This window comes from candidate division KSB1 bacterium, from assembly GCA_024655945.1.
GTDB lineage: Bacteria > Zhuqueibacterota > Zhuqueibacteria > JANLFK01 > Oleimicrobiaceae > Oleimicrobium.
In genome coordinates, this window is record JANLFK010000001.1 from 1 (window position 1) to 230,686 (window position 230,686).

Sequence of the window (230,686 nt, forward strand, 5' to 3'; positions counted from 1 at the left end):
CGATCTCGGCAAACTGCATGTCGTATTCTCCCGGACCGCGGGCGCGCGGAAGGTCACCGGGTTCGTCACGGAAGATGCGAAGATGAGCGCTCGCGAGATTCTCGCGGCGTATTCCCAGCGCTGGTCCATCGAGGTTGCCATCAAGGCGGCGAAGCAACTGCTTGGGCTCGGCCAATACCAGAACGGCGCATACCATGCGGCAGTTATACACCTGCATCTCGTCTGGTTCGCCTTTGCCCTCCTGACCCACGTCGCAATCAGTTGCGAAGGTGCACAAGGAAAAAAGAAGAGAGAACCGGTTGCTTCCCGTTCTATAGGGCAGCTCCAAGATGAACTCCGGCGGATCGTTTGGGAGGACACCGCCGATTATCTCAAGAGCGTACAAAGCACGGGTGCGCTCATACGGGAGCTGGACATACTCCTATGTCCCTCGTGAAAATCCAGTCAAGTTGAGTCTTTGAGTATATCGTTCTGGATGGTTCCGGTCAGTTGCCGGGAAGGGACGCCTTGTTTCTCGGCCACGGCACTGTACATGGCCAACAGGATGGAGGCGGGCGCGTTGATGGTCATGGAGGTAGAGATACGATCCAGTGGTATGCCCGAGAGGCTGACCTCCATGTCGCGCAATGAGTCGACCGCTACCCCGCACCTGCCGACTTCCCCCTTAGAGCGTGGGTGATCGGAATGGTACACCATGAGCGTCGGCAGGTCAAAGGCGACGGACAACCCCGTTTGTCCGTGGGCCAAGAGGTAGTGGAAGCGCTCGTTGGTCTGTTTCGCCGAGCCCAGGCCGGCAAACTGTCGCATGGTCCACAGCTTGCCGCGATACATCGCGTCGCGCACCCCGCGCGTGAAAGGGAACGAGCCCGGGAAGCCAATGTCCTTTTCATAGTCGAGATGCTGAATGTCAAGTGGGGTGTAAAGAGGCTGGACGGGGGTACCTGAGACGGTGATGAACTGCCTGTCGTCTGCACACGGCGACTGTGCTGCTCGTGCAGCCCACTCTTCCTTGCCCTGCGCGACCTTGTCGATAAGATCCTGACTGAAATCCACGCGCCCTCCTGCTTATGGGACCTGCCCCTCAAGGGATCCGGATGCGCTGGTGATGTTCAGTCGCAGACGCTGCAGCTTTGAGGGTACCCAAAACCTCAAAGCAGCAGTCTTGTGGACTCATCCCCGTCCCCATTGGCTGAGCGAATTGGCGCCGCTGTTTCTGGCTCTCACGCCTATGCGCCTCAACGAGGCAACGGCAGCCGCTTGCCCTGCCTACAGAGCCCTGTAGCACCACACTTGCTCCGCGCTTTGGCCCTCACTTGTCGCGGTCAAGTGGCCCTGCGGCGTCGGCGCTTGCCTACCCGGGACGATCAGCATCGGAGGCTGCCCTCGTACCCTCGCTCCCGAAGCGGGCGTGCCCCGCATGCCCGTACCGCTAAGGCGGATCATCGGCCTGCCCTAAGATAACAAATCTCGAGAAAAAGTCAAGAGGAACAATGAAGCAGACTCAGTTTTAGCCTGACGGCTCCATTGGCCAACCTTTTTTCTTGACATTTTCGGCGGTTTTTCTTATAATGGCAATGCTGAATACCATTCAGCTGCCGTGGACCTTATGCCAGGCGGCTCCGGCGGGCAGGCGGAGCTGCAAGGACAACCATGGCGATAGCGCCGGACTGGGCAGGGTGAAACCCATTCGTGGCAAACCGGTGATGGCCGGGGGAATGCTACAGTAACTGAGCCCGCGCCAAGGGAGGTAGATGCCTTCATGTGCCAGGTGCCTCCGGGGAAGGTGAAGACCATCAGCGAAACACGCGCCGCTCTGGCGAGGCGGCAGGGGGCGAGCCTCGGCTGTCCCCTGACCACCGGCATTTTTGCCTGGGTGGCCGCACACGCTGCTAAGGAAAACAGAGCCACTGGCGCACGCGAGGTCGCGACTCACTGGTGCACGCTCAAGGCGCCACCGGTGCTGAGCGACAAGTATCCTGGGGGAACTGAACACCGCAAATTTCTTCCTGACAGAAAAGGCCTCGTCATAATCGGAAGGGGAAAGAACTACGGCGGTGTTGTTTTCCCCTTGCGCCAAGTGTTGCCCAAGCGAGGCCTTCGCGACAGGTGGTCCCGAAGAGAGGCAAGCTCACGCGGGGCTCCATATTGGCTGGAAGAGAGGGCGCAGCCGACACGCCACTGACTGAGGAGGCGAGTACCATGCCAAGGGCCGACATCCGAGCGCTGAGGCACTATCTGTTCATGGTCGACTTGAAGGTGCGGATCACCGACCTCAACTACGGCGGGCACTTGGGCAACGACCGCCTGCTCGGGCTCCTCCATGAAGCGCGCGTCGCCTTCTTGGCCAGCAATGGTTGGTCAGAAATGAATTGCGCGGGCGTCGGTCTCATCATGGGCGACGCAGTGCTACGCTACCAGGGACAGGCCTACGCTGGTGACATTCTCCGTTTTGAGGTCGGCATTGGTGAGCCGCGGCGCTGCGGTTTCCGCCTCTACTACCGGGTCACCCGTCCAGCGGACGGCGCCGCCATCGCCCTCGCCGAAACAGGCATGGTCTGTTTCGACTACCGAGAAGGCAAGATGTGCCCGCTACCGGCGCCGGTGAAGGATTTGTGCACGAGCTCCCTTGGGACCGGGGAAAGGGCAGATCCATAGTGCGACCCAACTCTGCGCGGGCAGTGGGAGGGACGCCACTGGGAGCGAGCGTATCCCGAAGATGAAGGGGGAAGAATGCCTCAGTGCGGCAAACAAGCCCGATCGACGGGAGCGGCCCATCTCAGGTGCAAGCGGTCGCTGCTCCGGGGCATGACGCCGCGGCGTTCTCCGTGCCGCCCTTGCGTACGACGCTGCCGACGGCAGACGGGAATAGAAACCTTAGCGACCAGGGTGAACTGTTTCAAGTCGCAGGATCACGACGGCCGGTAGAAGAATGCGGAGGACAGCCTTATGAAGCCAGGCACAAAGCTGCTCCAGCAATGGCTCACCGAAGCCCACTTCCAGAGGCTGCGACGCATCCGGAATCCTGCTCTCCACGAGTTTGTTGCAGAGTTCGTAGAGCTCTGTGCGCCGGACAGCGTCTTTGTGAGCACAGGGTCAGAGGAGGATCGTCGCTACATCCGGCAGGCGGCGCTTCGCAACCGGCAAGAGGCCAGGTTGGCCATTGCGGGGCACACCATCCACTTCGATAGCCAAGCCGATCAGGCTCGCGACAAACGGGAAACACAGTTTCTGCTGCGTGTTGGTGAAAACCTTGGCCCGGAAATCAATTCATTAGAAAAAGCCGGCCTGGAGGAGATGCGGCTTCTTTTGCGCAACTCAATGACAGGGAGGCAGATGTTCGTGCTTTTCTACTGCCTGGGCCCAGTCGGATCGCCATTCAGTATCCCATGTGTCCAGATTACCGACTCGGCGTATGTGGCGCACAGTGAAGACCTCCTCTATCGGCCGGGGTATGAAGAGTTTGTGCCGCTTGGTGAGCAAGCGCAGTTGTTCAAAGTAGTGCACTCGCAAGGCAGGCTCGAACAGGGGGGACTTGGCCTGCAGGTAAGCGCGGACATCGCCAAGCGCAGGGTCTACATCGATCTCGAAAACGAAGTCATCTACAGTGTGAACACGCAGTACGGGGGCAACAGCATCGGGCCGAAAAAGTTGGCAATGCGGCTGGCAATTCGCCGCGCCTCGCGCGAGGGTTGGCTCACCGAGCATATGCTCATCGTAGGCGTGCGCGGCCCCAATGGGAGGGTCAGTTACTTGACGGGGGCATTCCCCTCGCTGTGCGGAAAAAACCTCCACCGCCACCGTGCCGGGCGAAACCATCCTGGGCGATGACATCGCCTATCTGCGCCTCGTGGGTGGCCGGGTACGGGCAGTCAACGTGGAAAAGGGGATGTTTGGTATTATCGATGGAGTCAACTCCCTGCACGATCCTCTCATCTGGAAGGTCTTGCGCAACCCAGGAGAGGTGATCTTCTCCAACATTCTGGTCACAGAAGGGGGGAGGTCTATTGGAACGGCATGGACGGTGAGTGTCCGTCCAAAGGGGTGAACTACGCGGGTGAATGGTTTCCAGGGAAGAGAGACGGGGACGGAAAGGAGATCCCACCGTCCCACAAGAATGCCCGCTTCACCTTTGACCTCCACCTGCTCGATAACCTTGATCCCCATGTGGACGACCCGGAAGGAGTGCCGATTGCTGGGGTAATTTGTGGAGCAAGGGATTCCGACACCTGGGTGCCCGTAGAAGAGGCCTTTGACTGGGAACATGGCATCGTCACCAAAGGGGCTGCACTGGAGTCAGAGACGACTGCTGCTACCTTGGGGCAGGAGGGTGTCCGCGCCTTCAACCCCATGTCCAACCTGGACTTCCTCTCCATTCCCATTGGTCGCTACATTCAGGACAATCTCGACTTTGGCGCCAAGGCGATGAGGCCGCCACGTATCTTTTCGGTGCACTATTTCCTGCGCGGGGAGAACGGCGAGTTTTTGAACGACCGGGCCGACAAGCGCGTGTGGTTGAAGTAGATGGAACTCCGGGCGCACGACGAGGTGGGTGCCATTGCAGGGCCGACGGGACTCTTACCTCGCTACCAAGACCTGCGCCTCTTGTTCAAACAGGACCTCGGCCGCGACTATTCTGTTGAGGCCTACCGCGAGCAGTTTGCGGTACGTGTGCCAGAGAGCCTCGCCAAGATCGACCGTCTGTTCAAGATCTACAGCGAGCGCGTCCTGGACACACCTCCTCGGGTGTTTGAGCTCCTCAACCAGCAGCGACAACGACTGGAGGAAGCCAGAAGCACCTATGGCGATAGGATCCCGCCCGATGCCTTGCAGTAGACGGGTTGCGCTGGCGCTTGGCCGACTCGCCCGCGGCCTCTTCCCAATTTCGGCAAGGCGTTTTCGTCCTTTTCCCAAAACTGGGAATGAGCGTGGGGGCGCGCAACACGATGGGGTGGGCTTGCTTGTCAACGCATTGTAAATCTTGACGCCGCGCGGGCGCCTGGCGTGCAGGGGTTGGCACGGTGTTTGTGGAAACTTTGGCCCACGGGCACGGCCGTGGGATCAGGCTGCGCACGACAAGATGTGGGCAAACCAAAGGGAAGGAGAGGATGGCGGCGCACCAGGTCACAGCCGACGTAGAAGCGGTTCGAGGGCGCCTTTCCCCCGAGAGGGTCGCGCAGCGCGGCGGCCTTTCGTTGACGGGTCGCGCGGTCAATAGCGAATTTGTGGCGCGGGTGCGCAGCCTCAGCGGCGTCGATCCGCGGGAGTGCTACCAGTGCGGCAAGTGCTCTTCAGGCTGCCCGGTGACTCCCGAGATGGACCTCATCCCCAGCCAAGTCATCCGCCTTTTGCAATTGGGCCAGGAGCAGGAGGTGCTTGGCTGCAAGACCATCTGGCTGTGTGCCTCGTGTTTCCAATGCTATTCCCGCTGCCCGAAAGGGATCGACTTTTCCCGGCTGGCTGAGGCCTTGCGCATGTTGGCCATGGCGGCAAAGGTCGAGTACCTGGCACCAGAAGACCTCCCAAAAGAGGTTCTGGCAGAGGCGCCGCAACAGGCGCTGGTCAGCGCTTTCCGCAAATACGGCCTGTGACGAGGGACGGTGAATGAAGCTCTCGTACTACCCAGGATGCACCCTCAAGGATAAGACACCTCATCTAGACACGACCGCCAAAGCGGCGGCCAGTAAACTGGGCATAGAGCTCCAAGAGCCCGAACCATGGACTTGCTGCGGCGCCACCTACCCGCTAACCGAAGAGAAGATTGCCAACCTCGTCCCCCAAATCCGCATTCTGCGCAATGTGCGCCAGGCTGGTCACAGACAGGTAACCACCACCTGCGCTTTCTGCTACAGCACACTGAAAAGGGCCAATCGCGCCGTTGCGCTGGACCCGCTGCGCCGGCAGAGGGTCAACGCCTTCCTGCGCGACGACGAGCCGGTGCGCCCATACAAAGAAGCACCCTCTGCCCAACCTGACTATGAGGGCGAGGTGGAGGTGGTGCACCTGCTCGAGGTCTTCCGCGACGGCATCGGGTGGGAAAAGTTGGCCAAGGCGACCAAGCACAGGCTGGCAGGCTTGAAAGTGGCCCCCTACTACGGCTGCAAGTTGCTGCGCCCGCCCAAAGAGGTGGAATTCGACGACCCCGAGAACCCGACACTCTTCGAGCAGTTCTTGCACGCCTTGGGCTGCGAGGCGGTGGACTTTCCCTTCAAGAGCGAGTGTTGCGGTTCCTACCTGTCGCTTTCGGCGCCAGAGGCGGCAACGCGCCTTTCGTACCTGACCCTCAAGTCAGCGGCCAGTTGTGGGGCCGAAGTGGTGGCGCTGAGCTGCCCGCTGTGCTACTACAACATGGACCTGCGCCAGCGCCAAATTAGCAAGTCCTACCCTGGATTCCAACAGGTGCCGGTGATGTTTTTCACCCAGCTCCTGGCACTGGCCCTGGAAATCGATGCGAAGATCCTCGGCCTGGATCTCCACTATGTGGACGTAAGGCCTTTGCTGCGACAAAAGAACTTACTCCAGTAGGGTGAGCGATGAAACGAATCGGCGTGTTCGTCTGCCATTGTGGCCACAACATTGCTGGTGTGGTTGACGTTAAGAAGCTGGCCAGTGAGTTGGCAAAGTACCCGGGTGTAGCCTACGCCACGGACTATATCTACATGTGCTCGGAGCCCGGACAGGCGCTAGTGCGTGAAAAGATCAAAGAATTGAACCTGGAAGGTGTGGTTGTAGCCGCCTGTTCGCCGACCCTGCACGAGTTGACCTTCCGCACCGCTGCGACAATGGCAGGCCTGAACCCGTACCAAGGGGAAATCGCCAACATTCGCGAGCAATGCAGCTGGGTCCACTCCGATGGGGCCCAGGCCACCGCCAAAGCCTTCAAGATCGCAAAGAACATCATCGAAAAGGTGCGTTACAACCAGGCCTTGGAGCCTGTTCGAGTGCCCATCACGCCGCGGGCACTGGTGATCGGCGGCGGCATCGCCGGCATTCAGACGGCACTGGACATCGCCGATGCCGGCTACGAAGTGATCCTTGTGGAGCGCGAGCCCTCCATCGGCGGGCACATGATTCAGCTCTCGGAGACCTTTCCCACCTTGGATTGCTCGCAATGCATCCTTACCCCTAAGATGGTGGCCGTGGCCCAACACCCCAAGATCAAGCTGATGCCCTACTCGGAAGTGGAGGACATCTCTGGATACATCGGCAATTTCAAAGCCAGGATCAGGCGCAAGGCCGCTTATGTCGATTGGGAGGTCTGCACCGGCTGTGGTGTGTGCGTGGAAAAGTGCCCGAAAAAGGTGCCCTCGGAGTTCGAGCGCTTCTTGGGCATGCGCAAGGCCATCTACACGCCGTTTCCTCAAGCAGTGCCCAACAAGCCGGTCATCGACCGTGCCAACTGCACCTACTTCCTGAAAGGGACATGCAAGGCCTGCGAACAGTTCTGCGAGGTGAAGGCCATTCGTTGGGACCAGGAAGACCAGTATTTCGAGGAGTCAGTGGGCGCGGTCGTGGTGGCCACCGGCTACGATACCTATCCCATCACTAACCTTGGCGAGTATGGCGGTGGCAAGATAAAGGACGTCATCGACGGGTTGGCGTTCGAGCGGCTGCTTTCCGCCTCCGGTCCCACTGCTGGGCAGATTCGCCGCCCTTCTGACGGGGCTGTGCCCAAGGAAGTGGTCTTTGTGCAATGTGCCGGTTCGCGCGACCCCGAATTGCACAAAGCCTACTGTTCGAAGATCTGCTGCATGTACACCACCAAACATGCGATGCTCTACAAGCACGCAGTGCCAGACGGTCAGCCGTATGTTTTCTACATTGACATGCGCACCAATGGCAAAGGGTACGAGGAGTTCTATCAGCGTGCCATTGACGAGGAGGGGGTAATCTTCCTGCGCGGCAAGGTAGCCAAGATTTTCCAGGAGGGCGACAAGGTGATGGTCTGGGGCGCCGACACGCTGACCGGCCGCAAGGTGGAGATTGCTGCCGACATGGTGGTGCTGGCAACCGCCATCATTCCCAGCGTGGGCACCGACGAGCTTGTCAAGCGCATCAAGGTGGGGTGCAGCGACGGTGGGTTCCTGCTGGAAGCGCATCCGAAGTTGCGGCCGGTGGAAAGCATGACCGCCGGCTTCTTCCTGGCCGGTTGTGCTCAGGCTCCCAAGGACATCCCCGAGGCCGTTGCGCAGGCCAGCGGGGCGGCCAGCAAGGTCATCGGCGTCTTCTCGCAAGAGGCGATGGCCCACGAGCCAACTATCGCCTTTGTGGACGAGGATCTCTGCAGCGGCTGCCATATGTGCATCCCCGTGTGCCCATACGAGGCCCGCGAATTCGACAAGGAAAAAGGGATCGCCGTCGTCAAAGAGGCCTTGTGTGAAGGGTGCGGTGCCTGTGTGGCCGCCTGTCCGTCTGGGGCAACGCAGCAGCGCAACCTCACTGACGTCCAGATCGAGGAGATGGTCACCGTCAGCCTGATGGAGTAGATATGTTCGAGCCAAAGATTATCTGCTTCCTCTGCAAGTGGTGCACGTACGCCGGCGCTGACCTGGCCGGCACCTCGCGCATGAAGTATGCGCCCAACGGGATCAACATCCGCTTTCTCTGTTCCAGCCGGGTGGATCCCCAGCACGTATTGTGGGCTTTCAAAAGCGGCGCCGACGGTGTCTTCCTGGGCGGATGCCATCCGGGAGATTGCCATTACCAGGAAGGCAACTACAAGACCTTGCGTCGCGTCACCCTCATGAAGAAGATGCTGCAACAGTTGGGTATCGAGGATGGCCGCCTGCGCCTCGAGTGGATATCGGCTGCACAAGGGCGGAAGTTCGCCCAGACTATGGATGAGTTCACCGCGCAGATCCGGGCCTTGGGGCCACTGAAGTTGCAGTTGTGACAAAGGAGGCTTCGGAATGGCTGAGGGCAGTGCCCAACAGAGAAGCGACCTGGTGCCCATCTACATCATGGGCAAGAAATATGAGGTTCCCTCCAGTCTGACCATCCAAAAGGCGTTGGAGTACGCCGGCTATCAGCTCATTCGTGGCTGTGGGTGCCGAGGTGGCATTTGCGGCGCCTGCGCCACCGTGTATCGCAAGCCCGGGAGCTACCGCATCGAGGTGGGTCTGGCATGCCAGACGGTCGTCGAGCCAGAAATGTACCTGACGCAGATCCCGTTTTTCCCGGCCAACAAGGCGGTCTACGATTTGGAGAAGCTGCGTCCGCTGGGCGGCGAAGTGGCCAAACTTTATCCGGAGATATTCAAGTGCATTGGCTGCAACACTTGCACGCGCAGCTGCCCAATGGACATCGAGGTGATGCAGTACATTTCCGAGGCCATCCGCGGCAATATCGAAGCCGTGGCCAAACTGTCTTTTGACTGCGTCATGTGCGGCCTGTGCGCGGCGCGCTGCCCAGCAGAGGAGGTGCAGTACAACGTGGCCATCCTCTGCCGCCGCCTTTACGGGAAGTACATCGCGCCCCGTGCCGAACATCTTGCGCAGTGCGTCAAGCAGATCGAAGAGGGGAGCTACGAGGCCGACCTGCGCGAGCTGATGAAGGCGCCCAAGGACGTGCTGAAGAAGCTGTACGGGGAGCGCGAAGTCGAGCCGGACATGGCCGACGAGTTCTGGGTGCCGCAGGATACACGGCACCTGTAGCCACGCACCTTGCCAAGGGCGGCAAGGCCGGCTGGAGGGTGCCGCCGCCACGCCTACATCTGTGGTCACAGGAGGTTGAATATGCCATATACGCCCGAGTTGCGAGAACTGATCAAGGTCGTCGAGAAGACTCGTCCGGCGCGTGTGGAGAGAAAGAAGAGAGGGGAGGAATTCCCTGCCATTCCCGTCGAGAAACGTGCGGAAATCCTCCGCAAGTACCACCCAGACTACATCGAAGGGACGCGACGAGAGCTGAAGGTGGGGCCAAGCAAGGGATACGCCATCACCCACGAATACGCCGACCTGTTGGAGGCGCGCAGCAGGATCGACCCGAAGCGCTTTCCCCTCAGCGAGGTCCACTACCAGACCGACGTGCTCATCATCGGCGCAGGGGGCGCAGGGAATGCCGCCGCGCTGATGGCGCACGAACGTGGCGCGCGCGTCATCATCGCCACCAAGCTGCGCAATGGCGACGCCAACACTATGATGGCGGAAGGTGGCATCCAAGGGGCGAGCAAGCTAGAGAAGGACTCGCCCTACTACCACTACTTGGACGTCATGGGTGGCGGCCACTTCACCAACGACCCGGAGCTGGTCTACACGCTGGTGACCGAGGCGCCGAAGGTCTTGGCATGGCTGGAAAGCCTGGGCATGATGTTCACCAAGTTCCCGGACGGTAGGCTACAGTCCATGCACGGTGGTGGCACCTGCCGCAAGCGGATGCACTACGCCGGCGACATCACCGGAGCAGAGATCATGCGTACCCTGCGCGACGAGGTGCGCAACCACCCGGAGATCAAGGTGCTCGAGTTCAGTCCGGCGGTCGAATTGGTGCTCAACGAGCATGGCCACTGCGCCGGCGCGATCCTCTACAACTTGGAGACCGAGGAGTACCACCTGGTCAAGGCCAAGGCGGTCATCTTAGCTACCGGTGGCAGCGGCCGTCTGCACGTGCAAAAGTTCATGACCACCAACCACTACGGTGCCACCTTCGACGGCGTCGTCCTCGGCTACCGGGCTGGTGTGCCCATCTGCTTTCTGCATACGGTGCAGTACCACCCGACCGGTGCAGTGTTCCCAGAGCAGGCAGAAGGGCTGCTCATCACCGAAAAGTTCCGCGGCGCCGGTGCAAACCTGGTGAACATTGATGGCGAGCAGTTTGTCTACGAGCGCGAACCCCGCGACGTGGAGTCCGCCTGCGTGATCCGGGAGTGTTCCCCGGAGGTCAACAAGGGCATCCGGACGCCCACCGGAAAGGTGGGTGTGTGGCTCGACTCGCCGATGATTGACCTTCTCATGGGAGAGGGTACCGTCAAGAGGGAATTCCCGGGGAAGGCTATCCTGTTCCGCCGTTTCGGCATCGACATCTCCAAGGAACCGATGCTCATCTACCCGACCTTGCACTACCAAAACGGCGGGCTGGAAATCAACAAGTGCGAGACCTGCGTGCCGGGCCTGTATGCGGCAGGTGAGGTGACCGGCGGCGTGCACGGCGAAAACCGCCTCATGGGCAACTCACTGCTTGATGTGACCGTCTTCGGCCGGATTGCCGGCGTGAGCGCGGCTGAGTACACAAAAAGCGGGCCCAAGGACGGCGCTCTGACCCTCGACCACGTGGTGGCCTACCACCGCGAGTTGCAAGAGGCAGGCATCGTCACAGACCGCGTGGCACCCATGTTGCTCCCCGATTACTCGAACCCAGAAGTGCGCAAGAGACAACTGACCTCTGTCTACCACGGCACGCTGCGGTAGGCGAAAAGGAAGGTTTGTCGGCGCAGTGGCACCATCTCAGCGAGGGAAAAAGGTCATGGCCAAACCAAAGGTTGCATTTTACTGGAACGCTTCCTGCGGCGGCTGCGAGGAGGCCGTCGTCGACCTGGCCGAAGACATCCTCAAGGTCGTGGAGGCGGTCGACATCGTCTTCTGGCCGGTGGCTTTAGACTTCAAGAAGGCCGATGTGAAGGCGATGGGCGACGGGGAGATCGCCGTCTCGTTCATCAACGGCGCCGTGCGCACGGAAGAGCAAGAAGAGATGGCCAAGTTGTTGCGGCAAAAGTCGCAGTTGGTGGTGGCGTTCGGCTCCTGCGCCCACTTGGGAGGAGTCCCCGGCCTGGCGAACTTCTGGGACCGCGAGAGCATCTTCGCCCGCGTCTACAAGGAGGTGCCCTCCGTGGTCAATCCAGAGCAGGCGTTGCCCAAGACGCGGGTTGAGACACCGTACGGCGAGCTCCACCTCCCGGAATTCTACGACACCGTGCGCACCCTTGACCAGGTGATTGACGTCGACTACTACCTGCCGGGATGCGCGCCGCCTCCGGACCTCATCATGAACGCGGTGACGGCAACCCTCAAAGGTGAATTGCCCGAAAAAGGCGAGGTACTTGCGCCTGCGAAGGCCTTGTGCGACACCTGCGCACTGAACGAGACCAAGCCGGAAAAGATTTCCATCAAGGAGATCAAGCGCGTCTCCTTGGTGCCCTACGATACGACCAAGTGTTTCTTGGCGCAAGGGATTATCTGCTTAGGCCCGGCAACGCGCGGCGGTTGCGGCGAACGGTGCATCAATGCCAACATGCCCTGTCGCGGCTGCTTTGGACCGACCAAGGGCGTGATCGACATGGGCGCGAAATTTCTCTCGGCGCTGGCGTCCATCGTCGATGCCAATGACCCCGCAGAAGTGGAGAAGATCATGGACAGCGTGATTGACCCGGCAGGGCTGTTCTACATGTACAGCTTGCCCAAGTCCATCCTCCGGCGCAAGAAGATGGAGGCTGCACATGACTAAGCGAGTGACTATTGACCCTATTACCAGGCTGGAAGGCCACGGCAAGATCGAGATCTTCCTGAACGACGAGGGGAACGTCGACAAGGCGTTCTTGCAAATCCCGGAGTTGCGCGGTTTCGAGAAGTTTGCCGAGGGACGCCTGGCCGAGGAGATGCCGCGCATCACCCCAAAGATCTGCGGCGTCTGCCCCACCACGCACCACATGGCCTCAGGAAAGGCGCTGGACGACCTGTACAAGGCAGACCCTCCGCCGGCAGCGAAGAAGATCCGGGAGCTGATTAACTCGGCCTTCATGGCCGAAGACCATGCCCTGCACTTTTTCTTCTTGGGCGGGCCCGATTTCATCGTCGGGCCCAAGGCCCCGCCTGGACAACGCAACATTCTCGGCGTCATCCAGCAAGTCGGTCTGGAAGCCGGCAAGACCGTGATCGACATCCGCAAGCGGTTGCGCAGCGTCATCACCAAGCAGGGCGGCCGGGTCATCCATCCTGTGTGCAACCTGCCGGGTGGGGTCTCCAAAGGTGTGTCCAAGGAAGACCGCGAGGAATACATCCAGATCGGCAAAGACGCGGTGGCCTTTGCCCAGTTCGCCCTGAAGGCCTTTGACGACATCGTGCTGAAGAACAAGGCCTACCTCGACGTGGTGGTGGGCGATGTGTACAAGCACACCACCTACTACATGGGGCTGGTCGACGAGAAGAACCGCGTCAACTTCTACGACGGCATGGTCAGAGTCGTGGACCCGACTGGCAGGGAGTTTGTCAAGTTCAAGCCGCGCGAGTATCTTGCCCACATAGCCGAACACGTGGAGCCGTGGAGCTACATCAAGTTCCCCTATCTCAAGGCCATTGGCTGGAAAGGCTTTGTGGATGGCGTCGACAGCGGCGTCTACCGTGTTGCCCCTCTGGCGCGCCTCAATGCCGCCGATGGCATGGCCACCCCTCTGGCGCAGGCCGAATACGAGAGGATGTTCGCGACTTTAGGCAAGCCTGCGCACAACACCCTGGCCTATCACTGGGCGCGCCTGATCGAGCTGCTCTACGCTACCGAACGCTTCTTGGAGCTGGCGCAAGACGAGGAAATCCTCGACCCCAACATCCGCACGATACCCACGGAGACGCCCACCGAGGGAATCGGCGTGGTTGAGGCACCCCGTGGCACCCTGTATCACCACTACCAGACCGACGAGCGCGGGGTCATCACCAAAGCGAACCTCATTGTGGCGACGGTGAACAATGCCGCGGCTATTGCCATGTCCATCGAAAAGGCAGCCAGGGGGCTGATCAAGGGAGGCGAAGTGTCCGAAGGCCTGTTGAACATGGTGGAGATGGCCTTCAGGGCCTATGACCCCTGCTTTGCCTGTGCCACGCACTCCCTGCCGGGCGAGACGCCGCTGGAGGTGAATATCCACGACCACCGGGGTGAAGTGCTGCGCACCCTTCGCAGATGAAGACGCTCGTCCTGGGGATGGGTAACACCCTCCTTGCAGACGACGGCGTGGGCATCTACATCGCACGGGAGCTCAGCCGTCGTCTGCAAGGGCGGGAGGTAAACGTCAAAGAGACACAACTGGCAGGATTCTACCTCGCGGAGCTGTTGGAGGGTTACGAGCGGGCGATCATCGTCGACTCGGTGCGCACGGGTCGCTGCGCCCCGGGCACGCTCCAGTGGTTCACTCTTGACGAGCTGGGGCAGCCGACCAGTTTCCTTTCCGCCCACCACATCGGCCTGCGCAGCGCGCTTGACCTTGCAGGCCGCATGGGAATCCCGGTGCCGCAACTTATCGAAGTGCTGACGGTCGAGGTAGCTGACACCGGGACCTTTGCCGAGCAGTGCACTACTGCTGCCGTGCGCGAGGCAATTCCCCGGGCCGTTGAACAGGTCCTAAGCCGCCTCTCCTGAAGTCCGGGCCAGACAGGCCAGCTCTATCATCAATGGTTACCTGCGGCCTCTCATTTCCCCACCCCTGGCCCAAAATGACCTTGCGTTTCCCGTGCGAATTTTGTATAATTGTCGCCGGCAAGGGAAGCGTCGTGCGGCACCAACTTGCCGACAACACTTGCTGTTGAGCTCAAGCGCCCCTATAGCTCAGTACGGATAGAGCAGTGGTTTCCTAAACCATGTGTCGCAGGTTCAAGTCCTGCTAGGGGCACCGAGGAAAGAAGCGACCATAGCCTGGGAGCAAGCATGCTGAAACCGAAGAAGCGCCTGACACGACGGGAGATCAAAGAAGACAAGTTCGTCACCACCTACGCCAAGGTCACCAAGTACCTGCAGGAAAACAGCAAGTTCGTCATCGGGGCTGCCGCAGCTGTCGTCATCATCATTTTGGCTGCGGGGCTGATTCGTGCGGGGCGACGCGCAGCAGAAGGAAAAGCCGCCGTCGAGCTGGCACGCGGGCTCGGTGCGTACCAGCGCATGGATCTGACCTCGGCCACCGACATCCTGCGCAGCGCCGTCGAGGACTATGGCGGGACGAAGAACGGCAGCCTGGCCTTCCTGCACCTCGGTAATGCGCTCTACGAGCAGGGCCAGTCTGCGGAAGCAATGAGGTACTACGCGAAGGCGGCGCGGAAAGTGCGCAAGGTCCGCTTCTTGGCAGCTGCTGCCGATGCGGCCGTGGCAGAGTGCTTGGAGCAACAGAAGGACTATGCAGCGGCCGCCCAACATTACGAAGAAGTCGCCAAGGGCTTCGAAGAAGAACTGTCGGCCCCGAAGTACCTTCTGGCAGCCGGGAGGTGCTACGCACTCGCGGGCCAGCGGGACCAGGCCGAGCGGGTCTTGCGCCTCCTGTTGGACAAGTACCCAGACGCCCAGGAAAAGACGCAGGCACAGCTTGTGCTGGGGGAAGTGCGCCGATAGGAAGGGGGGCGTGGATAAAAGTTCTTGCATCTTAGGCAAGATTTTCATATATTTTTGTCGCAAGTGGGTCGAAGCCAGACCCACTTTTTTGTTGACCATGGTGAGCCAATGACGAGCGCAGAAGACATTCGCGCATTGGTCGAGCAAGCGCTGGCAGGGCAGGAGGTTGACCTCATCGACGTCGAGCTCAAGGGACGTCCAGGACGGCAGGTCGTCCGCGTATTCGTCGATGTTGACGGGGGCATAACTCTTGCCCGCTGCGCGGAGCTGAGCCAGAAGATCTCTGACCTGCTGGATCGCAAGGACCCTATCCCGACGAGCTATACCTTGGAGGTCTCCTCTCCAGGGCTCGACCGGCCTTTGCGTTCCGAGCGCGATTTTCAGCGTAATCTCGAGCGAACGCTGAAAATCGACTATCAGGAAGGGGAGAGCTCGCGCACTCTTGTCGGCGTGCTCAAGCAGGTCGGTCCCGGGAACATCGTGATCGACTGCAAGGGGGAGTTGCGCACCTTGGAGCTCAAGGACGTCCGTCTGGCCAAGGTGCAGCCCAGGTGGTGAGACTACCTTTGCTTTGGAAGGGAATCAGGTGTAGAGGGTGTTCTTGGTATGAAGAGCGAAATCGTTGAAGCCTTTGCCGAAATGGCCAAAGAACGCAACATGGACAAGGAGGTTTTGGCAGAGATCATCGAGTCGGTGTTCATGGGCATGATCAAGAAACGCTTTGGCACCACCGACAATTTCGACATCTTTGTCAATTTCGAAAAGGGCGAGATTGAGATATATCAGAACAAGAAGATCGTGGAGGAAGTGACCGACGAGGTCTGCGAGATCGACTTGGAATCGGCCCGCAAGGTAGAGCCCGATTTGGAGATCGGCGACGACTTTGTGGAGATTGTCGACCCGCGCAGCTTTGGCCGGCGTCTCATCCTTTCTGCGCGCCAAAACCTCAGCCAGAGACTCAAGGAGTTAGAGAAGGAGTCCACGTACCAGGCGTTTTCGCAGCGGATCGGGGAGATCGTCAGTGGCGACATCCGCCAAGTGACGGTACGCGAAGGCGTCTACCTGGTGGTGGACCGTACCGAGGTGCTGATGCCCCCCTCGGAACAGATCCCGACCGAGCACTACCGGCGCGGCGACACCATCAAGGTGCTTGTGAAGAAGGTAGAGCAAACGACCAAGGGCCCGCAGGTCATCGTCTCGCGGGCAGATGACCGCTTCCTCATCCGTCTGTTCGAACTTGAGGTACCCGAGATCAGCGATGGCATCATCGAAATCAAGGCCATTGCCCGAGAGCCTGGGGAGCGCACCAAGATCGGCGTCTATTCCACCGACAAGCGCATCGACGCGGTGGGCGCGTGCGTGGGCATGAAAGGCATCCGCATCCAGTCGATCGTCAAAGAGCTCAACAACGAGAAGATCGACATCATCAACTGGAGTAGCGAGCCGGAGATTTTCGTCAGCCGCGCACTGAGCCCGGCCAAGCCGTCGCGGATCATCTTGGATGAGGACAACAAGACGGTGATCGCCATGTTGCCTGACGACCAGATCTCCTTGGCCATCGGCCGAGGAGGGCAAAACAGGCGCTTGGCATCGAAACTCACGGGCTACGACATCCAGCCGGTGAAGGAGTCGGAATACAAAGACTTGGTCAAGTTGGAGCGGCTCAAAGATCGGCCACTCACGACGGTGGCTGAGCTGCGCCCCTCGGTGGTGCGCAAACTGCTGAGCGCGGGCCTGCAGAACGTGCGGGACGTGCTGGAGTCTGACGTCCAGGGGCTGATGAATATTCGTGGCATCGGACCAAAGACTGCGGAGGAGATAGTGGCCGCAGTTACCAAAGAATTGAACGAGTAGGCGACACCCGGCTGTGGAAGAGGTGCTATACGCAAGGAGTGCGCAGGCGTTGAGTACCAAGAGGCGAGTATATCTGGTTGCCAAGGAATTCAACATTTCGAACGAGGCGCTGATCGATTTCCTGCAGCACCTGAAGTTCGATATTCGCAACCAGATGAGTGTGGTCACTGACGAGGCGTACGCGGAGGTCGTCAAGAAGTACGGCAAGACCGCGCACGTCTCGGATGCCGACCGCGAATTCCGCAAAATGCTCCGCGACAAGAGGTTGCAGGAGGAGCAAAAGTGGGCGGCGGCACGCCTGGAGCTCCAGGAACGCATCAAGGCGGTCAGCCAGCTCGCCAAACGCAAGCCGCGTTTGCGCAAGCTGGTTGAGGAACCTGTGGCACCTACCCCTGCCGTGGAAGGTGCGCCTGTCCAGGCAGAAGAGCCTCGTCCTGCGCCAGCTGCGCTGCAAGAAGCGGCTGCAGAAGCCAAGGAGGTGGCACCCCCGAAGCCCGCGCACCGCCGGGTGCGCATCGTTGAGCTGCCGGTGACCACCGAGCCAGCAAGGCGTCCGCCAGAGGTCGTGGAAGAGCCAAAGGTTGAGGAAGAGAAAGTTGAAGAGGCCGTAGCAGCACCGCCCGTCGCAGAGGCAGCTGAGGCTCCGCCCCAGGTGGAAGAGGCGAAGCCAAAGAAAAAGAAGAAGCGCAAACGGCAGAAGCGCGTTGCCGAGGCTGAAGAGGAGGCGGTTCCCCTGCCTCCGGTCGAGGAGGCCAAGAAGGAAAAGCTCCGCAAGCGTCAGAAGCGGCGGAAGCCCCAATTCACCGAGGAGGAGATCGAGAAGAGCATCCGCGACACGCTGGCGCGCATGGCGGATGTGGGGCGCAAGCGACCCCGCCGGCGCGCCCAAGAGGAGGAACTCGAAGTCCTGCCCGAGCGCAAGGTCATTCGCGTGGCCGAGTACGCCTCGGCCGCTGAGCTGGCCGACCTGCTCGGTGTGGAGCCTGCCGAGGTGATTGGCAAGTGCTTGCGCCTGGGCATTATGGCTTCCATGAATCAGCGGCTCGACATGGACACCATCGTCCTGGTCGCCTCTGAGTTCGGCTATGAGGTGGAGCAGGTGGAGGAGTTTGGCGCCGATCTATTAGAGGCGATGGAAGAGGAACAGGACGAAAAGGACCTTGTGCCACGACCGCCGGTAGTCACCATCATGGGCCACGTGGACCATGGCAAGACCTCGCTGTTGGACCGCATCCGCCAGAGCAATATCGTCGCGGGCGAGGTTGGGGGCATCACCCAGCACATTGGCGCCTACGAAGTGATGGTCAATAGCAAGGCCATCACCTTCCTCGATACCCCTGGGCACGAAGCCTTTACGGCGATGCGTGCGCGCGGGGCACAGGTCACCGACATCGTCGTGCTCGTTGTCGCCGCCGACGATGCTGTCATGCCCCAGACGGTGGAGGCCATCAACCACGCGAAGGCGGCTGGCGTCCCGATCGTGGTGGCGATCAATAAAGTGGACAAGCCTGGGGCGAATCCGGACCTCATCAAGCAGCAGTTGGCTGACCACGGGGTGCTTGTGGAAAGCTGGGGCGGCAAGCACCAGTGCGCCGAGATCTCGGCCAAGACCGGCCAGGGCGTAGATCGCCTGCTGGAGATGATCCTCATCGAAGCCGAGCTCCTCGAGCTGCGGGCCAATCCGAAACGCCTGGCGCGTGGCGTCATCATCGAAGCGCGCCTGGACAAAGGCAAAGGGCCGGTTGCCACGGTGTTGGTGCAGGATGGAACGCTCCGTGTCGGCGCCCCGTTCGTCGCCGGGCAGGTGGCTGGGCGCGTGCGCACCATGTTCGACGAGCGCGGCAAAAAGATCACCGAGGCAGGACCATCCTGCCCAGCGCAGGTACTTGGCTTTGCCGAAGTGCCGCAGGCGGGCGACAAGTTTGTGGTGGTCAGTTCCGAGCGCGAGTCGCGAGAGATTAGCCAGCGCCGGCAGCAACTCCATCGCGAGCAAGAGGCGCGGTGCATGCGCCACAAGACTCTGGACCAGATCTCCAAGGAAATCCGCGACGGCAGGGTGAAGCAGCTGCGGGTCATCATCAAGGCCGACGTGGACGGCTCGGTGGAAGCGCTCACCGACGCCCTGATGAAACTCAGCACGGGCGAGGTCGCCGTCGACGTGGTGCACAAAGGCGTGGGGGCAATCTCCGAGTCGGACGTGCTCCTTGCCTCGGCCTCTGACGCGATTATCATCGGCTTCAACATTCGTCCCACAATCGAGGCGCGTGAGCTTGCGGCCAAGGAGGACATCGATATCCGCCTGTACAACATCATCTACGATGCCGTGGAGAACGTCAAAGCTGCTCTGGAGGGCATGCTCGAGCCTGTCTTCACCGAGAAGCTCAGCGGCACTGCCGAAGTACGACAAACCTTCCGGGTGCCCAACGTGGGCGTGGTCGCGGGATGCTATGTACAGAGCGGCAAGATTTCACGGAGTGACCGCGCCAAGATCTATCGCGCCGATCGGCTCATTTACGAAGGAAAGATCGCCTCGCTGAAGCGCTTCAAAGACGACGTACCTAAGGTCGCTGCCGGCTTTGAATGTGGCATTGCCATTGAGAACTTTAGCGACCTGCACGAGGGCGACATCATTGAGACCTACGAAGTCATCAAGACGGAACGCAAGCTGTAGTCTGTGGTGCGAATGGCGAGCGCGGTATGTTTGTCGGCCTTTCCCAGTTTGAGCTGTTCATCCCCGACAGCGGGTCGCTGAAATCGAAGCGATTCGTGCTCAGCAGCCTCAAGGCACGGCTGCGCAACCGCTTCAACGTGAGCGTTGCCGAAGTAGGCGACACGGAAAAGTGGCAACGGGTGACTCTCGGCGTAGTGACCATTGCCAATGAGCAGCGCTTTGTCGATGAGATGCTGGCAAAAATCTACAACTTTGTCGAAGGCGAGAGGCAAGTACAAATACTGGGCTACCGCTCAGAAATACTCTAAGGCAGCCAATGCACCCTTCGTACAAGAGATCGTTGCGGGTCGGTGAGCTTGTCAAGCGGGAGCTCAGCGCCATTATTCTCCGGCACGTGAAGGATCCCGGGGTCGGAGAGATGACCATCACCGAGGTCACCGTGAGCGATGATTTGCGCCTGGCCAAGGTCTACGTTGCCACGCTCAATGACCCTGTGGCCCGCGAAGCGACGATGCAGGCGCTGCAGCGGGCTGCGGGCTTCTTACGCAGTCAACTGGGCGCCCGCATCAAAGTGAGGTATACACCCGAACTGCGCTTTGTGTACGATGACACTCTTGACCGCGCCGACCGCATCGAAGCACTCCTGCGCAGAGCAGGGGAAAGCAGTACAGAGGACTGAGCCCTTTGTGCCGGAGCAAGGGGTAGTCCTGAACATCAACAAGCCCATTGGCTGGACCTCTTTCGATGTGGTGCAGCTTGTGAGGAAAACGCTCGGCGTTCGGCGCGTGGGGCACAGCGGAACGCTTGACCCTTTCGCCGAGGGGGTGCTTCTGGTCTGCGTGGGCGCGGCCACGAAAAGGGTACCGGAGCTCATGGCTCTGCCCAAGGTCTACACCGGCACAATGGAACTGGGCTTGGAGACCGATACCTTGGACGTCAACGGGAGGGTAGTGAGGCGTGCTCGCCCACGAACCAGGTTCCGGCGTGCAGAGTTGGTGCAAGCCATGGGGCAACTGGTGGGGGAAATCAAGCAGGTGCCGCCAATGTACTCGGCCGTGAAGGTCGGAGGTAAGCGGCTCTACGAACTGGCGCGGGCGCACCAGGAAGTGGCACGCGAGGCGCGCACCGTCGAGGTGTATCGCTTCGCACCTGTCCGCATCGAACACCCCTTCGTGAAGTTCGTTGTGGAATGCGGCAAGGGGACCTACGTGCGAAGCCTCGTCGCAGAAGTCGGCAGGTATCTGGGCTGCGGCGCTACCCTGAAGACACTGCAGCGGGCCGCGATCGGACCCTTTCGCATAGAGCAGGCCATTGGAGTAGACGAAATACGCAATCTGCATTTTCGGCCATCAGGATAAATGGAGATAGTACGTAGCGTTCCGCCATCAGGGTTTTTACAAAGCTCTGTCGTGACCGTTGGCACTTTCGATGGGGTGCACGTCGGCCACCGCGCCATCATCCAGAGGACGCTGGCGCGGGCAGCGCGCAAGGATCGGCCCGCCGTGGTGGTCACTTTCGAACCCCACCCGCAGCTGGTGGTGCGCAGACCCGATCGCCCCGGGATCCATCTTCTCTCCACGTTCCAGGAGAAGGCAGGCCTGTTGGAGGGGATCGGCGTGGAATTCCTGGTGGCGCTTCCCTTCACAGAAGGCTTGGCGGAGTACGGCCCCGCGGAGTTCGTCCAGCGTGTCCTTTGTCAGAGCCTCGGTGCATCGGATGTGGTGGTCGGTTATGACCACACCTTTGGCAAGGGCCGCTCGGGCACCATCGACACGCTCCGCACCCTGGGGGCAAAGCTACATTTCGAGGTAGAAGTGGTGGATAAGGTCGTGGTGGATGGGGCACCGGTGAGTAGCACGCGCATCCGCCAACTTCTCGCGCAGGGGAACGTGCTGGCGGCAGCCCGCCTGTTGGGGAGGAACTACACGGTGCGCGGCACAGTGGTGAGCGGAAGGGGACTGGGGCGGCAGCTGGGGTACCCCACTGCTAACATCCGCCCACCCAAGGACAAGCTGATTCCGCAATCGGGCATCTACGCGGTGCGGGTTGAGATCGGCGAGTGCACAAAACGAGGGATTCTCAACATCGGTGTTCGCCCCACCTTCGGCGGGGCGACCGAGGTGCCGGTCCTCGAGGTGCACATCTATGACTATGACGGAGAGCTCTACGGCGAGGAGATCGGCGTCGAGTTTCTTGGCCGCATCCGCGGCGAGCGCCGTTTCGATTCGGCCCATGATTTGGCGCGTCAGATAGAAGCAGATGTGATGGCCAGTCAGGCATTTTTCGAGAACACGGAGAGGAGAGACTAATGCCCCTGACAAAAGAACAGAAGGCAGAACTCATCAGCAAGTACGGCAGTAAACCTATAGACTCGGGGCGCACGGAGGCGCAGATTGCCCTCATGACCGCGCGCATCAAAGAGCTCACCGCGCACTTGGAGACGCATGTCAAGGACCACCACTCCAGGCGCGGCCTCATGATGCTGGTGGGCAAGAGGCGGCGACTTCTCGACTACCTGCAGCGCAAAGACGTCGAACGCTACCGTCGTCTGATCGAGGAGCTCGGCATCCGCAGGTAGGACGAAAAGCGCGTCCCCACTTGCGCGGCTAATTGCCTTGCCAAGTGGGAAAAGCTGCCCGTGCGCGGTGGCGGCAAGGGGGATGCGCTCCCCGAGGGAGTAGTTGACGGAGGAAGAATGGTTGTACGCAAGGAGATGGAGCTTGGGCATTCCAAGCTCATCATAGAAACTGGCAAGTTAGCAAAACAGGCTGACGGCGCAGCGTGGGTGCAGTTTGGCGATAGCGTCATTCTGGCCACAGTTGTGGCGGGCAACCGGCCTGTGCCGCCCCAGGGCTTTTTCCCGCTGTCGGTAGACTATCGCGAGAAGGCCTACGCAGCAGGAAAAATCCCTGGTGGCTTCTTCAAGCGCGAGGGCCGCCCCAGCGAGACGGAGGTGCTCAACGCTCGCCTGGTCGACCGGCCTCTGCGCCCTCTTTTCCCGGAGGACTTTCCTCACGAAGTGCAGGTCATCGTTTGGGTCCTGTCGGCGGACAGGGAAAACGATGCCGATATTCTGGGCATAATCGGCGCTTCTGCGGCACTGACGATCTCGGATGTTCCGTTCAATGGCCCGGTGGGCGCCGTGCGAGTGGGAAGGCTGCGAGGGCAATTCATCGTCAACCCGACATTCGCTCGACTGGAGGAGAGCGACCTCGACCTGGTGGTGGCTGGCACAGAAGAGTCGGTCATCATGGTAGAAGGCGAAGCGCGCGAAATTCCGGAAGACGACCTGCTGGCGGCGCTTGACTTTGGCCACACTCACATCAAGGCAATCGTCGAGCTGCAGCGGCAGTTGGCTGCCGAATGCGCCAAGCCGAAACGGGAGTACGAGCGCAGTGAGCCCGAGCAAGCGCTCGTTGAGCGGGTGCAGACGTTGCTCGGCAATAGGCTCGAGGAGGCGCTTCGCGAGACCGATCGCAGCAAGCGCAGCGAAGCCTTGGATGCAATCAAGAATGAAATCGTCGAGGCGCTGGCAGAGGAGTTTCCCGAAAGCGAGCCGGTCATCACCAAGCTCATCGAAGAGCGGGTCAGAGAGATTGTGCGGACGATGATCCTGACAGAGGATCGGCGTCTGGACGGCCGTCGACCAGACGCGATCCGCGAGGTGACCTGCGAGGTCGGCGTGTTGCCGCGTGCCCATGGCTCGGCGCTTTTCACGCGCGGGCAAACACAAGCATTGGCTGCCACCACGCTCGGCACCAAAATGGATGAGCAGAAGATCGACGACCTGGAAGGTGAGTTCTGGAAGAGCTACATGCTCCACTACAACTTCCCGCCGTTTTCGGTTGGAGAAGTGCGCCCAGTACGCGGCCCAAGCCGGCGTGAGATCGGCCACGGCAACCTGGCAGAACGGGCGTTGAAGCCGATGATCCCCAGTGACGAGGTCTTCCCTTACACCGTGCGCATCGTCTCGGACATCCTGGAGTCCAACGGCTCTTCCTCGATGGCCACGGCGTGCGCCGGTTCGCTCTCGCTGATGGACGCTGGCGTGCCAGTGAAGGGCGCTGTTGCAGGCATCGCCATGGGCCTGGTGAAAGGTGACGAGCGCACGGTCATTCTCACCGACATTCTCGGCGAAGAGGACCACCTGGGCGACATGGATTTCAAGGTGGCGGGCAGCCGTGCCGGTGTCACGGCCTTCCAGCTGGACATCAAGACCGCCGGCCTATCACGCCAGGTGCTGCAGGAGGCGCTCCATCAGGCACGGGCCGCCAGGTTGCGCATCCTCGACATCATGGACAGCGTGTTGGACCGGCCGCGGCCAGAGCTCTCGCGCTACGCGCCGCGCATCGTGTCCTTCAAGATCCCGGTGGATGCCATCGGCACAGTCATTGGCCCAGGAGGCAAGACCATCAGAGAGATTATCCAGAGCACTGGCGCCACAATTGACATCGAGGACGATGGCACCGTCCTCATCGCTTCTGTTGACCCGGACGCCTGTAACGAGGCTCGCCGCATGGTAGAAGCACTCACCGCAGAGCCAGAGGTGGGCAAGACCTATGTCGGCGTGGTCAAGAAGATCACTAACTTTGGTGCCTTCGTGGAAATCCTTCCTGGCAAGGAAGGCCTCCTCCACATTTCGCAAATCTCCAATCGTCGTGTGGAAAGGGTGGAGGATGTTCTGAAAGTGGGAGAGAAGGTTGAGGTGAAGTTGCTGCGCATCGAAAGCGATGGCAAGCTCGACCTCAGCCGCAAGGCGCTCCTCAAAGACTAACGAAGCCGAGCAACTGAACGGGAAGGAGATAGAGTCAGCAGTTTGAAAGAGCCCTACGCACGTTCGGTCCTCACCAATGGGCTGCGGGTGGTGAGCGAGCATATGCCGGCTGTCCGCTCCGTGGCCTTGGGAGCCTGGGTGGAGACCGGTTCCCGCGACGAGACGCCCCCCTTGAAGGGCGTCTCTCACTTTCTGGAGCACATGCTTTTCAAAGGCACCAAGAGGAGGACTGCACGCCACATCGCTGAGGCCCTGGAGGACGTTGGTGGAAGCCTGAACGCGTACACCTCCAAGGAATTCTCCTGCTACACTGCCCACGTGTTGGACGAACATCTGCCACTGGCTGTGGATGTGCTGGCCGACATTCTGCAGAACTCCCTGTTGGCAGAGAGCGACATCGAAAAGGAAAAAGAGGTCATCCTCCGCGAGATGGATCACTCCCGAGAGATGCCGGAAGATGTGATTTTTGACTATCTCTACGAGGACGTCTATCCTGACCACCCCCTTGGCCACCAAGGGTACGGCGAAGAGGCGACCGTGAAAGGCTTCGCACGACGCCATCTCGCCGACTACCTGCAATCCCACTACACCAAGGGGCGCATAGTTGTCGCTGCGGCCGGGAATGTCAGTCACGCACAGCTTGTCGAGTTGGTGGAGCGCGGATTCTCGAACCTGCCGGAGAACGACCGTCCTCAGCGGCAACCGCCTGTCAAGCCGCCGTGCGGCCACGTGCGGCAACAGCAATGCGCGCAGGTGCACGTCTGTATCGGCGGTCGTGCCTATCCTTACGCCGACCCACGCAAGTTTGCGCTTCTGGTGCTGGATACAATTTTGGGCGCAGGCATGAGCTCGCGGCTCTTCCAGCGTGTCCGGGAGGAACACGGCGCAGCCTACGCCATCTATTCTTTCGTCGACTTTTTCAGCGATACTGGTCTGCTGGGCGTCTATTTTGCCACCGAGCAGAATAAGGTGGCGCTGTGCACGGACCTCGTCCTGGCCGAACTAAGGACGCTTTGCAAGAACGGCATCCCCGAAGACGAACTCATCCGCGCCAAGTCGCAGCTCAAAGGTAACCTGGTGCTTGCCCTCGAGAATACCTCGAGCCGCATGAGCAGGTTGGCAAAACTCGAAATCTACTTGCAGTCCTTCTGTTCTTTGGAAGAGACCATCTCCCAGATCGAGGCAGTCACGGTGCAGGATGTTCACCAAGTGGCGGCAGAGCTGCTCGCCGAGGACAGACTCATCCTCACGCGTCTCGAGCCCAAGCGGCGCAAGTGGCGGCCATCGCGTACAAGCCCTGAGCTACCCTCGCTTCCGGGGGAGTGAGAGTGACCACCCTGGCCTACCACCTGGTCGATGGCAAGTTCTACGCCGGGGTCACGCGGGTCACGCCGCGCGCCTTCGCCCGGCAGATGAAGTATCTGGCCGACCATGGCTTCACCTCGTGCCTTCCCTGCGCGGACAATGACACAGCCTCGATGGAAAAGCGCGTGTGCATCACCTTTGACGATGGCTATGAATGCGTCTACAGCAATGCGTTTCCAATCCTGCAACGGCACGGCTTTCGTGCCTGCGTTTTTGCAATTGCGGGGTACGTGGGCAAGAGCAACGCGTGGGACGTGCGCCTTAGCGCACCAGTGCGTCACCTGAGCTGGCAGCAGCTTTCCGCCCTGGCAGCGGCCGGATGGGAGGTCGGCTCGCATTCGCTCTCGCACCTGCCGTTGACCTGGGTGGGCACGGCTCGACTGCGCTCGGAGCTGAGGGACTCGAAGGCATTGCTGGAGGATCGGCTTGGCAGACCCGTGCGCTTCTTCTCATATCCGTTCGGCGTCCTCTCTGAGGGAGTTGTCGCGGCGGTGCAGGAGGCTGGCTACAAGGCCGCCTATGGCATGTACCTTTCCAGAGAGTTGAGCAAGCCAAGCTTGCGACCTTTCAATCGGGAGCGAAGGGCTGTTTACCTTCTTGATAGTCTCAAGTGCTTTGTCAGGAAAGCGGAGGGCACGGGGGAGGCTTTCCGGCTTTTCACCGAAAGGCTGGTGAGTTTCGCCTCGCGAGGGAGCGTTTTGCTGATGGCCTCAAAAATCACTTGACTATTTCCCCACAATTTGCTATAGTTACATCGGCATCAGGTAGCGGACTCCGAGGCGTGGGGATGGCCGACGTACCGATAAGAAAGCTCTACTACTCCATAGCCGAGGTGAGCAAGCTCACCGACCTGAAGCCACATGTGCTCCGCTACTGGGAAAATGAGTTCCCTGAGCTTCGACCGGCGAAAAATCGTGCCGGGAATCGCATCTACCGGCTCAGCGACATTCGCCTGATTTTCAGAATAAAGCGTCTTCTTTACATTGACAAGTACACGATTGCGGGCGCACGCGAGAGGCTGGCACGGGAACGCCTCGAGGAGAGAAGCAATCCGCGCCGCGAGAGACAGTTAGCACTTTCTCTCGAGGAGATGAAGAGGGAGGACCTGCTGGCAGAGATCGCCAGCGAGTTGCGAGCGATCCTCGCTGCTCTGGAGAAGTTGTATTCAAAGTCGGGGCGTGGCGCAGTCCGGTAGCGCACTTGACTGGGGGTCAAGGGGTCGCTGGTTCAAATCCAGTCGCCCCGACAGCGCGCGGCCCGCACCTGCACTTGTCGCAGGCGCGGGCCTTTTCTCAACTGCACACCGACGCCAACCGTTGCGGACGGTGAGTGGCGAAGAAGAAGCCAAAGGTTGAGCTCCGAGGGCAAGATTTGGGTTGCATCTTGTCTTTGAATAGAGTAAATTTACAAAGCGAGCTGTGGCTTGTCACGTTGCGGTTGAGAGCCCTGTGCGTCCCGCTCATCGGCAGCGCGGCTGGATGGGGTGGCACGGGCGCCCCGTGAAGTGCGGCTCGGCACATGCTGGGGCTGGGGGAGAAGATGAGGTTCGCATCGCAGCAGTCATACCTGCGCTCGATGCTGCGCCCACCCTTGCGGAGGTCGTATGTCGGTTGCGTGCAACTCTTGGCGGCGTTCCTATATGCGTGGTAGATGACGGTTCCACGGACGGGACCCCGCGGGTGGCGGGCGAACTTGGTTGCATGCTGGTTCGGCATCCGCAAAACTACGGCAAGGGCGCAGCGTTGCGGTCCGGTTTTCTCGCAGTGCAGAGAGCGGCGGACCTCATCCTCACGATTGATGCCGACGGGCAGCACGACCCGCGAGAGGTGCCACGCTTCTTGCAGCGGCTCCGCCAAAGTGGCCTGGACATTGTCGTGGGAGATCGCATGTCGCGCCGTGGGGCGATGCCCCGCGACCGCTACTTGAGCAACCGTCTGAGCTCGGCTGTCCTGTCCGTTGTGGCCGGCGTCGCTATCCGGGACAGTCAGTGTGGGTTTCGTCTATTCCGGGCGAAGGTCCTCGAGAAAATCTCGCTGACGACGACCTATTTCGAGACGGAAAGCGAGTTTCTGGTAAAGGCGGCGTGGGCGGGCTTCAAAATCGGAACGGTTTCGATTGCGGCGACCTACGCCAGTCAGAGAAGCCACATCTCGCGGTGGCGTGATACGCTGCGTTTCCTGAAATTGATGATTGCCTTACTGAGAGAACGGTCCGGACTGGGTCAAACAAAGTGCAGAACGGAGAAAGAGTAGCGGTGGGGGTCCTGGGCGCCGAGGAATCGGCCAAGCGCAAGGCCGCAAACCCGATCCGCAGGCTTTATGATTGGGTGCTGAAATGGGCTGAGACGCGTTACGGCTGGCTGGTTCTGGTTCTTCTCGCGTTTGCCGAGTCCTCGTTCTTCCCGGTGCCTCCCGACGTGTTATTGATTGCGCTGGCATTGGCCGTGCCGAAGCGCGCGTTCCAGTACGCAGGCTCTGCGACCGCGGCCTCGGTCATCGGCGGGCTTGGGGGGTACGGAATTGGCATCGCGCTCATGGAAGCAATTGGCTGGAGGATAGTGCACTTCTATCATGCAGAGGAGCTCTTTCGACGGCTTTTTGACACCTTCAACCAGTACAGCTTCTGGGCGGTCTTGTCGGCGGCCTTGACGCCCATCCCATATAAGATCTTCACCATATCGGCAGGGGCTGCGGGCTCGCCGCTCGCGAGTTTCGTGATAGCGTCGATTCTCGGCCGCGGGATGCGTTTCTTTGCAGTGGCTGTCCTGCTGTATGTGTGGGGAGAGAAAGTGAGAACGTTGATCGATCGGTATTTCAACGCCGCAACGGTGGTGTGCTTGCTGCTTCTGATCGGCGGCTTTTTGCTTCTCAAGTACGTCGTGTAGGCAGATCGGGGCGTAGCGCAGCTCGGATAGCGCGCCTGCTTCGGGAGCAGGAGGTCGGCGGTTCAAATCCGCCCGCCCCGACCACGGTTCAATCCCCGGTGAGCGCGACCGGAGGGTTGAACCTTTTCTTTAAGGTGCAGATATTGACACCAGGAGGTTGATGTGAGCAGGAAAGGTGGTTATCCATTCGCCGAGATCGAGGAAAAGTGGCAGCGGAGGTGGCAGGAAACCGGCCTCTACCGCACCGACATGTCCAAGACGGAAAAGAAGCTCTATTGCCTGGTGATGTTCCTGTATCCGTCTGCGGACAAGCTGCACATCGGTCACTGGTACAACTATGCGCCTACCGACAGCTGGGCACGTTTCAAGCGGATGCAGGGTTACAATGTTTTTGAGCCCATGGGATACGACGCATTCGGCCTGCCTGCCGAGAACTATGCCATAAAGAAGGGCGTACATCCGGCAATTAGCACCGCGGAGAACATCCGCTACATTCGCAAGCAACTTGAGCGCTTCGGCGCAATGTACGACTGGGAAAAGGAAATCGACACCAGTTCCCCGCGGTACTACAAATGGACCCAGTGGTTCTTCCTAAAGCTTTATGAACATGGGCTGGCCTACAGGGCCAAGGCACCCGTGAACTGGTGCCCGCAGTGCAGGACCGTGCTTGCCAACGAACAGGTGATCGATGGTCGCTGCGAGCGTTGCTCGACTGAGGTCACTCGCCGCGACCTCGAGCAGTGGTTTTTCCGCATCACCAACTACGCAGAGCGCCTCCTGGAAGGTCACAAGAGACTGCAGTGGCCGGAGAAGACCATCACCATGCAGCGCAACTGGATTGGGCGCAGCGAAGGCGCTCAGATTCGCTTCCCCGTCAAAGGTCATGATGCCGCCGTCGAGGTGTTCACCACGCGTCCGGACACCCTGTTCGGGGCCACCTACATGGTGCTTGCCCCGGAGCATCCTTTGGTCGAGATGGTCACCACAGAATGGCAACGGGATCAGGTCCGGGACTACGTGGAGTGGTGCCGCAGAAAGAGCGAAATCGAGAGAACCAGTACTGAAAAGGAGAAGACGGGCGTTTTCACCGGCGCCTTCACCATCAACCCGATAAATGGCCGTGACATTCCCATCTGGATTGCCGATTATGTGTTGCTTTCGTACGGCACTGGCGCGGTGATGGCGGTGCCAGCCCATGATCAAAGGGACTATGAGTTTGCCGTCAAGTATGGACTGCCGATCGTCCAGGTCGTCGCACCTCCAGAGGGCGAGCTCTTGCCCACGGACCGTGCTTACGAAGGGCCAGGGGTGCTCGTCAATTCCGGTGAATTTTCGGGTATGGACTGGGAACTTGGCGGCAAAGCAATCGTGCAGGCTTTGCAGCGTCAAGGGATGGCGGACTTTAGGGTCACCTACAAGCTTCGGGACTGGCTGATTTCCCGGCAGAGGTATTGGGGTGCGCCGATTCCCATTGTCTATTGCGAAAAGTGTGGCATAGTCCCTGTTCCCGAAAGGGATTTGCCGGTACTCCTCCCACAGAACGTGAAGTTTACCGGCCAGGGTGAGTCGCCTCTGGCCACCGTACCCGAGTTCGTCAACACGACGTGCCCGCAGTGTGGTGGAGCCGCCCGCCGCGAAGTGGACACCATGGACACCTTCGTCTGCTCTTCGTGGTACTTCCTAAGGTTTCCCAGTCCGCACTGCGACGACCGCCCCTTCGACCCAGAGATCGCGGACAAATGGCTGCCCGTGGACCAGTACGTCGGTGGTGCTGAGCACGCTGTTATGCATCTGCTGTACGCGCGCTTTTTCACTATGGCTCTCAAAGACATGGGCCTGGTCAAATTCGACGAGCCTTTCGTGCGCCTGGTCCATCAAGGCATTATTACCAACCGCGGCGCCAAGATGTCCAAATCGCACGGCAACGTAATTAACCCGGAACCGTACCGCGATCGCTACGGGTCGGATACCTTCCGCATGTTCATGATGTTCATGGGAGACTACACCGAGGGCGGCGACTGGAGCGACGAAGGCATCGCCGGTGTATATCGTTTCCTGAACCGAGTCTGGCGGCTTGTGCAAATGTTCCGCGAGCGGCCGCCGCGTGGCAACGAGAGCGAGCGGAGCAGCGAGTTGCTTCACCTCCAGCATCGTACGGTCAAGGCCGTGACACAGGACCTGGAACGATTCCATTTCAACACAGCCATCAGCCGGCTCATGGAATTTGTCTCGGGTATCTACTCGTACATCGAACAGGTGCCCGTCGAGCAACAGAATGAGCAAGTGTTGACTGGAGCGGTGCGGACACTGATACAATGCTTGGCGCCATTTGCGCCGCACCTCGGCGAAGAGCTTTGGGAACAGATTGAGGGAGCTTATAGCGTGTTTGATTCCGGGTGGCCGATCTACGACGAGAAGTTAGCCACGCGGGACATGGTCACTGTGGTCTTTCAGGTCAACGGCAAGCTTCGCTCCTCGGCGTCTGTGCAGCGCGGTTCATCCGAAGAGGCGCTCAAGGAGCTGGCGCTGCGTGATGAGCGCGTGCGTAAGTTTGTTGGTGAGAAGAGTATCCGTCGAGTAGTCGTCGTACCGGACAAGTTAGTAAATGTGGTGGTGGGTTGAGGGTCGGGAAAAGGGGAGCGGGCCGATGTAACATAACGCGTGTTATAGTGCACTGCGTCCTGCTTCACTAACCCCTCCCCTCCTCAGCAATTCAGCACCAGGGTGGCCTCTCAGGCAAGCGCGCCCGGAACTCCCCAACGAACTCCGCTTCCAGCTCGGCCGTGTACTTGCCGGCCAAGAACTGGTCGATTATTTCGTTGTAGAATCGCGCCCAACAGTCTTCCTCTCGGCCGGGTATGATCGGGTAGAAAAGGAAATTGTTCGCGCGCGCCGCTTCAAGGTCGCCAGGAGCGTCGCCCACCATCAGCATCCGACCTGGAGCGTACCGGCCCTGCGTGGCCAGCCTGAGCTGTTCCTTCTTGCTGCCGACCTCTTGGCCGGCAATCATGGCCGCAAAGCGCGCAATGTCGTGTTCTTGCCACTCCCGCTGCAGGGCTTCTCCCGGCGTCCCCGACACCACCATGATATCGGCGTGCTGCGAGAGCCTCTCGAGGCTCTCCCGCACAAGTGGAAAGGGCGGCACACCGTGGACAATGTCCGCTACCGAGGCATTCACTGCCTCGCTCCACTGCAGCGTCCTCACAAGCACCGGGTCGTTGGTAGACGCCACTGCCTGTCGCAGTGCAGGGTTACCCAATGGCACGCCAGATTCTATGAATTTCCGCAGGGCAGTCACATCAGGCACCACGAACTTCCGCCGCTGCACCTCTGGATGCTCCCGCAACAAGTCAAGCGCCTTGACGAGCGCCGGAAAACGGTTGGCCCCACGCCACTGCGAGTAGAGATTAACAAACTCAGCTGCTTCCCGCGCGTACTTCGCCACGGGTTGCAAGCCCCAGAACTTGATAATGTTCGGAATGAAACACTCTTTGTGTTTGATCTCCATGGAATCGAACACGCACCCATCCGAGTCGATGCCAACGAAAAACTCGTGTCTTGGAGTGAAGTCTGCCAAAACCTTCCGCGCCTCACTTGCCACTTCCATCGTTTCAGCTCCTGCTCATCATCCCTGTCTGCGATTGGTTGCAATGCGCGAGAGCTCGCCCAAGCGGGCTCGCCAGGCTCATATCTGCAACCACCACACCGAAACGACCCGCTCGCGCCTATACCCACTCGGTGACCGAGCGCTCGTACTCCTTACGGCTGGGTTGTCCGCAGCCTGTAGAGCACTTCTCCGGCCTTTTCCACGAGCAGCACCCCGTCCTGCTCCCGGTTCCGCCACTCATCGAGGTCAATTGTTCGCCAGTCGCGATACCCAAGGTTAATCTGCCTGCAGGTATCTTCGGGAATGGCGGTCGCGAGAGACACGTTGATTCTGGGCCGCTCTACGCCACCCTCGTAGCTGCCCGCCCCTTTCACATGCGTCGAGTGCGCGAGCACGCCACGCGGGACGTCACTAAAGCGTTCCATCTGTGCCAGATAATAGTCGCGAACGTGATAGCCAATCCGTCGCAATGTTGCGCCGTGTGTGTATGAGATTTCCGAAATGTGCGGGGCACAGACGATGAGCTCTCCCCCGTCGGCCACCACAGGCTCCAGCTTGTACATGACCTTACCTGCCACCCAGAGGTCCTCGTAGTTGGGAGGCGCAATGCCCAGCACCCGAGTGTAGGGCCCATCGACGTAGCGAATGTGGACCCTCGCCGACAGATCAGCCGCCCTCGACCAAGCCTCCTCATTGTCTCCCACATAGAGGCCCTTGAGCGCACCCTGGTGGTACACCATGTTGAAGTACAACCGAGGCACGGGCAGAAAGGAAGCAGCGCGATCAAGCAGTCTTCTTATTGGATTGTCCCTAATGCCATTTAGAACAAGATTTGTGATGATTGCTGAAAGCCAATGAAAAAAGCTAATGAACTCTGCCCCTGAGACCCCTGGGAAAAGGTACTTGTTCCCCCCAGAAAACCCGGCGACTTCGTGGGGGACGACAGGACTTAGAATGAGAAGCAAATCATAGTCGAAAAGCGCGCTCGCGACGGTGACTCGGGCCGCTTCTTTCAGTAGTCCCCCAGAGATTTCCCCGATCTCCTCTTTGGAGATGGTGCCGATAAGGCTCAATTGATCGGCCTTGTCGTAAGCATGGTTGATGAAGCAGATGTCTTTGTAACACGTCTGCACCTCTGAGGTCGATACACCGACGCGCTCAGCAATCCTATCCGCGCTGAGGGGCTGGTGCGTCCCCAGCGCAATCATGAAGTCAAGGGACTTCACTGTGGGTCGCACCGCCTCGAGAAGGAGCCTGAAGAACAGCGGAATGGGCGCATTGCGAGTGAGGTCCGGGATTATCACGAGCACGCGCTTGTTCGCCAACTGCAGCTGCGAAAGCGCATCGAGGGCTATCTCGCGAACCTCTTTTTCCGAAAGGAACCCTTCGGGATCTCCCCTTCCGATGAGCATGGTCTCCTCTTTCAGTCTGTCCACACGGTGTGAAATACGCCCGGCTTGTCGACTCGTCGGTACGTGTGTGCTCCAAAGTAGTCGCGCTGCGCCTGAATCAAATTGGCAGGCAATACCGCGCTCCGGTAGCCATCGTAGTAGGCAAGGGCACTACCCAGAGCCGGACAAGGGATTCCGTTCTCCACCGCCCGCACAATAACTTCCCTCCACGCTTGTTGGCAACTGTGCAGCGCCTCGCGGAAATACGCATCCAGCATTAGATTGGCCAGGTCGGATGCTCTTTGGTAGGCTTCCCTGATCCTGTCCAGGAACTGTGCGCGAATGATGCAGCCCGCCCGCCATACGGAAGCGATCGCGCCAAAATCGAAATGCCACCAGTAGTCGCGGTCGGCAGCCCGCATTATCTGGAAGCCTTGAGCATAGGAGCAGATTTTTGCCGCGTAAAGAGCCTGGCGTATCTTCTCGATGAACTCGTCCCTGTCCTTCGCAGGAACAGGTCTTGGGCCAGATAGCTGGTCCGCGGCCCGTACGCGTTCTTCCTTCAAGGCGCTCAGCATGCGGGCCAAGACCGCCTCGGCAATTGTCTGCGCCGGCACACCGAGGTCAAGAGCGGCCTGGCTGGTCCACTTCCCTGTCCCCTTCTGCTCTGCAGTATCTAGAATGAGTTCAACCAGCGGTTTGCCCGTTTCCTCATCTCTCTTGCGCAACACCCGGGCGGTGATTTCAATCAAATAGCTCTTGAGGGGGCCAGCGTTCCAGTTTTCAAAAACAACAGACATCTCTTCCGCGCTGAGGGCGAGGAGCCGCGCCATGAGGAAATACGCCTCGCTGATCATCTGCATGTCGGCGTACTCTATGCCGTTGTGCACCATCTTGATGAAGTGCCCAGCGCCGCCAGGCCCGATCCAGGTACAACACGGGGTTCCATCGTCGGCCTTCGCGGCGATAGCCTGAAGCATCTCGCGGAGATGGGGCCACGCTAGGGGGTTGCCTCCCGGCATGATGGCTGGGCCCCAAAGGGCTCCTTCTTCACCACCGCTGATGCCGCTGCCAACGAAAAGTATGCCTGTCCCCTCAAGCTCTCTTAGGCGGCGTTCGGTATCCAGGAAGTGGCTGTTCCCGCCATCGATGAGGATGTCCCCGGCGGCAAGCTGCCCTCTCAGACTGCTGATGACGGCGTCGATCGCCTGGCCTGCCGGCACCATTATGAGGATCTTCCTGGGGACCTCCAGGTGCACAACAAACTCCTCGAGCGTGGGGTAAGCGGCAGCCTTCTTGCCCGCTACTTTGCGGCTGAACTCCAGCCTCTTCTTCTCATCAAGGTCAAAGCCGGCGACGGAGTAACCGTGGCGCTCCAGGTTCAAAGCAAGGTTCTGGCCCATTACTCCCAGGCCAATCACGCCAATGAGGTGCTTGTCCATCTTTTGCCTCTTTCTTTTCCCTCAGATAGTCATTGCTGAGAACCCGCCGTCCACGCGAACGATCGCCCCGGTGACGAAAGACGAGGCCTTCTCTGAAGCCAGCCACAGCACTGCTCCGGCAAGTTCTTCCGGTTCGCCGAACCGCCTCATCGGCGTGTGACTGAAGATGGCCTTAGTGCGGTCCTCGGTGAGCAGTCTCCGATTCTGCTCCGCCGGGAAAAAGCCCGGGGCAATTGCGTTAACACGCACCCTGTGCGGGGCCCACTCCCTTGCCAGAGACTGCGTCAGATTGTTCACTCCGGCCTTGGAAATGCTGTACGTGAAAACTTTCGACAGCGGAGGTCCAGACGAGGCCGAAGAGATGTTGATGATGCTCCCCCCTTCTCCCTGCTCGATCATCTTCCTGCCAAAAATCTGGCAAGCGAGAAACATGCTCTTCAGATTGACGTCGAGAATCTTGTTCCACTCTTCTTCGCCAATCTCGAAGAACGGCGTGGCAGAGTTTATCCCTGGCGCGTTGATGAGGATGTCAACCCGGTGGAAGGCCTCTTCAACTGCCTGGGCCGCGGCTGCCAGGTCGCTCTTGTTTGCGGCATCTGCGCGCAGCGCGATGGCCTCCCTGCCCAGCGCAGCTATCTCGGCGGCTCGTGCCGAAGCTTTCTCCAAGTCCAGGTCAACCACGACCACTCTCGCACCGGCCTTTGCCAGAGCCAGGCACATGGCACCGCCGAGCACACCACCTCCGCCGACGACGACCGCAACCTTGCCGTCCAAACCGAACAAATCCTCGAGGTAACCCATGTTTCACTCTCCGACAAAAAGAGGTCGAATATGACGCTGCAGAAGGTTCTTCGTCACGTTGGCCGAAATGGTATCCTCATGCTTCAACACGAGGGCGGTGTAGCGGGTTCCCATCTCTGCGGGTATCTTGTAGGCCACATGAAGTAGCTGCCGAAAATCCGCATTAAAACGAGCGTTCCCTGGGTCATTTCGCAAGGCAGATAGGAACTCTTGCTCGCTCCACCGGTCTACTTCCGCCGGGTCAGGCAGTTTCTGGGGAGCAATCCTCGTGACTGCCGAGTAAGGCGTGACCAATTCTTCAAGCCGCTGGTAGGCTTTGCGGTAGACCTCCTTTGCGGCAGTGAGGCCGTCGCTGCCGACCTCTGCCAGCCCTGCCAACTCCTCAAGCCACGTTGTCCCCGCGGTCTTAATGTGCAGGCCCGCATCGTACCTGAGCAGGGCCTCCCTAATCGGCCCGTAGAGGGAAAACTTGTCGCTTCCAGAATGCAGACTCAACTTCAGAGTCTTTGGAAGAGCGAACTCCCCGATTGCCAACTGCAGAGTCTCGAGCATGAGAGCAAAGTGTCGCGCACAATCCTCCACGTTCCCCTCATAGTCCACGCCCTTGTAGAGCTTTCCGGGGAACCTCGGCGCAATGGTGGCAAGGGGGATCCCTCTCCGCGCCACCTCCGAAAGCAGGAAGAAGAGTTCGACAGGATGTTGCGGCTCAGCGGTCTCGTCCATGGACAACTCAAGGACAAAAGGCGCGCCCTTCCTGTGGAGGGCTATCAGACGGTAGACCTCTTCCGCCTCATCGATGGCGGCCAAGTAGCGGCGACCGATCTGCTCCAACTCGGCCCTCGTTATGTGGAACCGCGCGCCGCTGGAGATTGTCAGTTCGCCCAGGTATTTCTCATTGCGTCTCAGAAAATCCTCGAGGCGGCCGGGCAGTGGTGGTTTGCCTATCTGCTCGGCTACATCAATCGTGAAAAAGTCGCAGTATTGCACAAAGAAGGTGACGCTCTTGGCCGTGACATGGTCAGCGTCGACGAAGTAAGGCCCTTTCCACGCCAGGGCCTGCACGGCCTCATCTGCTTCTTTCCGCGTTTCTGCAGGCGTGCTGCCGACAATGAGGTGCTCCCGGTAGGACTTGTTCCACACCGGCGTGATCTCCACACCCAGCGCCCGGGCTTCGATCACGGCCTGGAGAAGCGCCTTCCCTTGCAAACCGAAACGGTCTCCGAGACCGAATGAGTATTTTCCCAGCTCCATGTTCGTTTCACCTATTGCGCCGCACATTCTCTGCCCTTCAGAGTTTGTACGCCTGCTTCGGGAGATCGTAGGCCAGGGCGCGGCTCAGCCTCTTGGCTTGGTCCATGTCGATTATCTTGCGCGCCACCAAACCAGCTAAGAAGTTGCAGTCCATTCGCCGCGCCAGGTCATGTCGAGCCGGGATGGATGGAAAGGCCCGGGTGTCATCGTTGAAGCCCACCGTGTTGTAGAAGCCGGCCGTCTCGGTCACCATCTTCCGGAAGCGCATCATTCCTTCGATGCTATCGTGGAACCACCAGGGAGGCCCAAGGCGCATTGCAGGGTAGTGCCCGGCCAAGGGAGCCAGCTCCCTGGAATAGGCCGACTCATCCAATGTGAAGACAATCAGTGTCAGGCGGGTGTCATTCCCGTATTTGTTCAATAGTTCGTGGAGGTTTCTGGTGTACTCTGTTGCCACTGGGATGTCACACCCCTTGTCCGGACCAAAGCGGCGAAAAACAAACTGGTTGTGGTTGCGAAAACAGCCGGGATGGATCTGCATTACCAATCCGTCCTCGATGCTCATGCGCGCATATTCCATCAGCATGTGCGCCGTGAATTGCGCAGCGTCCTGGGCTGTTGCCTTTCCTTTGAGGGCACGTTGAAAGATGACCTCAGCCTGTCGCCGGCTCAGCTCATGCGTAAGGGGAGTCTCAACGGCATGGTCGGTGGATACGGCCCCCATTGACTTGAAAAAACGTCTCCGTTCTTCCAGCGCTTCGAGGAACTTCGCATACGCAACTATTTCGATGCCGCTCACCTCACTCAGCTTGCCGATGTTCTCCCTCCACCCTTTCGCCAAGAGGTCGGTCACTCCGTCCGGCCGAAAACAGGGAATTACTCTGCCCTGCCAACCCGACTCCCTGATCCTGCGGTGGTGTTCAAGCGTATCGGTTGCCGCATCAGTGGTGGTGAGCACCTCTATGTTGAATCGCTCGAAGAGAGAACGAGGCAAGAACTCCGGACTGCGCAGCTTCTCCGACATCTCATCGTAGATCTGCATCGCGGAACTGCTGTCCAGCTTCTTGCTGACCCCAAACACCTCTGCGAACACGTACTCGAGCCACAGGGAAGTGGGCGTACCCGCAAACAGGAAATAGTGATCGGCGAAACGCTGCCAAATCTTGCGGTGGTCGGTCTCCACAGGCGTTCCGTCCACAGTGGGGATGCCCAGCCACTCCAGTGGGATGCCCTGCGAATAGAGCATGCGGAAGATGTAGTGGTCCGGCATAAGGATCAGCTCCGTGGGGTCAGGGAAAGGACGGTTCTCGGCGAAAATGCGCGGGTCCACATGGCCATGCGGGCTGACTATGGGGAGGTCCCTGACGCCGTCGTAGAGCGACCGCGCGATTTTGCGTGTCTTCCGATCCGGGTCGAAGAAGCGGTCAGCAGCAAGCGTCCTTTTTTTCCTCATCGATTCTCCCGAAAGTGTCCTGGCATCATGTTGAGCGAGCAGCCAGGGGTTCAGGTGGTCAGTGGTATCCAAAGAGCTTGGGCAAGGACAAGCTGAGCCAGGGCACGTAGGTGACGATGAGCAAGACGACGATCATGCCCAGATACAACGGCACCAGCGTGCGCGTGATGCGGGCAATGCTCGTGTTGCCCACGCCACATCCCAAGAAGAGCACCGAGCCGACCGGCGGAGTACACAGGCCTATGCAAAGGTTCAGAACCAAGACAATGCCAAAGTGGAGCGGACTCATGCCAAGGCGAACGACCACGGGCAAGAAGATCGGCGTGAAGATAAGGACTGCCGGGGTCATGTCCATGAACGTGCCGACGATGAGCAAAACAATGTTGATGATGAGCAAGATAGCTACTTTGCTGTCGGTGAGAGCAATAAGGGCCGCACTGACATTCTGCGGAATATTTTCGTAGGAAAGAATCCAGGACATTCCCGAGGAGGCTCCAATCAGCAGCATGACGATGGCAGTCGTCTCAACCGTCTTGAGGAGGATCTGCGGCAGCTCGCGCATCCTCACTTCTCGATAGAGCGCCACCGAGAGGACGAAGGAGTAGAGGACGGCAATCCCGCTTGCTTCCGTAGCAGTGAAAAAGCCGGCGATAATGCCGCCGATGACGACGACAATGAGCAGGAGGCTGGGAATTGCATCCAAAAGTCTACGGAGACCCTCGAGGACTGCGACCTTCTCGCCGACCGGGTACTTCTTAACTACCGCAATTGCCCCAGCCACGGCGATCAGACCTAAGCCCAAGAGAATCCCGGGCAGGTAACCGGCGATGAAGAGAGCCGCGATGGACACACCTCCACTGGCCAATGAATAGACAATCAGCACGTTCGATGGGGGGATGAGCAGCCCCGTGGTCGCTCCTGTCACTGTAACTGCGGTGCTAAAGTTGACGTCATACCCCTCCCTCTTCATGGTCGGAATCATGAAGCCACCGATTGCTGAGGTGGCCGCAGCCGCGGATCCGGAAATGGCCCCAAAAAACATGCAGGCGAGGATGTTGACGTACGCCAACCCTCCGGGGAGCATCCCTACCAGGGCCTTAGCGAGGTCAATGAGGCGCCTGGCAATCCCCCCTCTGCCCATAAGCTGACCGGACAGGATGAAAAAAGGAATGGCCAACAGCGTGAAGCTGTTGATCCCGGTGGCCATACGCTGGGCAACGGTCGTGAGAGCCGGCAGGGGGCTGATGGTGAAGAGCATCGTCAAGGTTGTCGCGATACTGATGGCGATCGCTATGGGCACGTTCATAGCGAGCAGAAGAACAAAGCTCACCACCAGCGTTACCACCGACAGATCCATTGCGTAGACTCCCTCCTCTGTTCTGCCGCCCTCAGGTGCATTCCTTAGGTGGGTTCCCCGACCTGACTGTCAACAGCAGGGGCTCGCTCTTCACGCAACGCTTCCACGATGAAATGAAGGGCGAAGTAGATCATGAGAAAACCCGAAATCGGCAGTACCGAGTAGACGTACCCCATTGGCACCCCCAGGGCGGTAGACACCTGTCCGAGAGTGAAGGTGAGCTGTACCAAACGTACCCCGCCAACCACCATCACGAACAGGGCGAAGAAAAGTACCGAAAGGTTTATCGCCACCTCAAGAATTCTCCTTTTGGTGCCTGTCAGCTTTGTGGCCAGCACGTCGATGCCTAAGTGTGCCTTGGTGCGGTACGCATAGCTGGCCCCAAGCACACCGACCCACATCAGCTGAAACCTGGCCAGCTCCTCGGTGTACGAACTGGGATTGCGAAGTATGAAGCGCGTGAACACCTGCCATGTCACATCAAGCACCATGGTCGCCATGAGGAAACTCAGGAAAATGCCGAGGGCGTTGGTGATGCATTTGGTCAACTTTGTCATTGCAGCTCTCCCTACTCGACCCGTTGAATTTCCTGAATCAGGTCGTAAACAGGCGTCCCTCTGTACGAAGCGTACATCTCCTGCACGGCCTGCCGGAACGCAGCCTTGTCCGGGTGCAGCACCTGAACCCCGGCCTTTTGCACCTCCCGCAAGGCCTCCGCCGAGGACTCCTGCCAAAGCCTTCGCTGGTAGTCCACCGACTCGTCCACCGCCTCCTGCAACCACTTTTGCTCCTCTGGTGAAAGGCTCCGCCACACCGTGGTGCTCATCAGGAGAATGTCGGGGATTGATGTGTGCTCGTCCAGGCAGTAGTACTTGCAGACTTCGTAATGACGCGAGAAGTAGAAGCTGGGCGGGTTGTTTTCTGCTCCGTCCACTACACCCTGTTGGAGGGCGGTGTAGAGCTCACCCCACGGGATCGGTGTTGCCGAACCACCCAGCGCCTGTATCATTCTGAAGGAAGTTGGGCTATTCATGACGCGAATCTTGAGCCCGCGGAGGTCGCCTGGCTGCATAATCGGGACTTTCTTCGTATAGAAGCTGCGGCTGCCAGCGTCGTAGTAGCACATGCCGCGGAGCAGGAACCTCTCCCCTGCCAGCAGCAATCTCCTGCCAATGTCGCCACGCAGCAACTTCCAGCGGTGTTCGTCGTCCCTGAACACGTATGGAATGCCAAATACCTCCATCTCAGGAACGAAGGCCTCCAAGGGGGCGGTGGACACTTTGGTCATGGACAAGCTGCCGATCTGCAGTAACTCGATCAGTTCCCTCTCGTCGCCCAACTGCCCGCTTGGGTAAATATCAACTCTGAGCCGCCCGTGGGACTTTTCGGCGACGCGTTCGGCCATGTACATCATGCCCTTGTGCACGGGGTGGTTAGTGTCCAGGGCGTGCGCAAGTTTCAGGACGCGCGTCCTCCCGCCGGACTGCGAACAAGAAATGAGGAGAGCTGCAATTAAGACAAGCAGCAGACCACGTCTCATGGTGGTGCTTCCTTTGGACAAAACGACCCGGGCCATGCGGTCTCAGAGTTCCGCTGCGGGGACTCAAAACAAGTGGGAGAACCGACCTTGCACCAATCCTCTTGGCATTTGCACCCGGCGTGCACGTCGGGATGCAAGCCGTGATGAAATCGTCTAACGCGCCAACCATCCACCGTCCACCGCCACCGTGTAGCCGTGCATGTAGGACGAGGCCTCGGATGCCAAGAAAACGACCACACCTTTCAGGTCCTCTGGTTCGCCCCATCTTCCTGCAGGGATCCGCTCGAGAATTGCCTTGCTGCGCAGGGGGTCAGCACGCAAGGGAGCCGTGTTGTCGGTGGCCATGTACCCTGGGGCAATCGCGTTGACATTGATGTGGTGGGGAGCGAGCTCATTGGCCAGCAGGCGTGTCAAACCCATCACCGCGCTCTTTGAGGCTGTGTATGACGGCACAAGGATTCCCCCTTGAAAAGAAAGCATCGAGGCAATGTTGATGATTTTTCCCCCTCTCCCCTGCTGAACCATCACCTTTGCCACCGCCTGGGTGAGGAAAAAGAGCGTGCGCACATTGACGTCCATCACCTCATCCCAGTCCTTCAGTTCGAATTCAAGCACCGGGGCGCGCCTGATGATACCGGCGTTGTTGACCAGTATGTCAATGGACCCCATGTGCTCCAAGGCCTGTCTCACGATGGGGTCGACGCTTTCGATCTTTCGCAAATCCGCTGTCACCGCGGTGCACCGTCTGCCCAGCTCCTCGATGTGCCGTGCGGTCTGTGCCATGTCCAGGACATCTACAACCACCACGTCGGCCCCTGCTTCGGCCAGGCCGATGGCCATGGCCTGCCCCAGTCCACGTGCAGCGCCGGTGACAATGGCGACTTTCCCGTCCAGGCGAAATTTGTCAAGAATCATCTCTCCCTCACACAATGGCTTGTTTGGCGTGCTACCTCAGCCTTGCCATTTCAACGGCATCCATATCCTCGAAGGCCTGATTCTCGCCGCCCATAGCCCAGCAGAAGGAATAGGGCCCAGTGCCCACGCCAGCGTGGATGGACCAGCTTGGCGAAATGACCGCCTGGCGATTGGCAACCACGATGTGGCGTGTCTCTTCAGGCTCGCCCATAAAGTGGAAAACGCGCGTCTCCTCAGCCATGTCAAAGTAGAGGTAGATTTCGGTGCGTCTTTCATGAGTGTGCGGAGGCATGGTATTCCAGTTTGACCCCTGTGCAAGCACCGTGACACCCATCACCAACTGGCAGCTCTTGATCCCACCTGGATGAATGTATTTGTAGATCGTCCGCTCGTTGCAGGTGGCCGCCTGACCAAGGTACACCGCCTCGGCCTCTTCCATCGCCATCTTCCTGGTAGGGAGAGCCGCATGGGCAGGGAAGCTGAGTAAGTAGAAGGCAGCCGGGTCCTCTGGGCGTTCGCTTTCAAATGAAACGTCTCTCGCCCCCTGGCCGATGTAAAGCATGTCCTTGTTGTGCAACTCGTAGATCTCCCCATCCACGGTGACCATGCCGGTCTCACCCGCGTTGAGAACCCCGACCTCGCGGCGCTCGCAAAAGTAGCTTGCTGCCAGTTCCTTCGATGCACCGAGGCGGAGTGGTCTCGTCACCGGCACGGCGGATCCGATTACCGCCCTGTCGACTTCGGAATAGAGCAAGACAACTTCCTCAGGCACAAAGAGGGTGTCCACGAGGAAAGAGTCTCGTGTCTCCTCGGTGGTCATCCGCCGGAAGCGAATCGGGTCAGCAGGATAGCGTATCTCCACAAGTATCTCCTCCAAGCTAACAGGCTGTCGTCGCGGGGAGCCAATCGGACCCGAAGGGGTGTTGCTCTGCTCCCCTTCCGCATACCGCTCTCAGTACGTCACTACCACAGGGTTGGCCAATCTTTCCACCATCTCGTCCAGGTACCTGACAAACTCCGCTTTCGTTTTGATCCCCGAGGGCTCTCCCTCCCAGGCAGCCAAGAAAGCGTAGCCCAGCCTGCCGTTCTCAGGGCGCAATACTACCACGTGACTGTGCTCATCTTCTGCGTATTCGACAAGGTCCTTTGTTCTGAAAAGCACTGCCAACCCGAGGCTATCTCCTGCAAGGCTCTGTCTACCGTAGGTGGCCATGAATGCCCAGTCCCCTTTGCTGCCCGAACGCAACAGTTCTGCCGAAGGGTCCTTAACGATTCCTGTGCACAGGTTGGGCGCGTCACCAGAAATGTGCACCCGGTGGGTGGTTATGCGGCTGCCAGCCGCTATCCCGAGTTCCGACACCAGATCATAGGACTTGCCGCCTACCTTCCAGCCGAAGTACCTGGTCCTGATGAGAGATCGCACCGGTCCGTTGAGCACAACTTCGCATGTGACGCTGTCTGTCGTGCTCACGCGCTGTGCCTTGCCATCAAGCCATATGCCGAGAGAGCCGATGCCCAACGATTCGCCCACCTTAAGGATATCCATGCCCCAGTCGGCCATCCGGTGATAGGACTCAAATCCATCCTGGCCCACGTCTTGGAGGATCATCTTAGGGACCTTTTTCCCGAAGACATCGATCGCATTCCTCCAATCCAGATAGAAGCGGTATCCGACCAAGTCAGATTCCCAACCAGGGCCTTCGTAGCGGATGAATTCGGAATGGTCGGTGTGCTCCTGTGGTACACGCAACGAGCGCACGTTCACAAAATGGCCGCCCAGGTACTTGCGCCCGACGAACTGTCCGCCAGTCTTGACGGAGAGCTCTGCCTGTGTTCTTTTCGCGTAGGTCCGCTCTCGGGAACCTTCTGGCGCGTACCATAGGTGCAACTCTCTCTTGCCGCTTGCCGGCAAGTCCAGCAGGGCGGTGATGTTCTCCGATTGTCCATCTCCGTCCAAATCATCCGCCTGGCTTGGCATCTCTCTTCCAGCACAGAACACCATAAAGGCCATGGGATTGAAATCTGGGGCCTTTTCCCGGATGCGGCCGATGTCAAGAGTTAGCAGTTCGTCGCTGCGGGGGAGCGCAGTCGGGTTCTGGACCTGCAGGCCAACCGACTTCGGGTAGAGGCGTTGCAAGTCGGACCTGGCGCACGTCACACACGCCAACAAGGCTACCCCCAGCGCAATCGTCAACGACCGCATGGTTTTCCTCCCTGTATCGTAGCCCTCTCGGGACAGCCGCTTGTGACCACGGCTTCGCGTCTCCTCCGCACCGCCCACAGTTTCTTGCCCCATAGAAGGCAGCCACCCAGGCACCAGACCGTTCGGGTACTCATCAAATGTAGCAAAACTCAATTTGCCAAGCAATGGGCGGCGCTACGAGCCCAGAAGCTCAGACAATGCCCAGCGACACCACCACCCCGCCGCAAAACCTCCTGACACCATGACTCGGCGTACTCTCCAGGGGGCGGTTTGTGCCCCTCAACCTTTTCGACAGGAAGGCACAGGAACGCGCTCCTCTTCCCGACTGCTCCCGGGCGCCAAGCCGGCTTCACCGGAGCAAGAGAAGCCTCTGCACTCTGAGATTCTTCCCCGTGCAAAGCCGGCAAAAATAGGCCCCCTGGGGAAGGGCCCCTGTGTCCCAACTTACAGAGTACGTGCCCTGCTGGTGGGGGCCTTGCGCGAGCACGGCCACTTGCCTTCCGCTCACATCGAACACTCGCACATCCACGTAGCCTGGTGTGGCAACTTCATACCGGATGGTGGTTGAGCCGGAGAAAGGATTCGGGTAGGCCTCCACCAGGTCTAATGTTGTGGGCGCGGCGATGTCGGCGTTCACAACTCCTTGCGACGTCGACCCGACCAGAACAAGGTACATGGCCGCCGCGTCTGTGCCATCCTTAGAATTGCGCCCGAGGTTGACCTTCTCTCCGGGCTGAGTAAGCCTGCGGAACAAGGCCAACGTCTCCTGCGAGCCCCCTGCGCCAGTGAGAGTGATGGTCAGACCGGTAGATTCATATTCCTGCAGCCATTCAGGTTTCGCGGCAATGCGGGCCGAATGTGCCACGTGCACCTCGCATGCCTCTTCGGCAACAAACTCGGCCAGTGTGAGCAGATAGTTTTTGGTCCGCGAACCAGGGGACGTCTGAATCCATTCCCAGACGCGCAATCCCTCGGGAACCGAGAGCACGGTTGTGGTCCCGTCGCCATACGGGTCGATGCCCTGCGCGAAATCGGAACGTACGCCCCAGTCCTGCGCGTTCTCCACATCGTAGACGAGGAGCTCCCTGATCCGTGCGCCTGAGCCGCGCTCGACAAACGGCTCATGCCACTCGCCCCCTTCGACCTCGTAGGCGCCAATGTCAGGAGCACTCCCGCAATAAGGCTGCCCAGAGAGGACCCCACGATCCACAACCGCACTACTCGGCCTTGGCCTGAGGAGCTCGACCTCTGGCAGGGAGCCGTCTCTGTGCCGCGCCGACTTTGCGAGCTGGGTGTCGATGCTGAGAAACACATCCTCATTGAGCGGCACCCCAATTTGCCAGCTGTTCCCGGCCACCACTGCAGTCGGCGGCACCGTGGCCAGCACCGAAGAAGTTACGCTGAGGTTGTTCACGAATACCGACTGACCTCGAATTGGGTCTCTTGGAAAGTAGAAGTTCCTGCCGTTGTTGTAGGCAGTGTTGTGCAGCAAGGTCAAGGCACCTGTGTTGTTGTTGTGGTCGAAGCCTTTCGACTGTCGAGCCGGGCCGAGGTTGTCGAAGGCCAGGCAGCGCACAACGACATGGTCGCCAGGCACATAATCGCCACCCAATTTGAAGCCGTTTCCGTCCCCGCCAAAGTTCGCGGGATTCCCGAACAGCGCTGGGTCGCCATTGTGGAACGCCCAGCAGTTCTCTACGACGATCCTGTTGGCTGCGCGCCAGAAGTCAAAGCCGTCGTCTGCGTTTTCCCAGGCGCGGCATCCGTAGAAATAGTTGCCCGGGAGGATGTCAAACTTTGCTCCGAACCCGTCTGCGTTTTCGCCTGCGGTAATCCTGTCAAAGTTCCAAAAGCTGTCGCAGTTCTTGATGAGGTTGTGGGAAGCATTTCCGGCCATGTGAATGCCGGTGTCGCGGTTGCCGTATGCCGTCACCTGCTCCAGCTTGTTGTAGCTCCCGTCCATGCGGATGCCGTTGTGTCCGGCATAGCGCACGGTGATTCCGATGACATGCCAGTACCAACCATTGAGGCGTATGCCGTTCTGACTCCCTTCTTCTGCCTGCCCCGAGAAATCAAGCACTGGCGTCTCTCCCGGGTAGGCGACGACGGTTATTGGCTTTTCTGCCCTGCCGTGGCGGGAGATCTTGATGGTCGCATTGTGGTAATAGACCCCTCCGCGCAGCACGAACACATCGCCGGGCAGCGCCTGATTGGTGGCGTAGTCAAGCGTTGCCCAGGGTTGATCCAGCGTGCCCGGATTGCTGTTGTCCCCTTGCGGGGCGATGTAGAACACTCTGTCGCCCTCGGGAATCTCGCCCCAATACACGTGTAGCCCAGAAGGAGGCTCCTGTGCTCGGGCCACTACGAGCAGAAACAAGAAACTCAACACGACAAGCGACGGTACACGGCGATGGGAAGACTTCATCGTTCCTCAGCGCATGTTGATTTCGCAGCCAGTGGGTACAAAAGTGCCCCCCTCGCTCACGCTCGCATGCGAGGGGGGCCTTTGCGTTACTTCATCACCACCAGCTTTCGCACCTGGGTAAACGAACCTGCGCTAAGCCGGCAGTAGTACACGCCGCTGGTGACGTCCGCAGCCTTCCACACAACCGCATAGACACCCGGGCCCTGTTTGGCATTCACAAGCTGTGCCACTGTGCGTCCGCTTGCGTCGTACACCGTCAAAGTCACCTGAGCGCTCGTGGGCAACATGTAGCGAATCGTGGTTACGGGATTGAACGGGTTCGGGTAGTTTTGCAAGAGCGCAAAGTGCGTGGGTACCTCCGGTTCCCGCTCTGCCACGCCGACGCTCACCTTGAGACTGCCTCCCTCAAAGGAGATTGAACCGTTGGGACCCAGCACGAAGGGAATGGTGTTGTCGAACTCGCCCGCGACCAGGTGCAGCACACCGTTGATCGTAGTCGCCTGCGAGAGAACCACCCCCTGGGGGTTGGCAATCGTCAAGTCGTTCACCACTGTGGGCATCGCCATGCTGGTCACCTGCTTGGTGGCTCCATTGAAAGTGTAATTGGCCGCAGTGCTCAGCGTCACCGCCTCGCCGGGCACTGTCCCCAAAAAGCCCGCCACACCATCACCGTGCGCGGTTGCCAGCGTTGCGCCAGCATTCAAGACAAAGATGCCGTTGCCTGCCAACACGCTCTGCCCCACGTCCAACGTGGTGCCGAAGCTCACCTCGATGGGTAGGTTCAGAATGTTGTTGCCCTCGCCTAACGTCAGCTTCTGCACCCCGGCCTTTGCGAACACAAACTTGGCATTACCGGCCGTCGGGTTGGAGTTCTGCGTGGTGGCATTGGACATAGAAAAATCGCCCTCGTACAGGTACCAGGTCGTCGTGCCCGAACCATTCCCCTGGGAGCCGCGAGCAATGGAAAAGTTCCCACCGGTCACCACCACATTGCCGTAGTGGTGCACGATAAACGTCGTCAGCGCATTGCTCGTCCCCTGCACCGAGAACTGACCCGCCTCCACGACTACGTCGCCCTTGACAGTGATGATCGAAGTGTCAGACGCCGCAGCAGTGCTCATCTGCCAGCGGTAGGCCCCTGTGTTCACCACGCGGATATCGCCACCGATGGTGATGTTATCCCAGCCCATGTCGCGGTTGCGCCCCAACTCCGGAGTGTTGAACACCACGTGATAGAAATTCTGGTTGCGATTGCCCGGTGCGTCCTGCTTCGTCCCCGTCAGCAAAAAAGTCGAACCCTCCTGCCACGTCGCCAGCGGCACACTCCCCCCATCCCGCGCGTGCTCGTAGGTGCTGCCATCGCCAAACGTCAACGAGCCGCCTGTGACCTCCACCATGCCGTTGTCCTGCACCTTGAGGTAACCGCCAATCTCCACAGGAATGTCCACCCGCACCGTGTCGGTGCCATCAACGGTGATCTTCTCTGTGCCCCTCGGCGCACTCGGCACCGCCATCCACCGATCTACCACCAACCCCTCCCAGGTCGAGGCCTGACTCCAATCGCCCGACTTGACCGAGCGGTATTCCGTCACCACCAACGGCACCTTCAAACTGCCGCCCTCGTACGAAATCTGACCCTGCGGACCCAGCACGAAGGGAATGGTGTTGTCGAACTCGCCCGCGACCAGGCGCAGCACACCGTTGATCGTAGTCGCCTGCGAGAGAACCACCCCCTGGGGGTTGGCAATCAGCAGATTGCCCACCAGCGTCGGCATGCGCGTACTGGTCACCTGCGCCACCGTTCCGTTGAAGCCATAGCTCGAGCCCGCCGGCAACGTCACCGTGCCCGTCACATCCCGGAAAACTTCCTCAACCCCACCGGCAAGCGCCGTCACCAACGTCGCCCCCTCATTCAGCAGAAAAATGCCCGCTCCCGCCAGCCGGCTCTCCCCCATGTCCAGGCTCGTGCCATCCCTGACCTCAATCGGCAACGCCGTCAGCGTGTTCCCTGCACCAAGCCGCAAGTGCTGCGTCCCCTGCTTGGCAAACACAAACTTTGCCCCTCCAGGGGTCTGCGTCGAACTCTGGGTGGTGGCGTTGGCCATGGCAAAGTCGCCCTCGTACAGGTACCACGTCGTTGTGCCGTTCGGCTGCGAACCCCGACTGATGGAGAAGTTACCGCCCGTCACTGCGATATTGCCGTAATGATGGACAATGAAGGTGGTGTTCGCCGTGCTCGTGCCATGCACCGCAAACGCTCCGCCCTCGACGATGACATCCCCCAGCACGGTGATGACCGAGGTGTCACCCGCAGCAGTCGAGCTCATCTGCCAGCGGTAGGCCCCTGTGTTCACCACGCGGATATCGCCACCGATGGTGATGTTATCCCAGCCCATGTCGCGGTTGCGCCCCAACTCCGGAGTGTTGAACACCACGTGATAGAAATTCTGGTTGCGATTGCCCGGTGCGTCCTGCTTCGTCCCCGTCAGCAAAAAAGTCGAACCCTCCTGCCACGTCGCCAGCGGCACACTCCCCCCATCCCGCGCGTGCTCGTACACTGAGCCAGCAGCGAATGCTAGCGAATCGCCCCCTGCAAAGGCGCCACGGTTGACGACTGTTCCTTCGACGACTCCTTTGGGCGCGGTGATGAGGCCAAGAGTGTCCACCCTCATGAGGGCACCCGGCGAGACAGCAAGTTGCGACGTCCACACAGTGTCGTTGAACGACACACCCTGCGGGTTGACCACGCCCAGAAAACGTGTTGAGTCCGGGAGAAGACCGCCAGCAACCTGCGGTTCGCTGCCGTTGAAGACATACCCGGCCGCCTTGCTCAGCTCCTTGTCCCCAGAGGTGCCAATGGCCTCGTCAAGACCTCCCGGGACAGCAGTCTGCAGGGTCGCGCCTGCGGAAAGCACGAACTTGCCATTCCCGCCCAGTCTTGAAAGGCCCATGTTCAAGGTCGCGCCGCTGTCAACCTGCACAGGCAGGCCGCCCCCGCCATAGGTGACGTTTTCCAGCACGAGATTGTGCACTCCGCCTGTCTTGGCGAAAATGAACGTTGCCCGCCATGGATTGGAATTCTGCGTGGTGGCATTGGACAGCGAGAAGTTGCCCTCATGCAGGTACCATTTGGTCCAGCCGGTGCCGGTCTGGCCACCCTGGCTGCCTCTGCTGATGGCAAATGTGCCTCCGGTCACCACGATGTCGCCGTACTGGTGCACCTCCACCTGCGTTGCGCTGCTCGTCCCCTGCGTCTCAAATTGACCGTTCTGTACGATCACATCGCCATGGACGGTCACGGTGCCCGAGGTGCCACCAACCAGTCGCCAGCGCCCCGAACCAGTGTTGAGGACGAGGATGTCCCCACCGATCGTCTTCCCCGCGAGGTCGAGGTCCAAATTGCTGCTCAGTCCAGGTGTGTTCAGGACGATGTGCCAATAGTCCTGCCCTCTGTTCGCAGGGGCTGCGCTGGTAATGCCGGTAAGAAGAACCGTCGACCCTTCCCCCCAGGTAGCCTGGGGTATGCTGCCGCCATTGCGGGCATGCTCGTACTGCCCTCCACCCAGAAACGTCAGCGAGCCGGTGGTGACTTCGACGCTCCCGGTCTCCTGCACCTTGAGGTTGCCGCGGATCTCGACCGGCACATCAATGCTCACCACGTCCGTACCCTTGACCGTGATGTTCTCCGTGCCCACTGGTGGCGCGCTTGCTGCAATCCACTGCGTTCCGTCAAAGACTTCCCACGTAGCAGTCTCGCTCCAATTTCCTGTGGTGGCAGAGCGGTAGTCTCCCACCTGCTGGGCCGTAACAAGGCCAGCAAAGGCCATCACAACAACGGCCGACAACCAAAGTGCGTACCTCCTGTTTCTCATGACGGCATCCTCCTTTGGTTGGTGCGCTTGCAATGTGCATCCCTGCACTTTCCGATGAGCCGTGGAGCCAGGGACCTACCTCTGCATTAGCATCCTTCCCATCTTCACCGAGCTGCCGGCCTGCACCCGGTAGAAATAGATGCCCACCGGAAGTCCGCGTGGCTCCCACGTCAGTTCATGAATACCCGGCTGTATCTTGCCCTCCCACAGGGTGGCAACTTCTTGCCCGAGAAGATTCAATACCTTTACGCTCACCTGGCTCGCACTTGGCAGGCCAAAGCGGATCGATGTCCACCCCCGCAAGGGGTTCGGATAGTTCTGTTCGACAAAGAAGGTGCGCGGAATACTCCCTTGTCTGGAGGATACTCCCACGGCAACCTTCAGGCTTCCCCCCTCGAAGGAGATTGTGCCGGTGTGCCCCAAGGTAAAGGGGATGGTGTTGTCAAACTCGCCGGCCATCAGCCGGAGCACGCCGTTGATCGTCGTCGGTTGGGAGAGCGTCACACCGGCAGGGTTGTTGATGACCAGGTCGCCAACGACTGCGGGCATGCGGGTGCTGGTAATCTGAGGCACCGTGCCGTTGAAGCTGTAGCTCGACCCGTCGGCCAACGTAATTGTCCCCGTGGTGCCCTGAAAGATCTCGGCGACGCCGCCTGCCAGGGCAGTTAAGAGCATGGCTCCCTCATTCAGGACAAAAATGCCGCTTCCGCCGAGCTTGCTCTCCCCCATCTCCAGTGTCGTGCCTTTGGCAACTTCGATCGGCAGGGCCGTCAAGGTGTTGCCGGGTCCCAACGTCAAACGTTGTACGCCATTTTTGGCGAAGACGAACTTTGCCCCGCCAGGAGTCTGGGTGGAGCTTTGCGTGGTGGCATTCGACATGGAGAAATCGCCGGCGTACAGGTACCAGGTGGTCGTCCCTCCTGGCTGAGAACCGCGGCTGATGGAAAAGTTCCCGCCGGTGACAGTGATATTGCCATGGTGGCGAACGACAAATGTGGTCTGGGCGTTGCTGGTTCCCTGCACGGCAAATGCTCCTCCCTCCACGGTCACGTCGCCCAGCAGCGTCACGACGGCGGTGTCGGTGGCCAAAGCGGTCGTCAGATACCAGCGTGCCAGACCTGTGTTGACCACCCTGATGTTCCCCCGGATCGTCACCCCGTTAAGGTTCATATTCAGATTGGAGGCCTGCGCGGGTGTGTTGAACTCGATGTTGTAGTACCCTTGATTGCGATTCTCCGGGGCGACGGACACGGTGCCGGTCATGAGAAGCGTAGAACCGTCCTCCCAGATGATGGTCGGGATTCTACCCCCATCGCGGTCGTGCTGGTAGATGCCCCCATTGCCGACACGCAGATTGCCACCGTCGTTGACAACTCCCTGGTTCACCAGCCGCCCGGTGATGGTGACCGGCACATTCACGTAGACCGAGTCTGTGCTCCGCACGGTGATTGTCTCGCTCCCAGTGGGCGGGGTGCCTGTTGCCAACCACGTGGTGCCGTTGTAACGTTGCCACGTCTGTGCACTGCCCCAATCACCACTTGCCTTCGTGCGAAAGTCACCGACAGATTGCGCCAGCGAGGACACGCCTACTGCCGAGAGAAGCAAACAACACAGCACCAACGTGTCACGTCTCATGTTATGCCTCCTCAAAAGCTTTGAGCCGAAAGAGGCGCCGTGCGCGCCAACTGCTTTGCCCGATTTGCAACCACGTTTTCTCAGCCGGCGGTCACGCAGCCTATCGCCTCCACGGAATCTGGTACGCAAGCTGGCCGAGAGCAATCCAGCGACGCTCGCTGTTCTTGCTGATCGCGCTTGACCAGATGTCCTGGTATTTCATGAGCGAGTTCTCCACCGCCAAATCCACACGGAGGCCGCCGTAGATCAGGCTTGCGCCGCACGAGTAGACCGAATAGGTGACCGGCTCACCCGGAAGCTGATTGCCTTCTGGTTCGAAGACCTCGGCCTCATTCCTCATCCCCGCGCGCACTGCCAGCCAGGGCAAGGCGCGCAGCTCGAACCCTACTCGGAATGGGGAACTCGATAGCCAGGGGGAACTCTCCTTTCCGAAGGGGTCCACGTAGCGCGCGGACTTGTAGGGGCGAAGCTCGTATTCAAAGCCTAAGATCAGCCATTCCTTCGGAGTGATCGACAGACCTGCGCTCCCTCGCCAGGGTAGCTGCAGTCGGTCCTTTCCCTCTGCGTGCAGGCCCGCCACCAGCGCGGCATTGGCGACCTCATTCAGCCCGACACTCTCTACCTCGGCCGACAATTCCCTCTTAATTTTGGCAGGAGGTCTGACCGTCAGGCCAAGGCTGGCATGGCTGCCGGTCAATAGCCAGCTTAATGCAACTTCCTGACCCTTGAAGCGGGACGTGCCACTCTTGCGCAACCGCCACCCCACGGAATCAGCACGGAATGCGTTCGCAAAGAAGGTCAGTCTGCCCCTGCCCACATACTTCTCTTCGTCGTCGCTGCTTCCCCGTAAGAGCAGGGCGCTGACGCCGAAGGCGGAACGCAACTTCTCCACCCGCGCCGCTAAAGCGAGCCCATAGCCCCGGATCGCACCGTTGCGCGAGCGGACGGTCTGATACCAGTCGACGACGAGAGGATTGTCGTCGGACGGGCGCATTGTCGGCAAGGGTCGTTGGGAAAGGATGGACGGCGAAAGGACATTGTTGTGCTGGTAGAAGTGGCTGAGGTCTGCGTATTGGACCGCGCCCAATCCTGCGCAAAACTTCACTGCAGACACCTGAAAAGGCACGGCCGCAAAAAAGTGAAGCGGGTACTGGCTGCTGCTGGAACGTGACCAGTTGGGGCCAATGTCATCGTACGGCCGCTGCACCGTGTCTGCCGCGGTAAATCCCGGAAGTTCAGGGTTCGGGTCGGGGATGCGGCTGGTCAGCCCTTCCAGCAGCAAGCTGAGATTGGCATAGTACCTCACCGGGGCATAGTTTTGCTTCTGCTCCTGGTGATGCGAAAGCGCAGCCCCGCCCACCGACACGCGCAGGCCAGCAAGGCTCGCCAGCACTGCCGGGTTGTTGAACATCGAAGCTACATCCTGGGTGGCAACTGTCACACCGCCCATCGCTCTGCTGGCCACCGAGTGCAGCTGGCAGTGGTCTACACCCTGGAAGGTGAGCTGTCCGCCATACCCCTGCCCCAGCGCCAAGCGTGCCGTCAAAGCAAGGATCAAAGCCGGGACAAGCTTGAGTTGTTTCATGGCAGAATCATTCTCGCGCTAATGCGTTGCACGTTGCCCAGGTAAGTGCCCATATCGCCATAACTCCAGTCAAGTAGCAGACGGACACCTTCTGCAGCGAACTTGAAGCCTGCGCCCAAAGTCAGGCCGTCGAAGTCATAGTTGAACTTGTAACCGGCGCGCAGGGCGAGTACCCCGCGGATCTCGTACTCGCCCCCCAGGTGCACCTGTTGCTCGTAGTCATTTGGGTGGAAAATGTCCACGACCACGCCGAGCCGATGCTCTTCCTGGTTGCCCACAAGCAAGCCATCGCGCCCGACCAGGTCGGCTGCGACTCCGAACCGGAAAAGCAGCGGAACCGGGTGCGCTTCCTTGGCGAACCTGATGTCCGCACCAAAGTTCTGCACTGCGGAGCCAAGGTGAATGGAACGGTAGCCGGTGTTGTAGCGAATCCCGAAATCGAAAAGCAGACCGTCTGCCCACGTCTTCACGTCCTCATACACGCCGGGCCGAACCATGGCTGTCACCTGTCGTTCGCTGAAAAGCGATTGGTAAACGAACTTCGTCCCTATTCCCACCGAAAACTTGTCCGTCAGATCACGGCCATAAGAAAGGCCAACCACACACGCGAAAGGTCGAAAAGTCCGCCCGGTGAGCCCCGGATGCTCGGGATCGTTTATGAACGGCCGCGCATTGCTGGTCTCTTCAAATTCGCCGAAATCGACGTACTGCAGTTGCGCTCCTATGGCCCCACTGCTTCCCACCGGCGTGGCGAAGCCGAGTGCCCCCTGCTGCGCGTCGAAAAGCCAGTTCACGTAGCCGGTGAAAAACTCCGGACTCTCGACCCTCGCCACCCCGGCAGGATTCCAAAAAACTGCCTCAGAGCCAGTTGCCCACACGGAGTAAGCTTCGCCTAAGGCAGCTCCCCGCGCCGAGGGGATGACCTTGAGAAACTGCATCGAGGTGCTGCCTACCTTCTGCGCGTAGGAGGAACCCCACCACAAAACGGCGGCCAACAGCAAAACAAGCGTGCCGATTTTTCGCTTCGGACAGTTTCTCATCGTCGTCTTTCCACCGAGGTTAGTGGATTACCACAAACTTTCCGCTAGAGCGGTCGCCCGTGTCGAGATCTTCGACTACAAAGTAGTAGACCCCGGACGCAATCAGCTGGTTGTTGACGCTTAGTTGATACCACGGGTTGCCGAAGGTCTCCCGTTCGTGTCTGATGGTCTTCACCAGCTGCCCGGAATAGGAAAAGATGCGAATGATGCAGCGCTTCGTCAGGCCCATGAACTGGACTCTATCGCCAATTTCACCAACGGGATCTGAGCCGCTCAGTCCGCTGGTAACGATGAGCGGATTGGGAACCACGTAGACTTTCCCCAATCGCTCCTTTGGCGGCGCCTGCGTTTCGTGCAGGGTGAGATTGGTCATCCCGCTCTTGCCGCCCAACTCATCCACGGACAGCACCGCGTAAGCGACGTTATCCCCGAGATTGCTGTACGGGTCCAAAACAGCATACTCGCCCTTTTCGAAATACCTTGGGTCCCTGATGCCCACCGAGTCGATGACCGTCCACGGCCCGAGTGGATGTGGCGCGCGTAGCACCAAGTAGTGGCTGAGCCGCGCACGGAGCCGTCGACAGTTAAATTCTTCCACCTGCGGGCCCCAGACGATTCGGTTGGCCGCTGCGTGCGTGTCTTCGACTCTTATGGCGGGAGCCGGGAAAGGAATTGGCACCGTATCGTACCTGCCCTTGGGCGCAGCCTCTTCCGGTTTGTACTGCAGCGTGTCGTACTTCACCAGCGGCCGCCCGGTGTACATCTGAATGGCCCTATCTGCGACGTCGCGGATGGAAACGACACCCGGCGTGACATACCAGGGCAGCGGGTGATTCTGCAGATAGGTGCTGCCGATGTAGTTCTTGGTGCCCAAGTAGCTGTACTGCAGCGTGTCGTACCAGCTGGGCACAGGGTTGAAGTAGAATCCCGCATCCACGCCACCCCGAACGTTGCCACCCAGGTCCTTGTACTTCCGGTCGTCGGCAACTCCGGGCCCATACCCCGCCGCTTCTGCGACGGCAAAATACATCGTCTCGTTGGGAGGAAGGAGATAGGGGTAGAAACCATAGGCTCGCGCCGCCGGCTGCCACCACGAAAGGTTTGCCGAGGTCTTGGTGCGGCCTTTCCAGTACGACCAGAGGAGTGGTTCGAATTGTGTGCAGAAGCGGGTCGAGTCCTCGGTGCCCTGCCAGATTCCCGTCTTGCGGCGCAAAGTGGGGTCCATCCATGTCGCTGTTTTCGCCTCTGGCGGAAGGTTGCCGTTCTCATAGCGGAGCAGGAAAGGTTGCTTTGCCTTGCCGTTCTCGTCCCACATGCCTGCACTGTCGCCGGTCGCCAGGAAGACCTGCTGGGTCTGGTCCCTTCGGCACAAATGCTCATAGTCATAATGCAACACCACAATGCCGACCGCCTGAGGCGAATTGAGGCCCCCGCGATTGCCGGGGGTTGACCACTCCTCGAAAAAGACCGGATCGGGAAGGCCCTCCCGCTCGTGATTGTAGCTCATCCAACGCTTGAGGTCGAAGCGGGCAAAATGGTCACCCAGGCCAGCCGGAGGTTGCCCGCGAAAGGCGCTCTCCGTCCAGCTGCCGTGGTTGCGTTGGTAGCCAAACATGGACGGGGCGAACGTGTTTGCAAAGGTGACGAACAGGTCCTTGATCGTGTCGCCCGTCACGTTCTGAAACTCGTACTCGTAGATGATGAAACTGTCGTAACCAGGCCAACTCCATGCCCGGCTTGTGCGCGTCACGCGGACGCCAACAGGAGTGTCCCAGCCAGCGATGATAATCTCCTCGGCCTCGTCGGGGTCGAATGAAGGGTTGAGCGAACCATCGCCGAGCAGCGGAAAGTTCTCGATCCTCTGGATGTCCAGGGGGATGCTGTACACCCCGACGACAGGCACTGGGTCGCCGCTGCTGTTTGATACGGCGCCGCAGAAAGCATACTTGCGCCCACCTGGTCGCGTACCGGCTATCCAAATTCCACTGCCGAAGGAGTTGTGCTGGCCAGGGTAGTTTGTCCTCTCCAGAACAATCCGGGAGTACGGGGGCCACTCCATGCAAGGCATGCCGGGCTGTATGGTGCCGCCAGCGCTGTAGGCCCGCCCCAGCTCTCCAGTATTGAAGACGGTTTGATGAAGCATACCCCGGGAGTGCACCCGCCAGTCACGCTGTTGACCGGCCGTTTGGCCGGCACCCAACAAGAGAGAAAGGATGAGCACCTGAGCGCGTTTCATATGCCCTTCTGCGATGGTCTAAAAATCGAACACTACTCCGAAGTTGAACGCCCGCGGGCTGTTCTCATAGATGAGGAAAGACTGGTCTATGCTGAACGGCCCCTGCCTTCCTTTGTCCCACCAATAACGCACACCGTTTTCCTTGTCGTCGATGGGGTACTTCTCGTAGTACTGCAAAGGTAGATTTGGATTGGTCGGTGTGGGACGCCGAAACAAGTAATCGTAGTTGAGTACCCTGTTGTTGAACAAATTGAATACCTCCACGTAGAACCTGGCCGGTGCGCCAAAGAAGTTGCGTATGGTCTTGGTAAGACGTAGGTCGGTGTTGTACTCCGAGGGCGCGCGTTTCACGTTGATAAGCCTGATGTCTGCAGGCGACGTATATGGTCTGCCACTGCGGATTGAGGAGTAGACCGAAACAGCTACATCTGCAAACGGCCGCATGTTGAGAATCGACGGCCCGCAGGTGCGGGCAGTGCTGTAGCCGATGGTGACCACCACATTATGGGTACGGTCGAAATCAAGGAGGATATCACGCGTCGGCACGTTGGTCAGGTCAGTCGTGACCACCTTCGAGGTATCGCGATTGAATATCGGCGTCGCCGCCGTAGCTGTGGCGCTCTTGCCAGTGGCGTAACCGTACTGGTAATTGACCGAACCTGTGAGGGCACCCTTGCGCTTGTGAAGCATAATGCGAAAACCGCGGATGTCGGCATAGTCGAGGTTGAAGTAAGAGCTGACCTGGTAGCCGGCTCGCTGGTCTATGAAATTGGCCTGTTGCACCAGGTTCTTCACGTCCTTGTAGTAGCCGCTCACGTCGACGGTGAAACCTTCACCAAGGGCCTGCACCACGCCCACGTCGTAGCTGTTGGTTGTCTCGGGCTCCAGCCGCGGGTTGCCCAAGATCACCGGGTTGTTCAGCCTCTGCCCGAGTCTGCTTGAGACCATGTACTGGAAGGCGGGCCGCTGCATAAAGGCCCCGTAGTTGAGATGAAACACAGTGCTGGCCGAGACGGGAAACGAAAAGCCTAAGCGCGGTTGCAGTCGTGTGTAGGTCGGTGCCTTTTTCCTTTCCCCCTTTGCGGGGTCAAACCGTCCCAAAGAATCGGCACCCCCAAACGGCGTGTACAGGTCGGTGTAGTAGTCGATCCCGGAATGCCACAAGTCAAACCTGAGGCCCACGTTCGCTATCAGCCCTTCGAACTCCATTTTGTCCTGCACGTAGAGGGCGGCTTCGAACGGGTGTGCCGTATAGCGCTCTACCAGTCGGTTGGAGCGCACATTGAGAAAGTTGGCGACATCCAGAAAGTACGAATTGACCTGAAAGCCACCGTTGAGAAGATGTGCTTTAGTTGTCTGACTGGTGAGCGCACCCTCAAGAGAGAGCGTCCGTGTCTTTTCCTTCGTGAATGAATCGTAGCCGAGCTGATAGTTCAACATGTCAGGGGAGTTGTTGTTGGGAAAAGAAATGGTGCCGACCACCCAGTTGAAGTCGACAGAGTCGGGGAATGTGTCGGGCACTGGCGTTGCGCCCACTCTGTTGCTGGTGAAGAGGGAGTTCAGCTTGAGTTCGTAAAAAGTGCTCTGGCTGAGCGTCTTGGTAAAACGGGCTCCGACCTGGGTGTTGGCTCTCTTGCGCAGGCGGGTGCCCGTGATCCTGTCCCACAACCAGCGCTGGTAGCCACTCACGCTGTTCGATCCCGGAAAGACGGCCTCCGAGAGGCGAGAAAGGCCACCGCTGAGGCGCAGCGTGCTGGCGCCACCGAGGTCGGCTACCAGGTTGCCCATCGCCTGGTACTCGGTGTTTGCTTGCTCCGTCGGAAAGACCGGCCATTCACGTTCGGCGCGCAGGGCCAAAAACATCCTCATCCTTTGGTTGACAGGGCCTCCACTGGCTGCTTCCACCGAGTAATCGACCTCGTTTCCATACGACCGACCCAGGTCACGCCGGCTCTGCCTCCACAGCGCCTGCGCCACCGCCAGTTGCACCAGCGTGTCGCCCGCGAAACTGTTGGTGAGCCCCGAAGCCATGGTGCCGTAGTAAGGCTGAGCGTGCTCTGCGCTGGGGTCGCCCGTGCGCCACACGTGTTCGTCCCGCAGAAGTCTGAGGTAGGCGTTCGCATTCGGGTCGTAGACGCTTGGCCCAAAGTGCTTGCGACCAGGAGCGCGGAAGCGCGACTCCACCCTCGTACGCCAAAGGTGCGAATCGCCTTCCTTCATCGAGATGTTCACGACGCCGGATTGCGCGTTCCCGTACTGGGCGCCAAAGCCACTGGTGATGACCTCGACTTCCTCTACACCGCTCATTATGGGGAGGAAAGCCGAGCTGCGGTCCAGCGGGTTGACGATTCCCAGCCCCTGCAGCAGATAGTACTCCTCCCCTTGCCGTCCACCACGGAAATGCCCATCGACTATATCTGCCGCCAGGCCGATAACGTCGCCGATGTCCCTAATTCCTGGCAACATCTGCACCTCGTCGAAGCGGACGATCGCGCTGGTAGAGGTCTTGTCACGTTCGACGTCCGGTCGGGTCGCCTGGACCACAATCTCCCCCAGTTCCAGCACCGTTTGCGGCAGCGCAAAGTCAACCGTCGTCGTCTTGCCGGCATTCACTATGACGTCCACCACGACGGTTGGCTTGTAGCCTATCATCGACGCACGGAGAGAATAGCGCCCGGGTGCAACGTTGAGGATGTAGTATTCGCCCTTGCCGTCGGTGGCGGCTCCCATGGTGGTCCCGACGATGACCACATTGGTGCCGGGCAAAGGCCCGCCGGTGCCTGCATCCGTCACCCTGCCGGCAATCTTGCCCACGGTCTGCGCGGAAAGCGGCATGACGCACCAGAACAGTGCAAATCCCACCAGCCAGTGTCTCGCGGCCATCAGCTTGTCCACCCACCTCGGTTAACAGGTCACTGCATTTGCTTCAGGGAGTCTGACCAACCTATTGAACACCACACTTTCCCTCGTTGGTTCCGCTTAAGCGCGTTGTTTTTGCTCACCCGCTTCTATCGCGGGGACAATCTTCCCACCTCCGCACAGGCAGCCAAGAAGGGCCCCAGCCCCTTTCCATCGTTTGGCACAATCGGCTCCATGTAGACATAGTACTCAAAGCTTCCGTCACGGATCTTGTCGGGGTAGTCTCCGCCCAGGCCTGCACTTTTGCAAATTCTGAGGAGATTGTAGTTTCCGGCGGAATCATGGTAGACCATGTGCTCAACCAGGCCCTGAAACCCCTTTTTCACCGTCTGAAGATATGAGCGATCGATGTAACCCATGCGAATTGCCTTGGCCAGGGAGTAGACGAACATCGCGGAGGCGGAGGCCTCGAGGTAGTTCCCCGCGCGTTCACTCTGGTCAAGCACTTGCCACCACAGGCCAGTATGTGCATCTTGGTAACGGCGCACCGCACCGGCAAGTTCCCGCAGAGAGTTTAGCAGCAGTCCCCGCCCCGCATTGTTCTCCGGCAGAAAGTCGAGCACGTCCACCAAGGCCATCACATACCACCCGAGCGCGCGTCCCCAATGGCACTGCGACAACCCAGTGCTCGGGTCGGCCCAGAATGCCTGACGCGATTCGTCCCACGCGTGGTAGTAGAGTCCGGTGTTCTTGTCTTTGAGATTTCCCGCGATCAGGCTGAACTGGTGGACAACATCGTCGAGGGCCTGCGGTTCAGCCAAGAGCGTGGCGTATTCGGCGTAGAATGGCTGAGCCATATACAGCCCATCCAGCCACATCTGGTGCGGATAGATTGCCTTATGCCAGAATCCTCCCGAGGGCGTTCGCGGGTGTGTCTTAAGCTGTTCTCTCACCATGGCAGCCGCCTGCTTGTACTTCTGTTCGCCGGTCTGCCGGTAAAGGAAGAGGAGCATTCGCCCTTCTTGAACATAGTCGAGGCTGTATTTCTGCGGAGCGTAACCGGCAATCTGGCCGTCATCGCCGACCACGCGATCAACGGTCATCTTGATGTAGTAAAGATACCGCTCGTCTCCCGTGAGGCGCCATAGCTCCTCAAAGCCACGCAACACGGTACCGGTCACATAGTCCCAATCACCATAGCCGCCCGGGTGTCGCTTCATGATCGTTTCGGCGAAACGGGTCCCCAATAAGACTGCTTCACCGTTCCAGGGATTGCTTTGGTGCTCACAGGCGAACAGGCCGAGCATCAGCATTGCGATGGCGATCGCACGAGGGGTTTTTACCTGCTGTTCTCCTTTCATCAAACTCCTCGCACTCGGAACCAGTAGATGTGACCTGTCCTGAAACGGTCCATCACCATGATTCACTTTGCCCTCTGTTCGGCCCCGACCTGCTGCAGCGATAGGCATAGGTAGTTCAGATAGTCCTCGAGGTTGGTGTAGCCATCCCCGTCGGGATCGGCGCTGCTGTCTTTGGCCTCGAGGGGGTCAAGCCCGTGCTCGACCTCCCATTGGTCAGGCATGCCATCGTGATCGCTATCGGCCGGTGGCGTTCCGCCGCGCAGCTCCGGCCAGCCGCCGACTTCAGCCTGCGAGTCGATGAGGCCCCGGCCTCCTCTGCCGAACCGCGCCTTCCCGCTTGCCACTTCTTCCACAATGCGGGCGTCCACGGCATCTCTGCGCGGCAGCACAGCACCTGCCTGAGCAAGCACCAGCATGTAGGCTTGCTCAGCCGTATGCGTGACCACCGGGGCCCAAGGAAACGGCTTCTCCGCCCTCACCTTCTGCCAGAACTTGCCTTGGACTCCTCCTGCCCAATTATCGGCCGTGACCTGGGGGAACCCGAATACAAAGTTGTCGGCCACATACCAGCTCCCTTCATCGTCCCAGGGCTCCACGATGCGGCTCTTTGGCCCTGTGGCCGGGCCGAACTTGTAGTAGTTGGCGACCACGTTCTGGCGCCCTCGCTCACCACCATAAGCGCTTTGGCCGCCCCAATTGTAGATAACGTTGTTGCGGAAGTCGACAAGCTCCCGCTCCGGTTGGCGGTGATAACGGCTGCCGTTGAAACGCGGATTGCGGCTCGAATGGTGCGCGAGCAAATTGTGGTGGAAGGAAGCCCCTTTCCCTCCCCAGATGCCGCCGTAGCCATGGGGGCCCTTATGGTGGTAGGACCGACGTAGACTCTCGGCGATGATGCACCACTGCACCGTGCTGTTCTCGTTGTCCCGAACCGTGAGGACTTCGTCGGTCGCCCAGCTAAACGAGCAGTGGTCGATGATCAGCTCCTTGCGGAACATGGCGCTCAGGGCATCGCCCTCGATGCGATTGTCGTCGCCCATGCGGCACCTGAGGAAGCGGATGACCACGTTGTCAGCCTCGATGAGCACCGGGTAGCCGCGCACACAAATCCCGTCGCCTGGTGCCGTTTGTCCGGCTATCGTCACGCTGTCATGAGAAACGACGAGCGGCGACTGCAGGGTGATTGTCCCTCCGACGCGAAACACTACGGTGCGCGCGCCCGGCTGCTCTAGCGCTTCTCGGAGACTCCCCGGACCTGAGTCAGCTAAGGTGGTAACCTCGATGACCCGCCCGCCCCGACCTCCTACCGTGAACCGCCCGAATCCTTCGGCCCCGGGGAAGGCCAGCGTTTGTGCGCACAGCGGTGCCACCCAAGCCACCCAACTCAGCAGCCCATAGACGGTTCTCATCAGTGCTGCGTCCTTCCTACTCCGCCACAGCGGCGCGGTGAGAGTCCTCAGCGGCCATGCGCACACCATTCAGCGTCACGTCCTTCAGCACGAGTCCTTTCACATGCTCCAACACATTGCCCCTTTCTACACCATCGAAGCGGCAGGATTCGAGAAACAGACCCTTCACCGGGGAGCGCTCGTAGGCCTTGATGAACAGCGCGTACTGGCTTTTCTTGCTCGTTACATTCGAAAGGTGGATGTTCCTCGTCACCGGCGTGTGCGGGCCGACGTCGCCTTCCCCGTAATAGAAGAAAATGTGCACGACGGTCTCCCTCACTTCCCCGATCTGCACATTGCGCATGAAGACGTTCTCAATCACGCCACCGCGCAAGGAGTTCGTCTTGATGCGCAGCGCGCGATCGAGGTTCGGGCTGTCCATGGTGCAGTTTTCCACAAACACGTTGCGGCAGCCGCCACTGGTCTCGCTGCCAATGACCACGCCCCCGTGGCCGTCTTTCATGGTGCAGTTCCGAACGATGATGTTTTCGCTCGGCGTCGCCACCCGCCTGCCGTCGGCATTTCGCCCGGACTTGATGGCGACGCAGTCGTCACCCGTGTCGAAGTAACAATCCGTAATCAAGACGTCCCGCGACGACTCCGGGTTGCAGCCGTCGTTATTGGGGCCGGGACTCACCACCTTCACCTTGCGGATCGTGACGCTCTCGCAGAGCACCGGGTGCATGACCCACATCGGCGATCGCTCGAGTGTCACCCCCTCAATCAGGACATTCTTGCACTTGTAGAACTGGATGAAATTGGGCCGCAGATAGTGTCCCTCGCCGAACAGACGCTTCTCGATCGGTACCCCTTCTTCGGCCATGCGGAAGAGCCGTTCGCGGTCTGCAGTGTGCTCCGGCTTGCCGGCCGACCATCCGTGTCGGGGATTGCCGGTCCAAGGCCACCACATGGAAGTGTCCGCCTGGCCGTCGAGCACACCTTCGCCCGTTACGGCGATGTTCTCCTGCTCGAATGCGTATACGAATGGAGAATAGTTCATGCACTCGACCCCCTCGAAGCGCGTGTACACCAGCGGCAGGTACTTCTTGGTATCCCGGCTGAACAGGATGCGCGCATCCTTGAGCAGATGCAGGTTCACGTTGCTCAGCAAATGGATGGCCCCGGTCAGATAGGTGCCCTGCGGGACAACGACTCTTCCACCGCCTGCCTGATGGCACTGTTCTATCGCCTTCCTGAAGGCCTCTGTGCAGTCAGTTTGTCCGTCGCCAACTGCCCCAAACTGCGTCACGTCAAAATCACGCGCGGGAAAGAGGGGCGGGACAACGCGCTGCAAAATCCTGTCCGCCTGCTCCCAACCAGAGTGCGCTCCCGAACAAAAAAGAAACTTGCCAGCCAGGAGCACGGCGATGGGGAGAAAGAGCAGGATAAGATGCCTCCGCCCCGGTCCGCGACCAATTCGACCCTTGTCCACGTTCTGCCTTGCCCTTTCCTCGTGGGTCAGCTTCCTACCGCCCCTTCATAGTGAAGCACTGGCATCGCATCGACCATTTCATCACGGCTTGCGCCCCGGGCCTCTGCGCGAAGAATCGCCGCGTTCTTGCCTCCTAGCCCCGGTCTTGCTCACGGTGTTCCTCCTTTGAGTGGGCCAAGCGCACCATTCCCGCCTCAAAGGCGCATGCCCCGCGACCCAGCCGAGCCCTGACGCAAAACGCCAGTGGCCGTAGGTAGTTCGCCAAGGCCCTATCGACTACGTTCTCCCGGCACAACGCCTGCCGACCAGGGCGCGGCCCGCTGTTTGCCGCCGCTTATGATTGCATCACAATAGCCCCTTCCTCTCGCTCATGATCTCCGGCGACAGAAACGCCTCACTGCCCGAGCCCCTCTGTAGCTCCTGAGGCCACCCCCAACAGGAGCCACCGGGCTTGTGGCGCCCCCTCGGCTCAGGTCAGGCATCCAGCTAGGGCCCGCGAATTCAGTCTTGCGGCAGCTCTGCCTGCTCCTGCGTGCGCCCTCGCTTGTCCGGCGCAGGCCCCTTCCCCCGCAGTACGATACGGCAATACTCGGACTCCGGGTACCTCACGGGCCTACACGGCCGAGAGGGAACCGGCGGGAAGCGGCTATCGCAACTGTTAGGCGAAACGGATCCGCGCCCCATCCTTGTGATTCCCGCCGGTTCACCTCAGCGGCCGCGCGGCAGGGCTGCGTGCGAAAATGCCTCCCCGCTTGCGTCGCACCGGCCTCCCCGTAGCGTGCCGCAGCTATCGCATGAGCACCATCTTCTTGACGGCCTGCTGCCGCCCTGCTTTCAAGAAGCACAAATAGACGCCGCTGGGCAGAGACCCTGCATCAAAGGTCACTTCGTGATCGCCGGCGGCAACGCGCGCCGCCAGCGGTACGGCCACTTCCCTTCCCAGCATGTCGCAGATTTGCAGCATGACAAACTCAGGACGACTCACGGTGAAGCGGATCTTGGTGCTCGGGTTGAAGGGATTCGGGTAGTTCTGGTAGAGAGCGAACTCCAAAGGAACGCTCTCTTTGCGCTCCACTGCCGTGAGCCAGGTTTCCCACTCAGCCTTCTTTGTGGGGAACCAGTTCAGGTCACCGGCAGGGAACCCACCAAGCGCACCGGTGTAGGCTGCGGTGGTCGTCGCGTAGCTGCAGTCCAAGGTGTCGGCGAAGTACTGCCACGCTCGACGGTCATAGTCGTCGGTTGCGCGGTTCCACTTGTCGCTCGGGGTATTCTTGGTCTTGTTGCCGCCGGCCGGGCTGCGATACCACTCGGCCATGTTCACCATCGGCCGCGGGCGGTTCGCCAGGACGATGTTTTCCTTGATGAATGCCAGGGCAGAGTCAGCACCCAAGCGCCTGCAAATGTGGTGCGTCAAAGCAGGGCCCTCGCCCAACACGCCCTCGGCTGCGTGTCGCTCATAGAAGGCCTGCACCTCCGGGCTCACCGAGTAGTAATTCCCCTTGACCACCCACTTCGTCGTGTCGTTGGGCACCGACAGGACCCAAGCCATGCGGCCCAGCCCGTTGCGAGGATCAAGTTCCCCGGGTTCTTCGAACTCGGCCTGGCGCGTGCGGTCCGTGTCAGCTCCAGCGATGAAATGGTCGACGAAAAGGTTGTTGGTGATCTTGCACTCGCTGCCCAGCCACCCGAGCACGAGCGTGCCGTGGAAGCCCAAGGAATTCACGATCGTATTGTGGTCGAAGATGAAGTGGTTGATTGCCGCGACGCTCGCTCGATGCCGGACAACGCGGTCATGGAAGTTGACGAAAGTGTTGTTGATGAAGATCGCCGAGTCGCAGGAGGCGTTGCGGAAGTCGATGGGCTTGCCCGCGCCCAAGTTGGAGGTGCCAAGGTCGCCCATGTTGGCGAAGATGCAATTGGTGATCTTGACGATCCTCGTTGCTTGCTCCAGGCGGATGTGCTCGCCTCGCGACTGGGTGATGATGCATCCGTCGAGAATAAGGTCAAACCCGGCCGCGCGCGACCTGATCAAACGCGGCGGATTGTTCGCAATCTGCCCCTCCAATGACTCGATGAAACCGACGAGGACGATGTCCTTCAGGTACACGTCCTCTCCCATTTCGATAAAGTGCGAAGGGAACACGCCGGTGGTTGGGTCGGCTATGAGGTAGATGACCGGCTTGGTTCCCGGGCCATCCTCCGCCTTGATGCGCAGCACCCAACCACTGTTGGTCAACACGCTGTTGATAAGATAGAAGCCGTTCCGCTTGAGTACGTACACTCTGCCTGGCGGCCTGCTTGCGTCTGCCTCAATCTGCTGGTTCAGGAACGTGGTTCCGTCGCTTGAGGGTATCACCAGCTCGTCCTGTGCGATAAGCACCAGCGGCAAACCCAGGACCCCCACCATACCCAGCGCTGTAGCCTTGAGCCACTTCATGACAACCTCCTCATGTTAGGTTGACACGAAAGAACCTTTGCGGTTACTGTGTCGGGTTCTCCGGGACGCCCCCACCTCGCCAGAGAACCATAAGCAGCCACCGCACCCGCTACTCAGAGGCTCATCCGCAAGCCGAGGTCTGCGGAGATGCCGTAGATCTCATCGGTGCTCAACAAGTCCCAGCCCTGGATCCGATTCAGAACCGAAATCCCCTCGTGGATGTTGGAAATATTGTTGACGTTGAACATCACTGCCAGATTGGGAGTAATCTGCTGCTTCACTGCCAGATCCCACCGGGTGTAGGCGTTTTGCACAACATCGCTGCGGCCATCCGTGGAAAACGTACGATTGTAACGTCCCTGGTGGAACACGGAAACCCTCGCTGAGAACCCGCCTATGTCGTAGCCGATGGCAAAGTTGCCAAAGAATTCCGGCTGCCCTTCCAGCTTCTGTTTGCGCTCCTCCAGCACATACCGCGTCTTCTTGATGGGAAACGGAAACGGCGGAACGACGACTTCGTAGGTTTCCACTCGCGTGGTAGGAATGTAGGTTTCCGAGCGCACCACAGAGAAATTGTATGTAAGGACGATATTGCTCAGCACCCCTGGCAAGAACCGAAGGTTGGCCTGGTGTTCTACCTCCAGTCCCTTGACGATGGTCGGCTTCGTCGAGTTGTAGGGGTAGTAGAGCACGAACTCATTTGTGCCAAAGGGGTTCTTGATGCGAATGCCCAAACTATCGAGTGCGGCTTGCCCCACAAACGGTAGCCCGTTGATGGAGTGGAACATGTCCTTGACATCTTTATAAAACGCCGACACCGACAACAAGCCAATCCTGTTGCCGAACAAGGAAGTGTTCACCTCGAAATTCCAGGCTTGCGCTGCCTTGAGTGCGGGATTGCCCACGGTGAGATTATTCCCCGGAAAGAACGTGCTGCGCGCCTTTGTCACTACATTCGCCAGCCGGTAGTTAAAGTCCGGGCGAGCAAGCGCCTTGTAGGCAGCGAAGCGTACGTTGGCAAAGGAAAGAGGCTTCACCATCAAGTGAAAATTCGGAAGCCAAACCGTCTCGCGGTGGGTTGCAGTGGTGTCGCGAATCATGCCGGTCGGTACCGGGAAGCCGCTCAGTGTCCCCTTCGAGTAGCGGGAAAGGTAGTCATTGTCCTCGCTTTCCACACGTGCGCCAGCTATGAACGTGACCCTTTGTCCGACGCGGAGCGTGTTCATCACGTAGGCGGCCGAAATGAGTTCGGTGATGTCATAATACAACGCGTCCGGCTCCAAGTTCCGTTCGTATTCGGGATTCCTTCCCTGCGGATCCTGGAACCCTCTGCGATTGAGGTCCCACCACAGGCGGACTGCATCGCGATTGAGCAACGGATAGAGCGCGTACTTGCCAAACAACTTCCGGTCCACCGGCACGGGATCGAGAAAGTTGGTCATGAGGATCATGTTACCCGTCTTTTCCAGATTCGAGAAGCGCGTGCCTGTGAAGTCTTTCCTCACGATGGCACCCCCTGATGCGACATACTCCGCGAATGCCTCGTTGTAGTAGGGCGAGAAGACCTCAGATCGCTCCCTGTCCCGTGCTCGATCCCGATACTTGGCTCCTATCTTGATATCCCCAGTGAAGAGCCGGCCGAAACTGTAGCCACGCGAGATATTCAAGAAGGCCGTGCGCTCGACGTCGTTGTTTTTCTCGCCGCGATAGTAGGCGGTGTACAGGTAGGCCATCCTGAAGTTATTGAGCGCATATGGGATAATCAGTTCCGGTGGTCCATGCAGGATGTCGGTGGGCACAGGTCGCATGTGCGACAGCGGATTACCCTGAGGGTCTGTCGTGGATGGCTCGGTGAAATCAATCTCATAGTCGAAAGGAAACTGCGACTTGGAATTGGCATAGGACAGACCCCAATTCGCAGTAAAGCCTAAGAAGTGATTGTCGCCGGTCACGGAACCAGTGTAGGTCCTAATCTCTTGCTCTCGGTCGCGTGCCTTGTAGAACAGCTCCTCGCCCGTGGTGGGATAGTTGCGCTGGTGCTCGAGGAACTTCCTCTCGGTGCGGTTCCAGATGTTATTGAAGCGGATCGAGCCACCGTCGGGGGTGTCCACGTCTACCAGCAGACTCAGGCCGCGGCGAGAGCGCGTTTCGTCGGTGTAGTTGAGCGTGAAATCAGTAATCTCATAATCGGTGCCGCTGGCAATTCCCCGGAGTTCATAGTCCAGGCTGACGTTCTCCTTGCTGCGGTCCCGCTTCTCCACGTTGGCCGACACCTGCACGCCCAACACTTCGCGGAAGAATCGCTGCCCAAAGCGGAGGATCCAGTCATATTGGTCCGAAGTGTTTTTGAGGCGATTGTGCGAGCCGCGTCCGTCCACGCGGAGAACCATGGGTGACGGCGCCCTGCGCGTCACAAAGTTGACACTACCTGCAATGGCGTCTGCGTCCTGCTCTGCAGTGATTGCCTTATAGAGCTCAATGCCTGCAAGTGAGCCCTGGGAGATCGTGCTCAGGTCGACCCCGCGCGCATCTGCGTCAGTAGGGGCAATTCTGACCCCATCGACGGTAAACGCGGAGAACTTGTCACTCAGCCCGCGCAGCACGATCTTGTTCGCTTCGCCGCCCGAACGCCGCATGGACACACCGGGAAGTCTTCCCACTGCCTCAGCAGCGTTCGCATCGGGGAGCTCTTGGATCTTCTCCTCGGAGACTACGTTGACGATAGTGTTGGCAGTGAGCTGCCTGTTGATGGCGGCGGCCTGGCCCACGGCTTGCGCTGTCACCACAATCGCCTGGCCTTCCAGCACATCGACCACCAGCGCGGCATCGATCCGATAGCTTTGCCCCGACTGAACCTGCACGGGGATGTTCTTCGTCTTGTAGCCGATGTAGGAGACCCGCAAAGTGTATTGCCCAGGAGGTAGGCGGCTGATGCTGAAGTGCCCGTCCAAATTGGTCGAGCTGCCGAAGGCGGTACCAACAAGGAAGACATTGGCGCCAACCAGTGGCTTCGTGCTGGCGGAGTCCGTGACCACGCCGTACAGATGTCCCTGCGCCACTGCCGGCCGCGGGAGAAGAAAAGCCAGGGACATCAACAACGCGAGCATCGGAAAATGCTTCGTGGCACGCATGGGCCTTTTCTCGCTGTTAGCCACATTCATGAAGGGCCACCCCCACGCCTTGCCGTGGGCTGGTTGCAATGTTCGCCGAGCGGGCGAGCTGAGAAGAAAACCTTTGCAATGGTGGGATTGCAGTCTCGGAAGGGCACGCCTGCAACACCATCCGCAGGTCCGCAATGGACCTTGCACTGTGCATCGCGGCGCGCAGATCTGGAATCAAATAGGCCGGCCTGGGCAACTCAGGGCCCTTGTGTGCGCTCACGCAGGCGGTAACCGCGCGCATCATAAGCGCTCCTTGCAATGAGGGACGGTCCTCGAATCGTGCGCTACAATATAACCTCCCTCCGCCACAGAGTAAAGTTTGAAACAGTAAACCACATTGTGCCCCCATGTTGACACATGTCAACGACAGGCGGGCGTTCACGAGACGGTATGCCGCGTTCTGGCGCTTCGCCTAACTGCAGCGTGCGGCAAACAGCCACGGAGACGACCTGCCAAACCCTGCGAGGGGTGCGCGTGCCCATGGCCCTTTCGATTTCAGACGAGGCGCGAACTGTTGCGCACGCGGAGGCCGGTTCGATGGAGCAACTTTCCTGTTGCATTTGGCTGGAAGTATGCGTAAATTCCCTACGCCGAAGTTGGAAGTGGGCGTAATCGTAACCCGACGAGGAGTTGGCCAAGCATGATCGATGAATCTCAGCAGAAGCGGCTCCTGGAAAAGATACTGGCTAGCGAAGAATTCGCAAGCTCAAAAGTCCATCAGCAGCTTCTCACCTATCTCGTCGAGGCCACGAATGCGGGGACGCATCTGAAGGAAACCACCATCGCCATCGACGTATTTGGCAAGGACGCTCATTTCAACCCGGCTGAGGATGCAATCGTCAGGTCCCACGTATACACACTCAGGAAAAAGCTCGAGAAGTACTACTTGACCGAGGGGAGGGAGGAAAAGGTTCGCTTGCAGATCCCCAAGGGGAGCTACGAGGCACACTTTGTTTCAGAAGCGAGCGAACACCCCAGACCCAGCCCTTTGCGACGGCTGACAAGGGCGGCCTTGGCCTTGCTGGGCCTTGTCCTTCTGGGTCTGACAATTGCCCTGTGGAGCGATAGCCGCGCGCTGCGCAGAGAGCTCAAGGCCTACCGCCCCATCTCCCCAGACGACCCCATCTGGTTTGAATACGCCCACTCCAATCTGCCCGTCTTAGTTGCCGTGGGCGATCACTTTTTCTACACCGAGTATCGACGGGAGTACGGCAGAACAATCTACGTGCGCGACATCAACATCAATTCCGAGGAAGACCTGAAGGCGCTGCAAGCCCGTTATCCCACGCTCGAAGTGACAGACTACCGTGAGAAGTACTACCCCCACCACAGCATCTGGAGTCTGCCGCCGGTGCTGAACGTGCTCTCCTCGTTCCGGCAGCGGCCTCTGCTAAAGAGCTCTTCGGACCTGAAGCCGGCCAATCTCGAGGAGTACAACATCATCTTTGTGGGAAGCATCAAGACTTTGGGCATTCTGCGGCACACCATTCTGACGGCCTCACACTTTGACTACGTCATAATGCCCCACCGCATCATCCATCGTTCTCCTGGCTCGGACTCGATGCGCGTGTTCGAGAGCCCATTGGCATCGGAAGGGCCGAATGAGGACCTGGCCCTGATCCTCAAACTGCCCGGTCCCAAGAAGAATGCCATCCTCGTGGTGGCCTCGTTCGGGTCCCTGGGTGCCCCGGAGGCAGTGAAACACCTGACCGAGCCTTCGAAGCTGGCCTTGCTCGAGGAAGTGCTGCGCAAGAAATGCGGCAAGGTGCCGCAATACTTCGAGCTCCTCTTGCGCGTGTCCGGTATCGACAAGGTGGCATTCAGCGCCGAGGTGCTGGTCATGGGGGAACTCGAGCGCGAGGAGCCACGCGTCCTGCCGTTGGAGTAGCGGTCGCCTTGCGCAGTGACTCTCCGAGCGCCGCCGAGAGACCTGGCTTGCGCGCCATCCCGCCTCTCTGCAGCCCAATTCCTCCTGCTTGCACCCGAAGCCCCCTTGCCATTGAGGCAATGCGCCTTGCGCCCATTGTTGCTACGCCGCGATCTCCTTCCGTTTTCCGGCATGCGCTTGGGAACTGGCAAAGCCGACTGCAGCCCCGCAGCAAATCAGGCCAGCGGCACCCGTCTTTGCCTGGCAACGTGGGGACGGTAAGCCTGCGCACTGCGACGGCCCACGGGTGGCGAGGCTGTAGCGGGACAGCATCGGCGCGCCGGCCCTCAGTGAGCACGCTTTTCAGGCATGGCGAGGCCGATAGCTGAAGCGCGCTGGTTCAATTCAGATTGAGGCCGAGTCAACGGAAATGCGCGGGGAAGTGACGTGCGCCGGAAAAGATGGCCCCGCTTCACACTCAAGCAGGTGTTCTGCCCAAGTCTGCCAAAAGCCGTTCGGCGCGCTCCTTCAATGGACTGGCCACGCGCACGCTGAGAATGTGCTGCAGATGCTCCTGAGCCTTGGCGGGCGAACCCATGTCCCTGTAGGCAGCGGCAGCAAAGTAGTGGGCGAGCAAGTTGTTGCGGTTGTGGCGCAAGGCCTGCTCGAGGACTTCCGCAGCTTCCCGGAACCGCCCCAAGAGCACAAGGCACTTGCCCATCAACCCGAGCGTGGTGCTCTCAGATCGTCCGAGCTTGGCTGCGTGGGAGAGCGACTCATGTGCCCCTGCGGGATCCCCAAGGAGATCGCGGACGATTCCTTGTTTCTTGTGGTGGGACCCTTCGTTTGGCTCGAGCTTAATGGCCTGCCCGCACGCCTCGTCGGCTTTCGCCAAATCGCCAAGGCGCATGTAGGCTGTTGCCAACAGGGACCAGGCACGTGCGTCCTTGCGCTTCTTCTCGAGATAGCTCTCCAGCAGGCGCCTGGCGTTGTCGTAATCTCCCTCCACTAGTGCTCGGTAGCCGGAGGAGAAGAGCTCGTCTGTGCCCAGTGTGATCGGGCCGGATTGCTGGGGCACCGGCCTGCCGACCACGATCGAGTGCCGAGCCAAAGGTGCGAGGACGCCACTCTTGTCCAATTCGACGACTTTTCTGAAGCAGTCGTTCGCCTTTCCAACGTCCCCAAGCGCCGAGTAGATTTTGGCCAAGCCAAAGTAGGCACGGGGCTCGTTCGGCTTGAGGGCCACTGCTCGCTCGTAGGTTGCGATGGCGTTGTCGTGCTCTCCCAGGATGCTCTGCGTTGCGGCAAGGTTTATGAGACCGGCCAAGTTGTCGGGCTCGAACTTCAGCCCTTCAGCAAAACAGCGCCGCGCGTCGGCAAACCTGCGCAGTTTGATGAACGCTCGCCCCAGCAAGAAGTAGGCGCGATGGTACACCGGACAGATGGCGAGCACTCGTTCCAGGGAGGAAATGGCGTTTTTGAAATCTCCCTGCTCGAACTGCGCAATGGAGAGGTTGAACCAGTAGTGCGGGTCATCCGGGTTTGTCTCACAGGCGAGTTTCCATTGCTGTGCCGCTTGCGCGAAACTCCGCTGCCGGGCAAGTTCCAGCGCCTTGCGATGATAGCTCTCTGCGACTGCATCGAAAGCTGGTGGCGCCCAGCGCAGCACCGCCCGTTCGCCTTCAACCGTGATCTTCAGTTCCCCCACCGTAAAGCGATACTGCCGGACGAGCGCCTCTTGAAAGGCAAGACGCCACTCCGGAGAGTCGAGCTCCGTACCCTCGTCGTAGATCATCCCCGCGTTTTGGGCGGTGATGGTGACCTGCACGATCTTCTGGCTGGGTATGGCGCTCATCTCTCTGCCTGCGTGAGGTAGAAAGCGGGTCTATCTACCCATCACCCGAGCGATGGGTGGCAAAGCCGTTAGTACGCCAGCCGGGACTTGAACCCGGAACCTTTGGCTCCGGAGGCCAACGCTCTGTCCAATTGAGCTACTGGCGCATCGGGCGGTCAGTGGCCGGCAATTGAAGCCTTGGCCGCCTTGAGGGTATTCTTCATGAGCATGGCGATGGTCATCGGCCCTACGCCTCCTGGCACCGGGGTGATGGCCGCCGCGATCTGCGACACCGCGGCGAAATCCACATCGCCCACCAGTCGATACCCCTTGGGGCTCGAGGGATCCTCCACCCTGTTCACCCCGACGTCTATGACCACCGTTCCGGCGCGCACCATCTCCGCACGAATGGCGGATGGAGAGCCGATTGCCGCCACCAGGATATCCGCGGTCGTGGTCAGCTCCGCCAGGTTCCTTGTCCGGCTATGGCAGATGGTCACAGTGGCATTGGCGCCGGCGCGCTTCTGGGCGAGGAGAATCGCCAGAGGCAACCCAACTATCTGACTGCGCCCGACGATGACCACGTGTCGACACTCAGGGTCATAGCCGGAGCGCAACAGCAACTCCTGGATGCCTGCAGGCGTGCACGGAACGAATGTATCCTCGCCGGAAACCAACCTGCCCCGATTCACAGGGTGGAAGCCATCCACGTCCATCGACGGCGGGATGGCTTCTATGATCACCTTCTCGTCGATACGGGCGGGCAACGGCAATTGCACCAAGAGCCCGTGTGCCCACCCCGCCTTGCACAACTCCTCGATGGTGCTGAGCAACTGGCTCTGCGTGGTGTGTGCCGGAAGGTGGACGGTCTCCGAGCGCATGCCAAGCTCTTCGCACGCCTTCCGCTTGCCGCGCACGTAGCTTGCGGAGGCGGGGTCATCGCCCACCAAGACGACGGCCAAGCCTGGTACCACACCTCGCGCGCGTAGGTCCGCCACCTCTGTGGCTACCTCTTGCATCACTTGTGCCGCAATGGCTTTGCCGTCAATTATCCTGGCGCTCATGTGGTTCTACTGGTCAGTGCGCTTCTTGTTCCAATGAGCCGAATGGGTCACTTTGCATAGTCCACCGCCCGGTACTCGCGAATGACGGTGACCTTGATCTGCCCTGGGTACTCCATTTCCGCCTGTATCTTCTGCGCGATGTCGGAGGAGAGTTGTTCAGCCATGGCATCGCTGACCTTGTCGGGCTCCACCATCACCCTGATCTCTCTTCCTGCCTGGATGGCGTAGGCCCTGCCCACACCGCTAAAGGACTTGGCTACCTCCTCCAACTTCTCCAGTCGCTTCACATAGCTTTCCAACGACTCGCGCCGCGCACCAGGACGGGAGCTGGAGATGGCATCGGCCGCCTGCACAAGAATTGCAATCGGCGAGGTAACCTCCACATCCTCGTGGTGGGCGGCGATGGCGTTGACCACTGCAGGGTTCTCGCCATACTTCTTCGCCAGCTCGACGCCGATCTGGGTGTGGGTGCCCTCGGTGTAGCGATCGATGGCCTTGCCGATGTCGTGCAGCAGACCTGCCCGTTTGGCAAGGTTAGCGTCCAGGCCGAGCTGGGCCGCCATCAACCCTGCCAGGTAGGAGACCTCGATGGCGTGCTGCAGGGCATTTTGGCCGTAGCTGGTGCGGTAGTGGAGCTTGCCAAGGAGCTTGACCAGCTCTGGGTGAAGGCCGTGCACCCCTGTCTCAAGCATTGCCTTCTCGCCCACCTGGGAAAGGCCCTCTTCCACTTCCTGGGCGGTTTTCTGCACCACCTCCTCGATGCGCGCCGGATGGATGCGCCCATCAGCGATGAGCTTCTCCAGGGCCAGCCGGGCGATTTCGCGGCGGAGCGGGTCGAAGCCTGAAAGGATAACCGCCTCAGGTGTGTCGTCGACGATGATCTCGATGCCGGTGGCCATCTCGAAGGCGCGGATGTTGCGTCCCTCGCGGCCGATGATGCGCCCTTTCATCTCGTCGTTGGGCAAATTGACCACCGACACGGTTGTCTCCACCGAGTGGTCAGCCGCAGAACGCTGGATGGCCTGCAGAACAATCTCTCGCGCCTCCCGGTTGGCATTTTGCCGCGCCTGGTCCTTGATCTCCTTGATCATCTGGGCGGCCTCGTGCCTGGCCTTCTCGAGAAGGTTGTCCATGAGGAGCTTCTTGGCTTCCTCGTGGGAAAGACCGGAGATCTTCTCCAGGCGGGCGTTCTGCTCCTCGATGAGGCGGTCCAGTTCCTCCTGGCGCTTCTGTACTGCTGCCGATTCCTGCTTCAGTTGCTGGCTGAGCTGTTCCAGGTCGCGCTCTTTCTTGTTCAGCAGGTCAGCCCGTTTGTCGAGGTTGAGCTCCCGGTTGGCGAGCTGCCGCTCGAGGTTCTGGAGCTCCACCCGCCGCGACTTGGTTTCGCTCTCAAACTCCTGTTTCATCCGAAGCCATTCGTCCTTGGCCTCGAGCAACTTTTCTTTCTTCAGGGCCTCGGCAGTTTTCTCGGCTTCGGAGATGATTTTCTCGGCCAGCTTCTCGGCGCTGGCAATCTTCCCCTGCCCGATCTTCTTGCTTGCGAACCACCCCGCCACAAAGGCCACCGCCGCACAGGCGATGGCAACTATTAACGTCGTCACTGCCATATCCATTCCACCTCCTGTGGCCAACGAGCAGTCCGCTCCGTGCCACATCAGATTAGGCGCTCGCCCAACTGGTGAGGGCGAGTGGCCCGCACTCGAACCATCTATGAGGGGGGCGTGACGACCAGTAGCCTAAGCGCCGCAATCGCCTGACGGCTCACGTGGACTGGTACTTGTGTGCTCTCCGGATGTAGCTACCGACTGTTCTCCCAACACTGCGGCCAGCTCTTCAGAAAGCCTCTGTACCCGTTCTTCGTAGTCTTGGATGGGACGCTCTTTGCTTTCGCGTTCACGGAAGAGTTCGTCAGCAATATTCAGGGCGGCCAGAATCGCCACCTTGAGGACGGGCCGACCAGCGGCTGCCTCGTCCACCTCGCGCATCTTCCGGTCAACGTAGCGGGCCACGCGCAGGATGTACTCAGGATCTGTGGTCCCGCGAACTGGATAGTCGGTCCCGAAGATATTGACCTTAAGAACGGTATACTCGCCCGCCATGGCGTGCGTTTGCCTTAGTTGCTACCAGCAGTCTCCCCCCAACCTTACCCCCGCATCCCCCGGCAATCAGCCAGTTTGTTCTCTTTGAAGCCGCTGCAAAAGGTGGCGAATGCGCGCGCGCACCTCCTCCAGCACCTCCATCCCCTCTGCGTGCCCATCGGCACTTGCATCCGGTCGCGGAGCGCGCAGCGCAGCATGCTCAGCTTGCACACGCTCCAGCTCCTCTAAGAGGCGGCTGTTCTGTGCGCGCAGCTGTCGGTTCTCTTCACGAAGGCGCCGAATGAGGTCCACTGCCGCACGTACACGCGATTCGAGCTTCTCAAGTTCCGTGAAATCCATGGCTCCCCGTTGCCGTCAAGACCTCAGCACAGCGCCCGTCTGCGCGCGCAGCCCCTCGATGATCCTTCGCATCGCCTCGTCCACCTCGACGTCCCGTAGAGTTCTGGTCTCGTCCTGAAATACCAAGGAGAACGTGAGGCTCTTCTTCCCCTGCGGTATCTGCTTGCCCGCGTAGAGGTCGACAACCTGCACTCCCCGAAGGAACGTGCCGCCAGATTCGCGAATAGCCCTTACCAAGTCCTCGGCGGGCACATGCTGGTCAACCACTACCGAAAGGTCACGCGGCGCGTAAGGGAACTTTGGTACTGGCCGGTACACCACTGGAGTCAGTGCATGAGCGGCCACCGTGGGGAGATGCACTTCAGCAACGAACACTTCGCCTCGCTCGATGTCGAAGGCCCTCAACACCTCCTCACGAACTGCCCCAAATCGCGCCACGACCTCCTTGTTAATGCATACCTCCAGACCGCCCCTACTGCAGACTTGCCAGTTGCCAGGCGCAAACTCGGCCGTAGGGAGACGCCAGGTTTCGAAGAGCACCGATAGCTGGCCCTTCGCGTCAAAGAGGTTCGCCTCCCTGTGCTCCCCTGCCCAGGAGCGGGGGCGGACAAGGCCAACCAGAACCATGCCCAAAGCCTTCCATTCTCGGTAGCCATCGCCGGTTGCGCCGAAGCAGCGCCCAATCTCAAAGGCCCTGACGCTTGTGACGCCCCGGTTCAGGTTATGGGCAACCACTTGCAGAAGGCCGGGAATCATACTCGGCCGCAAGGCTGCATACTCTTCGTTGAGTGGATTCTTGAGCCGCACCAGCTGCTGCTCGTCAGCGAAGTGGAGCGCCTGCCGCGGACTCAGCAGGCTGATGGTGCACGCTTCGTAGTACCCCAGATCAATCAAGCACTCCCGCCCCTTCTCCACCACAGCATCGGCAATGACCTGCGGACGGGAACAGTCTACGGGCGCTGTCACTCGCGCCGGGATGCGGTCGTAGCTCCAGACCCTGGCGACCTCCTCAATGAGGTCGATCTCGCGCTCCAGGTCAGGCCGGAACGTGGGCACCTGCACATACAGCGACTGGCCTTTGGCCTCAACCTCGGCACCGAGACCGGAGAGAATTGAGGCACACTCCTGAAGCGGTATCTCGGCGCCGAGCACCTGGCGCACGCGGGGAACGCGAAGTTGGAGTTTGCGAGGCTCTATCGGAGTCGGGTAAACGTCCACTGCACCTCGGGCCACGGTTGCGCCGCACAGCTCTGCCATCAACTGCGCCGCGCGATCGGAGGCGTAAAGAACGCCGTTGGGATCGACTCCGCGTTCGAAGCGCTGGGAAGACTCCGTGGAGATACCCAATGCCTTGGAGGTGCGCCGAATACTCTGCGGGGTGAAGTAGGCGCTCTCCAAAAGCACGCGCGCAGTCCGGTCGCTCACCTCGGAGTTCAATCCGCCCATGACTCCCGCGATCGCCACCGGCTTGACCCCATCGCAGATGAGCAATGTGTCTTCGCGCAGCTGGTGCAGCCTGCCGTCGAGGGTGATGAACTCCTCCCCACTGCGGGCGCGGCGCACTTCGATCCGCTCCTTTTCCAACAGGTCGTAGTCGAAGGCGTGGAGTGGTTGGCCGGTCTCTACCATCACATAGTTGGTGATGTCGACGATGTTGTTTATGGAGCGCATGCCGACACTGTGCAGGCGGGCAGCAAGCCACCACGGCGATGGACCTGGCTTCACATTGTCGATGAATCGCGCCGAGTAGCGAGGGCAATTCTCCAAGTCCCTGACGTCAATGGCTATTCTCTCCTCGGTGGCCTTTTCTCCCTCAGCGACGTGAACGGCCGGCACGGTGAGCGGCAGACGATACTTTGCCGCCAGCTCGCGTGCCACACCGATCGCCGAGAGGCAATCCGGCCGATTGGGAGTGACGTTGAGCTCAAAGACACAGTCTTCCGTTGGCACCACCTGTGCCAGGCCTTGCCCAACTCGCACATCGTCCCCCAAGGTCATGATAAGGTCGCCCCGTTCGCTCAGGCCGAGCTCTTGTTCCGAGCAGATCATGCCTTGGGAGACAGTATCGCCGAACTCCCTCGCCGCAATGCGCGCGCCACCCGGCAGGGTCGCCCCGGGCAGTGCCACCGCCACCAGCAGGCCTGGCCTCACATTTGGTGCGCCGCACACCACGGTTACGCTCGTAGTGCCCACCGCGACTGCACACTTTTTCAGCGCAGGTGACCCGTTCAGCGGCTCAACCCTCTCCACCTTGCCCACCACGACGTGCGCAAGGTCGCGCCGCACCGGCAGCAGCGCTTCCACCTCGATACCTAACTGCGTTAAAGTCGCTGCTGCCTCCTCTGGAGAGACGGGCAGCGGCACATAGTCCTTAAGCCATGTGTAGGTAACTTTCACGAGAGCACAGCCAGAGTCTGGTTCAGAACTGCTGAAGGAAGCGAAAGTCGTTGTCGTAGAACAGACGGATGTCGTCAACCTGGTACATGAGCATGGCAATACGCTCCACGCCCATGCCAAAAGCATACCCGGTGTAGCGCTCCGGGTCGTACCCCACGAAGCGGAACACCTCTGGGTCGACCATGCCGGCGCCGGAAATTTCCAGCCAGCCTGTGCCTTTGCACACGCGGCAGCCCTTTCCTCCACACATCATGCAAGAAAAGTCGTATTCCGCACTTGGCTCAGTGAACGGGAAAAAGCTCGGCCGAAAACGTATGCGCACTTCCGGACCGAATAGTCGCTTGGCAAATGTCTCGACCACCCCCTTCAAGTCGGCAAAGCTCACTCCCTCGTCCACGCACAGACCTTCCACCTGATGGAACACCGGCGAATGGGTGGCATCCGGCGTATCCTTCCTGTAGCACCTGCCGGGCGCAATCATCCGGATGGGAGGCCGATAGCGCTCCATCGTCCGGATCTGCACCGGGGAGGTGTGCGTGCGGAGCAGGTATTGTCCCTCAAGGTACAGCGTGTCCTGCAGGTCCCGCGACGGGTGGTCAGGCGGAAAGTTCAAAGCCTCGAAGTTATGGTAGTCGTCCTCAATCTCGGGACCTTCCTCGACCGTAAAGCCCATGCCGTAGAAAATCTCCTTGATCCTATCCAGGACCTGGAGCACGGGATGGCGCTTGCCAACGAAAGGCACGAGGCCGGGCAGCGTGTAGTCCACCTCTTCCTCACGCGCCTTCTGGGCAGTGAGTTCCTGGCGGCGCTTTTCAAGCGCCTCCGTGCACTGGGCGCGCAGTTCATTGAGAGCCTTGCCGAATACGCGCCGGTCTTCTGGAGCAGTGCTGGGAAGCAGGTCAAAATACTGTGCGATAACCCCTTTCCTGCCCAGGAAGCGCACGCGCACCTCGTCAAGGCTCCTCTCGTCGCGGGCCTCGGCCAGGTTCTTCTCGAACAGCTGGCGCTGCTCCTCAAGGCGCGTCAGAAGTTGTGCGACGCTCTCCGCCATGCGCTCAATTCTTGACGCTTTCCACAACCTTCTGGAACGCGGCTGGATCGGTCACCGCCAGATCGGCAAGTTGCTTGCGGTCCAGTTCGATGTGCTTCTCCTTGAGCAAACCGATGAACTTAGAGTAGCTCAGCCCGTGGAGTTGCACCGCAGCACCGATGCGCGCAATCCACAACCGGCGAAAATCCCGGCGCCGCTGCCGGCGGTCGCGATAGGCATATTGCCAAGCGCGCTCCACGCTCTCCTTGGCGCTGCGCAACAGGCGGTTCTTGCCGCCCCAATAGCCTTTGGCGTGTTTGAGGATCTTTTTTCGCTTGCGATGAGAGGGAACGCTATACGTCGCTCGTGGCATACAATAACCTCCTCGGAAGAAAAGCTCAGAAGCACTCAGTGTCCCAGTAGGCGAAGAGCACGCCGCTCATCACCCGGCGACACCAGAGTCGCCTTGCGGAGATGGCGTTTCCGCTTTGCCGATTTCTTTGTCAACAAGTGACTGGCACAGGCGCGAAAACGCCGTACACGACCACCGCCAGTGATGTGGAATCGCTTGGCGGCGGCTCGGTTGGTTCTAATCTTGGGCATGGTAACTGCACACTCCTTTCGCGCTCACTTTTTCACAAAGTAGGCTATGATTGTTCGGTTCTCAAGCTGAGGTTCGCGCTCAAGCTTGGCCACGTCGTCCAAGTCGGCGGCAAGGCGTTCGATGATCTTGTTGCCCGAGTCCTGGTACATCATCTCTCGGCCACGGAACATGATGGTCACCTTCACCCGATCGCCCGCCTCGATGAACTTGCGGATGTGGTTGCGCTTGAACTCATAGTCGTGCGCCTCGATCTTCGGCCGCAGCCGGATCTCCTTGACATGGATGACATGCTGTTTCTTCTTGGTAAGCTTCTCTTTCTTGCTCACCTCGTAGAGGTACTTGCCAAAGTCCATGATCTTACACACGGGCGGCGTCGAGTTGGGCGCAACCTCGACGAGATCCAGGCCCGCCTGCGCGGCCATCTCCATGGCTCGGTGCACCGTCACGATGCCCACCTGAGCCCCGTCTGCACCGATCAACCGCACCTCTGGTGCCGTGATCTGGTCGTTCACACGGACTGTTCGCTTCTTGATGGCTGACCTCCTGGAACTGGTTCCTGCCCCTCACTACTGCGGGGCCTTACTGAGGATTTCCTCCCCGATCATCTCCAAGAACTTGGGCAGCGGCATCTGACCAAGATCCCCTTTGCGCCGCCGGCGCACCGCCACCTGCCCGGTACTCACCTCCTTGCCCCCGACGATAAGCATGTACGGTATCTTGGCGAGCTCCGCCTCTCGGATCTTGTGCCCAATCTTCTCGCTGCGTTCATCCATGGCGGCGCGAATGCCTGCCTCGCGTAACTGCCTTTCCACCTCACGCGCGTAGTCGCGGTTGTCGTCGGAGACTGGCAGGACAATCGCTTGCACCGGCGCCAGCCAAATGGGGAACGCCCCGGCGTAGTGCTCGATGAGGATGCCAAAGAAGCGCTCCAACGACCCCAGCAGCGCGCGGTGGATCATGATGGGTCGGTGAGGCTTGTTGTCCTCGCCCACATAGCTCAAGTCAAAGCGCTCTGGCTCATTAAAGTCCACCTGCACCGTGGTGCACTGCCAGGAGCGTCCCAACACATCTTTGATCTTGATATCGATCTTGGGGCCGTAGAACACGCCTTCGCCTGGGTCTACCTTGTAGGCCATCCCTTTGCGCTCCAAAGCCTCGCGGAGGGCGGCCGTGGCCCGCTCCCAGTTTTCGAGCGTACCCACATAGCGTTCCGGCCTGGTGGACAAGAAGACCTCATAGTCGTGGAAGCCAAACGAACCCAGCATGTACAGGGTCAGGTCGAGCACGCCCGCGATCTCGGCGTCCAGCTGGTCTGGCCGCAGGAAGAGGTGCGCGTCGTCCTGCGTGAAACCGCGCACACGCAGCAGGCCATGCAGGACCCCGGAGCGTTCATAGCGATACACGGTGCCCAGTTCTGCCCAGCGCAAAGGAAGCTCACGGTAGCTCCGGGTGCGGCTCTTGTACACCACCAAGTGAAATGGGCAGTTCATCGGCTTGATTTGATAGGGCACCTCCTCGACTTCGTTGGGAGTGAACATGTTCTCGCGGAAAAAGTCGAGGTGCCCGCTCCGTCCCCACAGGTCCAGGCGCGCAATGTGGGGGCTGTAGAGGAGCTCGTACCCATGCTTCAGGTGCTCACGCCGCCAAAACTCCTCGATAATGGCGCGGACGAGCGCCCCTTTTGGGTGCCAGAGAACTAATCCCGGCCCCACCTCTTCCGAGATGCTGAAGAGGTCCAGCTCCTTGCCAAGTCGACGATGGTCCCGCTTGCGCGCTTCCTCCTGGCGCTCGAGGTACTCATCCAGCTGCTTCTTTTGTGGGAACGAAATGCCGTAGATGCGCTGGAGCATGGGATTGTGCTCGTCCCCGCGCCAGTACGCCCCTGCCACGCTCAGAAGCTTGAAATGCTTGATGTGCCCGGTTGACGGCACATGCGGCCCGCGGCACAGGTCGACGAAATCCCCTTCCTCGTAGATGACCGGCTGCTCGTCCATAGCTTCCAGCAGCTGGAGCTTGTAGGTTTCGCCCCGCTGCTGGAAAAGCTGCACCGCCTCCTCCTTCGCCACCTCCCTCCGGCGGAAGGGGTTGTCCTCCTGCACGATGGCCCGCATTTCGGCCTCGATCTTGGCCAGGTCTTCTGGAGCAAACGGCGCCCCGACATCGATGTCATAGTAGAACCCGGCCTCAATAGCCGGGCCCACGCCAAAGCGGGCCTCAGGAAACAGGCGCTTGACGGCATGGGCCATCACGTGCGCGCTGCTATGCCAGTAGACTTCCCGCCCTTGCTCGTCCTCAAATGTGAGAATGCGCACCTCGGCGTCCGAGCTGATGGGCGTGTTCAGGTCAACTACCTGACCGTTGACCACTGCCGCCAGCGCATCGGCAGCAAGGGCTCGTCCCACTTTCTGCGCAATCTGCGCAGGGGTCACGCCCGGCGTGCACTCAAATGCGGAATTGTCAGGAAGACGTATCTGGATCGTGTCCAAGGCTATCCGTCGGGCTAAGTTTGCGCACATACAAAAAAATTGCGGGAGCCGCAATTGGGGGACATTAGTGGGCGGTACTGGATTTGAACCAGTGACCCCTTGCATGTCAAGCAAGTACTCTGACCAACTGAGCTAACCGCCCAAAGCCATCATGGAAGAAAAAAAGCGTGCCATCTACAAACAGTGGTCACGCTTTCTGTCTATGTATATGGCACTGGTGGTCTATGTCCATCTGTCCCAATGTCGTGCCGAGGGCCGGAGTCGAACCGGCACGGACCCGGAAGTCCAAGGGATTTTAAGTCCCTAGCGTCTACCAGTTCCGCCACCCCGGCGCAATGCGGCTCCGATGACAGCTGAGGCGGCGATCGGAGTCGAACCGATGAATAGAGGTTTTGCAGACCTCCGCCTTAGCCACTTGGCTACGCCGCCCATGCGTAGAGCGGGAGACGGGGGTTGAACCCGCGACCCCCACCTTGGCAAGGTGGTGTTCTACCACTGAACTACTCCCGCGGTATCGCAAATATAAGCAAAAGTTGCTTGGCATGCAAGCATTTTTTTCGTTCATGCCCCCTGCTCCCTGTGGCGCGCTATTGCGATAAGGACTCGGAACCTGGCCAGCGCTGCTCGTTGGCACTCGTCAAGAAAATGCCCCCTTGTCCGACTACAGGGCACTTGGTGACGCAGATGCCGCACCCGATGCATAGTTCCTCGACCACATAAGGAAGCTTGACCAGGGCTTCTGATCCGTCCGGGCGCCGGACAGTGTGCTCGTCGAAACGAATGGCTTTGTCCGGCACAGGGCAATGTTCCTCGCAGACAAGGCAGTCCTCGCCACGGTACCAGGGAATGCAGCGACTCTTGTCGAAGAAGGCCAATCCTATCTTCGTCAGCTGCTTGACCTCTAAGGGCAGCCGGTGGATGGCGCCCGTGGGGCACACCTGCCCACACAAGTTGCAGTTGTACTCACAATATCCCTCTCGCGGCCTTGCGACGGGGGTCCACAGCCCGACCAGGCCGCTTTCCCAAAGGGAGGGCTGCAAACAACCGCCCGTGCTGGAGCACACTTTCACGCACTCCTGGCAACGGATGCACCGGTCGAGAAAATCGGCCTCCGGCAGCGCACCTGGCGGCCGGATCACACTTGCCCGCCTCCCCCGGTCGACAAAGCCGACACCCAGCAGGCCCACGGTAGCAACGCCGGCAACCGTCGCCCCTATGAAACGGCGCCGATCCAGGTCGACCGTCCCTGACCTCACGGGCTTCCGCAGCGCGTAATGGGTGGCTCTCGGCGCGCAGACAGACACGCACTCCCCGCAGGCGATGCATTCCACCGCCGAAGTGGTCACATAGTCGTCTTCCACGGCGTTCATTCGACAACGCGCCTTGCACAGCCCACAGGCGGAGCAGTTCTCATCGACCTCTCTGTGCAGGACGCGGAACTGCGAGAAGAACCCCAGCAGTGCGCCGAGTGGACAGAGGTTCCTGCACCAAAACCGCCTGCTTGCCTTTTCCAACGCGAGAATAAGCACAAGAAGCACGAAGAATAGCTCAACCAGGTGGAAGGGCGGTTGCTTGAGGGGGAACCAAGCTGAATACAAGAGCGCGTAGCCGCGGTACGCAGCGCCCTCCAGAAAAGGAACGCGTGCTACCAAACCGAGGAGACCCGACACCGCGGCAGTGAAGAGAGGGTAGAGTGCAACGCTCGCTGTCCGCGTGAGGAGCACGACGGGGTCAAATGGCCAGAGCAGCTGGGTACCAAGGACAGCGCTCACCAGTATCCCAACCAGAATCGCGAACTTTCCCCACCGCCAGCGAGTCGACGGGGTTTTCCTGGGCGCCTTCCTCTTGCTTGACGAAACCTTGCGGACCACCTCCAGCGTGGTACCGAGAGGACAGACCCACCCGCAAAACGCGCGGCCCAGAGGGACGGTCAACGCCAGGACCAGGAGGCCCAGCAAGACCTGGGGCACCAACGAGCGACTCGTCAGAATCGTCGTCACTGCCACAAGTGCACTGGCGCGCAGGAAGAGGTCTGCGGGAATGAGGCTGTCGTAGGGGTAAGTCGTGCGCCAGACCAGCCAGAGAAAAGACAGCAGGAAAAAGACTTGGGAAATTCGACGGGCGGTGCGCATTATTGAGAGTCCGGTGTGTGCGAGGTGCAATGCCAACCGTTTGCTCGAAGAGGGCCTGCCTTCGACTCCCCCATCGCCCTACGCGGAGAGGGTCACTTTTTCAACGCGGAGCCGTTTCACGTCCAGCGTGCCAAGCCCACGCCGCTGCGCCTCCACGAGAAAGCCCAACTGAGCCGGGTCACGCCCAAAGAGGAGTGCGCCGTAGGCATCGACGGCGACGCGGTCAACACCAGCCACGACCGTGTCCATTTGCTGCACGTCGCGCAAGTTACCCCCCTGCGGCCCATTGCGGAGCAGGACCCGTGTTGCATCCAGGAGCGTCAATTGTGGTCGGACAACGGTGTTGATGTCCACGATCTTCTTGTCAAAGCGATGGTGAAGCTGCCCCCGGTCGCCGCCCAATATCCCCATGAGGTTCTTAAGGCCGATTGTCAGGCCTGAGACCGAATGACTCTTCAAGACCGGGACATTGATCAGAACGTCGGCTTCCATTGCATCGCGATAGAACAACCAGGACTTGAGCTCCTCGCCCTCCGGGATGGACATTTTGACGAATCGCTGTTCCAGCACGAAGGGCACCTCTGCCCCTTCCTTTTCCGCTGCCTTTTGGATGCCACTGCGCAGGTAGCATCTTCGCGCCTCGTTGCAGGTCCGGTCGAGGACTTTGACCTTGCGCGCACCGGCTTCCATGCACAGGCGGACGATCTCCGCGACAACCTCCGGATCAGTGTTAGCCGCGTGCTCGGGTAATCGGTCCCAGGCCATGTTCGGCTTCACGAGCACGACGTCGCCACGTCGCACAAACGCCGACATACCTCCCAACAGTGAAATGGCTTTACGCACGTTGGCGCGCGGCGAGGGGCCTTGGACCACAGCAAGGTCTACGGCAGGTTGCGCCGCCGGCTTCGCCGCAAGGCGGGCCCATGGTAGGGCACAGGCGCCCGCAGCAAGGCAGGCAGCAGACTTGGCCAAAAATTCTCTGCGGCTGATATCCGACATCGGCAAATGCCCGGCATGTACTCGCGTTTTCGGCAAGAAAAAGAAGACCCGTCCTGGAGACGGGTCTCGGGATCCCACCCTTTGGGCGGCTACTTCTTCTTCAGCTCCTCGATGTGATACTGTGCCGCCGGCGCCCAACGCCTGTCCTTCGCAGCAAGCTCATAGTAGGCCAAGGCTTTTGCCTTGTCCCCCAACGCCTCGGCGGCGCGCGCAGCCTCAAATTGCGCCGGTGCATAGCCTTCCTTGTACTTGAGGCATTGTTCTGCCGCCTCGAGGGCATCTTGGTACCTGCCCACGTTGTTGTAGAGCTCCGCCAGGCAATAGTGGCTGTAGAAGTAGTTCTCCTTGATCGCTAAAGCAGCCTCGTGCGCAAGAATCGCTTCTTGGAGCTTGCCCTGATCGGAGAGCGCCACTCCAAGACTGCTGAAGGCCTGGTAGTAGTTCGGATCAAGCTGCGCAGCTTTCCTGAAGGCTTCTGCTGCCTTGGCTGGATCTTTCAGGTAATTCCGGTAAACGGTGCCAAGGTTGTAGTAAGCCTTCGGGTTCCGGGGATTGTAAGTGATCGCCTTGTTGTAGACGTCCACCGCCTCCTGGTATTTCCCCATTTTCTGGAAAAGGTTACCCAATGCCGTATAGGCCTCATCATACATGGGGTCCAGGGCGATAGCACGTTGATAGGCTGCCAACGCCTCGTCGTAGCGGCGCAGATTAGACAGAGCTAGGCCGCGTCCATAGAAGGCCTTGGCAAAGCTGCTGTCCTGCGCAATCGCCTGGTCGTACGCCTTGAGGGCTTCCTCGTAGCGACTGGTCTTGGCGAACGTATTGCCCTCGTTGTAGGCCCGCTTGGCTGCCGCCTGCCGCTCCTGGAGCGCTTTGTCCTGGAGCAACTCCTTGCCAAGGGCCTCAATTTCGGAGGAGAGCTTATCGTACTTGGCTTTCATCTCCTTGTACTGCTCCGGAGTGACGCCGGGCGCTTGCATCTGGGCAGTGAGTTCTTTGAGTTCAAGGACCTTCTGGTCGTACAACGCCTTCTTGTCCTGGTCGTCCGCCCACGCCAGACACGCACCCAACACCGCCGCACCCACCGCAATAACGAAAATTGTGGTCCGGTGTGTTGCTTTCATCGTTATTGCTCCTCGTTAGTCCAATTTGCCATCCCAAGAATCTGTGCCGAAGGCGGGATTCGAACCCGCACACCCGGTGGGTACTGCCCCCTCAAGACAGCGTGTCTACCAAATTCCACCACTTCGGCATCGTGCTCCTTCCGCGGTAGGTGGAGGGAGCTTTATCCCCCGGCCATGCGCTATGGCTGCGGCTGCGGGCTTTCTGGGACTGCCTCTCCGCCTGTTTGCTCCGAGGGCACCACCGGCAGCACTGAGGCAGGCGTCGACTCTCGCCTGGCGCGTTCTTCTTCGACCACGCTCTTCTCGCGAGGCATGACGCCGCGCGTCATCAGGCCAAGAGTCATTGACAAGACCATGAATGCAGCACCTAAGCCGATGGTGATTTTGCTGAGAAGCGGGGCTGCACCGCGGCCACCAAACATGGCACCGACCGTGCCGCCGCCTCCGAAGGCGCCAGCCAATCCGCCGCCCTTGCTGGACTGCAGCAGGATCGCAATCGTCATGAAAACACAGACCAACACATGGATGAACAAGAGAAAAGTGTAGAGCACATTCCCTCCTGTGGACTGTGGCGCCTGAGGCTACCTCAGTTCCTGGAGCTCGGCTGCCGCCTTGACAATCGCCGCGAAAGAGTCCGCCTCCAGGCTTGCGCCCCCCACCAAGGCTCCATCGACATCCGGGAGCGAAAGCAGAGCGCGCGCGTTGTCAGGCTTTACGCTGCCGCCGTACTGGATGCGCATTGCCTCCGCACAGCCATCGCCTGCCAGCTGCGCAATAAGCTGCCGCACGAACTGGTGCGCCTCTTGCGCTTGTTCGGGGGTCGCATTCACCCCGGTGCCAATGGCCCAGACCGGCTCGTAGGCAATCACCACGCCGCGCAGCTGCTCAGCACTGAAGCCCTGCAGCGCACCGCGAAGCTGACTCTCCAAGACCTGCAGGGTCTGGCTGGCCTGCCGCTGCCCGAGCGTCTCGCCTATGCAGACAATTGGCGTCAAACCCGCCTGCAGCGCCGCCTTCAGCCGCCGGTTGACCGTCTCATCGGTTTCCCCGAAGTATTGTCGCCGTTCGGAATGGCCGATGATCACATAGGAAGCGCCCGTCGACTTGATCATCTCACCGGAAACCTCGCCGGTAAAGGCACCCTTTGCTTCCCAGTGCAGATTCTGCGCCCCCCAGGAGATGCCGCTCTCGCGCAAGATTTCGGCAACGGCCAAGAGGTCGGTGAACGGCGGGATGACCACCACGTCGAGCTTCTTCACCTCGTTCACCAAACGGACCTTGAGCGCTTTGGCCAACTCCTTGGCCTCGCTCACGGTCTTGTACATCTTCCAGTTGCCTGCTATGATCTTGCGGCGCATCCTCTCCTGGGACCCTTCCCGATTGGTGAACACCGACCAGTTCCGACTATGCAAACAGCCCCAGCGTGCGAAAAGTTCCTTCACAGCATCTTCTTCATCAAGTCCACCACCCGGCAGGAGTAACCCCATTCGTTGTCGTACCATGCCAGGACCTTCACGAACTTGCCCTTGCCGGAGGCGTCTTCGGCCATGACGTTGGTCGACTCGGCATCGAAGATCGCCGAGGCACTGGAGCCGATGATGTCGCAGGAGACGATGGGATCTTCAGTGTACTCGACGATCCCCTTCATCGGGCCTTCGGCAGCCTTCTTCATGGCGGCGTTGACCTCTTCGGCCGTCACGGCCACCTTCAACTCGGCAACGAAATCTACAATAGACCCATCGGCCACCGGAACGCGCAAGGCCAACCCGTCGAGCTTGCCCTTGAGCTCAGGAATCACCTTGCCCACAGTCCTCGCCGCGCCAGTGGTAGTCGGGATGATTGAAGCAGCGGCGGCGCGTGCCCGACGCAGGTCCTTGTGCGGTAGATCGAGGATGCGCTGGTCGTTGGTATAGGCGTGCACAGTAGTCATGAAACCCTTGACCACGCCGAACTCGTCATTCAACACTTTCACGATGGGCGCCAGGCAATTCGTGGTGCAGGAGGCATTGGACACGATCGTATGCTCCGGCTTCAGCATGTGATCATTCACCCCCACGACGATGGTGGCATCGATCTCGTCCTTAGCAGGCACGGTGAGCACCACCTTCTTGGCGCCAGCGGTCAGGTGCTTTGCCACCTGCTCCCGCTTGCGGAACACGCCAGTGGCTTCAACTACGATGTCTACCTGCTTAGCCTTCCAGGGGAGTTTGGCCGGGTCAGTCTCGGCGCTCACCTCGTACGCCTTGCCGTTGACCACAATGGCGTTACCCTCAGCTTTCACCGTGCCCTTGAAGCGACCATGCACGGAGTCATACTTGAGCAGGTGTGCAAGAGTCGGCGCGTCCGTGATGTCGTTGATGTGCACCACTTCGAACGCCTTGTCCTGTTCCAGAATGCGGAACACGAGTCTTCCAATCCGCCCAAACCCATTGATCGCAACCTTGGCTGCCATGTCAACCTCCGCTCTTCCTGATTCTCGGAATCCTATGCCTTCCCAACACAACCGAGCACGTGGAGCTTGTGCCGGACCATTTCCTTGATCGCCTCGCGCGCCGGGCCCAAGTAGAGCCGCGGGTCAAAGTTGCTCGGATTCTCGGCAAACTCCTTGCGAATAGTGGCCGTCATTGCCAGCCGCAAGTCCGTATCGATGTTCACCTTGCACACGCCGCCTCTGACCGCCCGAGCAATCATCTCCTCCGGGACGCCCTTTGCGCCGGGAAGTGTGCCGCCGTACTTGTTGCACATCTCGACAAACGGCCGGAGCACGCTGGAAGCGCCGTGCAAGACCAAGGGGAAGCCGGGCAGACGCTCCTCGATGGCCCGCAAGCGGTCAAAGTCCAAAAACGGCTCGCCCGCAAACTTGTAGGCGCCGTGGCTGGTGCCAATGGCCACTGCCAGGGAGTCGCAGCCGGTGCGTTCTACGAACTCGCGGGCCTTGTCTGGGTCGGTGAAGATTGCATCGCGCTCCTCCACGGAGACATGTTCTTCCACGCCCTTCAACCGGCCCAATTCGGCCTCCACGGGGATGCCGCGAGGGCGCGCGTATTCGACGACCTTCTTCGTGATGGCCACATTCTCTTCGAAGGGAAGGTGGGAGCCATCGATCATCACCGAGGTGAACCCGCCGTCAATGCAGGCCTTGCAAAGCTCGAAACTGTCGCCATGGTCCAGGTGGACCGCAATCGGCAAGTTGGAAATCTGCAGGGCGGCTTCGATGAGCTTCATCAGATATTCATGCCGGGCATACTTGCGTGCGCCCTTGGAGATCTGGAGAATCAAGGGAGCGCGCTCCTCTTCCGCGGCCTCAACGATTCCCTGGATTATCTCCATGTTGTTCACATTGAATGCCCCGATGGCATAGCCGCCCTCGTAGGCCTTGGCAAACATCTCTTTCGTAGTGACCAGTGGCATCGTCGTCCCTGTTCTTTATTTCGGTCAGTTTCAAAAAAGCAGCACGTCGCGCGTGCTGCTCTGCCATTGCTTTCGCCTGCACGGTTTTGCAGGCACTAATTATATGAAAAAATCCCCAAAATGTCAAGAAGTTATTCCTTGCGGGGAAGGCAATGTGTTATTTTCCTCTGGGAGGTGCGCTGCGCCGGGTGCGGGACAGGTGGGCGTTGGTTGCCACATCCGCCTTGCACTGACCCGGTGCTGCTGTGCCCCTTGGCGCCGGCAGGCTCGCCTCGTGGCATGGCGGTCAGCGCAAGGATAGCTGGCGCAGGCGAAGAGAGCCACAGTGCGGGCATTTCCTCGAAAGGTTGTGCAGGCCGCTTTCGCCTCGCTTGCTCTTCCGCGCCGCCCAGCACCTGCAGGGTGCTATGCCCTTGCCATGGTGGCTAGGCTGACCTCCCGCGCCCCCGCCTGCAACAGCACGCGGGCGCACTCATTGGCCGTGGCGCCGGTCGTGAACACATCATCGACGAGGATGATCCCCCTTCCCTGTACGTGCGCGGGAGCGCTCACCGCGAACGCACCTGCGACGTTTCTTGTGCGCTCGGCAGCACCCAGCTTGGCCTGGGGCGTAGTGTACCGCGTGCGGCGCAGCAGTTCCGTTTCCACCCGGATGCCACAGATCTTGCTCGCGGTGCGAGCCAAGAGCTCGCTCTGATTGTAGCCACGTTCACGCTTCCGAGCTGGGTGCAAAGGAACCGGCACCAGCAAATCAGAGGTCGCAAGGGCACCCACCGCCTGCAGTGCGCCCCCCAGCGCAAGGCCCAGCGGGTGGGCCAGGCACTGATACCCGCGGTACTTGAAGAGGTGGATGACCTCCTGAACCTCGGGCGAGTATCGCCACACGGAAAACGAAGTTGACAAGTAGGGGTGCTGGCTCCCCTTGCCTCTCTGCCCGCCAAAGGCAATCACCGGCTGCGGACACGTGGGAAGGCCGAGCCAGCAATTCGTGCAAAGCACGAACTCATGGATTTCGAGGTGGGCTTGGCAGAGCACACAATAAGGCGGCAGGACAAAATCAAGGAGTGGCGCAAAAGCCACCATCAATTTCTCTTGCCATGTGACCGCCTGCCCCATGGAGCCTCCCCCGTTGTCGCGAGGTTACTGCTCATGCGACCCGTGCTCTTGCACCTGGGCGTCAGAGGTCAATCCCCAACCCAAGACACACGATGCGAGGTAATACTTCAATTGCCTCGCACCGCCCGGACCAGGCGCCGGCCATCTCGACAGCGCCACGAAGACGATTGGCAGAACCTACTTCATAAAGTTCCAGACAAAGGAGATGCTGGGCTGCACTCTCTCCTGAGGCTTGTAGACCTTGTTCTTGCTGTCCCACTCCAAGGTCCAGATGTAGTCGCAGAAGAGAATCAGGTAGGGTTTGATCTTGTAGCCCACCCCTACCTTGGCCATCGAGTGCTTGTCCAGCGTGAACACGTCGCGCAGCGTCTCCACGCCGATCTTGTCGTAGGAGGCGCGCGCAGCAATCATGGGCACGTTGGGCACCTCGGCGCCAGCGTGAAGGATGCCGCTCTGCTTCTCGCCATCCAGCCGTTGGAATATGCCGACCAGGCGCACCGTCTTCAGGATTTCGCCGTAGAGCTCGCCAAAATAGCCCTTCGTCTCCGCAGTGATGAATCGGAGAGAGTCCACCTTGGTCACAATCTGCGGATTGTTGGTGTACCCGCTCATCATGTGGCGCTCAACCTCGTAGAACGGCCCAAAGTAGGTAGGCAAGAAGTTCTCGCCCAGCCAGCGCCGTTCAAACTTGGCGTGCACGTCGATGAGCCCGAGGAGGTTGCCCAGGTCGGCGCCGATGCCCGCGGCGTAGCCCGAACCGTGGTCGATGATTTTGGCATAGTCGGCGTACAGGGTGCTACGGAAGATCGATGTCTGCACCAGAGGCAGCTCAGCATCCAAACCGAACTCCGCCACGCCGTCGTCGGTGCCTCGGTAGCCATCAGGGTCGACGTCGGTGACGTAGGAGGCACCGACAGCAAAGTTCTTGATGATCGGCAGGTTGGTCACCGTGCGCAAGGGGCGGACGTATGCGCGGCCGCCCAAGATTTCCGCCCGCCCTAAGTTGCTCGTGAAAGACTCAAAACCGCCCAGACCAAGGTCAAGGTCAAAGACCAATCCGATCTTGCGCTCGTCGTAGTTGACGTCGTTGCAGTAGTAGTTCACGATGAAGCCGTGGCCGAGGCGCGTGCCGTCCAGACCTCCCACTCGGGCGTAGACGGGATCGTACTTCCGCCCGTAGCGCAAGTAACGGATGATGCGGAAGTAGTCATAGCCGGTGTCCCAGTCCTTGGAGCGGATCTTGCCATTCTCCAAGCTGTAGAGGAGATTGAGATTCAACCCCACGCCAATCTTGCCGAAGCTCAACTCCGGACGCACATTGAAGGCGAGGTAGTTATCACCATCAATGCTGGCGAACCCCAGTCCCCCGATAAAGATGCCCCCTTGGCCCTGGTAGCCAACGCCGCCGTCATACAATTGAGCCGAACCCGAGGCGACGCCCAGGCCCACCAAAGCAACCGCCAGGAACAAGACGAGCCGACCTCTGCACATGGCCATTCCCTCCATTGGTTCGACGGCAACTGCGCCAAAACTCGCTTACAATCTACCCAAGAACAGGGACAAAGTCAAGCTCTTTTTTGTCGGTCTGGATCTCCACGGCGCTTACGGACCCCAAGAAAGCGCTTGACTTTGCCACCGCCTCTTCGTAGTTTCTCCCAGACGTACGCCGAAGGCTCCGGGGTGAAAGAACCGTTTACCAACGGGAGATGGAAATGCGGGTATACGATTGCTCAGTGTCTTTGCACGAAGGGATGGTCACCTACCCCGGCGATCCGCCGTTCAGGCGCCAGCTTCTGCCCGATGCCTCCCAGGGCGAGACGCCGGTCGTGCATCAGTTGTCGCTGGGCACCCACACCGGGACACACATGGATGCCCCCGCCCATCTGTTTCCGCAGGCAGCCACAATCGACCAGTTGCCAATGGAGACCTGGCTGGGGCAGGTACGCGTGGTTGCGCTCACGGCGCAGATCTGCGTCACCGCAGCCGAGTTACGCGCCCCCGACCTGAACGGATGCACGCGGCTGTTCATACGGACGGCAAACTCGCTGCTTTGGGCAAGCCATAAGCACTGTTTTGTCAGGGACTACATGTACATCGACGCCGAAGCAGCCGACTATCTTGCCGAGCAGCGCCTTCTCCTCGTGGGGTTCGACTACCTTTCGGTGGACCAATACGGAGACCCCAGGCTGCCGGCACATCGCCGTCTCTTGCGGGGCGGCACACCCATTGTCGAAAGCCTGGACCTCTCGCAGGTGCGCCCCGGCGACTACCAGCTGGTCTGTGCACCGCTCCCCCTTGCCGCCGGCGAAGCCGCACCAGCCAGGGTCTTTCTTCTCGAGGAGTGAAAGGCACCGAGCTCCACGGGATCCAATGGCGGCCGCCCTGCCGCCCCGCTGCACATCACAGGTACCAGTACTTGCGCCCTCTCCCGCGCAGGAAGCGGCCCGTCAACTCAGTGGTCAGAAAGTCAAAGGCCTCGTCCACGGTGGAGGCGAAGCTAAAGAGCTTCAAGTCCTCTACCGCGATCGTCCCCCACTCGATGAGCTTGCCGAAGTCGATGACTTCTTCCCAATACTCCTTCCCGTAGGCGAGAACCGGCACCTCCTTGCGCATTTTGCCGGTCTGCAGCAGGGTCAGTACCTCAAACCACTCGTCTAAAGTACCAAACCCGCCGGGGAAGACTGCCAACGCCTTGGCGAGGTACACGAACCAGAATTTGCGCATGAAGAAGTAGTGGAACTCAAAACCCAGGCCAGCAGAAATCCACGGATTCGGTTCCTGTTCGTGGGGCAGGCTGATGTTCATGCCGATGGTCGGGCCCCCTGCTTCGGCGGCCCCCCGGTTGGCCGCCTCCATGATCCCCGGACCTCCACCAGAGCATATCACGAAACGTTGATTCTCATTGAGGCTCATGGACCACTCAGTCAGGCGGCGTGCCAGCTCACGCGCATCCTCGTAGTATTGCGCAAGGCGCAGTTGGCGCTCGGCTGCTTTCACCGCCTCGGCAAGCTTGCGTTCGTCCTCTCTGCCCATGGCGAGGGCTGCCCGTGCTGCTGCTAATTGTCGCTCTGCCTCCTCCTTAGGCAATGCCCTTGCCGAGCCGAAGAAGACAATGGTGTCCTTCACCCCCTTCTTGCGCAGCCGTTGGAATGGCTCCAGGTACTCCGCCAGCATCCGCAACACTCGCGCGTCCGAGCTGTTGAGGAAGCGGACATTGCGGTATGCCTTCTGCGGGTGCCTGTTGCGCTTTGTGTGCAAAGCGTGGTCATTTTCTGCCGCAAGAGCAGCTTGTCTGGAAATCGTCTCCACGTGACCTCCTCCCTCCTTCCCTTCACCGCAGATTGCGCCGCAGCCACCGCACCGTAGTCGTGATTAACCTGCGGCGGTAGCGCACCGTTTCGAACATATGTCCGGCCCCAGGGATCATGTAGAAATCGGCCGGCGGTGTTGCCTTGACCTGCATCGACCTGAAACCCTCCACAAACAGCGGGTCATCTTTGTCCCCTTGCACCAAGAGCTTGGGCATGGTCAGCTTGCGAAAGGCGAGGCCGAGGTCGTACTTCAAAGCATCTTCCCAGAACTGGCGTTTCAGGTACCAGCCGTCGAACTCATAGCCTTGCAGTGTTTCGTCGGAGCGCACGCGCTCCGGAGCACGCTGCTGGAAAAGTTTGCGCAGGTCTGGCACCACGGACCAGCCGACGAAAGCCTCGGCGGGACGACCGCTGAGGGTCAGGATCGCAGCAGCCCCGCCTAAGCTCACGCCCAACACGGCCAAGCGGGTGCAGTCCTGTTGTCTCATGTACTGCATGGCGTCCACGAGGTTTGCGGCATTGTGCGTGAGCGTCGTATCGGCAAAGTCGCCTTCGCTATCGCCGGACCCATAGAAATCGAAGCGTAGCACCGCCGTGCCCGCCTCAGCAAAAGCGCGCGCCGCTTCCACGAACAAGCGTCGGCTCTCTACCTTGTTGCCGGTGAACCCGTGGCACATGACTACCCCCCGCCCGACGTGCTTCGCCGGCATGTGGAGAATGCCGACCAATTGATGTCCCTCGCTCTGGAATGCGACAGGATACTCGCGCATCTGCGTCCCCTCAGGCCTGTTCAGGCAGCGAGATTCTCTCGGCCACCAGCTCCACCACATGTTTGACGTACACGTTCAGCTTGTGGCGCCGCACGCCATAGGCAAGCTGCATCAAACACGACGGACAAGCGGTGGCGAGCACTTGAGCGCCGGTCTTTCGCACATTCGCCATCTTCCTGTCCAGAATCTGCTCGGACGTGTCCGGATGGGTGAGGTTGTACGATCCAGCACCTCCGCAACACCAATCGGCCTCTGGCAGTTCCACGAACTCAACTCCTGGCAGCGAGGTAAGCACCTGGCGCGGTGCGCTCCGTTCTTTGAGGTAGTGACTCAGGTGACAGGGGGCGTGGTACGTTACGCGGAGCCTCCCGGTGCCCTGAAAAGGGAGCTCCATCGTCGCCAGAAACTGCGTTGCGTCTTTCACGCGGCGCGCCACGCCCTCAGCGCGCGCCCGCGCGTCGGGGTCCTCAGCGAACAGGTGGGGATATTCCCTCAAGAACGAGGTGCAGCTTGCGCATTCGGTGAGCACGACGTCCGCTTCGATTTCGGCGATCGCATCCAGGTTACGGCGGGCAAGCGCTCGTGCGCTTTCCAGGTCGCCGTACGCATAGGGCGGCAGGCCACAGCAAACATTGTCCAACATAGTGACTGCACAGCCTGCGCTCCGCAGCAGTTTCAAGGTGGCAAGCCCCACCTGTGGCATGGCGAAGTTGATGGCGCACCCCACGAAGTAGGCCACCCGGAGGCCGTCTCCTCCGGGGGCGAGCTCTGCCTGCGTTTCCGGCATTTCACGCAAGAAGTGGCGCGGAATGCGCGGCAGCAGCGCTTCGGCCGTGGCCAGGCTCCTCCCGTACCAGCCGAGGATGCGCAACACCCGCACCAGACTGGAGAGTCTTGTGTTCTTCCCAAGCCTGGCCAGCCCGAGCAGTCGCCCCAAGACACCCGGGTCGGGCAAGAGGCGCTCGAAGATGACCTGCTGGATGGCCGGCCGCCCGAACTGCGCATAGTAAGCAGCGCGGGCAGCCGCGATGATTTGATCGGTGCGCACTTCGGGGTGGCAGTTGGTCACGCACGCATCGCACATCAAGCAACCGAATATGGCCGACTTGACCGCGCGATCCATGGGATGCCTGTTTTCGCACACGGCCCGCACCAGGTTGTTGCGGCCGCGGGCGACGTCGCGTTCAAGGTAAGTCAGGCTGTAGGTCGGGCAGGTCGGCTGACAGTACCCGCAGCGATTGCACCGCGAGGCCTCGTCATAGACTTTGAGCAAGGGGTCAAGGGACATTTACTAGCCTCCCACAAATCGGCCACCGGCAAACACGCCTCGCGAATCGAACTCCTGCTTCAGGCGTTGCATCAAGTCGAACGTCTCCGGGCGTGCGCCCCAGACGTCCAGCTGGTCCTTGGTGTCCTTCTTGGCACGCGTGAAAACTACGGAGCCTCCCTGGGCGGCGATGCCCGTGCGCAGCATCGCCAGTTCACGAGCAACCTCAAGCTCGGTGCCCTGGTCAGCGTCTATGTTTGCCGTAATGACGCCAAGCCCGTAGTGGCTCACCAGCTCTGCCCTGCAGTCGCGATTCCGCGCCACCTGTTCGATGCGCGCCAAGACTGCCTCCACCTCACTCATCGGCACGTTCACGCGAACCTGGAGTCGACCCGCAGCGCCTTGCAGCAGCTCGCCGATAGCTCTCCAGAAATGACCCCCTGGCCCTGCGGCCAGCACCCGTACCTCGGCTGCAGTGGAGCGCAGTTCGGCCTCTGCGGCACGGGTCGCGGCAGCTACCACCTGCCGCTTCCCTTCGAAGAGGAGGGCAAGCAGGTGGGCATTGGCGTGGCCTTGCAGCTCACCTACGGTAACGCCACTGAGTACCCCGGGCGAGATGACCTCCACCGCCGCCGGAGAGAGCGGCGACCGAACCATCGCCCCAGCGGCCTTGCAACAGTCTTCGCGCTCGGGGAACGCTGCGAGCACCGTCCGCGCACTTTCGGGCAGGGGCGACAGGCGCAGCGTGAGGCCGCTCAGCAGACCTATGGAACCCAGCGATCCCACAAAGAGCTTGCTGAGGTCGTAGCCGGCCACGTTCTTCACCGTCTTGCCCCCCGTCTTGACCACCGTGCCGTCGGCCAGGACGACCCTGCACCCCAACAGGAGGTCACGGACCCCTCCGTATTGCTGACGCCTGGGCCCAAAAGCATTGGCGGCAACAATTCCGCCCACCGTTGCCCTTTGCGAAACCGGGGGATCCAGCGGCAGCCAGAGACTCCTTGCTCGCACAAGAGCCTGCAACTGTTGCAATGCCATGCCCGCTTCCACCGAAACCGTGAGGTTCTCGGGGTCAAAGTCCAGCACCCTTCTCAGGCGCGTCGTGCAGATGGCCAGGTCGAAGGGCTCAGGCCTGCCGCCTATGTGCATCAGTTCCCCTGCACCCCAGACCAGGACCTTTGCTTGCTGCCGGTGGGCTTCGCGGAGCCACTGACTGAGCTCCTCCTCGCTTTGCGGCCGCACCACTGCCGAAGGGAGCACCCCGTCAACCGCGAAGCGCTGCAGAGTGCCGCTGTCAAAGCGGACTTCTGCCTTGTCGGTGAGAATCGCTCCCGACCATCGGGCTGTGCGTGCGCGGCTCATGCTGCTGCTCCTTCAGCGAGGTAGAAGCGCTCGGGGAAGACCTTCCCAGGGTTCAGCACGAAATCGGGGTCGAAGACTCGCTTGAGGCCGAACATCGCCCGCATGTCATCGTCAGAAAAGACCAATGGCATGGCGGCGATCTTCTCCAGGCCTATGCCGTGCTCGCCGCTGATGGTGCCGCCCACGGCAACGCAGACTTCCAGTATTTCGTGGCTGGCCTTGATGACCCGCTGCCGCTCGTCAGGGTCCCGAGCATCGAACATCAGGTTGGGGTGGAGGTTGCCGTCGCCAGCATGCAGGAGATTGGCATGTTGCAGGCGGTATTTGCGGGCAATGCGTCCCACCTCGCGGAGCACCAGCGGCAACTTGGCCCGTGGCACCGTGCCATCGGCAACCATGATCGACGGTCGCACGCGGGTCATTGCGCCGAAGGCACCACGTCGTCCGCTCCACAGGGCTTGACGCTCCTGTTCGTTGCGCGCAGTGCGCACCTCGCGGGCGCCGTGTTGCACGCAGATGGCCTCGATTTCGCGCGCTTGGGCGGCCAGTCCCGCACCGGGTCCATCCACCTCGATGACCAGCACCGCCTCCGCGTCGGTCGGATAACCCACCGCCAGCGATGCCTCCACCGCCTGGATGGTCAGCTTGTCCATCATCTCCAGCGTCGCGGGCACGATCCTGCGGCCGATGATGTCCGACACGGCGTCGGCAGCAGCCTCAAGCGAATCGAATATGGCCAGGAGCGTCTTGACATCCTGCGGCATGGGCATGATGCGCACAATAACCTTGGTCACCACGCACAGGGTGCCTTCTGAGCCTGCCAGGGCGCCCACCAGGTCGTAGCCGGGTACATCCAGAGCCTTCCCCCCTAATTGACACACGCGACCGTCAGCAAGAACAACCTCTAAGCCAAGCACGTGATTGGTAGTCACGCCGTACTTCAAGCAGTGCGGCCCTCCGGCGTTTTCCGCCACGTTGCCACCGATCGTAGAGACCTTCTGGCTGGCCGGGTCAGGCGCATAGAAATAGCCCAGCGGCGCCAATGCGTTCTGCAGGTCCAAGTTGTACACCCCGGGCTCGACCACGGCTCGTTGATTGGCCACATCGATCTCCAGAATTTTATTCATGCGCGTCAGTTCCAGGACAATGCCGCCCTTGGCAGGCACCGAGCCACCGCTCAGATTCGTGCCTGACCCCCGGGGCACACAGGGAATGCGCTCCTGGTGCGCCAGTGCCAGCACGCCGCACACCTCCGCCGTGGAGTGGCCAAAAACCACAGCCTCCGGGCGCATAGCGTCCATGCTGCCGTCGTACTCGTACAGGAGAAGGTCCACGGGATGCGTCAAAACGTTTTTCTTGCCCACTATCTTACGCAACTGCTTGAGGATGTGCATCGGTAGCATGGCAGTCTCCGGCGGCTGAAAACGAGGTTCAAGGGATGAGGGGGCACGGGGAACGGAGCACGATGACGCGCAAGCCATCCACGGTGAGGGCCTCCGAGAAGACCTGGCGCGTGCGGGTTTCGTTTTCGGGGTCAACCACCCGCAAGAGATCGACGCCACACGCGCTCACCAGCTCTTCCAGCGCCACTCGTTTGAAGCGCTCGCCCTGGACCACGTAGGTGCTTCCTGGATTGGGCTGAAAACCAGTGGTGGCCGAAGTCTGATTGTCGAAGATGACCACAATCATTTGCGCGCGCTCCCGTGCCGCTTCAACAAGGCCGTTGATGCCCCAGGCGAAGAAGGCGGTATCCCCCAGCACGGCGATGACAGGCAGAGTGCTCACTTGCGCAGCCAATCCTTTGGCGATGCTCACCGCTGAGCCAAGGTTGTAGGAGACATCGATGAGCGTCAGCGGTGCAAGTGCCGCCCGCATCGTGCACCCTGGATCGCCCACAATGATCGGCGGTGCATCGCCATAGACGGCGCGCAGCACCTGTTTGAGAACGCGGAAGGCGTTCACATGCGGACAACCGGCACAAAAGCCCTTTTCCGGCGGGCGCTGGCTTGCCTCCTCATAGGGAAAGAAGGGGCGCGCTGGAGCAAATCGCGGCTCGAACTGTGAAAGAATCTCCTCCAGCTGCCAGCGGAAAAGCTCGCTGCGCGGCGGCACAAGGCCGGTGAGGCGCCCCTTCACCTCGACATTCAACCGGCGCATGTGCACCAGCTCCAGCAAGGCCCGCTCCACCAACGGCGCGCTCTCCTCCAGCACTGCCACCTCCTCGCACGACTGGAGGATGCCCAGAAGCCACCCGCTGGGCAGCGGCGCCGGGGTCCCCAACTTGCAGAGCGTGAAGTGGCCGCGTGCCAAATCGCCCACGATGTCTTCCACCTCGGCGGCCACGTGCCCAACCGCGACCACCGCTCGCCGTGCACTGCCGTGTACTTCATTGAAGAGCGAATGCGCGAAACTCTCGGCAATGCGCTCCCACTTCCAGCGTAGACGTGCGCTGCGCTCCGCAGCGGCAGCTGGAGTGGCAACCCACCGCCCTTGTTCGCGCGCAAAACGTGCCGCTGGCGGAGGATGCCGGACAAGCCTGTCCACCACGACCTCGCCTCGCATCTGCGCGTAGGCCAGCACGATGCGCACCATCACTGGAACTTGGTACTCCTCAGAGAGGCGAAAGGCCTCCTCCATCATCTCTGCGCCTTGCGCGGGTGTGGCAGGCTCCAGCACCGGCACGTGGGCAAGGGCAGCGACGGTCCGCGCGTCGATTTCGGCATTTGCCTCCACCGTGCCCGGATCGTCGCCAGCAAGGACAACGAGCCCGGCTCGGATCCCAGTCGCCGCCGCGACAACAAAAGGGTCAACCGCGGCCGCCAGGCCGCCCCCGGGCAGACAGACCAGCGAGCGGCAACCCAAAAGAGAGCTGCCCACCGCCTCCTCGAGTGCTGCCACGGGACTGATATTCCACTTGGCGCGCACGCCACGCGTCTGCCCGGCTGCACCCAGCAGGTGAAGCGTGCGCGCACCCGGGCGCCCAGGGAACCCACCCACCAATTCCACCCCTGCACGGAATGCCCCTAAGGCGAGGGCCTCCTCACCCGAAACCTCCCTCCGTACGGCGGTAACACGACCCGTGGTTTGCATGGCTGCGTCTGTTCCCCCCGGAGCAGCAGAGAGTCACATCACTTCTGGCTCTGGCGACGCCTCTCCAGTTGGCTGACCGCCTCAGCAAGCGTCCGCTGATTCCACTTGACCTTGTGGCGGCTGCGGAGCTGTTGGAGCACCTCCGCCTGCAGGGCCCAGGTCCGAGTTCCCACCAGCCAGTTGTAAGCACGGGCTCGCGCCTGGGCGTAGGTCAACCCTTTGTACTTTCCCTCTTTCTGCTCCTGGTACTCCTTCAGGACTTCCTCTTCGCTTACCTGCACCTTGCTGGTGACAAGCCTGCGGCGACACTCCTGCATGACAATGCGATCGGTGATCTCGCGCGTCTTCTCCTCAAACTCCCGGCTTGAAGCGAGCCCCAGTCCCTTTGCTTCTTCGTACAGCAGTTCCGCGAAGAGCGCTCGCTTGGCAAAAGCCACAAGGTCCTCCGTGCAGTTGAGGGGCACCCTTTCGCTGAGGTCAAGCTCGTTGTAGTGCCGGAGCAAGTCGATGACTCGCCACCGCCCGGTCGCCCATGTGATTGCTTCTGTCTGCAAGCTAATGCCAGGAGCGCGCGCCGGATCCAGATGGCTCGGCACCGGCCCCTCGCCGGGAACGTACATGTTGACGAAGTAGCGTCCAAGGGTGTCGTTCACTGTCACGCGCCACCGCTTGAACAGGTCTTCTACCCATCCGTCCATGAACTGGCTCGTCTTGGCCACCCGCAGTTGCATCTCCAGCTCACGGCGTACCTGAGCATACGGGCGAGGCTTGAAACCCCGTTTGTCAATCAGTTTCACGATGTGGTAGCCGATGGCCGTCTTCACCGGGCGAGAGATCTCGTCGATGCCCAGCGAAAAGGCTACCTCCTCCAGCGGCGGGGCCAAATAGCCGCGCGTGTAGTAGCGGGTCATTTCCCCGCCATTCAATGCGCTGGGAATATCGGCTGAAAACCGCCTGGCAATGGCGGCAAAGTCTGCGCCCCTTCGAAGCGCCTCGTACAGGGAGTCCGCCATGCGCTCCGACTTGAGCACTATTTGCCCGATGAGCACTTCCTCGTTGAGCTGCGCGTACAGCCTGTGGAGTTCCGGTTCTGTGATCTCTATCTTCTTGGGCGCCACCGCACGGTACAGCGGTCCGTTGGGCATGGTCAAAAAATCACGCTTTTCTGACTCGATGCGGCGCACCACAGCACTGTCGCGCTGCAATCCCATGCGGTAGCCCTCAGCCCGAAAGAGGAGTTCCCACAGCATGGTGTTGTCCACGAACTCCTTGAGGGCTTCTGGCGTGATCGGTTTCCCCACTTGGAAGTCGCGCGTCCACCTGTAGCGGTCTGCTACGCTGCGCACGTCCAGCGAGTGCCGACCGACCCTTGCCACCACCTCAGGCCCGCGCGATTCGCATGCCAGCAAGAGAAGAGACACGACAAGTGCCACAGCAACCGCAATTCGCCTCACCGACAAGCACCTCCTCCGTCGCTCCGTGTTTGTGCACAAAGACCAAAAAAGGCCATCTCCAGGCTGGATCTGGCCTCGGCCATGGTCGATTTACAGGCGTGGGCCCTGCAGGGCTCGAACCTGCGACCTACGGATTATGAGTCCGCTGCTCTACCGGCTGAGCTAAGGGCCCAGGTGTCGTCGCACGCGTTGTTATTATAGCAATAATCGTCGAGAATTTCAACAGCTTTTTTGCACCGGTGTACTATGTCAGCGTCCGGAACGGGTCACTTCGAAGCGTGCCTCACCAAGGAGGCGGCCCGCACCATCCCGCACTTCCACCTTCCACGTTCCCACCTGGTCAGGCCTGATGGCTTTCTTGCTCCACGTCCGCCACCGCTGGTCCTCGACGCTCAGTGGCACCGAAATCTGCGTACGCCCCTCGTATTGCCAGTCATGGTAGACCACCTGGGGCCCGGTGGCCCCTTCTATCAGGGTGAAGCAGAAAAGCGAGCCAACCTGCGGCGAAAAGCGCGTGTCCACACCCACCGGGCGCAATTCCTTTATGTCGCGGCAAATTGCGATCTCGGCAACCCGCAGTCGTGAGCGCGAAACACCTCTGGACGAAGACGGTTCGCTCCTCTCCCGCTCTGTGCGCGACTCTGTCCTCACTTCCTGCCGTGCGCGGCGCACGCCTGCCGTTTTGTTCTTCGGAAGGATTATTTGGCACAGAACAAAGAGCGCCACCAGTGCCACGAACAGATAGCTCAGCTTGTTCAGCATGCTCGTGCCCTTCCTCCGAAAGCGGCTTCTCTCTGTCGAGGCGAAAACCCCCGCGGCCTGCTCGCGGTGCCGCTCTCTCTGCAGCCAGGGGTGCCCCTCATCCTCTCTTCTTGCCGGTGAGGTATTTCACCATCACCAGCTTGTTGCCGAGAACCGGGTCGGCCTGATAGCGAAGCTCATCCACCGAGCGGCGAATGATGTGCAGCCCAAAACCGCCGGTTTTCCGATGGTCTGCCGCCTCGTACACGTCGTAGGATTCGCTGACCTCCTCCTTGAAGCTCTCCCCTTCGTCATGGACAACAACGGTCAGCTTCTCGTCGTTGTAGCCCACCGCCACAGAAATCCACTGCGTTGGATCGCCATGGTAGGCGTGTTCGATAACGTTCAAACACGCCTCGTACACGGCAATCTTCAACTTGGCGATTTCTCGCTCCGGCATGCCCGCTTGCGTCGCGAGTTCCGTGACGAAGTTGCAGACCTTGTACAACGCTTCAGGCTGACTTTGAATGCGAATGTGTTTCTTGCCTTGACTCTCGTCGCGCTCCGGTGCTGCAGGGGGCGATGTAGCCAAGTTGGCCGTCTCGCGCTCCAACGCCGCAGCCGGTTTTTCGGCCACGGGTGCGCGCAAGGCACGCAGCTCGCGAAATGCCTCGCGCTCGTCGCTATCGATGGACAGGTAGGTCAATGGGCTGAAGGTCAGGATATTGTTTTTCGCGGTCTGAGTGAGGTTGACCAGGCGGACATCGCCACCTGCTCGCCGGGCGCGCGCCGTGGCCTCAAACAGCGTGACGATGAAGCTGGAGGACGGAAAGCGCACGCGCGACATGTCCACGACGATCTTGTACTGTCCCCGCTCGAAACAGCGCTCAAACGACTTATGCACCTCTGCCACCGCCGAGGGGTGGCCTGCCTCCGCCGCCGGGCGGAGCCGCACCACCTCCGCACGCTCACCGATCTTCTCGACCAAGCTGTCGTCTTCAGCCATCTCCCTCACTCCACCACGTCTCCATGGCCCGCTACAGGATGCGCATCAAGGCATAGCCGGCCGATAGCAATACCCCGACGGCCGCGTGAATCATGATCGTGGCCCCGTTGGCTGGCGTCAAGGCTTGTGGTACGCTGTGGTAGGCCCTGGCCACCTTGATCGCCCTGGCTGCCAAGGGCACGGTCACCAGCACCAGCAGCACAGGCCACGGCAACAGCCCAGCAACGACGCCACCCACCACAGCTACATACGAGAAGACAAGCATCATTGCGTACACATGCGCTGCACGTTCCCGCCCCAAACGCACCACCCAATGCCGCTTGCCGACCGTGGCATCTGCGTCTGCGTCCTGAAACTGATTGATGAAGACCACCGCCGCGATCAACACTGCGAGCGGCAGCGAGGCCACCACAGGCTCCCAGGCCGTATGCCTGGTCTGCACGTAGTAGGCGCCCAGCGTCATCAGCGTGCCGAAGTTCAGTCCTATGGCCAGCTCACCAAGGCCGCAGCTGACCAGCGCCAGCGGCGGGAACGTGTAAAAGAAGCCGCTCAGCAGTCCGATCCCGCCAAGGACCAGCACCCCATAGCCGACACGGAACAGAAGGTAGAGCCCGATCAGACAAGCCAGCGCGTACAGAACTATCGCCTCGCCGAGCACCTCCTTTGGTGTGAGTCGGCCGCTCTGGATGAGACGGCTCCCGCCTGTGAACGGGCGCACGAAGTCGCAGTTCCTCTCGTCCGCCCCGGTGAGGTGGTCGAAATAGTCGTTGATCACATTTGTACCAGCGTGCAGCAACACACCCCCGAGCAAGGCGAGGCCGAAGAGAAGGCGGTCGCATACCTCTTCCCTCACCCAGGCAATTGTAGTTCCCAGCACCACTGGCAGGATGCTCGCTGTGAAAAACGGCGCGCGCAGCTCTGCCAGAAACGCGCCAAACTTTCCTCTCATCAATCCCTGCCTCATTCCTTCTCCTTGCCATGATCTCCGCCGACACTCGACCGCTGCGAGAGCTGGGCCAAATGCTCCGCGAGCAGCTCCCGGCGCAGCACCTTGCCAATCAGCGATTTAGGCAAAGCATCCCGAAACTCGATCTCCTTGGGCAGCTTGAACTTGGCCAGTCTCCACTGGCAGAACCGAAGAATCTCGTCGGCGGAAAGGTGTGCCCCTGCCTTTGGCACAATGTAGACTTTGACGCGTTCGCCGTAGTATTCGTCCGGAACGCCTATTGCAGCCGCCTCATGCACGCATGGGTGCTCGTAGAGAACCTCCTCTACCTCCCGCGGGTAGACGTTCAAGCCGCCGGTGACTATCATGTCCTTCTTGCGGTCGACGATGTAGAAGAAGCCTTCCTCGTCCATGCGGGCAATGTCACCGGTGGCCAGCCAGCCGTTCTGCAACACTTGCGCCGTCTCCTCAGGATTGCGCCAATAGCCCTTCATCACCTGCGGGCCACGAATCAAGAGTTCACCAACCTGGCCAGTGGGCACGGGCCTCCGCGTTTCCAGATCGACGACGCGCGCATCGGTCCCAGGCCACGGAAGGCCAATGGAGCCGGCCTTGCGTTTGCCATGGATAGGATTGCAATGAGTAACTGGAGAGCACTCCGAAAGACCGTAACCTTCGACGAGCCTGCCGCCTGTGAGTTGTTCGAATTTCGTCTGCACCTCCACTGGCAAGGGCGCTCCGCCGCTGATGCAGACCCGCACCGATGCCAAGTCGAACTTGTTGGCCTTGGGATGGTGGTTGATAGCCACATACATGGTCGGCACGCCAGGGAAAATGGTGACTCGGTACCTGTGAATTGCCTTTATCACTTGCATCGGCTCGAAACGCGGCAAGAGCACCATCGCCGATTTGCACTGGATAGCCAAGTGATGGCAGGCGGTCATGGCGTAACTGTGAAACAGGGGGAGAACCGTCAGAATCACCTCCTGCCCATCCTTAATGTCCCAGACCCAACGACGCGCTTGAAGAGCGTTCGCCACGAGATTGACATGGGTCAACTCCGCTCCTTTGGCAAGTCCTGTCGTTCCCCCGGTGTACAGCAAGATGGCCGTGTCTTCTGGACGAAGGTCCACCTGGGGCACCAGCCCGTCGCCCCACGAAAGCACTTCCCGAAAGTGATACAGACCGTCCCGCGAAGAGAGCCGGAGGCGCTTCCTATCCTTGAGCCGCTTCATTGAGTACAGCAGCCTCAGCACCGGTGGCAGGAAATCGCTAATCGAGGCTACGATGACGCTTTTGATCGGAAGATGTTGGCGGATTCGCTGCAGACGCGGCAGGAGAAGGTCAAGGATTACCACCGTCTCAGCGCCGCTGTCGTGCAGCTGGTGGGCAAGTTCTCGCTCGGTGTACAAGGGATTGGTGGGGACCACCAGCGCTCCCAGTTGCAGGGTTGCCCAATGCGCGACGACGTATTGCGGAATGTTGGGCAGCACGATGGCCACGCGCTCCCCCCTGCGCACCCCTAGCCGGTGCAGGGCGCTCGCTAAGCGGTCAACCAGGCTACCGAGTTCGCGATAGGTGATCGCCCGGCCCAAAAAGTGGATCGCTGTGCCCCCAGGCCGTTCGGTAACAGCAGAGGACAGCAGATGGGTAATCGGTATGCCGGGGACATCAAGCGTCCGACTGACTGCCTGGTCGTAGGAGGTGAGCCACGGTCGTTCCATGCTGCTCTCCGGATGCACCAGCCGCCACCACTTGCTCAGAAGGGGTTGCTTTGTTACGCGTATCAAATGTAGTAAATCGTCCTGGACGGCGCAAGCAAAAAACGGTCTTGTCCCTCACGTCTAGGGCCGCCTCCAGCCGCCACTCAGCCCGGTCCCTGCCGCTGTCGCCAGCGTGAGAGGTGACGGGAACGGAGACTCCGCACCTGCTCCTGGCTCTTTTTAGCGCGCTTCGTCAACCAGGCGACCAGGGCACACAAGAGGAGAATCACGACAAGCTTCAGCACGGCAGCGCCTCCAAGGTGTATTGCCCGTGAGGCATTGTCTCGGCATTGAGACAAACGAACGGTACTTCGCCGCTTCCACGGACGATGGCAACGTCACTTACACGCCCGCGACGCTGGCACCCACCTTGCACCCTAGCGCGGGCCAGTCCAGCAGCGGAAAAACACGTGGAGAGACCAATGACCGACATCGAAGTCAAGCAGTTGATCATCACCTGTGAAGCATGCGGGTACGTCAGGCATTTCACCGTTTCCGGCTCGGAGGACTGTCAGCAAATCTTCAACGAGTTTCAATGTCCTAACAATTGCGGGCGAAACCTGTACAGCTACATCACCGTAGGCACATTTCGCCGCCAGACGGTGGCCGCGAGTCAGGAGCCGGCGGGAGCGTGGACGATGCGGGAGTTATGATGTGGGAACTCTCCACTCGCGGTGAACAAAAAAGGGCCTTCGTCAAGGCCCTTTTTGCTTGCTTACAGTGGAGCTGAACGGATTTGAACCGTCGACCTCTTGTCTGCCAGACAAGCGCTCTCCCAGCTGAGCTACAGCCCCTCAACGCGGCGAAAAAATAAGCATTCCCGCCGAGAAAATCAAGTGGAATTTTTGCCGCGCAGTGATCACATCGGTCACCACGCTCATCTGCTAACTCCCAGAGGAACGGGCCTCCTTCCCAGCCAAATGTTCCACGGCCGAACGGAGCCAGGCCACCGTGGCGGGCAAATGCTCTCGCTGCCCTCCTGCCACCTCCACAAAGTGGGGGCGTCCGCCTCCTTTGGCGCCGAGACGAGTGCAGAGTTCCGGGACGAGCGCCCGTAGGTCAGCACCGGAAAGCCTGGTACCCACCGCCAGGTGCACGGCCGGGGCCGACTGCGCCAAGATGACTGTTGGGATGCCGCCATCGAGGAGTTGGAATGCCAGTTTGCGCACGAGCGCCCAGTCGAGGCCCTCCAGTTCTTCCACCACTTGGAGTATCGAATCCGGTTGAGTCGAGAGAAGGCTTTCCCGCAGGGCAATCAGAAGGCGCTCCTGACTTGCGCGAAGTTGCCTGGTGGTGTTTTGCAGCTCCTCACGCAACTTGCGCACTGAGGACAGTACCTCCCCTTCGCCAGTCGTCAGCTCGCCAGCCAACGCCTCCAACGTCGCGGCCTTCTGCCCATAGTCGCGCACGGCGCGCTTTCCCGCCACAAAGCGAAACCGCAGATGTCCCCGGAGCTTCTCTCTCCCCACAATCTTCACCAGGCCGACTTCCCCAGTTGCGGCCACGTGCGTTCCACTGCAAGGGTCAAGGTCAAAATCGGCAATCTCGATCAGGCGAATGCGGCCGTTGACTGCGGGCCTCTTGCGCAGGGGAAGCTGCGCGGCTTCATCCGCCTCCACAAAGTAGCTGCGCACGGGGCGATTTGCCCAGAGCACGCGATTAGCAAGCTCCTCCGCGGCGGCGAGGGTTTCCTGGTCGATCTCGCCAAGCGCAAGCTCCAGGGTAGAAACCTCCTCGCCCAGATGGGAGGAAAGAGTCTGCGCACCGGTCACGCGCAAGAATGCCTGGGCCAGGACGTGGAAAGCAGTGTGCTGTTGCATAAAGTCAAAGCGGCGCTCCCAGTCCAGGCTGCAGCGCACGTTTGCCCCCTCGGCCACATGTCCGCGTACCTTGTGGATGACCACCCCATCCTCTTCAACCACATCTTCGACTGGGAATCCGGCCAATTGCCCGGTGTCATGCATCTGTCCGCCTGACGTGGGGTAAAAGGCAGTTCTGTCCAGTATGACGGCACAACCGTGGTCGACAGGCCTCACCTCGACGACTTGCGCCTCAAATTCTCGCAAGTAGGCATCAAGCCAGTAAAGTCGCTCCGTCATCTCGCTTTGTCACCCGCGCCGCAGTATCGCAGCACCCACTTTCGTGTCGCTTCACTTGGGACGTGCACCTGGATTCTGCATCAGAGAGGCGCGCCACTCTTCCAGCCGCTTCTTGTGCTCTTTCAACACTGCCACCATCTCAGGATCGTCAGGAAAAGAGTCATCTAAGGGCTTGTCTTTCGCGCTAAACGATGTCACTCCTTGTTCATCGATCTGCGCGTTGGCCACGCGCGCCAGCTTGCCCTGTCGTCCCCCGGGCAGGAACAGCACACCATTCTCCAGCGATGCCTCCTGGTTCTGGTAGCCTGAGTTGCCCACCACCACGACGTGAATGCCCTCCACCTTCTCGACGAGCTCATGGGCTTCACCCCAGGTCATGAAGGTGAGAAGAACAATAGCATCGCACTGTTTGCGAAGGGCAGAAACTGCGTTTTGCACCTCAGGCACTGGGTCCGCAAAGCGGGCCTTTTCCGTCCCAGGAGGCGGTTGCCAGCTGAGCTCGTAAGATGGGCTAACCCCGATGACGCCGATCGAAAGCTCCCGCTTGCTCCCTGCAGAAGGAACGCGCACAATGCGGTACGCAGGAAGCAGCCTGTTGCCCTTCTCGCCATAGGCATTGGCTGAGATCAAAGGCACGCCGTCTTTCTTGCTCTGTTCGACCAAGGGGAGCGCGCCATGCGCAAAGTCCCGCTGGGCGGCGTTGATGGCGTGATACCCCATCTTGGTGAGCCCCTTGAGGATGTATTCCGCCTTGAACTTATTGAGCGTACCGGCCCCGGCGTTGAATCCCCCGGCATCGACAAGGAGCCACTGGGTACCTTTCATCTGTTGCTTGATGTAACTGGCTCGCCGAGCCAGCCCGCCGGCGCGGCCTTCACCTCAGCCGCACGGCTCCAGGTAGCCGCAGATGTCGGCCGAGTAGAAGATGGTCAGCTCGACCTTTTCGCCCGGTTTGACCTCAGGCGCGCTCGCCCCGAAGAGCACACACGCCACCGCCGCAAACAGCTGAAGCATGCTTTTCCTGTAAGACATCATGAACCTCGCCATACTCCTCCGCTTCCTGACGCGGGAAATATAGAAAACTTCACACAAAATGCAAACCCTTTTGTGTCCCGTTCAGGGGCCTTCTGGAGCTCGCAAGGGTCGCGGCAGCCGGGGCATGCGTCGGCGTAGCCACTTGGTGGACAGGGCCAGCACACAGGCAATGGACGGCTGGGGGACGCGTTCGCGTGCTACCGATGGTCTGGGTTCCGGCGAGGCAACTCTTCCCTCCGGGCTTGTCTCTCCGCAGTCCAATAAATCCCATCATTGACAAAACGCCTGCCTCTGCTCAGGGCAAAGGCGGGCGCATGTGGTTCTGGCTCAAGAAGGTCGGTCGCTGCGAAGGCGCGGGACACTTTGGCCCCAGTCCAGCCTAAGAGCGCGGAGAGCGGCCTCGCGGGAGAAATCGAGACGCGCCATCGCTCCCTTTGCTCGGGCCGAGTGGTTTGCGCTCGGAGTGATTTGGAGCCTTGTACGCCCCACTCGTTTGTGTCTCGTTCCCCGGCGCTGGGCGTGCCTCTTGACTCTGGGCGCGAACAGGCACCGGCGCAGCGCTACGCACGCGAGCCTGGCCTTCAGTTCTCGGCTCACGTTGCCGCTCCTGATTCCTTGGCGCAAAGACCTGGCGTTCCACAGGCGGCTGCTGGCCCCGAGGACTCCGGTTCCGCAACCCCTGGCCTTCCTGGTCGTGCGGCACACGATGGTGAGACCGAGCCGCCTCAGCGCTACCCGGTGTGGCCTGAGGACCGGTGCGTTCCCAGACACGGGGATACCCCGGCTGTGCTGACTGTCCTTCTGGCCGGGATTCTCTCTCGGAGGAGACTTCACGCGCTATCCTCTGCCGCGAGTCGTCCGGCCGACCAAGTCTTACAGGGTCGTTGTCATGACTCCGCCAGGATTCCACAGCCTTCACCCAAGCGGGAGGTTCTGGCGCCGGTGAGGCGCGGAACTGCCGCGGACGTTCAAACGGCCGCCGCTCGGGAGGTTGACGCTCCGGCTGCCGTGGCACATAGCGGTCCTCCCCCCTGCGCGGAGGAAGCCGGTAGAAGCCATCGTGCCGAGCCCACAGACGGTCGTAGAGTGGGCGCGTCACCAGGCGCACTTCCCAATAGCGCGGATGCCAAATCGGGTAGACCGGCACGTAGCGCCGCTCCACGTAGAACCAACAGTAGCCCACCCCGAACCGCAGGCCCCATCCCCACCCTTCTGCGATCTTGGCGTTGATGTTGAAGATTGCCACGTATGGCTCTACGACCACCGGAGGGTAGTACCAGCGCTGGTACACGGTTACCCAGCCGCGCAGGGCAGGATGCGGGCGCAGCCAAGTCGGCACGCGGAACGGCACGGGGCTTGCCAACACGCCGATATAGCCAACTCCCGAAGGTCCGAACACGGCCAAATCGGCCTCTTCGACCAAGTCGTTGACGCAATAGACCAGGCCGCCCCTGGCAAAGAAAGCTCTGCCGTAAGGTGCAGGGAATAGAAGGTAAACGTTGCCCTCGGTGTCTATCTCGTAGCTCACCAGGTAACAATCTTCTGGTGCCCTGAAGTAAACTCGAAAGGGATCCCCCGGCAGGTAGAAGAAATCCTCGCCGCGGTCGGTCCAGACTTCCACCGCCATCGAATAGTCGATGGATGAGCGGGCTGGCACTGCCAGCATCGCCACCGCCGCAACGGCGGCAAGCATCACCAATGTGCGCTGGTTCATCTGCCTACCCTCCTCTGCTTGTGGGTGGACTGCCCGGGAGTTCTGACCAGTCTCTCCCGGCTGCCACTCGCCTTGGGTGCAAATGCCTTGCCAGCTCGACAGAGGAGGCTCTTGGCGCCTCAAGGCCTTGGTTTCCCACTCGTTGCAGGCGGGCAATTTAGGCTCTTGATTTCGGACGGGGCACGACGGACGATGCGAGAGGAAAAAAATCGCACCACCTTGCTCATCTTGTTATCAAGGCAACAGGACTGCCCGGCTCGTTCAGCTGACCTTGATGGCCAGGGCAATGGAGAGGAATTTCGTGTCGTCGCTATCTGCCCGCGAGGAGAGCACCACAGGTGCCTTCGCACCGACAACGATGCCGGCACAGCGGGCTCCAGCGAGCACCGTGAGAGTCTTGTAGAAGCAGTTACCCACTTCGATGGTCGGCATGATAAGTATGTCCGCGTCGCCACCCACAGGACTTGCGATCCCTTTGACCTCGCAGGACTTGGCGCTCAGGGCATTGTCCACCGCCAGCGGGCCGTCAACAAACGCCCCCTGGATTTGGCCACGCTCGGCCATTTTGGCGATAACAGCTGCGTCGGCAGTGCAGGGCATGCCTTCGTGGTTCACCTTCTCCACTGCAGCGATGAGGGCCACTTTTGGCTTGGTTATGCCCAGCCGATGCGCCACTGCAATCGCATTCTGCACAATCGCCACTTTCGCCTGTAGGTCGGGATAGACATTCATTGCCGCATCGGACATCAGGATCAGCTTGGGGTAAGAGGGCACTTCAAAGGCGGCAAGGTGCGAGAGGATCCCGGAGCCGCGCAAGCCTTTCTCTTTGTCGAGAATACCCTTGAGGAAGGTAGCGGTTGAGCAGCGACCTTTCATGAGCACGTCTGCGGCGCCAGTGCGGACGAGCTCCACTGCCCTGGCCACTGCTTCAGCTTCGCCCTGGGCATGCTCAATGAGCAACCCTGCCCCATCGACCCCTGCCTCTTCGGCTGCCCGCAGTATGGCCTCTCTTTCGCCCACCAGCACCGGCTCGGCAACGCCCTGCACGCGGGCGTGCGCTACCGCACGAATGGCATCCTCCTCATCGGCCATTGCCACCGCAATCTTCTTGCGGCCGACTTTCTGCACCTCTGCCACCAACTGGTCAAAGTGCCTGATCATCCTTCCCTCCACTGCGAGTCCGTCCATGCCGTGCCATTCCAGTGCCTGCTCAAAGAGGTCCAACTGCCATCAAGCTTCATAGCGATTCATCACGCTCATCGTCGACACCTTCGTTGAGCGCTTTCCAGATGCGCTCAGCGAGTGGGCGGGGAATGCCGCGCACGCCAGCGATCTGTTCGATACTGGCCTGCCGCAGAGCATCCACAGAGCCGAAGACAGCAAGTAGAGCCTGCCGCCGCGCACTGCCGACGCCCGGGATGAGGTCCAGCGCTGACTCGAGCGTGCGCTTGTTCCGCAGCAGGCGGTGGTAGGCAACGGCAAAGCGATGCGATTCATCCCGGATGCGCTGCAGGAGCTTGAGCCCCGACGAGTAGCGCGGGATGTTCTGCGGCTCCGAGCTGCCCGGCACAAAGACCTCGTCGAGCCGTTTGGCCAGAGCCACCACAGGCAGCTGCAAGCCGAGAGAGGCAAGCACCTCCTGCGCCACGGCCAGTTGCCCCTTGCCACCATCAACCAGCACCAAGTCGGGAAGTTCCTGACCCTCGTTTCGTAGGCGCGTGTAGCGCCGGGTCATGGCCTCGCGCATCATCGCATAGTCATTTGGGGTCTCAGGGCCCCGTATTTTGAAGCGACGATACTGGCTTTTCACCGGTTTGCCGTTTCGGAAGTAGACCATGGAGGCGACCGCCTCGCTCCCACTGATGTTGGAAACGTCAAACGCCTCGATCACCCGAGGAGCTTTGGGCAGACGAAGGTCCTGCTGCAGTGCTGCCACCGCCCGCGAGACGTGCTCATGCTGACTGGCCTTCTGCAGTTTGAGCTCGCCCAACAGCAGCTCTGCGTTGCGCAGACACATCTTCACCAGTTTCAAGTCCTCCCCCTGGTCCGGAAGCTTGAGGGTCACCGGGCCCTTGCGCTTCGCCGAAAGCCAGCGCACCACTTGCTCCTGTTCCAGGATCTCGCATGGCACAAAGACCTCGCCCGGGATGTACTCGCTCTTGACGTAGTACTGCTTGAGGAAAGAGGTGGTGACCGAGGGCAGCGATTCCCCGGTAGCGCCCGACATGTAGAAGTGTTGACGACCTACCAATCGCCCTTCGCGCACTCTGAACACCACTCCGCACGCGTCATCGCCGGCGATAGCGGTGGCCAGGATGTCGCGGTCCAGCGCCAAGTTGCTGACCACCTTCTGTTTCTGGCGGAATTCATCTAAGGAGGCCAAGATGTCGCGGAGCCTTGCAGCCTCTTCGAAACGAAGCTGGGCGGCAAGTTCGTGCATGCGTGCCCGCAGGGCTTCAGCGACCGCGTCGCTTCGGCCATCGATGAACTGCACGACATAGTCCACCACTCGGCCGTACTCGGCCTGTCCCACGTGGCCCTCGCATGGACCCAAGCACCGCTTGATGTGGTAGTCGAGGCACACCTTGAACTTTCCCTGGGCGATCGACTCTTCAGTGAGCTCATAGGAACAGCTCCGCAAGGGGAAAATGCGGCGGATGGTCTTCAGCAGGTCTCGCAGGCCGTTCACGTCGGTATAAGGGCCAAAATAGCGAGAGCCGTCCTGCACAACGCGGCGTGTAGGAAAGACGCGGGGGAATGGTTCGTTGGTGACCCTCAGGTAGGGGTAGCTCTTGTCATCCTTGAGGTTGATATTGTACCGCGGCCGATACTCCTTGACGAGATTCGCCTCCAGGATGAGAGCCTCGACCTCGGAGTCGGTGACCACCGTCTCCAGGTCCCGGATCTGGCGCACCATGGCCTGCACCTTCGGCGACTCGGAAGCTGGCCGGCTGCCGAAATAGGACCTCACCCGTGAGCGCAGGTTCTTGGCCTTGCCGACATAGATGACCTTGCCCAGCCTGTTGCGGAACAGGTAAACACCGGGCCTCTCTGGAAGATGAGCAAGCTTGACCTCCAGAGGCACCAACCTGTGGTCATCGGCCATGCCGGCCTTTGTGGAATCGTCTGACATGCTGAGAAGTAGACGAACCCGCCCTGGGGGGACCCACGTCACCTCACTTCTGCTGACTCCGGCGGTGATAAGCCTCCCTGATGAGCTCTTCGAGCCGGCCTTTCGGATCGGCCACCACCTTCTCGTCTACCTTGAACTCCGCGCGGTTCAGGAGCTTGACTCCATACTCATAGTCCTTGAGGAGCTCATTGCACACCGCTTCGAAGGGGTGACCTTGCTCCTTGGCCATCTGGCTGATCATTTCGATGGCCTTGTCCGTGAAGGTCACCACCACCCCGGTTGAGGCCAGGAGCCTCTTCTGAACCGCCTTGATGGCATGCTGTCTGAGGAGCTTTTCCAGCTCCTCGCCAGGATTGTCGACCATGGCAGCGGTGACTGTCAGCTTCTTGATGTCCGTTGACGGGAGTTTCTTCTCGAACTTGATCAGGACTCTCTCCATGGCGCTGACCAGACCACGCGCCCCTGTGCGCTCGGCGTAGGCTCGCTCGGCGATCCTGCGCAACGCCTCGTCCTCAAACTCCAGCTCGATGCCATAGGCCACAAAGTCGCGCTTCTTCGCCTGGACGACCACGCTGTTGGGGTTCTTGACAATCCGGTAGAGGTCCTCCACACTGAGGTCATTGAGGCAAACGACCACTGGCAAACGGCCGACAAACTCCGACTCGAAGCCGTACTTGATGAGGTCCTCGGAGCGCACCACCTTGAGAAGCGCTTGCCGGTCGAGGTTCGCCAGGGGTTCGCTCTTTTCGCTCTTGAAGCCGATGGGTTGCTGCTTCAGCCGCTTGCGGATGATGTCTTCCAGCTCGGGAAACGCGCCACTGACCACGAACAAGATGTTCTTGGTGTTGACTTTCTTGCGCGTCACCTTGCCCGTGCGCTGCGCCTCCATAGCGGCCTCCATCTGCGCAGCCAGATCATGCGGTGTCTTGAGGTCTACTTCTGATTCTTCCATCAGCTTGAGCAGGTTGCGCTGCACGCCGGTCCTGGAGACATCCGGGCCGTAGACCGTGCCGCTGGAGGCAATCTTGTCGATTTCGTCCAGATAGATGATCCCGCATTCGGCAAGCCGGATATTGCCATCGGCCTCCCTGACCAAATCGCGCACCAGGTCCTCGACGTCGCCGCCGACGTAACCGGTCTCGCTGAACTTGGTCGCATCGCCCTTCACAAAGGGAACGCCTATCTTCTTGGCAATGAGCTTGACGATGAACGTCTTGCCTACGCCGGTCGGGCCAATCATCAGGACATTGTTCTTGATGTTGCCCACCAACTCACCTGGGCCACCTGGGGACATTTCCAGGCGCATGCGGTTGAAATGCGTGCAAATCTTGGTGGCCAGGACCTCGATGGCCTCGTCCTGATTGACCACATATTGCTTGAGGTATGCCTCGAGTTCCTCAGGTTTGAGGTCAAAGTCGATATTGAGGGGCGGCTCCTCGCGCTGCGTGCGGTCTCCGCCGCTGTCGCCCACCAAGTCCGGTTGCGGCGGAATGATGACCCGGTCGCCGTACTTTCGCTTCAGATAGTCGCTGATGTCCTTCTGAATCTCCCAAGGACTGGGTATCTTCTCATCTGCCATCTCTGCTCAACTCCTTTCCCCCTGTCACACCAAGTGCCATTTCGGCGCAAATGGCCTCATCTGCGTGCCACATTGGCAGCGCGCCGACTGTTCAATTACCCTCTTGCAAAATGTGTTCCACTGTCTCCGGGACTGAAGAATCCTTTACCGTGTGCAGCAGTCGGCATGCTCTGGACTCTGCTCGTCTGCGCGCAAGGCAGGCTTCAGACGAAACCGGCCCCTCAACGCGAGGGCGGCTGTTGGTCAGGGGAGCTTCCTCCTCTGGCCAGCTCAACAAGCATCCAATAGGCTCTTGCGGGGTCCAACTCTTGGGCAAGGAGTTCCTCAGTCTTGCACAGGATCCTGTCCACAAGAGTGGCAAACCGATAGGAGACTCTGTAGTGTTCCAGGACTTCCTGCCCCCGCTTGCTCAGAAGGTCTGCTACGACTCGCGACACGCCCAAGTGGACCAGGAGCAGTGCCGCTGCCCGCCCCACGATTTTGTCGTGAACGACAAGCTCTTCCACTGGGATGGTGTGCTTGTGGAGGAAGCGCTCTAACTCAAACAGCGGATGCAGCCACTTGCGGTCGCTGACGAAGACGAGCCGACCCTCATGAAGAACCTCGAGGCTGTGACGCGAGGGCAGGTCTGCGTGCTTGTCACCGGGCTGCGAGTCAATTCTCTCCTGAGATGCCAAAGTGGCCTTCCTGTGCCGAATCAAGGTTGCGAAGCTGAAGCGAAAGATCCAGTACGGGCGCGGAATGAGTGAGGGCCCCCACGGAGATGTAGTCCACTCCTGTGCGCGCTATCGCAGCGACGTTGTCCAGCGAAACGTTGCCGGAGACCTCCAGCTCCACTCTCCCTCCCACCAGCTGCACGCACTCGGCGATCATCTCAAGGGACATGTTGTCCAACATAATGCGATCCACGCCGGCAGCCACTGCTTCGACGACTTCGTCGGGCGTCGTCGCCTCGACTTCAATCTTGATTGACTGGTCTTTGCGGGTCTGCCGGCACCGCCGAACCCCCTCGCTCAACGAGCCACAGGCACGGATGTGGTTCTCCTTGACGAGGAACATGTCGAAAAGGCCGAACCGGTGATTGTGGCCACCCCCGCAGCGGACGGCGTACTTCTCCAGGGCGCGCAGGCCGGGAGTGGTCTTGCGCGTGTCGAGGATGCGTGCTTTGCTCCCCGCCACCTGCTGCACAAAGCGGGCCGTGAGCGTGGCGATGCCCGAAAGGCGCCCAAGGAAGTTGAGTGCCGTGCGCTCGCCCACCAAGATGCTGGCCACCGGTCCTTCGATGAGTGCGACGGTTGTGCCCTTTGTCACCGGGGAACCGTCGGCGACCAGGCCGCGGTACCTGACCTGTACGTCGACATGTGCGAAGGTCATCTCGGCGACGAACTGCCCGGCAATCACGCCCTCCGCCTTTGCGACTATTGCCGCCTCCCCGAGAAGTTCGCAGGGCACAGTGCTGATGGTGGTGATATCACCATCTCCCACGTCCTCTGCCAAGGCAAGTTCGATGAGTCGCTCTGCCTGGGCGCGCAAGATAGCATCAGCGTCAATCATCTGTCGGCACTCCCCACTGCTTGAGCCTGGTGAAGACCTGGGCACGGATCCTCTCCTCCTCCCCGGCGGGGACACGCAGCAGGTGACTCTTGAAACTTGCCATGAGCTTCTGCACAAACGGGCATTCCCCCATTTGCACCACCGCGATGGTTGGCACGCCAGAGGTCAGGCATGTCCATATTGCTTCCTGGAAAAGGAGGGAATCCCTTTCCATGCAACCTATCTCATCCATCACCACCAGGTCGGCATGACGCTGGGCCCTTTCGACAATCTGGGTGCCGAAGAAGTCGAACACCCCGCTGTCCACAGTGAAAGGGCCACCTCGTGGGGCACGCGACCCGGGCACCCTGCGGGCAAAAAGCATCCTTTCGCCCGTCTGCACGTCGACGATCTCGTATCCCAGCCGATGCCCTGAGGCGCAAACGGCCTTCGTGAAAAAGCCACCCACCGCACAGCGCACATGCGCGAGCACAGAACGTACCAGCGACGTCTTACCCGCCCCCTTTTCCCCGGTCAGCACAATGACCCGAGGGGACGGCCTGTCATGCCGGAATCGTATCGGCAATCTCGGGTCCCTAGAATCAGCAGATGCGGGGGAGTTGCTCGCCCACCAGCATGTCAAGAATGCGGTGCCCGCCGATGGCGGTGCGCAGGAGCACCCTGCCCTGGCTCTCTTTGACGACCTCGCCGATGATAGCGGCTTTGCGCCCAAGCGGGTGAGAATGGAAATATGAGATTGCCTGTTCGGCGTGCGCTGCGGGTACGAAAACTATCATCTTCCCTTCGTTGGCCACGTAGAGGGGGTCAAAGCCCAGCAACTCGCATGCTCCCTTCACCTCATCGGCAACAGGAATGCGCTCTTCCTCGATGACGATCTCCACGCCTGAGGCCTGGGCGATTTCGTTGAGAGTGGTTGCTACTCCGCCCCTGGTCGGGTCGCGCATGGCATGCACCTCCACGCCGCACGCGAACAACCCTTCGACCAAGTGGTTGAGCGGCGCCACATCCGAGTGCAGCGCGCCCTGCAGGCTCAGGCCGGCGCGCGCGGCCATGACTGCCATGCCGTGGTCGCCAATTGTGCCGGTGACGATGACCGCATCGCCGGCTCGGGCGCCGCTGCCGGTAGGTGGCTCTTCCACCAGCAATGTGCCAACGCCGGCTGTGGTGATGAACAGCTTGTCGGCTGCCCCCGCGGCGACCACCTTGGTATCGCCTGCAACAACCGCCACGCCGGCTTCATTGGCTGCCGCCGCCATGGAGGCGAGCACCCGCTGCAGTTCGTCAACGCGCAGGCCCTCCTCGATGATGAAGGCGGCGCTGATGGCCACAGGCCGCGCCCCTTGCGCGCTGAGGTCGTTCACCGTGCCAGAAATGGCCAGCCGCCCGATATCCCCGCCAGGGAAGAAAATGGGCTGCACCACGTAAGAGTCGGTCGTAAGCGCTGCACGAGAGCCAGAAAGTTGGAGCAGGGCGCTGTCGTTCAGTGCCGCCAGAGCCGGGTTGTGAAAGTGCGGCAGAAAGACCTCGCGGATGAGCGCATGGGTGAGCTGTCCGCCGCTGCCATGAGCCAGCCTGATCACCTCATCCATGATTGTGCCCCTCCTCGAGGCGCGCCCCGTATTTGTAGCAGGCGGCGCACGTGCCCTCCGTCGACACCATGCAGGCGCCCACCGGCGTCTCCGGCGTGCAGACCGTCCCAAAGAGGGGGCATTCTCTGGGGTGTATCAACCCGCGCAGCACCTCGCCGCATTGGCAGAGGGGATGCGTGACCGTCTGCTCCGGCTCTACAGCAATGTTGGCCTCAGCATGGTGCGCGGCGTATTCGGCACGAACTGCCAGGCCGCTGCCTAGGATAATGCCGAGCCCCCGCCACTCGGCGTCGCACGGCTGGAACACGCGTTCGAGCAGGGCCAGGGCTCGCGGGTTACCCTCCTCGCGCACCACCCGCGTGTATTGCACCTCGATCGCCGCTCTTCCCTCTGCCACTTGTTCCACCAGCATGAGGATGCCTTGCAGGATGTCCAATGGTTCAAAACCCGCGATCACCCCGGCCATGCCGTGTTTGACCGCCAGAAACTGGTACGGAACTACCCCGATGATGGCGCTCACGTGCGCCGGGAGGATGAAGCCCTTCAGGCCCAGTCGCGCGTCAGCAGTGAGGGCGGCAAGTGCAGGAGGCATGACCTTGTGTGCGGAACTGACGAAGAAGTTAGCTACTCCCTTGGCAGCAGCGAGCTCGATGGCTGCAGCAACAGTGGGGGCAGTGGTCTCGAATCCGACCCCGAGGAAGACGACCTTTCGGCCAGGGTTCTGCATCCCCACATCCACGGCATCCAAGGGCGAGTAGACCACGCGCACGTCAGCCCGCTTGCTCTTCTCTAACTCGAGGCTCGAACTGGAGCCCGGCACCCGCACCATGTCGCCGAATGTGCACAACGTGACGTCCGGCCTGCGCGCCAGGGCGATGGCGCGGTCGATGTAGTCGTTGGGCGTGACGCAGACAGGGCATCCCGGGCCGGATATGAGCACGATGTTCTCCGGCAGGAGCTGCCGTATGCTATTGCGATAGATGGCCATGGTGTGCGTGCCGCACACTTCCATGAGGCGCACCTCCGGGAGGCCACGGGCCACGTCGGCGATACGCCTGGCCAGTCCACGGGCAATGGCGCCATCACGGAACTCTTCTACGAACTTGACACCGCTCACCCGCTTTGCACCCCGAATTCTTGCAGCAGACGAATGGTCTCTTCCGCCTCAGCTTCGTCCAGGACCTGAATGGCGAAACCAGCGTGGACGATGACATAGTCACCCACCTTCACATCCTCGACCAGCTGTAGGCTAATGGACCGTCGGACGCCTGTGATTTCGGCCACAGCCATGTCGCCATCTATCTCTACTACCTTCATCGGCACACCCAAGCACATTGCACGCGCCTCATCTTTCAGTTTCGCATCAGCATCATTTCAACGATCGCCAGCGGCTAACCCCTGCTCTGTCTGGCAGCCACGACGGCCTGTCCCAAGGCGATGCAGCCATCGTTGGCCGGCAAAAGACGGTGCGTCAAGACCTCGAATCCGCGTGCGGCGAGTAACCGTGGCAAGACCGTGGACAGGTAAGCGTTCTGGAAGCAACCGCCACTCAAGGCCACAGTGCGCACGCCCGTCCGCTGGCGCAAGAGATCACAGACCTGTGCCAGCGCGACGCACAACCCGGCATGGAAACGACGGGAGATTACGGCCGCCTTCTCCCCCGTCAACACGTCCTCCACCGCGGCTCGCACCAGCGGGCGGTAGTCGAGCTCGAGCCCGTCTGCGGTGTCGACCACCGCGAGCGCGTAGTGGTCAGCGGGTACGCTCGCCCTCCCCGCGCTCATCTCTTCGGGCCAGGTGTCCTGATACATCGCCATCTCCCACTCCATCGCCGCCTGACCCTCGAAGGAGACTACCCTCCTGCCGCCTGCGATGGCCGCCACACCGTCGAACAAGCGGCCGCAGCTGGTGGTCACTGGCGCATTCACTCCCGCCTTCATCGCCTCGAGCAGAGTGCGGCAAGCAGACTGGGGGACTTCCCGCAGCACAGGGAGCTCGAGCCTTTGCGCTTCCTCGCCAAAAGCATCGTGAAGGTAGGCCAAGGCCATGCGCCACGGCTCGCGAATGGCTCTCTCGCTTCCCGGCATGCGGATTGGCCGCGTATGACCCAGGCGAGCAAAGCGCCCGAGGTCTGCCAGCAAAAACTCGCCGCCCCAGACCGTGCCATCGGTTCCGTAGCCAGTGCCGTCAAGGGCAAGGCCGATTACCGGCCCGGCACAGCGGTTCTCCGCCATGCACGCAGCAATGTGCGCGTGATGATGTTGAACGCCGACCAGCTTCACATTGGGCTGCTCAAGGGCCCAGCGCGTGGACAGGTACCGCGGGTGAAGGTCGTAGCCGATGATTGCCGGCTTCAGCTGGAGAATGCCCTCCAGATGGGCGATGGCCTCTTGGAAAAACTGCATCGTCTCGGCGTTCTCGAGGTCGCCAATGTGTTGGCTGAGAAAAGCGTGGCGCCCGCGCACCAGGCAAACGGTGTTCTTGAGCTCGGCGCCGCACCCAAGCACCGGAGGGCACTCATGATCGAGAATCACCGGCAGGGGCACAAAGCCGCGCGAACGCCGCACGTGCACGGCCCGGCCATCGAGGATGCGGAGCACCGAATCGTCGCTGCGCACCACAATGTCGCGGTCGTGCACCAGGAAGTAGTCGGCAATGCCACGGAGACGGCGCACTGCCTCATCATTCTCCTTGGCGATGGGCTCCTCCGAGAGATTGCCGCTGGTCATGACCAAGGCCAGAAAGTGGCCACGCAACAACAGATGGTGCAGGGGCGTGTAGGGCAGCAGCACGCCGACGAAGGCGTTGCCGGGCGCCACTGCCTCGGCGACGGGACAAGGTTCTCTTTTCCGGAGCAGCACGATGGGCCTTTCCCGCGACTCGAGCAGCTCCTGTTCGGCGCGGCTAACACAGGCGAATTGCTGCACCGCCGCCAGGTCGGGCGACATCACGGCCAGCGGCTTTTCCTCGCGGTGCTTGCGGGCACGCAGCCTGGCCACCGCCTCGTGGTTGGTGGCATCCACCGCTAAGTGAAAGCCTCCCAGTCCCTTGACGGCCACCACGAAGCCGGCCCGCAGCAGTTCCACCGCCGCGCCGAGCACGTCAGAAGCCTCGACCTTGCGACCCTCTGCGTCAAGCAGCCAGAGGCGCGGGCCGCACACGGGACAGGCATTCGGCTGCGCATGAAAGCGCCGGTCCAGCGGGTCGTCGTACTCCCTCTGGCAGTCCGGGCACATGGTGAATGGCGCCATGCTGGTGTTCGGACGGTCATACGGAACATCGCCGGTGATGGTGAAGCGCGGGCCACAGTTGGTGCAGTTGATGAAGGGGTAGCGGTAGCGACGGTCAGCCTGGTCGAAGAGCTCGCGCAGGCAGTCGTCACACGTGGCCACGTCCGGGGAGATGAGCACCGAGCGCTCGATATCCGCTTCGCTGGCTACTATTGCAAAGCGCTCAAAGCTGGTCGGTGGCAGCGGCTGCACGGTCATTTCCGTGATCTTAGCCAACGGGGGCGGCGACTGCCTTATCTGCTCCACGAACGCAGCAAGGTTGCCGTTATCGCCTTGAGCATCGACAAGCACGCCGTGCGCGTCGTTCCGCGCCGTGCCTAAGATATGGTGTTCGCTAGCGAGGCGATAGAGAAAAGGGCGAAACCCTACGCCTTGCACTACGCCCGCAATTCTTATGCGCGCCCGTTGCACTTGTGCCTTCTGACCATCCACCCGTTTGTGCAGAGCTCTGTGCCGCACTCCGTTTCCTGGTACCTTGCGACTATGACCGCCTGCCCTTGCAGACAAGGGCCCCCAGCGCAACCGACATCAGTTTCGCATCGGCAGTATCCGAGCGCGAAGGGATGAGCACCGGAGCCTTCGCGCCCACGATCACATGCGCCAGCCGAAAGCCGGCAAAGTAAGTGGTGCTCTTGGCCAGCATATTGGCCGCCTCGATGCCCGGGCACACCAGAATATCCGCCTTTCCTGCCACCTCCGAGGAGATGCCCTTGATGCGGGCAGCTTCCTCGCTTACGGCATTATCCAGGGCCAACGGGCCATCGACAATGCACCCGTTGATCTGGCCCCTTTCCCACATTTTCGTGATGATCGCCGCATCGACAGTGGACGGCAGCCCTGGAACCACGGTCTCAACCGCCGAGAGGAGCGCCACACGCGGCCTGCTCATGCCGAGCGCATGGGCCACCTCCACGGCGTTCTGAATGATTTCCACTTTCTGATTGATGTCCGGGGCCAGCGTTACGCCACCGTCGGTAATCATGAGCAGCTTGTTGCCCTTGCGACGGGGATCTTCGCATAGAAAGACGTCGCTCAGCAGACGACCGGTGCGCAGCCCTGAGGCGGCGTCCAACACTGCTTTCAGCAAAGTGGCCGTCTTTGTCTTTCCCTTGAGAAGGATGTCGGCTTCCCCTTGGCGAACTGCTGCCACCGCCGCACGCACCGCCTCTCCCTCATCGGCGCAGGGGCGAAGCGCCATGCTCTGGGGAAGGGGCCCGCCGATTTCGTCCCACACTTTGCGGATCTCGGCTTCCGGCCCGTAGAGCAGTGCTTCGGCCAGTCCCACGCGGTCTGCTTCGTACAGCGCCGAGAGCGCCGCCTCGTCCTGCGCTGCAGCGACCGCTACTCTCACCTTACCGGCCGCCTTTGCGGCCTCGAGTAGTTCGTCCAGGGACCTAATTTCTCGTTCCGGCATGCAGCATTTCCCTCTCTAGGTGGTTTCCACAGCCACGCCTCGGTGGATTCTGATCACGGCAACTGCCAACAAGAGACAGTAGCCTATCCAGAGCACCAGCAAGAATGAGCCGGAAAACAGACCGGCCAGCAGTACCGCGCTCAACACCACGGTGAAAGGAGTGAGCGCGTACACTGCCACGGCAAATGCGTCCTTGGGGCGCAGGGGGCCATGCCGCAGGCCGTCCAAGAGGAGCACGTATCCCGCACCCAAAAGAGCGGCGATGGAGCCCACGAGCAGGACAGCCACTACTCCGCCCACGGCGAGCATCGCAATCCCCACCGTCAGCACCTGCTTCAGGAGTGCCGGTGCGTTCTTCGGCGTGATGATGAGCGGCACCGAAGCACGAAGTGAGTCAAAGGCATAGCGGCGGACGCCGTGGCGGCTCTTCACTTCCAGGCCCCTATTGGTCACCAGCACACTGCCAACCGGGAGACTTTCCACTGAGGCAAAAACGCCTGTGGTGTCGATTACCACCTGCGCCCCATTCTCAAGCTCCACCCTGGTCGGCAGCGAGCCCGCAAAAGAGACTCGTTTGCCATCTAAGTGGATTTCTGGAAAGCGCTCGTCGTAGTAGCTCACGTAGCGTTTGGCCACGGCAGTTACTCGGCTGGCAAATGGGATGAGCGTGACGGCAAGCACGGCGCTGCTCAGCACAAGGAGATGCAGAACAACCAAAGGATGTCGCCTGTGCGGCACCGCCGCATAGAACGAAAGGCTGCTCACGCTTCCCAAGAAGTTGCCAAAGAAATTGCTTTTCTCCTTCATCGCCCAGCAGTGTCTGTGCAGTTAGTACTCCAGAGCCTCTTCCTCGCCACGCAGCACGCGCAGCACCCCTGCGACCATGGCCTCCATCTCGAACTCGCCGGCAAGGACCATCACCGGAGCAAGGAATCCGACGCGCTGGGACACCCAGTCCACTAAGAGGCGCGAGTGGGCCAGTCCACCCGTCAGCACCACTGCGTCGACGCTGCCGGCCAGGACGGTGGCCATGGCACCGATTTCCTTGGCAATCTGGTACGCCATTGCCTCGTAGACTTGCCGGGCCATTTCGTCGCCTTCGGCAATGCGCCGCTCAACTTCCTCGGCGGAACTTGTGCCGAGATAAGCCACCAGTCCCCCCTTGCCCATCACCAAGGTGCGCATCTCCTTCTCGGTGTATCGTCCCGAGTAACAGAGGCCGATGAACGGCTGCAGCGGCAAGCCTCCGGTGCGCTCCGGCGAGAAAGGGCCGTCGCTTGAGGCATCGTTGACGTCAACTATCCTTCCCGCTTTGACCGGTGCCACAGAGATGCCGCCGCCAAGGTGGGCAACTACCAGGTTCGTCTCCGCCAGCGATTTGCCCAGCCTTGCGGCGGCGCGGCGCGCGACCTCGTGGATGCTCAGCGCATGCGCCAACGCGCGCCTTTGAATGAGTGGATGTCCGGAGTAGCGCGCGAGCGGCCCGAACTCGTCCACCGACACCGGGTCGGTGACATAGGCCTCGACACCGGCTTGCCGCGCAAAGTCAAAAGCCAGCGCACACCCCAAATTGGCCACATGTTCGCCCTGCAGGTTAGCCTTGGCATCGGTCAGCATCTTCTCGTTCACGCGGTAGGTCCCCCCGGCGACGCTGCGCAAGAGCCCACCCCGCCCGGCAACTGCCGCCAAGGACCGCAATTCCAAGCGCTGCCTGGCAACAAAGTCGGCTATTGCCGCCCGGCGCATCTCAAACTGGTCCCACACATGAGGATGCTTGGCCAGCTCTTCAGGAGGGTGCGTCAAAGTCTCTCGTGCTTCTGCCTGCTCTGCCACGAAAAGCGCCACCTTTGTGCTCGTCGACCCAGGGTTGATGACCAGTATGCGCACGAATCACTCTCCGCTGCTTGCGACTGCCATTGCTGAGCACATCGCCATATCGCAAAGCACACTCGGCCCTGCGCGCTGCCAAGCGCGCCAACACGCACGACCCTGCCGGATCTCGAGCGGCGCAGGCACGCTCACGACCGAGCTCGCGCTCCGGAAAGCTGTGCCCCCAACACGATAACCACTCCGGCAAGACACGCAAGGAAGAGGAAGTACAAGGGCATGGACAACGAGCCGGCGCGAGGGGCAACAAGGAGAGCCGCCAGTCCCACGAGCGCAAGAGCGGCCATGATGATGCTGTTGCGCCGCTCCTTTTTCAGGCGGATGTTCTCCACCGTCAGCTTGCGATGCTCCAGCACGCGCCGAATGACGTTGGTCAGTTTCTCTGGCGGAAAGGGCTTCATGAGGTAGTCGTAAGCCCCTTCGCGCATGGCCTGCACTGCCGTTTCCACGCTGGCGTGGGCGGTGATAATGACCACCGGGAGGTCCGCTTGTGCCTCGCGCAGCTTCTTCTGCAACACGATGCCGTCCATGCCAGGCATGCGAATGTCGATGACGGCAACATCGAACGGGCGCTCCTTGACCACTGCCAGCGCCTTGAGCGCATCATCGGCCGTCTCGACCTCAAACCCTTCGTCCTCAAGCCAAGCGCGGAGCGAGTCGCGCATGACCTGCTCATCATCAACCACGAGTACTTTCGCCTTTTCCATCCTCTTGCCTCCAGCACTGTCTCGCCCACAAGCATCGGCCTGTCCCGCGAAGGCCAAACTCAGTCCAAAGCCTCCTACGCGCGGATCGCGCTCGGCTACCTTGCAAAAAGGAAGTAGGCGGCCAAGAGAAGCACGACCAAGGTTACCAGAGCAGTAATGGCGATGTGCAGCACCTGCTTGCGTTCCTTGCGCAAGCGGATGTTCTCCTCCACAAGCCGACGGTGCTCCACGATGCGCCGGATGAGGTTCGTCAGCTTCTCCGGCGGGAAGGGCTTCATCAGATAGTCGTAGGCCCCTTCCTTCATGGACTGGATGGCGTTCTCCACAGTGGCGTGAGCCGTGATCATCACCACGGGGAGATCCTTGTGCACCTCGTGGAGCTTCTTGAGCAAAGTGACGCCGTCCATGCCGGGCATCTTGATGTCCACCACCGCCACATCCACAGGGTGGTCCCTGACAAAGTTGATGGCGGCGAGCCCTTCGGCCTCGGTGTGGACCTGGAAGCCTTCCTCCTGGAACCACGCGCTAAGGGATTCGCGCATGATCGCCTCGTCATCAACGATAAGCACGCTTGCCTTGTCCATCGCTTCACTCCCATCCTGGTTGCACATCAATTGTGGCCAAGTGCCTCTTCTCTAAGCACGGTCAAACAGGACCACAAGTGCCATCTGCCCTTCGGGCAGAGAGCGGGTTTCGAACCTGCCACCGTAACGCTCCGCCACAATTCTTGCCACCGCCAAGCTGAGCACTGGGGGCGTTGGGCATTGACCAAGAAAGGGCGGCCGCTCGAGGGCGGCGACGATCTCCGGCGCAAGGCCTTCCCCGGCAAAGGAGACGGTCACCTCCACCATCTGCGCCGTAGCTGCAGCTCGCAGGGCAATCGCCCCCTCTCCTCCCAGGTAGCTGCCCGCGAAGTCCAGAAGGTTCTGAATCACCTGCACAAGACTCCAAAATTCTGCGCGGGCTGCGGGAAGGTCATCTGGGATGCCGATTTCCACCTGCAGTTGGCTGAACGCTGGCACGTGGCGCATCACGGTCAGGGCGTGCTCAGCCGCCTCTTGCACGTTGACCGCTTGTGGCTGCGGCCTCCCCTCGGTGACGCACCGCATGGCATTCTCGATGGCGCGCAAAGAGGCCTTTGTCTCGCTCTCCGCAGCGGTGAGGCAGTCCATGAGGTGGCGCCGCTGGTCGGGTTCCAGCGCCACTCCTTCCCGGTACTCTCTCATGCGTTCCAAGGACTGAACCGCTCTCCGCAGGTCGCGGCCACAGTAGCTGACAAAGGCCTCGAAGGCTTGACCCACGTTCAGCAACTGCCGCGAATAGGTGAGCCAAGGGCGCACTTGCTCCCAGTCGGCATTCAGGCGATCGTACTCCATGGCCAGCCGCTGGTGAGTGATAATGTGCCGGATGAGGTTGGGCAGCTTCTCCGGAGGGAAAGGGCTTCATGACATAGTCGTATGCCCCATCCCGCATGCTGCGCACCGCGCTCTCCACCGTAGCATGGGCGGTCATCATCACCACTGGCAGGCGGTCATCCAGCTCACGCAGGCGCCTGAGCAGGGTGAGGCCGTCCATCCCCGGCATTTTGATATCCAGCACGGCAATATCTGGCTTCGCCTGCTCGAAAAGCTCCAGGGCCTGTTCGCCAGATTCTACTGCGCACACGGCAAAGCCCTCGTCTTCCAGCCAAGCGCTGAGGGAATCGCGCACGATAGGCTCGTCATCGACAAGGAGTATGCGGGTCCGATCGCTCAGGTGACTTCCACACCTCGGGTTTCCACTCCGCTCTTGGTCGGCATGAACAGCCTGAAGGTGGTTCCCTTGCCCACGGTGCTCTGCACATCAATGCGCCCGCCGTGCTTGGCCACAATGCTCGACACCACCGACAGTCCAAGCCCGGTTCCCTTCTGGTTCACCTTGGTGGTGAAAAATGGGTCAAAAATCCGCGGCAAGTTTTCCGGCGGTATCCCCACACCTGTGTCCTCAATCTCGATGAGCACATGCTCGTCATGGTCATTTGCCCGGCGTGCGGAGATGCGCAACTCGCCGCCTTCAGGCATCGCCTGGGCAGCGTTGATGATCAGGTTCAGCAGCACCTGTTGCATCTGTTTGCCATCGGCCATGAGGGGGGGAAGCCCTTCCTCATAGCGCTCGACGATGTTGATATTCTGCAGGGCAATCTGGTGCCGAACCAAGAACAGGCTCTTCTTGACGATCTCTTCCACGGCCAAGGGCGTGATCGAGGGCTCGCTGGGCCGGGCAAACTCCAGCAGGTTTCTCACGATGTCCGAGCAACGAATGGTCTCGTGCTCCATGGTTTGCAAGTACTGGCGCAACTTGGCCAGGTCATCCCGCGGCACCTGGTCCGCAGAGAGCTTCTTTTGGATCAACTTCAGGTAGGTCAATACCCCTGCCAGGGGATTGTTGATCTCGTGCGCCACGCCCGCAGCTAACTCGCCCATCGAAGCCAAGCGCGCCGAGCGAATCAACCGCTCCTGGGCTTCGATGATCTCGCGGTTCATTCTCTCCAGCCTGTCAATCAGGTACGGCAAACACATCTCCAGCTCGGCCAACCCCTGGAACACGGCGACGGCCTTTTCCCGGCAGCTATTGTAGCCGCACGCGCCGCAGTTCAACTCGTCTTCCGGTCGAACTTTGGTGATTTTGGCCAGGATCTCCCTGATCTGCGCTTCGCTGGGCACCGGGCGGAGCTGGTTGTCGCTGGTCAAGCCGCGACTCAGCGGCACGGAGCGCAGCTCTTGGTATTGCCTTTCGCTGGAGGCCGCATCCAACTCTGCCAGACGATTGCGCGCGTATCGGGCGACGATGTCTTTGCGAATGAACACGGAGAGCTCGTTATCCATCTTGGGGCCGGCAATGCAGCCACGACAGAACAGGAGGTCCAGAAAGCGCGCCTCTACCTTGCCCTCCTCCACCTTGTCCAGAATCTCGATCACGCGCTCTGGCCCTTCGGTGACGATGATGTCGTTGTCCAAGACATCCGCTTCGAGGGCCGCAGTCCTCAGCAAGCCGCCCGAGACCGGGAAAATACGGCCCACCCGCGGATGCGGGGGATCGAAGCTGCTCTCCTCCTCGGCCGCCAAGTCGATGCCCGCCTCGTTCAGCATCTCCTTGAGTTCTTGATAGGTCAGCACCTCGTCGATGACCCCGCCTACTTTGGGATCCACCTTTTCTTTCTTCTTGGCAATGCACGGGCCGATGAACACCAGATGGCTGTCCGGATCGTACTTGGCCTTGATTGCCCGGCCCGTCGCAATCATGGGAGAGACAATGGGCGCCATGTGCAGAAGAAGCGCCGGGTGGTACTTCTGGATGAACTCGACAATAGCCGGACAGGGCGTGCTGATAATGGTAGTCATCGAGCTCTGCCGGAACAGACGCGCGTACTCGCTGGCAATCATGTCCGCGCCGACTGCCACTTCGACGACCTTTGCGAAACCCAACTTCTTGAGGGCCGCGACCAATTGCCCTGGCCGATGATCAGGAAAAGCCGCCGGGAACGAAGGCGCCAGCAGCGCGTAGACCAAACGGCCGTTGGCCAGAAGCTCGCGCGTGTGTTCAATGCCGCTCTCGATCCTCTTAGCCTTCTGCGCGCACACGAGGACGCAGTTGCCGCAGCCGATGCACCGCTCCTTGATGACCTCAGCCTGGCCCTCGACGATCTTGATGGCACGCGCGGGGCAATTGCGCACACAGGAGTAGCAGCGCTTGCACTTGTCACGAATTGTCTGGACGACCGGCATAGGGGCCCGTTCTTACCTTCACCGTCGGGACAAATGTACTAAAACTTGGGCGAAATTGCAACCAAACAAAAATCGGATGCACTCCGTGGCTGCCCAAGGGTGCATCCGACCTTCGCGCGCGCATGCTGACAAACTGAACCTCCCCCTCACTTGCTGCCGATCATCGGGATATCCAGCTCCTCGAGGCTGGGAAAGTCGGTGAGTACCTTGCGTGCGACCTTTTTCGGGGCCAGTCCCAGCGCCACCGCCACGCCGTAGAGAATCGCCTCTGGCCGCGGGGGACAACCGGGCACGTAGAAGTCCACGGGGATTACCTTACCTACACCACCGTAGATGTTGTAACTATCATAGAACACGTCACCGCCGCAGGCGCAAGAGCCTATGGCGAACACCAATTTCGGATTCGGGGTGGCGTCGTACAATCGCCGCAAAGAAGGGGCAATCTGGCGATTCACCGAGCCGGTCACCAGCAGGACATCGGCGTGCCGCGGCGACCCCACCAACTTGATGCCGAAGCGCTCGGCGTCATAGTACGGCGTGAGCACGTTGATAATCTCAATGTCACAGCCGTTGCATGCCGAGGCATTGGTGTGATAAACCCACAACGCCTTGGGGAACGCTTTCAGACAAAGTTTGCGCAACATTCGGTCACCTCGGAAAGTGGGTACTCTAACCGGTCATGGGGTAGCCACACCCCTAGCCCAAATGGCGAGGACCGCGCGCGTGGCCGAGTCCAACGCCGGATGGAGGATGTGCGGATAGACACCAATCAAGATGCACAACAGGGCCAATACCACGATGCTGAACCGCATACCGAAGGGGACCTCGCGGAACTCACTTTGCTCTGACGCCCCCTCGACATTCTGTGGTTTCCGCCAGAACACGCGATAGGCGGCCCACACCAGGCAGGCCAGCGTGAGTAGACCAGTGAAGATAGAAATCGCCATTGCCCAATAGAGCCGCTCCTCGCCTATTGCCAAAAAGATGGTGAACTTGCTAACAAAGCCGTTGAACGGCGGCAACCCGCCCAAGGAAAGCGCGCCCACAAAGAAACAGAACGCGGTGATGGGCATCTTCTTGGCCAGTCCTCCCAGGCGCGAGATGCGGCGCACACCCCCGGTCGCGTACATTACCGCCCCCACGCTCATGAAGAGCAGGGCCTTGACGATCGTATGGTTGACCACGTGGAACAACCCCCCGTAAATGCCCACGTATGTGCCCAAGCCCAGGCCTTCGAACACGTAGCTGATCTGACTGACACTGGAAAAGGCCAGCATGCGCTTCAGATCGTCTTGGACCAAGGCCATGAAGATGCCGATCAACATGCTCGCCGAGCTCAGGATGGCGATGAACACGATGACCGCATGGTAGGTGGGCGCAAAAATCGTGACGGTGCGCGATAGGGCGTAGGCGCCGAGCTTGATGATCAGGCCGGAGAGCAGCGCACTGACCGGCGTAGGCGCCTCCGAGTGTGCGTCAGGAAGCCAGGCGTGGAACGGCACCAGACCGGCCTTGGTGGCAAAGCCCGCGGTCATAAACGCCACAGCAATGAGAGCGATGTTCTTGGGAATACGGGGAGCCACCATCCCGATCTCGGTGAGGCGCAGCGCGTGAATGCCCTCCGGCCGGAACTGGACAGCAGCGGCGAAAATCAGCACCATGCCGAAGAGAGCGAACGTCATGCCCACCACTACCAACAACACGTACTTGTAACCAGCTTCCAGGGACGCTCTGCTCCGGTAGAAGGCCACCAACAAGGCCGTAGCCAATGTCGAGCCTTCCATCGCCACAAACAGCATGAGCATGTTGTTGGTGGTCACCGTCCACATCATGGTGCCGGTGAAAAGGAGGACGAGGGAATAGTAGAGGGCCAGGCGGCCTTCCGAAAAGGCCCCCTTCGCCTGCTCCTTGGCCATGTAGCGGCCCGACTGGATGGTGATGAGCGTCACCATAAACGCCACCAGCAGGCTCATCAGCGCGCTCAAACCGTCGACGCTTATCGCCTCCCCAACGGCAACCACCCTGTGGCCAGACCAGACTGTGGCCGCCAATCGCACCGCAAGGGCGAGCTCCACCACCAGAATCGCCAGAGCCAGGGAATGGCGCGGCACGCGCACCTTGCCCAGACTGAGCAGGGCGGTGAACACGGCACCGACAATGGGCAGGACAACGAGAACCAGGGGCAGCGCCGACGATACCGTTTCCGACATGGGTTACCCTCTATCGCTTGAGTTCCGATAGTTTGGCCGAGTCCGTAGTGCCGAATACCTGGTAGATGTTACTACTGATGTAGAGGAGGATGAGCACAGCCGCGGCAACGTTGGTCAAAATGCCGATCATGGTGGTTTCCGAAAGCTGGGGCGCTAAAGCAAGCAGCACCAAGTGCACGCCATTTTCCATGAGCGCCAACCCCAGGACGGTCTTGACTACGTCCCGGCGCGTGAGCAAGGCCCATAGACCCAGCGAAAAGATGGTAAAGGCCCCGGCAAGCAAAGAGCGTACCGGTTCGGTGCGAGCCGCCTCGTTCGGCGCAAGCAGGTAGGAATGGCTCTGAAAGAGCCGAAAGAAGACCACCACCAAGACGCCGATGGCCAGCACCGAGATCCCATGCCCGAGCATCGGCCTGTGCTCCTTGCTCGGGAACCTCTTGGCAAACTGGAAAAGGAGAGTGGGAATCACAATGATCTTGGTCAGAAAACAGGTGGCCGACCAAAGGTAAAGCGACGGGTTCTTAAAGAGGTAAGCATAGGCCGTTATTATCGAGAACAACAAGACCGAATGAAACAGGTAGAAGAAGGTGGTACTGCGCAAGTTGCGCAATTCCACAGCAACTACCGAGGTGATGAGGATGCCGAGGCTGAGCGTGACCAGAATGTTCCCTTCCATTGCCTACTCCCTCTGTCTCGGGCGCGGACCTCCATGGGGCATGGAGGGGCCAACGAAGTTCCGGCCCTCGCGGTGGCGCCGCACCGGGATCTTGTCAATCGCGTTCTCCGTCTCAAAGCAGCGGCCACACCGCGCACAGGTCGCCATGTACAGCTCCTGCTCAATGTACAGGTCTTCCTTGTGGTCGGTGCTGTTCTCAAATTCCAGCGTCATGGTAATAGCCTGCTCAGGGCACACTTCGGCACACCGGCCACAATAGGTGCACCGATCCAGAATAAACTCCATGCGCGTGCGCTCGCCCTCGTCGTAGAACCGTATCAACCGCGAGGGGCAGACATTGGCGCAACCGCCGCAGGCGATGCAGCGCGTCTGGTCCACGGTGATCTTGCCCCGAAACCCTTCAGGCAGTTCCGCGCCAGGCCCGAAAGGATAAGGCAAGGTGACGCGAGGGTTCGAAAAACAGATGACCGCTTCCTTGAACTTGGCTCTGAACATTGCGCTCCCTTTAGGCGATACCTGTTCTCTTGCTGTGCTCTATCGTTCCCTACGAACCTACCAACGCAAAGGCCAGTCCGGCAGCCGAGGCGAAAATAAGCAGCCCAAAGAACTGAATGGACTGATCGATGCGAAGGCGCGGGTTCACCGCGTGTACCACGCCGACCAGAACCAAGAGCACAACCACCTTTGCGAGGGTAATGAGAGCATCAACTGCTAACTTACCCACGTGCGGCCAGGGGATGAACACCGAAACAAGCAGCGAGGCGAAAATCAACTGCTTCGCGTAAAATCCCCATTTGAACAGAGCCAGCTTTGGCCCGCTCTGTTCCACAAAAGGCCCTGCCATGATCTCCTGGTCCGCCTCCACGATATCGAAGGGCAATCTGGCTACCTGCGCGACAATGGCCAAGAAGAGGGCTACTCCAACGATGACCATCGAGATTGAAGGTGGATGCGTCAGCTGCCAGCTCACCATGTCGCCGAACATCATCGAGCCAGATTTGACCGCCGCAGTGATGAGCGCGATGGCCAGCACTGGCTCCACGGTCAGCACCATCATCACCTCTCGTCCGGCCCCCACAAGCCCGTACGGACTGCCAGAGCTTACGCCGCTCATGAAGATCATCACCGCTACCACCGAGATGAGGTAGACAAACACGATGACCTCACCGGCAAAACCGAGCGGCGGTCTGCCCAACATCGGCACCAAGAGGCTGGCGGTCAGCACCGCCGTGAGCGCGATGACTGCGGAGTAGCGAAAAAGAAAACTTCGCGAGCTTGCGATCTCCTCCTTGCCCAGCAGTTTGAGGATGTCCAGGTACGGCTGGAACAACGGAGGCCCGATGCGCGAGTGGACAAAGGCGATGAGCTTCCGAATCACTCCCTCCAGCAGCGGGGAGAGCAGGAGCACCAGCGCCACTTGCAGCACGCTCAGACCAATTGTCTGGCCGAGACCGTAGTCCATCTTTCCTCCATGCCTTCGCCTGCGTGCGGCCTGCTATCCGCCGCAGTGCTACCTCTTGCTCCACCTCTCCTTGCAAAGTCGGAAGAGGTCAGCTTTGGTATAGACCTTGACCTCGCCCGAGCGCACGTCCACCGTCTCCAAGCGCTCGGTGCAAGAGAAACAGGGGTCGATGCTGCCCAGGGCGATGGGCACATCGGCGATGGTTTCGCCGAGCACCATGATAGGCACGCCCTGGAGGTTTTGGAACGTCGGCGCGCGCGCCTTCCACCGGTAAGGTCTGTTGTCCTCACCGGTGATGACGTAATGGTGTGTCTCGCCGCGAGGGGCTTCCACCGAAGATTGGCCAATGCGTCCGGGCGGGATTGGCTCGGTGATCTTGGCCTGAAGCGGCCCTCCAGGCATCATCGCCAAGCAGTCGCGGATGATGCGGATGGAATCTAAAGTCTCCTTGATGCGCACCACGGTGCGCGCCCAGATGTCCTCGGAGGTCTCCACCATCACGTTGGTCTCCACCTCGCCGTATGCGGCGTAGGGGTGGTCCACACGGATGTCGATGGCCACGCCCGAGCCACGCGCGGTGGGTCCAAGGAGCGAGTAGGCGCTGGCGTCCTTGTTGGGCAAGATCCCCACGTTCGCCAAACGGGCCAGCAGCGTGGTATCGGTCACCACGGCATCCAGCACCGCCTTGGTCTCCCTCTCGATGCGCCCCAGGACCTCCATGAGCTCCGGGTGCATGGCCTTGGGAATGTCGCGCCGCACCCCGCCGACCACGTTGATGCCATAAAGCTTGCGGTTGCCGGTAATCTTTTCGCACAACCACATCACCGGCTCGCGGATGCGCCACGCTTGCATCAAGACGGTGTCGAAGCCGATGATATGCGCGGCGATGCCCAGCCACAGCAGATGGCTCTGGATGCGCTCCAACTCAAGGACGATGGTTCTGATATAGCGCGCCCGTCGCGGAACCTCGATTCCCCCTGCTTTTTCCACTGCCTGACAGTAACCCGTACTGTGCACCGTCCCTCATATACCACAAATCCGTTCGGCGAGGAACGGCACCTGGTTGTAGTTGAGCTGGCTGTCGGCAATTTTTTCCACGCCGCGATGGTTGTAGAAGCCGCGATAGTCGCCACCGACCACCCGCTCTCCTTCCACGAAGATCCGCCAATAGGAAGGCTCCTCCAGCACTGGGAAGAAGGGGCCGATGGGCACCACGGTCGCCCCTGGCGGGGGTTCTTTCAAAGGTGGCGCCGCTTCAGCCGCTGGCGGATTCCCGTTCCACGGGAAATCGCGGCGCAGGGGATGGAGTCCCTCGGGCCAGTCGTCGGCCAACACCAGGCGACGTGGGTCTGGGTGATTGCGCAGACGCACACCGAGCAGGTCTTGAACCTCCCGCTCGGCCCAGTTGGCAGCCGGGATGTCCGCGCTCCCGGTAATGGACTCGATCCACAGGTCATCCTCGGCCAACGGCGTGCGCACCGTGACGAACAGATGGTCAGCCGCCAGGGAAAAGACGTGGTCCACCAGGTAACCACCATTGGCGTCGCGGTAGTCGGTGCCGGCGGTAATCACAAAGCGCCCACTCCGCTCGTGGAAAATGTGTCGCGCCACTTCCACGACAGCGTCGCGCTCCACGGTAAAGATCACCATGTCCGGCACCGGGTTGTCCGCCGACCTGATGCGCGGCCCGAACCGACTGGTCATCTGGACGATTAGTTCACGTGCGGTCATGTCAGATAGGCACCTCCGCGTGCATGTCCGAACCTCATCAGGATCACTCCCATTTTCAGAGGCCTCCCCCTGCCAAAGCAAACAGAATCACTACTCCCATGAGCACCCCGATCGCCAACCAGAGCAAGTAGACGTGGGGGATTCCCACATGAGTGCCGCTGAAAAAACGCATGAGCTTCATGAACCCGTCGGTGAGCGGATAGAAGAACCAATTGTCGACGTTCAGAACACGGCGCAGAAGCTTCCGCTGGTCGAGCTGCACGCGCGGGTAGCGGACCTGCGGATAGACACCAGGCTGCTCGTAGGCACCTATGCGGATCTTGAAAAACTGCTTGAAGGACAGGTACAGGCCGCGCGCCTTGTAGCGCACCTCCTCGTCGCTATGCACCTCGCCGCAATACCAGGTGGCGTCCTCGCGCACCGGCGCCGCCCCTGCCCGAAAAAGGCTCCATGAGAGAAGAAAACATATCACCGCGGCGATCAATATGACCAGCGGATTCCATGCTGCAACGGTACCGCTCCCCAAATCCACCAGCAATGGGCTGACAATGCCTGCTGACGCAAGGGTGCCACTGCAGCCTGCCACGTCGCTTCCCACCAGAGCAAGCACCCCTTTCTGCACGGGCCCCACCGCTATCCACGGCAGGATGCCAAAGAGCACCGAGGCCGCAGCCATCGCCACCTGCGGGACGAGCATGTTCACCGGCACCTCGCCCTCCCCATTCCTGGCCTGGCCTGGATTGAACTTGCCGAAAAAGGCGATGCCAAAGAACTTGACCCCATACGCCAGCGTGACCACCGAAATGAAGAGAGCCACAAGGGCAAGAAGCATAAACAGGGGCATCCGCACACCGGCCTGCAACGAAGCCTGGAAGAAGAGCCACTTGCTGGAGAACCCGGCCAGCAGAGGCATCCCCGCCATGGATAAGCCGGCAATGACCGCCGTCGTGGCACTGATCGGCATGAGCCGCGCCAGTCCGCCCACCAGGTTCAGATCGCGCGTGCCCGAACGGTAGTAGACGGCGCCTGCATTGTAGAACAAACACGACTTGAAGAGGACGTTGTTGACCAGATGGAACAGGGTTGCCACCAGGGCGATCGTTGCCCACAGCGGCGCACTGGGCAGGAAATACAGGCCGATGCCGATGCCCAAGAGCAGGTACCCCATCTGCCCCACCACCGAGAAGGAAAGAAGCTTCTTGGTGTCATCCTGCGCCAAGGCGGTCATCGACCCCAAGAAGATGGACAACGTGCCGCAAAGCGCCATCACCAAGCCCCAGGGCTTGTCAATCTCTGCCACCGTGCCCGGGGAAAAGAAGACACGCAAGAGCCCGTACAGGCCGATCTTGGACATGATGCCACCGAAAGTGGCCGCAGCCGGGGCCGGAGCCGCCGGGTACGCATCTGGCAACCAGTCTCCAAAGGGAAGAATGCCCGCCTTGGTCGAAAAGCCCACGAAGAAGAACGTCAATGCGATGTGCAACAGCCCCCGCTGCTCTTGTACCATCCCGGCCATCGCCGCGCCAAGATCGGAAAAGGCAAAGGAGCGGCTTTGGGTGTACACGATGACGGCGCCCACAAACATCAGAGTTGTGGCCACGTGGGTCATGAAAAAGTACTTGAACCCTGCGCGTGTTCGCTCCGCCTGGTCTTTGTTGAAGATCACCAGCACGTACGAAGTCAGCGTCATTATCTCCCAGAAGATGAAAAAGAAAAACAGGTCGGCAGTCACCACGATGCAGGAGATGGCGGCAAGGAAGCAGAGGAAGAAAGGATAGAAGGCCCGCAGGCTAAGTCCGGCATAGAGGGGCAGCGCCATGAACCGCGTGGCATAGAGGGCCGACATGGTGCCGAGCAAAGAGATGAGCAACAAGAAGACCGCACTGAGCGCGTCGATACTCAACACCAAACTGGCCCCGAGGCCGGGCACGGTCATCAGCGGCCTGTCCGTCACTACGGCGCCACCGACGAGCACCTGCACAGCAGCCAAGCTCAGCCCGATGGCTGCCAAGAGGGTTGCCACAAACGAGAGGTATCCGACCAAGGTGCGCTTTCTACCAAACGCCAGCGCAAGCGCCGCACCCACCAGCAGAATGCCAATCGACCACTGAAATAGCACGATGGGGTTCATCTATGAGGACTCCCTTCTGCAGTGCAACTATTCTCTCTGCCGTCCTTCTCCCTCAGAAACCGATCTGATGAGCGAAAGCAAGCGCCACAAAGGGGGCAACCACACAGAGCACTATCAGCACCACCAAAGAGAAAGACATGGCAAGAGGGGGATTGCCCGCAACCTCTGCCGCAGGGCTCACCCTGCCGAAGAAGACCTTCTGGCCCACGCGCAAAAACCAGGCAAAGGCGATGATGATTTCCAGCAGAAACGGCACCAGAAGGAGATAACCGGCGACTCCTCCCACCTCCACGGCACCAAGGATCAGGAAGAACTTGCTCCAGAATCCGGAGAATGGGGGCACACCCAGGATGGCGAACATCCCCACCAGGAAAGCCACGGCAATGAGGGGCGCCTTCTTGGCGAGCCCGCTGAGCTCCTTGATGCTGCGCGTGCCGGTCACGTAGGAAATCGCCCCCACGCACAAGAAGAGCAGGCCCTTGCCCACGCCGTGATTCATGATGTGCATAATCCCGCCCAGCATGCCGGAACGCGAGCCCATGATGCCGAAAGACAGGCCCAGGAGAATGTACGATAGGTGCGTGATCGTGGAAAAGGCAAGTAAGCGCTTCAAATCATCCTGGAAAAAGAACATGTAGACGCCGACCAACATGGTGACCACGGCCATGATGCCAAGGAGCAGTCCGGACCCCATCGACAGCTGCTCGGTGGCGGTGCTTACGCGGGCAATCAAGAAGACGCCGGCTTTGACCATGGCGGCCGCGTGCAAGTACATGCTGACGGTAGTCGGTGCCGCCATGGCATCGGGCAACCAGGTGTAGAAGGGAACCTGTGCGGACTTGGCCCAGGCGGCAACCAAAAAGCAAGCAAAGAGTAAGCTGCGCAGGCCTGGCGTCAATTGGTCTAAGGCACCAAAGTCAAAGGTACCGGTCTTCACGAAGATGGCGACCAGGGCCACCGCGAAAAAGACCCCGCCGGAGTAGGTCATGAGCAAAGCCTTGAAACCGGCGCGGAGCGACTCGTCGTTACGATAGTGGGAGATCAGCGCGTAAGAGGTGAGCGTGGTGAGCTCCCAGAAGATGTAGAGCTGGAGCAGGTTTGGCGAAATCGCCACCCCGATCATTGAGGCCACGAAAAGGAGCAACCAGAAGTGGTGGCGCTCCTTCCCTTCGCGGGAGGAGTGCTCCTTGTTGCCTTTGCCAATGTAGTCCAGGGCGTAGACGATCACCAAGAACCCGAGCACGGCAACCACCGTGAGCATGAGCATGCCTAAAGGATCCAGCAGGTAGCCGAACAGCGGCACTGGCTCGGCGCCGAGGCGCGGCACCGTGCCTGCCGGCCCTGCTTCGACCTGCATCGGCCGCTCTTCGGCTTCCCCGCGGAACTTGATCAGCCACGGCACCGAGATGGTCACCGAGCGCTCCGTTCCCGGAAAAACGCCGCCGATGATCGAAGCCGCCACAATCAGCATGAGCCCCACGGCTACCAGGGCCGAGAGGTCGCTCCACTTCCGCCGCAATAGCCCGGAAAGAACTGCACCTGCCACGGGAAACAATAGGAGAAGCACTACAAGTGTACTCATGTAGTCGCGCCCTCGTCTGATGTCATCCCAAGCAGCTCGTTGATAAGTGCCCGCAGAAGTTCCACGCTCTCCCGCACTGCAGGGGAGAGTCCAGCGCCGAGCCCGAGTTCGGCCGGCTGAATGCCGATGAGCACCACCTCAGCCCCTGTCTCCGCCCGCAGATAGTCGATCACCGTGCGCAATGAGGCGTGATGCGTGTCAAACCTCTTTTCCGTCAAGCCATCTGCATCGAGGATGGCGATCGCCCCCGGCTCTTCCCCCAAGTCAAGCGCATCCGCAATCAGTATCGTATCCGGCTGGAAGTCTTTGACCGGGCCCGTATACGCTTCGGGCACGTCCCCGCAGTCAATTGGGCAGAACCGCCCGCTCCGCACCAGGCCCCTTGCCAGAATCGAACCCGCCTGATCATCGCCCCGCCACTCGCTACCCACGCCCATGAGCACCACCCGCCCATGGAGCAGCGATTCGAGGGCGCCGGCCAGGCCCTCCGGCTTCATTCCTCCTCTCGTTTCAGCAATACCACAAAAATGAAAAACGCGGTCGCCAGCGTGGCGACTACTTGCACCACCAGGGAGAAGGTGGCCACGAAAGGCCTATACGCCGGCCTTGCCCATTGTTCCATACCCTGGGTGGATAAGAGCCTGGTCTGAACCCCGCTGCCGGCCTGGCTCTCCAGCTGGGCAGCACGCACCGCGCTGTCCGCCAGCGCCTGGGTTGGCTCGGTTGCAATCAAGCTCCCCAAGGCCACGCAGGCACCAATCACCAGGAACAAAATGGCACTCCGCAGATTCCTCACCGTCATGAGCAAGTCACTCCACTCGGCTCGCGTCGTACCCGATCAGCGCTCGGGCAACACCTTGATCTGTCGCCAGCTGAACACCGGCCCGTCCACGCAGATGTACTTGTGGCCAATGGCGCAATGGCCACACTTCCCCACGCCGCATTTCATGTAGCGCTCTAAGGTGGAGATGATGTGATCGTCCGCAAAGCCCATGGCCAACAGATCCTGAATGACGAACCGGATCATGATCGGCGGTCCGCAGGTGAATGCGAAAGTGCGCTTCGGGTCCACCTTGATTTTCTCAAAGAGAGTGGTGACCACCCCGACCGGCCCGGTCCACGTCTCATCGGCGCGGTCGACGGTCTGGAGAAGGCGCACATCGTCGCGCGCGGCCCACTCCTCCAGGGCGTCCTTGTACACCCGATCAGTTGGGGTGCGCGCCCCGTACAGGATGGTAAACTCTCCGAACTTGTTTCTCTTGTCGAAAATGGGTTCGATGAGGGAGCGCAGCGGCGGCAACCCGATGCCACCGGCCACAATGAGGATGTCGTGGCCCATCACCTCTTCGAAGGGAAAGCTGTTGCCAAGGGGGCCGCGTACGCCGAACACGTCGCCGACTTTGGCCTCATGCAGGGCGTTGGTCACCGTGCCGGTGGCACGCACCGTGATGCGGAAGTTACCCTTGCGCAGGGGGTTTGAGCACAGCCCGAAGGGGGCCTCCCCCTTGCCAAAGACGGACACTTCCACAAATTGCCCTGGCTTGTAACTGAAGGCCTTGTTGTACCTCTCGTCCAAAAAATGAAGGGTGAACGTCTTGGTATCGGGTGTCTCATCCACAATCTGGTCGATGACCGCCAGCTGTGGGAGGTAGAGGTTTTCCATTCCGCTACTTCCTCGCCTTGTCGTTCACGAAGAGTGCCGTTGTGCGCCCAGCTGCTCGGGCTCTGGTTGTCCTTCACGCCGCAGCCGCTTGACCACGGCGGGCAAGTCCAAGAGCCCGATGGCCTCGCAGACCGTGATGCACCTTCCGCAACCTACGCAGCCTTGGTGGCCGTCCAGCTTGACGTAGGCATAGCTCAACTTGTGGTAGAAGCGGCGCTTGATGCGCTCCTTGGTCTTTTCGCGCGGATTGTGCCCAGACGCCTCTCGCGTGAAGCCGGAATATTGACACGAATCCCAACAGCGCAAGCGCACCCCGCACGTCGGCGACTCCATGTAGTCAGCCACGTCGTAGCAAGTGCAGACCGGACAGACGTGGGTACAGCCTCCACAGCTGAAGCATTCGAAACCCATCTCCTCCCACAGCTCCTCCCGGACGCGATTATTGGTGATCTGGATGATGGCCTTGGCCACATAGGCGGTGGGCACCATCTGGCTGTCGCACTTGGCCATGAGCTCCTTGCGCCGCTGCAAGTCCTCCTGCGTGGCAGCCACCAGCCCCTTCTTGATTTTCTCCAGGATGGCAATCCCCTTTTTGCTCCCCACGTGGATGAGATAACGGTCACCAAAGTCGGTCAGCTGCAGGTCAAATCCAGCCTCCAGCCACGGACCGCCATCACAGCAGATACAAAAGCAGGTGTCTAAAGGCTTATTGCAGGCGACGCTGATGATTGTGGTGTTCGCCCGCTTTTCGAGGTAGTAGTTGTCCAAGTAGGTGCCGGAGAAAAACTTGTCCCAATGCAGGATCCCCTTCACGTCGCAGGAGCGAATGCCACAGAGGACCTGTGGGGAGGAGTCCACCAGCGGCTCAAAGGTCGGGCGTTTGCCCAGGGTGAAGCGAAACAAGTCCTGCCGATGCGGGATGAGGAACCGTTTGACAGGGTCGAACTCGTTGACATAGTCGAAGGTGAACTCCGCCACGGAAGCCACCTCGCGGAAAACCACATCGCCGTCCGGTCCGGGTGTCGGCCCGATCAACTTGGCGCCCTTTCGCAGCGAGTCGAGCACGGCGAGGAACGCCTGTTTGTCGATGGTGTACTTCTGGCCGACCTTCATGCTACCTCCACTCTTGCCGCGCAAACCTTCATCTCGGGGATCTTGGACTGCTGTTCGAGCTTATCGTTGGCCAAAACATTGGTGAGGCCATCTTTGTAGTGAAGGGAGGCAAAAACGACTTTCGGTGGCACACCGCGCGTCACCTGTACCGTGCGCTCGATGGTACCACGCGGGGTCGTCACCCTGGCTTTCCATCCGGAGCGGAGACCAAGCTCCTTGGCATCATCGGTATTCACTTCCAGGACCCCCTCTGGATACTCTTTGGCCAAGGTGAACGAGCGCGAAACCAATGTGCCCGACACGCGGTGTACGCGCCCCCGGCCAATGACGAGGGTGAATGGGTAGTTCTGGTCGGGGAACTCACTGGGAGGCACGTAGCGCGCAGCAAGAAGCTTGGCATCGGCCAAAGATGGCAACGGTCGTGCCACCGGCCACTGCACGCCCCCAGGTCGATTTAAATCCTGGTAGCTGATGCCCTGGTACCACGGATTGACAGTGGCAATTTCCGCAAAGACGTCCGCAGGCGAACGATACGCCATGCGTGCAGCCAGCTTCTTGGCCAGGGTGAGGAATATCTCCCAGTCTGGCTTTGCCTCCCCCACTGGCGGAATGGCCGCGCGCACCCTTTGGATGCGCCGCTCCAAGTTGGTAAATGTGCCCTCCTTCTCCGCGTAGCTGCAGGCAGGCAGCACCACGTGCGCAAGCTCTGCAGTTTCGGTCAGGAAAAGATCCTGGACCACAAGGAAGTCCAGCCGCTCCAACGCAGCTTTGGCAGCGCCAGAGTTGGGTGCATCCCAGACCAGATTCTCGCCGACCACGTACATGGCCTTTATCTGGTCGCCGGCGGCCTGCAGCATCTCGCCAAGTGTCAAGCCTGGCTTCTTCGGCAACGCGCTGGGAAGGACTTTGCCCAAGCAGGAAGCAGCCTCCCGGTCCTCCAACCGGGCGAAACCAGGCAAAAACCCTGGAGCCAGCCCCATATCCAACACACCCTGCATGTTGTTGGCCGGGTGAAGGGGCAAGAGACCCGCCCCTGGTCTGCCGATGTTGCCGGTGAGCACGAGCAGGTTAACCAGCGCCTTGACTGCCTCAGTTCCCGAAGCCTGCTGCGTGACCCCGTTCCCGTAGAGAACGAGCAACCGTTGCGCGCCGCTGACAGTTTCGCCCAACCTTGCCAGCTGCTCGGAGGGGATTCCGCTGAGCTGGGCGGCACTGTCCGGCGTAAAGGATTCCAACGCCTTGGCCAAGGCATTGACGCCACGAGCCTCCGCAACTTGGCGATTGCTGCGAATCAGCCAGTTGCACAGCGCGTTCAGCCACACCACGTCGCTGCCCGGCTTGGGGCGCAGATGAAGAGTGGCAAAGTGGGAAAGTTCGGTCTCTCTGGGATCAACGACGACAACCTTGGCGCCGTGGCGGGCGGCCCACAGCACGTACGACCCCGCCTTGGCGCTTTGCTCCTTAGGATTGGCGCCCACCACGAGCAGCACGTCGGCCTCTTCAATATCGGTGAGGGAAGCGGTAGCCGCAGCAAAACCGAGCTGGGCGCTGAGCGCATGCAGGGTGGGCGCTTGGTAGAACCGGGCGCCCGTGTCTACGTTGTCGGTACCAAGCACCCCACGGGCAAGTTTCATCAGCAGGTAGCTGTCCTCGTTGGTGCACTTGGTGGAGCCCACCACGCCGATGCCTGTCGGGTCAAAGCTCTTGAGCGTCTTGGCTACCAGGGCAATTGCCGCCTCCCAAGACGCCTCCTGAAACTTGCCGTTCTTCTTGATGAGAGGCCTGCGTAACCGGCCGGGGTGGTGGATGATCTGGTGCCCGTTCCACCCTTTGACGCAGAGGGTCCCCCTACTCACAGGGTGTCGACGTTGCGGCGCTACCCCTAAGACTCGTTCCCCCTCGACAGCCAAGAGAACACCACATCCGCACCCGCAGAAAGGACACGTCGTGAGGACCTTGCTCACCGAGGCACTCCTTCTCTTGCTTGCGCATTCCAGACCAGTTCAGGCGGGCAACCTTGTCAAACCTCATGCCAAAGCATTGGGCTCCACGGCGCAACCACGGCCATTGGCCCCTTGATTTCCCAATGCTTACAAAACCCAATGCGTTGCCCTGCGTGTGGCCAGCCGAATCATTCCCACTTCTGGGACGAGTGGCGGCATGCGTTCCCACAAATGGGAAAGGCGCTGGATGGGCTCGGTGTGTGGCGCAGCGCTCCAGCGCCTCTCCCCCTGGCCTACGCTTCGGTCAGGGCCTCAACGCCAGGGAGCTTGAGTCCTGACAGGAACTCCAGCGATGCGCCCCCGCCTGTCGACACGTGCGACACCTTGTCCGAGAGCTTTGCCTTGGCAATGGCAGCCGCGCTGTCGCCACCGCCGACGATGGTGACCGCACCCTGCGCCGTGGCATCGGCGAGGGCCTTGGCGATCTCCATCGTGCCCTTGGCGAATGCTCCCTTCTCGAACATGCCGAGCGGCCCGTTCCAGACGACTGTGCGCGCACCGAGGATCTTCTTCTTGAATTCCTCAATGGCCTTGGGCCCTATGTCCAGGCCCATCAGACCATCGGGTATCGCCTCGCCGACAATGACCTTCGCCTCGGCTTCGGTCTCGGCATTGGGTGCCACCACATGGTCCACAGGAAGCAGCAGTTCCACGCCGCGCTGCTGCGCTCGTTGCAGGAGCTGGGCAGCAAGGTCAAGCTTGTCGGCCTCCACAAGGGAGGAGCCAACCGCCACGCCACGGGCCTTCAGGAATGTGTAGGCCATTGCGCCGCCCACCAGGAGCGAATTGACGTTTCCCAGGAAATTCTCGATCAGCTCAATCTTGTCGGAGATCTTCGCGCCGCCCATGATGGCCACAAAGGGCTTGGCTGGCGACTGCAAGGCCTTGCTCAGGTAGAGCAGCTCCCGTTGCATCAGATAGCCGGCTGCGCACTTCTCGAAGTACTTGGTGACCCCCTCGGTCGAGGCGTGAGCACGGTGGGCACTCCCAAAAGCGTCGTTAACGTACACGTCGCCGAGCTTGGCGAGCTGCCTGGCAAAGTCGGGGTCGTTGTCGGTCTCCGCCTTGTGGAAGCGCAGGTTCTCCAGCATCAGCACCTCGCCTGGTTTCATGGCACGAACCATAGCCTCCACCTCGGGGCCCACACAGTCGGGCGCCATCTTCACTTCCCGTCCCAGCAGCTCGCTGAGCCGGGCTGCGGCGGGTCGCAGGCGCATCTCCTCCTTGACCTGGCCCTTGGGTCTGCCCAGGTGCGACATGAGGATGGCCATGCCACCGGCATCGATTACCTTCTTGATGCTGGGAATGGCGGCACAGATACGGGTGTCATCGGCAACCTTTAGGTCCACTGTCAGGGGCACGTTGAAATCAACGCGCATAAGCACGCGCTTGCCTTTCAGGTCCAAATCATCAATGCTCAACTTGGCCATGTCGTCTGTCCTCCGTTCGTCATCACACCTTTCATGTCCCTACGCGAGAAAACGTCGGGTAGAAAGATATACTTTTCCCCTACAAAGTCAAGCGGAATTTGCTGGCGAGGCTCATTTTCGCAGGCAAGCGGGTTCTCGCACCTGCCCGGCCGCAAGATTGCCGGCGCTCCTCCGCCCCCTGGGACACGCAGGCTGGCTGGCCCTGCGCAATGGGCGGCGTCCGATCTTCCGCACTGCCCAGAGGCAGCTCGTATGACTCCAGCCGTGCTCGCGGGGCTTACGGGCCCTCTCTGGAATAGCTAAGCCAGTGCTGACCACCTGCTGCGATGACGTGGGCCTCGCTTGCCTCACCGCAGCGGCAGAGCGCTCAAGCGCCGGCCGGAAAGAAGTCCCCCCACAGGTCCTGCCCCCACCTCGCCTGGCCTGGGGCCATTCAGCCTCGCAGGTAGCGCCGCTCGATCTTCTCTACCTTCTTGATGCGCCGCTCGTGCCGGCCACCGCCAAAGTCGGTGGTCAACCACACACGCACAATCTGTGCTGCTGTCTCTTGGTCCACCATGCGCGAGCCAAGAGCCAGGATGTTGGCATCGTTGTGCTCGCGACTATTCCTGGCCGCCTCGACGCTGGCGCAGGTGGCCGCCCGGATGCCGGGCAGCTTGTTAGCCACGATCGCCGAGCCGATCCCCGCTCCGTCAATGACAATGCCCCGCACGGTGCGGCGCCGCGCCACGTCCTGCGCCACCTGGAGGGCGATGTCCGGGTAATCCACTGGCGTCTCATCAAAGGCACCCCGGTCGACTACCTGGTATCCTTCGCCCGCAAGGAAAGTCTTCAGAAATTCTTTGAGGCGAAAGCCTGCGTGGTCGCTGCCCAAAGAGATTATGGCTCCGGCCTCTTTTGCTGCGACGGCGCGGCCGGTTAACTTGCCGAATCTCTCACCCTCTCTCTTCAGGACGATACCCAAGCGCCGTGCGGCGTCAGCAGCCGAGGGCGTGACGAGGGTAACTGCATCCAGCAGAATCTCCCGCTGCCCGTCTTTGTTGGCCTTGAGGACGTCTTTTTCGGTCAGCAGCTTCTTCATTCGCTGCGGCGCGTCTCTCCCGAGAAGTGCGGTGCTGGCATAGCCTCCCCGTCAATTGCGGTGGCGGGGCTTGCGCTCGGCCTCGCCGGTCATCGGCACGAAGCGAACCGGCAACACCGACTCCTCTTTCACCCGCTTCTCGTCCATCTTGGTGACCACTACCAGCTCCTGGTACATTGAGCCTACGGGAATGACCATCCTGCCCCCAACCTTGAGCTGCTCCACCAACGGCTGCGGGATGTGGTCGGGCGCGGCTGTGACGATGATGGCGTCGAAGGGCGCCTTGTCAGGCAGACCGCGGTAGCCATCTCTCTGGCGCACGTTCACGTTCTTGTAGCCCAGCCGCTTGAGACGCTCTTTGGCCTGCAGGGCCAGGTCACCCACGATCTCGATGGAAAAGACCGAGTCGACGATCTCGGCAAGAACCGCCGCCTGGTATCCCGAACCGGTGCCCACCTCGAGGACGCGCTCCCCTCCCTTCAGCCTGAGGCACTCGGTCATGAAGGCGACGATGTACGGTTGCGAGATGGTCTGCCCATGCCCAATGGGCAGCGGCGAATCGTCGTAGGCGGAATCCCGGAGGTTGTCGGGAACAAACAAGTGACGTGGAACCTTGCGCATCGCCTCCAGGACGAGGGGGTCCTTCACCTCACGGGCCGCAATCTGCGATTCCACCATGCGGAGACGCTGCTGCGCGAACTCCGCCTCATGGGTCTCTGGTTGCCTGCCACGCTGTTCAGTCTTCGGACTCTTCACGCAGGCCTCTCCGGCGATAGTCACAGCCGCTGCCAGGGCCGTGACACACAAGAGTCTCACCGTCACTCACCTCACTCCGGCGATACAATCCCAATCCTTGACCTTTGGCGCTTCCACCTCCCAAAAGCGCTTTCGCCCGCCACGAGACCAAGCAAATCACGCGGCCATAAGCATCGCGATATGGTCGCAGACGCACGTACGCAGTGCGTCCAAGCGATAGCCACCTTCGAGAACCGAAACAACTTTCCCGTCGCAGGTTGAGCCGGCAACCTCGAGCACCACTCGCAGCATGGTTCTGAACCCCTCCTCGCTGACGCGCATCCCGCCCAGGGGGTCCGCATGATGCGGGTCAAAACCGGCAGAGATCAGTACAAAGTCAGGTTGAAAGGTTTTCGCTGCCGGCAACAGCTTTTCTTCGAAGACTTTCTCGTAAACGCCGTCATCAGCGCCGGCTGGCAGCGGCACGTTAAGGGTGAAGCCTCTGCCCTTGTCTTCGCCGGTCTCGCTGGCTGCCCCGGTACCCGGGTAGTAAGGGTAGCGATGCACGGAGAAGTAGAAGACGGTTTCGTCGTAGTAGAACGCTTCCTGGGTCCCGTTGCCGTGATGGACATCCCAATCGACGATCAGAACGCGTTCCAGGCCGTGCACCCGCTGGAGATGGCGCGCAGTCAGCGCCACGTTGTTGAAAATGCAGAAACCCATCGCCTTGGCGTGCGTCGCATGATGCCCTGGGGGGCGAACCGCGCAGAAGGCGTTGTCAACCTTGCCCTCGACCACAGCGTCCACCGCGCACAGCGCCGCTCCTACGGCCAGCTTGGCTGCCAGGAAGGAATCGGGACAAATCTCGGTGTCCAGAGAGTCCAGAAAGCCGTCCCCCCGCGAACAGGCCCACTTTACCCTCTCCACATAGTCCGCGGCATGCACGGTGGTCAACTCATCGAGCTCGGCAGCCCGAGGCGCCAACGGCGTCAACTTCCCCAAGAGGCCTGTTTCCTCCAAGGCACCAACGATGGCCTGGAGGCGCGCCGGTTGTTCCGGGTGGAGGCTGCTCACCCGGTGCATGAGAAAAGTAGGGTCGTAGACGAACCCGGTGCGCGCCACGGTCACTCCTCACTATCTCGACACCTGCTCGCCAGTAGATGAGCCTGGCGAAGTGGCTCTGGCAATCGATAACGGGTAGAGGTGGCCAGCACCAACTGGATGGCCCGCTCCTGGCTCATGCGATGCCCCGCAGACACGTACACTGGCTTTACTCCAGCGCGCGTGCGAACCGCAGCTCCGACTTTTTGCCCGTTGAGCATGAGCCAGCTGAAGGCTCCTCTCCCCATGCCCACCGGGGCATGCTCACCAACAAGCCGGCTCTTCGCGCACCCCACCGTGGGCAGGCCCAAACACAGTCCCATGTGGCTGGCCAACCCGAGGCCCCGTGGGTGGGCGGTCCCTTGACCATCAAACAGTGCCACATCGGGCATAGAGCGCAGCAAGGAGAAGGCCTTAAGCAAGACCGGACCTTCCCGGAATGACAGCAGACCGGGGACGTATGGAAAGGAGGTCCCTGCTTCGGCCAAAGCAAACTCGATCAGACTCAGGTCCGACATCTGGTACAGGACCACCGCTGCCCACACCCTGTCCCCGTGGCGAGCGTAGGCCACATCCCCCGCGGCGATGGTGGCAACGGGCCCCTCAAAAAGTTTCCCATCTCCCAAGAGCCCTGCCATCTTTGCTTGCACGGCGCGCGCCTCGCTCACCGAGACCCTTGGCGGACAGAGAGGATGGGACCCCTCCCCACTGCCTTCGCCGCTATCTCTCTCACCCGGGCCGCTGACGGAGTAACTGCTGTGGGTCGCCATGAAGGATTCCTGCGTCCTACTACTGTGCTGTGTGAGGTGCACGATGCAATTACCCCTGGCAGCTAGCATTACGCATGCTATGGGCGAAATCCTCGAGGGCTGTTGCCCACGACGTGCCCTGCTGTCCACGGAGATTCTACCCCTATCGGCTTTTCCCCTGCTTCACCTGGCGGGCCGCCTCCTGCAGAACGCGACAGTGACTGGCAAATGCCATTTCCGGAAGAGGCTTGCTCACGGGGAAGAAGCGCGCATCTTCGGCGTCGTCGCCCGCCACCAGCTTGCCGCCGACTATTTCAGCCCCGTAGACGATGAGCACCACGCGCACACGGGGATCGTCGTCACCCGCGTAGACCCCCAGCAAAGGGCCGACGCGCACGTCCAGGCCCGTCTCCTCGCGTGCCTCTCTGACCGCTGTCTCGGTGGGCGTCTCGTCGACTTCCATGAAGCCCGCGGGCAGGCTCCACATGCCCTGGCGAGGCGGGTACTTGCGCTTCACTAGCAGGAACTGCCCATCGTCGACCACGACCACGCCAACCGCCGGCACCGGATTCTCGTAGTGGACAAATCCGCACTCGCTGCAGACCAGCCGTTCGCGCCCCTCCAGCTCCCTTCTGCGCAATGTCTCCCCACATGCCGGGCAAAACCGGTAGCGCACGCTGTTCCTCACTTCCTCATCTTCGAGAGGTTCATGAAGCGAGCTTGCCAAGCTGCCTTGACACAGACTGGCAAGATGATTGGGTGCCAAGTTTTCGCTCTTCGGCAGGGACAAGACCTCCTGCACTTGCCCTCAGCGCCCCCAGCCTCAGGTCAGGAGCCCGGCAGATGAGCACCCGACAAGGGATGATTCCTTCCCAGGGCAACTGCCACTCTCTCCAAAGAGCCCCGCGGTGTCTTGGCGCTCAGCACGTCAGATGGAACGCAGCCACCACTCGCTTGCTGTCCGCAACGGCGTTGAACTTTTCGACCGCTTCGTCTGTGCGCGCCACCACCAGCTCGACGCCATGCTCGCGAAGGAGCTGCACAGTCTCCGGGAGCACCCTCATCAGTCCGTACTTGCCGGTGCCAACGATGAGAAGTTCCGGCTTGTCGCTGCGCACGACCTCCTCAATGTCCACGGGCTGCAGCTTGTGTCCCTCTTTGCGCCACCAGTCTGGTACAATTCCCCCTGGGCCAACTATCAGGTCGCGCTCGTAAGCAGCACCGTCTATGACGATTTGACCAAAGCGGTACCTTTCAACCTTCATCGACCGCACCCTCCCCTGTAATGCGCCAGCCGACGCTTTACTAAGCCTTTGGCAATCGCCGCACTTCTGCCTTGGCCGTTCGATAAGCAGCCAACTGGCTGGAATAGAACAAAAGGCGAACAAACACTTTGACCATGATCAACAACTGGAGCAAAAGGAAGGCGGCAAATATCCCCCCTCCTTTGCTCTGGGGAATCAGCGAGGTGAGCCCGAACAACAGCAGCACTGCGGCTCCCCCCGCGACACCGACCAACCAGTACAACCCCAGGCACTTTCCCAAATTGGCCACGACGAACTTGGTAGCAATCCAGAGAGCCTCTGCTGCCGACTGACGGTTCTCGTGGACCACAACTGCCTTGGCATAGTCAAACACGAGGTTTACGAACGCGAGCAGGAAAAGGATGACAAGGGTTCCCAAACCGCCGACGAAGAAAGCCGCCCGCTCCGTGGCGAGCCCTTCCGAAAGGCGCGTTACGATATTTCGTACCAATCCTCCCGCGCCCTTGTACACAAGGAAGTAGCAAAAAACGCCCATGAGCACCAGGCTCAGGAAACGGGCAAAGAACTGGCCAGCCGCCCCGAACATGCGCGTCATGGTCTGCTTCTGTCGTTCCGCCGCGTATGCGGCGAATGCCCCGCCAGCCAAGAAGGCATTGATCACCAAGTACACCAAGCCCACGAGCAAAACCATGAGCCCAAACCTGCCGAAGCGGCCCTGTACGAGAAACTCAGCGTTTTCCAAAAACGGGCCAAGCCCGCTGACTTCCGGCCGGAACGTCTTGGCAAGTCCCTCCGCATGCGCCGAAAACTCCGTCCACCAATCGTAGTCAAAGCCCAGAGCCATCGTCTCGCGCACAGCGCTATGGGCGAACGAGGCGTGCAGAATCCTGTACATCGGCAGGGCCAAAATCATGGCCAAGGCAAGATTGGTCAGGTAGACGGCTACCGCTACCTTCGGGTTGCCCAACACCGCCTGTATCCCTGACTTTAGCGACTGGAACACTTTCATCATGAGCTCCCTGGCGAACCTCTATTCCGCAGCCGGCTCTGTCTGCTGATGCCCAACAACAAAGCGACCCACTCAGACGAAAAAGGCAAAGACTTCCAGCAGGTGCTGCAGCCAGCCAAGCCACCGCACCGTCCACTTTAGCGCCGCGCCTGACTCGGGCTGGCGAAAGCGACTGTTGTTGGTAAAATCGATGTCGAGGAGCACTTTCCGCGAAGGGTCAACCTCGGCAGACATTACCTGCGCCGGTCGCACATAGCGGAATCTGCGCCAGAGGTCGTTCCCATCCCACTTCTCCGTCACGCTCTCGCCGTCTTCAAAGCGCACCTGCAGCTCCACAGGAAACCGCACCTCTCCCCGCCTCTGCACCAGCACTTCGGACTCATAGAGCAGCGAAGCGGGTTTCGCTTTCTCCCCCGGCTTCTTGTAGCGCATCTGTTCCCCCGTACCAAAGTAACCTTCTGGTGCAGGAACGGCCCTTGCGGACACGGAGGTCACTGCATAGTCCAGAATCCCAGAGCCCGTGAAGAGTTGGCCGAAGAACCAGTCCATGTTCTCCGGGACCAGTTCATTGACGACCCGCACGAAATCCTCTGGCCGAGGGTGTTTGAAGCGGTAACGCTCGGCATAGGTTCGCAGGATGGAGGTGAAGAGCTCATCGCCCAGGTACCCTTCGAGCGTAGCAAGCATGAGCGCCGGCTTGCGGTAGGCGTTGACGCTGTAGCTCTGTCCGTCCACAAATTCCCAGCCGCGTCTATCCATACGGTCGGGCTTGGCGGTGAGCATAGGCCCGCGCCACCGGGTGCGCATCGGCCTTTTCACCTCAGGGAAGACCACCGGCACTCCCAAGTAGCGCCGCATGTAGAGGTCGTCGCCGTAGGCAGCGTCTGCGCAACGCCCATCGGCATAGGAGTTGATGCCCTCATCGAGCCAGGGATGCTCGAACTCGTTGCTGCCCACCAGGCCGTACCACCATTGGTGCCCGCACTCGTGGATGGTCAACCACTCTGGGGTGAGCACCCCAGCGGGGAGCCACCACTCACTCCCGCCGCAGAAGAGCGTGGGATACTCCATGCCGTCCGCGCGGCTGTTCCACGCCGGGTCGACGATGGTAACGTAACCGTAGGGATAAGCACCGTACCAAAGGCCATAGTACTTCAGCGTGTTGGCGGTGGCGCCGAAATAGGCCTCCTCATCCCCCTTGTGTTCAGGCTGAAGAAGGAGGCGCATGGTGACCGGCGCTAACTCGGGGTGCTCGAAGCGGCGTGTGCGTACCAGAAAACGCGGGCTTGCTGTCCAAGCAAAGTCGTGCACGCACTCCTGCACGAAGCGGTAGGTCACCGTCCCGTCCGCGTGTGCAGTCGAGTCGCGGAGTGTCCCTGTGGCCCCCACAATGAAGCGCGCAGGCACGGTTATCCGCACGTCATAGTCGCCATAGTCTGCAAAAAACTCCGTGTTCGTATGAAAAGGGTGACAGTTCCAAACCCCGTCCCAGAGCACGCCGACCTTGGGGAACCACTGGCCGAAGAAGAAAAAGTCACCCCGGTAGCCAGTGCGGGGCTGTTTGGTGGGAATCTTGGCGCGAAAGCCGAGCGCGATGCTGATTGTCTGCCTGGGCAGCACCGGTCTGGGCAGCACCACGCGCAGTACCGTTTCATCTTCGCTCTCGCCGGCCCCCGGGGCGGCAAAGGCCACGTGCGTGCTCAGGTCCTCGCTGCGGCCGTCATCCTCAAGTCGCATTTCGGTCACGTCAATCCAGCCCCACTCTTTGGGAGAGCGGCCCTCCAGTTCGCGTTGACTCCAGTTGAGACCTTGCCTCGACTCTGTTGCGAACACAGAACGGTTGTTCTTGAAGGCGTTCCAGTAGAGGTGGAAGTAGAGAGTGTCCACTGGTCTCGAGGAGGCATTTGTCCAGGTCAGTACCTCCTTCCCCGCCAGGGTGCGCGCTACCGCATCCAGGGACACCTCAATCTGGTAGTTGGCCATCTTCTGGCAATCCAGCCCTTGGCTTAGGCAAAGAGAGGAGGAGAAAAGCAGAGCGAAGATGGTACCGAGGAGCTGTCTTTTCATGGCAACCTTCTCCAAAGTCGCACCGGCTGCTGGGGGGAGCTTCCTCTTTGAGCGCTACGTGCTCGACTGCGCTGACCACGCATCCAGCACTTGCCGGAACAGCTTGATGTGCTCGACGGTGGTGCCGCAACAGCCGCCCACCAACATGGCACCCGCGCGCAGCAGGTCCGGCACACGCGATGCCATGTACTCCGGCGTTTCGGTGTAAATTACCTTGCCAGCGCGCATCTGCGGAAGCCCCGCATTCGGCTCGGCAAGGAGTGGCAGATGCGTGTGCGCGCGCATTTCCTGGATTATGGCGACCATATCGTCGATGCCGGTGCCGCAGTTGCTGCCGGTGGCATCGGCACCAGCATCTTCCAGTCGGCGCACGGCCGTAGGGATATCGGTCCCCATCACCGTGCAATAGCCCTTCTTGCCTGGCTCGAAAGACATGGTGGCTACCACAGGCAGGGTGCACACGCTTTTGGCCGCCTTCACGGCCAGGCATGCCTCGCCCACATCCGTCATCGTCTCCACGGCAATCAGGTCAGCGCCCCCATCCACCAGGCCACGCACCTGCTCCTGATAGGCTTCGAGAACGTCGCTTTCGGAGACTTCGCCGAGGGCAAGCATGAGCCCGGTGGAGCCCACCGACCCGGCCACGAACGCGCGTGTGCCTGCCGCCTTGCGCGCCAGCTCCGCAGCGCGCCGGTTCACCTCGTAGGCACGCCCAGCCAGCGGGGTCTCGCGCAGGCGAAAGCGGTTGGCGCCCAGAGTGTTGGTGATGACGACGTCTGCTCCCACTTCAACGTAGCCGCGATGGGTCTGCACGACCGCCTCGGGGTTTTCCAAGTTCCAGACCTCGGGCAGTGTGCCCACAGGCAGGCCCAAGGCCTGCAAGGTGGTACCTGTCGCGCCGTCAAAGAGCAAGATTTTGGTGCCGAGCTCAGCTCGAAAAGAGCGATCCATAGTCTTCCTCCCGGCCTAACGCCGCACTATCCGGAAAGGCAGCCCGTGGCGGGCCTGGAGCTCCTCACCCTTTCTGCGTGCGGCCTCCTCACTTTGGAACGATCCCACCCAGACGAGGTAAAACAGGTCGCGCCCGCGTTCCTTGGGCACGACCTCACACTGGTAACCCTCTCTGCCAAGAGCGCGCGCCAGCTTCTCAGCATTGGCCTTTTCCCTGAACGCGCCGACCTGCACGCTATACTGCTCCGGAGATGCTTGCCCCCGAGCCGTGGGCGTGGGCGCGGGTTGCTGGCTGGCAGCCTTGCTGGCTACTTCGAGAGCCGCTAAGCGAGCATAAGGCGAGTCGGGATATTTCTTCAAGAACCACTCCAGGGCATAGGCGGCAGAGTCGCGCTCATCACGAGCCAAAAGGCACTGGGCGCGCACATAATGAGCATCGTCGCACAGGGGGGAATCCGGGTACTGGCAGGCTAGCTGGAGGCAGTGTTGCGCGGCGCTGTGGTAGAGGCCAAGGGCAAAGTCGTACTCGGCCAGACGAAACAGCGCCTCATCGGCAAAGGCAGTCGTCGGGAACTCCTCGGCTACTCGCTTGTAGTAACGCGCCGCCCGCGCCCCCTCGGTCTCGGTCGCCCCCTGAAGGAAAAGGACCGTCGGGTCATTGGGAAACTGTCGCACAAGGTCCGGCAGCCGCTGTTTGATCTCGGCAAGTCGATTCTGCTCGAGGAGCAGCGTGACAGTCTCCGGCACTTGCGCGAGGAGCAATGGCGTCACGGACGCCACAAGCGCCAAACTGAGTGGAAGCCAGTAATGACGCATCCTCAACTCTCTGCCCATCAGCCTTGCTGCGCGCCGCCAGCTGCTGTGGCCACCGGCATTGGGCGGAGGCACTGCACGCAGCGCGGGCTGGGCACCTCTGACGTCCAACCACAATGCTGACATACGTAGCGGGCTCGCTGCCGGTCGGTATGCTCCAGGACCTCCAGCGCCTGACTGGCCGCCTCGTTGTGGCGCCCCACTGCGTGGAGGAAGCGGGCTAAATAGATCTTCGCGGCGAGGTTATCGGGATCTTTGCCGAGTGCCTGCCTGCACAGCTCGATTGCCCGCTGGTGCTGTCCCATCTTCGCCTGCAGCGAGGCAAGTCCCAAGTAGGCCTCTGCCGAGTCGGGAGCCCGCTGGATGATCGACGTGTACACGTTCTCGATATCGCCGAAATCGCCCGCTTCGTACAGCACGTCCTCAATGAGCTCAAAAGCCGCGGCGGCATGCTCAGGAGCTGCCTCCACCAAGCGCCTCAGCACATTGAGCGCATCGCGGTAGCGCCTCTCTGACCTGTAGGAGGAAGAGAGCTCAAGATAGGCCGCCACGCACTTTTCGTCCAGTTTGATAGCCTCGCGAAACCTGAGGCGGCCCTCTCTACCTTTGCCTTCTTCCACCAGCTGCTTGCCCCTTTGTACCTTGTAAAAGGCCAACGTTTGATTGTCAGCAGTGCCTTTGACCTTGCAGAAGCGCTCAAGTGCATCGTAGGCGCCGTCCCAGTCGCGCATTTGCTCACAGAAGCGGGTTTTCCAACGAAGAGCCCAGGCATCGTCCCTGTCGCGCGCCAACAGCGCGTCCACGTACTCAAGCCCTCGCTCCTGTTTGCCGGCGGCGAAATAGTCGCGCACCAGGCTCCTGTGCAGCGCCTGTGACTGCTCCGGGGTCAAGCCCTCTCTTGCCTGCTGTTCCTGATGAACGTGGATGGCCTGCTCTACGCGGCCGGTCAGGCGGAAGACATCGCCGATTTTGATATAGGCGCTAACAAAGTCGCTGTTGCGCTCCACGATGGCCCGCAGGAGCTCTTGGGCCTGCTCGAGCTCGCCGCTCATGAGGAGCTCCAGAGCACGGGCATAGTCGCGCCACACTTGGTCGTCACGTTTCCGCTGGCGCCTGCTGGAGGGAAAGAACACGGCCACGCCGATCAAGAAAAGCGCGGTCATAACGATGGCCAGGATGACGATCTTGTCCATGGCAGCTTCTCCGCTCGAAGGACCTTACGTCCGTTCCAACTCCTCTTCTATAGCGCCAGGGGTGAGTTTGGCAGGCGCCAACATTCCTTCTTGCACTGAAATGTTGCGAAGTCGTCCGAGTTCGGCTTTCAACTTCTCGTTTTCCTTGGTCAGCCGACGAATGTCCGCGCGCAGCGCGAAGACGCGAATGAGCGAGATGAGCAGCCAGGTGAGAAGTCCTGCCGCGTAGCTCAGGTACATCACCACCCAGAGCGGAAGCTCGACACTCTGCCACTTGTAGAAACGCACCACCACCTGCAGGGCTGAGTTCTGGGTGGCCAGCACCACCAGTACCAGCACGACCACAATCGCGCCAATCCAACGCACCAACCACATACATGAACCTCCTTGCCGATAGGCTCAGCCTTGCTCCGTGGCCGCCTCGGCCAGCGACCGCCGACCGACCACTTTGCCAAACAGGGTGTGGCCTTCTGCACCAGTCACGAGCACCTGCACCAGCCTTCCGGGGCTCAGGTACCGCTCCTGCAACACGACGATCATGTTTCCTCCCGTGCGGCCCATGACCTGCCGGGCCGACTTCTTGCTCGGCCCCTCGATGAGTACCTCGACGACCGAACCAACACGCCCGCGGTTCTTCTCGAGAGTGATCTGCTTCTGCAAGGCAATGAGTTCCTCGAGCCTTGCCTGCTTCTCATCTTCGCTCACCGTCTCTTGGAGCCGACAAGCTGCCGTGCCTTCGCGGGGCGAGTACTTGAAGAGGAAAGCGGCATCAAACCGCACCTCTTCCAATAGCCAGCGTGTGTGCGCAAAGTCCGCCGCCTCTTCGCCCGGAAAGCCAACGATCACGTCCGTGCTCAACGCAATCTCCGGCATCGCGCTACGGAGCTCGGCCACGAGCCGCAAGTACTGCTCTCTGGTGTAGCCGCGGTTCATCGCCCGCAGCACCCTGTTGCTCCCGGACTGCACCGGCAGGTGGACATGCTTGCAAATGACCCCGTGAGCGGCGATCGTCTGAATCAGCTTCGTGGACAGGTCCTTGGGATGGGAAGTGGCGAAACGCAGTCGCACCAAGCCAGGCACCTGAGCCACTCGGGCGAGCAAGTCGGCAAAGTCATGCCCGCCGTCGCGGTAGGAGTTCACGTTCTGGCCAAGGAGCGTGACTTCCACGAACCCCAGGGCAATGAGTCTCTCTACCTCGGCGACGATCGAGTCAACCGGGCGGCTCCTTTCCCGGCCCCGCACGTAGGGCACCACGCAATAGGAGCAAAAGTTGTTGCACCCGCGCATTATTGCTACCCAGGCACTCACCCCCGGCTGGCGAACGGGCTCGATGCCTGCGTAGGTCTCCGAGGTGCAGGAGGCGTCACGAAGCACGCTGACTGTTCGTCTGGCGAAGATCTCGTCAAGAAGCTCGGGGAGCCGCCGGTATTCGTCCGGCCCGAGCACCAAGTCCACCGCGGGGTGCTCTCTGAGGAGGCGCTCCCGGAGACGATCAGCCATGCACCCGATCACCCCAAGCACCCGGCAGGAACCATCGGACTTGGGCGCCCTCAGGGCGTTCAGTCTACCCCGCACCCTCCTCTCGGCGCTTTCGCGAACGGAGCACGTATTGACCAAGACGACCTCGGCTGCGGACAGGGACTCTGCGGCCTGGTAGCCAGCAGCATGCAAGATGCCGGCCACCAGTTCCGAGTCGTACTTGTTCATCTGGCAGCCGTATGTCTCAATCCAGTATGTGCGTTCTCTGTCGCTCATAGCACTGGATCAAGGGGACGCCCCTTGTCGAAAGCGGCACCCCCTCAATCATCCTCGTCGCGCGCCCCAACCACCGCAGGCCGTGCACTGCTGATTGGCCAGTGCCGCGCCGGCAACACCGTAGCGCGGGCCTGGGCATCAAGAAGATGGCCCCCCAGGGTGCAGTCTTCTCCAAGCGCATCGACATAGACGACTGCGAGCACATTGCGCAGGTCGCGTGTCCCCTTCGGAACGCGAACCCTCAAGTAGTTGTCGCTCAATCCGTGGGCCCAGCCATCTGCTTCGCGCTCGAAGAGCACCTGCAAACGGCGCCCCACAAAGCTTGCGGCAAATTCCATTCGCTTCTTTGCCCCCAATGCGCGCAAACGAGCCGCTCTCTGCTCGGCCACGGGCGGGGGTACCTCATTACCCAGCTCTGCCGCCGCAGTGTGCGGCCGCTTCGAATAGCGAAACACATGCAAGTAAGTCAAAGGAGCCTTCTCCACGCATTCCACCGTGGCGCGGAAATCGCGATCCTGCTCCCCTGGGTAGCCGACAATTACGTCGCTGCCGATGCTCGCTTCCGGAAAGGCGGCGCGCAGGTTCCTTAGGCAGTCCAGGAATTCGCCGGCCGAATATGGCCGTCGCATCGAGGCCAAGATCGCATCGCTGCCGCTTTGCAGCGGCACGTGAAAATGGCGACAGACCTGCCGGTGCCCAGCGATGACCTGCAGAAGGGGCCCACTGATTTCCGTGCACTCCAGTGAACTGAGACGGAAGCGGACCTCGGGCAGCGCGCTGCACAGACGGTCAAGCAGTGCCGGCAAGTCGGTGCACGGCTGCAGGTCGCGCCCGTACGCGCCAATGTGCACGCCGGTGAGGACGAGCTCTTTGTGGCCCCGTTCGGCCAGTTGAGTTGCTCTTGCTAACACATCCTCCACCTCGGCACTACGTGCAGGCCCGCGCGCCAGCGGCACGGTGCAATAGCTGCAGCCGGCGTCGCATCCGTCCTGAATTTTCAGGAAGGCACGCGTGCGTGGGGTCGCATTCCCCGCACAAGGGGCAACGAAACAATGTTCTGGCCCTGCAAGACGCACCAGCGGCTCCTTGCGCTTGCGGCCCCCATTCAGGTAATCAAAGAGCTGGAATTTCGCTTCGGCGCCCAAGACCACATCCACACCCGGCAGGGCCGCGAGCTGCTCAGGGGCAAGTTGCGCATAGCAGCCCGTTACGACGAGAAACGCCTGAGGCAGCTCTCTGGCGGCGCGTCGCACTGCCTGGCGGGAGCATGCATCCGTCCGCTGCGTGACGCTACAGGTGTTGATCACCACCACATCGGCGGGAGCGCCAAAGGGCACGAGTCGAAAGCCCTTACGGCAGAACTCCTCCGCCAACATGGAACCTTCGGCTTGATTGAGCTTGCAGCCCAGGGTGTAGATAGCTACTCTGCGCACAACGTCCAAATGGCGTTGTCGGGCCGCAAAGCGGACCCGACACCCTCCAAGTCATCACACTGACCGCAGTTGCTCCTCCACCAGAGGAACCATGAGCTCTGCGTCACTGACCGACATCAGCCCCTGCCTCGTCTCCAGCGGCAGCGCCCTTCTCCTCTGCAGGCGAATCACCCTTTGGCTGATCGCTCTCCGCGGCCTCTGCCGCCTTTGCCGCAGGCTTCTTTCGGGTGACTTTCCGCTTGGGCTTTGGCTTTTCGGCCGCCGCCTCCGCAGGGGGCTCGGCTGGTGCGCTCGCCGCTTCCCCAACTGCTTCGAGCTCTGGGGATGGCACTTCAACAGCTTCGGTCGCCGCGCTCTGCTCAGCAACTGGTTCTGCTTCCGGGATGGCCTGGCTTGCTTGCGCCACGGGCCCGACTGGGAGGCTTTCTGGGGACTCGATAGCTTCTGCCTCCGCTGCCTCGGGGGCCTCAGGTGCTCGCTCCTCCACCTGCTCGGCGGCGCCCTTCTCCAGAGCCCTCTTCTCCGACAGCACGATGCGCTTGTTTTCCTTGCTGAACTCGATCACGCAGAGCTCGATCTCTTCGTCCAGACAGTAGCCATCCGCTGGCTTGGTGATGCCGGGTTTCGCCAAATGCGACATGGGAACGAAACCCTCCACGTCGCCGGGAAGCTCGACCAGCAGGCCCTTCTCAATGAGCCGGGTTACCTTGCCGGTGACAAGAGTGCCGGGCCGATACATCTGTTCGAAGCGATCCCAAGGGTTCTCTTGCGTCTGCTTGTACCCAAGCGAGATGCGACGATTGACCGGGTCTACCTTGAGCACCGTGACCGTGATTTCGTCGCCCTTCTTGATGACCTCGCCTGGGTGCCGCACTTTCTTCGTCCAGGAAAGATCGGAGATGTGCACCAGGCCGTCGATCCCTTCTTCCAACTCCACAAAAGCACCAAAGTTGGTGAGGTTGCGCACCTTGCCCTTGTGGATGGAGCCCACCGGATAGCGTTCGGCAAGTGTCTCCCAGGGATCAGGTTGCAGTTGCTTCAGGCCAAGGGAGATCTTCCGCTCTTCCTTCTGCACGTTGAGCACCTTCGCCTGGATGATCTCACCCACGCTCACTATCTTCGAGGGGTGCTTCACGTGCTGCGTCCACGACATCTCCGAGATGTGCACCAGGCCTTCGACGCCCTTTTCCAACTCGACGAAGGCGCCATAGTCGGAGATGCTCACGACTTTGCCCGGCACCACCGAGCCGACCGGGTACTTCTTGTCGACATCCTCCCAGGGATGCGGCTGAAGCTGCTTGTAGCCCAGCGAGATGCGGTCCTTCTGTTCGTTAAAGTCCAAGACAACGACTTTCAGCTTTTGGTCCAGGGAGACCACCTCTGAGGGGTGGTTCACCCGGCCCCAGGATAGGTCGTTGACATGCAAAAGGCCGTCCACGCCGCCGAGGTCGATGAACACACCAAAATCGGTGATGTTCTTCACCGTGCCCTCAAGCACCTGGCCGCGCTCCAATTCGGCGAGGATCTTTTCCCGCTGCCCGGCCGTGGCCTCTTCCACAAGCACACGATGGGAGACGACGATGTTCTTACGGGCGTGATTGATCTTGACCACTTTGAGGTCCAGGGTTTGCCCAATGTAGGCATCAAAGTCGCGCACCGGGCGGACGTCAATTTGCGAGCCAGGCAGGAAGGCATCGACCCCATCGATGTCGACCACCAGGCCGCCTTTGATGCGCCGCACGCAGCGCCCCTTGATGACCTCGCCCTTCTCGTAGGACTGTTTGACCCTCTCCCAGACCTTCATGAAGTCGGCCTTGCGTTTGGAAAGCACCAGTTGCCCTTCCTGGTCTTCGATCTGGTCAAAGACCACCTCGACGTCGTCGCCTACCTTGAGCTCGGCCGGATTGGGGAACTCTTCGATGGGAATGGTACCCTCCGACTTGAAGCCGACGTCGACGGCCACCTCCTTCTCTCCCACGGCCAGAATCTTGCCTGTGACGACCTCGCCCTCGACAAATTCGCTGAGGGTTTCCTCGTACATGCGCATAAGGGCTTCGCGCTCCTCGGGCGTGTACTCGTCGTTTTCGGCAGGCAGGCTCTGGGCCAGTTGCATCTGCTCAGGCGCGATGTCGCTGCCGACTTGTTCCGCTGCGCTCTCACCTCCTTTCGTTGCGCCTTCGGCTGCGGCGTCCTGTTCGAACGCCTGTGTGGTGTCTTCGTTCATCATTCAGCACTACCTCCTTTTATGTGTTTTTCGTGCCCGTGTGTGCGGGCAACGTGTGCGACGTGAGATGCCACCCGCTCCAGCAACCAGCGCGGAGTGGAGGCCCCCCCTGTTATCCCCACCGCTTCCCCTGGGCTGAACCACTCTGCCTGCACATCCTCGGCGCTTTCCACCCAGAAGGAGCGCTTGTTGCTCTGCTGGCATATAGTGAACAATTGCCGAGAGTTGGAACTCTCCTTGCCGCCGACAAACACTACCACGTCGCGTGCTCCTGCGAAGGCTACGATGCTTTCCTGTCGGCGGCTCACGGCACGACAGGTGGTGTTAAACACTTCCAACGACGGAAGCCGCCGCCGTAAGGCGGCCTCTACCTCGTGGAAGTGCTCCTCGGGTGCGGTCGTCTGCGCCACCAGTACCGTGGGCGGCCCCGGGGCTATCTTGTCTGCCTCTTCCAGGGAGTTGACCACGACCGCCCCTTGCGGGCAATGGCCCACGAGTCCCAGAACTTCGGGGTGCTCTCTCTTGCCAAAGACCACCACGCGATAGCCTCGCGCGCAGTAGTCCTTGACCAGCTGCTGCACATGCCGCACGATGGGACAAGTGCCGTCAACCACATCCAGCCCTGCCTCCGCAAGGCGAGCCCGCAGCGACTCAGAGACGCCGTGGCTGCGAATCAGCACGCGCCGCGTCCGCAAGGCCTTCAAGTCACCGCTTTCCACTTCTTCCTGCGGGACGGTCACCAGGCCCTTCTGTTGCAGTCGTGCCACTTCCGCAGGGTTATGGATCACCGGGCCGATGGAAGCCACCCGCCCCTTGGCGAGCGCTCTCTCTGCCAAGGCGATTGCGCGTGCCACGCCGGCGCAGAAGCCGGCACTCTTATCTATGTCAACAGTCACCGCAGAGCTGGGCTGTTGAGCCTCACGCCTGCGCTGCTCCCGTGTCGCCGAGATGTTCCTGTACCTTCCGAAGAACGAACTCGACCTGCTGGTCGATGGTCAGGTTCGTTGTATCCACTTCAATGGCATCTGGGGCTTTGCGCAGCGGCCCATGGGCGCGCCGCGCGTCGTCCTGGTCCCGGCGCTGTAACTGGGCAGCCAATTCCTCGAGAGGCGCCTGCACCGACCTGGCTGCATATTCGGCCTGGCGGCGTCGCGCCCGCACTTCCAAAGAGGCGGTGAAGTAGAATTTGAGATCGGCATTAGGGAAAATCACCGTGCCGATGTCCCGCCCTTCTGCCACTACCCCGCCTTGGGCGCCAATGGCGCGCTGCAGGGCAACCATCTGCTCGCGCACCGCGCGATTGGCCGCCACCGGGCCGATCTTCTCCGCAACCTCCGGCGCGCGAATCTCCTCGGTCACATCCTGACCGTCCAAGAGGACGCGCAGATGTGCACCTTTCTGCTCTAACTGGATCGTCGTCGCGCGCGCCAGGGCGGCCACCCCGTCCTCGTCGGCAGGGTCAATGCCCTTCCACAGCACCTTGAGCGTCAACGCCCGGTACAGTGCCCCAGAATCTAAGTAAAGGTAACCTAACTTCTCTGCCACCAGGCGTGCCGTGCTGCTCTTGCCAGAAGCGGCGACGCCGTCGATGGCGATGATCAGCTTCCTGCGCCTTCCCTCCACCCCTGCCCTCTCATCCCTCCACAGTCGCACAGCAGTCGGTCGACGCAGGGTACGAGCTCTTGCTTGCCAGACCGGCAGCTTGGTGAAGTTGTGCAACTTCCTCATCGGTCAAGTGGCGCCAGGAACCGATTGGCAGCTCGCCCAAGCTGAGAGGGCCAAATGCCACTCGGCGAAGGAGGAGGACGCGGTAGCCCAGCGCCGCGAACATGCGCCTCACCTGCCGTTTGCGGCCCTCGCGCAAAGTGAGCTCCACCACCTTGCCCTGCGGAAGGGCGTCCAGCAGGCGCGCCTCGCACGGGCCGGTCATGCCATCGTCCAGGGCGATCCCTCCACGCAGCTTTTCAATGTCGTGCACCGCGACTTCACGGTCGAGCACGGCCACGTAGGTCTTGGCGACTTTGAAGCGCGGGTGGAGCAGGCGATTGGTCAATTCACCGTCGTCGGTCAGCAGGAGCAGCCCCTCCGTATCGATGTCCAGGCGGCCGACCGGGAACAGGCGTGAGCCCATGGGCACAAGGTCCACCACCTTGGGCCTGCCACGGGTATCGCGCACCGTGGTCACATATCCCCGCGGCTTGTGCAGCATGATGTACACGCGACCTTGCTTAGGCCGCACCGCTTGCCCGTCCACGGCAACCTCGTCCTTTTGCTCGTCGATGCGAGTGCCAAGAGAGGTTACCGTCTGCCCGTTAACGGTGACACGTCCGCTCCTGATGAGCTCACCGCATGCGCGGCGCGAGGCGACTCCGCAGCCAGCAAGGAACTTATTGAGTCTCACCATCAGCGCTCTGCCCCTCGTCTTCCACCCTTTCTCCCGGTGCAACCACCTCGACGCCCGTCTCCTCGGCCGTTGGTTCAGGCTCCTCTCGCGGCGCACGAGCCTTGAGCAGTGCCTCCACCTCCTCTAAGGAGGGAAGGTCGGCGAGGCTATTGATGCCAAAGTAAGCCAGAAAGTGCTCGGTCGTTTTGTACAGCACCGGCCTGCCAACGGTCGACGCCCGTCCCGCCATGGTAATGAGGTTGCGCTCTAACAAGTTCTTGAAGACCCCATCGGAATTCACGCCACGGACTGCAGCCACCTCGGCCCTGCTGATCGGTTGCTTGAAGGCAATGATGGCCAGCGCCTCCAGAGCTGCACGTGACAGGCGGTGACGCGCCCGGCCACGGTGGTACTTGCGCACCCACTGCGCCAGATGAGGGCGCGTAAACATCTGAAAACCGCCGGCCACGCGCCGGATTTCAAAGGCGTGTCCGTGCTCCCGGTATTCGTCATTGAGCTGTTCTACCGCCTGCTCCAGCAGGTCCGCGTCGATCTCTTCCAGTGCTGCCCGAATGCGCTGCAAGGTGACTGGCGCATCCGAGGCGAAGATGAGCGCCTCAATGATCTCCTTGGCGGTCTCGAACTCCATCAGGCTCCGTATATCCAGATCTCGGCAAAAGGGGCAGACTGCCGCACGACCACCGCCCCTCGCCGCATCAGCTCCAACAGGGCCAAGAAGGTGGCAATCATCACCAACTTGCTCTCCAGACCGGCGATGAGGTCAGCAAAGAGCGCCTCGCCGTGCGTGTGGAGATAGTCGAGGATGTAGGTAATCTGCTCATCTACTGAGGCTTCGGCCTCACGAATTTCGTGATAGGTAACACTGGAGGCGCGCTCCAGAAGCACACTGAAAGCGGCCACCAGGTCGTAAAGAGACACCTCCTGAGCGTCCCACTCCTCCTCTGCGTACCCGTCTCTATCCAGCGCGACTTGCAGGCGAGGAAAGTGGTCACGCTCCCGCTCTTCAAGTTCCGAGAGGCCGACTGCTACCTGCTTGTACTTTTGGTACTCCAGCAGCCTTTGCACCAGTTCGGCGCGAGGGTCTTCCTGCTCCTCTTCCAACTCTTCCGGGCGCGGCAAGAGCATCTGCGCCTTGATGTGCATCAACCTGGCGGCCATGAAAATGAACTCCCCGGCCAGGTCGATGTCCAGATAGCGCATGAGGTCGAGGTACTGCAGGTACTGCGCCGTGATCTCCGCGATAGGGATGTCGAAGATGTCCACCTCGTTCTTGCGGATGAGGAAGAGGAGGAGTTCGAGGGGTCCCTCGAACTTTTGCAGACACACTGTGTAAGACATGCGTTATCCAATCCTCATCGCGGCGCGCACGAGGGTCATGGTCTGTGCCGCTTCCGCGCGCGCCCGGGCGTTCCCCTGCGCTATGATGTCGCGCACTTCGTCCATGTGGGCGACATAGTAGCTACGCCTCTCCCTGATGGGCTCCAGGAACGAAGCCAATTTGCCAGCCAGGTTCTTCTTGCACGCCACACACCCCAACGCACCACTGCGGCAGTCACGCTCGATGTCGGCGACCTCATCCGGGTTGAACTTGCGGTGGAAAGTAAAGACCAGACAAATCTCCGGCCGTCCCGGGTCGCCGCGTCGGATCTTCTGGGGATCGGTCACCGCCGTCATGACCTTGCGCTGGATCTCCTCAGGCCCATCGGAAAGCAAGATGGTATTGCCCGCCGACTTGCTCATGCGGTTGCCGTCCAAACCCGGCAGACGCGCGAACTCGGTCAGCAGCGCTTCCGGTTCAGGAAAGACCTCCCCATAAAGGGAATTGAACCGCCGGGCGATCTCGCGGGTAAGTTCCACGTGCGGGACTTGATCCTCGCCAACCGGCACGGCGTGTGCGCGATAGATGAGAATGTCTGCGGCCTGCAGGACCGGATAGCCCAGATGTCCGTACGACATCCGACTGTCCAACCCTAAGTCACGCGCTTGCTCCTTCACGGTTGGGTTACGTTCCAACCGAGGCACCGTGACCAGCATGGCAAAGAGAAGAAACAGCTCGGCCTGTTCCTTCACCTGCGACTGGACAAAGAGCACGCTCTTGCCCGGGTCGATACCAGCGGCCAGCCAGTCGATCACCATCTCGATGGTGTCATCGTAGATGCCGCTCGTGTCTTCGTACGAGGTGGTCAAGGTGTGCCAGTCGGCCACCATGTGGAAATTCTCGTACTCCCCCTGCAATCGCACCCAATTTTCCAGTGCGCCCGCATAGTTGCCCAAATGCAGACGGCCAGTCGGGCGCATCCCACTGAGAATTCGTTTCTTGCTCAAAGACTCACAGCTCCCTACAGTGCGTTGGCTGCCCACGCTCTTCCCCGCACGACCGGACCGTGTGGTGTCAGTTCATGAAGAGGTAGGGTTTCCACCGCTCGTCACTCACGCCGACAAGGTGCTGGATGAAGAAGAGGTTGTTCGGCTTGCGCGGCTGGCGCAGCAGGCGCATCCCTGCCTCCTCTGGCGTACGGTTCCCTTTGCGCGTGTTGCAGCGCACGCATGCGCACACCAGATTCTCCCACGTGTCGGTGCCGCCGTGATCCTTGGGTACCACGTGGTCGACCGTGAGTGGACTTCTGGTAGTCCCGCAGTACTGGCACCGGTGGCCGTCCCGCTTGAGGATGTTGCGCCGCGTCAGAAGAATCCTTTTGCGCGGCACCTGGATGAAGCGCACCAGGCGCACAATGCTCGGCAGCGGCAAAACAGTCGACACAGAGCGCACCAGGTAGGGGTGGCGCTCGATGATCTCTGCCTTGCCAAGGTAGATGAGCACGATTGCCTTCTTGGCACTGGTAACGCTCATCGGCTCATAGTTCTGATTCAGCAGCAGAACGCCTTTGTTGAGTGTGGCCGCAGACATCTCTTTGCTTTTCTAACCGTTACCCTCCTTTCCGGCTTGACTTTGAATTTAGCACAATGCGCCCAAATAGTCAAGCTGTTTTTGGCTCTACCCCACCGCGCGCTCAGAACGATTCTGCCTCGTCGATCAGCATGATGGGGATATCGTCTTCCACCCGGTACTTCAGGCGGCAGGCGTGGCAGATCAGCTTCTCGTTCTTCTGGTCGTATTCCAGTTCGCCTTTGCACTTGGGGCACGCCAGGATCTCCAACAGTTCCTTGTCAAGCATAGGTTCCTCCGTGAAAGACTCACTTCACCCAACACCCAGTTTTCGAAAAATACCTCCCGCAGATGGTGGCCGTCGATGGTGCTTCTATACTCCCTCTTGCCCTACCCTGCGGATGACCATAAGGGTAATATCATCTGCTTGGGGGATCCCTGCGCAGAATCGCTCCACATCGGCGAGGAGTGCCTCGAGCACCTGTTGCGCACTCTGATTGCGGCGGTGCTTGAGGACTGCTAACAGTCGTTTCTCCTCGTACTGCTCCCCGTGCTTGCCACGGGCTTCGGTCACGCCGTCTGTGTAAAGCACCAGCATTTCGCCGGGACGCAAGACGAGGGAGCCTTCCTCATAGTCGGCCTCCTCCACTGCTCCCAAAATGAGGCCGCCTTTCTGCAATTTGGTCACCTTGCCGGAACGATCCACATGCAAGGGCGGGTTGTGGCCGCAGTTAATGTAGGCAACCTCGCCAGTGCGCGGACAGAGCTCCCCGTGGAAGAAGGTAATGAAGGTGCCGGCTGCAGTACACTCGAAAACGAGCCGGTTGAGATTGCGCACGCGCTGCGTCAAGGGCCGGCGACTGTGCACCTGCGCATGCAACCCGCCGTGCAGCGTGGCCATGAGCAATGCGGCAGGGATTCCCTTGCCGGAGACATCCCCTATGGCGAACACCACCCGCTCTCGATGCTTTTCCAGGAAGTCGAAATAGTCGCCGCCTACCTCGTGGCAGGGTCGGTTGCTTGCGGCAAACTCGTAGCCGGGGACATCCGGGCTCTGCGTAGGCAGAAGGCGCTGCTGGATTTCGCGCGCCACGGCCAGTTCGCCGTCCAACCGTTTCTTCTCCAGGGCCTGCTGGTAGAGCTTGGCGTTCTCCACGGCGATGGCGGCATGCACAGAGAGCGCGTCGAGAAATTCTTCGTCCTCGGTGGTGAAGCGCCCTCTCCTCTTGTTCAGTACCTGAAAGACGCCGATCACCTTGCCTGCGTTGTTGCGCATCGGCATGCACAGCACGCTGCGGGTGCGAAACCCGCTCTTCTGGTCCATCTCCGCGTCGAAGCGCGGGTCGGCATAGGCATCGGCCAGATTGACCGTCTCACCGGTCTGCGCCACCTGTCCCGCGATCCCTCGCCCAAGCGGCAGACGGATTTCCATTTTCCTATCCGAGAGGAGGACCCGCGACCATATCTCGCCTCTTTCCTCGTCCACCAGGTAGATAGTGCCGGCCGTTGCAGCGGTGTTTTCCAAGGCGGTGTTGAGAATCAGCTCCAAAAGTCGACTGAGGTCAAGCGTCGAGTTGATAATCTTGCTTGCCTCCACCAGGGACTGCAAGTGACGCATGCGTTCCAACGCGGAGCGCAGCTTTTCGGCAGTGCTTACCTGGATCATGAGTCCCTCTTCGCGCCCTTGGGGGCTATTTTTCCTGCCACGCTCCCATGCGCGCAAACTTTTCGATGCGTAGCCGCACCAGCTCTTCCGGAGGCAACTTTTCCAAGGGCGGCAACTCTTCCAGGATCGCCTCCTTCACCAATGCTGCGGCCTCCTGCGGATTGCGATGCGCCCCTCCCGCAGGCTCGGGTATGATGCGGTCGATGACTCCCATCTTGAGCAGGTCCGGAGCGGTGACCTTCATCGCCTCTGCGGCCTGAGGTGCTTTGCTCGCGTCGCGGTAAAGAATTGCCGCGCACCCTTCTGGGGAAATGACCGAGTACCAGGTGTTCTCCTGCATCATCACGCGATCGCCAACTCCGATTCCCAAGGCCCCACCGCTGGCGCCTTCGCCGATAATGACCACGATGATCGGCACCGGCAGGCGCGACATTTCTAAAAGATTGCGGGCGATGGCTTCTGCCTGCCCCCGTTCTTCGGCGCCAATGCCGGGGTAGGCACCAGGCGTGTCCACCAAGCTAATTACCGGACGGCGGTACTTGGCGGCAAGCTTCATGAGGCGCAGCGCCTTTCGGTATCCCTCCGGGTGCATCATGCCAAAATTGCGATAGATCTTCTGTTTGACGTCTCTGCCCTTCTGCTGCCCGAAGATGACCACAGGCTTGCCATCGAGTTTGGCGATGCCGCCCACCAGCGCGGGGTCGTCGGCAAATGCCCGGTCACCGTGGAGTTCGATAAAATCGGTAGTCATGTACTCGATATAGTCGAGCGTGTAAGCCCGCTGTGGATGACGGGCAAGCTGCACGCGTTGCCACCGCGTCAGCCGCGAGTAGATCTGCTTGCGCAACTTCAGAGCCTTCTGCTCCAGCCGGTGGATCTCCGCGTCCATATCGACGTTCTCTGTGCTGGAGTAGACCTTCAACTCGGCGATTTTCTTTTCCAGTTCGACCAGCGGCCGTTCAAAATCCAGTACGAAGCCCATACCTTTCCTCTGGCAGGATTACGTTCACAGGTCAAGCACAGCCTTGATAAGAATCTCCACATCGAGCCACAAGGAGTAGTTTTTCATGTAGTACAGAAGCTGACGTTCCTTCTCCTTGGAGGTCAGGGCTCTACTCCCCTTCAATTGGGTGATACCGGTGATGCCCGGCTTGAGCTGCTTCGGTACCTCAGGGCTGGGCTCGCTGCTAAATTCTGCCCCCACGAGGGTCAGGTTACCCACCAGGACATCCCAAAGCAAGGGGAGGCGAGAGCTCCTTGTGCCATCCCGAGCCACAAGCTCGTGCGCGGCCACCAGTTTTCCTTCTCGCCCCACAAGGAGCCGTCGCCGCAGGCGGTAGCCGCGAGCCACCACCAGGTACAGCATGACCGGCGCAACCAACACAAGGCCCGGCAGGGCCACGGCGAGGTCCAGCACCCGCTTCACGAAGCGGTGCCAGGCGCTGCTGAAGCGATATTCGACTTCCACCAAAGGTATCTCGGCGAGGCTATCGATGGACGCCTTGCCGATGATCACTTCCAGGTGGCTGGGCACCAACTTGAAACTCACCCGCGACCGGTTGGCGCGATCCATCAGGTCCAGGATGCGGTCATACGGGATGCGATCAGTGGAAAAGATGACCTCCTGCACGCGATGGGCCCGGAAGAGCTCGTCCAACTGGCCACTGGCCGCGAACACCGGTACCCCCTCCATCTCCTCCCCACTTGCCGCGCCGTCCAGGCTGACGACCCCCACCACTTCGTAGGCGCTCTCGAATCTGCTGCGCAGCCTGCGCAACAGGTCGCGCACCGAACGACGGTCGCCGACCAGAAGCGTCCGCCGCTTGAGCAAAGACTTGCCCAGCGTCCCGCGGAAAGGGAGGCCAAGGCGAGGCAACAGACGCACAAGAATGCGCCAGCCGGAGATCAGCACCAGGTTCAGCACCCCGGAAATCAGCACCACCGCCCGGGAGAAGCCATACTGCTTGAAGAAAAACGTCCACGCCGAGTTGATCACCAGCCCGGCAAGCACCGCGGCAGTGGCCGCAGTAGACGAGTACCGCCTCGCCCCGTAGCAGCCATTCGCTGCCAGGCATGCCAGCCACACCAGCGAGTAGAAGGCATTCACGGCGAGGAAGCTGGGCAAGTGGACGAGGTTACCGAACCAGATCTCCACAGCGACGGTCACTGCCACGTACATCAACGCCAAGTCAACTACCGGTACCGCAGCCACCTTTGCCGCGCGGTTGAAAAACGAGAGTGCAGCCCGCAGCCAGATCGCCAGCACTAGGAACCAGCGCAAGGGGAAGAATGAACGGCTGGCGAAGTGCTTGCGTACGAAGAGATGCATTGCTTGATAGAAGAGGCGCAAGCTGTCGAACCCGCTGCGCCGCGAGCTCTCCCCTTTAAAGTGCACAATCTTGGTCTCCGGGACGTAGTAGACCTTCCAGCCTGCATTCCTGAAGCGCAGGCACCAGTCGAGGTCCTCGCCGTAGAGGAAGAAAGTCTCGTCCAGCAAACCCACCTGCGCCACCGCTTCCCGCCGCACCATCATAAAGGAGCCGGAAATGGCTTCCACCTCATAGGTCTTGTCCGGGTCAAGGTACGTGAGGTTGTAGCGCCCAAAAAGCTTGCTTCTTGGGAAAAGGCGGCTCAAGCCCACCAGTTTGGTGAACGCCACCCAGGGCGTGGGAATGCTCCGCCTGCAGGCCTGCTGCAGGGAGCCGTCCGGATTCAGGATCTTGCAACCGACCATCCCCACATCAGGATGCGCCCGCAGGAAAGCCAAAAGAGTTCGGAACGTGTCCTCTTGCACTACAGTGTCGGGGTTGAGAAGGCAGAACACCTGGGCTTCACTCTGGCGCAACACCTGATTGTTGGCAGCCGCAAAGCCTACGTTCCTCTGATTGGCGATGAGCCGCACCCCCGGGAAAGAGCGTCCCACCATCGCCACCGTGCCGTCGGTGGAAGCATTGTCAACCACCCACACCTCGGCCGCAATCCCCTGCACAGCCTTGCGCACAGAGGTGAGGGCCTGCTCCAGGAAATCACGCACGTTGTAGCTTACAATGATGATTGCAAGCTCTGGGGCTGCGCTCATCGATTCAGGCGGACGAAGGTCACCTCAGCTGCCCAGTGCAACATACGAAAAACTTGGTAAATAGTCAAGCTCAATCTCCCGAAACATCGACGCCTGGCCTCTGCCCCTGGGCCAACAAGCGGGTCGCTTCGCCTGGCTATGAGAAAGGCAAACCCGCTGGTTTGCCTCCCCGGACCAAGCTGGTGGAACACCGCAGGCTACAGTTTGCCGATGAGGTCGTAGAATCGCAGTTTCCACACCATCCACACCGCCTCGAGCACGATTTTCTTGGACATCTTGGACGTGCCGCTGCGCCGCTCAACAAAGGTGATGGGCACCTCGCAGACCTTGAACCCTTTGCGAAAGGCCTTGAACGACATCTCGATCTGAAAGGAGTAGCCATCTGAGCGGATGTCGTCCAGGTCAATAGTCTCCAGCACTCGTCGCCGGAAGCACTTGAAGCCGCTGGTGCAATCGTGGATCTTCAAGCCGGTCACGGCGCGGACGTATTTGCTGGCCCCGATGCTGAGCATCAGCCGCTTGAGCGGCCAGCGCACCACCGTGATTCCATCCACATACCGCGAGCCGACGACCAAGTCGCAGCCACCCTGCGCTTTTGCCAGCAGCAACTTGATCTCTTCCGGATCATGGGAAAAGTCGGCGTCCATCTCCAGCACATAGTCGAAGTCGCGCTGCAGGGCGTACTTGAAGCCCAAGACGTAGGCGCTGCCGAGCCCAAGCTTCCGCTCGCGCTGCAGGAGGTGCACCCTCTGGTCCTTGGCCGCAATGTCCTTAACGACCTCGGCCGTCCCGTCCGGCGAGGCGTCGTCGACCACCAATACCTCCGTGCCGGGTGGCGTCTCTGCCAGAATCCGCGGGATGAGCTTGCCGATGCTGTCCGCCTCGTTGTAGGTAGGCACCACGACCAGTGTTTTCATGCCCGGCTATGCGTTTTCCGACTTTGCAGTGAGTGCCAGTGGTGAACCTGCTGCCTCCAGTTCCTCCTTGAAACGGAGCAAGGCGTCCCTTGTCCCCGAAAGGCGAATGCCAAAATCTTCAAAGACTTTCTCGATGATGAGGCCCGAGCGCAGCGGCCGCGGGGCAGCCTGGTGTAGCTCAGCAGTCCGCACCGGCGTGATGAACGAGCGCTCAAGGCCAAAGACCTCCGCCAGGGTCAAGGCAAAGTCATAGCGGCTGACAATCTCGCTTCCGGCAACATGGTAGATGCCTATTGCCCCATGCAGTACCAGCCGCCATAGTGCTTGGGCGAGCTCACTGGCAAGCGTGGTGTTTCCCATCTGGTCGGTCACTATCTTGACCTCTTCGCCGGCACCGAGTTTGCGCAGGAGCCAGGTGGCAAAGTTATCCCGTATCTTCTGCCCATGCCCATATAGCACCATCGTCCTGACGATGACATACGGCACTGCACTCCCCTTCACCGCGTTCTCCGCCGCCAGTTTCGATTTGCCGTAGTAACCCAGAGGGTTTGGGCGTGCAGTCTCTGCGTAAGGGCCCTTGCGCCCGTCAAAGATATAGTCGGTGGAGAGGTGCAGCATGTGCGCACCGCAGCTTTCTGCTGCCCAGGCAAGGTTTTCGGTGGCCACCACGTTCCCTTGCCAACAAGCCTCCTTTTCGGCCTCCGCGCCGTCCACGTTGTTGTAGCCTGCGGTGTGGATGACCCAAGCCGGCTTGACACTAGTCACAAGTCCTTTAGTCGCACTGCGGTCCCGCAGATCGAGACGGTGGTACTCGAGCTCTCCGCCCTTGCCATAGAAGGAATCTGCAAGGTCAACGCCGAGCAGTTCGATCGCGGCCGGTTTGTGTGCCACCAAGTTCTGTCCCAACAGCCCGTTGCAACCCGTGAGCAATACCTTCACGTCGCCGCACTCCTCTCCCTGTGGTTCATGCTCGATTGCGATTCGCCATGCAACCTGCGCAGCCCTTCGGCAATTGCGTCCACATTCTCCGCGCCCAACAGCGAACAGTTGATGGCCGCCACCTTGTTGGCAAAGAGCGCCGCTGCCTGTGCGTCACCAGTCTCCAGGTAGTGATGGAGAAAGCCCGCGGCGAATGCATCCCCACAGCCGGTGGGGTCCACCACCCGTTCCACATGGCACGCGGGCACCAACTGGCCACGCACCGCTGATGCAGCCTTTTCTGCCACGAACGCCCCCTTTTCTGCCAGCGTCACCAACAGGACTTTGGCTCTTCCGTGCAGTGCCTGGTGGGCGAGCTCGGTCAACCGCTCTTCCCGCACCGGACAGGCGCAGTCGAGCAGGGAGCTCGCCTCGTGCTCGTTCATCTGCACGATGTCTGCGCCAGAAACCCACTGCTGCCAATTGGGGTTCTTCCACAAAGAACGCTTGCCCTCCTGGTCGCGCACCCAGGCCAGACTGTGGTAATCCTCGTGGATGAGGCCGGTGGCCACTTGGGATAGGCGGGCAAAGCACTCTGGGCTCAACTCTGCGCCGGTGATGAAATTCACCAAGACCACATCGCAGCCGGCCACCGCCTGGACCTGCTCCCATTGCAAGGGAGTCATCGGCTCCGTGGTCACCTCCTGCCGGAGGTTTTCGGTCAAGTAGGTGAGCCGCACCTGGGTGTTGAGCCGCTCCTCCCGACGGAGAAGGCTCAGGTCGATGTGCGGATAGCGCGCCAGTCGGGCACAGACCTGGTCAAAAATGTCCGAACCAACCATGGCAACAGGACGGATGAGCCAGCCGCGCGCAAAGACCGTTGCCAAGTACGTGAGCGTGTAGTAGATGCCTCCAAGACTTCGCGCCACTGGTGCCGCATAGGGTTCGATCAGATCGGACACGAAGGTTCCGATCACGCCCAGTGTCTTGTCTGCTGTCCCTCGTACGCTCATGCCGAAGCCGCTCGGTCTAAGACGCCAGCCATCCCACGCACCCTAAGGTTTCAGGAAGGAATGGAACACATAGAAAAGGAGCGAAAGCCCGCCCAACACCCACATTGGCGCCGTCACCTCCCGCACTCTTCCCGCGATCAGCTTGACTATCGGGTAAAGGACGAAGCCCGCCGTCATGCCGACGCCCATGTTGTAGGTGAAGCTCATCAATACGATGACCGCGAAAGAAGGCACCAGCTCAGTCAGGTCATCAAACTTGATGTTGGTGATCGGCTTCATCATGAGCATGCCCACCATCACCAGCGCGGGTCCGTACGCGAACGGCGGGACGGCCTCCACGAATTTGCAGAAGAAGAGCGTGATCAGGAAGAGAAAGGCAGTCACCACCGAGGCAAAGCCTGAGCGGCCCCCCTCTTCGATTCCGGCAGCGGACTCGATGTAGGTGCCGGTGGTCGTGGTTCCGAGCAGGGCGCCGACCACGGTAGCAACGGCATCGGCCAGCATGGGCTTTTCGATCTCGGGCAAGTTGCCGCGCTCGTCAAGGAAACCAGCACGTGCCGAGACGCCGATGAGGGTGGCCATCGTGTCCAAAAAGTCCATGAGAAAGACCACCAGGAGCACGGGCAGGAAGCCCCAGGAGAACACGCGCCCAAAGTCCAGCTCGGCCATGATGGGCCTGGGGTCAGGCGGGAGCCCGATGGGCACACCCTGCAATGGCTTGAGCGAGGGGATGGCCACGTGGAATACACCTGCCAGCACATTAGCCAGGAGAGTCACCACAATGACGGAGATTAAGATGCTGCCCCGCACGCGCAGGATCATCAGGCCGGCCATCAGCACCAGGCCGATCACCCCAAGAATGGCGGAGGTGCTGGTGACGTCGCCCAATTGGACCGGCGGCCCGCCCGGCACCCCTGCTTGCACCAAACCCATGTCGCTCAAGCCGATGAAGGTCAGGAACAGGCCAATCCCCACCACGAAGCTGTATTTCATGCTCTCGGACGCGGCCGAGGCAAGCCAGCTGCGCAGCTTGAGAAGGGTGAGCGCGACAAATAACACGCCACCGATAAAGATGGCGGCCAACCCTTGCTGCCACGTGTAGCCCAAAGTACCCACCACGGTCACGGCGATGAAAGCGTTCTCGCCCATGTAGGGAGCAATGGCGAAAGGCCGCTTGGCATAGAGACCCATGAGCAAAGTGCCCACGAAGGCCGCCAGGATCGTGGCCACCGTACTCGGCCCTACCGGGATGCCGGCCCCTTGCAGGATGAGCGGGTTGACCACGACTATGTACGCCATGGTAATGAAAGTCGTGGCACCTGCCAGGATCTCCGTCCGGTAGTTGGTCCCCAGCTCATCGAACTTGAAATAGCGGCGCATGACATCACCTCCCAAGCCGTGCGGTTGAGGTGGCTATTTGGGGAGTACGCTGCCTGCCTGTCTGAATTCAGCCAGCGCCCGGGTCAGCTCGGCATCAGAAATCGCAAGAATCTGCACTGCCAGGAGGGCGGCGTTGGCCGCCGCCCCGATGCCCACCGAGGCCACCGGGACCCCTTTGGGCATCTGCACGATGGAGTAGAGCGCATCGACGCCGTGCAGCGGTGAGGCATCCAGCGGCACGCCAATGACCGGCAGCGTAGTGTGGGCGGCCACCACACCTGGCAGATGGGCGGCCATCCCAGCGCCGGCAATGACCACCGCGAATCCACGCTCTGCGGCGCTCTTTGCAAACTGTGCAGCCGCCTCGGGCGTACGGTGCGCCGAAAGGACATGAGTCTCAAAAGGCACCTTGAAATGCGCAAGCACGGACTCGGCCGCACTCATCACGGAGCGGTCCGATTCGCTGCCCATCAGGATGGCGACTTTGCGCGGCGACGGCCCGGGGTGGCTCATCATCTCAGCCTCCCATTCCTTTTTGCCGCGTGCGGAACGTGCGCGCCATGACATCCATTTGCCGCATGTAGGGCATCTTCCGCTCGCCTGGGGCAAAGCAAGCCATGTCGATCAGAAACAGCCTTGCGGAACCGTGGTCATAGAAGGCGTAGACATGGAACGGGCCCCCAACTACCTTCACCGAATCCTCCCACAGCCCCCACATTTCGATCGCCCGTCTCCCGTCAAAGTCCACCCACTCCCACTTGGTGTACCCGTCGACAATCCGTTCGCCCGTGTAGAAACTCTCTCCGATCCACTGCCTCTTTTTCAAACACCACTCTGGAGTGAGCTGCGAGGGGTCGTCGCTCTCCTCCCAGTGCACCAGGAACCACCGTTCTGGCGGGATGCGCCGCAGCCAGACGATCCGGTCGCCAGGCTTTTCCAGGGGATGGTAGTCGTGTTGGATGCGCACGGCCCATCCATACTTCCGTAGCAACTCCTCTGACAAGGCCTTCTGTTCATGTTTGCCAAACATCTGCTTGGTCATCACCTCGCGGACATGCGCGAGCATGAGGCCGTACAGACGATCCGCATTCTCCTGCATTCTGCGGGTGAGGGTCGCCGTATCGTTGGCCACCACCACCAGCAGGAGCTGGTCAAATGCCCAAGGGTTGTCCTTCTTGAATAGGAAGCTGCTGTCCTGCTCGACGCGGCGCATGTCCGTCGGGGAAAGCATGCTCTTGAAAAGCTGCTGCATAACCGGACTCCCCGAGAGAGTGCCGATCACCAGAAACGAGTGATAGCGCTTGAAAGCGCCCCACTTTTCCGGCGGCACCCAGCGCACGCGCAGCAGCGATTCCGGCTGCGGGGTATAGACCTGGCGCTCGAGCGCAGCACTCACTGCCGGACGGAGCGCTTCCCATTCCACGGAATCCGCCAAGGCGATGATCAGATCCTCCGACCCATAACCCGGCTTCTTGCTACTACACCCGCCCAGAATGCCCTGTAGGGCAATGAGCAGGCCGGCGAAGAACAGCAAGAGAACACACTTTCGCATGCCTACCTCCCTCCTTTCGTGCCCTCTGGCCAGGGGGCCGCCAGTTGCACGCCATGTTGCTTAGCCACTCGTTGTTCTCGTCTTACCGCCAGGATGATACCTCCCGGTACGGTGGCGGCTACCCCGACCAGATACGCAAGAAACTGCATGGCGACGGCTGCTGGCTCCGGCACGCCAACTTGCGAGAAGAGCAAGGCGCCACTCTGCTCGCGGACCCCGATGCCTCCCACAGATACGGGAACACTGGAAAGCAAGGCGATAATCGGCACGAATACCAGGAACAACGAAAAGCTCACTCGCACACCAACCGAAAGCGCAGTCAAGTAGTGCACGGCGATGCGCAGCACCTGCACCACCAGCGACATGCTCAGCACCTGAGCAAGCAGCAGCCGCCCGTGCCGGTAGTCGTTCACCTGGGCATAGACCTGCTTGGCCTTGTTCTTAAAGCCCAACGGGAGAACCCGGTTAGCCACGAACACGACCGGTTTGGCCACGCGTCTGCTGAAGAAGAACAGCAGCACCAGTAGCCACAACCCGAACACACCCAGCACCACCGCAAGGGACGTGGCATGGCCCGCATAGCTGTGCCACAGGAGCGCCGCCACCACCGCCACGGACGTCAAGGTGGCGAAGCCGATCAGCCTGTCGAACAGAACTGCCGACATGGCCTCCGCAGGCTTTCCGGAAGCGCGCGCGGCGTCAAACACGCGAAACGCATCTCCGCCAACGTAGCCGATGAGAAAATTGTTGAAGAACAGCCCCACGAAGTAGTATCCCACCACCTGACGCAGAGGCAAACGGATATCCCGCGCCCGCAAGAGCATCCACCACTGGAAAGCGCCCAGCAGATTGCTCAGCGTAAACACCGACACTGCAGCAAGCAGCCACCAGAGGTCCGCTCCCACTATGCTTTCCCGCAGGCGAGCCGGCCCGATGCGCCAAACCGCCAGCCCAAGGAGCGAGATGCTCACGAGGACTTTTCCGGCGGTCAACGGCACGCGACGCCAGCGCCCGGCAGTGCGTGGTCGGCCCACCGGCGGCTCAACCCCTGTTGTCCTGCGGCGGCGCCACCGCCGTGTCGGGGACTGCTTCTGTCGCCTTGCGACGGAGTTCATCCAACTTTTCGCCGGCCTCTTTGTCGCCGGGGTGTTTCTGCACCCAATGCTCAAGAACCTCGGCAGCATCCGCGTACCGTCCCTGCTGTTCGTAGAGCAGCACCAGCCAGCCGTGCGCCTCCCCAAAATCGGGATTTGCGGCCGCCAGCTTCTTCAGACGCCTTTCGCTTTCGTCCTTCCGCCCGCCCAGATAGTAGAGCTTGGCGATCTCCAATTGGGCCCGCAGGTCCAAGACCGGGATAACCGCCTCCGGCATCACCTGCTCCATCTTGTCCAGGGCCTCCAGCATCTCCGCGTGCCGCTGCGCACGCGCATACTCAGTTGCCAGGCGCAGGAACGCCGCCCGGTAGTTCTGCAGCAGCCCCTTGACATTGTCATTGAAGTAGACCGTGGGGTCAGCCAAGCTGCGATAGCGGAACACCTCGAAGAGATTCTTCCGCAGGCGGTCCACCGCGATCTGGTATTCCCCAGGCACCGTCACCACCTTGAAACAGAGGCCGTCCATCCTCAGGTAGTTGAAGAGGTTGAGCTTGTTGTCGTTGGAAACCGTCACCGCGAAGTAGACTGGTCGTCGCCACTGGTTGTCGTATAGGATGCGCAGGATCATATAGTCCTGAACACGGATGCCCTGGCCCATGAGGGTCGGCAGCACGTCGATGCTGATCCTGTCGACATTTGTCGGCGCTTTGGGTGGCGCCCAATCCCCGAGCTCTGCCAAGTCGCGCTCGTACACACCAGGGGGCACCGGGATGCTAACCCGCACCTTTTTCGGTGGGTTGCGGCGCAGGCCCTCCAACTCTTGCTCGTTGAGTTGGCCGCTCATCGCCAGTAGCTCCAGCATGCTCATGGGGCGCAGCGCCTCGATCTGGCTGTCGCTCATGCGGATCGGCACCTTCGGCTCCTGATCGCGCAATTGGCGAATGTACCAGTCCGTGTTGAGCAGGCTGAGGTTGACGACCCGCACGTCCTTCCGCACGCCGCACACTTCCTGCAGGAACCACAGCGGGAAGGTGTCATTATCGCCATTGGTAAACACAATGGCGTCTTTGTCGCACGTCTGGAGCAGGTTGTACGAATAGTCGCTCGGCACATAGTCCCCGGTACGGTCGTGCGAGTGGAAATTGAAAGCAAAAAGATTGATCGGCGCAGCGACCAAAAGAACCAGGGCTGCGCCTGCAATCGCCAGCTCCCTGATCCTGCCGCGCCGCTTGACCGCCTCTCCGATCCATTCCAAGATAGCCGACACGCCCACGCCGACCCAGATGGCGAAGGCAAAGAACGAGCCCACGTACACATAGTCCCGTTCCCTGGGCTGCGGGTCTTCCTGATTCAGGTAGACGACGATGGCCACCCCAGTCATCACGAAGAGCACCAACACCGGCAACGCGCGCTTCCAGTCCCGGAAGAAATGGTGCACCATCCCGAAGAGCCCTATGAGGAAAGGCAAGGCGTACAGCCCGCGCAGAGATATGGTCTCCACAATGTAGCCGTCGCTGCCGATGGTATTGCCCTTCCCGATAAACTGCCAACCAAAGTAGCGCCAGTACATCTTCTTCAGCTGGTAGTTCAGGAAGAAATTGACCTGCTTGCCAAACTGGTAGAACTTGTAGTTTTCACCCGGATACCTCTGCCTGAACTCCCACTCGAACGGGATATTTGGAAACCGGCGCGGCAAGATCCCCCAGGTGCCGTACTGCTCGCGGTTGAGGTAGCGCACCATGCCCGCTGCTGTCTCGGGGTCGTTTTCATCAATCGCCGGGTCGAAGTTCGAACGGATGTACAGCGCAGTGTAGGTGGAGTACCCCAGCACGATGAGGAAGAGCGACATCACCGAGAGCGCAACCCAGCGTCGGCGCTCGCTCACCGCCACCCCGGCGGCAATGAGCAAGGCAAGCATGAGAAGCAATATCACCTCGATGAAGGTCTTTTCCGCAAGATGCGGAATGCCCTTGATGACCCCAGGGTAGATCGCCACAAAGACCGTTGTCCCGACTCCCAAGGTGAGGGCTAACTGCGCATATCTCTTACCGGCTTCACTCAATTTGCCTCGCCAGTAGAAATAGTGCCCCACCAGATAGATAGCAAGCCCGATGTACACGAACCTGAACACCAGGCCAACGAACGCGCACGCGCCAAGCATGGCAGAGGCTATGACCAAATGCCAGACAAACTCCTTGAAGGAGGCCGGCTTGCAGGTGCGGAAATAGAAAATCAAAAAGACAAAGGGTAGAGCGAGGATGTTGAGTAGATGTACACCGATGGCCAAGCCCACACAGTAAGCGATCGTCAACAAGTAGCGGTCGCTGCGTGGATCGTCGGCCTTCTCCATCCATTTCATGATCAACCACACGACTGCAGCGGTGAAAAACATGCTGAGCGCGTAGACTTCGGCCTCGACGGCATTGAACCAAAAGGAGTCCGTGAAGGCAAAGGCAAGGGCACCTATGGCCCCGCTGCTGTAGAGAATGATGCGATCGAGACTGCTGCTCGGCTTGCCCCGCCACAGAATCACCATGCGAACGATGATGAGGTAGAGGAAGAGCACGGTCAAAGCGCTCGCCACGGGCGAAATGAGATTCACGCGAAAGGCGATGTCTTTGGCAAAGGGGACCATCGAGAAGAGGCGTCCCAGAAGGATGTAGAGCGGCGCACCAGGAGGATGCGGCACCCCCAAGATGTACGAGCAGGCGATGAACTCTCCACAGTCCCAAAAGGAGACTGTGGGCGCGATGGTACGCAGATAGGTGAGGAAAGCAATCAAGGTGACTGCACCACCCACCAGAGCGTTCAGCTTGCGATGATTGTCCATCAACGTCTCCTCCACCGAGTCAGCGGTTCAACTCCTCAGTGATGATCTCTAAGAGCCGCGCAGCAGACTTCTCCCAGCTAAACTCCGCTGCCCAGCGCTGCCCACCCTCCCCCAGGCGCATGCGCAGCTGCTGGTCTTGCAGCACCAGGCGCACCTTCGCCGCCAGGAGATCAGGTCTATCCCACGGATAGAGCAGTCCCGTGCATCCATCCACCACGGCGTCGCGCAAACCAGGGGAATCGGCGGCGACTACTGGCACGCCGCACGCGCTGGCCTCCAACACTGTGATGCCCCATCCCTCCTTCGCAGAAGGGTTCACCATCACCCACATGCGGTTCAGGAGCTCGACCTTCCGCTCTTCGCTCACGGCACCGGTGAAGGTGACCCGACCTGCAATGCCCATCTCTTCAGCGAGTCTCTGCAGGTCGGGGCGGGCATCGCCTTCGCCCACAATCAGCAAACGCGCCTCAGGGATGTCCTCAAGAATCGACGCGAACGCGACCAATAGCCTATCAATGCACTTGTAGCGCTTCACCCGGCCAAAGTAGCCAACTATGGGCTCTGCCGCCCTGAGTTCCGGCCTGGGCCGGCACAGCTGACGATTGACGGCGTTGTAGGCGATGTCCTGAGGGCTACAACGCAGCCCGAGTGCTGCCAGTTCCCGTTGGGTGCTCTTAGAAACAACAATGAAGCGCGTATGGCGATAGACGCGCGGAATCAGCCTCTCGTGAGCTTGAACATACCAGGCGCTCAAGGGGCCAGTTTCCAGCCGTATGGTCGGCCCAAAAAGATGGTGGACAATCGCAACTACGGGCTCGCGGGCGTAGAACGGGGTGTAGAACGGCACCTTGTTGATGTCTTCCAAGACCACATCGAAGGTGTGTCTTCTGCGCAGGGCGGCGTAAAGTCCCGGCACAAAGTAGTTGAAGACAGGACGTGGTCCTCTCCGCACAATCCGGATGCCGTCTACTACCTCCTCTCGCGCGCACCCGCGAAAGGTACAACTCAGCTGCGTCACCTCATGGCCCACTGCGACGAGCCGCCTGAGAATCTCGTGGGCATGAACCTCCGCGCCGCCTCCGAGGGGGTGGCGGATGTCCTGCCAATTGATGAGCAGAATCCGCAGACTCATCGACCCTGCACCGGTCTGCGCGCCACCGCGCCGATATCAAGACAGGTATTGAGCATCACCGGCCAGCGCAGCAGCAGACCACGCAGATGACCGCGCAACGAGCGCAGGAACTTGCTGCTCGGCGGATACATGGGCAAGCGGACGCCGAGCCGTCGCAACCCTTCTCGGAGCGTGCGATAAAGGAGACTTGGTCGCATGTAGTCTCCGTACATCCACCACACCTCGAACCCGGCTCGTTGCATCACTGTGGCAAGTCCGCGCACCGTGAAATCGGTCTCCCATCCGGCAAACCACCTGTCAAGCGCCATGAGCACGCGTTTCAGCAAACCGTAGATGTGGTAACGCTGAGGCACGTCGACCACGGCCACGCCGCCAGGCCGTAGGACGCGCAGGTTCTCCTGCAACAGTGGCAGCGGCTCCCGGAAATGCTCCAAGAGGCCTTGATGGAACACCAAGTCCAAGCTTGCGCTCCGGAACGGCAAGGCAAACGCGTCACCCCGAACTATGTAGACCCCCTTGCGTCCGCGCGTCACGCCGCGCATCATCGCCACCGCCTGCTCCGCATAGTCGAGGAGCACGACTTTTCCGCCGCGTTCTGCCAACCGCACCCCGTCGCGCCCAGTGCCGGCTCCCACCTCCAACGCCCAGCCGGCTGGGAGGGGAACTGCCCGCTCTATCTGCCTGACGACGCGATCGGCATTGGAGTAGTAGTCGTCCGGGGCGGCTCTTTCAGCCCAGTAAGACTCCCAGTGCTCGCGCCGTGACTCTCTTGCGTGGGTCTTCATCGTTTCTCGCTTGGCTGGAAAAGTAGCAAAAAAACCCCAATTAGTCAAGGTAAAAGACTTGGGGGAGCAGATTCTTGGCGGGGTTCGCGGCTCGCGCGCCAGCGGCCAAGGCGGCAGCAAGCCTGCGCACACGGTACCCCATAGAACGCGTGAGGGGCCTCATGATGCCGAGGCCCCTCGTTGCCATCCGGTATGTGCGAGCTCTTAATGGGGCAAGTCGAACGCGACGTCTTGCCAGAACTCCGCCTTTATTCGCCCCCCTTTCCTCGCCCGCAACACATCAAGCAACCGCAGGTAGAGCCCGTTCCTCTTGCGCCACAGGCTGTTGAGGCGACGTGCGTAGTGGGCGATGGCCACTTCTTCCAGGCGAAAAGCCAACAAGCGCCGCGCTATTTCGGCCAGCGAATAGAAGCGCTGGTGAGCCCAGATCTGAGCCATCTGCAATTCCATCAGGGAAAAGCCACGCGGCTCGAAGACCACATGGTGCGCGTCGTACAGGCTCCAGTCGGTGAAGGTTATGCGGTCCTCGGCCCGCAGCTCCTCATAGCAACGGCTGCCAGGAAGAGGAGTGAGGATGAGGAATTGGGCAGAGGCCAACTGATGTTTCTTGGCAAAGCGCACCGTCTCCTTCACCGAAGCGAAGGTATCGTGATCCAGGCCGAGGATGAACATCCCGTGCACGTTGATGCGGTGGCGGCGGAACACGCGGGTGGCCTCCTCCATCTCCGCCACGGTCTGGTGCTTTTTGGTGGCCACCAGACTCTCCGGGTTCACTGTCTCGAATCCCACGAACACGGTGTGGCAGCCTGCGCGATGCATCAGGCGCACCAGGTCCTCATCTCGGGTGATGTCGGCCCGTACCTGCGTCGACCAGCGGAACTTGAACCCCTCTGCGATCATCGCCTCAAGAAGTCTGCGCGTGTGGGCAGGGTTCGCCGCAAAGTTGTCGTCATAGAAGAAGACAAAGTTCCCTGGTTGGTTGTACCGCCGGAGCTCGGCGATGACGTTCTCGGTGGAACGAAAGCGGTATTTCCTGCCGAACATCCCGGTCACCGAACAGAAAGAGCAGTCGAAAGGGCAGCCGCGAGAGGTCTGCACAGGGATGATGCGCTTGCCCGCCACTTTCTTTTCCCTGCTCTTGATGAGTGAGAAATCCGGAAAGGGAATCTCATCCAGCACCACGGGTGGCGCCGGCACGGTGGTCGTGAAGGGCTTTCCGTCGCGCAAGTAGACCAGCTTTGGCACCTCGTCCAGGCTGCGCTGCCCGGCCACCGCTTCCAACAACAGGGGAAATGACGACTCTGCCTCACCAAGCATCACATAGTCGGCGTGCACGAGGGCCTCCTCGGGCAGGTAGGTCACATGTGTCCCGCCGAGCACCACCGGAATCCCCAAGTTGCGCACGCGCTCAGCTATGGCGTAAGCACGCGGGGCAGTGGAGGTGACCGTAGAAATGCCGACCAGATCTGCGCTCGCCACTTCTTGCCAGTCTACCGCTCCTTGCTCTTCCACATAGACGGCAGCGTCCCATCCCGCCTTCTGCGCGATAGTGGCCAAAATGATGGTTCCCAACCGTGGAAGAGGAAAGCGTGTGAAGATGTGAAGGTTGGGGGCCTTTGGTTCGATAAGGACTACTTTTGCCATGACGCACTATACCTCGAGGTTAGCTTTGCTTGCCTTGGCTGTCGGCGGTAGACTTGCCGGCGCCCTCACTGAATTTGTTGAGGAGCTGGGCCACCTCCTTTCTCTTCTTGCGCAGCAGGTCCTCCCACCTCTTGATGCCATCCTTCAGGGCTGCCATCCGTTCGTTGAGGGCAGCAATCCTCTCCTGCATCAGTTCCAGACGTTGCCGCGCTTGTTCATGGGTGTAGGGAGATGTCCCCCCGCTGATGGCGAGAAAATCGCGGAAAAGGTCCGAGGCTTCCTTGATCTCTTCGAGAGAATAGCCAAAGTTCTGCAGGTCCTTGATCAGGTTGCAGAGGTAAACATACACGCGCGAGTAGAGGCGAAAACCCCCGGTGCTGCGCGCGTCGGGCTGCAAGATACCTCGCTCCTCCCAGTACTTGATGGTGCGGGCGTTGAGGCCGGTCTTGTCAGCAAGTTCACCGACGGTGAGGAAATCGGTAACCTGTGTTTGCGAGCGCTGAGTCGCTTGCGAGGGTAACCCGACCTTGCGCACAATCTTTTGGATTGTCGCCAAGTCATAGCCCAGCCTTTGCAGCTGCTGGATCTGCCGCGCCTCGCTGACGTGCGCCTCGGTGTAGAAGGGGATCTGGTTGTCGATCTTGCCCAGGTGGCGGATCAGACCCAGGTTTTCCCACTCTGCGAGTTCTTCTTCCGAAATCGATAGCAGAGAAATAAACTCCTGACGTTGGTAGATGTTAGTCTTCATACCTGTCCGTTTACGTACGGTCATGGCATAGATATCAGTGAACGTGCACTAATGTAGGCCTTTTTCCCGAGACCGTCAAGTGTTTTTTGCAGGAGCGGTGGTTTTTTTTCGGATAGCGTCTCCGAGGGGGCTCCCCGGCAAGGTGTAAGGGCTTGTGCAGGGTACCATTGAATGGCCGGTACCAACTTGAGGGAACAAGTGGTGCGATGAACTCTGCTGACCTCTGGCCCTCACCGATCCCGCTCCGTGCAATCGGCACCGCTCATGGATCGTCGCCTGCGGGGGGCGCGCCATTACCTATTCAGCTGACAACCTCCTCCACAGGCTCTTATACCGAAACGGCCCTGAGAGTCGCTGGAACCCGTCAACCCGAGGCAAAGGTCGCGGCTGCATCGTTTCTGCCGGGGAGGAACACTCTGAGCCTCCATTGGCGGGAACGAGCAAGCTCCATGGTCAGGATGCACTTAGTCCCGCACAAGACGCACTTCGCGCAGGTCACGCACCTCCACAGTGTCAAGAAAGGCGCGAAAGGCAGGATACTGGGTGGGCGACACATCTTCGCCGGACAGGCTGTAACGAACGCTGGCGAACAGACCACACGAAGTGGGGAACCATTGCCACTTCGCCGACCCGTGGGCGCATGAGGTAGAGTCTGAGACCGGCTGAGAAAGCATTTTCCGGCCGGCAGGGGCGTCCAATTTCAAGAGGAATTCCTGGACCATCCCGAAGCGGAAGCGGATGGGGTGCATACGGGTGGGCGACCGAAACAACTCTGGCAAGTCAAGGCGGCACAACTGTGCAGGGCGCACCACCAGCAACTCGCCACTACGCACTGCAAAGGCGCTGGAGCAAAAAGAGTATGAGAAGCGCAGAGAATCCGCGTCCGGCTCTAAGCCGGCCACCCGCCAGGACTTGAGAGTGACCGCTGGGCACCGACGAGCGAGGTAGCTCTCCAACCAACGTGTCCGTTCCGTGTTGTTCAGAGCTGCCAGCTCTTTGCGCAGCTCGTACGCCGGCGCCCCTCGCAGCAGAGTCTCCCCCTCCACCTGGGCGCTGCCCGTCTCGTCGATGCGGGCCTGCCAATGTTCGACCGTCTGGTTTTCCCTTGCAGGCCGCCGGGGCGTGCGGCGGACCGAGCCGGTCCCGTCGCCTTTCACATGCAGCACAAAGACGCCTTGGTCGTACCATGGCAGACTGCCAAACGGCGTCCCCTTGTCGGTTGGATCGACCCACAAGCCGCTGTCCCCCATTGCCGGGACGAAGACCATCGCATGATTGAAATGGAAGGGCGAGGGCAAGGAAGTGTCGGGCACACCGTTCTGCCACGTACTCACCAGCACCTGGTCAGCCCTGAGGCCCACGGAGGCGGCCATGGTGCACAGCAGCGTGGCCATGTCCTTGCAATCCCCATATCGGTTGGCCAACACTTCTTGCGCGCCGTGAGGCTGGAACCCACCGATGCCGATTTCTACCGCTACGTAGCGCACATTGTCCCTCACCCATGTGGCCAGCGCCTTCAGCTTCTCCATATCGGTCTGACAGCCCGCCAGCAGCGTACTGGCCAGCTCTTTGATGCTCTTGGTCCCCTTCATCTGCGGTCCAGCCAGGTCATGGTACCAGGCTGCCACGTCATTCCAGCTCTTCATTCCGGCGGGTGCCAACTCCACCCTGGCAGAGCACTCGCGCGGCGGCGGCATGGAAAGCTCGCGGCTCAGAGGCGGAACATCCTTTGCCTCCCACACGTAAGTCGCCTTGAAGCCAGCAGGAGCCCGTGTGACATGGGGCTCCAGTTCAAGACCGTGCACCCGGTAGATGAGCTCCCACTCCCCGGGCGCTAACACGGTGAACCGCGATCGCAGGACTGGGACGTCTTCCTGAAACACCCACGAGTGCCAGAAGCTCCTGGTAGGCGTCCGCACCCGGTAGCGGTATTCTACCACGGAACCAGGCTCGATGCCTGGCACTGCGAAGAGCTTTGCGCGCTGATCAGCATAAAAGACAAAGCTGGGGTAAAGATTCACATCATAGACCTTCTTCGGCTCCACCACGGAGATTTCGCCGCGCGGCGAAATAGACCTGGCCTGGAGCAGCTCCACCCTGCTGTCTGCGCCGTAGGGCACCGCCACGTTGGCAAAACGCTCACCTCGGCGGTTGAGTATCTTCACAATGCGGTGGCGCTCAAAGAGGGTAAAGCCCATCTGCCACTCGCCCGAGACCTCTACCTTACCTTCATCAGTGAGCACCACTGCCTCGGCGTCGCTGGGCTCCTCGTGCTTCTGCAATCTCAATAGCTCCGGGTCTCGCCAGCCGATGGTGCGCGCCCAGTCCCCTCCTCGAGCGCACGCAAGGACAAGCAAGGCGGCAGAACACACCGCCGCTCCGAGCACCCGCCTCACGCGCCCGCAACGGGCTCGCTTGTTGTCGGCACGAACCTCTGTCATGCCACCGCGCCCTCTGCCCGCTTGCCAGACAACTCTCCACCTCCGCGCCTGGTCGAACGAAGAACAGAACGACTCCACAAGAATTCGTTGCCTTTCTGCTCGGTGTTTATTACCTTAATGCTGGAGTTTTGCAGCAGAGGAAATGCGTTGGTCTTGACCATGGGCTCACTGTCACGGTTCGTTCATGACCACACGAGAACGCTTCTTAGCCGCACTTGAGTTCACCCCTGCTGACCGCCTGCCGAACTTAGAGTTCGGCTATTGGGAGGCGACCATCCGGCGCTGGCACGACGAGGGACTGCCCTCCCACCTGCGCACTGGCACGGAGGTCGAGGCCTATTTTGGCCTGGAAGGGGTGGAGACTTTTGACTACGTCCCGGTCATCAACGGGCTGTGGCCTCCGTTCACCCGTCAGGTCCTTGCCGAGCAAGGGGGCCGCCGCCTCGTGCGCGACGAGAACGGCGTCCTCTACGAAGAATTGACCGATGGCGAGAGCATCCCGCGCTATGTCAAGTTCCCCATCGCCTCGCCCGACGACTGGGAGGCTTTCAAGCGGGAACGCCTGGACTGGTCCCGCGAGGACCGGGTCACCAGCCATATCGGCGACTTTGTCCGGATGCGTCACCAACAAGGGCGCCCGGTCCGTTTCGATGCCGGCTCTCTGTACGGCTGGTTGCGAAACTGGATGGGGGTCGAGAACCTGAGCATCGCCCTGATGACCGAACCCGGGTGGGTCGCCGCCATGATGGACCACCTGAAAGAGCTGACCATCCACCTCCTACGCGCCTACATCACGCCGGCGCTGGCCGTGGATGTCGCCTGGTGGTGGGAGGACATGTGCTACAACCACGGCCCGCTCATCTCGCCCCGGCTGTTCGAACAGTTCATGGTTCCTCGCTACAAAGAGAGCGTCGAGGAACTGCGAGCGCACGGCATCACGCACAGTGTGGTCGACTGCGACGGCAAGATCGACCTATTGGTTCCCGGGTGGCTACGGGCTGGAATCAGGGTAATGTTCCCCGTCGAGGCCCTGCACACCTCGCCTTTGCGCCTGCGTGAGGAACACGGCGACCAGGTGCTGATGATCGGAGGCGTCAACAAGTTTGCCCTCATTGCGGGACCAGCCGCCATTGACCAGGAACTCGAGTCCTTGTCGCCCCTCGTGGCCGCTGGCGGCTACATCCCGAGCGTGGACCATCGCGTCCCGCCTGATGTGTCGCTGGAAAACTACCGATACTACCTCGCGCAAAAGGAGCGCCTGCTCTCTGCTACCATGCGGGCGTAAAGGAGCCAGGCCGAGCAACCCGCACGCCTGCGTCGGGAGTAGTGGCCCCGATGCCGTCTTGGAGCTCAGGCGAACGGGCTCTCCTGCTCGATGCCAAGTTGCTTCATCTTCCTGTAGAGATTGGTGCGCTCAATGCCCAGCTGCGCCGCAGTGGCGTTCATGTTCCACGCATTGGCGATGAGTTTGGCCCTGATCAAGTCGCGCTCAAACCTTCTCCTTGCCTCGCGCAGCGGCAGTCCCACGTAGGTGAGCTCTAAGTTGTCCAGGTCCTCGGACATCGCGTGCCGTATGTCCGGCAGGTCGATGACCTCTTTCTCGGCGAAAATCACCATGCGCTCAACGAGGTTGCGCAGCTCGCGCACGTTGCCGGCTCAGGCGGCACCGACAAGAGCCTCCATGGCTGCGGGCGTCAGGCGAATCTGTGGCTTGTGCTGTTCCTGGCATGCTTGCTTAAGGAAATGGGCCACCAATTGCGGTATGTCCTCCCGACGATCGCGAAGAGGAGGCACCTGGATCTTAACGACGTTGAGTCGGTAGTAGAGGTCCTCCCGGAAGCGGCCAGCGCGCACCTCTTCCTCAATGTTGCGATTGCTGGCGCCGATGAGGCGAACATTCACCATGCGCACGGCCTCGCTCCCCACAGGGTGCACCTCACCGCTCTCCAATGTGCGGAGGACCTTCGCCTGCGCCGCCAGGCTCATGCTGCACAGTTCGTCGAGGAACACAGTACCACCGTTGGTATGCACGAAGATCCCCTCATGGTCCCGGATGGCCCCGGTGAAGGCTCCCTTCTTGTGGCCAAAGAACTGGCTCTCCAACACCCCCCCGGAACGGCCGAGCAATTGACCGCCACAAAGCGCCCCTTACGGCCGCTCAGGCGGTGGATAGCGGAAGCGACCAACTCTTTTCCCGTACCGGTCTCGCCCAGGATGAGCACGGTCGCATCGGTGGGTGCGGCCCGGTCGATGAGGGCGTAGACTTCGCGCATCTGGCTGCTGGTGCCGACCATGCCATGGCGCTCATAGAGCTCGGTCGCTGAGGCTGCCGCCAAGCGCAGCGCCTGCCCCTTCTGCAAACTCTCCTGGATGTGCCGGAGGAGGTCCGGCAGTTTCAAGGGTTTTTCTAAGAAATCACTTGCGCCTTGCAGGATGGCATCCACCGCTTTCGGGATATCACCATGGGCAGAAATCATCACCATAGGGCGCGTGCTGTCCAAGGCGACCAGGCGGCGCAGCAACTCCATGCCGCTCACTCCTGGCATCACCAGGTCGAGAAGCACAAGGTCCGGCTTCTCTTGTTCGGCCAGACGCAAGGCGTCCTGAGCAGTAGTGGCCGTCGACACCCGATAGCCCTCGTGGGTGAGGATGTCTTCCATGATGTCGAGAGTCTTCTGTTCGTCGTCAACCACAAGGATGTGTGCTGCGCCCTGTCGTTTCATCACCGTAACCCCTGGTTCAAGCTTGATAGGCAGGGAGTTCCACGCGGACGGTGGTCCCCGCGCCGACCTTGCTCTGCAGGCTGATGCGCCCCCCGTGTTCTTTGACTATCTGCCGGCAAATGCTCAGCCCAAGCCCTGTGCCTCCGTCCTTGCCGGCGACGTACGGTTCGAACACCCGGCCGAGGAGCTCCTCAGGAATGCCACACCCTGTGTCGCTGACTTCAAAGGCCACAAATTCGCGGCGCACCGGCTCACCGACGGTAAGCCATTGCGCCATGCCCACACGCAGAAAGATGCGACCTTTTCCTCTCATGGCGCGCACTGCATTGTCAAAGATGTTGTAGAACAGGCGTTGCGTCGCTTCCAAGTCCACGCGTACCTGGGGGAGGCCCTCTTCGCACTCCACGATGAGGTTCACCGTTTCGGGCAGCCATTGGCGCACCTGGCGCTCCACCGCGCTGAGCAGCTCTCTTGCCTCCATGACGCATACCTTGGGAGGTTTCAGGCTGGTAAAACGCAAGAAGCCATCGGCGATGGCACGCAACCTCTCAATCTCTTCGATGGCCGAATCGACGTAGCGATCCATGGCGGCGCTGCTCTTTGTGCGAGTCTCGTGATAGGCCAACTGCAGGCGCTGCAAGGTCAACAGCACCGTGTGCAGGGGGTTCTTTATCTCGTGGGCCAACTGCTGCGCAAGGGCCGCCCAGTCCAAGGCCCGGCGCAGTTCAACGCTCGCAGAGGCGTCTTCTATGGTCAGAAGGCTCGCGCAAGGACGCCAACGCCTTTCCGAGACCGACACGCCGCGTATGACCCCCGCCTGGCCACCTGGGAGTTGCACCATGCGATCATCCACTGGCTCCCGCACCTCGCCCTCGGTACCAAGCTCTTTCAGGACGACGCCGACTTCCTGGACTATCGCAGGCGGAAAGACTTCCGCGTAGTGCAACCCTCTGGGATCGGTGGCGCCGGCAACCATGTGGCGGCGGGCAATTCTGTTGCTGTGAACGACCCTGCCTTTGGCGTCGAGCAGGAAGGCCGCACAGGGGAATGCCCCGAGAATGCGCACAACCTCCCGCTGCTGGCATAAGTGAGACGTCCACAACCAGGCACAAAGGGCAGCAAGCACCAGGACCAGAGCCGCGAGTCCAATTGGCCCCAGCACTGCGGCTGCTCCTGCAGCCAAGGCAAATGCCTGCGATCCATCACACACCAGGGCGATCCCTCCGTCAGCCTCATGCTCGTCACGAAGGCCGAGCGCCGCTGCCGCAGTGTCTCCGGCAATGTAGATGCCCGACCCACGCCGGCCGGACTCTCGTGGACGAACAGACCCCACTTTTGGGCTCATTCGCCCACAGCCGAAGTTGCGCCGTCGGTGCATAAAACACGCACCACGCCGGGCAAGCCGTCGCTTGGCGTTTGAACATACGCAACAGAGAGAAAATAGTCAAGCGAAAAGTGCGGGTGTCCTGTGCATCTCGGGCGCTCTCTTGGGCTCGGACAATCAACTCACCGGCGCAACAGCGTTCCGTCGGGCCACAAAAGTGAAAGGCGGGTCCTCGTGGGCTGAGGAACCCGCCTTCCCCCCTATCACGACCCGCCGTCGCCCGGCCCTCCTTGAGCTCGATAGCTCCGACGTCCCCTAATCCAAGCAGTGCTTTGTTACCGTCCCATTCCGGTGCTGGCGATCGCAGTCGTTCCGTCGCTCCGCAACGACCATTTGCAACTACCGGGCCACAGTGCCGATCTTGGGTCATTTGGAAAATCAGCACTTATGCCTGTCGTGCAGACCTCCTCATAAGGGGGTGTATCACTTTCGCAACATTTGGGCAGTGACTTTGTTTTTTCGACAACAGGGGGTCAGCTTAGCGCGGCGCGGGTCTGCGCGGGCTACCTCCGACTGCTCACACTTTGCGCCAACAGACGGAATGGGGTGAGGGAACGGCCGAAACGACGACGCGGACACTCCTCGCGGGAACGTCCGCGTACGCTGGTGTGCCGAAGGGGGGAGTCGAACCCCCACGGGCGTAAGCCCACACGGCCCTGAACCGTGCGCGTCTGCCAGTTTCACCACTTCGGCTTCGCCAAAATTTTCACGGTGCAAATTTACTAATCAGCGGCGGCAAAATCAAGAGTTTTCTTCCAGGCGGTGCTCACGCCTGTTGGCCCAGGTGATCGCACCCGGCATCCAGGGAGCCGTGTACGGGGCGCACCCACGAGGCAACTAATTGGCCTTGACTTTTCCCGCCAAAAGTGATACTTTTAGCAGCGCGTTGTAAGCACAGAGCTGAACGCAACGTCGCTGTTGATGCCCCATCCAGTGAGCAACGGGTCGCTGCTCTGCGCCAGGGGGCCTCTGGCCGGCCAGCCGCAGAGGTGATTCGGCAGCCCTGCTTGCCGCGGCCGCTGACAAGTAGGAGGTTATGCCTTGACCGCACACCCAACGCACGACGATACAGCAGTTCCCGGGCAGCCCATCCCTTTTGCTCCTGAGCAGGCGAGAGACGGTATTTTTGCCTTGGACCTTCGCGGCCAACTCTGTTACGCGAACCCTCGATTCCTTGAGCAGGTGGGTCGCCAGGGGTCAGAACTCCATGGCTGTCATCTGAAAGAGTTGGTCTCGGCCCGCCACCAAGACAGCGTGCGGGTGATGCTGAAACAGCTGCTGCGCGGCGCCGGCCATCCCCCCATTGAGGTAGAGCTCTCCAGAGGCCCGGAAGAGAGCATACCTGTAGAGATACATGCCTGGTCAGTCCGCGAAGGGGGACGGATTGCCGGCGTGCAGGGTACCTACCGCGACCTTCGTCCGCGCCTGGGGGTGCACGAGGAATCCCTCGGCACTACTGAGCTCTACGGCAGGCTCTTCGAGCTGACGCCGGAGGCTATCATAATCACTGGAGCAAGCGGCAAAGTGGTGAAAACCAACCGGGCGGCGGCACGCATGTTTGGGTTCGAGACCCCGGAGGCGATGTTAGGGCACAAGGGAGTCTCGCTCTATGCCGATCCCAGCGAGCGGGAAACCATCATAGCACAGCTGCGCGAACATGGTTTCGCCATCCAGCCAGACGGCAGGTTCCGGCGCAAGGACGGCTCGCACGGGCATTGTTGTGTGCGCGTTCAGGCACTCTATGACCAGTCCGGCCAGGTGCTCGGTGCCGTCGGCTTTCTCACCGACGTGACCGCCGAGCGTGAAGCGGGGAAGGCCCTGCGCGAGTCAGAACACCAGTTCCGCACCCTCGCCGAAGCCTCGCCAAACATGATCTTCATGGTCGCTGACGGGAAGATCGTGTACGCAAACAAGGCGGCAGAGGAGGCCCTCGGCCCTTTCTCGCCCTCTTCGCCGCTCCGCGATATTGTGGCGCAAGAACACTGGGAGGGGCTAAGAGCATATCTTGAGGCAGCCCAACGCAGGAACCAACGTGACCGCCTGGAATGCACCCTGATCTCCCCTGCCGGGCAGCACTTGGACGCTCTTGTCCACCTATCTCCTGTGGAGCACAAGGGGGGCCGAGCAGTTTTGGTGGTAGCCACGGATATCAGCGGACAGAAGAGAACGGAGCGCATCCTTCGTGACGTCGAAGCAAAGTACCGCACCCTCGTGGAGCAGTCTGCCTTTGGTGTGGCTCTCCTTTCGCTGGAGCCATTGCAGCTGCTCTTGGCGAACGAGGCCCTCGCCCGCATTCTCGGCTGTGCTCGGGAGAAGCTCTTAGGCATGCGCGGCCAGGAACTCCTCGCCCGCGTGCATCCCAACGACCGCGCTCGGATTCAGGAGTTCTTGGGGAAGGCCTTTGCCGCCGAACTCCGCCGCCACAGTGTCGTCCGTGTCATCGACGTAGATGGCGGCGTCCACCACATCGAATGCGAGGTGAGGAGGGTGACTATCGGGGGGATTCCCCTCCTGCAGTTCACCGCAATCGATATTACCGAGAGGCTTCGGGCAGAGACGGCACTCCGCGAGAGCCAGGAGAGGTACCGCGCCGTAGTGGAGGACCAGACCGAACTCATTTGCCGGCGCTCGGCCGACGGCACCATCCTTTTCGTGAATGAGGCCTACTGCCGCTACTATGGGAAGCAAGCCGCCGAACTGGTCGGCACCAAGTTCATGCCTGCCATGCCTGATAACCAGTTCCGGGAGGCGCGGGACCACTTCCTGGCCCTGCGCCCCTCGCGTCCTACGCTCACCCATGAGCACATTGTGCTCAACGCTAAGGGCGAGCAGCGGTGGATGCAGTGGACCACAAGGGCCCTTTTTGGCCGTCGCGGGCGCCTGACTGGGATGCAGGCGGTGGGACGAGACGTGACCGAGCAGAAACGTGCCGAACAGATGGCCAAGGAAAGGACCGAAGACCTTGCCCTTGTGGCGCGCATGAACGGTGCGATAGCCGCCGGCGCGGGAATTCAGCGGGTGTTGCACATCTGCGCACAGGGCCTCATGCGGAGCTTCGGCTGCAAGATGACCACCGTCTTGTTGCGCAGCGAGGACGGGCGCTTTCTCCTCTGGGACAAGCGGATGCTCACCCGCACCCAGACCCGAAAGATTGAGGAGGCCATTAGACGCCCGCTTCCATCAGTCAGGATAGACTTGGAGTGTTCGCCGCACTTGCGCGCCGCGTTGCTGGCCGAGGCCCTCGAACTCGTGGCTGACGAGGAAGGGGCCGACGCGCTCTTGGCGGAGTTTGCCCGCGCGGTAGGCGTCAAGCGCAAGCGTTTTCCCGTGCTACGGCAACTGTTGGGGATGCCGCCGGCCATCAATGTCCCGTTACTCTGCGGTCAGGAGCATGTGGGCCTTGTCTCGATCTCGCGAGGTGCGGGGTTCACCGAAACCGAAGTGGCGCGCTTGAGAAACATCGCCGAGGCCTTAGTCTTGGCCGTCAAGCATCACAATCTGGAGGATTCGCTGCGACGCAATGAGGAGCGCCTTCGCCTCATGGCGGCGAACCTAAACGAGGGGCTGGCCATCATTGAAGACGACAAGGTCGTGTATGCCAATCCTCGCCTCCTGGAAATCTTTGCCTGTCCGGCAGAGAGCTTGGAGCCCGCGATGCTCTTGCAGTGTGCGGCTCCCGAGGAGCAGATGCGCGTGTGCACCATCGTCGAAGAAGCCCAGCGTCTTGGTCGACGAGAAGTGGAGCTGGAATACTGGATTGTGCTCAATGGCGGCAGCCGCAGGTTTGTCCGCAGCCGATACGTCCGCTGCATGGATCGCGGTAAGGTCAGAACCTACCTGATCGCCAGCGATCTGACCGAACACCGCTTAGCAGATGTCAAACGGGAGCGCCTTATCGGCCAGCTGCTGCAGACGCTCAGCGAGGTCAAGACGCTGACAGGCTTGCTGCCCATCTGTTCCTCATGCAAGAAGATTCGCGACGACAAAGGCTACTGGCACCGGGTGGAGAGCTATCTCAGCGCGCACACTTCCGCCCAGCTCAGCTGTGCGCTCTGCCCGGAGTGTGCGAGGAAAACACATGGGCAGAGTGCCCAAAAGAAAGCCGCACAGACCCGCGGCCGTGGAGGAAGGCACACTCCACCACCAACCAGTGCGAAGCAGAGATGAGCGAGAAGCTGATCACCACCAACCGCAAGGCAAGGCATGACTATGTCATCCTGGAGACCGTCGAGGCAGGCATCGCCTTGCAGGGCACTGAGGTGAAGTCGCTCAGAGCGGGACGCGCCAACCTGAAGGACAGCTATGCGGCCATCAAGGACGGGGAGGTGTGGCTCTTCCATGCCCACATCAGTCCCTACGACCATGGCAGCGTCTACAACCACGACCCGGTGCGACCACGCAAGTTGTTGCTTCACCGCCAGGAGATTCGGTGCCTGGCACGCAAGGTTCAGGAGCGCGGACTGACACTTGTGCCCTTGCGCATGTATTTCAAGAAAGGCAGAGCCAAAGTCGAGCTTGCGCTGGCGCGTGGCAAACACCAGTATGACCGCCGCCAGGACATCACCCGCCGGGACGCCGAACGGGATACGCAGCGAGAACTGAAGGAAAAGTACCGGATCAAGCTCTAACCAGAGGCAGGGATGAGAACGGAGCAGAACAACGCTTACGAGGTTCTGAAGCAACGAGGCTTTGTCTGCCAAGTGACCGACGAGGCAGCAGTGCGCGCCATGTTCGACGCCGGTCAAGTGACGTGCTACATAGGCTTTGACCCCACCGCCGACAGCCTGCACGTGGGCAGTCTGCTGCCCATCATGGCCCTGGTGCACGTGCAGCGGGCCGGTCATCGCCCCATTGCCGTGATCGGCGGCGGCACGGCCATGGTCGGCGACCCCAGCGGCAAGACTGAGATGCGGCAGATGCTAAGCAGGGAGCGCATCTACGCCAACGGCTTGGCGATACGGGCACAACTGGATCGCTATCTGCACTTTTCAGATGGTGACGCCATCGCGGTGGACAACTACGAGTGGCTGTCGCCCCTGAACCACATAGAGTTTCTGCGCGACATCGGCCGCCACTTCAGCGTGAACCGCATGTTGACTGCGGAGGCCTATCGCCAGCGCCTCGAGACTGGCCTCTCGTTCATCGAGTTCAACTACCAGGTTCTCCAGGCATATGACTTTCTCGTCCTGTTCCGGCGCTACGGCTGCGCCGTGCAGATGGGTGGAGACGATCAGTGGGGTAACATCCTTGCGGGAGTGGACCTCATTCGCCGCCTGGAATCGGCGCAGGTGGAGGGGGTGACCTTCCCACTGCTCACCACCGCCACCGGCGAGAAGATGGGCAAGACAGCTCGCGGGGCAGTGTGGTTGGATCCACGCAAGACGTCGCCGTACGAGTTCTACCAGTACTGGGTCAACGTCGACGATCGCGACGTGGCCAGCTTCTTAGCCTATTTCACCCTTTTGCCGCTCCATGAGATCGAACAAGTGCAAAGTCTTGCGGGGGCTGATCTCAACCTGTGCAAGGTCGTCTTGGCCTACGAGGCAACCAAGATAACTCACGGCGAGGAGGAGGCGCGCCGCGCCTTTGCTGCTGCCTCCAGCGCGTTCGGCGCGCGGGTCATTCCGCCTCAGCTCTTACCTTCGAGCACGGTTCCTCGAGGCGAAGGGGTCACTTCCGAAGAGGCTATCCCCACAACTGCCATCGCCCGCGAACGCCTGGACCAAGGCATTTGGATCGTCGAGCTGCTGACCGAGGTCGGCTTGGCGCGCACGCGCAGCGAGGCGCGTCGGCTCATCGAGCAGCGAGGCGCCTACCTCAATCAGCAGCCAATCGACTCCCTCGACCTGAGGATAGGTCACCAACACTTTGCCGAGGGCATGCTGATGCTACGGGCCGGCAAGAAACGCTATCATCGCCTGGTGCTCTCGTGAGTCCTCCAGGAGGGTGAAGATGGTCCGACGGTGGCACAAGACTGAGATCGAGCTCCTGCGCGGCGACATCACGGAGATGGCAACCGACGCCATTGTCAACGCTGCCAATGAGCATCTTGCTCATGGTGCAGGCGTAGCTGGGGCCATTGTGCGCAAAGGCGGGCGCATCATCCAGGAGGAGAGTAACGCCTGGGTGCGCACCCATGGCCGCGTGCCCACCGGCTCTGCTGCCATCACCAGCGGGGGGCGCTGAAGGCCCGCTACCTGATCCACGCGGTCGGGCCGGTCATGGGATCAGGCGAGGAGGAGCGAAAGCTGCGCGACGCCACCATCGCCAGCCTGCGCTTAGCTGATGCCCACGGCCTGACCAGCATCGCCTTTCCGGCCATCAGTACCGGTGTGTTCGGCTGCCCAATGGAGCTTTGCGCCCGAGCCATGCTGAGCGCCGTGCGCGATTATGCCGACGGCGCTACGGGCATACGACGCATCGTCTTCTGCCTGTGGGACGAAGAGGCCTTGGCAGTCTTTTCGGCCCAGCTCGAGACCCTCATACCACAGTCAGCCGGGGAGCCCCCGCTGCTTCATTGACCCTCGCTCTGCTGGCTTTCCGGTTCTCTCTCCGCTGTCGTCTCTGCGCCCGCTGAGGCAGACTCTTTCTTTTCGCCTTCCGTCTTGGCTTGTTGCTCCTGTGCTTTGCGGTCCTTTTCGGCCTCGTCCACGTAGTTGAGCTTCAGCTCGCTGATCATGCGGTCCAGAAACCGCGCTTCGTTGTCCGTAAGATTGCCCTTCGTCTTTGCCTTCAGCATATCCAGCATGTCTATGCTCATTTGGGCCTGCAACAAGTCCCGCTCGATCTTGTCGGTGAGCGGATTCTTGAGCTTGCCCATGTACTGCATTGCTGAGGTATGAAACATCATCACCAGATTGAAGAAGAGTGCCTCGAACATCTGCTCACGAGTGAACTGCTCTGCCATGCCATCCCTCCTCTTGCAACCTCCAGACGGTCACCCTGCTCGGCCCCCCCATGCTGCATGCACTGCAAACCGAGTATTCAGACGCTCCATCCCCCACTTCAGGTTCCCGTTTCCCTCAGCCAATGTCGGCCAGGCCGTACTTGCCGCGATAGTGCCTGAGAAAGCAGGATCGCACACCCTGGTCCTCGCTATGCAGCAGTTGTGGGTCGCGTGCAGCCAGCGCGAAAGCCTCGTCCCGCGCCTTGAGCAGAATCTCCACGTCGTCGACCAGGTTGGCAATCTTCATCTCTGGCAGGCCATGCTGCTTGGTGCCGAAGAACTCCCCTGGCCCGCGAAGCTTGAGGTCGATCTCCGCGATGCGGAAGCCGTCGGTCACCTTGGCGAGAGTCTCCAGCCGCGTGCGCGCCTCCTCGGAAAGAGGCGGATAGGCCAGGAGAATGCAATAGGACTGCTCCGCTCCTCGGCCGACCCGCCCCCGCAGTTGGTGAAGCTGCGGCAGCCCAAAGCGCTCGGCATGCTCGATGACCATGACGGTGGCATTCGGAACGTCGACGCCCACTTCGATGACCGTCGTGCAGACCAGAACGCGCAGCTCCCCCCGCTTGAACGCCATCATGGTGCGGTCCTTGTCCTCCTGCCGCATGCGGCCGTGGAGCAAGCCTATGGGTATGTCCGAAAAGAGGCCGGCGGCCAGTTGCTCAAAGCTCTCGGTAGCAGCCTTCAGGTCGACCTTCTCCGACTCTTCCACTAAGGGGAAAACCACATACGCCTGCGCGCCTGCCAGGACCTTGTCACGGAGCCACTGATAGACCTCGGGGCGCTTGTCGCTGGTTCGCCAGTAGGTCTTGACCAGCTTGCGGTCCTTGGGCAGCTCATCCAGCACGCTCACATCCAAATCGCCGTAGACGGTGAGCGACAGGGTGCGCGGGATGGGGGTGGCAGTCATCACCAGCACATCTGGGCTCTGCCCCTTGTGCCGCAAGGTGGCGCGTTGCATCACCCCGAAGCGATGCTGCTCGTCGATAACCACAAAACCCACATTGGCGAACTGCACCCCTTCCTGGATGAGCGCATGGGTGCCGACGGTGATATCCACCTTCCCCTGGGCGACGTCCTCCAATAGCTGCTGGCGGAAAGCTTTGCTTTGCCCGCCAATGAGGAGTTCGACCCGTACCCCAAGGTCGCGGAGAAAGTCGCGAATGGTGAGATAGTGCTGCTCTGCCAGGATTTCGGTGGGAGCCATGAGGGCAGCTTGATAGCCGTTCTCCACAGCGATGAGCATGCTGGTCAGGGCAACGACAGTCTTGCCGGAGCCCACATCCCCCTGCAGCAGGCGGTTCATGGGCTGTGGCCGGCGCATGTCCTCGCGAATCTCGCGCAGCACGCGCTTCTGAGCCTCCGTAAGCTGAAACGGCAAGCGCTCGACCAACTGGCGGGTCTTTTCGCCCACTCGAGGGAATGCAATACCCGGGCCGCCCGAACCAAGGCGCCTCTTGCGGTAGGCAATCATCAGTTCAAGGAAGAAAAGCTCGTCAAACTTGAGGCGGCGTTGGGCGAGAGCCAGGGCAGCGCGATCACGGGGAAAGTGGATGTTCTCCAGAGCCTCGCGGAGCGGCATGAGCCCCTGTCGCCCGAGGATCTCCGCCGGCAGGGTTTCCTCCACCGAGGCCAGGTAGCTGTCCAGAGCGTTGCGCAGGATGCGGCGGAAGCCGCGGCTGTCGAGGCCTCTGCGGGCCAATGCCTCAGACGAAGGGTAGAGCGGAATGACGGCCCCCGTGTGTAGAGCCGGGGCGGAACCCTCCTCGGAGAGGTGGTCGTACTCGGGATGCACCATCTGCAGGCCACCGTAGCTGGTCACCTTTCCCGAAAAGGCCACCACCTCGCCCGGGCTGAAGAGCTTAGCGAGGTACTCGGCGCGATTGAACCAGACGACCTGCAGGAAACCAGTGGCATCCGCGATCAGCGCCACTGCGCGGGGCCGACGCCCGCGGATCATCTGCACGGATTCAACCTTGCCCACCACGGTGGCGGTCATCCCGGGCCGGAGACCGGCAATTGGGCTGATGGTGCTCCGATCGAGGTAGCGACGTGGGAAGTAGTAGAGCAAGTCCTCTACGGTGTGGACATTGACAGAGCACAAGGCGGACGCGCGCGCCTCCCCCACGCCGCGCACACATTGCACCGACTTGTCCAGTTGAAGAACCTGCCTGTCAGGTGCAGGCATGGCCGTAGCCGAAGGGCGCTCCTACCAACGGGTACGAATCGTGTACGTGAGTGTCCCCTCTGACCCAGCTTTCACTGAGACGTCAAACTCTATGGTGTACGCATCTTTCTTGCGATGCGGATGCGAACTCTCGCGAATTTCCCAGTCGCCCCAGACATGTTCCACCACCGTCACCGTGACCGCCTCTTTCTTGTGATTGCGAATGACCACCTGCCAGGAATCCTCTCGGCTCTTCTCCCCCAGCTTGCGCGAGCTCGTTTGTGTGCGTTCGGCGACGATATCGAAGGCATTCCCCAGGAACACGCGCACGCGCTCGTCCTTCGGCGTGTGGTCGACCCAGTCCTCGCCGATGAACTCCAAGGCCTGGTCACCAGCCTCCTTGTACACGCGGATTTTGCCTTTGGGCAAAGGCAGACCGAGCCCTTGCTCCGCGCTGTTAACAAACTCCAGATTGACGCGTACCTTCTTGTCCGCCGAGGGATCGTACAGGTAGAGCCGCTTGCACCCGGTGGCTGCCGGTGGAAACAGGGAGAGTTGTTTGGTCTCCAAATCACGAATGGTCGTGGGCCGCGACAGGGTGTAGAGGTGGTACTCGAAGAGCTCTTCTTCCTGGAACTGTGGCTCGGGGGCATAGGCTACCATTGCCTCTTGCTTGGCCATGGTACGGTAGCGCACGCGCTCCTCGGCGCGATGCACGTCGCCCGCGACCAGTTTCAGTCGCGCGTTCTCGTATGTGGCGCCGCTGGTGTTTTCGATGGAGACCCAACCGGCAAGCTCGAGCACGGTGTCGTTCTGTTTGCTCACGCCCACGTATTCGGCGTGCCAGCGCACGCCACCGGTCAGGTAGCTCAGCTCCACCTTGTGCGGGCCGGGCTTCTTGTTGTCCAGCAGCCAGACGAGCGTCGGGCGGAGGATCAGGCCGGCGGGCAATGCCGGAAAACTCATCGTCTCGATAGCGGAGCTGGAGATGGCATCCACCGAGCCATCCGCGCGCTGCAGGATGGCATCGTCAGAGGCGCTCAACAGGCGACCTTTGAACGAACGGCCGTCCTTGGTGGCCACCGCGATCTGTTCACCGACGTACTTCTGCAGGAGCCGCGGCGTGCCCACTAAGTCATACTGGAAGTTCTGCTCAAGAATCTTCACTGCATCCGGCGCGGTCAGGGACTTGAAATGCACCGAAGTGGGATCAGCGCGTGCCGCCACATCCACGAAGCGGACCTCCTGGTTGCCCTTGTCCAGCTCCAAGGAGCGCACCTCCCGGACCAACGCGAGGTCGTTGTTGTAGACCGTGACCGCCGTGGAGATCTTCTGCTGGGCGAGCCCAGCCGACAACCCCACGCAGGCGGTCATTGCTGCCAACAGGTATGCGGGCTTCATCGCCTCGTCCTCCCGCTTCCACAAGCACATGCACGACTGTGTTAGCCAAGGCTACGCAGACACTCCTGCAGCCTGCTCAGACGTGCCTCAAAATCGCTCTTCTTCTGCCGTTCGCGTCCCACCACCTCTTGGCCGGCGCGCGCCAGGAAGTCGCGATTGCTCAACCTGGCGTTGAGGGTCTGGAGCTGTCCTTCGACGCGTTCGATTTCCTTGCTCAATCTCGCTCTCTCCAGCTCCAGGTCAATGACCCCTTCCAGAGGCACGAAGAGGGACATATTCGCCACCACGGCACCTGCTGCGGCGCACGGCCTGACGCTGTCGAATGACAGCTCCGCTACCCGCGCCAACCGGTCAAGATAGTGCAAGCTCTGCTGCAACAGGGCCCGCTGATGTGGCTCGGCTCCGTGCACGATAAGCTTGACCTGCGCCTGCGGGGGCACGCACATCTCCCCGCGGATGTTGCGCACGGCACTGATCACCTCCTGCACCAGGGCGATCTCCTCTTCCGCCTTGCCGTCCGATGGCATCTCCTCAGGCCTGGGGTACGCCTGCACCATGATGCTGGGCACCCCCTGGGCGCGGCGGCATTTTGCCGGCAGTGCCTGCCAAATCTCTTCAGTGATGAACGGCATAAAAGGATGCGCCAGGCGCAAAATGCGCTCGAGAACGGCCAGAGCCACCGAGAGCGTCACCTGTCGCCGCCTCGATTCGGCAGAGGGGTCCAGGTGTTCTTTGGCGAACTCCACGTACCAGTCGCAGTACTCCCCCCAAACAAACTTGTGCAACACGCGCGTGGCATCATTGAAGCGAAACTCATCCAGCGCGCTGCGCACGGCTTCCACTGCTGCGCGTAGCCGGCTCAGGATCCAGCGGTCCACCTGCAGAAGCTCTTCTGGCCGGAGTTCCTCAAGGAGCAAGGGCTCGTCCTCCGGGCGCACGTTCATCAGCACAAAGCGCGCGGCGTTCCACAGTTTGTTTGCGAACTTTTGCCCAAACTCCACCAGCGTATGGTCGAAGCGGATGCTTCCGCCGACCGGGGTCAGGTAGACCATGGAAATGCGCAGCGCGTCGGCACCGTAGGCAGGCACTCCTTTCCCATAGGAGGGATTCTTCCTGGCAAACTCCGCGATCTCTGTGCCGCTGGCGCCATCGATGAGCCAAAGCGGATCCGGGGAATTGCCGAGCGACTTGGACATCTTTCTGCCTTGGGGGTCGCGCACCACGCTGTGGAAATAGACATCGCGAAAGGGGATGTCCCCCATGAATTCCAGTGATGCCATGATCATCCTGGCGACCCAGAAGAAGATGATGTCCGGCGCCGTGACCAACGTGTCCCCGGGGAAAAAGACCTCAAGATCGCGCGTGCGTTCTGGCCAACCCAGGGTGCTGAATGGCCAGAGCCAGGAGGAAAACCATGTGTCCAGAACGTCCTCATCCTGTCGCAAGTTCCGGCTGCCACATTCTGGGCAGCTGCTCGGCTCGGAGCGGCTCACCACTACGTGCTGGTGTTCGCAGTACCACACAGGAATACGATGCCCCCACCAGATCTGCCTGCTGATGCACCAGTCCCGCACGTTTTCCATCCAGTGGAAGTAGGTCTCGGCGTGCTGCGCTGGATGGAAGCGGATCTTCCCTTCGCGCACCACGCGGATGGCCGGCTCCGCCAACGGCTTCATGCGCACGAACCACTGCGTGGACAAGGCCGGCTCCACCACGGTGTCGCACCGGTAGCAGTGGGGGATTGGCGTAATTTGCTCCTCGACGCCCCGCAGCAGTCCCTGTTTTTCGAGGTCGCTGAGCACACGCGCACGGGCCTCTGTTCGGTCAAGTCCCTTGTAGGGCCCGGCCTCCTCAGTCATCTTGCCGTCTTCATCGATCACCACCACTTGCGGAAGGTGGTGGCGCAGCCCCACCTGGAAGTCGTCAAAGTCGTGTGCCGGCGTGATTTTCACCGCACCGCTCCCCTTTTCAGGATCGGCGTGTTCGTCGGCGATGATGGGGATGCGCCGCCCCAGCAAGGGGAGAATCGCGTACCGTCCGACCAAGTGGCGGTAGCGCTCATCCGCCGGGTGGACTGCCACCGCCGTGTCGCCCAGCATCGTCTCCGGGCGGGTGGTAGCCACGACGATTTCGCCATCACTGTCGGCAAGGGGATAGGCGATGGACCAGAGCTTTCCAGGCACCTCTTTGCCTGGTGACTCTTCGTCGGACAGGGCTGTCTTGCAGCGCGGGCACCAGTTAATCAATGCGCGGTCCCGATAGACCAATCCCTTCTCGTACAGCCGAACAAAGACCTCGCGCACTGCAGCGCTCAACCCTTCATCCATGGTGAAGCGCTCGCGCTCCCAGTCGCAGGAAGCGCCAAGCCTCCGCAGCTGCTCCAGGATGATGCCGCCGTACTTTTCCTTCCACTCCCAGACACGGGCGAGGAACCGCTCGCGACCCAAATCGTAGCGTGTCAGCCCCTCCTTGGTGAGCATCTCCTCCACCTTGTTCTGGGTGGCAATGCCTGCATGGTCGGTGCCTGGCAGCCACAGGCATTCGAACCCCTCCATCCTTTTCCAGCGGATGAGAATATCCTGGATTGTATTGTTGATGACGTGTCCCAGCGTCAGCATCCCCGTCACGTTCGGAGGCGGGATCATGATCACATGGGGCTTCTTGCTCGAGTTCGGGTCGGCGTGAAACAGGCGGTACTGCTCCCAGAATCGGTACCACTTGGTCTCTGCTTTCTTCGGGTCGTAAACTTTGTCCATTGCCTGTTGCGTCATTCTGTCTCCGAATAGCTCTGTGAACCGGTCGTCGCCTTACTCCCGCAGCGCAAGACTGAAGGCAGTTGTGAGCTTGAGAATGTCCTTGTTCGCCTTGTCCAGGCGCGTGGCAAGAGTGGAGGCAATGTTGCGCATCAAGAGGAAGCCCAGGGACGGATCCTCGTGGCACAGGGCCATGCAGGGTTTGCGGCGCAGCAAGCCCAGCGTACATTGCCTCAGCGTGCGCACCGTAGCCGTGCGGCGGTGGCTATCGTCCAGCAGCGCCATCTCGCCGAAAAAGGGCGACTGGCCTGCGGCCATCCGGTCCAGCGCCTTGTCGCGGGTGTCAACGTTGCCGCGCGCTACCATGAGGGTCAAGGCCTTGGAAACCTCGACTTCGCCAGCCAAGAGAAGATAGAGAGTGTCGCCGCTTTCTCCTTCCTGGACGATCACCTCGCCAGGCGGGTATTTCCTGAGTTCGATGATCTCCCACACGCGCGCCAACTGCGCCGGGCTCATCCCCTCGAATATGGGAAAATCGGCGAGTCTTTCTGGTCCCACGGTGGCCTTGCGTCTGCTCCTGGGCACCTCAACCCTCCCCTGCCGGTGCGATGGTCACCGCAACGTCACGTTCTTGAATGATGTAGGAATCCGGGGGATTGAGATTGACCTCCACCCTTGGGCGCTTCCCTAAGCCCTTGGACGACTCTTCCAGCTTCCGCCAGATGAAATCATCGATGGCTGAGTAGTCACCGGACAGGACCTGCTCCAAGCTCAGTCCCTGTTCTTCGCTGACGAAGCCGAGGAGAAGCGCACCCTTGCTCTCGCGCAGGTGGCGAGCAAACTCGCCAGAGGTCTTGCCGACAAAGCCACCAGGCACTGGCTGGCGGGCAAGTCGCATGCCCCCACTTTCCCCGAGCAGGGCGTCGAGCAACTCAGGCACGCCGGGCATGGCCACATGCGCCGCCAAAAAGAAACTGCTGTGCGCGTCGCCGATCACAATGCGATCGGCATTGGCGCGGCGCAAGTGCGGCTCATTCTGCGCGTCCACAATGTAGGCCAGGACCTTCACCTCCGGCGCGATCGCCTTGATGGTCAGCGTGGCAAGCACCGTGCGCTCGTCCGGGGAGCCTGAGGTCCTCTCCAGGGTGTCCGGAACCAGCACGGCAGCAAAGGCGGCCTCGACGTTGGCGCGCCGGAGAATGGTCTCGTCGGCAAAGTCACCGCGCACGTACTTGATGTCAATATCCCGGTGCCGGAAAAGAAGCTTCTCTACCGCCTCCTCTTGCAGGTCGTCGATGAGCACGACCGCACGGCCATGCGCGATGAGGTCGTCGCGCAGGTGCCTGAGCAGCTCCTCCACGTGCCTCGACCAGCCGCAAATGAGCAGGTGGTTACGCGCCCGTATCTCTTGCAATCCTTTTGCCTCCCGCAACCTTCGTGTGACGAGTGTGGACGAAATGGCCGCCGTCAACAGGCTGATTACCGCCACCCCGGAGAACATTACCAGGACGCCCACCAGCCTACCCGCTGGCGTGATGGGGACGCGGTCACCATAGCCCACGGTCATCATCGTGACCACCGTCCACCACATGGCGTCTTGCAGGGTGCTCAGCCCACTGTTGTGCCGCTTCTCAGCCCACAGGGCCAATGAGCCGCCCACCAGCGCAATGGCGACCACCAACACCACCACCCGTGTGGTCACCCTCCGCCGCAGGCTATAGAGCAGGTAGTAGAAGCGACGCTTACCGACGATCTCTGGCCTCCTACCCTTTGCGAGCCAAGGTCAAATATAGCAAAACCGCGGCAACAATTCAACCGGATTAGCGCGCAAGCCCGTAGCCACCCGGTGACCTTTCGTGCCGGAGCCGGAGACCACAGCGAGCTCTCGGCTGTCACCTGCGAAGTCGTGGGTCTCTGTGGCCTGGCGAGCCGTTCGAGACCGCCTCCCCAAAGCAAACACGGAGGCAGACCCCCGCAATAATGCGCCCAGAGAAGGTTGGTAGTCCCACTGCCAAGGTCATCAGGAGACGAACCACCCTCTTGGAGTGGAGGACATGAGCGCTTGTGCCCTACCTGAGGAAGAATTTGTGCTCAGTCGTGCTTGCGTTGCCGCATCTGTCCCTCACTGTGGCAGTGACGCGGTGTGGTCCTCGCGTCAATGGCTGTCTGGGCACGTAGAAGCCGCACCGCCGCGGAGGATCGTATTCGGCAATGACGCGCCGTCCGTCCAGTAGGAGCTCAATGGCTTCTTCGCCGCCAATCCCTGAGAGCGCATCGTGGAACTCTACCCTCAAGGTAGGCCGGTCGGTGGCCAACGTTGCACCCTGCTCGGGCTGCAACGAGGTAATGACCGGCGGCACCGAGTCGCGCACCACTGCGAAGGTCCCAAGCCGTGTGATGGTGCACCTCACCTGCTTGCCTTGCCCCTCGCCCTGTCTTCCCACATAGGCCAACGCGCCTTTTGGGCTCACCGAGTATATGGCCAACTGCTCAGGGTGTGCCTCCGGCTGTGGCAAGGATATGCTCAGGCGAGCATTGCCCTTGAGCGGCACATCGTTCGGCTCAAAGCGGTAAGCGTTCCCCACGACCGGTGCACGCCTGGTGGGCGTCAGCGGGACCTCGGCCACCCGCGCATAGAGCGGCCGATACACTGCGCCCCCTTCGAAGCGCACCTCGCTCAGGCCATCGGCAGAGCGAACGACGCCCCCCCGCTCCGGTGTGATGGCAAAAAGCTGCAAAGAGGAAACACCCTCCACTGTGTCGCCCTTAGCGTCGGCAGCAATAGCCTCCACGATGAGAGGCTTCTTGAGCCGGACATCCAGCGGAAGGCCTGCCACGTAGGTTCCCGGGCCGACATTCCAGGAACTGAGCTCCAGGTATTCCTCGTTGCCGTGCCAGACCACCACCCGAGGGGGCTCAATAAGCCGGCGTGCGGCGCTGATGCGCAGCCGCACGTAGTCATCGTAAAAGTCATGGTCGATGAGGAGCTCTGGCACCCGGCTGCGCCGGGCAACATCGCGCAGCCTCAAGGACTGCGGCTCACTCTCCATTGAGTCGACCCGCACGGCAAAGGTCACAAAGGGCAAAGAGGTATCTCCCGGCTCCGGCCCCTCAAACTGCAGTTCGCCCAAGTCAGCCTCCGCCACCATTGCCTGTTTGCCTGCAGGGGAGGCCGCCAGAACCGGAATCGGGCCGCCCGGTGCAGCGACGAGCAGGGAGAACGACAGAGTAGCCACGTTTCCCGCATAGTCGCTCGCCTCGACGAGCACGCGATGCGAACCCACGTCAAGACAGAGGTCGGAGGGGTCATCGCCCACACCGGCAAGGAGGATGCCGGCAGAGCGAAATCGCGAGCGATAGAAGCGGAGCGAGTTGTTGGGGTCGCGGAACAGGCGCTGGAAATCCCCATAGCCGCGCGCCTCAAGGCGGAACTCGCGGTCCAGGAGCATCTGCCGGTTCTGCTCGTAGCAGAAGCGCTGGTATTCGCTACGGAAGGCCTCTCTTCCATCCACCAGCAGGCGCAGCGCGTAGACGGCAAATCGATTGTCAGCGCCATCGCCCTGATCGTAGCACGACACCGCAATGCCGACCCGACCCCACACCTGCACTTTCTCCTCGAGCACAAATCGATGGCCATTCACCGCCCTTACCGGGCTGACCAGCGGGGCAAGGTCGTTCTGCACGCGACTGGTGACGTCCATGGGGACAAAGGCAACACGACGAATGACCGGGGGCCTTGTATCTTGCACCTGGAAGCCAAGGAGCAGAGGGTTGACTGGGCAATTGTAGCGGTCACGCAACTCAAAATGGAGGTGCGGCGCCCTGGCTCCGCTCTGACCAGTGTAGGCAATCACCTGCCCCTGCTGGACCGGAAACTCAGAGGGTCGAAAATAGAGATCCACGCTGAACCGACCCCTCCTCTCCTGTTCAGCGTAGACCCGCTCCTCGATGCTGTCCATGAACCTCAGCAGATGGGCGTACACCGCAGTCTCTCCCGTATCCAGGCTGAGATAGAGCACTCGGCCATATCCGAACGGCGACACGTGCACTCGGGTCACATACCCGGGGCGCACGGCAAAGACCTTGTAGCCGACGGCTCCACCGGTCTTGATGTCTATCCCCGCGTGGAAACGTCCGGGCCGATGTTCGCAAAATGACGAAGAGAGCAGCCTGCTGGCGTCGGTAGGCCAGTGCAAGGCCTGGCCGCTGACGACGCTCCATACTGCCAAGTTTACCGAAAGCGCGAAAAGCGTCCTGGTGACTCGCCTCACCGCTGCGTACTACTCCTTGGTTATCCGCTTCATGCCGATTCCTTTTGCCGTCAGGCCAAGTGTGCCAAGCGCCCTGAAGCCTGAAGCCCTCGCTCGCTCACCTCGTCCAGAAGTCGGGCAAACTGAGCGGTGAGGGACCTGCGCTCGAATTGCTGCAGCCCGACCTTGTCTGCGCGGCGGGTGCGCTGCGGGGAGGTGAGCATCCCCAGGAGGGCCTGCTCAATAGACTCCACCGTGTTGTCGCTGAGCACCGATGCCGGGGCGTGGCGTCGCAAGAGGTCGGCCGTCTCACCTGGAGGCACAATGGCCAGGATCGGCTTGCCGGCACGCAGGTACTCAAAGACCTTGCCCGGCACCACATCCCGGGAAGTGGTGCCCGTGAGAAGCAACACGAGCACGTCGGCTTCCTGGAGAAAGCGCACGGCACTTTCGTGTTCCACGTAGCCGGTGGCGTGCACCAGCCCGTGAAGCCCCAGGCGCGCCACCAAACCCGATAGGTCCAGGCCGATACTCTCCCCGACAAACGTCAAGCGCAGGCGCCCGCGAAGGTCGGGCCGCTGGCCCACCAGGGACGCACAAGCCTTCAAGAGGTTAGAGGGGTCCGCCAGCCGGCTCAAGCTGCCGCAGTAGACGACATTGCGGCTTGAACTTCGTCGCATCTGTACCGGCCGGAAATCTTGTTCGTCGTAACCATTTGGGATCACGGCGACGGGGAGCCTCTCCCGACCGGACTTGTCGCGCAGGCTCACCGACAGCTGGCGCGACACGCAGACGACGGCGTCCGCGCAACGCAGAACGAGTCTCTCCAGGGCTCTGTTCAGGGCCGAGTGCAGGCGAGTTGGCGAGAGGTCAAGGTGGCCGCCGGTCCACTGGTCGCGGAAGTCCGCGACCCAGCGACAGCCAAGCCACCGGCGCAACACCAACCCCACAAGATGCGCAGAAACCGGTGGCGAGGTAGTCACCACCACAGAAATTCTCTCCTCTTTCACCAGCCTCATGGCGCGGCACGTGGCAAACGGCAGCCACAGCACCTTGGCATCCGGAATGAAGACCCACCTCGCCAGAGTCTCATAGACCCTCCACAACCGACCTAACCCGCGAGAGGGGCCTGTGTGGCCCGCTGCCTGACCACTCCCGCGCACCATCGCCAACAGGCGCTGCGGGTCCAGGGAGCCCGTGCGGTGCATGCGCCTCCCTTCCACCTCTCGCGCCAGCGCCTCATCCTTAGCAAAATAGGCGACGTCCTTCACCGTGACCACGACCGGTTCCCAACCAAATTCGGGCAGGTACTTCACGAATTTGGCGGCGCGCTGCACCCCTCCCATGCCCAACGGCGGGAAGTAGTAGGCGACGAAAAGGACCTTTCGCGACGCGTCAACCATGATACCTGCGCAACCGCGCTTTTTCCACCACCTTCGCTGCAGCCCAACGTGCGGCACTCACTGGACTTGCCAGGTAGCCTCGCCAGCGCGCCTCCCATTGGGCGAACACATCGTCGCCCGTGAGCCGGTAGAGCACGTGCATGAGCCGCATATGGATGCGCTGGTACGCACGGGAGGCCAATCGCCGGGTAGGGTGCAGGTCGTAGAGCGTCCACCAGCCCAGATCGTAACGCCAGAGGTTTTCCTTCAGCCCCTGGACTGCTCCGCTAAAGAGCTCGCCTGCACCCTGCTCCCCTGTCACCTTCCAGAAGTCGTACACGCCCAGCAGGGCAAAGATGTGGCCGTTCAACACATGAGGAGGCGGAACCGTAGGAAACTCCTCGAACACCGGCCTTCCGTCCGGAAATGACGAGAGCACTCCTCCTTTCTCTGTCGGCAGCAAAAACGCTCGTATCGCCTTCCGCGCCACCTGGAGATACTCCTCCTGCGCGTCCAGGAGCCAAAGGCGGAGAAGAAGGGAGATGGCCTCCCCCTGCGCCATGGCGGAGATCCACGGTGCCTTCGGCCCATAAAATGGGAGATCGAACCGGTAGATCCACGCACCCACTTGCCGACGGTGCTCCTCGCAATGCTCCACCAGCCAGCGTCCTGCTCCTCGTGCGCGTGCCAGCTCCTCGTCCTGACCAGACGACTCCCAGGCGGTGAGCCGCGCCAAGCCGTACTGAGCCACGGTAATGGCGTTGTACTGCCAGCCGATGGAGCGACCGTAGTAGACCTGGGGAATGCCGTTGACATCGAAACGGTACTCGTGAAAATCTTCTACGCCTGTGAAGTCAAAATGGTAAGAAATGGGTATCGGTCTTCCTTGCTCGCTCACTGGACTACCCTTGTGCGGCGGCTTTAGACACGATATGGCGACGGGGAGTCTACGTTTCACTCCCCGCCTTCGCTGATGAACTATGTCCTGCACGCGCACGCCAGGGCAGGGGCCACTGGCCGCTCAGGCGTGCGTTCAGGCCACTTCCACGCGACTCTGGTCACCGATCATGAAACGGTGCGTCTTCGGGATGCCGTTGGCGCGCACCACCTCGGCGTGATAGCCCAGCAGACTGCTCTCGATGCGAATGCCAACGTCCAGGATGCGGCAGTGCGACATCACGATACTGAACTCCACCTCGCTATTGCGGATGAAACAGTCGTCTTGGATGGAGGTGTACGGGCCGATGTAGCTGTTCTCGATGACGGTGCGCTTGCCTATGATGGCCGGACCACGAATGTGGCTGCCGATGATGCGCGCCCCCTCCTCGATGGTCACCGCCCCGGCCACGTACGAGGCGTCGTCTATCTCGCCTGCGATGTGCGGTTGCAGATGCTCCAGGACCAGTCGATTCGCCTCCAGGATATCCTGCGGCTTGCCGGTGTCCTTCCACCACCCCGTGATTTCGGAGTAGGTGACTTTGTACCCCTTTTCAAGCAAATACTGGTGGGCGTCGGATATCTCCAGCTCGCCTCTGGCGCTGGGCTGAATGCTGTTGACCGCCTCGAAGATGCAGCTGTCGTAAATGTAGATGCCTGCCACTGCGTATTGGCTCTTGGGAACCGTGGGCTTTTCTTCGATGCGCACGATCCTGCCGTCCTTAATCTCCGGAACGCCGAACCTCTCCGGGTCTTTCACCTTGGCGAGGGTGAGGTGGCAATTGGATTTCTGGCGCTGGAACTCCTCAATGAAGCGCTTTATCCCGCCGACCACCATGTTGTCGCCCAGGTAGAAAACGAACGGTTCGTCGCCGATAAAGTCCTGGGAGATCTTCACCACGTGCGCCAGTCCGAGAGGTGCCTCTTGGGGGATGTAGGTGACCTTGATCCCCCAGCGGGAGCCGTCTCCTACGGCTTCGCGCACCTCCAATCCTTCGGCGTTGGTCACGATGCCCACCTCCGTGATGCCAGCCTCCGCCACAAAGTCCAACGCATTGAACAGAATCGGCTTGTTGGCGATGGGCAACAGGTGCTTGTTCTGCGTATGCGTCAAGGGGCGCAGCCGGGTTCCTTTGCCCCCACTGGTGATGAGAGCTTTCATTCCGTTCTCCCTGTGCCAGAATTCTATCTGCTTTGACTCCCCCTGCCTAGGCGGCACGGTCCGCTCCCGGCTCGCCACTCACCCGCCGGGCCGCCTTGGCTGCCCTTGCATGGACCAGCTCCAGCGAGAGCTTGTCACCACTGCGACCACCTCTGCCGGAGCTCGCCTGCGAGGGCACAGAATGCGACAACGGGGATATCGATCCACATCGTCGCTACCCCTAAAGAGGCGGCGGGCTCAGTCCCAAGAATAGCCGCAACCACGCCTGCAGGGCACGCTGTCCGCCGGCATCGCGAAGAACGCCGGCAGCGAGGTTGCATCGACCACCACACGACGAGACCCTGGCCGGCACCCTGCATGGAGGCGCTCTTGGGGCCTACGACCCGCTTCTCTGACCCGCAAGCGCCGCATCGATGGCGTTGTTCGCCAGCACGTCCGCCTTCTTGTTCGCCTGGCGAGGCACCTCCTCGATGGCAAACCGGTCGAACTGCGCGACAAGCTCGGTGACGCGTTGGTAAAGGGGTACCAAGTTGCCATTCCTGACCCGGAAATCGCCGTTGAGCTGCCTGGCCATCAACGCGCTGTCGGTCCGCACTCGTACGGCACGCGCGCCAATCTCCAATGCCTTTTGCAGCGCCAGTTCCAGCGCCCGGTACTCGGCAACGTTGTTGGTACATTCGCCCAGGTAGGCGCTCACCTGGGCAACCACCTTACCACTGGTGTCTATCAGCGCCGCTCCCGCTCCTGCCGGTCCCGGGTTGCCACGTGCTGCTCCGTCCACATAGATGACCAGTTCCTCGGGGCTTGCCTGTCCGAGAAGGCCTTCGAGCTTGTCCAGCAGGGCGTGAATCCTTCCGCTGTCCACCCCCAGGCGCCGCGCCACCTCTTCCACCGGCAGGGCAGCCCGCAGCGCTGCAAAGAGCTCGCGGTCGGTCAGGCTACGACTCACTCTTCACCTTTGCGTACTTCGGGCTTTTGGCGCACAATCAACGCGGCAGCACACCGGATGACAATGAGGCAAAAGATCGCAATCAGGACAATGTCGCGCTTCTCGACAAGAAAGAGCACGTAGAGCAGGCCCAGGCTCGAGGAGACGAGGATGGGCAGAGCCTCCACCGTCTTTGCTGCAGCCATCAGGGGTTCCTCCGGCATTCGCGCCCAGCTGGCATCGCCGCTTCAGAACAGGGCCATCATGGTCCTGGGCACTGCGTATGCCACAACGAAGAGCACATAGAGCACCACCATGCCACTCACGGCGAAGGAGAGCACCTGTTCGTCTGGACAGCGCACGAGCATGGGGATGCCTACGTAGAGCAAGTAGAGCGAATACAGCGCCAGCAAGAAGGTGAGACCTGAGAGCCAAGGGATGACAAGGAAAACGCCACCCAGAAACGCAGGCGTCAACGAGAAGGCCACGAGTTTCAGAAAATCGATTCCCTCGCCTTGGACCTCGAATCGGCGAGCGATCGCCTCGATAATCCGCGCGCCCCCCCGGGCCAGAGCCAGGCAAAGGACGAAGTAGACGGCCGTGCTCAGGAAGTGAACCCACACCCTCCCTCTGCTGAAAAAGAAGCGAAGATAGAATGCCGCCGCCGGGACAATCGCCAGCAGGGCCACATACTGGCCGACAATCTGGCTGGTCGTTAGCTGCTCAGCCTTGATCTGTTCCCATGCGCTGCGTGGTGCGAGAAGGACATCTCTTGCTCTGCTCATGACCCACTGCATGGCACGCTCCTAAGCTCTCTGGTCATCCGTTTGCGACGTTCGCTTCATGTACTCACCCACACGTTCTCTCTGCCGAGAATGTTGCGGAGGGCCTCCAGGAGTTCCACCTTTGGGCTCACAGTCACCTTCTGAGCGCGCAACACCAGGCCGTTGCCGTTCTGGGTGCGCAGGCCGATGAACACGGGGCAGTCGCCCTGATACTGCTCCAACATCGCGCTGACCTGCTCGGCCGCTGCCTCATCCAGCGCACTTGGTGTCAGCCGCAGGCACAGCCGGCGCGCAAAACGCTCTGCGACCTCCGGAAGAGGAACAACCTCATCACAGATAATCTTCGCCCCTCTCTCCAGGCGGTTGGAGACCCTGCCGACCACCATAATCATGGCGCCAACGTAGATGTATTCCCTGAAACGCTCATAGCTGCTGGAAAACATGAGGCACTCGCCTGTGCCAGTGAGGTCTTCCATGGTGAAAAACCCCGTCATGCCACCCTTCTGATCCGGGCGGGCAGAGAATTCCGTCACCACCCCGCAGACTCGTACCTCGGTGTTGTCCTGCGCCTCCTCGAAGCCGTCGAGGGTAAAGGTGCCGAAGGTGGCCACTTCTTCTTTGTAGCGGTTGAGAGGGTGTCCAGACACATAGAATCCCAGGACGGCTCTCTCCTTGCGCAGAGTCTCATCCTCTGACCAATGTTCCGTTTCTGGCAAGGAGGGTTTGAGGCTTTGTTCTCGGGCCAGTTCCCCGAAAATGCTGGTCTGGCCGGCGGCCCGGTCGGCCTGCTGACCCTGTCCGAAGGCCACGGCCGTATCGAGAGCAGCCAGCAGCTGGGCCCGGTGCCCGCCCAAGGAATCCATGGCACCGGCCTGGATGAGGCTTTCCAGGGCCTTCTTGTTGACGACGCGCACATCCACCCGTTCGCAAAAGTCAAAGAGGTCGGTGAAAGGCCCGCCTTCGCGACGGGCGCGCTCAATCTCTTGGATGGCACCCAGCCCTACGTTCTTCACCGCACCCAAGCCAAAGCGAATCCCTTTCTCGGTGACCACGAACCGCGCCTGGCTCTCGTTGACGTCGGGTGGCAGCACAGGGAGGTTCATCCGCCGGCACTCGCCAATGAGCTTCACGACGCGGTCGGTGTCCCCCATCTCGCTGGTGAGCGTGGCGGCCATGAATTCCGCTGGGTAGTGGGCCTTCAGGTAGGCGGTCTGGTAGGCAACCAACGCATAGCCTGCCGCGTGCGACTTGTTGAAGCCATAGCCCGCAAAGCTTACCATCATGTCGAAAATGGAAGTAGCCGTCTGGGCATCAATGCCTCGTTCCTGGGCACCGGCGACGAACCGCTCACGCTGCCGTTCCATTTCCTCGGGGATTTTCTTGCCCATGGCGCGGCGCACGACGTCGGCCTCTCCCAGCGTGAACCCGCCGATTTCGTGGCAGATGCGGATAACCTGCTCCTGGTAGATTGCCACGCCGTAGGTCTCTTTCAGGATGGGCTCCAGCAGCGGGTGGAGATACTGGATGGGCCTCTGCCCGTGTCGCCGCGCGACAAAGTCCTCGATGGTGTCCATCGGCCCGGGACGATACAGGGCGTTCATGGCAATGAGGTCTTCCAAGCGACTCGGCCGCAACCTCTTGAGCCACTCGCGCATGCCCGTGCTCTCAAATTGAAAGACTCCGACGGTCCGGCCTTCTGACAGAAGCCGGTAGGTCGCCTCATCGTCCAAAGGAAGGTTGTCGATGTCTAGGTGGACGCTCTTCGCGCGCAGCGCCTTCACCGTGTCATCGATCACCGTCAGGGTGCGGAGGCCCAGCAGGTCGATCTTGAGGAGGCCAATCTTTTCCAGGCTGTCCTTGTCGTATTGGGTGACGACCTCCTGGTCTTTCACGCGATAGAGCGGCACATAGTTGGTCAGCTCCTCTGGCGCAATCACCACCCCGGCCGCGTGCGTGGACGCGTGGCGCGCCAAGCCCTCCAGCACCAAGGAGTACTCGATGAGCTTCTGGTAGCGCTCGTCGGTGGCGACCAGATCGGCGAGCTCTTTGACGGAATTGAGCGCCTGCTGCAGCGTCATGTTGGGCGAGGCAGGGATGAGCTTGGCAATGCGGTCAACCTCGCCCAAGCTGATCTTCATCACCCGCCCCACATCGCGCACCACTGCCCGTGCCGCCATGGAACCAAAGGTGATAATCTGGGCGACGTTCTTCTCCCCGTACTTTCTGCGCACGTAGGCGATCATCTCGTCTCGCCGCTGGTCGCAGAAGTCAATGTCGATATCGGGCGGGCTGAGGCGCTCGGGGTTCAAGAACCGCTCAAAGACAAGGTCGTACCTGAGCGGGTCAATGCGCGTGATGCCCAACACATACGACACCACGCTTCCAGCGGCCGATCCTCTCCCCGGCCCTACCGGGATGCCGATGCTGCGCGCATAGTCGATAAAGTCCTTGACGATGAGAAAGTAGCTGGAGTAGCCTGCGTCGCGGATGACCTTGAGTTCGTGCCGCACCCGCCTCTCGACCTCCGGCGAGGGAGCTCCGTAGCACCGTCGCACCCCTTCCCACACCAGCTTTTCCAGGTACGCATCGAGTGTCGCCGCCCGCTCACCAGCCGGCAGAGCGAAGCGGGGCAGGTGCTTGCTCTTCAGGTCGAGGAGAACGTTGCACTTTTCGGCTATGGCTACGGTATTCTCGATGGCCTCGGGGAGGTCAGCAAAGAGCCCCGCCATCTCTTCGGCCGACTTGAAATAGATCTGGTCGGTGGAGTAGCGGAGCCGATCCTGCGAGTCGCGGTCGCCGCCCGTCTGCAGGCAGAGGAGGATGTCGTGCGCGGCATAGTGCTCGCGCTTGAGGTAGTGAATGTCGTTGGTGGCCACCAGAGGGATACCAAGCTCCCGGGAAAGCCTCACCAGTTGCTCGCGCACCGCTTGCTCTTCATCAAGGCCATGGTCTTGGATTTCTAAGTAGAAGTGCTGGTCGAAGATCTCTTGGTACTCCAGGGCGGCACGGCGCGCCTCCTCCCACAGCCCCTGCAGCAGCAACCGGCTCACTTCACCCTGAATGCATGCCGAAAGGGCAATGAGGCCCTCATGATGAGCACGCAGCACCTGTTTATCCACGCGGGGCTTCTGGTAGAACCCCTTCACGTAGCCATGGGTCACCAACTTGCGCAGGTTCTTGTAGCCGACCAGGTTGCGTGCCAGGAGCACCAGATGGTAGTTCCCTTCACCTGGCCGCTGCGGCGTCCGGTCCTCGCTACTGCCCGGGCTCACGTAGGTCTCCACCCCCAAAATGGGGATGACGCCGGCCTTGAGGGCCTGCTCGTAGAACTCGATGGCGCCGAACATGTTGCCGTGGTCGGTGAGCGCCAAGGCGCGCATCTTCATTTCGGCGCACGTCTTCACCAGACCAGGTATGGTGGCGGCACCATCCAGCAGGCTATAGTGGGAATGGGTGTGGAGATGGACAAATTCTGGCACGAGCCCGCGTCCTTTTCAAGGCGACACAGGAGCTACAGACGGCGCAACAACGCCTGGGCCACCGCCCGGTACTCGCTCGTCGGATGGTGGAGGAGAAAGCTATTGAGCTCCGCCCGCGCGGCAGCTCGTTCGCCCAGGGCAATGTACGATTTGCAGATCATCAAGTGCGCGTCGTCGTACTTGTCGGTGGCGGCGAACGAGAACACCTTGAGGAAAGCAGCTATGGCCTCGTCGTATCTGCCCAGGTCGTAGTAGCACTGGCCAATCCAGTACTGGCAGTTGTCGGCCAAGCGGTGCTGCGGGTTAGCAGCAATCAGCCTCTCGAACTCGCTGATGGCCCGGTGGAAGTTCTGCCGCTCCACCAAAGACAAGGCCGCCTGGTACTGCGCCTCATAGCTTGAAGCCGCGGTGGGCACCGGGCGCCCAGTGGTCGGAGCAGGCGCAGTGCGCGCCTCCCTCACCTGCTGCTCCAACCTGGCCATCTCCCTGTCCGCCGAGGCGAGCACGCGCCGCAGGCTGTCAAGTGTCGCCTGGCGGGCGCGCAGTTTGCTCTGCAGGGCGTCGTACCGCGCCTGTGTACTCGCATAGAGGCTTCCACTGAGCGGCGGCGCCGAGGTAGCTTCTCTTTGCGGTACGCTCGCGGTGGCCTCCATGGCTGCGGCTGTACCCGTTGTCGCTTGCCCTTGCTTGCTTCCCTCCTCGCTTTCCAGCAGAGAGAGAATTCGATCCCGGTAGGCCTCGTCAGTCTCTTCGGGCAAAGCACTCTGCCGTCGCGCGGCACACCCTGCCAAGACGAGACTCAGCGCAATTGCCATCCCCACATGCAGGCATCGCATTTTGTTGTCCCTCCTCCCTGCTCGGCCCGGCATCGCTCTGCCGGGTGTGTCACTGGCGCACGTCGTTTGCCTGCGCCAGCAGCTGACGCGCCCCTTCCAAATGCGCCTCGGTGACGGTCTCACCGCCCAAAAGCTTGGCGATTTCGGCAGGACGCTCCTCATTTGTTAGTACGCGCACCACCGTGTACGTGCGGTCGCCTTCTACCCTCTTTTCGACCACATAGTGGCGATCCCCCATGCTCGCGATCTGCGGCAGGTGGGTGATGGAGATGACCTGGTGGTTGCGCCCCAGGCCGCGCAGGCTGCGCCCCACCACTTGGGCTATCCTGCCGGAGATGCCAATGTCGATCTCGTCGAAAATGAGCACAGGCACACGGTCGAGGCCCGCCAACACCGACTTGAGGGCGAGCATAATGCGCGAGATCTCACCCCCCGAGGCGACCTTGGCCAGGGGACGGACAGGCTCACCCGGGTTTGTGGAAATGAAAAACTCCACGAGGTCTATTCCTCGCGGCGTGACCCGGTAACGCTTGTCGTCGGCGGTGACCAGACCCGCCGGGTCCTCTTCCCGTCCCATCTGTACCACGAAGGTGGCCTTGCTCATCCCCAGCTTGGCAAGCTCAGCCACCACCTGCTGTTCCAATGCCAAGGCTGCCTGTCGACGTTTTGCCGAGAGCTCCAGGCAGCGCCGCGCCAGCTCGTCTCTCTCGGCTGCCAGGCGCCGCTCCGTCTCAGCGATATGCTCCTCCTGGCTTTCCCCCAAGGCCAGTTCCCGCTCGAGCAGTTCCTTGTACTCGAGCACCACGTCCAGCGTGCCACCGTACCGCTTCTTCAGTCCGCTCAACCGCGCCAGCCGTTCTCGAATCTCCTCCAGGCGGGAGGGCGAGAAATCAATATGGCTTTGGTAGGCGCGCGCCGACTTGGCAATCTCCTCCACCGCGATTCTTGCCGACTCACACATCTCGGCGAGCTGGGCGAAGGATTCATCGATTTGGCGCAGCTCTGCCAGCAGGGCCTCGCAACGATGCAGGCGCTCGCTTGCCGCTCCTTCCCCTTCGTACAGTTGCTGGCTCACCTCCTCGGTGAGCGCGAAGAGCCGCTCGCGGTTGCGCGCCAGGCACTCCTCCCGCTCCAGGGCCTGGTCTTCTCCCCTCTCCGGATTGATGGCCTGGATCTCTTTGAGCTGAAACTCGTAGAGGGCGCGCTTTTCGGCGCGTTGTCGCGCCTCCTCCTTGAGCTCAGTCAATCTCCTGGTCAGTTGCTGGACCAGTTCGTACTGCTGATGCACCTCTGCGCGCTCCTTCTCGAGCTGGCCAAAGGCGTCGAGGTAGTAGAGATGTTCCCGCACGCGGAACAAGGATTGGTGCTCATGCTGGCCGTGCAGGTCGACCAGCAGGTCGCCCAGCTCTTCGAGCACCTTCAGAGGCACTGGGGTGTCGTTCACGAAAGCGCGGCTGCGCCCCGAAAGATGCAGCTCTCTCCTCAGGATCAGCTCTTCCCCTCGGTCGTCCAGGAGGTTTTCCCGGAGAAGAGAGTCAACCTCAGGCAGGTCGGGCACCGCGAAGCCCCCCTCGACGACCGCCTTCTCCGCCCCGGCGCGGATGACGTCTGCGTCGGCCTTCTCGCCGAGAATGGTACTCAGTGCATCGATGATGATGGATTTGCCCGCCCCGGTCTCGCCAGTGATTACGTTCAGCCCCGGGCCAAAGTGAACCTCCACCTCATCCAGCAGCGCATAGTTTCTGATGTAAAGTCGCCTGAGCATGACTTCATGCGTAGAAACGCTAACGTCGGATCACAGCCACCTTCCCCACGTGCGAAAGCCCCGACTCGGTGTAGATGACATAGAGGTACACGCCCGAGGCCACGTACTCGTAGCGGTCGTTGCGGCCATCCCATTCCACCCAGGAACCAGGGATTTCCTGCTGCGAAAAGTATCTTACCAGCAATCCGTCCGGCGTGAGGATGCGCACCGTGGAGTGATCCGCCAGGTTGTGGATGTGAAAACGCTCGTTTCCCTGTTCAATGACAAAGGGGTTCGGATAGGCCAGCACCTCGGAAAGGTCAGCCTTCGGCGGGGTAAAAGGCGTCTCCAGCCGCGACAGACCGCTCTCGGTGCCGATGTACACATAGCCGGTGTTGGCGTCGAAAGCAAAACATTGTACGTTGTCACCGACCAGGGGGCTAGTGTCCGTGGAGTAGTGTGTCCAGGTGTAGCTATCCCACGAGAGCACGCTCACGCCGGCAGAAGTGCCGATCCACTTGTTGTTGCGAAAGTCCACGGCGATGACGTTGATATCGTCGCTGAGAAGGCCACCTCTGCCTCCCACGGTTCCCTGAAACCAATAGTTGAGGCCCTGGCTGGTTCCGATCCAGACGACCCCATCACTGTCCACGGCGATGGAACGGATCAGGTTGTTGAACAGGCCGTCCGCCGTGGTTAGCGTGCCCCGGATCTGGTCATCGCTCTTGTCAAAGGGCGTTCCCCCGTCATCCAGCACGACCACGCCCTGGTTCTGCATGCCAATCCATTTCCACCCTCTCTGGTCGATGGCCATGCAGGTGACGGCGGTCTCGGGGATGCCGTCGCTCAAAGAAAAGTACTGCCATTGGCCAATGGGACTGACCACGGCAAGAGGCCTACGATTGGCGGCGTACTTGTTCAGGATCCACACGTTCCCCTGGCTGTCCAAGACCAGCTTCTCGACAATCACATTGGCAGGAGTGTCGCTGCCGGAAAGCCTGCCACCTGTGGTGTCGATGCGCGAGAACCGAAACCAATCTCCCTCTTCTTCGATGATGGTCACGCCCCTGCCGGCAGTACCGAACCACTTGCGGTTCTGGCCGTCGACCACCACTGCTCTATGGCCGGCGATGCTGAGACCATCACTGGCCGTCAGGGTGACCCACTGCCCTTGCCGCAGGGCGGCCACACCGTCCGCTCCGGAAGCGCACCAGAGGCTGCCGGTCCTGTCAATGGCCATGGCGCTGAAGACTTCCACCTCCGCCACGTTGAGGCGTACCTTGCGCCACGTCTGCTCCGCATAGGCGAAGCGATGGAGGCCCAAGCTCTCACTCCCAAGCCAGAGCCCACCTTGCGCATCAATGAGCACGGCTGTTCGCCCCCAGGGTGCCCACGGCTTCTGCTGCATGCTGCCATCGCCCGTCAGCAGGTAGACGCCCTTTGTGGTGCCCACCAGGACAGAGTCGCCTGCCGCGGCAACATCGGTGACCTCAAAGCCAGAGAGTCCCACGTCCTCCCATGCCGTACCACTCCAGCGCGCCAGGCCAGAACCGGTGCCCACGTAGATGGCGCCCTTGTGGTAGGCCAAGGCAGTGGCCTTGTCGGAGGGTAAACCGTCGACCATCCGATAGTTGGTCCAAAACTGAGGGTCCATCAAGTTGGGGGAGCGAAGATCGGCGCGCGCCAGCCCCAAAGGAGTGGCCACCCAAATCTCGTTGCCGATGACCAGCAGAGCACTGGCACTTGTGTACCAGTTGAGGGCATTGCCCAGGCGCTTGTAGTTTTCTTTGACTTCCCGCCTCTTCAGGTCGTAGAGGCTCACGCCAAAATCCAGGGCGACGAAGAGAGAGTCCCCCACGGCCTGGAGGTCGTTGATGGTGTGCCCCTTGTAGTCATTCACCACGGAGGGCACCACACCGTCAGGGGAAAGATAGGCCAGACTCCCGGTACTCGTTCCTATCCATAGACCACCGGAGCTCTCCAGGGCCAGGGCGGTGACGGTATTGGCGGGAAGTCCTTCGGTGTTCGTCAGCATCGCAGAGTGGGACCCTGTGCCATCGATGCGCACCAGGCCGCCAGTGGTTCCTGCGTAGATGGTCTGCCCATCGGTAATGAGCACGCGCACGCTGTTTGCCGAGGTGAAGCTCTTCCAGTCTCCCACGCCGGCCTGCGCGCCAGAACACATCACCACCAAGACAAGGGCTATGTGGAGGCTCGCTCTCAACGCTTTTCGCCTACCTGGTGAGTGGTACAAACACCCCGCCCCAGCAGAAGCTGGCCATGATTCACTGCAAGCGCGCGAACAGGTCGGCCATCTCGATAGCGCTGAGCGCGGCCTGCCATCCCTTGTTGCCCGCCTTCGTTCCCGCGCGCTCCAATGCTTGCTCCAAATTGTCGGGCGTGAGGACGCCGTAGATGGTGGGCACGCCGGTAGCAAGACCCACCTGGGCAATGCCCTTGGTCACTTCCGCAGCAATGTACTCAAAGTGCGGCGTCGCGCCCCGAATGACTGCTCCCAAGCAAATGACCGCGTCGTAGCGCTTGGAGGCTGCCAGCCGCTGCGCTGCCGCAGGAATCTCGAAGGAACCGGGCACCCAGACGATGTGGATCTTGTCCTCAGCAGCCCCGTGCCGCCGCAGACAGTCCAACGCCCCATCCAGAAGCTGCTTGGAGATCAGTTCGTTGAATCTGCTCACCACAATGGCAAATGAGCGGTCTTTTGCGCTCAACAGTCCTTCAGTTACAGCAGGCATTGTACCTCCCGCGATGCCATCCTGCACAGCCTCTTGTCCGGTCTCACTTGCACAGTTTGTACAGACTGGCCTCTTCTGTCTGTGCGTCTTGTTCCTTTCCCTGTTGCAGAATGAGGTGACCGAGCTTGTCCCGCTTGGTTTCAAGGTAGGCAGCATTCACCGGATTGGGCGGCACCTCGATGGGAACGCGCTCTACCACCTCCAGGCCGTGCCCGGTGAGGCCGATGATTTTGCGTGGGTTGTTGGTCAGCAAGCGGATCTTCCTGACGCCCAGGTCGCGCAGGATCTGCGCACCCACGCCATAATCTCGCAAGTCAGCCTTGAAACCCAGCTCCTCGTTGGCCTGGACTGTGTCTCGGCCCAGTTCCTGCAAGCGGTAGGCGACCAGCTTATTAGCAAGGCCGATGCCCCTCCCCTCCTGGCGCATGTAGAGGAGCACACCCCGCCCTTCTCTCTCTATGGCGCGCAGCGCCTGCTCCAACTGCTCGCCGCAGTCGCAGCGGAGGGATCCGAAAACATCCCCGGTCAAACATTGCGAATGCACGCGCACCAGCACCGGCTCGTCGGTTGCCACCTCACCCTTCGCCACGGCCAGGTGGTGGTGCTCGTCAATGGCGCTCTCGTAGAGGTGCAGCACGAAATTGCCGTACTTGGTGGGAAAAGAGGTGGTGACGACGCGTTTCACCAAGATCTCGGTCCGGGAGCGGTATTCGATGAGGTCGCGCACGGTGATCATCTTGAGGCCAAAACGCCTCGCCAACCTGCGCAGGCGCGGCACGCGCGCCATGGTTCCGTCGTCGTCCATGATTTCGCAGAGCACGCCCGCCGGATAGAGGCCGGCCAGGCGCGCAAGGTCCACTGCGGCCTCGGTGTGACCGGCTCTGCTGAGAACCCCACCAGGCTGCGCCCGCAAGGGAAAGATGTGCCCTGGTCTGGCTAAATCACGCGGTTTGGTGGCAGGGTCGATGAGAGCCTTCACCGTCTCCGCCCTGTCCTGCGCGGAGATGCCTGTCGTGGTGTTGCGTCGGGCATCCACCGACACGGTGAACATGGTACCCAGCCGGGCTGTGTTGTCGGTCACCATTGGCTGCAAGTCCAACTCGTCCAAGCGTTCACCGGTCATGGCCACGCAGATAAGCCCACGACCATACTTGGCCAAGAAATTAATCTTCTCCGGCGTGACCTTCTCGGCAGCCATGATGAAATCGCCTTCGTTCTCCCGGTCCTCATCATCGACCACGATTACGATGTTGCCGCGCCGGTACTCCTCGATTGCACTTTCTACGGAATCAAAGACTGCAGCCATATCCCATGCACTCCATAGTGGCTAATAGCCCCATTCCCTCAACTTCTCCATGCTCAGGGCGTCCTGTCGGTCGCGGCTCAGCATACGCGCCACGTACTTGGCAAGCACATCCACTTCAACGTTCACCAAGTCACCCACCCTCTTCTGCCGCAAAGTAGTCTTTGCCAGCGTGTGGGGCACGAGCCAGATTTCCAGCGCTTGTCCCACAATGCGTGCCACCGTCAGGCTGACGCCATCGACCGCCACCGCACCCTTCGGCACGACGAAGGGATGGAGCCCCCCCGGCAAAGATATCCGCATCACCCGCCCTTCGCCGCGTTCACTGACCTGCGCAACCTCAGCGACGCCGTCCACGTGTCCCTGCACCAGGTGGCCACCCAGCCTATCGTCTGCCCGCCGGGCGCGTTCCAAATTGACCTGCCGCCCGGGGGTAAACGTGCCGATGGTGGTACGCGCCAGCGTTTCGCCTACCACGTCGACGGCGAAGGCACCACTGCGCAGCGCCGTCACGGTGAGGCACACCCCGTCGACGGCGATGCTGTCGCCGACTGCCAGTCCGGGGAGCACCTCGCGGCAGCTCACCGCCCAGCAGATGCCCGAGGCAGTCCTCTTCACCGCAGCTACGGTGCCGACCTCTTCAACCAATCCTGTGAACATTCTCGCTCCCACGCCGGGGCAATGGACGTGCCGTCAGGAGAAACGTAGTGCCCATCTTCCGCAGAGAAACATCGACAAGTTCGATGGCTGCGTTGACATTGCTCACCCCCAGATCGCCAAACGCATCGAGCCCCTTCCCAAGGAGTTTCGGCGCCACAAAGACCCACAAACGGTCGGTTTGACCAGAGAGGAGAGCCTCGGTGAACACCTGCTGCCCGCCTTCCACGAGAACGGAGGCAATTTGCAACTCGCCAAGCTTCTGCCAAAGCTTCAGGAAGGGGATGCGACCATCCTCGCCAGCGTCGAGACAGACCACCTTAGCGCCACGCTCCTCGATGCGCCTCACCTTCTCTGGCGAGGCCAAGGTGCTGGTGACCACAATGGTCTTGGTGGCATAGTCATCGGTGAGGAGGCGGGCATCAAGGGGAATGCCAAGTTGGTCATCAACCACCACCCGCTTCGGAATGGGTCCAGCCTTGTCCAGCGGGGTCAAGGCGGGGTCATCGGTGCGTACCGTGCCTGCCCCGACCAGGACGGCGTCGTACTGCGCCCGCAGCCTCCTGACGAAAGCCCGCGCCTGCTTGCAGGAGATCCACTTGGAGTGACCGGTGGCTGTGGCGATCTTACCATCTAGGCTCTGGGCGATCTTCAGCGCGACAAAGGGGAGGCCAGTGGTGATGTACTTGACGTAAGACTCGTTGAGACGTCTGCACTCCTCCTCTCGCACCCCCACGGTCACAGAGATGCCGCGCCGGTTCAGTGCCTCGATTCCCTTGCCGTTCACCAAAGGGTTGGGGTCCCGCATGCCCACCACCACGCGCGCCACCCCCGCTTCCACAATAGCATCGACGCAAGGGGGGGTCTTTCCATGGTGGGCACAAGGCTCGAGCGTCACGTACAAGGTGGCGCCATTGGCGGCGTCTCCCGCCTCAGTCAAGGCGACCACCTCGGCGTGCGGACCCCCAAATCGCGCATGGTAGCCGCGCCCAACGATTCTCCCCCCTCTTACGACCACCGCTCCGACCAGCGGATTGGGGCTGACAAAGCCGAGCCCCTTTCGCGCCAGGCGAAGCGCGGCGGCCATAAATGACTCGTCGCTACCGGCAGTCATGATTTCCCTGTGCGTTCACTACAAACAAGCCCCAGATGAGGTAGTCCGGGGCCCGCAGATGTCCAGGCAATAAGCCTGCGCAGCGCTTAACCGCGCGCCAGCTCTTGTCAGGGTCTTCTCCCGTCCGGGCTGTCACCGTCGGCGCCGGGATTGCACCGGCTCTGTCCCTCCGATCGGGATCGGGACTCGCGGGCTCTTACCGCCGGCAAGGAATTTCACCTGGCCCCGAAGACCGCTTTAATATAAGCATTCCCCAGCACGCAGTCAAGAGCTTTTTTGCCTGCCTCTGACCACAACATTCTGCCGCAGGGCAAGGGCCCTGGCACTACATATAGGCGCAAAGAAGATTTTTGTTCGACATGTAGAATTCACTTGACAAATCACACCGAATTTGGTATATTGTCCACGGTCTGTCAGAGTGAAGGGAGCAGCGGTGGAGTGGTTACTGTGGAGGAACTCTGATGAACGACCGAAAGCGACTGCCAGCTCTGCACGCCTGTTTCAAGCACGATTTGACCCTGCCAACGTCCTTCAACTGAGGTTGAGCGATCGCTTTCTGCTTGTCGTGAGGAGGTGGGCTTTTCTGTCTTTGGGAATGGGAGGTTGAACAAGAAGCAGCGGTGAGGTCGCCATGCCCGGAACTCGTGATGCATCGCAAATGGAACTGGTTTCTGACAGCACAGGCAGAGGGAGTGCCCCAACCGCCAAGCGCATGGCAACGCGCGGCTTGGTTATCCCGCGACGCTTTTCCAAGCCCGCGGTTCACCCTTTCGATGAGATCGAATGGGAAACCCGCGAGGCGGTGATCGTCGACGAAAAAGGCGAGGTCATTTTCCACCGCCCCAA

Annotated in this window: 190 protein-coding genes, 12 tRNA genes, 3 pseudogenes and 1 riboswitch (1 of these 206 cut by a window edge); of the genes and pseudogenes, 40 read left to right on the forward strand and 165 right to left on the reverse strand. The window is 60.6% G+C overall.

Features of this window, described 5'->3' with window-relative positions:
* The coding region (locus tag NUW13_00005; GenBank protein MCR4437421.1) for a hypothetical protein at window positions 1-436 on the forward strand (436 nt) is incomplete at its 5' end.
* 17 nt (window positions 437-453) lie between these two features.
* Here NUW13_00005 and NUW13_00010 read toward each other — a convergent pair.
* Window positions 454-1,053, reverse strand: a pseudogene (locus NUW13_00010) (methylmalonyl-CoA mutase family protein).
* Window positions 1,054-2,199: 1,146 nt separating this feature from the next.
* Between NUW13_00010 and NUW13_00015 the strand changes: the two are divergent.
* The 30 genes and pseudogenes from NUW13_00015 (at window position 2,200) to leuS (ending at window position 31,467) form a co-directional block, all read left to right on the forward strand.
* On the forward strand, window positions 2,200-2,655 hold the full coding sequence (locus tag NUW13_00015) for a thioesterase family protein (protein MCR4437422.1): 456 nt from the start codon (window positions 2,200-2,202) through the stop codon (window positions 2,653-2,655).
* 291 nt (window positions 2,656-2,946) lie between these two features.
* Window positions 2,947-4,833 (forward strand): annotated as a pseudogene (locus NUW13_00020) (phosphoenolpyruvate carboxykinase (GTP)).
* Window positions 4,834-5,105: 272 nt separating this feature from the next.
* Entirely contained in the window at window positions 5,106-5,588 is a 483-nt protein-coding gene (locus NUW13_00025; GenBank protein ID MCR4437423.1) for a 4Fe-4S dicluster domain-containing protein, read from the forward strand.
* Window positions 5,589-5,601: 13 nt separating this feature from the next.
* Window positions 5,602-6,522, forward strand: a complete 921-nt coding sequence (locus NUW13_00030; protein MCR4437424.1) for a CoB--CoM heterodisulfide reductase iron-sulfur subunit B family protein — start codon at window positions 5,602-5,604, stop codon at window positions 6,520-6,522.
* Between the two features lie 8 nt (window positions 6,523-6,530).
* Window positions 6,531-8,483 carry a CoB--CoM heterodisulfide reductase iron-sulfur subunit A family protein gene (locus tag NUW13_00035; protein MCR4437425.1) on the forward strand — a complete coding sequence of 651 codons (1,953 nt, stop codon included), beginning with the start codon at window positions 6,531-6,533 and terminating at the stop codon, window positions 8,481-8,483.
* A 2-nt stretch (window positions 8,484-8,485) separates the two neighbouring features.
* Window positions 8,486-8,890: a hydrogenase iron-sulfur subunit gene (locus NUW13_00040; protein ID MCR4437426.1), complete on the forward strand. Its 405-nt coding sequence runs from the start codon at window positions 8,486-8,488 to the stop codon at window positions 8,888-8,890.
* Between the two features lie 16 nt (window positions 8,891-8,906).
* Window positions 8,907-9,650, forward strand: coding sequence for a 4Fe-4S dicluster domain-containing protein (locus NUW13_00045; GenBank protein ID MCR4437427.1), 744 nt, complete (start codon window positions 8,907-8,909; stop codon window positions 9,648-9,650).
* Between the two features lie 81 nt (window positions 9,651-9,731).
* Window positions 9,732-11,402: an FAD-binding protein gene (locus NUW13_00050; GenBank protein ID MCR4437428.1), complete on the forward strand. Its 1,671-nt coding sequence runs from the start codon at window positions 9,732-9,734 to the stop codon at window positions 11,400-11,402.
* 55 nt (window positions 11,403-11,457) lie between these two features.
* Window positions 11,458-12,435, forward strand: a complete 978-nt coding sequence (locus NUW13_00055; protein ID MCR4437429.1) for an oxidoreductase — start codon at window positions 11,458-11,460, stop codon at window positions 12,433-12,435.
* Window positions 12,428-13,885, forward strand: a complete 1,458-nt coding sequence (locus tag NUW13_00060; GenBank protein MCR4437430.1) for a Ni/Fe hydrogenase subunit alpha — start codon at window positions 12,428-12,430, stop codon at window positions 13,883-13,885. Before NUW13_00055 ends, NUW13_00060 begins: the two co-directional genes overlap by 8 nt.
* Entirely contained in the window at window positions 13,882-14,337 is a 456-nt protein-coding gene (locus NUW13_00065; protein MCR4437431.1) for a hydrogenase maturation protease, read from the forward strand. Before NUW13_00060 ends, NUW13_00065 begins: the two co-directional genes overlap by 4 nt.
* 175 nt (window positions 14,338-14,512) lie before the next feature.
* Window positions 14,513-14,587: transfer RNA gene (locus NUW13_00070), tRNA-Arg, on the forward strand.
* 35 nt (window positions 14,588-14,622) lie between these two features.
* Entirely contained in the window at window positions 14,623-15,297 is a 675-nt protein-coding gene (locus NUW13_00075; protein ID MCR4437432.1) for a tetratricopeptide repeat protein, read from the forward strand.
* 108 nt (window positions 15,298-15,405) lie between these two features.
* Complete coding sequence (locus NUW13_00080) at window positions 15,406-15,855, forward strand: ribosome maturation factor RimP (protein MCR4437433.1); 450 nt, start codon at window positions 15,406-15,408, stop codon at window positions 15,853-15,855.
* A 48-nt stretch (window positions 15,856-15,903) separates the two neighbouring features.
* The gene (gene nusA / locus NUW13_00085; GenBank protein ID MCR4437434.1) at window positions 15,904-17,151 is read left to right on the forward strand and encodes a transcription termination factor NusA; all 1,248 of its coding nucleotides are present in this window, start codon (window positions 15,904-15,906) and stop codon (window positions 17,149-17,151) included.
* Between the two features lie 49 nt (window positions 17,152-17,200).
* Window positions 17,201-19,822: a translation initiation factor IF-2 gene (gene infB, locus NUW13_00090; GenBank protein MCR4437435.1), complete on the forward strand. Its 2,622-nt coding sequence runs from the start codon at window positions 17,201-17,203 to the stop codon at window positions 19,820-19,822.
* A 26-nt stretch (window positions 19,823-19,848) separates the two neighbouring features.
* Window positions 19,849-20,130 carry a DUF503 domain-containing protein gene (locus tag NUW13_00095; protein ID MCR4437436.1) on the forward strand — a complete coding sequence of 94 codons (282 nt, stop codon included), beginning with the start codon at window positions 19,849-19,851 and terminating at the stop codon, window positions 20,128-20,130.
* Between the two features lie 8 nt (window positions 20,131-20,138).
* Window positions 20,139-20,501 carry a 30S ribosome-binding factor RbfA gene (rbfA, locus tag NUW13_00100; protein MCR4437437.1) on the forward strand — a complete coding sequence of 121 codons (363 nt, stop codon included), beginning with the start codon at window positions 20,139-20,141 and terminating at the stop codon, window positions 20,499-20,501.
* Window positions 20,502-20,508: 7 nt separating this feature from the next.
* On the forward strand, window positions 20,509-21,180 hold the full coding sequence (gene truB, locus NUW13_00105; protein MCR4437438.1) for a tRNA pseudouridine(55) synthase TruB: 672 nt from the start codon (window positions 20,509-20,511) through the stop codon (window positions 21,178-21,180).
* Entirely contained in the window at window positions 21,181-22,131 is a 951-nt protein-coding gene (locus tag NUW13_00110) for a bifunctional riboflavin kinase/FAD synthetase (GenBank protein MCR4437439.1), read from the forward strand.
* Complete coding sequence (rpsO, locus tag NUW13_00115) at window positions 22,131-22,400, forward strand: 30S ribosomal protein S15 (GenBank protein MCR4437440.1); 270 nt, start codon at window positions 22,131-22,133, stop codon at window positions 22,398-22,400. Before NUW13_00110 ends, rpsO begins: the two co-directional genes overlap by 1 nt.
* Window positions 22,401-22,517: 117 nt before the next feature.
* Window positions 22,518-24,596: a polyribonucleotide nucleotidyltransferase gene (locus NUW13_00120; protein ID MCR4437441.1), complete on the forward strand. Its 2,079-nt coding sequence runs from the start codon at window positions 22,518-22,520 to the stop codon at window positions 24,594-24,596.
* 42 nt (window positions 24,597-24,638) lie between these two features.
* Complete coding sequence (locus NUW13_00125; GenBank protein ID MCR4437442.1) at window positions 24,639-25,922, forward strand: insulinase family protein; 1,284 nt, start codon at window positions 24,639-24,641, stop codon at window positions 25,920-25,922.
* A gap of 2 nt (window positions 25,923-25,924) precedes the next feature.
* A complete protein-coding gene (locus tag NUW13_00130) occupies window positions 25,925-26,686 on the forward strand; it encodes a polysaccharide deacetylase family protein (protein MCR4437443.1) in 762 nt (253 codons plus the stop codon).
* Window positions 26,687-26,748: 62 nt separating this feature from the next.
* On the forward strand, window positions 26,749-27,156 hold the full coding sequence (locus NUW13_00135; GenBank protein MCR4437444.1) for a MerR family transcriptional regulator: 408 nt from the start codon (window positions 26,749-26,751) through the stop codon (window positions 27,154-27,156).
* A tRNA-Pro gene (locus NUW13_00140) sits at window positions 27,134-27,207 on the forward strand. The genes NUW13_00135 and NUW13_00140 overlap by 23 nt, the downstream gene beginning before the upstream one ends.
* Window positions 27,208-27,439: 232 nt before the next feature.
* On the forward strand, window positions 27,440-28,213 hold the full coding sequence (locus tag NUW13_00145; GenBank protein MCR4437445.1) for a glycosyltransferase family 2 protein: 774 nt from the start codon (window positions 27,440-27,442) through the stop codon (window positions 28,211-28,213).
* Between the two features lie 2 nt (window positions 28,214-28,215).
* Window positions 28,216-28,845, forward strand: a complete 630-nt coding sequence (locus NUW13_00150; protein ID MCR4437446.1) for a VTT domain-containing protein — start codon at window positions 28,216-28,218, stop codon at window positions 28,843-28,845.
* Between the two features lie 6 nt (window positions 28,846-28,851).
* Window positions 28,852-28,929, forward strand: a tRNA-Pro gene (locus NUW13_00155).
* Between the two features lie 78 nt (window positions 28,930-29,007).
* The gene (gene leuS, locus NUW13_00160) at window positions 29,008-31,467 is read left to right on the forward strand and encodes a leucine--tRNA ligase (protein ID MCR4437447.1); all 2,460 of its coding nucleotides are present in this window, start codon (window positions 29,008-29,010) and stop codon (window positions 31,465-31,467) included.
* 91 nt (window positions 31,468-31,558) lie between these two features.
* Here the strand turns inward: leuS and NUW13_00165 are convergent, their stop codons facing one another.
* The 24 genes from NUW13_00165 to NUW13_00280 all read right to left on the reverse strand — a co-directional run bounded on the left by NUW13_00165 (window position 31,559) and on the right by NUW13_00280 (window position 70,266).
* The gene (locus tag NUW13_00165; protein MCR4437448.1) at window positions 31,559-32,452 is read right to left on the reverse strand and encodes an HAD hydrolase-like protein; all 894 of its coding nucleotides are present in this window, start codon (window positions 32,450-32,452) and stop codon (window positions 31,559-31,561) included.
* Between the two features lie 152 nt (window positions 32,453-32,604).
* On the reverse strand, window positions 32,605-33,864 hold the full coding sequence (locus NUW13_00170) for a lactate racemase domain-containing protein (protein ID MCR4437449.1): 1,260 nt from the start codon (window positions 33,862-33,864) through the stop codon (window positions 32,605-32,607).
* An 11-nt stretch (window positions 33,865-33,875) separates the two neighbouring features.
* A complete protein-coding gene (gene gndA, locus NUW13_00175; GenBank protein ID MCR4437450.1) occupies window positions 33,876-35,285 on the reverse strand; it encodes an NADP-dependent phosphogluconate dehydrogenase in 1,410 nt (469 codons plus the stop codon).
* Window positions 35,286-35,306: 21 nt separating this feature from the next.
* A complete protein-coding gene (locus NUW13_00180) occupies window positions 35,307-36,086 on the reverse strand; it encodes a glucose 1-dehydrogenase (protein MCR4437451.1) in 780 nt (259 codons plus the stop codon).
* 3 nt (window positions 36,087-36,089) lie between these two features.
* The gene (locus NUW13_00185; GenBank protein ID MCR4437452.1) at window positions 36,090-37,337 is read right to left on the reverse strand and encodes a tagaturonate epimerase family protein; all 1,248 of its coding nucleotides are present in this window, start codon (window positions 37,335-37,337) and stop codon (window positions 36,090-36,092) included.
* A 37-nt stretch (window positions 37,338-37,374) separates the two neighbouring features.
* Entirely contained in the window at window positions 37,375-38,790 is a 1,416-nt protein-coding gene (gene uxaC, locus NUW13_00190) for a glucuronate isomerase (protein MCR4437453.1), read from the reverse strand.
* 58 nt (window positions 38,791-38,848) lie between these two features.
* Entirely contained in the window at window positions 38,849-40,147 is a 1,299-nt protein-coding gene (locus NUW13_00195) for a TRAP transporter large permease (protein ID MCR4437454.1), read from the reverse strand.
* 44 nt (window positions 40,148-40,191) lie between these two features.
* The gene (locus tag NUW13_00200; protein MCR4437455.1) at window positions 40,192-40,704 is read right to left on the reverse strand and encodes a TRAP transporter small permease; all 513 of its coding nucleotides are present in this window, start codon (window positions 40,702-40,704) and stop codon (window positions 40,192-40,194) included.
* Between the two features lie 11 nt (window positions 40,705-40,715).
* Window positions 40,716-41,687, reverse strand: a complete 972-nt coding sequence (locus NUW13_00205) for a TRAP transporter substrate-binding protein (GenBank protein MCR4437456.1) — start codon at window positions 41,685-41,687, stop codon at window positions 40,716-40,718.
* 153 nt (window positions 41,688-41,840) lie between these two features.
* On the reverse strand, window positions 41,841-42,602 hold the full coding sequence (kduD, locus tag NUW13_00210) for a 2-dehydro-3-deoxy-D-gluconate 5-dehydrogenase KduD (GenBank protein MCR4437457.1): 762 nt from the start codon (window positions 42,600-42,602) through the stop codon (window positions 41,841-41,843).
* A 31-nt stretch (window positions 42,603-42,633) separates the two neighbouring features.
* Window positions 42,634-43,464: a 5-dehydro-4-deoxy-D-glucuronate isomerase gene (gene kduI / locus NUW13_00215; protein MCR4437458.1), complete on the reverse strand. Its 831-nt coding sequence runs from the start codon at window positions 43,462-43,464 to the stop codon at window positions 42,634-42,636.
* A gap of 90 nt (window positions 43,465-43,554) precedes the next feature.
* Window positions 43,555-44,805 carry a DUF4861 domain-containing protein gene (locus tag NUW13_00220; GenBank protein MCR4437459.1) on the reverse strand — a complete coding sequence of 417 codons (1,251 nt, stop codon included), beginning with the start codon at window positions 44,803-44,805 and terminating at the stop codon, window positions 43,555-43,557.
* A 349-nt stretch (window positions 44,806-45,154) separates the two neighbouring features.
* The gene (locus NUW13_00225; protein MCR4437460.1) at window positions 45,155-47,230 is read right to left on the reverse strand and encodes a right-handed parallel beta-helix repeat-containing protein; all 2,076 of its coding nucleotides are present in this window, start codon (window positions 47,228-47,230) and stop codon (window positions 45,155-45,157) included.
* A gap of 86 nt (window positions 47,231-47,316) precedes the next feature.
* A complete protein-coding gene (locus NUW13_00230) occupies window positions 47,317-51,102 on the reverse strand; it encodes a T9SS type A sorting domain-containing protein (GenBank protein ID MCR4437461.1) in 3,786 nt (1,261 codons plus the stop codon).
* Window positions 51,103-51,177: 75 nt separating this feature from the next.
* The gene (locus NUW13_00235; protein ID MCR4437462.1) at window positions 51,178-52,737 is read right to left on the reverse strand and encodes a T9SS type A sorting domain-containing protein; all 1,560 of its coding nucleotides are present in this window, start codon (window positions 52,735-52,737) and stop codon (window positions 51,178-51,180) included.
* Between the two features lie 100 nt (window positions 52,738-52,837).
* Window positions 52,838-54,322: a hypothetical protein gene (locus tag NUW13_00240; GenBank protein ID MCR4437463.1), complete on the reverse strand. Its 1,485-nt coding sequence runs from the start codon at window positions 54,320-54,322 to the stop codon at window positions 52,838-52,840.
* A complete protein-coding gene (locus tag NUW13_00245; protein MCR4437464.1) occupies window positions 54,319-55,362 on the reverse strand; it encodes a PorV/PorQ family protein in 1,044 nt (347 codons plus the stop codon). Before NUW13_00245 ends, NUW13_00240 begins: the two co-directional genes overlap by 4 nt.
* A gap of 19 nt (window positions 55,363-55,381) precedes the next feature.
* Window positions 55,382-57,598: a T9SS C-terminal target domain-containing protein gene (locus tag NUW13_00250; protein MCR4437465.1), complete on the reverse strand. Its 2,217-nt coding sequence runs from the start codon at window positions 57,596-57,598 to the stop codon at window positions 55,382-55,384.
* An 18-nt stretch (window positions 57,599-57,616) separates the two neighbouring features.
* A complete protein-coding gene (locus tag NUW13_00255) occupies window positions 57,617-60,481 on the reverse strand; it encodes a TonB-dependent receptor (GenBank protein MCR4437466.1) in 2,865 nt (954 codons plus the stop codon).
* A 125-nt stretch (window positions 60,482-60,606) separates the two neighbouring features.
* Window positions 60,607-61,818 carry a glycoside hydrolase family 88 protein gene (locus NUW13_00260; GenBank protein ID MCR4437467.1) on the reverse strand — a complete coding sequence of 404 codons (1,212 nt, stop codon included), beginning with the start codon at window positions 61,816-61,818 and terminating at the stop codon, window positions 60,607-60,609.
* Window positions 61,819-61,880: 62 nt separating this feature from the next.
* Window positions 61,881-63,227: a pectate lyase gene (locus NUW13_00265; protein ID MCR4437468.1), complete on the reverse strand. Its 1,347-nt coding sequence runs from the start codon at window positions 63,225-63,227 to the stop codon at window positions 61,881-61,883.
* Window positions 63,228-63,243: 16 nt separating this feature from the next.
* A complete protein-coding gene (locus tag NUW13_00270) occupies window positions 63,244-64,560 on the reverse strand; it encodes a glycoside hydrolase family 28 protein (GenBank protein ID MCR4437469.1) in 1,317 nt (438 codons plus the stop codon).
* 925 nt (window positions 64,561-65,485) lie between these two features.
* Window positions 65,486-67,135: a T9SS type A sorting domain-containing protein gene (locus tag NUW13_00275; GenBank protein MCR4437470.1), complete on the reverse strand. Its 1,650-nt coding sequence runs from the start codon at window positions 67,133-67,135 to the stop codon at window positions 65,486-65,488.
* A 113-nt stretch (window positions 67,136-67,248) separates the two neighbouring features.
* Window positions 67,249-70,266 (reverse strand): TonB-dependent receptor, encoded by a 3,018-nt coding sequence (locus NUW13_00280; protein ID MCR4437471.1) that lies wholly within the window; start codon window positions 70,264-70,266, stop codon window positions 67,249-67,251.
* A 670-nt stretch (window positions 70,267-70,936) separates the two neighbouring features.
* Between NUW13_00280 and NUW13_00285 the strand changes: the two genes are divergently transcribed.
* Complete coding sequence (locus NUW13_00285; protein MCR4437472.1) at window positions 70,937-72,184, forward strand: helix-turn-helix domain-containing protein; 1,248 nt, start codon at window positions 70,937-70,939, stop codon at window positions 72,182-72,184.
* Window positions 72,185-72,641: 457 nt separating this feature from the next.
* Here NUW13_00285 and NUW13_00290 read toward each other — a convergent pair whose 3' ends face one another.
* The 26 genes from NUW13_00290 to NUW13_00415 form a co-directional block, all read right to left on the reverse strand.
* Window positions 72,642-74,018: a tetratricopeptide repeat protein gene (locus NUW13_00290; GenBank protein MCR4437473.1), complete on the reverse strand. Its 1,377-nt coding sequence runs from the start codon at window positions 74,016-74,018 to the stop codon at window positions 72,642-72,644.
* A 72-nt stretch (window positions 74,019-74,090) separates the two neighbouring features.
* Window positions 74,091-74,164 (reverse strand) — tRNA-Arg (locus NUW13_00295).
* A 9-nt stretch (window positions 74,165-74,173) separates the two neighbouring features.
* The gene (locus NUW13_00300; protein MCR4437474.1) at window positions 74,174-75,061 is read right to left on the reverse strand and encodes a bifunctional 5,10-methylene-tetrahydrofolate dehydrogenase/5,10-methylene-tetrahydrofolate cyclohydrolase; all 888 of its coding nucleotides are present in this window, start codon (window positions 75,059-75,061) and stop codon (window positions 74,174-74,176) included.
* A 47-nt stretch (window positions 75,062-75,108) separates the two neighbouring features.
* A complete protein-coding gene (rny, locus tag NUW13_00305; GenBank protein MCR4437475.1) occupies window positions 75,109-76,674 on the reverse strand; it encodes a ribonuclease Y in 1,566 nt (521 codons plus the stop codon).
* 123 nt (window positions 76,675-76,797) lie between these two features.
* Window positions 76,798-77,160 carry a cell division protein ZapA gene (locus tag NUW13_00310; GenBank protein MCR4437476.1) on the reverse strand — a complete coding sequence of 121 codons (363 nt, stop codon included), beginning with the start codon at window positions 77,158-77,160 and terminating at the stop codon, window positions 76,798-76,800.
* Between the two features lie 66 nt (window positions 77,161-77,226).
* On the reverse strand, window positions 77,227-77,499 hold the full coding sequence (locus NUW13_00315; protein ID MCR4437477.1) for a cell division protein ZapB: 273 nt from the start codon (window positions 77,497-77,499) through the stop codon (window positions 77,227-77,229).
* A gap of 15 nt (window positions 77,500-77,514) precedes the next feature.
* Window positions 77,515-79,896: a phenylalanine--tRNA ligase subunit beta gene (gene pheT / locus NUW13_00320; GenBank protein ID MCR4437478.1), complete on the reverse strand. Its 2,382-nt coding sequence runs from the start codon at window positions 79,894-79,896 to the stop codon at window positions 77,515-77,517.
* Window positions 79,897-79,918: 22 nt separating this feature from the next.
* Window positions 79,919-80,947, reverse strand: a complete 1,029-nt coding sequence (gene pheS, locus NUW13_00325) for a phenylalanine--tRNA ligase subunit alpha (protein ID MCR4437479.1) — start codon at window positions 80,945-80,947, stop codon at window positions 79,919-79,921.
* Window positions 80,948-80,951: 4 nt separating this feature from the next.
* A complete protein-coding gene (gene rplT / locus NUW13_00330; GenBank protein ID MCR4437480.1) occupies window positions 80,952-81,299 on the reverse strand; it encodes a 50S ribosomal protein L20 in 348 nt (115 codons plus the stop codon).
* A gap of 35 nt (window positions 81,300-81,334) precedes the next feature.
* Window positions 81,335-81,529: a 50S ribosomal protein L35 gene (rpmI, locus tag NUW13_00335; GenBank protein ID MCR4437481.1), complete on the reverse strand. Its 195-nt coding sequence runs from the start codon at window positions 81,527-81,529 to the stop codon at window positions 81,335-81,337.
* 24 nt (window positions 81,530-81,553) lie between these two features.
* Window positions 81,554-82,063: a translation initiation factor IF-3 gene (infC, locus tag NUW13_00340; GenBank protein ID MCR4437482.1), complete on the reverse strand. Its 510-nt coding sequence runs from the start codon at window positions 82,061-82,063 to the stop codon at window positions 81,554-81,556.
* Window positions 82,064-82,096: 33 nt separating this feature from the next.
* Window positions 82,097-84,046, reverse strand: a complete 1,950-nt coding sequence (gene thrS / locus NUW13_00345) for a threonine--tRNA ligase (GenBank protein MCR4437483.1) — start codon at window positions 84,044-84,046, stop codon at window positions 82,097-82,099.
* Between the two features lie 38 nt (window positions 84,047-84,084).
* A tRNA-Val gene (locus NUW13_00350) sits at window positions 84,085-84,158 on the reverse strand.
* A gap of 104 nt (window positions 84,159-84,262) precedes the next feature.
* A tRNA-Leu gene (locus NUW13_00355) sits at window positions 84,263-84,348 on the reverse strand.
* A gap of 24 nt (window positions 84,349-84,372) precedes the next feature.
* A tRNA-Cys gene (locus NUW13_00360) sits at window positions 84,373-84,445 on the reverse strand.
* A gap of 9 nt (window positions 84,446-84,454) precedes the next feature.
* A tRNA-Gly gene (locus NUW13_00365) sits at window positions 84,455-84,526 on the reverse strand.
* Window positions 84,527-84,603: 77 nt separating this feature from the next.
* On the reverse strand, window positions 84,604-86,148 hold the full coding sequence (locus NUW13_00370) for a 4Fe-4S binding protein (protein MCR4437484.1): 1,545 nt from the start codon (window positions 86,146-86,148) through the stop codon (window positions 84,604-84,606).
* A gap of 78 nt (window positions 86,149-86,226) precedes the next feature.
* Window positions 86,227-86,961, reverse strand: coding sequence for a DUF362 domain-containing protein (locus NUW13_00375; GenBank protein ID MCR4437485.1), 735 nt, complete (start codon window positions 86,959-86,961; stop codon window positions 86,227-86,229).
* A gap of 275 nt (window positions 86,962-87,236) precedes the next feature.
* The gene (locus NUW13_00380; protein MCR4437486.1) at window positions 87,237-88,271 is read right to left on the reverse strand and encodes a tetratricopeptide repeat protein; all 1,035 of its coding nucleotides are present in this window, start codon (window positions 88,269-88,271) and stop codon (window positions 87,237-87,239) included.
* Window positions 88,272-88,315: 44 nt separating this feature from the next.
* Window positions 88,316-88,399, reverse strand: a tRNA-Leu gene (locus NUW13_00385).
* 51 nt (window positions 88,400-88,450) lie between these two features.
* On the reverse strand, window positions 88,451-88,822 hold the full coding sequence (gene secG / locus NUW13_00390; GenBank protein ID MCR4437487.1) for a preprotein translocase subunit SecG: 372 nt from the start codon (window positions 88,820-88,822) through the stop codon (window positions 88,451-88,453).
* A gap of 30 nt (window positions 88,823-88,852) precedes the next feature.
* Window positions 88,853-89,629: a triose-phosphate isomerase gene (gene tpiA, locus NUW13_00395; protein MCR4437488.1), complete on the reverse strand. Its 777-nt coding sequence runs from the start codon at window positions 89,627-89,629 to the stop codon at window positions 88,853-88,855.
* A gap of 80 nt (window positions 89,630-89,709) precedes the next feature.
* Complete coding sequence (gene gap / locus NUW13_00400; protein ID MCR4437489.1) at window positions 89,710-90,723, reverse strand: type I glyceraldehyde-3-phosphate dehydrogenase; 1,014 nt, start codon at window positions 90,721-90,723, stop codon at window positions 89,710-89,712.
* A 32-nt stretch (window positions 90,724-90,755) separates the two neighbouring features.
* Window positions 90,756-91,682, reverse strand: a complete 927-nt coding sequence (gene fba / locus NUW13_00405; protein ID MCR4437490.1) for a class II fructose-1,6-bisphosphate aldolase — start codon at window positions 91,680-91,682, stop codon at window positions 90,756-90,758.
* 405 nt (window positions 91,683-92,087) lie between these two features.
* Window positions 92,088-92,798: a ComF family protein gene (locus tag NUW13_00410; protein MCR4437491.1), complete on the reverse strand. Its 711-nt coding sequence runs from the start codon at window positions 92,796-92,798 to the stop codon at window positions 92,088-92,090.
* Between the two features lie 177 nt (window positions 92,799-92,975).
* A complete protein-coding gene (locus tag NUW13_00415) occupies window positions 92,976-94,289 on the reverse strand; it encodes a hypothetical protein (GenBank protein MCR4437492.1) in 1,314 nt (437 codons plus the stop codon).
* A gap of 221 nt (window positions 94,290-94,510) precedes the next feature.
* Here NUW13_00415 and NUW13_00420 point away from each other — a divergent pair, with 221 nt between their 5' ends.
* Complete coding sequence (locus NUW13_00420; GenBank protein ID MCR4437493.1) at window positions 94,511-95,143, forward strand: cyclase family protein; 633 nt, start codon at window positions 94,511-94,513, stop codon at window positions 95,141-95,143.
* 55 nt (window positions 95,144-95,198) lie between these two features.
* On the opposite strand, the gene NUW13_00425 is transcribed toward NUW13_00420, so the two are convergent.
* The 12 genes from NUW13_00425 to NUW13_00480 form a co-directional block, all read right to left on the reverse strand.
* A complete protein-coding gene (locus NUW13_00425) occupies window positions 95,199-96,056 on the reverse strand; it encodes a TIGR00730 family Rossman fold protein (protein ID MCR4437494.1) in 858 nt (285 codons plus the stop codon).
* 73 nt (window positions 96,057-96,129) lie between these two features.
* The gene (locus NUW13_00430; protein ID MCR4437495.1) at window positions 96,130-96,879 is read right to left on the reverse strand and encodes an alpha/beta fold hydrolase; all 750 of its coding nucleotides are present in this window, start codon (window positions 96,877-96,879) and stop codon (window positions 96,130-96,132) included.
* A 10-nt stretch (window positions 96,880-96,889) separates the two neighbouring features.
* Window positions 96,890-98,167 (reverse strand): (Fe-S)-binding protein, encoded by a 1,278-nt coding sequence (locus NUW13_00435; GenBank protein MCR4437496.1) that lies wholly within the window; start codon window positions 98,165-98,167, stop codon window positions 96,890-96,892.
* A 3-nt stretch (window positions 98,168-98,170) separates the two neighbouring features.
* Window positions 98,171-99,508: an FAD-binding oxidoreductase gene (locus NUW13_00440; protein ID MCR4437497.1), complete on the reverse strand. Its 1,338-nt coding sequence runs from the start codon at window positions 99,506-99,508 to the stop codon at window positions 98,171-98,173.
* Entirely contained in the window at window positions 99,505-100,911 is a 1,407-nt protein-coding gene (locus NUW13_00445; GenBank protein ID MCR4437498.1) for an FAD-binding protein, read from the reverse strand. Before NUW13_00445 ends, NUW13_00440 begins: the two co-directional genes overlap by 4 nt.
* Before the next feature lie 28 nt (window positions 100,912-100,939).
* Window positions 100,940-102,598: a thiamine pyrophosphate-dependent enzyme gene (locus NUW13_00450; protein MCR4437499.1), complete on the reverse strand. Its 1,659-nt coding sequence runs from the start codon at window positions 102,596-102,598 to the stop codon at window positions 100,940-100,942.
* Window positions 102,599-102,636: 38 nt separating this feature from the next.
* Window positions 102,637-104,052 carry a peptidylprolyl isomerase gene (locus NUW13_00455; protein MCR4437500.1) on the reverse strand — a complete coding sequence of 472 codons (1,416 nt, stop codon included), beginning with the start codon at window positions 104,050-104,052 and terminating at the stop codon, window positions 102,637-102,639.
* A 99-nt stretch (window positions 104,053-104,151) separates the two neighbouring features.
* A tRNA-Ile gene (locus tag NUW13_00460) sits at window positions 104,152-104,224 on the reverse strand.
* A gap of 77 nt (window positions 104,225-104,301) precedes the next feature.
* A complete protein-coding gene (locus NUW13_00465; protein ID MCR4437501.1) occupies window positions 104,302-104,814 on the reverse strand; it encodes a DUF2914 domain-containing protein in 513 nt (170 codons plus the stop codon).
* 97 nt (window positions 104,815-104,911) lie between these two features.
* Window positions 104,912-105,799 (reverse strand): ATP-binding protein, encoded by an 888-nt coding sequence (locus tag NUW13_00470; protein MCR4437502.1) that lies wholly within the window; start codon window positions 105,797-105,799, stop codon window positions 104,912-104,914.
* A 31-nt stretch (window positions 105,800-105,830) separates the two neighbouring features.
* Entirely contained in the window at window positions 105,831-106,748 is a 918-nt protein-coding gene (menA, locus tag NUW13_00475; protein MCR4437503.1) for a 1,4-dihydroxy-2-naphthoate octaprenyltransferase, read from the reverse strand.
* A gap of 11 nt (window positions 106,749-106,759) precedes the next feature.
* Window positions 106,760-108,469, reverse strand: a complete 1,710-nt coding sequence (locus tag NUW13_00480) for a long-chain fatty acid--CoA ligase (protein MCR4437504.1) — start codon at window positions 108,467-108,469, stop codon at window positions 106,760-106,762.
* 461 nt (window positions 108,470-108,930) lie between these two features.
* Here NUW13_00480 and NUW13_00485 point away from each other — a divergent pair, with 461 nt between their 5' ends.
* Window positions 108,931-109,161: a hypothetical protein gene (locus tag NUW13_00485; GenBank protein MCR4437505.1), complete on the forward strand. Its 231-nt coding sequence runs from the start codon at window positions 108,931-108,933 to the stop codon at window positions 109,159-109,161.
* 68 nt (window positions 109,162-109,229) lie between these two features.
* On the opposite strand, the gene NUW13_00490 is transcribed toward NUW13_00485, so the two are convergent.
* From NUW13_00490 to NUW13_00865, 76 genes are all read right to left on the reverse strand, one after another.
* Window positions 109,230-109,302: transfer RNA gene (locus tag NUW13_00490), tRNA-Ala, on the reverse strand.
* A 90-nt stretch (window positions 109,303-109,392) separates the two neighbouring features.
* Window positions 109,393-110,607 (reverse strand): alanine--tRNA ligase-related protein, encoded by a 1,215-nt coding sequence (locus NUW13_00495; protein MCR4437506.1) that lies wholly within the window; start codon window positions 110,605-110,607, stop codon window positions 109,393-109,395.
* A 51-nt stretch (window positions 110,608-110,658) separates the two neighbouring features.
* Entirely contained in the window at window positions 110,659-111,432 is a 774-nt protein-coding gene (locus tag NUW13_00500; protein ID MCR4437507.1) for a hypothetical protein, read from the reverse strand.
* Between the two features lie 54 nt (window positions 111,433-111,486).
* Window positions 111,487-111,621: a hypothetical protein gene (locus tag NUW13_00505; GenBank protein MCR4437508.1), complete on the reverse strand. Its 135-nt coding sequence runs from the start codon at window positions 111,619-111,621 to the stop codon at window positions 111,487-111,489.
* Window positions 111,622-112,021: 400 nt separating this feature from the next.
* Window positions 112,022-113,356, reverse strand: coding sequence for a DUF4384 domain-containing protein (locus tag NUW13_00510; protein ID MCR4437509.1), 1,335 nt, complete (start codon window positions 113,354-113,356; stop codon window positions 112,022-112,024).
* 261 nt (window positions 113,357-113,617) lie between these two features.
* Window positions 113,618-114,544 carry a bifunctional enoyl-CoA hydratase/phosphate acetyltransferase gene (locus NUW13_00515; GenBank protein ID MCR4437510.1) on the reverse strand — a complete coding sequence of 309 codons (927 nt, stop codon included), beginning with the start codon at window positions 114,542-114,544 and terminating at the stop codon, window positions 113,618-113,620.
* Window positions 114,545-114,593: 49 nt separating this feature from the next.
* Window positions 114,594-116,531 (reverse strand): excinuclease ABC subunit UvrC, encoded by a 1,938-nt coding sequence (gene uvrC, locus NUW13_00520; protein MCR4437511.1) that lies wholly within the window; start codon window positions 116,529-116,531, stop codon window positions 114,594-114,596.
* A 1-nt stretch (window position 116,532) separates the two neighbouring features.
* Window positions 116,533-118,068, reverse strand: coding sequence for an AAA family ATPase (locus tag NUW13_00525; protein MCR4437512.1), 1,536 nt, complete (start codon window positions 118,066-118,068; stop codon window positions 116,533-116,535).
* Between the two features lie 221 nt (window positions 118,069-118,289).
* Window positions 118,290-118,745, reverse strand: a complete 456-nt coding sequence (locus NUW13_00530) for a DUF1893 domain-containing protein (protein ID MCR4437513.1) — start codon at window positions 118,743-118,745, stop codon at window positions 118,290-118,292.
* The gene (gene nadC / locus NUW13_00535) at window positions 118,723-119,622 is read right to left on the reverse strand and encodes a carboxylating nicotinate-nucleotide diphosphorylase (protein ID MCR4437514.1); all 900 of its coding nucleotides are present in this window, start codon (window positions 119,620-119,622) and stop codon (window positions 118,723-118,725) included. Before nadC ends, NUW13_00530 begins: the two co-directional genes overlap by 23 nt.
* Complete coding sequence (locus tag NUW13_00540) at window positions 119,615-120,187, reverse strand: nucleoside-triphosphatase (GenBank protein ID MCR4437515.1); 573 nt, start codon at window positions 120,185-120,187, stop codon at window positions 119,615-119,617. The genes nadC and NUW13_00540 overlap by 8 nt, the downstream gene beginning before the upstream one ends.
* A 16-nt stretch (window positions 120,188-120,203) precedes the next feature.
* Window positions 120,204-121,211 carry a hydrogenase expression/formation protein HypE gene (hypE, locus tag NUW13_00545; GenBank protein MCR4437516.1) on the reverse strand — a complete coding sequence of 336 codons (1,008 nt, stop codon included), beginning with the start codon at window positions 121,209-121,211 and terminating at the stop codon, window positions 120,204-120,206.
* Window positions 121,204-122,328 (reverse strand): hydrogenase formation protein HypD, encoded by a 1,125-nt coding sequence (gene hypD / locus NUW13_00550; GenBank protein MCR4437517.1) that lies wholly within the window; start codon window positions 122,326-122,328, stop codon window positions 121,204-121,206. The genes hypE and hypD overlap by 8 nt, the downstream gene beginning before the upstream one ends.
* Window positions 122,325-122,546 carry a HypC/HybG/HupF family hydrogenase formation chaperone gene (locus NUW13_00555; GenBank protein ID MCR4437518.1) on the reverse strand — a complete coding sequence of 74 codons (222 nt, stop codon included), beginning with the start codon at window positions 122,544-122,546 and terminating at the stop codon, window positions 122,325-122,327. Before NUW13_00555 ends, hypD begins: the two co-directional genes overlap by 4 nt.
* 56 nt (window positions 122,547-122,602) lie before the next feature.
* On the reverse strand, window positions 122,603-124,960 hold the full coding sequence (hypF, locus tag NUW13_00560; protein MCR4437519.1) for a carbamoyltransferase HypF: 2,358 nt from the start codon (window positions 124,958-124,960) through the stop codon (window positions 122,603-122,605).
* Between the two features lie 22 nt (window positions 124,961-124,982).
* Window positions 124,983-125,915 (reverse strand): bifunctional enoyl-CoA hydratase/phosphate acetyltransferase, encoded by a 933-nt coding sequence (locus NUW13_00565; protein MCR4437520.1) that lies wholly within the window; start codon window positions 125,913-125,915, stop codon window positions 124,983-124,985.
* Window positions 125,916-125,930: 15 nt separating this feature from the next.
* Window positions 125,931-126,722 carry a DUF1189 family protein gene (locus NUW13_00570; GenBank protein ID MCR4437521.1) on the reverse strand — a complete coding sequence of 264 codons (792 nt, stop codon included), beginning with the start codon at window positions 126,720-126,722 and terminating at the stop codon, window positions 125,931-125,933.
* A gap of 21 nt (window positions 126,723-126,743) precedes the next feature.
* The gene (gene buk / locus NUW13_00575; protein MCR4437522.1) at window positions 126,744-127,802 is read right to left on the reverse strand and encodes a butyrate kinase; all 1,059 of its coding nucleotides are present in this window, start codon (window positions 127,800-127,802) and stop codon (window positions 126,744-126,746) included.
* Window positions 127,803-127,933: 131 nt separating this feature from the next.
* A complete protein-coding gene (locus tag NUW13_00580) occupies window positions 127,934-128,509 on the reverse strand; it encodes a response regulator (GenBank protein ID MCR4437523.1) in 576 nt (191 codons plus the stop codon).
* Between the two features lie 95 nt (window positions 128,510-128,604).
* Window positions 128,605-129,093: a response regulator gene (locus NUW13_00585; GenBank protein ID MCR4437524.1), complete on the reverse strand. Its 489-nt coding sequence runs from the start codon at window positions 129,091-129,093 to the stop codon at window positions 128,605-128,607.
* Window positions 129,094-129,144: 51 nt separating this feature from the next.
* Window positions 129,145-129,885 carry a hypothetical protein gene (locus NUW13_00590; GenBank protein MCR4437525.1) on the reverse strand — a complete coding sequence of 247 codons (741 nt, stop codon included), beginning with the start codon at window positions 129,883-129,885 and terminating at the stop codon, window positions 129,145-129,147.
* Window positions 129,886-130,260: 375 nt separating this feature from the next.
* Entirely contained in the window at window positions 130,261-132,273 is a 2,013-nt protein-coding gene (locus NUW13_00595) for an ATP-binding protein (protein ID MCR4437526.1), read from the reverse strand.
* A gap of 146 nt (window positions 132,274-132,419) precedes the next feature.
* Window positions 132,420-132,917 carry an NADH-quinone oxidoreductase subunit B family protein gene (locus NUW13_00600; protein MCR4437527.1) on the reverse strand — a complete coding sequence of 166 codons (498 nt, stop codon included), beginning with the start codon at window positions 132,915-132,917 and terminating at the stop codon, window positions 132,420-132,422.
* A 33-nt stretch (window positions 132,918-132,950) separates the two neighbouring features.
* Window positions 132,951-134,483: an oxidoreductase gene (locus tag NUW13_00605; GenBank protein ID MCR4437528.1), complete on the reverse strand. Its 1,533-nt coding sequence runs from the start codon at window positions 134,481-134,483 to the stop codon at window positions 132,951-132,953.
* Window positions 134,484-134,493: 10 nt separating this feature from the next.
* Window positions 134,494-135,159, reverse strand: coding sequence for an NADH-quinone oxidoreductase subunit K (locus NUW13_00610; protein MCR4437529.1), 666 nt, complete (start codon window positions 135,157-135,159; stop codon window positions 134,494-134,496).
* A 3-nt stretch (window positions 135,160-135,162) separates the two neighbouring features.
* Complete coding sequence (locus tag NUW13_00615; GenBank protein MCR4437530.1) at window positions 135,163-135,654, reverse strand: 4Fe-4S binding protein; 492 nt, start codon at window positions 135,652-135,654, stop codon at window positions 135,163-135,165.
* A gap of 49 nt (window positions 135,655-135,703) precedes the next feature.
* Window positions 135,704-136,621 (reverse strand): NADH-quinone oxidoreductase subunit H, encoded by a 918-nt coding sequence (locus NUW13_00620; protein MCR4437531.1) that lies wholly within the window; start codon window positions 136,619-136,621, stop codon window positions 135,704-135,706.
* A gap of 48 nt (window positions 136,622-136,669) precedes the next feature.
* A complete protein-coding gene (locus NUW13_00625) occupies window positions 136,670-137,638 on the reverse strand; it encodes a hypothetical protein (GenBank protein MCR4437532.1) in 969 nt (322 codons plus the stop codon).
* 6 nt (window positions 137,639-137,644) lie between these two features.
* Window positions 137,645-138,352: an NADH-quinone oxidoreductase subunit C gene (locus tag NUW13_00630; GenBank protein ID MCR4437533.1), complete on the reverse strand. Its 708-nt coding sequence runs from the start codon at window positions 138,350-138,352 to the stop codon at window positions 137,645-137,647.
* Between the two features lie 55 nt (window positions 138,353-138,407).
* On the reverse strand, window positions 138,408-140,483 hold the full coding sequence (locus NUW13_00635) for a hypothetical protein (protein ID MCR4437534.1): 2,076 nt from the start codon (window positions 140,481-140,483) through the stop codon (window positions 138,408-138,410).
* Between the two features lie 52 nt (window positions 140,484-140,535).
* On the reverse strand, window positions 140,536-142,065 hold the full coding sequence (locus NUW13_00640; GenBank protein MCR4437535.1) for a hydrogenase 4 subunit D: 1,530 nt from the start codon (window positions 142,063-142,065) through the stop codon (window positions 140,536-140,538).
* Window positions 142,062-142,562 (reverse strand): hydrogenase 3 maturation endopeptidase HyCI, encoded by a 501-nt coding sequence (locus NUW13_00645; protein MCR4437536.1) that lies wholly within the window; start codon window positions 142,560-142,562, stop codon window positions 142,062-142,064. The genes NUW13_00640 and NUW13_00645 overlap by 4 nt, the downstream gene beginning before the upstream one ends.
* Window positions 142,559-142,867, reverse strand: coding sequence for a hypothetical protein (locus tag NUW13_00650; GenBank protein ID MCR4437537.1), 309 nt, complete (start codon window positions 142,865-142,867; stop codon window positions 142,559-142,561). Before NUW13_00650 ends, NUW13_00645 begins: the two co-directional genes overlap by 4 nt.
* Before the next feature lie 36 nt (window positions 142,868-142,903).
* Entirely contained in the window at window positions 142,904-143,728 is an 825-nt protein-coding gene (locus NUW13_00655) for an FAD/NAD(P)-binding protein (protein ID MCR4437538.1), read from the reverse strand.
* A gap of 24 nt (window positions 143,729-143,752) precedes the next feature.
* Complete coding sequence (locus NUW13_00660; GenBank protein MCR4437539.1) at window positions 143,753-144,841, reverse strand: 4Fe-4S dicluster domain-containing protein; 1,089 nt, start codon at window positions 144,839-144,841, stop codon at window positions 143,753-143,755.
* The gene (locus tag NUW13_00665; protein ID MCR4437540.1) at window positions 144,838-146,805 is read right to left on the reverse strand and encodes a molybdopterin-dependent oxidoreductase; all 1,968 of its coding nucleotides are present in this window, start codon (window positions 146,803-146,805) and stop codon (window positions 144,838-144,840) included. Before NUW13_00665 ends, NUW13_00660 begins: the two co-directional genes overlap by 4 nt.
* A 272-nt stretch (window positions 146,806-147,077) precedes the next feature.
* Window positions 147,078-148,274 (reverse strand): phosphoglycerate kinase, encoded by a 1,197-nt coding sequence (locus NUW13_00670; GenBank protein MCR4437541.1) that lies wholly within the window; start codon window positions 148,272-148,274, stop codon window positions 147,078-147,080.
* 433 nt (window positions 148,275-148,707) lie between these two features.
* A complete protein-coding gene (gene rpiB / locus NUW13_00675; protein ID MCR4437542.1) occupies window positions 148,708-149,157 on the reverse strand; it encodes a ribose 5-phosphate isomerase B in 450 nt (149 codons plus the stop codon).
* A gap of 249 nt (window positions 149,158-149,406) precedes the next feature.
* Window positions 149,407-150,111, reverse strand: coding sequence for a protein-L-isoaspartate(D-aspartate) O-methyltransferase (locus NUW13_00680; GenBank protein MCR4437543.1), 705 nt, complete (start codon window positions 150,109-150,111; stop codon window positions 149,407-149,409).
* Between the two features lie 156 nt (window positions 150,112-150,267).
* Window positions 150,268-151,218: a histone deacetylase gene (locus NUW13_00685; protein ID MCR4437544.1), complete on the reverse strand. Its 951-nt coding sequence runs from the start codon at window positions 151,216-151,218 to the stop codon at window positions 150,268-150,270.
* A complete protein-coding gene (gene nfi, locus NUW13_00690) occupies window positions 151,215-151,961 on the reverse strand; it encodes a deoxyribonuclease V (protein MCR4437545.1) in 747 nt (248 codons plus the stop codon). Before nfi ends, NUW13_00685 begins: the two co-directional genes overlap by 4 nt.
* Before the next feature lie 142 nt (window positions 151,962-152,103).
* On the reverse strand, window positions 152,104-152,616 hold the full coding sequence (locus NUW13_00695) for an NUDIX domain-containing protein (protein ID MCR4437546.1): 513 nt from the start codon (window positions 152,614-152,616) through the stop codon (window positions 152,104-152,106).
* A 244-nt stretch (window positions 152,617-152,860) separates the two neighbouring features.
* The gene (locus NUW13_00700; GenBank protein MCR4437547.1) at window positions 152,861-153,205 is read right to left on the reverse strand and encodes an Mth938-like domain-containing protein; all 345 of its coding nucleotides are present in this window, start codon (window positions 153,203-153,205) and stop codon (window positions 152,861-152,863) included.
* A gap of 40 nt (window positions 153,206-153,245) precedes the next feature.
* On the reverse strand, window positions 153,246-154,217 hold the full coding sequence (locus NUW13_00705; protein ID MCR4437548.1) for a hypothetical protein: 972 nt from the start codon (window positions 154,215-154,217) through the stop codon (window positions 153,246-153,248).
* 69 nt (window positions 154,218-154,286) lie between these two features.
* A complete protein-coding gene (locus NUW13_00710; GenBank protein MCR4437549.1) occupies window positions 154,287-156,281 on the reverse strand; it encodes a M1 family metallopeptidase in 1,995 nt (664 codons plus the stop codon).
* A 54-nt stretch (window positions 156,282-156,335) separates the two neighbouring features.
* On the reverse strand, window positions 156,336-157,232 hold the full coding sequence (locus tag NUW13_00715) for a homocysteine S-methyltransferase family protein (GenBank protein ID MCR4437550.1): 897 nt from the start codon (window positions 157,230-157,232) through the stop codon (window positions 156,336-156,338).
* 15 nt (window positions 157,233-157,247) lie between these two features.
* On the reverse strand, window positions 157,248-158,003 hold the full coding sequence (locus NUW13_00720) for an SPOR domain-containing protein (protein ID MCR4437551.1): 756 nt from the start codon (window positions 158,001-158,003) through the stop codon (window positions 157,248-157,250).
* 62 nt (window positions 158,004-158,065) lie between these two features.
* Window positions 158,066-159,238: a tetratricopeptide repeat protein gene (locus NUW13_00725; protein ID MCR4437552.1), complete on the reverse strand. Its 1,173-nt coding sequence runs from the start codon at window positions 159,236-159,238 to the stop codon at window positions 158,066-158,068.
* Window positions 159,239-159,262: 24 nt separating this feature from the next.
* The gene (locus NUW13_00730) at window positions 159,263-159,613 is read right to left on the reverse strand and encodes a LapA family protein (GenBank protein ID MCR4437553.1); all 351 of its coding nucleotides are present in this window, start codon (window positions 159,611-159,613) and stop codon (window positions 159,263-159,265) included.
* Between the two features lie 24 nt (window positions 159,614-159,637).
* Window positions 159,638-160,993, reverse strand: coding sequence for a tRNA (N6-isopentenyl adenosine(37)-C2)-methylthiotransferase MiaB (gene miaB, locus NUW13_00735; GenBank protein ID MCR4437554.1), 1,356 nt, complete (start codon window positions 160,991-160,993; stop codon window positions 159,638-159,640).
* Between the two features lie 44 nt (window positions 160,994-161,037).
* Complete coding sequence (gene mtaB / locus NUW13_00740) at window positions 161,038-162,426, reverse strand: tRNA (N(6)-L-threonylcarbamoyladenosine(37)-C(2))-methylthiotransferase MtaB (protein MCR4437555.1); 1,389 nt, start codon at window positions 162,424-162,426, stop codon at window positions 161,038-161,040.
* A 103-nt stretch (window positions 162,427-162,529) separates the two neighbouring features.
* Window positions 162,530-164,653 carry a 30S ribosomal protein S1 gene (gene rpsA / locus NUW13_00745; protein ID MCR4437556.1) on the reverse strand — a complete coding sequence of 708 codons (2,124 nt, stop codon included), beginning with the start codon at window positions 164,651-164,653 and terminating at the stop codon, window positions 162,530-162,532.
* Window positions 164,650-165,546 carry a 4-hydroxy-3-methylbut-2-enyl diphosphate reductase gene (locus NUW13_00750; GenBank protein MCR4437557.1) on the reverse strand — a complete coding sequence of 299 codons (897 nt, stop codon included), beginning with the start codon at window positions 165,544-165,546 and terminating at the stop codon, window positions 164,650-164,652. The genes rpsA and NUW13_00750 overlap by 4 nt, the downstream gene beginning before the upstream one ends.
* A gap of 22 nt (window positions 165,547-165,568) precedes the next feature.
* A complete protein-coding gene (cmk, locus tag NUW13_00755) occupies window positions 165,569-166,273 on the reverse strand; it encodes a (d)CMP kinase (GenBank protein ID MCR4437558.1) in 705 nt (234 codons plus the stop codon).
* 10 nt (window positions 166,274-166,283) lie between these two features.
* Window positions 166,284-167,054, reverse strand: a complete 771-nt coding sequence (locus NUW13_00760; GenBank protein ID MCR4437559.1) for an rRNA pseudouridine synthase — start codon at window positions 167,052-167,054, stop codon at window positions 166,284-166,286.
* Window positions 167,038-167,682 (reverse strand): SMC-Scp complex subunit ScpB, encoded by a 645-nt coding sequence (gene scpB, locus NUW13_00765; GenBank protein ID MCR4437560.1) that lies wholly within the window; start codon window positions 167,680-167,682, stop codon window positions 167,038-167,040. The genes NUW13_00760 and scpB overlap by 17 nt, the downstream gene beginning before the upstream one ends.
* Complete coding sequence (locus NUW13_00770; GenBank protein ID MCR4437561.1) at window positions 167,682-168,392, reverse strand: segregation/condensation protein A; 711 nt, start codon at window positions 168,390-168,392, stop codon at window positions 167,682-167,684. The genes scpB and NUW13_00770 overlap by 1 nt, the downstream gene beginning before the upstream one ends.
* A gap of 3 nt (window positions 168,393-168,395) precedes the next feature.
* Window positions 168,396-169,379: a tryptophan--tRNA ligase gene (trpS, locus tag NUW13_00775; protein ID MCR4437562.1), complete on the reverse strand. Its 984-nt coding sequence runs from the start codon at window positions 169,377-169,379 to the stop codon at window positions 168,396-168,398.
* A 67-nt stretch (window positions 169,380-169,446) separates the two neighbouring features.
* Window positions 169,447-169,962, reverse strand: a complete 516-nt coding sequence (locus tag NUW13_00780; GenBank protein MCR4437563.1) for an HNH endonuclease — start codon at window positions 169,960-169,962, stop codon at window positions 169,447-169,449.
* A 103-nt stretch (window positions 169,963-170,065) separates the two neighbouring features.
* Window positions 170,066-170,230, reverse strand: a complete 165-nt coding sequence (locus NUW13_00785) for a Trm112 family protein (GenBank protein ID MCR4437564.1) — start codon at window positions 170,228-170,230, stop codon at window positions 170,066-170,068.
* 84 nt (window positions 170,231-170,314) lie between these two features.
* Window positions 170,315-171,607 carry a SpoIIE family protein phosphatase gene (locus tag NUW13_00790; protein MCR4437565.1) on the reverse strand — a complete coding sequence of 431 codons (1,293 nt, stop codon included), beginning with the start codon at window positions 171,605-171,607 and terminating at the stop codon, window positions 170,315-170,317.
* Window positions 171,608-171,632: 25 nt separating this feature from the next.
* The gene (locus tag NUW13_00795) at window positions 171,633-172,589 is read right to left on the reverse strand and encodes an acetyl-CoA carboxylase carboxyltransferase subunit alpha (protein MCR4437566.1); all 957 of its coding nucleotides are present in this window, start codon (window positions 172,587-172,589) and stop codon (window positions 171,633-171,635) included.
* 24 nt (window positions 172,590-172,613) lie between these two features.
* Complete coding sequence (locus NUW13_00800) at window positions 172,614-174,686, reverse strand: glycosyltransferase (GenBank protein ID MCR4437567.1); 2,073 nt, start codon at window positions 174,684-174,686, stop codon at window positions 172,614-172,616.
* Between the two features lie 197 nt (window positions 174,687-174,883).
* Complete coding sequence (locus NUW13_00805; GenBank protein MCR4437568.1) at window positions 174,884-175,603, reverse strand: polyprenol monophosphomannose synthase; 720 nt, start codon at window positions 175,601-175,603, stop codon at window positions 174,884-174,886.
* A 6-nt stretch (window positions 175,604-175,609) separates the two neighbouring features.
* The gene (gene rfbD, locus NUW13_00810; protein ID MCR4437569.1) at window positions 175,610-176,542 is read right to left on the reverse strand and encodes a dTDP-4-dehydrorhamnose reductase; all 933 of its coding nucleotides are present in this window, start codon (window positions 176,540-176,542) and stop codon (window positions 175,610-175,612) included.
* Window positions 176,539-177,534 (reverse strand): carbohydrate kinase family protein, encoded by a 996-nt coding sequence (locus tag NUW13_00815; protein MCR4437570.1) that lies wholly within the window; start codon window positions 177,532-177,534, stop codon window positions 176,539-176,541. Before NUW13_00815 ends, rfbD begins: the two co-directional genes overlap by 4 nt.
* A gap of 42 nt (window positions 177,535-177,576) precedes the next feature.
* A complete protein-coding gene (locus NUW13_00820; protein ID MCR4437571.1) occupies window positions 177,577-178,914 on the reverse strand; it encodes an NCS2 family permease in 1,338 nt (445 codons plus the stop codon).
* Between the two features lie 33 nt (window positions 178,915-178,947).
* Complete coding sequence (gene purE, locus NUW13_00825) at window positions 178,948-179,427, reverse strand: 5-(carboxyamino)imidazole ribonucleotide mutase (protein MCR4437572.1); 480 nt, start codon at window positions 179,425-179,427, stop codon at window positions 178,948-178,950.
* Between the two features lie 4 nt (window positions 179,428-179,431).
* The gene (locus NUW13_00830) at window positions 179,432-180,466 is read right to left on the reverse strand and encodes a DUF4837 family protein (protein ID MCR4437573.1); all 1,035 of its coding nucleotides are present in this window, start codon (window positions 180,464-180,466) and stop codon (window positions 179,432-179,434) included.
* A gap of 2 nt (window positions 180,467-180,468) precedes the next feature.
* Window positions 180,469-181,437: a flippase-like domain-containing protein gene (locus NUW13_00835; GenBank protein ID MCR4437574.1), complete on the reverse strand. Its 969-nt coding sequence runs from the start codon at window positions 181,435-181,437 to the stop codon at window positions 180,469-180,471.
* A gap of 70 nt (window positions 181,438-181,507) precedes the next feature.
* The gene (locus tag NUW13_00840; GenBank protein MCR4437575.1) at window positions 181,508-184,390 is read right to left on the reverse strand and encodes a DUF2723 domain-containing protein; all 2,883 of its coding nucleotides are present in this window, start codon (window positions 184,388-184,390) and stop codon (window positions 181,508-181,510) included.
* Window positions 184,391-184,409: 19 nt separating this feature from the next.
* Window positions 184,410-185,522, reverse strand: coding sequence for a glycosyltransferase family 4 protein (locus tag NUW13_00845; protein ID MCR4437576.1), 1,113 nt, complete (start codon window positions 185,520-185,522; stop codon window positions 184,410-184,412).
* Window positions 185,519-186,307 carry a class I SAM-dependent methyltransferase gene (locus NUW13_00850; GenBank protein ID MCR4437577.1) on the reverse strand — a complete coding sequence of 263 codons (789 nt, stop codon included), beginning with the start codon at window positions 186,305-186,307 and terminating at the stop codon, window positions 185,519-185,521. The genes NUW13_00845 and NUW13_00850 overlap by 4 nt, the downstream gene beginning before the upstream one ends.
* Window positions 186,308-186,511: 204 nt before the next feature.
* Window positions 186,512-187,951 (reverse strand): B12-binding domain-containing radical SAM protein, encoded by a 1,440-nt coding sequence (locus NUW13_00855; GenBank protein MCR4437578.1) that lies wholly within the window; start codon window positions 187,949-187,951, stop codon window positions 186,512-186,514.
* Between the two features lie 19 nt (window positions 187,952-187,970).
* Complete coding sequence (locus tag NUW13_00860; GenBank protein ID MCR4437579.1) at window positions 187,971-188,699, reverse strand: MerR family transcriptional regulator; 729 nt, start codon at window positions 188,697-188,699, stop codon at window positions 187,971-187,973.
* A 464-nt stretch (window positions 188,700-189,163) separates the two neighbouring features.
* Window positions 189,164-191,140 (reverse strand): DUF3857 domain-containing protein, encoded by a 1,977-nt coding sequence (locus NUW13_00865; GenBank protein MCR4437580.1) that lies wholly within the window; start codon window positions 191,138-191,140, stop codon window positions 189,164-189,166.
* 184 nt (window positions 191,141-191,324) lie between these two features.
* On the opposite strand from NUW13_00865, the gene NUW13_00870 reads away from it, so the two are divergent.
* Entirely contained in the window at window positions 191,325-192,425 is a 1,101-nt protein-coding gene (locus NUW13_00870; protein MCR4437581.1) for a uroporphyrinogen decarboxylase family protein, read from the forward strand.
* A 65-nt stretch (window positions 192,426-192,490) separates the two neighbouring features.
* Here NUW13_00870 and NUW13_00875 read toward each other — a convergent pair whose 3' ends face one another.
* From NUW13_00875 to NUW13_00895, 5 genes are all read right to left on the reverse strand, one after another.
* A complete protein-coding gene (locus NUW13_00875) occupies window positions 192,491-192,787 on the reverse strand; it encodes a hypothetical protein (protein ID MCR4437582.1) in 297 nt (98 codons plus the stop codon).
* A gap of 9 nt (window positions 192,788-192,796) precedes the next feature.
* Entirely contained in the window at window positions 192,797-193,195 is a 399-nt protein-coding gene (locus tag NUW13_00880) for a sigma 54-interacting transcriptional regulator (GenBank protein ID MCR4437583.1), read from the reverse strand.
* On the reverse strand, window positions 193,123-193,863 hold the full coding sequence (locus NUW13_00885; GenBank protein ID MCR4437584.1) for a response regulator: 741 nt from the start codon (window positions 193,861-193,863) through the stop codon (window positions 193,123-193,125). The genes NUW13_00880 and NUW13_00885 overlap by 73 nt, the downstream gene beginning before the upstream one ends.
* Before the next feature lie 16 nt (window positions 193,864-193,879).
* The gene (locus tag NUW13_00890) at window positions 193,880-195,208 is read right to left on the reverse strand and encodes an ATP-binding protein (protein MCR4437585.1); all 1,329 of its coding nucleotides are present in this window, start codon (window positions 195,206-195,208) and stop codon (window positions 193,880-193,882) included.
* A 648-nt stretch (window positions 195,209-195,856) separates the two neighbouring features.
* Window positions 195,857-195,940, reverse strand: a tRNA-Leu gene (locus NUW13_00895).
* Window positions 195,941-196,288: 348 nt separating this feature from the next.
* Here NUW13_00895 and NUW13_00900 point away from each other — a divergent pair.
* The 4 genes and pseudogenes from NUW13_00900 (at window position 196,289) to NUW13_00915 (ending at window position 201,768) form a co-directional block, all read left to right on the forward strand.
* Complete coding sequence (locus NUW13_00900; GenBank protein ID MCR4437586.1) at window positions 196,289-199,414, forward strand: PAS domain S-box protein; 3,126 nt, start codon at window positions 196,289-196,291, stop codon at window positions 199,412-199,414.
* Window positions 199,411-199,875: an SsrA-binding protein SmpB gene (gene smpB / locus NUW13_00905; protein MCR4437587.1), complete on the forward strand. Its 465-nt coding sequence runs from the start codon at window positions 199,411-199,413 to the stop codon at window positions 199,873-199,875. The genes NUW13_00900 and smpB overlap by 4 nt, the downstream gene beginning before the upstream one ends.
* Window positions 199,876-199,887: 12 nt before the next feature.
* Window positions 199,888-201,180: a tyrosine--tRNA ligase gene (gene tyrS / locus NUW13_00910; protein MCR4437588.1), complete on the forward strand. Its 1,293-nt coding sequence runs from the start codon at window positions 199,888-199,890 to the stop codon at window positions 201,178-201,180.
* 19 nt (window positions 201,181-201,199) lie between these two features.
* Window positions 201,200-201,768 (forward strand): annotated as a pseudogene (locus NUW13_00915) (macro domain-containing protein).
* On the opposite strand, the gene NUW13_00920 reads toward NUW13_00915, so the two are convergent.
* The 21 genes from NUW13_00920 to ribD all read right to left on the reverse strand — a co-directional run bounded on the left by NUW13_00920 (window position 201,762) and on the right by ribD (window position 229,840).
* Window positions 201,762-202,154: a DUF1844 domain-containing protein gene (locus NUW13_00920; protein ID MCR4437589.1), complete on the reverse strand. Its 393-nt coding sequence runs from the start codon at window positions 202,152-202,154 to the stop codon at window positions 201,762-201,764. The pseudogene NUW13_00915 and the gene NUW13_00920 sit on opposite strands and share 7 nt — an antisense overlap.
* A 115-nt stretch (window positions 202,155-202,269) precedes the next feature.
* The gene (gene recG / locus NUW13_00925) at window positions 202,270-204,378 is read right to left on the reverse strand and encodes an ATP-dependent DNA helicase RecG (protein MCR4437590.1); all 2,109 of its coding nucleotides are present in this window, start codon (window positions 204,376-204,378) and stop codon (window positions 202,270-202,272) included.
* A gap of 21 nt (window positions 204,379-204,399) precedes the next feature.
* Complete coding sequence (locus NUW13_00930) at window positions 204,400-205,758, reverse strand: DUF4139 domain-containing protein (protein MCR4437591.1); 1,359 nt, start codon at window positions 205,756-205,758, stop codon at window positions 204,400-204,402.
* A 41-nt stretch (window positions 205,759-205,799) separates the two neighbouring features.
* Window positions 205,800-208,529 carry a valine--tRNA ligase gene (locus NUW13_00935; GenBank protein MCR4437592.1) on the reverse strand — a complete coding sequence of 910 codons (2,730 nt, stop codon included), beginning with the start codon at window positions 208,527-208,529 and terminating at the stop codon, window positions 205,800-205,802.
* Window positions 208,530-208,565: 36 nt separating this feature from the next.
* Window positions 208,566-209,096: a cyclic nucleotide-binding domain-containing protein gene (locus NUW13_00940; GenBank protein ID MCR4437593.1), complete on the reverse strand. Its 531-nt coding sequence runs from the start codon at window positions 209,094-209,096 to the stop codon at window positions 208,566-208,568.
* Between the two features lies 1 nt (window position 209,097).
* A complete protein-coding gene (locus NUW13_00945; GenBank protein ID MCR4437594.1) occupies window positions 209,098-210,213 on the reverse strand; it encodes an ion channel in 1,116 nt (371 codons plus the stop codon).
* A 367-nt stretch (window positions 210,214-210,580) separates the two neighbouring features.
* The gene (locus NUW13_00950) at window positions 210,581-212,782 is read right to left on the reverse strand and encodes a hypothetical protein (protein ID MCR4437595.1); all 2,202 of its coding nucleotides are present in this window, start codon (window positions 212,780-212,782) and stop codon (window positions 210,581-210,583) included.
* A gap of 50 nt (window positions 212,783-212,832) precedes the next feature.
* Complete coding sequence (locus NUW13_00955; GenBank protein MCR4437596.1) at window positions 212,833-214,164, reverse strand: glycosyltransferase family 4 protein; 1,332 nt, start codon at window positions 214,162-214,164, stop codon at window positions 212,833-212,835.
* Window positions 214,157-215,101, reverse strand: a complete 945-nt coding sequence (locus NUW13_00960; GenBank protein ID MCR4437597.1) for a D-glucuronyl C5-epimerase family protein — start codon at window positions 215,099-215,101, stop codon at window positions 214,157-214,159. Before NUW13_00960 ends, NUW13_00955 begins: the two co-directional genes overlap by 8 nt.
* 75 nt (window positions 215,102-215,176) lie before the next feature.
* Window positions 215,177-216,241, reverse strand: coding sequence for a glucose-1-phosphate thymidylyltransferase (locus tag NUW13_00965; protein ID MCR4437598.1), 1,065 nt, complete (start codon window positions 216,239-216,241; stop codon window positions 215,177-215,179).
* A gap of 376 nt (window positions 216,242-216,617) precedes the next feature.
* Window positions 216,618-217,190 (reverse strand): ribonuclease HI family protein, encoded by a 573-nt coding sequence (locus NUW13_00970; GenBank protein ID MCR4437599.1) that lies wholly within the window; start codon window positions 217,188-217,190, stop codon window positions 216,618-216,620.
* Entirely contained in the window at window positions 217,187-217,375 is a 189-nt protein-coding gene (locus tag NUW13_00975) for a hypothetical protein (protein ID MCR4437600.1), read from the reverse strand. The genes NUW13_00970 and NUW13_00975 overlap by 4 nt, the downstream gene beginning before the upstream one ends.
* A 42-nt stretch (window positions 217,376-217,417) precedes the next feature.
* Window positions 217,418-217,954: a YIP1 family protein gene (locus NUW13_00980; GenBank protein MCR4437601.1), complete on the reverse strand. Its 537-nt coding sequence runs from the start codon at window positions 217,952-217,954 to the stop codon at window positions 217,418-217,420.
* A 56-nt stretch (window positions 217,955-218,010) separates the two neighbouring features.
* The gene (locus tag NUW13_00985) at window positions 218,011-221,433 is read right to left on the reverse strand and encodes a DNA polymerase III subunit alpha (protein MCR4437602.1); all 3,423 of its coding nucleotides are present in this window, start codon (window positions 221,431-221,433) and stop codon (window positions 218,011-218,013) included.
* A gap of 32 nt (window positions 221,434-221,465) precedes the next feature.
* Window positions 221,466-222,269, reverse strand: coding sequence for a tetratricopeptide repeat protein (locus NUW13_00990; protein MCR4437603.1), 804 nt, complete (start codon window positions 222,267-222,269; stop codon window positions 221,466-221,468).
* 49 nt (window positions 222,270-222,318) lie between these two features.
* The gene (gene recN / locus NUW13_00995) at window positions 222,319-224,034 is read right to left on the reverse strand and encodes a DNA repair protein RecN (GenBank protein MCR4437604.1); all 1,716 of its coding nucleotides are present in this window, start codon (window positions 224,032-224,034) and stop codon (window positions 222,319-222,321) included.
* Between the two features lie 19 nt (window positions 224,035-224,053).
* A complete protein-coding gene (locus NUW13_01000; protein MCR4437605.1) occupies window positions 224,054-226,237 on the reverse strand; it encodes a hypothetical protein in 2,184 nt (727 codons plus the stop codon).
* Between the two features lie 61 nt (window positions 226,238-226,298).
* Window positions 226,299-226,766 (reverse strand): 6,7-dimethyl-8-ribityllumazine synthase, encoded by a 468-nt coding sequence (gene ribE, locus NUW13_01005; GenBank protein MCR4437606.1) that lies wholly within the window; start codon window positions 226,764-226,766, stop codon window positions 226,299-226,301.
* A gap of 43 nt (window positions 226,767-226,809) precedes the next feature.
* Window positions 226,810-228,072, reverse strand: a complete 1,263-nt coding sequence (locus tag NUW13_01010) for a bifunctional 3,4-dihydroxy-2-butanone-4-phosphate synthase/GTP cyclohydrolase II (GenBank protein MCR4437607.1) — start codon at window positions 228,070-228,072, stop codon at window positions 226,810-226,812.
* Window positions 228,073-228,093: 21 nt separating this feature from the next.
* Complete coding sequence (locus NUW13_01015; protein ID MCR4437608.1) at window positions 228,094-228,729, reverse strand: riboflavin synthase; 636 nt, start codon at window positions 228,727-228,729, stop codon at window positions 228,094-228,096.
* Window positions 228,710-229,840 carry a bifunctional diaminohydroxyphosphoribosylaminopyrimidine deaminase/5-amino-6-(5-phosphoribosylamino)uracil reductase RibD gene (gene ribD / locus NUW13_01020; GenBank protein MCR4437609.1) on the reverse strand — a complete coding sequence of 377 codons (1,131 nt, stop codon included), beginning with the start codon at window positions 229,838-229,840 and terminating at the stop codon, window positions 228,710-228,712. The genes NUW13_01015 and ribD overlap by 20 nt, the downstream gene beginning before the upstream one ends.
* Before the next feature lie 108 nt (window positions 229,841-229,948).
* A riboswitch (FMN riboswitch) is annotated at window positions 229,949-230,077 on the reverse strand.
* 421 nt (window positions 230,078-230,498) lie between these two features.
* Between ribD and NUW13_01025 the strand changes: the two genes are divergently transcribed.
* Window positions 230,499-230,686, forward strand: the 5' portion of a protein-coding gene (locus NUW13_01025) for a vitamin B12-dependent ribonucleotide reductase (GenBank protein MCR4437610.1). It continues 2,536 nt past the right edge of the window; 188 of the gene's 2,724 nt are visible here — the first part of the coding sequence; the start codon lies at window positions 230,499-230,501; its stop codon lies off the right edge, out of view.

Excerpts from the sequence above, each read along its gene's own strand:
- NUW13_00865 (MCR4437580.1), bottom strand. The coding sequence starts at position 191,140 with ATGACAGAGGTTCGTGCCGACAACAAGCGAGCCCGTTGCGGGCGCGTG.
- NUW13_00885 (MCR4437584.1), bottom strand. The coding sequence starts at position 193,863 with ATGAAACGACAGGGCGCAGCACACATCCTTGTGGTTGACGACGAACAG.
- NUW13_00725 (MCR4437552.1), bottom strand. The coding sequence starts at position 159,238 with ATGGACAAGATCGTCATCCTGGCCATCGTTATGACCGCGCTTTTCTTG.
- NUW13_00035 (MCR4437425.1), top strand. The coding sequence starts at position 6,531 with ATGAAACGAATCGGCGTGTTCGTCTGCCATTGTGGCCACAACATTGCT.
- NUW13_00505 (MCR4437508.1), bottom strand. The coding sequence starts at position 111,621 with ATGCTTCAGCTGTTTGCGGCGGTGGCGTGTGTGCTCTTCGGGGCGAGC.
- NUW13_00055 (MCR4437429.1), top strand. The coding sequence starts at position 11,458 with ATGGCCAAACCAAAGGTTGCATTTTACTGGAACGCTTCCTGCGGCGGC.
- NUW13_00470 (MCR4437502.1), bottom strand. The coding sequence starts at position 105,799 with ATGGCTGAAGACGACAGCTTGGTCGAGAAGATCGGTGAGCGTGCGGAG.
- NUW13_00630 (MCR4437533.1), bottom strand. The coding sequence starts at position 138,352 with ATGACCGCACGTGAACTAATCGTCCAGATGACCAGTCGGTTCGGGCCG.
- NUW13_00510 (MCR4437509.1), bottom strand. The coding sequence starts at position 113,356 with ATGAACCAGCGCACATTGGTGATGCTTGCCGCCGTTGCGGCGGTGGCG.
- NUW13_00280 (MCR4437471.1), bottom strand. The coding sequence starts at position 70,266 with ATGCGTGCCACGAAGCATTTTCCGATGCTCGCGTTGTTGATGTCCCTG.
- rpsA (MCR4437556.1), bottom strand. The coding sequence starts at position 164,653 with ATGATGAACGAAGACACCACACAGGCGTTCGAACAGGACGCCGCAGCC.
- rpsO (MCR4437440.1), top strand. The coding sequence starts at position 22,131 with ATGCCCCTGACAAAAGAACAGAAGGCAGAACTCATCAGCAAGTACGGC.
- NUW13_00445 (MCR4437498.1), bottom strand. The coding sequence starts at position 100,911 with ATGCTACCGATGCACATCCTCAAGCAGTTGCGTAAGATAGTGGGCAAG.
- NUW13_00075 (MCR4437432.1), top strand. The coding sequence starts at position 14,623 with ATGCTGAAACCGAAGAAGCGCCTGACACGACGGGAGATCAAAGAAGAC.
- NUW13_00050 (MCR4437428.1), top strand. The coding sequence starts at position 9,732 with ATGCCATATACGCCCGAGTTGCGAGAACTGATCAAGGTCGTCGAGAAG.
- NUW13_00980 (MCR4437601.1), bottom strand. The coding sequence starts at position 217,954 with ATGAGCAGAGCAAGAGATGTCCTTCTCGCACCACGCAGCGCATGGGAA.
- uxaC (MCR4437453.1), bottom strand. The coding sequence starts at position 38,790 with ATGAGGAAAAAAAGGACGCTTGCTGCTGACCGCTTCTTCGACCCGGAT.
- NUW13_00655 (MCR4437538.1), bottom strand. The coding sequence starts at position 143,728 with ATGGAAAACCTCTACCTCCCACAGCTGGCGGTCATCGACCAGATTGTG.
- NUW13_00645 (MCR4437536.1), bottom strand. The coding sequence starts at position 142,562 with ATGAAGCCGGAGGGCCTGGCCGGCGCCCTCGAATCGCTGCTCCATGGG.
- NUW13_00060 (MCR4437430.1), top strand. The coding sequence starts at position 12,428 with ATGACTAAGCGAGTGACTATTGACCCTATTACCAGGCTGGAAGGCCAC.
- NUW13_00245 (MCR4437464.1), bottom strand. The coding sequence starts at position 55,362 with ATGAGAAACTGTCCGAAGCGAAAAATCGGCACGCTTGTTTTGCTGTTG.
- NUW13_00120 (MCR4437441.1), top strand. The coding sequence starts at position 22,518 with ATGGTTGTACGCAAGGAGATGGAGCTTGGGCATTCCAAGCTCATCATA.
- gndA (MCR4437450.1), bottom strand. The coding sequence starts at position 35,285 with ATGGACAAGCACCTCATTGGCGTGATTGGCCTGGGAGTAATGGGCCAG.
- NUW13_00585 (MCR4437524.1), bottom strand. The coding sequence starts at position 129,093 with ATGGACAAGGCAAGCGTGCTTATCGTTGATGACGAGGCGATCATGCGC.
- rny (MCR4437475.1), bottom strand. The coding sequence starts at position 76,674 with ATGGATATGGCAGTGACGACGTTAATAGTTGCCATCGCCTGTGCGGCG.
- NUW13_00660 (MCR4437539.1), bottom strand. The coding sequence starts at position 144,841 with ATGAAGGTCGGCCAGAAGTACACCATCGACAAACAGGCGTTCCTCGCC.
- ribD (MCR4437609.1), bottom strand. The coding sequence starts at position 229,840 with ATGACTGCCGGTAGCGACGAGTCATTTATGGCCGCCGCGCTTCGCCTG.
- NUW13_00615 (MCR4437530.1), bottom strand. The coding sequence starts at position 135,654 with ATGTTCAGAGCCAAGTTCAAGGAAGCGGTCATCTGTTTTTCGAACCCT.
- NUW13_00375 (MCR4437485.1), bottom strand. The coding sequence starts at position 86,961 with ATGTCGGCGTTTGTGCGACGTGGCGACGTCGTGCTCGTGAAGCCGAAC.
- NUW13_00590 (MCR4437525.1), bottom strand. The coding sequence starts at position 129,885 with ATGGAGTACGATCGCCTGAATGCCGACTGGGAGCAAGTGCGCCCTTGG.
- NUW13_01010 (MCR4437607.1), bottom strand. The coding sequence starts at position 228,072 with ATGGCTGCAGTCTTTGATTCCGTAGAAAGTGCAATCGAGGAGTACCGG.
- NUW13_00250 (MCR4437465.1), bottom strand. The coding sequence starts at position 57,598 with ATGAAACGCGCTCAGGTGCTCATCCTTTCTCTCTTGTTGGGTGCCGGC.
- NUW13_00485 (MCR4437505.1), top strand. The coding sequence starts at position 108,931 with ATGACCGACATCGAAGTCAAGCAGTTGATCATCACCTGTGAAGCATGC.
- NUW13_00840 (MCR4437575.1), bottom strand. The coding sequence starts at position 184,390 with ATGGACAATCATCGCAAGCTGAACGCTCTGGTGGGTGGTGCAGTCACC.
- rbfA (MCR4437437.1), top strand. The coding sequence starts at position 20,139 with ATGCACCCTTCGTACAAGAGATCGTTGCGGGTCGGTGAGCTTGTCAAG.
- NUW13_00955 (MCR4437596.1), bottom strand. The coding sequence starts at position 214,164 with ATGGTTGACGCGTCGCGAAAGGTCCTTTTCGTCGCCTACTACTTCCCG.
- NUW13_00965 (MCR4437598.1), bottom strand. The coding sequence starts at position 216,241 with ATGAAAGCTCTCATCACCAGTGGGGGCAAAGGAACCCGGCTGCGCCCC.
- nfi (MCR4437545.1), bottom strand. The coding sequence starts at position 151,961 with ATGGCGACCCACAGCAGTTACTCCGTCAGCGGCCCGGGTGAGAGAGAT.
- scpB (MCR4437560.1), bottom strand. The coding sequence starts at position 167,682 with ATGGAGTTCGAGACCGCCAAGGAGATCATTGAGGCGCTCATCTTCGCC.
- NUW13_00890 (MCR4437585.1), bottom strand. The coding sequence starts at position 195,208 with ATGAGCCCAAAAGTGGGGTCTGTTCGTCCACGAGAGTCCGGCCGGCGT.
- NUW13_00495 (MCR4437506.1), bottom strand. The coding sequence starts at position 110,607 with ATGACGGAGCGACTTTACTGGCTTGATGCCTACTTGCGAGAATTTGAG.
- NUW13_00145 (MCR4437445.1), top strand. The coding sequence starts at position 27,440 with ATGGGGTGGCACGGGCGCCCCGTGAAGTGCGGCTCGGCACATGCTGGG.
- NUW13_00220 (MCR4437459.1), bottom strand. The coding sequence starts at position 44,805 with ATGCGGTCGTTGACGATTGCGCTGGGGGTAGCCTTGTTGGCGTGTGTG.
- NUW13_00700 (MCR4437547.1), bottom strand. The coding sequence starts at position 153,205 with ATGAAGGTTGAAAGGTACCGCTTTGGTCAAATCGTCATAGACGGTGCT.
- NUW13_00500 (MCR4437507.1), bottom strand. The coding sequence starts at position 111,432 with ATGAAAGGTACCCAGTGGCTCCTTGTCGATGCCGGGGGATTCAACGCC.
- ribE (MCR4437606.1), bottom strand. The coding sequence starts at position 226,766 with ATGCCTGCTGTAACTGAAGGACTGTTGAGCGCAAAAGACCGCTCATTT.
- NUW13_00410 (MCR4437491.1), bottom strand. The coding sequence starts at position 92,798 with ATGGGGCAGGCGGTCACATGGCAAGAGAAATTGATGGTGGCTTTTGCG.
- NUW13_00080 (MCR4437433.1), top strand. The coding sequence starts at position 15,406 with ATGACGAGCGCAGAAGACATTCGCGCATTGGTCGAGCAAGCGCTGGCA.
- NUW13_00855 (MCR4437578.1), bottom strand. The coding sequence starts at position 187,951 with ATGGCAAAAGTAGTCCTTATCGAACCAAAGGCCCCCAACCTTCACATC.
- NUW13_00525 (MCR4437512.1), bottom strand. The coding sequence starts at position 118,068 with ATGGCAGATGAGAAGATACCCAGTCCTTGGGAGATTCAGAAGGACATC.
- NUW13_00225 (MCR4437460.1), bottom strand. The coding sequence starts at position 47,230 with ATGAAGTCTTCCCATCGCCGTGTACCGTCGCTTGTCGTGTTGAGTTTC.
- NUW13_00465 (MCR4437501.1), bottom strand. The coding sequence starts at position 104,814 with ATGCTGAACAAGCTGAGCTATCTGTTCGTGGCACTGGTGGCGCTCTTT.
- NUW13_00800 (MCR4437567.1), bottom strand. The coding sequence starts at position 174,686 with ATGAGCGCAGCCCCAGAGCTTGCAATCATCATTGTAAGCTACAACGTG.
- NUW13_00255 (MCR4437466.1), bottom strand. The coding sequence starts at position 60,481 with ATGGCCGCGAGACACTGGCTGGTGGGATTTGCACTGTTCTGGTGCGTC.
- hypE (MCR4437516.1), bottom strand. The coding sequence starts at position 121,211 with ATGGATGAGGTGATCAGGCTGGCTCATGGCAGCGGCGGACAGCTCACC.
- NUW13_00805 (MCR4437568.1), bottom strand. The coding sequence starts at position 175,603 with ATGAAAACACTGGTCGTGGTGCCTACCTACAACGAGGCGGACAGCATC.
- nusA (MCR4437434.1), top strand. The coding sequence starts at position 15,904 with ATGAAGAGCGAAATCGTTGAAGCCTTTGCCGAAATGGCCAAAGAACGC.
- NUW13_00185 (MCR4437452.1), bottom strand. The coding sequence starts at position 37,337 with ATGGAGCTGGGAAAATACTCATTCGGTCTCGGAGACCGTTTCGGTTTG.
- NUW13_00450 (MCR4437499.1), bottom strand. The coding sequence starts at position 102,598 with ATGCAAACCACGGGTCGTGTTACCGCCGTACGGAGGGAGGTTTCGGGT.
- NUW13_00570 (MCR4437521.1), bottom strand. The coding sequence starts at position 126,722 with ATGAAGGAGAAAAGCAATTTCTTTGGCAACTTCTTGGGAAGCGTGAGC.
- NUW13_00315 (MCR4437477.1), bottom strand. The coding sequence starts at position 77,499 with ATGGATTTCACGGAACTTGAGAAGCTCGAATCGCGTGTACGTGCGGCA.
- recN (MCR4437604.1), bottom strand. The coding sequence starts at position 224,034 with ATGCTCAGGCGACTTTACATCAGAAACTATGCGCTGCTGGATGAGGTG.
- NUW13_00440 (MCR4437497.1), bottom strand. The coding sequence starts at position 99,508 with ATGAGCCGCGCACGCACAGCCCGATGGTCGGGAGCGATTCTCACCGAC.
- NUW13_00605 (MCR4437528.1), bottom strand. The coding sequence starts at position 134,483 with ATGTCGGAAACGGTATCGTCGGCGCTGCCCCTGGTTCTCGTTGTCCTG.
- NUW13_00730 (MCR4437553.1), bottom strand. The coding sequence starts at position 159,613 with ATGTGGTTGGTGCGTTGGATTGGCGCGATTGTGGTCGTGCTGGTACTG.
- NUW13_00110 (MCR4437439.1), top strand. The coding sequence starts at position 21,181 with ATGGAGATAGTACGTAGCGTTCCGCCATCAGGGTTTTTACAAAGCTCT.
- NUW13_00595 (MCR4437526.1), bottom strand. The coding sequence starts at position 132,273 with ATGCCGGTCGTCCAGACAATTCGTGACAAGTGCAAGCGCTGCTACTCC.
- tyrS (MCR4437588.1), top strand. The coding sequence starts at position 199,888 with ATGAGAACGGAGCAGAACAACGCTTACGAGGTTCTGAAGCAACGAGGC.
- NUW13_00030 (MCR4437424.1), top strand. The coding sequence starts at position 5,602 with ATGAAGCTCTCGTACTACCCAGGATGCACCCTCAAGGATAAGACACCT.
- kduD (MCR4437457.1), bottom strand. The coding sequence starts at position 42,602 with ATGATTCTTGACAAATTTCGCCTGGACGGGAAAGTCGCCATTGTCACC.
- NUW13_00640 (MCR4437535.1), bottom strand. The coding sequence starts at position 142,065 with ATGAGTACACTTGTAGTGCTTCTCCTATTGTTTCCCGTGGCAGGTGCA.
- NUW13_00415 (MCR4437492.1), bottom strand. The coding sequence starts at position 94,289 with ATGTGCAGAGGTCGGCTCGTCTTGTTCCTGGCGGTTGCTTTGGTGGGC.
- tpiA (MCR4437488.1), bottom strand. The coding sequence starts at position 89,629 with ATGCGCCGCAAGATCATAGCAGGCAACTGGAAGATGTACAAGACCGTG.
- NUW13_00920 (MCR4437589.1), bottom strand. The coding sequence starts at position 202,154 with ATGGCAGAGCAGTTCACTCGTGAGCAGATGTTCGAGGCACTCTTCTTC.
- NUW13_00200 (MCR4437455.1), bottom strand. The coding sequence starts at position 40,704 with ATGACAAAGTTGACCAAATGCATCACCAACGCCCTCGGCATTTTCCTG.
- smpB (MCR4437587.1), top strand. The coding sequence starts at position 199,411 with ATGAGCGAGAAGCTGATCACCACCAACCGCAAGGCAAGGCATGACTAT.
- gap (MCR4437489.1), bottom strand. The coding sequence starts at position 90,723 with ATGGCAGCCAAGGTTGCGATCAATGGGTTTGGGCGGATTGGAAGACTC.
- NUW13_00235 (MCR4437462.1), bottom strand. The coding sequence starts at position 52,737 with ATGAGACGTGACACGTTGGTGCTGTGTTGTTTGCTTCTCTCGGCAGTA.
- rpmI (MCR4437481.1), bottom strand. The coding sequence starts at position 81,529 with ATGCCCAAGATTAGAACCAACCGAGCCGCCGCCAAGCGATTCCACATC.
- NUW13_00710 (MCR4437549.1), bottom strand. The coding sequence starts at position 156,281 with ATGAAAAGACAGCTCCTCGGTACCATCTTCGCTCTGCTTTTCTCCTCC.
- NUW13_00195 (MCR4437454.1), bottom strand. The coding sequence starts at position 40,147 with ATGGATCTGTCGGTGGTAACGCTGGTGGTGAGCTTTGTTCTTCTGCTC.
- NUW13_00205 (MCR4437456.1), bottom strand. The coding sequence starts at position 41,687 with ATGAGACGTGGTCTGCTGCTTGTCTTAATTGCAGCTCTCCTCATTTCT.
- NUW13_00565 (MCR4437520.1), bottom strand. The coding sequence starts at position 125,915 with ATGCCGGAACGAGAAATTAGGTCCCTGGACGAACTACTCGAGGCCGCA.
- NUW13_00610 (MCR4437529.1), bottom strand. The coding sequence starts at position 135,159 with ATGGAAGGGAACATTCTGGTCACGCTCAGCCTCGGCATCCTCATCACC.
- NUW13_00435 (MCR4437496.1), bottom strand. The coding sequence starts at position 98,167 with ATGTCCCTTGACCCCTTGCTCAAAGTCTATGACGAGGCCTCGCGGTGC.
- NUW13_00165 (MCR4437448.1), bottom strand. The coding sequence starts at position 32,452 with ATGGAAGTGGCAAGTGAGGCGCGGAAGGTTTTGGCAGACTTCACTCCA.
- thrS (MCR4437483.1), bottom strand. The coding sequence starts at position 84,046 with ATGTGCGCAAACTTAGCCCGACGGATAGCCTTGGACACGATCCAGATA.
- pheS (MCR4437479.1), bottom strand. The coding sequence starts at position 80,947 with ATGGCGGAGAGCGTCGCACAACTTCTGACGCGCCTTGAGGAGCAGCGC.
- NUW13_00850 (MCR4437577.1), bottom strand. The coding sequence starts at position 186,307 with ATGAAGACCCACGCAAGAGAGTCACGGCGCGAGCACTGGGAGTCTTAC.
- NUW13_00870 (MCR4437581.1), top strand. The coding sequence starts at position 191,325 with ATGACCACACGAGAACGCTTCTTAGCCGCACTTGAGTTCACCCCTGCT.
- NUW13_00760 (MCR4437559.1), bottom strand. The coding sequence starts at position 167,054 with ATGGTGAGACTCAATAAGTTCCTTGCTGGCTGCGGAGTCGCCTCGCGC.
- nadC (MCR4437514.1), bottom strand. The coding sequence starts at position 119,622 with ATGATTGACGCTGATGCTATCTTGCGCGCCCAGGCAGAGCGACTCATC.
- NUW13_00780 (MCR4437563.1), bottom strand. The coding sequence starts at position 169,962 with ATGTCTGCGGCCACACTCAACAAAGGCGTTCTGCTGCTGAATCAGAAC.
- NUW13_00830 (MCR4437573.1), bottom strand. The coding sequence starts at position 180,466 with ATGCGAAAGTGTGTTCTCTTGCTGTTCTTCGCCGGCCTGCTCATTGCC.
- NUW13_00065 (MCR4437431.1), top strand. The coding sequence starts at position 13,882 with ATGAAGACGCTCGTCCTGGGGATGGGTAACACCCTCCTTGCAGACGAC.
- NUW13_00580 (MCR4437523.1), bottom strand. The coding sequence starts at position 128,509 with ATGGAAAAGGCGAAAGTACTCGTGGTTGATGATGAGCAGGTCATGCGC.
- NUW13_00670 (MCR4437541.1), bottom strand. The coding sequence starts at position 148,274 with ATGGCCAAGTTGAGCATTGATGATTTGGACCTGAAAGGCAAGCGCGTG.
- NUW13_00370 (MCR4437484.1), bottom strand. The coding sequence starts at position 86,148 with ATGCGCACCGCCCGTCGAATTTCCCAAGTCTTTTTCCTGCTGTCTTTT.
- rplT (MCR4437480.1), bottom strand. The coding sequence starts at position 81,299 with ATGCCACGAGCGACGTATAGCGTTCCCTCTCATCGCAAGCGAAAAAAG.
- NUW13_00515 (MCR4437510.1), bottom strand. The coding sequence starts at position 114,544 with ATGGACGGACTCGCAGTGGAGGGAAGGATGATCAGGCACTTTGACCAG.
- NUW13_00170 (MCR4437449.1), bottom strand. The coding sequence starts at position 33,864 with ATGCTCATCGGAAGGGGAGATCCCGAAGGGTTCCTTTCGGAAAAAGAG.
- fba (MCR4437490.1), bottom strand. The coding sequence starts at position 91,682 with ATGCCACTGGTCACTACGAAAGAGATGTTTGCCAAGGCCTACGAGGGC.
- recG (MCR4437590.1), bottom strand. The coding sequence starts at position 204,378 with ATGCCTGCACCTGACAGGCAGGTTCTTCAACTGGACAAGTCGGTGCAA.
- miaB (MCR4437554.1), bottom strand. The coding sequence starts at position 160,993 with ATGAGCGACAGAGAACGCACATACTGGATTGAGACATACGGCTGCCAG.
- NUW13_00620 (MCR4437531.1), bottom strand. The coding sequence starts at position 136,621 with ATGGACTACGGTCTCGGCCAGACAATTGGTCTGAGCGTGCTGCAAGTG.
- NUW13_00815 (MCR4437570.1), bottom strand. The coding sequence starts at position 177,534 with ATGAGCGTACGAGGGACAGCAGACAAGACACTGGGCGTGATCGGAACC.
- NUW13_00285 (MCR4437472.1), top strand. The coding sequence starts at position 70,937 with ATGATCGATGAATCTCAGCAGAAGCGGCTCCTGGAAAAGATACTGGCT.
- NUW13_00975 (MCR4437600.1), bottom strand. The coding sequence starts at position 217,375 with ATGGCTGCAGCAAAGACGGTGGAGGCTCTGCCCATCCTCGTCTCCTCG.
- NUW13_00635 (MCR4437534.1), bottom strand. The coding sequence starts at position 140,483 with ATGAACCCCATCGTGCTATTTCAGTGGTCGATTGGCATTCTGCTGGTG.
- NUW13_00715 (MCR4437550.1), bottom strand. The coding sequence starts at position 157,232 with ATGGATCGCTCTTTTCGAGCTGAGCTCGGCACCAAAATCTTGCTCTTT.
- NUW13_00240 (MCR4437463.1), bottom strand. The coding sequence starts at position 54,322 with ATGAAACAACTCAAGCTTGTCCCGGCTTTGATCCTTGCTTTGACGGCA.
- NUW13_00790 (MCR4437565.1), bottom strand. The coding sequence starts at position 171,607 with ATGATCCAGGTAAGCACTGCCGAAAAGCTGCGCTCCGCGTTGGAACGC.
- NUW13_00795 (MCR4437566.1), bottom strand. The coding sequence starts at position 172,589 with ATGGGCTTCGTACTGGATTTTGAACGGCCGCTGGTCGAACTGGAAAAG.
- NUW13_00555 (MCR4437518.1), bottom strand. The coding sequence starts at position 122,546 with ATGTGCTTGGGTGTGCCGATGAAGGTAGTAGAGATAGATGGCGACATG.
- NUW13_00275 (MCR4437470.1), bottom strand. The coding sequence starts at position 67,135 with ATGAAGTGGCTCAAGGCTACAGCGCTGGGTATGGTGGGGGTCCTGGGT.
- NUW13_00265 (MCR4437468.1), bottom strand. The coding sequence starts at position 63,227 with ATGAGAACCGTCTATGGGCTGCTGAGTTGGGTGGCTTGGGTGGCACCG.
- NUW13_00600 (MCR4437527.1), bottom strand. The coding sequence starts at position 132,917 with ATGTTGCGCAAACTTTGTCTGAAAGCGTTCCCCAAGGCGTTGTGGGTT.
- NUW13_01015 (MCR4437608.1), bottom strand. The coding sequence starts at position 228,729 with ATGTTCACAGGATTGGTTGAAGAGGTCGGCACCGTAGCTGCGGTGAAG.
- NUW13_00045 (MCR4437427.1), top strand. The coding sequence starts at position 8,907 with ATGGCTGAGGGCAGTGCCCAACAGAGAAGCGACCTGGTGCCCATCTAC.
- NUW13_00820 (MCR4437571.1), bottom strand. The coding sequence starts at position 178,914 with ATGCGCCGCTATTTCAAGTTCGATGAGCTGGGGACCAACTACCGGACG.
- NUW13_00300 (MCR4437474.1), bottom strand. The coding sequence starts at position 75,061 with ATGAGCGCCAGGATAATTGACGGCAAAGCCATTGCGGCACAAGTGATG.
- NUW13_00380 (MCR4437486.1), bottom strand. The coding sequence starts at position 88,271 with ATGAAAGCAACACACCGGACCACAATTTTCGTTATTGCGGTGGGTGCG.
- NUW13_00650 (MCR4437537.1), bottom strand. The coding sequence starts at position 142,867 with ATGACGGTGAGGAATCTGCGGAGTGCCATTTTGTTCCTGGTGATTGGT.
- menA (MCR4437503.1), bottom strand. The coding sequence starts at position 106,748 with ATGAGAGGAAAGTTTGGCGCGTTTCTGGCAGAGCTGCGCGCGCCGTTT.
- NUW13_00480 (MCR4437504.1), bottom strand. The coding sequence starts at position 108,469 with ATGGAACGACCGTGGCTCACCTCCTACGACCAGGCAGTCAGTCGGACG.
- NUW13_00770 (MCR4437561.1), bottom strand. The coding sequence starts at position 168,392 with ATGTCTTACACAGTGTGTCTGCAAAAGTTCGAGGGACCCCTCGAACTC.
- NUW13_00860 (MCR4437579.1), bottom strand. The coding sequence starts at position 188,699 with ATGAAGACTAACATCTACCAACGTCAGGAGTTTATTTCTCTGCTATCG.
- NUW13_00180 (MCR4437451.1), bottom strand. The coding sequence starts at position 36,086 with ATGGGTTACCTCGAGGATTTGTTCGGTTTGGACGGCAAGGTTGCGGTC.
- NUW13_00845 (MCR4437576.1), bottom strand. The coding sequence starts at position 185,522 with ATGAGTCTGCGGATTCTGCTCATCAATTGGCAGGACATCCGCCACCCC.
- NUW13_00230 (MCR4437461.1), bottom strand. The coding sequence starts at position 51,102 with ATGAGAAACAGGAGGTACGCACTTTGGTTGTCGGCCGTTGTTGTGATG.
- NUW13_00040 (MCR4437426.1), top strand. The coding sequence starts at position 8,486 with ATGTTCGAGCCAAAGATTATCTGCTTCCTCTGCAAGTGGTGCACGTAC.
- NUW13_00705 (MCR4437548.1), bottom strand. The coding sequence starts at position 154,217 with ATGATGAAAGTGTTCCAGTCGCTAAAGTCAGGGATACAGGCGGTGTTG.
- NUW13_00990 (MCR4437603.1), bottom strand. The coding sequence starts at position 222,269 with ATGCGATGCCTGCATGTGGGGATGGCAATTGCGCTGAGTCTCGTCTTG.
- NUW13_00420 (MCR4437493.1), top strand. The coding sequence starts at position 94,511 with ATGCGGGTATACGATTGCTCAGTGTCTTTGCACGAAGGGATGGTCACC.
- NUW13_00015 (MCR4437422.1), top strand. The coding sequence starts at position 2,200 with ATGCCAAGGGCCGACATCCGAGCGCTGAGGCACTATCTGTTCATGGTC.
- NUW13_00290 (MCR4437473.1), bottom strand. The coding sequence starts at position 74,018 with ATGAGCGCCATACCCAGCCAGAAGATCGTGCAGGTCACCATCACCGCC.
- NUW13_00135 (MCR4437444.1), top strand. The coding sequence starts at position 26,749 with ATGGCCGACGTACCGATAAGAAAGCTCTACTACTCCATAGCCGAGGTG.
- NUW13_00785 (MCR4437564.1), bottom strand. The coding sequence starts at position 170,230 with ATGCTTGACAAGGAACTGTTGGAGATCCTGGCGTGCCCCAAGTGCAAA.
- NUW13_00930 (MCR4437591.1), bottom strand. The coding sequence starts at position 205,758 with ATGAAGCCCGCATACCTGTTGGCAGCAATGACCGCCTGCGTGGGGTTG.
- NUW13_00430 (MCR4437495.1), bottom strand. The coding sequence starts at position 96,879 with ATGCGCGAGTATCCTGTCGCATTCCAGAGCGAGGGACATCAATTGGTC.
- NUW13_00025 (MCR4437423.1), top strand. The coding sequence starts at position 5,106 with ATGGCGGCGCACCAGGTCACAGCCGACGTAGAAGCGGTTCGAGGGCGC.
- NUW13_00095 (MCR4437436.1), top strand. The coding sequence starts at position 19,849 with ATGTTTGTCGGCCTTTCCCAGTTTGAGCTGTTCATCCCCGACAGCGGG.
- NUW13_00310 (MCR4437476.1), bottom strand. The coding sequence starts at position 77,160 with ATGGCGGGCGAGTATACCGTTCTTAAGGTCAATATCTTCGGGACCGAC.
- purE (MCR4437572.1), bottom strand. The coding sequence starts at position 179,427 with ATGAGCCACCCCGGGCCGTCGCCGCGCAAAGTCGCCATCCTGATGGGC.
- NUW13_00260 (MCR4437467.1), bottom strand. The coding sequence starts at position 61,818 with ATGAAAGGAGAACAGCAGGTAAAAACCCCTCGTGCGATCGCCATCGCA.
- NUW13_00935 (MCR4437592.1), bottom strand. The coding sequence starts at position 208,529 with ATGACGCAACAGGCAATGGACAAAGTTTACGACCCGAAGAAAGCAGAG.